This window comes from Oryzihumus sp. JJN4-3R, assembly GCF_057747915.1.
Window position 1 is genome coordinate 3,493,510 of record NZ_CM173229.1, and the last position, 224,820, is coordinate 3,718,329.

Sequence of the window (224,820 nt, forward strand, 5' to 3'; positions counted from 1 at the left end):
CCGGTCCGGATGACCCGGCGGGCCTGGGCGACCATGCTGAAGCTGCGGTCGAGGTGGCGCAGCGACCAGATGGAGAAGCTCAGCCCGAGCAGCAGCAGGGCGTTCGCCAGGATCAGGACTGCCACTGATGGGGTTCTCGCGGGCAGCAGCGGGAGGGCAAAGGGCAGCCACGTCGCAGTGAGCGCCGCCATGGCTGCAGTCCTCGATGGATGGCTCGCTTTCGCTCTCGATCGCCGTACGAACACCAGGACGAACAGGGCGTAGAAGGCAACGCAAGCAACCTTGGCGCCGATGGAGAAGACGTGGGACGTCGACCAGCCGTTGCCGCCGCGGACAAGGTTCAGGAGTCCTGAGGCGTTCAGCAGCAGCAGGCCGGTCATCACGGGCACGCCGACGAGCCGCCCGAGGTCCAGCCGCTGCGCCCCCTCGCGCGCCAGGTCCGGCAGGGCCGAGCCGTGGGTCTCGTGTGTGGTCACCGGCCGCACCTCCCCTGAGCGCGGACCGGCCGGCCCGCATGGGTCCACTCTCGCGGGGCGGTCGCGGATACAGCACAGCCGTTCGGTCGGAGGTGTCGGCCGTGAGGCTGACGAAGTCCGACCGAACGGCCGATGTGCGTGGCCCTAGCTCGGGCCCGGACGTGACCGGGGTCAGTTCATGTGCCCCTCGTGCAGGCACAGGAAGTTGCCCTCGGTGTCCTTGAACCACGCGGCCTTGTCCTTGCCGTCGTCCGCGATGTGGTCGACGGTCCGCAGCTGCGGGGTGTCGTAGTCCTCGAACTGCACGCCCTTGCCCTCGAGGTCGGCGATCTCGCGGACGATGTCGTCCACCTCGAAGCTGAGCACCGTGTGCGCACTGTGGTCACCTGGGGCGGGCATCAGCTCGACCGAGGAGCCGGCGGCCGTGCGCAGGGCGTGGTTGCCGGCGGCAGCGTCGCCGAGGTCGGTCAGGCCCAGCGTGTCGCGGTAGAACGTCGTGGCCCGGGACATGTCGTCCACGGGGATGATGGTGGTGATGGGGGACTTGCTGATCATGGGCACCTCCGAGGCCCGCGGGTGTTGCCCCCTGCCGAACCCGCCAATTCTCCGCTCCCGCTCTGGCCCGGACAATCCGCCGGGGGTGCGCAGAAGCGCGTATGCCGTGTGCTCGCCACGGCCGGTCGGTCCCCGACCGTAGAGTGCTGGCGTGGCGAGAGACCCGGACCGACTCACGCAGGCGCAGGCGCGCCGTATCGCCCTGGCGGCGCAGGGGTTCTGCGACCCGCGGCCGGCTCCCGGGGCCGCCACGATGCGCCACCTGCAACGGGTCATCGACCGGGTCGGGATCATCCAGATCGACAGCGTCAACGTGCTGACCCGCAGCCAGTACCTCCCCTTCTTCTCCCGACTCGGGCCCTACGACCAGGCCCTGCTCGACCGCGCCCGCGACCGCGCCCCGCGGCGCCTCGTCGAGTACTGGGCCCACGAGGCCAGCCTGGTCCCGCCCACCACCTGGCCGCTGCTGGACTTCCGGATGCAGCGGGCCCTGCACGACTCCTGGGGTGGCATGCAGCGGGTGGCCCGGGACCACCCCGAGCTCGTCGAGGCGGTCCACCAGGAGGTCGTGACCCGCGGTCCGCTGACCTCGCGCGAGGTCGAGGCCGCCCTCGAGCACGACCTGCCGCGCGACAAGACCGAGTGGGGCTGGAACTGGAGCCTGGTCAAGAACGCCCTCGAGCACCTCTTCTGGGCAGGCCAGATCACGAGCGCGGGTCGCACCAGCCAGTTCGAGCGCCGGTATGCCGCGCTGGAGCGTGTGCTGCCCAGGGACGTCGCCGTGCAAGCGGTCCGGCCTGAGCTGCGGCCGTCCCACCCGGAGGCCTTCCTCGCGCTGATGCGCATCGCCGCCCGGGCCCACGGGGTGGGCACCGAGCAGTGCCTGCGTGACTACTTCCGCCTCAAGCCGGAGCAGGCGCGCCCGGCCCTCGAGTCTCTCGTCGCCGCGGGGGAGCTGCGGCCGGTGACGGTCGCCGGATGGAGGCGGCCGGCATACCTGCACGTGGAGGCCCGCATGCCGCGGCGGGTGCACGCGGAGGCGCTGCTGAGCCCGTTCGACTCCCTGATCTGGCAGCGCGACCGGACGCTGGCGCTCTTCGACTTCCACTACCGGCTGGAGATCTACGTGCCGCAGCACCTGCGGGTGCACGGCTACTACGTGCTGCCGTTCCTCTACGGCGACCGCCTCTGGGCGCGCGCCGATCTCAAGGCGGACCGGGCCTCGAGCACGCTGAGGGTGCGCTCCGTCCACTGGGAGCCGGGGGCGCCAGACGAGGCCAAGGAGGCGCTGGACGCCCAGCTGGCCTCGCTCGCCGGCTGGCTGGGGCTGTCCCATGTCGGTTGAGGCCCCGATCCGGACCGGCCGGGCCGGCCTGCACCGGGCGTGGTGGGTCGCGGCCGCCACCCTGGGTGCCCTCGTCGCCGCGGCGGCGTTCCGCTCCTCGACCGGGGTCCTGCTGGAGCCGCTGGAGCACGAGTTCGGGTGGAGCCGGGCCACGACCTCCGGGGCCGTCACGCTCAACCTCGTCGTCTACGGGCTGACCGCCCCCTTCGCCGCGGCGCTGATGGAGCGGTTCGGCGTCCGCCGGGTCGTCAGCGCCTCGCTGGTCCTCGTGGCCGTCGGCAGCGGGCTCACGGTCGTGATGACCGACGCCTGGCAGCTGTGGCTGCTGTGGGGCCTCGCCGTCGGGGTCGGCACCGGGTCGATGGCGCTCGTCTTCGGGGCGATCGTCGCCAACCGCTGGTTCCACCGGCACCGCGGGCTGGTCACCGGCATCTTCTCGGCGGCCAACGCCACCGGGCAGCTGGTCTTCCTGCCCACCATCGCGGCCCTCGTCGCCGGTCCCGGCTGGCGCTTCGCCGCCGTCGGGGTGTCCGTCGTGGCGCTGCTGCTGGCCCCGGTGGTGTGGCTGGTCCTGGCCGACTCACCGGCGGACGTCGGGACGACGCCCTACGGCGCCGAGCCGCTCGACCCGCTCGCCAGCCTGGTGGCGGCGGATGCCGTGGCGCCCGACGCGGTGGGGGAGTCGGTGCGGGAGCCGGCGGCGCGGGTGGCGGTGCGCACCCTGCGCGAGGCCGCCCGGTCGCGGGTCTTCTGGGTCCTCATGGCGACCTTCTGGGTCTGCGGGTGGTCCACCAACGGCCTCATCGGCACCCACTTCATCCCGGCGGCCCACGACCACGGCATGCCGCCCACCACCGCGGCCGGGCTGCTCGCCGTGATCGGGATTTTCGACATCGTCGGCACGGTCGGCTCCGGCTGGCTGACCGACCGGGTGGACCCCCGCATCCTGCTCTTCGTCTACTACTGGTTCCGCGGGATGTCGCTGCTCGTGGTGCCGTGGCTGCTCGGACCTGTCGTCGAGCCGAGCCTGTTCGTGTTCATCGTCTTCTACGGCCTCGACTGGGTCGCGACCGTCCCGCCCACGGTTGCCCTGTGCCGCAAGCACTTCGGGCTCGAGCGCTCGGGCGTCGTCTTCGGCTGGGTCTTCGCCGCGCACATGGTGGGGGCGGGGGTGGCCGCCAGCTTCGCCGGCTGGACCCGCGAGTCGAGCGGCAGCTACCTCACGGCCTGGATGACGGCCGGCGCCCTGTGCCTGACGGCGGCGCTCGCGGTGCTGACGATACCCAAACGAGACCCTTCGAAATCCGATGAATCGTCTCAAAAGTCTCATCTTTCCCGATAGCATCCGCTCGCCGCCCCGGTCACCCCGACCGGACCCATGGCGTGCAGGACAGTGGTGGCCAGCCCACCGCAAGGGGAGTAACTCACACATGACTCGAACGATCCGAGGGCGCTCCGCGACGGGCGCCCTTTCTGTTGGTGCCCTGGCGCTGGCGGGTCTGGCCCTGGCACCGGCGGCCGTCGCCGCGACCGCGACCCCGGTGCACGGCTACGACATCGTCGACTACTCCGGCACCGGCACGCTGCCGGCCGGCTGGTCCATGCAGCTCTCCGGCCAGGCCGGCGCGTGGATGGACTACGACTCCCGCACCAACACCAACGGCTCGATCCACATGGGGGTCTCCGCCACGACGGAGAACGTGTGGCTGCGCAAGGCTCCGGCCACCGCCACGACCCTCTCGGGCGTCACGACCGCGTCCTACGAGAGCGTCGTGGACCAGGGCTCGACCCCGGCGACCTACCAGCTGGCGCTGGACTGCAACACCAGCACGCCCGGCGGTGCCGTGACGCTGACCTGGTCGGCCCCGTCCCAGGCCGCCGGCGCCGCGTGGCGCACCAACACCGTCACCTCCGGCAGCTGGATCGCCGACCACACCATCAACGGCGACGGCTCCACCAGTGCGTCCACCAGCACCCCGACGGGCACCGGCATCCAGGGCGGCACCGCCCACACGCTGGACGAGTTCAAGGCCGTCTGCGGCACCGGCACCGTCACCTCCTACGGGATCACGCTGCCCGGTGCCAGCTCGGTCCGGGAGTCGGCTGTCGACACCATCACCTTCAACACCGAGGTGTCGGACTTCCAGTACGTCGGGATCGACCGGATCGCCGGCAGTGACCGCGTGGCCACCTCGATCGCCGCGTCCAAGGACCTGTTCACCGCCGTCGGCACCAGCGGCCAGGCCAACGCGGTCGTCGTCGCCAGCAGCACCTCCTTCGCCGACGGCCTGGCCGGTGGCCCCCTGGCCACCTACGCCGGCGGTCCGCTGCTGCTCAGCGGCAAGGACCACATCGACTCGCGGGTCCTGTCCGAGATCAAGCGGACCCTGTCCACGGGCAGCACGGTCTACCTCGTCGGCGGCACCGGCGCTCTGAGCTCGACGCTGGAGTCCGAGGTCCGCAGCGCCGGCTTCGACGTCCAGCGCCTGTCGGGCTCCAACCGGTTCGCCACCGCGGTCGCCGTCGCCAACGCCATGGCGGACGTGACCTCGGTGTTCGTCACCGACGGGATGACCTTCCCCGACGCCCTCAGCGCGGGCCCGGCGGCGGCCCACAAGGTCGGTGCGGTGCTGCTCACCAACGGCACCTCGATGCCGGTGGACACGGCGAACTACCTCAAGGCGCACACGTCCCTGACCAGGTACGCGGTCGGCGGGTCCGCGTCCACGGCGTCGACGGCCTACGTCCCCTCGAGCAACCGCTTCGTGGGCGCGAACCGCTTCGAGACCTCGACCAAGGTCGCGGGCGCCATCTTCCCGGGCACCGACAAGGTCGCCTTCGCCTCCGGCATGGCGTTCCCGGACGCCCTGTCCGGCGGGGCCTACGCCGGCCTGCTCGACGAGCCGCTGCTGCTCGTCCCGGCCACCGGTTCGGTGCCGACCGCGACGCAGACCTACCTCAACGCCGGCAAGAAGGCGCTGACCTCCTCGGAGGTCATCGGCGGGACGGCCGCGGTCTCCGAGCAGATGGTCGGGGCGCTCGAGGGCGTCATCAACTACGGCAGCTGAGCCCGCTCACTCAGAGCTCACCCGCCGTGAGCCGCGAGGGCCCGCCGGAGCGATCCGGCGGGCCCTCGTCTGTCTGGATTGCGTGTCATGGCAACCCCGACGCGGCATCTACCCAAAGCGGACATTCCGCCGATAGTCTCCGCTCGCCGCCCCGGTCACCGCGACCGAGACACGGCGGCAGGACAGTGGTGGCCGCGCCACCGCAAGGGGAGAACACACAGATGACACGAAACTTTCGGGGGCGCTCTGTCATAGGCGTCTTCGCTGTCGGTGCCGTCGCTGCGGCGACGATCAACCTCGCCCCGACGGCCATGGCCGCGACCACGACCCCGGTCCACGGCTACGACATCGCGGACTGGGACGGGACGGGCGCCCAGCCCACCGGCTGGTCCGTGCAGCTCGCGGGTCAGGCCGGGGCGTGGCTGGACTACGACGCCCGGTCCGACACCAACGGCTCGTTCCACATGGGCGTCTCCGACGCGACCGAGAAGGTCTGGCTGCGCCGGACCCCGGCTGCGGCCACCTCGCTGTCGCAGGTGACCACCGCCACCTACCAGAGCAACGTCTCGCAAGGCACGTCCGTCCCGGCCTACCAGCTGGGCCTGGACTGCAATGGTGCGATGACGGGCGGCCTGGTGACGCTGACGTGGAACACCCCGGCGCAGGCCGCAGGGTCGACCTGGGCCACCAACGACACGCTCGCCACCGGCTCGTGGACCGCCGACAGGACCATCAACGCCGACGGCAGCACCGCTGCCCCGGACCAGGACCCGACCGGCGGCGCCGGCGTCAAGGGTGGCACGGCACACCCGATGGCAGACTTCACGGCCGTCTGCGGTGCGGGCCAGGTGAAGTCCTACGGCGTCATGGCGAGCACCGCCAGCACGTCGAGCAACGAGGCCGCCGTCGACACCATCACCTTCAACACGGACGTCGCGGACTTCCAGTACGTCGGGATCTACCGGGTCGCCGGCAGCGACCGCGTCGCCACCTCGATCGCCGCGTCGAAGGAGATCTTCACCGCCGTCGGCACCAGCAACGCGGCCGCCACGGCCGTCATCGCCAGCAGCACGTCCTTCGCGGACGGCCTGGCCGGTGGCCCGTTGGCCGCGACGAGGTTCGGCCCGCTGCTGCTCAGCGGCAAGGACCACGTCGACTCGCGGGTGCTGACCGAGATCAAGCGGGTCCTGGCCAAGGGCACCACGGTCTACCTCGTCGGTGGCACCGGCTCGCTGAGCTCGACGTTGGAGTCCGAGGTCAGGAACGCCGGCTACGCCATCAAGCGCCTGTCCGGTTCGGACCGGTTCGCCACGGCCGTGGCCGTGGCCACCGCGCTCGGCCCGCAGTCGGCGTTCGTCACCAACGGGATGGACTTCCCCGACGCCCTCAGCGCCGGCCCGGCCGCGGCGCACAAGCGCGGTGCGGTGCTGCTGACCAACGGCACGACCATGCCGGCGGCCACGGCCACCTACCTCAAGGCGCACACGTCCCTGACCAGGTACGCGGTCGGTGGCGCGGCGGCCACGGCGTCCACGGCCTACGTGACGTCGGCCAACCGCCTGGTGGGGGCGAACCGGTACGAGACCTCGACCAAGGTGGCGGGCACGATCTTCCCCGGCACCGTCGACGTCGCGTTCGCCTCCGGCCTGGCCTTCCCGGACGCCCTTTCCGGTGGCGCCTACGCCGGCCTGTATGACGAGCCCCTCGTCCTCGTCCCGGCCACAGGCTCGGTGCCGGGCGCGACGCAGGCCTACCTCAACGGCGCGAAGAAGGGGCTGGACTACGCCGAGGTCATCGGCGGCACCGCGGCTGTGTCCGACTCGATGGCTCGGGCCCTCGAGGTCGCCATCAACTACGGCAGCTGACCCAGCTCGCCGGTGCGGGCCCGTCGGAGTGGTCCGGCGGGCCCGCACCGTGTCGGGAGGTGCAGGGCAACCACGCAGTGGACTCCGGCGGCCCCGATGCCGTCGGTCAACCGCCGTACTCGGCGGCGAGCATGTCGAACCACACCAGGTCGGCAAACGTCCCGTCCCGCAAGGGCTCCGCCGCCCGGTGCCGGCCGACCTCGACGAACCCGGCACCGCGGGCGATCGCCGCCGACGCCTCGTTGCCGGCGGCGACGCCCAGCACCAGCCGGCGCCGGCCCAGGCCGCCGTCCTCGCGAGGCACGAACGCGTGCCGGACCGCGAGCCGCACGGCTTCCTTCATGGCACCCCGCCCCCGCGCGTCAGGGTGCAGCCAGTAGCCGATCTCCCCGGCGGTGGTGTCCTCCCCGGCCATGTCCATGACGGCGACCACGCCGAGCAGCCGGTCGCTCGCCGGGTCCGCGACCGCCCAGTACAGCCCCCGGCCCAGGGCGGCGTTCTCCCGCGTACGCCGCAGGTAGTCGCGGGCGTGCTCGACCGTGTAGTCCTCCGGCAGCCCGGAGAGCCAGTGCCGCGCGACGGGGTCGGAGCAGGCCTCGACCACGCGCGGCGTGTCCTCCTCGCGCAGGACCCGCAGCCGGACCCCGGCACCTTCGAGGGTCACCGCTTCCAGCGCGGTGGCCTCGTTGAGGATGGCCGCCGCGATCCGGTCGTCCTCCCGGCCGAGCCCGAAGTGCACCACCGCCGCCCGGCTCCCGTCCGGCAGCCTCAGCCCCCCGGGCTCGCGCCCCCACTCCATGAACCCGGCCCGGCGCAGCACCGTCTGCGAGGCCACGTTGCCCTCCTCGGTGTGCGCCCGCAGCCTGCTGAGGCCCAGCCCGCCGCCCGCGCGCTCGGCGAGCACGTGGGGCACGAGCAGGTCGAGTGCCTCGTTGGCCAGGCCGCGGCCGCGCTCGGCGGGGTGCACCCAGTAGCCGACCTCCCCGGTGTTCGGGAAGGTGACCCCCGCCAGGCCGTGCAGCGTCAGGCACCCGAGCAGCCGGTCGTCGCCGCGGTCGGCCAGGCACCAGGTCACCCGCTCGCCCTGCAGCCCCCACAGCCGGCGCTGGGCGAGCCACTCTCGGGCGCCGTCCTCGGAGACCTCCTCCTCACCGAGCCCCATGGCCTGCTTGCGGGCCGGGTCGTCCAGGGCCTCGCGCAGCCGGGGCAGGTCGGTATCGCGCAGCTCGCGCAGGATGAGCCGCTCACCTTCCAGCCGGGTCGGCGCGAGCAGCCCGGGCCGGCCGCGCCACGCGCGCAGCAGCTCGAAGTGGTGCCCGCCCTGGAGGCTGCCGTCCGGCGCGCGCCAGGAGTCGGTCTCCACACCACTGAGCCGGAACCCGGCGTCGCGCAGGACCCGTTGCGAGGGCCAGTTCTCGGGGGAGGTCGAGGCATGCACCCGCTCCAGCCCCAGGCCGCCGGCGTCCGCGTGGCCGAAGCCGTGGTCCAGCACGAGCGAGATCGCCGTGGCCATGACGCCGCGCCCGCGGTCGCCGGGGTGCAACCAGTAGCCCAGCTCGGCGTCCCGCGACTGCGCGCCGTTGTCGAAGTTGAACAGCTGGATGTCGCCGAGAGCCTCGTCCGTCGCGGCGTCGGCGATGCACCAGTACAACGCGATGCCGTCGGCACTCATCCTCCGGGTGCGCTCCAGCCAGGTGGGGTACGACTCCGGCGTCGGGTGGGCCCCGGCCGGCATGAACATCAGGCTGGCCGGGTCCGGACCCTGCCCCTCCTTGGGGGTGTCGGAGTCGCGCCACGGCCGCAGCCGCAGGCCGCCGCCCTCCAGCACCGGCGCGGACCACCACGGGGTCTGCGGCTCGCGCGGGTCGTCCGCACGCAGGGAGGCGACCCACGCGTCATACGGCTGGCCGTCGCGACCGGGCAGGAGGCCGCGGACCGTGCCCTCGACCCGGAAGCCGCACGACCACGCAGTGTGCCGGGAGGCCCAGTTCCCGACGGCGGCGCGCCAGTGCACCGCCACCACCCCGTCCTCGAAGGCGTGGTCGAGGACCAGCCGCAGGGCGCGTGCCATGTGGCCGTGCCCGCGGGCCCACGGGTGCAGCCCGAAGCCGACCTCGGCGGTCCCGCCCCCGTGCGGGCGGTAGTCGATGGTGCCGGCGAACCGGGGTGCTCCCGAGGCGTCGGGCACCTCGATCGCCCAGTAGCGGTTGCCGCCCGGGGCCACCCAGTCGGCGGCGATGCGGGCCAGGAACTCCTCGGCGTCGGCGCGGTCATAGGGGGACGGGACCGTCGTCCAGCGCACCATCTCGGCGTCCCGCGCCTGCTCGACCACGGCGTCGAGGTCGGCGGGGGTGTGCGCCCGCAGCGTCACCACCCCGTCCGAGAGCACCGGCACGACTTCGGGGAAACGCGGGTCCATGGGCCCACCCTTGCCGACCGGCCGCGGAGCGGCAAAGGATTTCGCCGCCGCGCCTAACGTGCTTGGGTGGGCCCATGTCGTCCATCGAGGTTGTCAACAACACCGAGCGGCACCGCTACGAGGCACTGGTCGGGGGCCGGGTCGCCGGTTTCGCGGAGTACCAGCTCACCGACGCGCTGGTCGTGTTCACCCACACCGAGGTGGCTGACGAGTTCGAGGGGCAGGGCGTCGGCTCGGCGCTGGTCCAGGGTGCCCTCGACGACGTGCGCGCCCTCGGTCTGCGCAAGATCCTGCCGGTGTGCCCGTTCGTGCGGGCCTGGCTGGGCCGGCACAAGGACTACCGTGACCTGCTCTACCACGCGCCCCGGAGCACCGCCCGGGACTGAGCCGGGCCGCCCGAGGGCCCGGGAACCGGGGTCCGCCGACGTCCGTTCACGATCCGGGGCAATCGGGACGGACCCCGGGGGCCTGTCGGCCGTACACCAGGTAGCGGCAGCGACTAACCTAGGCAGGTCGCGGCGTGGTCCACCCGCCTCGACCGTCATCACAGTCCCGTCAGGAGTATCGCGTGCCCAAGATCGTTGAACGACTGCTTCGTGCCGGCGAAGGCCGGGTGCTGAAGAAGCTCGAGGGCATCGCGGCCCAGGTCAACGCCATCGAAGAGGACTTCGAGAAGCTCACCGACGCCGAGCTGCGCGCCGAGACCGACGTCTTCCGCCGCCGCCTGGCCGACGGCGAGACGCTCGACGACATCCTGCCCGAGGCCTTCGCCGCCGTGCGGGAGGCGTCCAAGCGCACCCTCGGCAAGCGCCACTTCGACGTGCAGATCATGGGTGGTGCGGCGCTGCACCTCGGCAACGTCGCCGAGATGAAGACCGGTGAGGGCAAGACGCTCGTCGCCACGCTGCCGTCCTACCTCAACGCGCTGCAGCGACGCGGCGTGCACGTCATCACCGTCAACGACTACCTCGCCGAGTACCAGTCCGACCTCATGGGCCGCGTCCACCGCGCCCTGGGCCTGGAGACCGGCTGCATCCTGGCGTCGATGACGCCCGCCGAGCGACGCGAGCAGTACGCCAAGGACATCACCTACGGCACCAACAACGAGTTCGGCTTCGACTACCTGCGCGACAACATGGCGTGGTCGACGGACGAACTGGTCCAGCGCGGCCACAACTTCGCCATCGTCGACGAGGTCGACTCGATCCTCATCGACGAGGCCCGCACGCCGCTCATCATCAGCGGCCCGGCCGACCAGGCCACCAAGTGGTACGTCGAGTTCGCCCGGATCGCCGAGAAGCTCACCCGCGGTGAGGACGGCAAGGGTGACTACGAGGTCGACGAGAAGAAGCGCACCGTGGGTGTCCTCGAGTCCGGCATCGCCAAGGTCGAGGACTACCTGGGCATCGACAACCTCTACGAGTCCGTCAACACCCCGCTGATCGGCTACCTGAACAACTCCATCAAGGCCAAGGAGCTGTTCAAGCGGGACAAGGACTACGTCAACATGAACGGCGAGATCCTCATCGTCGACGAGCACACCGGCCGCATGCTGGCCGGGCGCCGTTACAACGAGGGCATGCACCAGGCGATCGAGGCCAAGGAAGGCGTCGAGATCCAGAACGAGAACCAGACGCTCGCCACGATCACCCTGCAGAACTACTTCCGCATGTACGACAAGCTCTCCGGCATGACCGGTACGGCCCAGACGGAGGCCGCCGAGCTGCACCAGATCTACAAGCTGGGCGTCGTGCAGATCCGCACCAACCGCCCGATGCAGCGCGTGGACCAGTCCGACCTCGTCTACCGCACCGAGGAGGCCAAGTTCCACGCCGTGGTCGAGGACCTCGTCAAGCGGCACGCCAAGGGCCAGCCGGTCCTCGTCGGCACCACCAGCGTCGAGAAGAGCGAGTACCTCTCCGAGCACCTGCGCCGCCGCGGGGTCAAGCACGAGGTGCTCAACGCCAAGCAGCACGCGCGGGAGGCCTCGATCGTGGCCCAGGCCGGCCGGCGTGGCGCGGTCACCGTGGCGACGAACATGGCCGGTCGAGGCACCGACATCATGCTCGGCGGCAACCCCGAGTTCAACGCGGTCGCCGCCCTGGCGGAAAAGGGCCTCGACCCGGAGCAGACTCCGGAGGAGTACGAAGCGGCCTGGCCCGAGGCGCTCGAGCTCGCCGAGAAGGCCGTCGCCGCCGAGCACGAGGAGGTCACCGCCCTCGGCGGCCTCTACGTCCTCGGCACCGAGCGGCACGAGTCGCGCCGCATCGACAACCAGCTGCGTGGCCGTTCCGGCCGCCAGGGCGACCCGGGCGAGAGCCGGTTCTACCTCTCGCTGCAGGACGACCTGATGCGCCTGTTCAACTCCGGCATGGTCGACCGCTTCATGACCTCCGCCCGGATGGAGGACGAGGTCCCGATCGAGTCCAAGCTGGTCTCCCGCTCCATCCAGAGCGCGCAGAGCCAGGTCGAGGCGCAGAACTTCGAGATCCGCAAGAACGTCCTCAAGTACGACGACGTCCTCAACCGCCAGCGCGAGGTCATCTACGCCGAGCGCCGCCGCGTGCTGGAGGGCGAGGACCTGCACGAGCAGGTGCGCCACTTCATCAGCGACGTCGTGGGCGGCTACGTCGACGCCGCGACCGCCGACGGCTTCCCGGAGGACTGGGACCTCGAGCAGCTCTGGATCGCGCTCAAGACCCTGTATCCGGTGTCCCTCACCATCGCGGAGGTCGAGGAGGCGGCCGGTGGCCGCGGGGCGCTGACCGCCGAGGTGCTGCGCGAGGAGATCCTCTCCGACGCCCACCACGCCTACGACACGCGCGAGGTCGCCCTCGGCGGCAACGTGATGCGCGAGGTCGAGCGCCGGGTGATCCTCTCGGTCCTGGACCGCAAGTGGCGCGAGCACCTCTACGAGATGGACTACCTGCAGGAGGGCATCGGCCTGCGGGCCATGGCCCAGCGCGACCCGCTGGTGGAGTACCAGCGCGAGGGCTTTCTGCTCTTCGAGGCCATGAACGAGGCCATCAAGGAGGAGTCCGTCGGCTACCTGTTCAACGTCGAGGTCGAGGTCAACGGCGAGGAGCAGGCGCTGGCCGCCACCCAGCTGACCGCGGAGGCCGGCGAGGTCGTGGGCGTCTCCGCCGAGCCGCTCATCCGGGCCAAGGGCCTGGAGACCCCGCAGCCGGTGGCCCAGCTGCACTACTCGGCCCCGAGCGACGACGGCTCGGTGCAGGAGCGCGACGAGGTCCACGAGACCCGCGCCGAGCGCCGCGCGGCCAAGAAGGGCCGCAAGCGCCGCTGAGGATCCGCACGGCACGAGGGGCCCCGATCGCATCGCGGTCGGGGCCCCTCGTGGTGCGGGCGCCCCCGGGCTGCCGGTCGGCTCAGCCGACCTGCAGCGCCGTGACCATCCAGCGGCGGTCCAGCCCGGTCATCCGCAGGGCCAGGGCGCGGACCCGGTCGTTGTCCACCACGACCGCGCAGGCCTCCGCCACGCCGTCGGCCGGCTCGCAGACACGCACCCGGCGCACCACGGCCCGTCGGCCGCTTGCCACCCCGCGGCGCCCGGCGACTGCGGAGCGCCGGGCCACGACCGAGTAGACCTCCGGAGCGGTCCACCGGATCACCTGCGGCGCCGGTCGGGTCCCCGACATCACCTCGACGAGGGCCTGGGCGATGTGCCCGGCCCACTGCGCCGGCTCGGGCAGGTCCCGGCTGCGGGTTGGCTGCGGCCCGAACCACGACTCGTCAGGTGTCCGGAAGTCCACCGCCAGCGTCCCCTGCTCGTAACCGTTCGGGGCCTGCGCCACCAGGAGCGACCCGGGGTCGATGGGTGGTGGTGAGACGTCCGGGATGGGCCTCACCCGCACCGGGCCGGTCCCGCACGCACGTGTGTCCGTCATGAGCTCCCCCTGTCTGGTGATGGTGGTTCGAGCTGTTGGCCGGGGACGAGGAGGGCCGGGTCCTCGCCGATGACCTGCCGGTTGGCGGCGTGCCACCGGGGCCACTCGTGCGCCACCTCGGCGGCTGTCGCGCCGGGGCCGAGGTGGCGCGCGGCGATGGTCCACAGGCTGTCGCCCCGGCGGACGACGACCCGCTCGAGGGCCGGGACCCGGGCGGCGTGCCGCCCCGGGGTGAGCACCCCCAGGTCGGCGCGGGCGCGCCCCGGCCGAGGCGGGGTGGTCGGCGCCCATCCCGGTTGGGGCAGCGAGTCCGCCCCGTCACCGGCCGAGGCGCTCGGCGACGGGCCGGGCGCTGCGCCGGAGAACCCGGGATCGGGCAGGGGAGCCGCGGCGGGACGAGACGGAGCCAGCGGCACGAATGCCGGAGAAGGCAGGCGTCCCGTCGTGGAGACGACGTGAGCCGGTGGCGGGACGGCTGGGCCCGGAGCGGCGGTGGCTGCCGGGGCGAGGCCGCCTCCGATCGCCGAGCCGAGCAGCAGCGTGGCCACCCGTCGGGCGAGGGGAGGCGACCAGCGGGCCAGCCTGCGGGCCCGGGCCCCGACGGTGCCGGGTGCGGTGCCGAGGGCACAGCTCGCGACGCCGAGTCCGGTCCAGGCCGCGAGCAGGCCGCCGGCTGCGCAGACGGCGAGCAGCAGCAGCCCTGCCGGGTCTCCCGGTCCCCGCACGGCCGACGCCCAGGTCCATCGAGCCGTGGTGGCGAACCCGAGCACGCCCGCCGCCGCGAGCGCCAGGCCGCAGAGGGCGACAAGGGCAGGCCGGGCCCATCCCGTTGATGGTTGCGTCCCCCGCGCCATGATCCCCCCTTGAATCACGTTTGCAGCAGTTTGCCACTGTTTAGGTCGGTGTGGCGTGCGCCGCGGACGGCCTGTGGATGGCCACCCCCTCGCCCGTCCCCCCGCGCGACGATGTGTCCCTGCTGGCTCAACGACGAGGTTACGAAATGGTCACGGACGGGTCTGTGACCCAGGCCACAGGAGGTCTGGCGTGCGATGGGATGAGCTGTTCGACGACCTCGAGGCACAGCTCGAGTCAGGCCTGCGCGCTGAGCGCACCGCAGAGGTGGCCGACCGGACCCGTCGGGACCGGGCCACGCGTGACCTCAGGCAGCGACTGGTCGAGGTGCTCGGCGCGCAGGTGGCCATCGAGGTCGCCGGAGGGGCCCGGGCCGAGGGCGCGGTGCTCGAGGTCGGCGCCGACTGGGTGATGGTCGGGGTCGAGCCCGGCCCCACCGCCCTCGTGCCGTTGCCGGCGGTGAGGTCGGTGCTGGTCGGCGCTCCGGCGGCGCGGTTGGGGGAGGCGTCGGCGCTGTCCCGGCGGCTGTCGCTGGGTCACGCCCTGCGCGTGCTGAGCCGGGATCGGGCGCCCGTGCGGGTGGTCGGCGTCGACGGGCGCGAGCTGACCGGCACCGTCGACGCTGTCGGGGCCGACCTGCTGGACCTCAGCGAGCACCCCCTGGACGTGCCCCGGCGGCGGGACAACGTGGCGTCGGTGCGGCTGGTGCCGTTCGTCGCCGTCGCGATGGTGGTGCGTCGCGGCTGAGCCGGGGGTGCGAACCGGGCAGGCTCAGGTGGCGGGCTCCTCCTCGTCGGCGGGCTCCCCGGACTGGCCGAAGGGGTGCGCGGCGACGAAGGTGCGGGTCTCGGAGTACATCCGCTGGATGTAGTTCTCCAACTCGGTCGCCTCGACCCGCCACTGGCCGCGGCCGCCGATCTTGATCGCCGGCAGCTCCCCTGAACGAACCAGGGCGTAGGCCTGGGCGGCGGAGATGTCGAGGATCTCCGAGACGTCCGAGAGCTGGATGAAGCGCTGCGCCATGGCGGTCTCTCCCTTGCTGCTCACCGGCCGCGGTCTTGACCAAGTGTTTACCACATCGATGCGTGCGCGTCCTGATGTTGTTGTGCACGGTGGACTACGGCAGTTTGCGTGTTCCTGCATGGGGCGGGAGCGACTCGTGATGCCCGCGGCCCTGTGGACAACGGCGGCCGCACCGCCCGCCTCGGCCAGCATGGGTGCTGCGGCGCCTGCTCCGGCATCGGCCGGCCTCCGGGGGACCGGGGACGCGCAACCGCCGCGGGAGAGGGGGAGACGTGACCACGCTGCCGACGCCCACCGCGTCCCGGCTCCAGCCGCCGTCCTGGCGGGACTCACGCCTGGTCGTGGGAGTGCTGCTCGTGCTCGCGGCCACCGCCCTCGGCGCGCGCGTCGTGGGGTCGATGGACCAGACCGTGCCGGTCTACGCCGCCGCCACGGCGATCGTCCCCGGCCAGCCCGTCACCCAGGACGACCTGAAGGTGGTACGCGTGCGGCTCACCGCGGGCGAGGGGACCTACCTGTCCGCCGACCGGCAGCTCGGCGCCGACCGCTACGCCGTCCGGGAGGTCCGGCCCGGGGAGCTGCTCCCCAGCACGGCGCTGGGCGCCCGCACCGACGTGGACGTGCGGCCCCTGACCCTGTCGGTGGCCACCGAGGCTGCCTCCGGGCTGGTCCAGGGCTCCGTGGTGGACGTCTGGGTGAGCCCGCGGGACCCCGACGTCTCCACCGAGAAGTACCTCGCCCCGCGACGGCTGGTCGAGGCCGCGTCCGTGGCGCGGACACCGGAGCGCGAACGCACGCTCGGTGGGGCCGCCGGCACCACGGGGGTGGAGGTCCTCGTGCCCGAGTCCGGGATGCAGGATCTCATCGCGGCCGTCGACGGGGGAGCCAGGGTGACCCTGGTGCGTGCCCCCGGCTCGACCCGGGCCAACGCCTCATGACCACCGTGCTCACGGCGGTGAGCGACCGCTACGAGGCCGAGCTCGTCACCACCCTCGAACGCTCCCCGGAGGTGTCGGTCGCCCGCCGGTGTGCCGACCTGCCGGACCTGCTTGCCGCAGCCGGGGCGGGGCTCGGCCGGGTGGCCCTGCTGTCGGGGGACCTGCGCGAGCTGGACCGCTCCGCCCTCGAGCACCTGGCCCGGGCGGGCGTGGCGGTCGTCGGCGTGCACGAGCCCGGCGACGAGGCCGCCGAGATCCGGCTGCGCCAGCTGGGCGTCGAGGTCGTGGTGCCCGCTGACGCGGACGTCGGCGCGCTCGAGCGGGCACTGGGGGCGGCGCGAACGGCAGGGTCGGCACCGTTCCCCGGCGGCAGCATGGCCGAGGTGCAGCCGAGCGGCGACGTCGGGCCGGAGGGGCTGGAAGGTTCCGCGCCGCAGGGCATCATCGTGGCTGTCTGGGGGCCCACCGGCGCGCCGGGACGCACGACCGTCGCGGTCACGCTGGCCGCCGAGCTGGCGGCGGCCGGCGTGCCCTCCCTGCTCGCCGACGCCGACACCTACGGCGGCTGCGTCGCCCAGACCCTGTCCCTGCTCGACGAGGCGCCGGGCCTCGCCGCCGCGACGCGGACCGCCGAGCACGGAGCCCTCGACGTGGCGGCCCTGGCCCGGCTGGCGCCCGAGGTGACTCCCGGGATGCGGGTGCTCACCGGAATCCCGAAGGCCGAGCGTTGGCCCGAGCTCGGAGCGTCGGCGCTCGAGCGCGTCCTCACCGTGTGCCGGAGCCTGGCGGCGGTGACGGTCGTGGACTGCGGCTTCAGCCTCGAGGACGACGAGGAGCTCAGCTACGACACGCTGGCGCCCCGGCGCAACGCCGCCACCCTGACGACCCTCGCGCTCGCGGACCGCGTCATCGCCGTCGGCGCCGGGGAGCCGATCGGGCTGCAGCGCCTCGTGCGCGGCCTGCGTGAGCTCGCCACGGTCGTCGACGCCGACCCGCTCGTCGTCGTCAACCGGGTGCGCGCCGGAGCCGTCGGCCGACGGCCGGAGCGGCGGATCGCCGACGCGCTCTCCCGATTCGCGGCCGTGGACGAGCCGGTCATGGTGCCCGACGACCGGGACGCCCTGGATGCCGCCGTCCTGGCCGGGCGCACGCTGACCGAGGTCGCCCCGGGGTCGCCGGCCCGGCTGGCCCTGGCCGACCTGGCGCGACGGCTCGCCCCGGGGCCGATCCCGCAAGCGGCTCGGCCCGGGAGGTGGCGGCGCCGCGAGGCCCTGGCCGCCCACCCGGTTTGACCCGGGTGCCGGCGGCCCGTCACGGTGGGCCTGCACAGCGGGCGAGCCGGCAGGAGAGGGCGGATGAGGCGAGGGCTGATCGTCGACTGGGGTGGCGTGCTGACCGCGCCCGTCCACGTGGCCGTGCGCCGGTGGATCGAGTCGACCGGGGTGCTGCACGACCACTACACCGCCGTGGTGCGCCGGTGGGTCGACCCGGGTCCGGGGCAGAGCTCCCCGGTGCACCAGCTCGAGCGCGGTGAGCTCCCGCTCGTCGACTTCGAGCGGGCGCTGGCGGATGCCCTGGCCGCCGAGGGCTCCCGCGTGGAGGCCGAGGGCCTGGTGGCGCGGATGTTCGCCGACCTGGCCGACTACGAGGAGTCGATGACCTCGCTCGTGGGGCGGGCGCGGTCCGCCGGCGTGCGCACCGCGCTGCTCTCGAACTCGTGGGGCAACGACTACGACCGGGCCGACTGGGACGCTCTCTTCGACGCGGTCGTCATCTCCGGGGAGGTGGGGATGCGCAAGCCCGAGCCGGAGATCTTCACCCTGGCGCTGGACCAGCTCGGCCTGCGCGGGTCGGACTGCGTCTTCGTCGACGACCTGCCGCACAACGTCGACGCGGCGACCCGGCTGGGCATGGCCGGAGTGGTGCACCGCAGCTACGAGGAGACCGCGGTCGCGCTCGCCGAGCACTTCCCGGGGGCAGCCTGGATCCACCCGGAGGCCGAAGCCTCCTGACCCCCGGGAGGTAGGGGCTGCTAGCTGCTGTAGAGCAGGAGCAGACCGCCGCAGGTGTAGACGACCATCAGCACCAGCAGTGGCACTTGGCCGAGGACCGCGACGCGACGCGGGAACAGGGTCACGGCCCGCTCGTGGGCGAGCACCACGCCGAGCACGTGGCCGGTCACGATGGCGAGGACCTGGATGGTCGCCGTCAGGGTGGGCTCGATCAGTGCGGTGCCGGGCTGGAGCCGGCCGGTGCCCAGCCAGTTGGCGCCGATGCCCAGGGGGTCGCTCAGGCGCACCAGGGTGAGCTGCCCGGCATACACGAACAGCGCCCAGTAGTGGGCCACCACGTAACCGGCGGCGATGGGGACCAGGGACGGCGCGAACTGGGAGGTGAGCCCGCGGACCGGCAGTCCGGCCAACCGGGCCGAGACGGCCGCGGCCAGGCCCAGGGCGCCCGCGACGAGCAGGCACATGCCCAGCAGTCCCAGGGTCTCGAGCACGGTGGAGGGCACCACGGAGGACTGCACGAAGCCGTACCACCGGGGCTGGCCGGAGAGCGCGTCGTAGGCCGTGCTGCCGAGCATCACGGCAACCGTGGCGGTCAGGCCGCGCTCCTGCGGGATCAGGTTGACGCCGTGCAAGGGGGTGCGCAGCACCCAGGTCCGGTCGGTGCGCCGCCCCAGGGTGCTCAGCGACCCCAGCATGCGCGACCAGACCTCGAACGGGTCGCCGTGGCTGAACCAGCCGCGCCCCAGGGCGAACGCGCCGAGCAGGTCGAGGACGACGAAGGCCAGGATCGCCACCCGGAGCACCGGCTGGCTGGTCCGCTCCGGGGCGATCAGCTCCAGCCACGCGAAGGCGAACAGGCCGGCGGCAGCGGGCCACAGCCCCGGCCGGAGGTCGAGGATCGGCTCGTCGGGGTCCAGCCGGGCCACGCGGTTGATCGCCAGGTGCAGCCAGCGGACCGGGTTCAGCACCCGCCAGATCGGGCCCAGGAGCATCGACAGCGCAGCCAGGCCCACCCACAGCCAGACATAGACCACATAGGGCACAGGGTTGTTCGCGCTGTCCTGGCCGGCCACGAGGGCCAGGAGGGTCCAGCCGGTCAGGGCGAGGGAGAGCGTCACGGCGCCGCGCCGCAACCACCGCGAGTCGAGGATGCGAGCCACCGGAGCCGGCAACGGCCACCCGGCGTCGCGACGCAGCCGGGGCTCGCGCCAGAGCACTCCCAGAGCCAGGAACGACACCACGAGGGCGGCGGCGGCCCCGGTCACGAGGGCTGGCAGCGGGAGCGGGAGCGCCTCCACCGACCCGAGGCCGTGCGCCGGGAGCAGGGCCGTGGGGGTCATCGGGAGGCCAGCCACCTCAGCGCACGACCACGGAGAGCAGGCGCAGCGCCGGGTTGTGCGTCTCGACCTCGTAGGAGCCGGGCAGGTCGGTCCGCAGCTGCACGGTGGCCGGCACGCCGGCCTTGAGCTCCTGCTCCACCTCGAACCCGTGCGCGTGCAGCTCGTCGTCGTGGTCACTGGTGACCGTGAGCGTCAAGGTCTGGCCGGGGGCGACCTGCACCTCGGCCGGAGCCGGGTCGACCTGCTTGCCCGCGATCCTGACCGCGAGGGTCTTGCCGCCGGCCGGGGCCGACGGCGTGGCGGTGCCGCTTGACGCCGAGGTCCCTTGTGCCGCAGGGGAGTCCGCCGAGCCGCCGCAGCCGGCGACGAGGCCGAGAGCGGCGCTGAGGGCCAGGGCGTGCCAGAGCGGGCGGGCCGGCGTCATCTTGGTCACGCCCCGGAGTTTAGGAGACGAACTCTGACACGATGAGGACGTGCCTGACCGACTCAGCTCACTGGACGCGTCCTTCCTGTACCTCGAGGAGGCCACGACGGCGATGCACGTCGGATCGGTGATGGTCTTCCAGCCGCCAGATGACGGCTTCGACTACGACCGGCTGGTCCGTCTCGTCTCGACCCGCATCGCCTACGTGCCGCGCTACCGGCAACGGGTGCGTGCCGTGCCCGGCCACCTGGCCAACCCGGTGTGGGTCGACGACGAGGACTTCGACGTCACCTACCACGTGCGCCGTTCGGCCCTGCCCAGACCGGGGTCCGACGAGCAGCTCGAGGAGTTCGTCGCCCGGGTGCAGCCGCGGCCGCTGGACCGGGACCGGCCGCTGTGGGAGGTCTACCTCGTCGAGGGCCTGGCGGAGGGGCGCTTCGCCATCGTGACGAAGTCCCACCAGGCACTCGTGGACGGCATCAACGCCGTCGACATCGCCCACGTGATCCTCGACGGCGACGCCGACCGCGACGACCAGGTGACCGACACGTGGCGGCCCACCCGGGAGCCCAGCGACATCGAGCTCGTGACCGAGGCCCTCGTGGACGCCGTGCGGCGGCCGAGCCAGATCCTGGACAACATGCGCGGCGGGGTGGCGGACATCCGGGCCATCGGCGGCCGCGTCGTGGGTGCCCTGGGCTCGGTGGCCTCGACCGTCGCCCGCACCGCCGCCCGCCCGGCGCCCACCAGCCCGCTCAACGCCGAGATCGGCGAGGCGCGGCGCTACTGCATGGTCGGCACCGACCTCGACGACTACCGCAAGGTGCGCGCCCGGGTCGCACGAGGCCACCACAACGACGACGTCACGGTCAACGACGTCGTCCTCGCGACCATCTCCGGCGCCCTGCGGTCCTGGCTGCTGACCCGCGGCGAGGCCGTCCACAACGCCACCACGGTCCGCGCGATGGTGCCGGTATCGGTCTACGACGCCTCCGACCTGTCGCGACTGGGCAACCGGGTCACGGCGTGCTTCGTCGACCTGCCGGTGGGGGAGCCGAGCGCCTCGATGCGGCTGCACCAGATCGCGTTCTCGATGCGCCAGCAGATGGAGGGCGGGCAGGCCGTCGGGGCCGAGTCGCTGGTCGGGCTGGCCGGCTTCGCGCCGCCGACCCTGCACTCCCTCGGCGCCCGCCTGGGCAGCGCGATGTCGCGCCGGCTGTTCAACGTGGTGATCACCAACGTTCCCGGCCCGCAGCAACCCCTGTATGCCGGGGACGCGCGGATGCTCTCGTCCTACCCGGTCATGCCGCTGGCTCGCGGACAGGCCCTCTCGATCGGCCTGACGTCCTACGACGGCGGCGTGTACTACGGGCTGAACGCCGACCGTGACGCCATGCCCGACGTCGACGTCCTCGGCCAGTGCCTGGTGGACTCCCTCGCGGAGCTGGTGGAGAGCAGGGACACGGGACGATGAGCCCGCGGCGCACCCGGCGCGGACTGGTCCTGGGCGGTGGTGGCGTCCTGGGGGCAGGCTGGATGGTCGGGGCGCTGACAGCACTGCAGGAGGTGACCGGCCTCGACGTGCGCTCGTTCGACGCCTATGTCGGCACCTCGGCCGGATCGGTGCTCGCCGCGCTGCTCGGTGCCGGGGTGGGGGTGCAGGACCTGCTCGACCACCAGCTGGGGCGGGAGGTGACGACCGGGCCGCTGGCCGGCTTCACCTTCGACTACGAGCACGACACCGGCGGTGACCGCCCGGGCCGGCCCCGGCGCGGGCTGGGCTCCCGGGAGCTCCTGGTACGCAACGTGCGCCAGCTGCGGCAGCTGCCCCCGACCGCGGTGCTCGCGGCCCTGCTGCCGGAGGGGCGCGGCCGCCTGGACCGGGTGGGCGCCCTGGTCTCGCACGTCGTGCCGCAGGGTTGGGCACCTCGTGACGGGGTGACCGTCGTGGCCCTGGACTACGACACCGGCGCCAGGGTGGCCTTCGGGTCGCCGGGCGCCCCACCGGCGGACCTGGCCGACGCGGTCATGGCCTCGTGCGCGATCCCCGGGTGGTACCAGCCGGTGCGCATCGGGCAGCACCGGTTCATCGACGGCGGGGCCTGGTCCTCGACCAACCTGGACCTCATGGCCGGGCACGACCTGCAGGAGGTCTACGTGCTGGCCCCGCAGGTCTCCTTCGCCATGGACACGCCCACCCAGTGGCAGACGCGGCTGGAGCGGCAGTGGCGCAACAGGGTCACGGCCCGCTGCCTGCGCGAGCTGGTCAAGGTGCACCAGGACGGCACCGAGGTGACGGTGCTCGGGCCCGGTCCGGAGGACCTCGAGGCGTTCGGCGGTAACCTCATGGACGTGTCGCGGCGCCCGCTGGTCGTCCAGACCTCGCTGCGCACGTCCGCGGCGGCGCTGCGCGACCCCGCCCCCCTGCCCGACACCAGCCAGTTCGAGGACGTGGGATGACCCTGACGCGAATCTACTTGCCGCTCAACGCTGCCCGACTGCGCGAGCTCGCCGCCGGCGGCGTCATCACCGGGCGTCCCCTCCAGGCGCACGCCGTCACCCAGGCCGTCCGGGCCGCCCAGCCGTCCGGCGATGAGGAGGAGCGGGAGTACACCGCGCTGTGCGACGCGGCGACGAGCTCGCGCCTGCTGCTCGAGTCGGGGGAGACCCGGCGCATCGTGGCGGCGGCCGACGTCAACAGCTCCCTCGTGCAGGAGGTCGCGCCGGTCCAGGCCGCCGCCCCCTCGACCGTCCTGGTCACCGAGGCGGTGCCGCTGAAGCGGGTCGCCTCCTTCCACGTCGACGAGGACGGGGCGGGCGAGGACGAGGAGCTGCTCTGGTACGACGCGACCGAGCTGGCCCAGCTGGTCGAGCTGCTCTGACGCAGCACCCTCAGGTGTGGTCGGCGAGCCACGGGTCGACGATGGCGTGGAAGGCGTCCTCACGGGTCTGCCTCACGTAGTGGTCGGCCCCGGCGACCACCTCGATGCGGACGGCCGGGTTGCCCAGGCCGGCCAAGACATCGCGGGTCGCCGGTCCGACCAGGCAGCCCTCGTCGTCGCCGGTGAGCACGAGGGTGGGCGTGCGGACCTGCGGCACCAGCTCGGTCCACGGGGTCTCCGGCCTGCCGTTCCCGGAGGCCATCAGCGCGAGGTCGAGATGCATCTTGGCCTCGACCCAGGCCTCGCCCTCCGCCACGGTCCACTCCGGGTGCCGCTCGAGCAGCCCGGCCAGCGCCGCCTCCGGGTCGGCCTGGTAGCCGCGGATCAGCTCCACGCGCGCGGCACCGACCTCCGGGCGAGGACCCAGCACGAGCGGCGTGTCCCACGGCGGGTCGATGAGCACCGCCCCGGCGAGCAGGTCCGCGCGGCGCGCCAGCAGCGCCGTCAGCGACGCGGCACCGAGTGAGTGACCGACCGCGACGACGGGGGAGCCGTCGGCCGCCACGTCCTCCAGCACCCGCTCGGCGTCGTCGGCGAGCAGCTCACCGGCCTGGTCCACCTCGGCTGCGCTGAACCGCGGGGAGGCGCCGTGCCCTCGGGCATCCACCCCGCAGACGCGGTATGCCGTGCCCCACCGCCGGGCGGCGCCGGGCCAGCACAGACCCGAGTCGCCGTTGCCGTGGAACAACACCAGCGTCGGGCCGTCGGGCCGGCCGAGCTCGTGCAGCGCCAGGTCGGTCACGGGGTCATGCTCGCGTGGCCGGCGAGCCACGGGTCGACGAGGGCGTGGAACTGCTCCGGTCGCGTGCGCCGGATGCAGTGGCCGGCCCCCGCGATGCGCTCGAGCCTCACCTGCGGGTTGCCGAGCGCGGCGACCTGGTCGCGCTCGGCGTCGCCCCAGAGCATGTCGTCATCCCCGGTGAGCAGCAGCGTGGGGCAGGCGATGTCCCGGGCCACGTCCAGCCAGGTGCGGCGCAGCCGCGCCTGGCCTGTGGCGAGCATCGCCAGGTCGGTCTGGGTCTTGGAGGCCAGCCACCCGGCATACTCCGCCTCGGGCCAGTCGGGGTTCTCCCGGCGGCCCTTGGCGAGGGCGGCCTCCGGCTGCTCCAGCCACAGGCGTGCATCGGCCACGCGGTCCCGCCCTGCGGCCAGCCGGTCGGCCTCGGTCTCGTCGGGGTCCTGACCGAGGGCGGGGTCCTCCAGGACCGTGCCTCGGACCAGGTCCGGTCGGGTGGCGGCCACGGCCCCCGCGGTGCCGCCGCCCATCGAGTGCCCGACGAGCAGCGGGCGGTCGATGCCGTTCTGGCGCAGGTGCTCCAGCACCACGATGGCATCGGCGAGCATCGTCTCGCCCACCCCCGCCTCGAGCTGGTCGGTGGTGAACCGGGCCGAGCGCCCATGGCCGCGTGCGTCCCAGGACAGCACCCGGTAGCGGTCGACCCAGCGCGGCACGGCGTCGCCCCAGCACTCACCGGAGTCGGTCAGCCCGTGCATCAGCAGCAGGGCGACGGCGCCGTCCGGTCCGCCGTGGTCGTAGAGGTGGATGCCACCGGGGGTGATCACGCGGAAGCCTGACGTGGGATGGGTTGGTGCACGCGTGCCACCATAGGCAGGACCCCGTCGACCTGTCCCACAAGGAGCCTGACCCGCGATGGATGCTGTGACCCAGACCCCCGCGCCGGTGAACGAGCCGGTCTTCGACTACGCCCCGGGCAGCCCGGAGCGCGCCTCGCTGGAGGTGGCGCTGGCAAAGCTGGGCAGCGAGCGGGTCGAGCTGCCGCACACCATCGGCGGCGAGCGCGTCACGGGGGCCGGCAAGAAGATCGACGTCCGTCAGCCGCACGCCCACAAGAAGGTCCTGGGCACGATGCGCAACGCGACGGTCGCCGACGCCGAGGCCGCCGTGAAGGCCGCCAAGGACGCCGCCCCGATGTGGCGTGCGATGTCCTTCGACGACCGCGCCGCCATCCTGCTCAAGGCCGCCGAGCTGCTCTCCGGTCCATGGCGCGCCACCCTCAACGCCGCGACGATGCTCGGCCAGTCCAAGACCGCGTACCAGGCCGAGATCGACGCCGCCTGCGAGCTGATCGACTTCTGGCGCTTCAACGTCCACTTCGCCCGCCAGATCCTGGCCGAGCAGCCGCCGGCCAACTCCAAGGGCATCTGGAACCGCACCGACCACCGCCCGCTCGAGGGCTTCGTCTACGCGATCACGCCGTTCAACTTCACCGCCATCGCCGGCAACCTGCCGACCACCCCGGCGCTCATGGGCAACACCGTCGTGTGGAAGCCCTCGCCGACCCAGCAGCTCGCCGCGCAGCTGACGATGGAGCTGCTCGAGGAGGCGGGCATGCCCCCGGGCGTCATCAACATGGTCACCGGTGACGGTCTCAACGTCTCCAAGGTCGCCCTGGCCGACCCCGACCTCGCCGGCATCCACTTCACCGGCTCGACCCCGACCTTCCAGCACCTGTGGCAGGAGGTCGGCGCCAACCTGACCGGCTACCGCACCTACCCGCGGATCGTCGGCGAGACGGGCGGCAAGGACTTCATCCTCGCCCACCCCACCGCCGACCCCGACGTGCTGCGCACCGCGATGATCCGCGGCGCCTTCGAGTTCCAGGGCCAGAAGTGCTCGGCCGCCTCGCGCGCCTACGTCCCGCGCAGCCTGTGGAAGCAGATCAAGGCCGACCTGGTCTCGATCACCGAGGGCCTGACCCAGGGTGACGTCACCGACCTGTCCAACTTCATGGGTGCCGTCATCGACGACCGCGCGTTCGCCAAGCACAAGGACGCGATCGACCGCGCCCACGCCACCGCGGGCATCAACGTCGTGGCCGGCGGCAAGTACGACGACTCGGTCGGCTACTTCGTGCGCCCGACGGTGCTGGAGATCGACGACCCGGGCGACGAGTCGTTCCGGACCGAGTACTTCGGCCCGATCCTGTCGGTCCACGTCTACCCGGACCGCTCCTACGACAAGGTCCTCGACCAGATGGAGTCCTTCGCGCCCTACGGCCTGACCGGCTCGATCATCGCCCAGGACCGCCGGGTCATCGCCGACGCCAGCGAGCGCCTGCGCTTCGCGGCCGGCAACTTCTACATCAATGACAAGCCGACCGGCGCCGTCGTGGGCCAGCAGCCGTTCGGTGGCGGCCGCGCGTCGGGCACCAACGACAAGGCCGGTGCCGCGCAGAACCTCCTGCGCTGGACCAGCGCCCGCTCCATCAAGGAGACGTTCGTGCCGCCGAAGGACCACACCTACCCGCACATGGGCTGACCCCGCGGGTCACGGCAACGCGGGAGGGTATGGCGACCGGTCGCCATACCCTCCCGCGCGTGCGTCCGGGGGCGGTCAGCCCGCGAGCCAGGCCCGCCCGGTGGTGCGCTCGATGTCGATGGCGGCCTCGATGGCCGGCGCGGCGGCCTTCTCGACCTTGCCGCCGATCAACGGGATGCGGGCCTTGAGGTCGCCGTCCACGGCCTGCGTCGTGCCCTCGCCGCCGGGCCCGAGGGTCAGCGTGCCGTCGAGGCCGACCGGGAGGTTGCCCACCGCGACGGTGATGGTGCCGCGCCGGGAGCCGTCGCCGGCTGCCGGGCCCCAGTCGTGGGTCTCGGTCACCGGGAGCGTCGCGCCGACCATGCTCTTGACGAAGTCGGGGAAGTCGTCGGTGGGCATCGTGCGCTTGCTGACGATCACGGTGTGCTCGCCCTTGGCGGTCACGGAGACCTCGTGCTCCAGCGCACCGGTGGCCTTGGCCTTGGCGTCCTGGAAGTCCCGGTCGGCCAGCATGGCGAAGACCTCGGCGGGGGTGGCGGCGTACTCGATGGTGGCGCGAATCCTCATGCGGCCCACCGTAGTGGCGGGCGCGCGCGTCAGGCCGGTGGCGGTGGCGCATCTCGCAGCGCGCGCGAGCGGCTGCGCAGCGCCAGGGTCAGCTGCTCGCAGGAGCGCTGCAGGTGGGCCCGGGAGCGGCCCAGCATCGAGGCGACCCGGTCGACCCGTGCCTGGCTCTCGGGGATAAGGGCCCGTCGCCGCTCCGCCTCCTCCGCCGTCGCCGGACCCCAGGCCTCGAGCACCCGGCCGTCGACGATGCGCAGCCCGTCCTGGCGGGCCCGGTCCGCCGCCCGCCGGCCGAGCTCGCGGGCCTCGGCCAGGTCGGTGGCGTAGCGCTGGAGCGCCGCCCCGGCCTCGTCGAGGTCGCGGGCGGTGGCCGCCAGGGCGGCGAGCTGGGTGTCGAGCTGCTCCCGGGCGCTCGCCCCGGCACGGCCCTGCCAGTGCCGCAGCTCGTGCCCGGCGCCGCTGAGGGTGGTCAGGCGCTCACCGAGCTGGGCGGCCTCGCGGCGCATCGCCCCACCGAGGCGGGAGCAGCTGGCCGGGTCGCCCAGGACGACGTCGTCGGTCACCGGTCCTCCCCAGGGCCCTCGAGGCCGCGGCGCGCCGACTCGTCGGCCTCGGCGTAGTGCCGGGAGGCCGCCATCAGGGCCCGGCTGGTGCCGGCGAGGGCGTCGGTCAGCGCGCGCAGCGTGTCCGCGGACTGCTCCACGAGCTGGTCGACGAGGTGCTGGGTGAGCGTGTCGCCGGTCTCGACGTAATGGTCGAGCAGCTCCGCGGACGCGTCGAAGGCCTCGTCCCGCGCCCGGGCCAGCCGGTCCGCCGCCGTCACGAGCACGGAGGGGTCGACCGTCGGCTGGGCTGCCATGACCCCGAGCCTACGGGCCCCGGCGGCGGTGCCGGCGGTTACCCACAGGGACCGGTGTGGCGCGGCAGTAGGGTGCGCCCCATGGATGACGAGTTCGTGGACTTCTCGCGGCCCGCGGCCGCCCAGGACGGCGACGGCGCCGACCGCCAGTTCGGCGAGGAGGGAGCCCGGCTCACCTACGGCAGCTACCTGCGGGTCGAGCAGCTGCTCTCCCAGCAGGTGCCCGAGACCGACCCGCCGGCGCACGACGAGCTGCTCTTCATCGTCATCCACCAGGCCTACGAGCTGTGGTTCAAGCAGCTGCTGCACGAGCTCGAGGCCGCTCGCAACGCGATGGACGAGGGGCGGCTGTGGTGGGCCCGCCACCTGCTGCGCCGGGTCGGGACCATCGAGGACGTCCTGGTCCACCAGATCGACATCCTCGAGACGATGACCCCGCAGGACTTCCTGGAGTTCCGCCACCGGCTCGCGCCCGCCAGCGGCTTCCAGTCGGTGCAGTTCCGCGAGCTGGAGTTCCTCTCCGGCCACAAGGATCCCGGCTTCCTCCAGCGGTTCAAGGGGCTGACGCCGAAGGAGCGGGCCAGGCTGGACCGGCGCCTGGCCGAGCCGAGCCTGTGGGACGCCTTCGTCGGGGTGCTCGCCCGGGCCGGGCTGCCCACCGGAGACGACGCCCAGATCAGCGAGAGCCTCGTGACCGTCGCCCGCGACCGCGGCCACTACGGCGAGATCTGGGAGCTGGCCGAGGTGCTCATCGAGCACGACGAGCAGCAGGCCGCCTGGCGCGCCCGCCACGTCACGATGGTCGAGCGCCAGATCGGCACCAAGTCCGGCACCGGCGGCTCCTCCGGCGCGCCCTACCTGCGCAGCCGGCTGCCGATGCGCTTCTACCCGCTGCTGTGGGAGATGCGCGGCGCCCTGTGAGGTGAGGGCGCCGCAAGGTGAGCACCCGGCATACCGGGCAGGCCGGCAACGGCCCCCCTGTATGCCGGGTGGCGGGGTCCGCGAACCCGCCCACCCGCCCTGTGGTGGCAGCGCTAGGCTCGGCGTCGGGCGCACAACGGCGTGCGTCAGGGCACATCTGGGTGAGGAACTTTCAGCCATGTCGGCGTCGCTTGAGCAGTCCCGGTCGCAGTTGCTCCACTCCGCAGCGGAGCTGGCAGAGCGTGCGGGGGGTGAGGCCCTCGAGCGCTTCCTGCGCCGCTACTACCGCCACGTCGCCACCGAGGACCTGCTCGCCCGCGCACCCGAGGACCTGCTCGGGGCGGCCCTCGCGCACAAGGAGCTCGCGCAGGCGCGCCCGGTCGGCACCGCCAACGTGCGGGTCTACACGCCCACCGTCGAGGAGCAGGGCTGGTCCAGCGGGCACACCGTCATCGAGGTCGTCACCGACGACATGCCCTTCCTCGTGGACTCGGTGACCGCCGAGCTGTCCCGACAGGAGCGCTCGGTCTACCTCGTGGTCCACCCCCAGCTCGCCGTGCGTCGCGACGCCGCAGGCCGGCTGGAGGAGATCCTCGACGTGGACGCCGTGGAGGACAGCGGCTTCGGCGCCGGCGTCGAGTCGTGGATGCACCTCGAGATCGACCGTGAGAGCGATGAGGACGAGCGCGCGGCCATCGCCGCCGGACTGTCCAAGGTCCTCTCCGACGTGCGCGAGGCCGTCGAGGACTGGCCCAAGATGCAGGCCACCTGCTCCCAGGTCGCCGACGACCTCGGCACCAACCCGCCGGTCGGCGTCGACCCGGAGGAGGTCGCCGAGACGCGCCGGCTGCTGGAGTGGCTGGCGGCCAACCACTTCACCTTCCTCGGCTACCGCGAGTACGCCCTCGACACCGAGGACGGCGACGACGTCCTGCGCGCCGTGCCGAGCACCGGCCTGGGGCTGCTGCGCTACGACCAGACCCAGTCGGTCAGCTTCAGCCGGCTCACGCCCGAGGCCCGGGCCAGGGCCCGCGACAAGCACCCGCTGATCATCACCAAGGCCAACTCGCGTGCCACGGTGCACCGCTCGACCTACCTGGACTACATCGGGGTCAAGACCTTCGACGCCCAGGGCAACGTTACGGGGGAGCGGCGCTTCCTGGGCCTGTTCACCTCCAGCGCCTACACCGAGTCGGTGCTGCGCGTGCCGATCATCGACAACAAGGTGCGCAAGGTCCTGCAGCGGGCCGGGTTCAGCGCCGACAGCCACTCGGGCAAAGACCTGCTCGAGGTGCTCGAGACCTACCCGCGCGACGAGCTGTTCCAGACCGAGACCGAGGCGCTGGAGGAGATCGCCACCGCCGTGCTGCACCTGCAGGAGCGCCGGCGCACCCGACTGTTCCTGCGGCGCGACGAGTACGGCCGCTTCATGTCCTGCCTGGTCTACATCCCGCGCGACCGCTACACGACCGCGGTCCGGCTCAAGATGGAGGCGCTGCTGCGCGCGGCCTTCCACGGCGCCAGCGTCGACTACACCACGCGCGTGTCCGAGTCGGTCCTCGCGCGGCTGCACTTCGTGGTCCGCGTGCGCTCCGGCGAGCCCATCCCCGAGGTCGACCAGGCCCTGCTCGAGCAGCAGCTCATCGACGCCACCCGCACCTGGGACGAGGACCTCGCCGAGGTCGCCCGCGCCGAGCACGGCGAGGAGGCGGCCGCCCGGCTGATGGGCCTCTACAGCAAGGCGTTCCCCGAGGCCTACAAGGAGGACTTCACCCCGCGGGTGGGCGTGGTCGACCTGCGCCACATCGAGGCCCTCGAGACCCGGGACTCCGTCCGGCTCAACCTCTACCAGGAGCCCGGCAGCCCCTCGGCCGAGCGCCGGTTCAAGCTCTACCGGCGGGGGCCGCTGTCGCTGACGGCGGTGCTGCCGCTGTTCACCCACCTCGGCGTCGAGGTGGTCGACGAGCGGCCCTACGAGATCGAGCGGGCCGACGGGGTCTCGGTCTACGTCTACGACTTCGGCCTCGTGGCGGCACGCTCGGACGCCTGGGCCGGTGGCCAGTTCGACGGTGGGGTGCGCGAGCTGTTCCAGGACGCCTTCTCGGCCGTCTGGGACGGCCGGGCCGAGAGCGACGGCTTCAACGCCCTGGTCCTCGAGGCCGGCCTGACCTGGCGGCAGGTCGTCATCCTGCGCGCGGTGGCCAAGTACCTGCGCCAGACCGGGTCCACGTTCAGCCAGGACTACGTGGAGTCCGCGCTGGTCTCCAACGTCGCCATCGCCGCGCAGCTGGTCCGGCTGTTCGAGACGCGGTTCGACCCGGCCACCGGGGAGACCGGCGAGGCACGGGGCCGGGCCGAGCAGGACGTCGTCGAGGCCGTGGACACGGCGCTGGAGCAGGTGGCCAGCCTCGACCACGACCGCATCATCCGGGCGTTCCTCGGGGTGATCCGGGCGACGTTGCGCACCAACTACTTCCAGCCCGACGCCGAAGGTGCGGCCAAGAGCTACGTCAGCTTCAAGCTCGACCCCAAGAAGGTCCCGGACCTGCCCGCGCCGCGGCCCATGTTCGAGATCTGGGTCTACAGCCCCCGCGTCGAGGGCGTCCACCTGCGCTTCGGCAAGGTCGCCCGCGGCGGCCTGCGCTGGTCCGACCGCCGCGAGGACTTCCGCACCGAGGTCCTCGGCCTGGTCAAGGCGCAGATGGTCAAGAACGCCGTCATCGTGCCCACCGGTTCCAAGGGCGGCTTCTTCGCCAAGGCCCTGCCCGACCCGACCATCGACCGCGATGCCTGGCTCGCGGAGGGGGTCGCGTCATACAAGCTGTTCATCTCGGGGATGCTCGACGTGACCGACAACCTCGTCGGCACCGAGGCCGTGCCGCCGCAGGCGGTAGTGCGGCACGACGAGGACGACACCTACCTCGTCGTCGCCGCGGACAAGGGCACCGCGACGTTCTCCGACATCGCCAACGGGGTCGCCCAGTCCTACGGCTTCTGGCTCGACGACGCCTTTGCCTCCGGTGGCTCGGCCGGCTACGACCACAAGGCGATGGGCATCACCGCCCGCGGCGCGTGGGAGTCGGTCAAGCGGCACTTCCGCGAGATGGGCGTGGACACCCAGAAGGAGGACTTCACCGCCGTCGGCGTCGGTGACATGAGCGGCGACGTCTTCGGCAACGGCATGCTGCTGTCCGAGCACATCCGCCTCGTGGCCGCCTTCGACCACCGCCACATCTTCCTCGACCCCAACCCGGTCTCGGCGAGCTCCTACCTCGAGCGGCGCCGGCTCTTCGACCTGCCGCGCTCCTCCTGGGCCGACTACGACTCCAGCCTGGTCAGCGAGGGCGGCGGCGTCTTCCCGCGCTCGGCCAAGTCGGTGCCGATCAGCGAGCAGGCAGCAGCCGCCCTGGGCCTCCCGCGCGGCGTGACGTCGATGACCCCCGCCGAGCTGATGAAGGCGATCCTGCTGGCGCCGGTCGACCTGCTGTGGAACGGCGGCATCGGTACCTACGTCAAGGCCTCCTCGGAGTCCCACAGCGACATCGGCGACCGGGCCAACGACGCCATCCGGGTCGACGGAAACGCGTTGCGCTGCAAGGTGATCGGCGAGGGCGGCAACCTCGGGCTGAGCCAGCTCGGCCGCATCGAGGCGTCCTTCGCCGGGGTGCGGGTCAACACCGACGCGATCGACAACTCCGCCGGCGTGGACACCTCCGACCACGAGGTCAACATCAAGATCCTGCTCACCGGGATGGTGCGCGACGGCGACATGACCCTCAAGCAGCGCAACACGCTGCTGGCGTCGATGACCGACGAGGTCGCCCAGCAGGTGCTGCGGGACAACTACGAGCAGAACGTCCTGCTCGGCAACGCCCGCGCCCAGGAGCACGCCATGCTCCCGGTGCACAAGCGGCTGATCCACTGGCTGGAGGAGCGTGGCGACCTCGACCGCGAGCTGGAGTTCCTGCCCTCCGACGGCGAGATCGACCGCCGCCAGGACGCCGGGCTCGGCCTGAAGTCACCGGAGTTCGCCGTCCTGGTCGCCTACGCCAAGCTGGCGCTGAAGGAGGACCTCGCGCCGACCGGCCTGCCGGACGACCCGTGGTTCCAGACCACGCTGACCGACTACTTCCCGGAGCCGATCCGCGAGCAGTACCAGCCGGAGCTGGCCGGCCACCCGCTGCGCCGGGAGATCATCACCAACGCCGTCGTGAACTCCATGGTCAACCGGGGCGGCATCACCTTCGCCTTCCGGGCGTCTGAGGAGACGGGCGCGACCCCGGAGCAGGTGGCGCGCGCCTACGTCGTCTGCCGCGAGGTGTTCAACCTGCGCGACTACGTCACGGCCGTGGAGGAGCTCGACAACGTCGTCTCGACCGCCACGCAGACGGCGCTCTACCTCGAGTTCCGCCGGCTCCTGGACCGCTCGGTCCGTTGGTTCCTCCAGAACCGTCCGGCCACGCTCGACGTCGCCGCCGAGGTCGAGCGGTTCCGCCCGGTCGTCGACCAGCTCGGGCTGCAGGTCCCGCAGCTGCTGCAGGGTAACGAGCGCAAGCGCCTCGAGCGCCGCAGCAAGGAGCTGGAGCGGGTCGGGGCGCCGACGGCGATGGCGATGGAGGCGGCCGCCCTGCTCGACCGGTTCTCCCTGCTGGACGTCGTGGAGATCTGCGGGGACACCGGCCATGAGGCGACCGAGGTGGCGCCGCTGTACTTCGCCGTCTCCGAGCGCTTCGGCATCGACACGATGCTCTCGCAGGTGACCCAGCTCCCGCGCGACGACCGTTGGGACGCGCTCGCGCGCGCGGCGCTGCGCGACGACCTGTATGCCGTGCTGGAGTCCCTCACGAAGTCCGTCCTGGACCTCACCGAGGCCGGCGGCAGCCCGCGGGAGCGCATCGACGCCTGGGCCGAGGCCAACGCCGAGCAGCTGAACCGGGCCCAGGTCGCGCTCTCGGGCATCCAGCGGCTCGAGCGCCCCGGTATCTCGGCGCTGTCCGTGGCGCTGCGCACGCTGCGCGGTGTCATCCGCAGCGGGGCGGCCACCGTCTGACGCCCGGCCTCGTCCGGGCCTGACTTCGGCCACCGCGCCCGCGGATCGGCAGCCGCCACAACGGCTCCCGGTCCGTGGGCGCGTGCGTCGCCGGGCGGACTGCGGCGGCTAGGCTCGCTGGCGTGCCGACCCTGACCGACGTCCTGCAGGAGCAGACAGACCTCGCGCCTGCCGACGTCGAGTGGCTGCACCTGCTGGTGGGGGACTGGCAGCTGCTGTCCGACCTGTCCTTCGCCGACCTCGCGCTCTGGGTGCGTTCCCGGGACCGCGGCTGGGTCGCCGTCGCCCACGTGCGTCCCACCACCGGCCCGATGGTCTTCTTCGACGACCTGGTCGGCAGGCGCGTCGGATCGGGCCGCCGCCCGCTGCTGGACCAGGCCTTCGACGGGATGCGGATCATCCGCGAGCGTGACCCGGAGTGGCGCGACGACATGCCGATCCGCGAGGAGGCCATCCCCGTGGTGCGGGAGGGCCGCCCGATCGCGGTGCTCACCCGGCACACGAACCTCGCCAGCATGCGCACGCCGAGCCGGCTGGAGCTGACCTACCTCGCCACGGCCGATGCGCTGGCGCGGATGATCGCCGCGGGGGAGTTCCCCACCCCCGGGGCCGCCCCCACCGGGCAGCGCCGCGGCGCGCCGCGGGTGGGTGACGGGGTCATCCGGCTCGACGCCGACGGCACCGTCAACTACGCCAGCCCCAACGCGATCTCGGCCATCCACCGGCTCGGCCACGTCGGTGACGTCGTGGGCTCCTCGCTGTCGAAGATCATCGCCGACACCCTCCACGACGAGTCCCCGGTCGACGAGAGCCTGCCGCTGGTCACCGGCGGGCGGGCGCCGTGGCGCACCGACGTCGAGTCACGGGGGGCGAGCGTCTCCCTGCGCGCCATCCCGCTGCGCGAGGCGGGGCACCGGATCGGGGCCATCGTGCTGCTGCGCGACGTCAGCGAGCTGCGCCGCCGGGAGCGGGAGCTGCTGACCAAGGACGCCACGATCCGCGAGATCCACCACCGGGTGAAGAACAACCTGCAGACGGTGGCGGCGCTGCTGCGACTGCAGGCTCGCCGGCTGCCGGCCAGCGAGGGCCGCGACGCCCTGGAGGAGGCGGTGCGGCGTGTCGCCGTGATCGCCCTGGTCCACGAGACCCTGAGTCAGGGCTTTGACGAGACCGTCGACTTCGACGAGATCGCCGGCCGGGGCCTGGCCGCCGTCGTGGAGGTCGCGACGCGCGAGGTGCCGGTGAAGACTGTGCGCACCGGGTCGTTCGGGCGGATGCGGGCCGAGGACGCCACCGCCCTGGCGATGGTGGTCAGCGAGCTCGTGCAGAACGCCGTCGAGCACGGCCTGGCACGTAGCGGCGGACAGCTGACCGTCGATGCCGAGCGCAGCACCGAAGGGGACGACGAGCTGCTTCGCGTGACCATCACCGACGACGGTGCGGGCCTGCCGGCCGACTTCGACCCGGCCACCTCCGGGCTCGGGACCCAGATCGTGACGTCCCTGGTGCAGGACATGCGGGGACGGATCACCTGGGAACATGCGAAGCCGCGCGGAACCAGGGTGCGGTTCGTCGCGCGGCTTCGTCCTCGCGGTGAGGCGTGAGCCCTGCGGGCTGAGCCTGTCGTCAGCCGGCCCGGCGGGCGCGGGCGTTGCGCCGCTTCAGGGCGCGGCGCTCGTCCTCGGAGAGGCCACCCCAGACGCCGGCGTCCTGGCCGGTCTCGATGGCCCACTTGAGGCAGGTGTCGACGACCTCGCACCGTCGGCAGACGGCCTTCGCCTCTTCGATCTGCAGCAGGGCCGGACCCGTGTTGCCGATGGGGAAGAACAGCTCGGGGTCCTCTTCGAGGCAGGCAGCGCGGTTGCGCCAGTCCATCAGGATTCGCTCCTTGAATCGTGGCCGGGGGTCAGCGTCGTGTGTGCGTCAGGTCAGGCGGGGTCAAGAGGGGGTCGGTCTGTGCGCGATCGGGCGCAGGCACAAGTGCCAATGCTACCCACTCGTAACATTTCGTGTCAGGCCGGCGTCCATTCTCAGGTCAGGTGGGGCACCCTGGCCAACGGGTTCGACCGCCGCTCTGTTCCAACGGTCACCAGAGTCACAGATCGCCCATCCCCACGACAAGGGTGCGGACCATGAGATTTCCGACTCCGGAACCGGCATGGTCACACACGCTCCTGTGCCCGTCGAGGCGACGCACTCAGGCCCCCTGACCGGGAGGGTCGCGCGCCCGGCTCGGCGGATACGCTCGGCGGCGTGACGAACAGCTCCCCCCACCCCACCGACCGGGCCGCGCGGGTGGCCGCAGGCGTCCTCGGCGCGCAGGCCCTCGCCCTCGTCGGCTTCACCGTGTTCTACGCCGCCGGGGTGCTGCGCGGCGCGTCGGACGACCCCACCCGCGCGGTGATGTCGATGGTCCTGTTCGTCCTCGTCGCAGTCGGTCTCGCTGCCCTGGCCCGGGGGTTGTGGCGGCGCGCACCCTGGGCCCGGACGCCCACCCTGGTCTGGCTGGTCCTGCTGCTGCCGGTGTCCTGGGGGATGTTCCAGTCCGGGGCGATCCTGCTCGGCTCGCTGGTCCTCGCCACCGCCCTCGCGGGCGTCGTGGCGGTGGCCCTGGCCTCACGTCGTCCCGAGGACGCCGCCGGCTGACGCGGCCTGGTGTGGGCTGACACGGCCTGACGCCACGAGGCTCACCCAGCATGGGGGAGGGCCACCTGCACCGGGACGACCCGGCCCGGTGCCACGAGCAGCCCGCGGCCGGGCGGCCCGGGATCGCCGGAGCGCACCCGGATGCCGAGCAGGTCGCCGTCGGCGAGGCCGGTGGGCTGGAGCAGGACGCCGGTGCGGTGCTTGCGGGCCTCGACGGTCAGGCCACGGAAGAGACCGGCGAGCTCCTCGGTGCCGCCGGCGCACAGGAGCGTCGGCCCCGGCTCGCCGTGGCGCAGCTGCTCGACCAGCACCTCCTCGCAGGGGGTGTCGAGCACGAGCTCGGCGTCGTCGACCGCGACGACGAGGTCGTCGTGTCGCTTGAGCAGCGAGGCCAGGGCCTCGCGGTCGTGCGGGTCGACCTGCCCGGCGGCGTCGCCGACCAGCTGCGGGAGGGGGGAGGACCGTCGCGGCGACACCACGGCGAGCGGTCGGCCCGAGGCCGCGAGCTGGCCGGCCATCGTGGCCAGGGTCGAGGAGCGGCCGCTGCCGGGAGGACCGGCGACGAGGACGGCGGGGGTGGCCATCAGGTCGAGGCCGACCGGGCCGGCCTCGTCGCCGCCGACCCCGACCAGGGCCCACTGCCGGTCATCGGCGCCGGACCGGTGCGCCCGGACCTGGGCGACCGAGATGCGCTGGGGGAGCGGCTCGATCCGCATCGGGCGCAGCTTCGGGTCAGGGCCCGGCGTGGGGGCGCAGCGTCGGCCGAGCTCGAGGAGTGCGCGCGCCTGCGCGGCGCCGGTGCCGTCGCCGTCGAGCAGGGCGATCTGCACCTCGGCGTGGTCGTGGGCGCGCACGGCACGGCCCGGCGGTTGCACCGCCGGCACGGCGGCAGGAGGGATGCCGGCCATGACGAGGTCGGTGGGGTCGCTGAGGCGGAGGACCAGCTTGTCGGGGACCGCCGACGCCACCTGCGACAGAAGGATGCTCCGGTCACCGGTGAGCGCCACCCGTACACCGGCAGCCGGTCCCTCCCTCAGGATCCGCAACAGCTGCTCGGTGGGCCGACCATGGTCCACCGACTCGAACGCCCGGGCCCAGACCTCCCACCCGTCCACGAGCAGCACGAGGTAGGGCAGCGGTCCTCCGCCGTCGCCCATGTCGTCATCGCCCGCCCCGCCGGTCGTGCGTGGCTGTTCGCCGACCGACCCGACGCCCGGAGGCCCGGTAGCGCCGCCGCCCTGCTCCGCCACCCAGCAGCGCTGCTCGGTGACCGACCCGAGCCCCGATGCCCCCAGCAGGGCCTGGCGGCGGCTGACCTCCTCCACCAGGCGCGCCACCAACCGCGCGGCCCGGGGCAGGTCCTCGGGTGTGACGACCGTGCCGGTGTGCGGGAGGTGGGTCAGTGCCCGCAACCCGCCGGAGCCGCCGTCGAGAGCGTGGACGTGCACATCCGCGGGGGCCAGGTGCGTCGCGAGCGAGCCGGCCAACGTGCGCAGTGCTGTCGTACGGCCGGTCCGTGGGGCCCCGGCGAGGGCGAGGTGCCCGCCGTGGTCGAGGTCCCAGGCCAGGACCTCCTGCGTCTGGGCGCCCGGGCGGTCGAGGACGGCCCACGGCGCCGCCATCGCGGTCTCAGGCCGGAGGTCGGCGAGCGGCAGGACCGTTGTCAACGGGGGGAGCCAGGGCGGGGCCACCGGCTCCAGTCCCAGCGCCGTGGCCGCCTCCTGCGTGGCCGCGACGATGCGGGCCAGGTCAGTCGGGCCGGTGGCGTCGGGGCGCGTCCACGACGGCGGCGGGGCGTCGCCCCAGCCGTCCGCGGGCACCGGGATCGCCTCGATCGCCGGTGCGGCGTGGTCGGGGCCGTGGCCCCCGACGCGGGCGGTCTGGAAGCGGACCAGGGGGCCGGCCCCGCTGCGCAGGAACGCCCGCCCCGGCGTGCGCTCGGAGATGGCGGCGGCGTCGGGGGCTTCGACCAGGTCCTCGGAGTCGAGGCGGTCCCGGACACGCAGGGCGATGCGCAGGGCCACGTTGGCCTTGATGTCCGCGGTGACGACCCCGGCGGGTCGCTGGGTCGCCAGCACGAGGTGGACGCCGAGGGAACGGCCGACCGCAGCGATGCGGAGCACGCCCTCCAGGAACGCCGGCAGCTCCTCGGCGAGCACCCGGAACTCGTCGATGACCAGGACGAGGCGGGGGAGCACCTGATCGCCTGCCGCAGCCCGGGCGTGGTGCTCCTCGATGTCCTTGGCGCCCACCGACCGGAGCACGCGCTCCCGGCGGGTGAGCTCGGCCCGCAGCGAGGTCAGGGCCCGGTCGGCGAGGTGGGCGTCGAGGTCGGTCACCAGGCCCACGGTGTGCGGCAGCTGCGCGCAGTCCTTGAAGGCCGCCCCGCCCTTGTAGTCCACGAGGACGAAGCTCAGCTGGTCGGGCCGGTTGGCCAGCGCGAGCGAGGCGATCACCGTCTGGAGCAGCTCGGACTTGCCGGCGCCGGTCGTGCCCCCGATGAGCAGGTGCGGTCCCTCCCGCCGCAGGTCGACGGCATACGGCCCCTCGGCAGCGACCCCGAGCAACGCCATCGTGGAGCGGGGGCACCGGGCCCACTGCGCGCGGACGGCGGCGGCGTCGGTGGCGTCGTAGGGCAGGACGTCGAGGAGCCGGGCCTCGTCGGGCACCTCCGTGGTGTCCTCCTCCGGCGTGGCGTCACGCAGTGGTGCCAGGGCCCGGGCGAAGCGCTCGGCCCATCCGGCGGACACCTGGTCGGCCACGACGTCGGCGATCGCGGGGGCGCCGCTCACCTGCACGGTCAGGCGGGTGCTGGCGGTTCCGGTGACCTGGACCGTGGCGTGTGCCTCGAGCGGCAGCCGGGCGGCCTCGTCGTCGAGGCAGATGAAGTGCATGCCCACGCCCGGGCCGTGCTCGAGCAGCGCGGCCATGCCCGGCACGGCCCGCAGCCGGTGCGAACCGGCGAGGAGGACCACGACCCGGGACCCGGCCCAGGCGGGACCGCCGGCGCCCGCGGCGCTCCGGCGTTCGGCGACCAGCGCCGCCAGCTCGGCCACGCGGCGGCGCACCTGGTCGCCAGTGGTGGACAGGACGCCCAGCAGTGCCTGGCAGTCCTCGGCGGCCGACGGCCGGGTGTGGGGCAGGTGGGCGGTCCAGGCCCACGCCCGGCCCCGCTCGGCGTCCGCCGCCAGCACGACCAGGCGGACGTCCCGGGGGGAGTGCCAGCCGCAGGTCTGGGCGACCAGACCGCGGGCGAGGGAGGTGACCGCCTCTCGGGGGCCGGTCAGCCCGAGCACTCCCACCTCGCGCAGGGCGATGCCCACCGGCACCGCGGCCACCTCGGGAGTGGTCCGGCGGTGCTCCCGCGCCGGGTCGACCACCGTCACCTGCGAGAGCAGGTCGCCGATCCCGACACGCAGCAGCAGGGCGTCCTCGTCGGTGCGGCGGCGCTCCCAGAGGCGGGTCAGGGGGCGGGACACGGTGGCCAGCAGCTCGGCGTGGTCCGGGAGCTGGGCGCGGCGCCGGCCCGCCTCCGCGTGCAGTGCTTCGGCAACCTCGGCGTGCGCGGCCTCGAGGGCCCGGTCGTGCTCCGCGACCGCCTGACGGTGCTCGCGGCCGCCGCGGCGTCGGTCACCGATGACGTTGCCCACGAGGATCAGCGGGCTCATCAGGCCGAAGAGAAGGTAGAGCGGCGAGTGCGCCAGCAGGGCCATCGGGACTGCCAGGAGCAGGGGGACGAGGGTGGCCACCAGCGGGAGACGGGTGGCCTCCCGGCGGCGGGGCGGCGTGGGAAGCACGACCTCGGCGGGCGCCAGCGCCGGGAGGAGACGTGGGCTGCGGTTGACGAGGACGTGCCCGAGCCCGTCCTGCGCGGTGGCGGCGGGCGTCTCGGTCGGGACCCACAGGCCCACGGTGGTGGACCCCAGCCGCAGCACGCCGGCCGTGCTGATCTCGCGAGGCGTCCCGTTCACCGGGTGCCCGTCGAGGGTGGTGCCATTGGTCGAGCCCAGGTCCTCGACGGTCACCCCCGAGTGCCGCACCCGCAGGAGGGCGTGCCGCCGGGACAGGTCGGGGTCCTCGACGCGGACGGTGGCCTCGGCGCCGCGGCCGATGACGTGGTCGCCGGGGACCAGCCGGTGGGTGTGCCCACTGTCCGGGCCGCCGACCACCCGCAGCTCGAGCACCCCGGGCACGGCCCGGTCCGGACGCATCCCGGGGTCGTCGAGCGTGACCATGCACCCCTGGAGCAGGGGAGCTGTCCCGACGGGCAGGTCCTCCGGCACGGGCTCACCGTGGATGAACAGCCGAGGCGACAGGCCGGCATACCCGCTCGCCTCGGCGAGTGACGCTCGCAGGTCGGCGGCGGTGGCGCCCGCGGGCGTGCGCAGCAGCAGGTCGACGGGCACGCCTGTGCCGCCCGGAGCCACGACGCTCAGGCGGAAGTCCACAGCCGTCACCCCCACGCTCGGGCGCCGCGGGCGGGCGCACCGGCAGTCATTGTGGTCCGGGTCAGGGACGCGGAAACCGCTTGTCCACAGGGCTTCCCGCCGGCGGGCGGTTGTCCACAGCCGGCTCGGCGAGGGCTGCTCGTACCGACCTAGCATCGGTGCGGTCAGGCCGCCGGAGGCACGGATCCCGGTGGCGGCGGCGAGGCTTCGGGGGGAGCGTGACGTGGACGCGGTCGGCACGGTCGAGTCAGAGGTGCGGGAGCTGATCCGCCGGTCCGGGCTGGATCCTTCGCGCGACACCCGCGAGGTCGGCCGGCTCGTCCGCGAGGCCGTCGCCGACTACGACGACCGGTCGCTGCACGGCGGCCTGCCGGCCCTGGACGACCTCGACACCGCGGTCAAGGCGGTGCTCGACGCGGTCGCCGGCCTGGGGCCTCTTCAGCCCTACCTGGACGACCCGCGGGTGGAGGAGATCTGGGTCAACGAGCCAGGCAAGGTCTTCGTGGCCCGGGACGGGGTCGCGGAGCTGACCACCACGATCCTCACCGCCGACGACGTGCGCGACCTGGTCGAGCGGATGCTCAAGCCGTCCGGGCGCCGGGTGGACCTGTCCTCCCCGTTCGTCGACGCCACGCTCGCCGACGGGTCCCGCCTCCACGTCGTCATCCCGGACATCTCGCGGCGCCACTGGCTGGTCAACATCCGCAAGTTCGTCGTCAAGGCGGACCACCTCGACGACCTGGTCCAGCTCGGCACGCTGACCCGACAGGCCGCCCGCTTCCTCGAGGCCGCGGTGGTCAGTGGGCTCAACGTGCTCGTCGCCGGGGGCACCCAGGCCGGCAAGACGACGATGCTCAACTGCCTGGCCGCCGCCATACCGCCCAAGGAGCGGGTGGTGACCTGCGAGGAGGTCTTCGAGCTGCGGATCCCGTTGCGCGACGTGGCGGCGCTGCAGTGCCGACAACCCAGCCTGGAGGGGACCGGTGAGGTCCCGCTGCGCCGGCTCGTGGTCGAGGCCCTGCGGATGCGCCCCTCGCGGATCATCGTCGGGGAGGTGCGCCAGGCCGAGAGCCTGGACCTGCTCATCGCCCTGAACAGCGGACTGCCGGGCATGGCGACGCTGCACGCCAACAGCGCCCGCGAGGCCGTCACGAAGATGTGCACCCTGCCCCTGCTGGCCGGGGAGAACGTCGGCAGCCGCTTCGTCGTGCCGACCGTGGCCGGCTCGATCGACGTCGTGGTGCACCTCGGCCTGGACCGCGACGGTGTCCGCCGGGTCCGCGAGATCGTGGGCGTGCCCGGTCGGGTGGAGGCCGACGTCGTCGAGATCGCCGACCTGTTCACCGCCCGGGACGGGCGGCTGCGCCGGGCCGAGGGCTTCCCGCCGCACCTCGACCGGTTCGAGCGCGCCGGCTATGACGTCGCCGCCCTGCTCGCCGGGGAGGCGTGATGGGTGGCCTGATGGTGGGCCTGCTTCTGGGGGCGGGCCTGTTCTGCATCTGGTGGTCGTTCTGGCCACGGCCGGCCACGACCCGCCGGCGCCGCAAGGGTCTCGCCCGGCTGGCCGACGAGCTGGCGCAGGCGGGGTTCGAGGGGGTCCGGCCCACGGCCCTGCTGGCCGCGGCGCTGCTTGTCGGGGTCCTGATGTTCCTGGGCTTCTGGGGGGCAACCCGTGTCGTCCCGATCGCCGCGAGCTTCGCCCTGATGGCCGCCTGGTCTCCCGTCGGCCTGGTCCGGGCGCGGGCCCGCGGCCGTCGGGCGGTGCTGCGCGAGCTGTGGCCGGACGTCGTCGACAACATCGCCTCGGGCGTGCGCGCCGGGCTGGCCCTGCCCGAGGCGCTGAGCCAGCTGCGGGTGCGCGGGCCGGAGGAGCTGCGCCCGCCCTTCGCCGCCTTCGCCGAGGACTACCGCGCCACCGGGCGGTTCCAGGACAGCCTCGACCGGCTCAAGGACTCGCTGGCCGACCCGGTCGCCGACCGTCTCGTGGAGTCGGTGCGCATCGCCCGCGAGGTCGGCGGCAGCGACCTGGGCCGGCTGCTGCGGACCTTGTCCTCGTTCCTGCGCGAGGACGCGCGTGCCCGCGCGGAGATGGAGACCCGGCAGGGGTGGACGATCAACGCCGCCCGCCTGGCCGTGGCCGCACCGTGGATCGTGCTGGCCCTCATGTCCACCCGGGGGGAGTCGCTGGCCGCCTACGGCCGCCCCGCCGGTGCGCTCGTGCTGCTCGTCGGCGCCGGCGTGTGCCTGGTGGCCTACCGGGCGATGGTCCGGATCGGCCGCCTGCCCGAGGACCCGAGGGTGCTGCGATGAGCCCCGCGGCGCTCGCCGGATGCACCTGGTCCGTGGGCGGCGGGGCCGTGGGTCTCGTGCTGGCCCTCGGCCTGGTGCTGCTGGTGGCCGGGCTGCCCGTGCGCCGGCGCCCCGGGCTCCAGGATCGGCTCGCCCCCTACCTGCGTGACACGCCGCGGCCCTCCCGACTGCTGGGCGGACCTGCGGGCCCGGGCACTGGCGTGCCCGCACTCCTGCGGCCCGTCGTCGCCTACCTGGCCCGCGCCGTGGACCGGGTCCTCGGCGGCACGCTCTCGGTCCGCCGCCGCCTCGGCCGGGCCGGGCGCCCCGTCGACGTGGACTCCTTCCGCGCCGAGCAGGTCCTCTGGGCAGCGGCCTGCGGGGTCCTCGGGCTCGCCGTCGCAGCCGCCCTCTGGCTGCGCGGCAAGGGTGGCCCGTCGGGCTTGGTGGCCCTGGTCCTCCTCGCCGTGGCCGCCGGGCTCGTGGCCTGCGACCAGCGGCTCAGCCGCCAGGCTGCGGCCCGCGAGGCGCGGATCTTGCTGGAGCTGCCCACCATCGCCGAGCTGCTCGCCCTCGCGATCGGTGCCGGTGAGGGCGCTGTCGGGGCCCTGGAGCGGGTCTGCCGGCTCTCCGGGGGTGAGCTGTCCGGCGAGCTGCGCACCTGCCTCGCGGACGCCCGCGCGGGGGCGAACCTCCCGAACGCCCTGCAGGGCCTGGCCGATCGCACCGGGCTGGCCAGCCTGGCCCGGTTCGTCGACGGCATCGTCATCGCCGTCGAACGGGGCACCCCGCTCGCTGACGTGATGCGGGCGCAGGCGCAGGACGCCCGGGAGGCGGGGCGCCGGGCCGTGCTCGAGCAGGGCGGCAAGAAGGAGATCGCGATGATGATTCCGGTGGTGTTCCTCGTCCTTCCGGTCACCGTGGTCTTCGCCCTCTACCCGGGCCTGGCCTTCCTGCGCTTCTCGATCTGAGACCAAGAAACCAATGACCGCACACGGAGGGGGAACGACCATGAAGCGGACCAGGTTGAGCGTGACCGGAGTCGGCACCTGGCCGGGGCAGGCGACCGCGTGGCTGGCGCGGCGGCTCGGGGCCGGCGACCGGGGCGACGTCCCCGGATGGGTGCTCATCACGATCATGACCGCGGGCCTGGTCACCGTGCTCTGGGCTCTGGCCGGCGACCAGCTCCAGGCGATGTTCACCGAGGCCATGTCGTCGGTGACCGGCCCGCGGTGAGCCGGGCCAGGGCCGGCGGGTCGGACGAGCGCGGGTCGGCCGTGGTCGACTTCGCCCTCGTCTCGGTGCTGGTCAGCCTGCTCTTCCTCGGGGTCTTCCAGGTCGGCCTGGCCCTGCACATCCGCAACACCCTGATCGCCTGCGCCGTTGACGGCGCCCGGTTCGGGGCAAGGGCGGACACGACGCCCGCCGACGGTGCGGGTCGGGCCCGATCGCTGATCTCCGCGAGCCTCTCCGACCGCTACGCCGGCAACGTCTCCGCCGGCGAGCGGGTGGTCGGCGGCGTGCGCGTGGTGCAGGTCGACGTCTCTGCCCCGCTGCCGGTCCTCGCGTGGTTCGGCCCGAGCGATGCGCTGACCGTGCACGGCCGCGCGTTCGAGGAGCGACAGTGAGCCGGGCCAGGCGGTGGTGCGACCGGAAGACGGCCCGCCTCGCCCGCCGCTGGGGACCCATCGAGGCCGGCAGCGCGGTCGTGGAGTTCGTCTTCCTCGCCGTGCTGATGATGATCCCGGTCTGCTACCTCGTCATGGTGATGGCCCGGATCCAGGCGGGTGCGTATGCCGTGTCAGCCGCCTCCCGGGAGGCGGTCCGCGCCTATGCGACGTCCCCGGCGCCGGGACAAGCAGGGGGGCGGGCCGAGGCGGCTGCCGGGCTGGCGTTCGCCGACCAGGGCTTCGCGGGACAGGGGCAGGTCCAGCTGCGGTGCGACGGCACCCCCTGCCTGCGCCCGGAGGGCCGGGTCGGGGCCACCGCCACCGTCGCGGTGCCGCTGCCGTTCGTGCCCTCCCTGCTCGACGGCGTCGTGCCCACGCAGGTGCCGGTCACGGCGACGCACTCCGAGGTGGTCGAGCGCTTCGGGGGGCTGCGATGAGGCGCTCCTGGGCGGACCTGAGGGCGCGGTCCGGCGCCGGCGAGGACAGCGGGCAGGTGATGCTGCTGGTGCTGGGCTTCACGGTCATCGCGCTGCTGCTCGTGGTCGGGGCCGTCGACGTCACCGCCCTGCAGCTGGCCCGGATCCGGCTGACCGACGCCGCCGACGGCGCGGCGCTCGCGGCGGCGGACGAGCTGGACCAGCGCAGCACCTACCAGCAGGGTCTGGACACCACGGTGCGCGTCGGTGACGGCCCCGTGCGCGAGGCCGCGGCGCGCTACCTGGAGTCGGAGGGGCGCCCGCACGGGGTGGCCGACTGGGCCCTGCTGCCCGGCACCGGCAGCCCGGACGGCCGATCCGCGGTCGTGCAGCTGCGGGGGACCGCGCAGGTCCCGCTGTTCTCGGCCGTGGTCTCGGCCCTCGGTGACACGGTGACCATCGACGTCCGGTCCCGCGCCCGCGCGGTGGTCCGGTGAGCGGCGGCGCCCCGATCCACGCCGACCGACGTCCGCGACGTGGACCGCTCGCGGGAGGTCCGGCTGGAGCGCCGAGCCCCTGACCAGCACCGCTTTGCACTGGTGGTCAGGGTGTCGCGTCCAGCCCGAGGGCGGCGTTCGGTTCTGCGGCGAACCCCTCTAGGGTTAGCGCCTAAAGCCGAAGAGAGAGGACCCCATGGAAGGGCAGCGGATTGCCGGCCGCTACCACGTCGAGCGGGCCATTGGTCGCGGCGGCATGGGCACGGTGTGGCTGTGCCGTGACGAGGTGCTCGGTCGCGAGGTCGCGGTCAAGCAGATCGGGGCCCTGCCCGGCGAGAGCGTGGTCGAGAAGCGTCGTGCCATGCGTGAGGCGCGGGCTGCCGCCGCCCTGAACCACCCCAACGCCGTCGCGGTCTACGACGTCGCCGACCACGACGGCCGGCCCTGGCTGGTCATGGAGTACGTCGAGGGCCGCACCCTCGCCGACGAGATCGCCAAGGAGGGCCGCCTCTCCCCGCAGCGGGTGGCGGACATCGGCTCCCAGCTCGCGGGCGCCCTGGCGCGCGCTCACGAGCGGCGCATCGTCCACCGCGACATCAAGCCGGCCAACGTCCTCATCGACCGGTGGGGCCGGCCCAAGATCAGCGACTTCGGCATCGCCCGCGGTCACGGCGACGAGCAGCTGACCCAGACCGGTTTCGTCACCGGCACCCCCGGCTACCTCTCGCCCGAGCTCGCGCGCGGCGACGACCCCGACGCGGCCTCCGACGTGTGGGCCCTGGCCGCCACCCTGTATGCCGCGGTGGAGGGGCGCGGGCCGTACGAGTCCCGGCCCAACCCGATCGCGGTGCTCCAGGCCATCGCCACCCAGCGCCCGCGACCGCTCGAGCACGCCGGTCCGCTCGAGCCCGCCATCGCGGAGATGATGCACGAGGACCCGGCCCAGCGCTGGGACATGGCCACGGCCGCCAAGCAGCTCGGCACGGTCGCCCGTGGTGGCACCGTGTCCGGCCCCACCACGCCGCTCGCGGCCGCTCCGACGAGGGTCGCTCCCGTCGTGACCCCGGTGCCCACCGACCCCGACGAGCCGACCCAGCCCTGGAAGCCGGCCGCGGCTGCGGCGGCTCAGGCACCGGCGGCGGAGGAGGCTGCGGTCGTGGGGGCAGCTGGCGCGGCGTCCGCGGCCGGCCCGCCGACCCCGCCCACCCCGGCTGCTCCCGTGACTGCGGCACCGGGGGCCGGCTCCGGCTCCGGCATGGACCGCGAGGACAGCGACGTCATCGACACCCGCCGTCGCGGCCGGGCCCTGCCCATCCTGGCGCTGGTGGTCGTGCTCCTGCTCCTGGTCGGCGGCTACGCGCTGAGCCACCGCGGGGGCCAGAGCCCGGCGCCCGCAGCCGGCGGGTCCACGCCGCGCCCGTCGTCGCCGGCCGCCCGGCCGACCCCGACCGCCTCCCACCCGCCGAGCACCACGCCCAGCACGCCGACGAGCACGCCGTCGACCCCGACCCAGGCGCCGACGACCGCCACGAGCAGCCCGACGAGGTCCTCGGCGGGCACCGACGCGGGCCTGTCGCAGTTCGTGCGCTCCTACTTCGCCAACGTGACCAGTAACCGGGACGTCACGTGGGCCGAGCTCACCCCCGGGATGCAGGCGCAGGCGGGCGGCCGGTCCGGCTACGACCAGTTCTGGCGGACCATCGCCGCCGTGCGGGTCGGCTCGGTGCAGGCCGACGCCACCGGTCGGACGGCCACGGCCCGGCTGACCTACGTCAAGCAGGACGGGACGACCTCGACCGAGCGGCACGCGTTCACGTTCGTGCGCCAGGGCGACAGCTGGCTGATCAGCAGCGAGCACATGGGCTAACGGCCGTGACGCCCCGCCGGGGGCGTCACGGCGTCTGCGCCTTAGGGCTCCAGGCACTCCGGGATGGAGTCACGCAGCCCGGTCGGGCTGCCCGTGTGCCCGCTGGGGTCATAGATCTTGACCCAGTCGACCGAGGCGAACTGCCGCAGTGACGGCATGATCTCGCCGGCGATCGTCACGGTGGAGCCACCGCTGCTGCACCCGCCGGTCAGCTGCACCCGCGCCACCCCTCCGCTGATGGACAGGGCGCGGAAGCCCGTGGCGCCGGAGGCCAGGTGGCGCAGGCCCACTGCCGTCTCGGCGGCCGTCGGGCCGGCGAAGATGCGGTCCATCACCCCGGTGGCCGGGGTGAGGGGAAGCACCGGGCGCAGCACCGGGGTGAAGAACGGTTCGCGGTTGGCCACGAAGCGCGGCTGGTTGAAGAACCACACCCGCCGCAGGACCGTCGGGAAGGCGGCACCGATGTCCACGACCACCCGGCTGGGGTTGGTCAGCGTGAACACGTGGACCGCCTGCCGGCTGGCCAGGCCGATGCCGTAGGTGGTCACCGCCTCGAAGTCACCGGAGCGGACCACGGTCATCACGTTGGGCAGGGCGAAGGCGACCCGGCTCGGTGCGGTCGACCGACCGGCGCTGTCGTGGGCGTTGGCGGGGGAGAAGCGCACCCGCAGGATGGCGCGCCCGGCGATCGGCACCGGCAGCCCGGAGGCGTCGCCGACGAGGCTGCTCACATAGGCCACCTGGCGGCTGGCCGGCAGGCCACCGGCGAAGTCGAAGACGACCCGGTCGAAGGTGGGGTGGTGGGCGGCCCGGATGCCGACGAGCGTGGGGACCGCGGGGGCGGCCGCGCCCGCGGCCGGCGCCGCGAGGGGGAGCACCACCCCCGTCGCGAGGAGGAGGGGCAGGAGCCGGCGCAGGACCTTCATGGGGCACCCCCGGGGACGCGGTGTTTGACGTGGCAACAGCATCCCGCCGCGGGGCCTTCGCCGGTCAGTGCCGGAGGTCCTGCCCCCGCCGCCGTGTCAGGCGGACCGCCCCGCTCGCGTAGGCTTCCCCTCGTGGCGACCGACTTTGCATCTGAGCTGAAGGACCTGCGCACGACCATGGAGTCGGTGCGGCAGGTGACCGACCTCGACCGGCTGAAGTCCCAGATCGCCGAGCTGTCGGAGCAGTCCGCCGCCCCCGACCTGTGGGACGACCCGGAGAAGGCCCAGCAGGTCACCTCCAGCCTGTCCCGCCTCAACGCCGAGCTCGAGCGCATCACCGGCATGGACCAGCGCATCGACGACCTCGAGGTGCTCGTCGAGATGGCCACCGAGGACGGCGGCGACGCCGAGACCCTGGCCGAGGCCGAGAAGGAGCTCGTCGCCCTGCGCAAGGCCGTCGGCGAGCTCGAGGTGCGCACCCTGCTCAGCGGCGAGTACGACCAGCGCGAGGCGGTCGTGACGATCCGCGCCGGCGCCGGTGGCGTCGACGCCGCCGACTTCGCCGAGATGCTGATGCGGATGTACCTGCGCTGGGCCGAGCGTCACGGCTTCCCGACCACGGTCCTCGACACCTCCTACGCCGAGGAGGCCGGCCTGAAGTCGGCCACCTTCGAGGTCAAGGTGCCCTACGCCTTCGGCAACCTCAGCGTGGAAGCCGGCACCCACCGCCTCGTGCGGATCAGCCCGTTCGACAACCAGGGCCGCCGCCAGACCAGCTTCGCCGCGGTCGAGGTCATCCCGCTGATCGAGTCCACCGACCACATCGAGATCCCCGAGAACGAGATCAAGGTCGACGTCTTCCGCTCCTCGGGCCCGGGTGGCCAGTCGGTCAACACCACCGACTCGGCGGTGCGCATGACACACATCCCCACCGGCATCGTCGTCTCGATGCAGAACGAGAAGTCCCAGATCCAGAACCGCGCCGCCGCCCTGCGTGTCCTCCAGTCCCGCCTGCTGCTCCAGCGCCAGGCCGAGGAGCAGGCGGCCAAGAAGGCCCTCGCCGGCGACGTCAAGGCCAGCTGGGGCGACCAGATGCGTTCCTACGTCCTGCACCCGTACCAGATGGTCAAGGACCTGCGCACCGAGCACGAGGTCGGCAACACCAGCGCCGTGTTCGACGGTGACATCGACGGCTTCATCGAGGCCGGCATCCGCTGGAAGCTCGCCGCCGAGCGCGCCGCGGAGTAGGCCGGGGCGGCCGCGGCGGCCCACCCGCCGCGGCACACGCCGAGGTTCGTGAAGTCCCCGCAATTCGGGTGGGTCCCGCCTACGCTCGAAGGCGCATGTCCGGTCCGTCGCCGGGACGGGTATGCCGTCCCGTCCCCGAGCCGGCAAGGGCCCCCCTCGCGCATGATTCGCTTCGAGAACGTCAGCAAGACCTACCCGCGGTCCTCGCGTCCGGCGCTGCGTGACATCAGCCTCGAGGTCGAGCGGGGCGAGTTCGTCTTCGTCGTCGGGCAGTCCGGGTCGGGCAAGTCCACGCTGCTGCGCCTGGTGCTCAAGGAGGAGGCGGCCACCACCGGCAACGTCCTCGTCGCCGGCCGCGAGCTGGCCACGATGCCCTCGCGCAAGGTCCCCGCGCTGCGCCGCGAGATCGGCACGGTCTTCCAGGACTTCCGCCTGCTGCCCAACAAGACCGTCTTCCAGAACGTCGCCTTCGCGCTGCAGGTGCTCGGCCGCAGCCGTCACGACATCAAGCAGCTCGTGCCCGAGACGCTGGAGCTGGTCGGCCTCGAGGGCAAGGAGAAGCGCTTCCCGCACGAGCTCTCCGGCGGTGAGCAGCAGCGCGTGGCGATCGCCCGCGCCTTCGTGAACAAGCCGGCGATCCTCATCGCCGACGAGCCCACCGGCAACCTCGACCCGACGACGAGCCTGGGCATCGTGCGCCTGCTGGACCGGATCAACCGCACCGGCACCACGATCGTCATGGCCACCCACGACGACGAGATCGTCGACCAGCTGCGCAAGCGCGTGGTCGAGCTCGACCACGGCGAGCTCGTGCGCGACCAGAGCCGCGGCGTCTACGGCGTGCAGCGCTAGCCGGCCACCCGGCATACCGAACCGACCCTGACCGCACCTGCCACGGAAGCGACCGGAAGAGAACGATGCGACTGCAGTTCATCCTCAGCGAGATCTGGATCGGCTTGCGCCGCAACATGTCCATGGCCGTCTCGGTCGTGCTCGTGACCATGGTGTCGCTGTTCTTCCTCGGCTTCGGCCTGCTGGCCCAGCGTCAGGTCGAGACGATGAAGGACTACTGGTACGACCGCGTCCAGGTCTCGATCTTCCTGTGCACCAAGAACTCCGACACGCCCTCGTGCGCCACCGGGCCCGTCACCGACGAGCAGCGCAGCCAGATCCAGAGCCAGCTCGAGGACATGAAGCCGCTGGTCAAGCAGGTCTTCCACGAGTCGCCGCAGGAGGCCTACGACCGGTTCAAGGTGCAGTTCAAGAACAGCCCGATCGTCGACAACGTCAAGCCCGACCAGATGCCGGAGAGCTTCCGGGTCAAGCTCAGCGATGCCAGCAAGTACGCCGTCATCTCCAGCTCGTTCCAGGGGGCGCCGGGCGTCGAGCAGGTCCAGGACCAGCGGGCGCTGCTCGACAAGTTCTTCAAGGCCCTCAACATCATGAGCTACTGCGCGGTCGGCCTGGCCGCGATCATGGTCCTCTGCGCGATGCTGCTGATGGCCACGACGATCCGGCAGACAGCGTTCAGCCGGCGCCGCGAGACCGGCATCATGCGCCTGGTCGGCGCCTCCTCCTTCGTGATCCAGCTGCCGTTCATCATGGAGACCGTGGTCGCGACCCTCGTCGGCTGCGGCCTGGCGGTGGGCCTGCTGTGGGCCACGGTGCACTACGGCGTCACCGGGTTCCTTGCCACGATCCTGCCGATCGGTTTCGTCGGCGTGGGTGACGTCTGGGTCATGACGCCGTGGCTGGTGGGCAGCGGCGCTGCCCTGGCGATCATCACCTCCTGGTTCACCCTGCGGCGCTACCTGCGCGTCTGAGCCGCGCGGCACGAGCCGCGCCAGGTCAGACGCGCCGGGCCGCCGGGCCGGGCCCGGTATGACGCGCGCGGCCCGGGCGCGCGAGGTCACGGGATCGTCAACTCACCGGCGGAAAGCCGGTGTGACGGGTGTGGCCTGTGGTAGCAATGATGCTGATGAGCGCGCTACCCCCCGAGACGTCGCCCACCCGCCGGCTCCGGCGCGGCCGCTGGGTGGTCGTTGCGACCGCTCTGCTGACCAGCGCCGGGCTGTTCCTCGCCCCGGTCGGCCAGGCCGACACGCGCGGCGACAAGGCCCGGATCGACAAGCAGATCGCGACGTTGCGCAGCCAGCTCGACGACACCTCCAAGGACCTCGCCGACGCCTTCCTGGCCCTGAAGCGCACCCAGGCCGAGCTGCCGATCGCCCAGCGCGAGCTGGCCGCGGCCCAGGCCAAGGTGGTCGCCGCCGAGAAGCACAACCAGGACGTGGCCGAGCAGCTGGCCGTCGCGCAGGCCAACGAGGCCAAGGCCGACGACATGCTCACGGCCAACGCCAAGGACACCCAGCAGACCAGCGACCTGATCGGGGACTTCGCCCGGCGCAGCTACCAGCAGGGCGGGATGGGGGAGCTGTCCGTGGCGCTGAACGCCACCAGCCCCGACGACTTCGCCACGCGCGTCGTCCTGGTCGACACGGTGATGCGGCTGCAGAGCGGCGCGCTCCGGCGGCTGGCGACCCAGCACGCCGAGGGCCGCGCCGTCCAGGACCACCTCTCCGCCGTCCGTCGGCAGGTCGCGCTGCTGAAGGTGCAGGCCGAGAAGGCCGTCGCCGCAGCCCAGTCGGCACGGGACCTCGCGGCCAAGGCCAAGCAGCGCCTCCAGCTGCTCGAGGCCGCGCAGAAGAAGTACGCCGCGTCCGTGGCCGCCAAGAAGGCGCGCGAGGCCGGCCGGCTGTCGCGGATGCAGGCCCAGTCCCGCCACCTGGCCGCCGTGCTCGCGGCGCGTGCCCGGGCGGCCAAGCTCGCCGCTGCACGGGCCGCAGCCGCCCGTGCCGCCGCGGCCCGGCGCGCGCACCGCCCGGTGCCGAGCCAGGGCATCCCGGCCAGTGGCGGCTACCTCAGCTACCCCGTGGCCGGCCCGACCTCGTCGGAGTTCGGCTGGCGCTTCGACCCGGTGGCCCAGCGCTGGCAGAACCACGACGGCCTCGACTTCGCCGTCGGCTGCGGCACGCCGGTGCACGCCGCCGCCTCCGGCTCGGTGATCATGGCGGTCCCCGAGTCGGCCTCGGGCGGCTACGGCAACCAGCTGGTGCTCGACCACGGCATCGTCGGTGGGGTCGACCTGACCACCACGTACAACCACCTCTCGAGCTGGGTGGTCACCGGTGGCCACGTCAGCCGCGGGCAGCTCATCGCCTACTCCGGCACCACCGGCATGTCGACGGGCTGCCACCTGCACTTCGAGACGCGGGAGGACGGCAACCCCGTCAACCCGCGCAAGTGGCTCTGACGCGGCACCCGGCCACCCGGCATACCGGCGTCTCCCGGCGCAGCGACGAAAGGCCGTCGCTGCGCCGCCTCCCGGGCAGTTAGGGTTACCCCGCGGTTCAGGCACGCGAGGAAAGGGACGGCGACGGTGGCCAAGGAGCAGGGACGCAAGCTGGTTGCGAGCAACCGCAAGGCGCGTCATGACTACCTCATCGAGGACACCTTCGAGGCCGGCCTCGTCCTGACCGGCACCGAGGTGAAGTCGCTGCGCGCCGGACGGGCCTCGCTCATCGACGGGTTCGCCAGCGAGTACAACGGCGAGATCTGGCTGGAGAACGTCTACATCCCGGAGTACTCCCAGGGCACGTGGACCAACCACGCCGCCCGGCGCCGGCGCAAGCTGCTGCTCAACAAGGACGAGATCCACAAGCTGATCATCAAGACCCGCGAGGCCGGGCACACCATCGTGCCGCTGTCGCTGTACTTCAAGGACGGCCGGGCCAAGGTCGAGATCGCCCTGGCCAAGGGCAAGAAGCAGTACGACAAGCGGCACGCGCTGCGTGAGCGCCAGGACAACCGCGAGGCGCAGCGGGCGATGTCGCACCGAACGGAGAGGTGACGCCGGTGGGCGGACGGGGGAGGCTGCGGGCACTGCTCGCGGTGCTGGCCGCACTGGGGGTCATGGTCGGGCTGCCGGCCGCGGCAGTGGCGGCCGGAGGTGAGCACATCGTGTCGCTCACCGCCGACTACGCCGTGCAGGCCGACGGCGGCATGGACGTCACCGAGACGCTGGTGTGGGACTTCGGCAGCACCGGCGAGCACCACGGCATCAAGCGCTACGTCACCACCCAGCAGGGCTACCAGAACAGCAAGGACCAGCACCGGGTCTACGAGATGTCCGACGTGAGCGCCGCCAGCCCCTCGGGTGCGCCGGCGGACGTCGACGTCTCGCAGCTCGGGGCCGACGAGGTCATCCGCATCGGCAACCCGGACCAGACAGTCGAGGGCACCCAGACCTACGTCGTCCGCTACCACCTGGCCCACGTGGTCAACGGCTTCCCCGACCACGTCGAGCTCTACTGGAACGTCACCGGCGACGCGACGGCCGTCCCCACCGACGCGGTCAAGGTCACCGTCCACGGCCCCGCAGCGGTGACCAAAGCAGCCTGCTACTACGGCGCGCAGGGCTCGACCACCCAGTGCGCGGCCCAGCCCGGCGCCACGGCGACCTACAGCGCGACCAGGCTCGCGCCATACCAGCAGGTGAGCGTCGTCGCGGCCATGCCGGTGGCCGCGTTCACCGACACCGCGCCGGACCTGCGCGCCGGCGGCACGGACACCGGCTTCGACACCGGGCAGGGCAGCACGCTCTCGCCCGGGGTGGCGCGGGCGGTCAGCCTGCTCGGGATCGGCACCGGCATCACGATCCCGGTCCTGGCGGCGGCGCTCATGGGGTTCCTCGTGTGGACCCGCGGCAGGGACGAGCAGTATGCCGGTCTGACGCCGGGCCTCACGCCTGCGGACGGGGCCGAGGGGCAGGTCGTGCGCGGCTCGCGGCCCGGGGCCGTGGCAGTGCAGTTCCAGCCGCCGCAGGGCGTGCAGCCGGGCATGGTCGGCACGATCATCGACGAGCAGGCCAACACGATCGACGTCAGCGCCACCGTGGTGGACCTGGCGGTGCGCGGGTTCCTCACGGTCCGCGAGGTGTCCGGCTCGGGGATGTTCAAGCGCACCGACTGGGAGCTGACCGCCCTGCCGCCGCCGGCCGGCGAGCCGTTGCTGACCTACGAGCAGGTCCTGCTCAACGGCCTCTTCCGCGAGAGCAACCCGGTGCTGCTCTCGGAGCTGAAGAACCAGTTCGCCTCGACGCTGTCCTCGGTGCAGGCGGACATGTATGCCGAGGTCGTGCGGCGGGGGTGGTTCCGCAAGTCGCCGCAGACCCAGCGACGGGTGTGGAGCGGCGTCGGCACGGCGCTGGTGATCATCGGCGTCGGGTCCGGCTGGTTCTTTGGGCTGCACAGCAGCGCCGTCGACGCCCGGGGCGGAGTCGGCTTCCCCATCCCGTCAGGGATCATGCTGGCCGGCGGCCTCGTCCTGGCCGGGGTCATCGTCAAGGTGCTCGGCAACCGGATGGCCTCGCGCACCGCCCGGGGCAGCGCGGTGCTGGCGCAGTCGCTCGGGTTCAAGCAGTACCTGCTGACCGCCGAGGCCAACCAGATCGCCTTCGACGAGGCGTCCAACATCTTCAGCCGCTACCTGCCCTTCGCGATCGTCTTCGGCGTCGCCGACCGGTGGGCCAAGGTCTTCGCCGACGTGGCGGAGGCGGCCACGGCCGCGGGCCAGCCGCTGGTCATGCCGACCTGGTACGTCTTCGGGCCCGGCGGGTTCGGCGGGTTCCAGGACATCGCCAGCGGCGTGGACAGCTTCTCCACCACCGCCAGCGGCACCTTCACCTCGACCCCGGGCTCGTCGGGTGGCAGCGGGTTCGGCGGGGGCGGGTTCTCCGGCGGCGGTGGCGGCGGGGGTGGCTCCGGCTCCTGGTGAGCCGCGCGCGACACCGCGTGCCGGGCCGGCGGGTCAGGTCACGACGAGGAGGAGGTCGCCGCCCTCGACCTGCTGCTGGGAGCCGATCGCGAGCCGGTCGACGGTGCCACCGACCGGGGTGGTGATCGCGGCCTCCATCTTCATCGCCTCGATGGTGGCGACCTGGGCGCCGGCCTCGACCTGCTGGCCCACCTCGACCGAGAGCGAGACGACCCCGGCGAACGGCGCCGCGACGTGGCCCGGCCGGGACGGGTCGGCCTTCTCCGCGGCGCGCACGTCGACCGCGATCGACTCGTCGCGCACCTGCACCGGCCGCAGCTGGCCGTTGACGGTGCACATGACGGTGCGGATCCCGCGCTCGTCGGCCTCGCTGACCGACTGCACGCCGAGCAGCAGGCGCTTGCCGGGCTCGAGGTCGACCTCGTGCTCGGTCCCGACGGCCAGGCCGTGCAGGAACTCGCCAGTGCCCAGCACCGAGAGGTTGGAGTAGGCGTCCCGGGAGGCCTCGAACTCCTTGGTCGGCCCGGGGAAGAGCAGACGGTTGAGGGTATGCCGGGGGTCGGCTGCCAGCGCGGCCTCCTCCTCCTCGGTCAGCTCGGTGAGTGCCGGGCGGGCCTTGCGTCCCTCGAGGGCCTTGGTGCGGAACGGCTCGGGCCAGCCGCCCGGCGGGACGCCGAGCTCGCCGTTGAGGAAGCCGATGACCGAGTCGGGGATGTCGTACTTCGTCGGGTTGGCCTCGAAGTCGGCCGGGTCGGCGTTGGCGCCGACGAGGGCGAGGGCGAGGTCGCCGACGACCTTGGAGCTCGGCGTCACCTTGACGACGTTGCCCAGGATGCGGTTGGCCGCGGCATACATGTCCTCGATCGACTCGAACCGGTCGCCGAGGCCGAGCGCGATGGCCTGCTGGCGCAGGTTCGACAGCTGCCCACCGGGGATCTCGTGGGTGTAGACGCGTCCGGTGGGGGAGGGCAGGCCGGACTCGAAGGGGGCGTAGAGCTGGCGCACGCCCTCCCAGTAGGGCTCGAGGTCGCAGACCGTCTGCAGGTCCAGGCCGGTGGCGCGGGGCGTGCCGTCGGTGGCGGCGACCAGCGCCGACATCGACGGCTGGCTGGTGGTGCCCGACATCGAGGCGCTGGCCACGTCGACCGCGTCGACGCCGGCGTCGATGGCCGCCAGGAGGGTCGCCAGCTGGCCGCCGGCCGTGTCGTGCGTGTGCAGGTGCACCGGCAGGTCGAAGCGCTCACGCAGCGCGGCCACGAGGGTCCGGGCTGCCGGTGCCCGCAGCAGGCCGGCCATGTCCTTGATCGCCAGGACGTGGGCGCCGGCCTCGACGATGCGCTCGGCCAGCTTGAGGTAGTAGTCGAGGGTGTAGAGCGTCTCGGCCGGGCTGTGCAGGTCGCCGGTGTAGCACAGGGCGACCTCGGCGACGGCCGTCCCGGTCTGGCGCACCGCGTCGATCGCCGGGCGCATCTGGTCGACGTCGTTGAGGGCGTCGAAGATGCGGAAGATGTCGATGCCGGTCTGGGCGGCCTCCGTGACGAACGCGTCGGTCACCTTGGTCGGGTAGGGCGTGTAGCCGACCGTGTTGCGCCCGCGCAGCAGCATCTGCAGCGGCAGGTTGGGCATCGCCTCGCGCAGCAGGGCGAGGCGCTCCCACGGGTCCTCGGACAGGAACCGCAGCGCCACGTCGTAGGTCGCCCCGCCCCAGGCCTCGACGCTGAGCAGCTGCGGGGTCAGCCGCGCCACGTGCGGGGCGACGTGCATCAGGTCGCGGGTGCGCACCCGGGTGGCCAGCAGCGACTGGTGGGCGTCGCGGAACGTCGTCTCGGTGACCCCGACCGGCACCTGCTCGCGCAGGGCCCGGGCGAACTCCTGCGGCCCGACCCGCAGCAGCAGGTCCCGCGCGCCGGGCGGCGGGGGCGCGTCGCGGTCGATGGCCGGCAGCTTGCTGCGCGGCGAGACGCTGGTCCGGGACGGGCCGTAGGGCTGGTTGACGGTGACCTCGGCCAGGTAGGTCAGCAGCTTGGTTCCCCGGTCGGCCGGCGTGCGCGCGGTGAGCAGCTGCGGCCGGTCGTCGATGAACGAGGTCGAGAGCCGCCCGGCCACGAAGTCGGGCTCGTCGAGCAGCGCCTGCAGGAACGGGATGTTGGTCGAGACGCCGCGGATCCGGAACTCCGCCAGGGCGCGCCGGGCCCGCCGCACGGCGGTGCCGAAGTCGCGACCACGGCAGGTGAGCTTGACCAGCATGGAGTCGAAGTGGGCGCCGATCTCGGCCCCGACGAAGACGGTGCCGCCGTCGAGGCGCACCCCGGACCCGCCCGCGGAACGGTAGACCGTGATGTGACCGGTGTCGGGGCGGAACCCGTTGGAGGGGTCCTCGGTGGTGATCCGGCACTGCAGCGCCGCGCCCCGCAGGCGCACGGTGTCCTGGGAGAGCCCGAGGTCCTCCAGCGTCTCGCCGGAGGCGATCCGCAGCTGCGCGCTCACGAGGTCGACGTCGGTGACCTCCTCGGTCACCGTGTGCTCGACCTGGATGCGCGGGTTCATCTCGATGAAGACGTAACGCCCGTCCGGTGCGAGCAGGAACTCCACCGTGCCGGCGTTGACGTAGCCGATCTCCCGGGCAAAGGCCACGGCGTCGGCGCACATGCGCTCGCGCAGCTCCGGAGGGAGGTTCGGTGCGGGCGCGATCTCGACGACCTTCTGGTGCCGGCGCTGCACCGAGCAGTCGCGCTCGAAGAGGTGGATGACGTTGCCCGAGGCGTCCGCCAGGATCTGCACCTCGATGTGCCGCGGGCTGACCACGGCCTCCTCGAGGAACACCGTCGCGTCGCCGAAGGCGGACTCGGCCTCGCGCATGGCCGCCTCGAGCGACTCGCGCAGGTCCTCGGGGCGCTCGACCCGCCGCATGCCGCGGCCGCCCCCGCCGGCGACGGCCTTGACGAAGATCGGGAAGCCGACCTCGTCCGCGGCGGCCAGCAGGGTCTCCACGTCGTCGCTCGGCTCGGCGCTGCGCAGCGTCGGCAGCCCGGCGGCCTTGGCGGCGGCGATGGCCCGTGCCTTGTTGCCGGTGAGGTAGAGCACCGACGCCGGCGGCCCGACGAAGGTGATCCCGGCCTCGGCGCAGGCCTCGGCCAGCGCCGGGTTCTCCGAGAGGAAGCCGTAGCCGGGGTAGATCGCGTCGGCGCCGGCCTCGGTCGCGACCCGGGTGACCTCCTGCGGGTCGAGGTAGGCCCGCACCGGGTGGCCCGGCTCGCCGATCTCGTAGGCCTCGTCGGCCTTGAGCCGGTGCTCGCTCTTGCGGTCCTCGTGGGGGAAGACCGCGACCGTGGCCGCCCCCAGCTCGGTGGCGGCGCGGAACGCCCGCACCGCGATCTCGCCTCGGTTTGCTACGAGCACCTTGCGAAACACGCACGCCTCCCACACAGGGTCCGGCTGTCAGGTCGGGGAACAGCCTAGTGAGGCGACCGTACTGCGAGACGTGCGTCCCGGCATACGGGATCTGGGCCACATCGGGCCCGGGTCCGTCGAGCGTAGCCCCGCCTGCGGATGCCGCTGAGGCGATGCCGACCTACTCTGACACCGAGCTGGGGAGGCACATGGCACACGCACAGGTCCAGGCGGTGGGAGGCGCTGCCCACGAGGCGGCGCGCGATGCGCTGCGGGCACAGCTCGCCGGTATGCCGCCCGGTCACCCCGTGCGCCTCGCCAAGCGCACCTCCAACCTGTTCCGGCCCCGGGATGCGACCGGGGTCCCCGGGCTGGACGTCTCCGGGCTGACCCACGTGCTCTCGGTCGACCCCGACGCGCTGGTGGCCGATGTGCAGGCGATGACGACCTACGAGGACCTCGTCGACGCAACCCTTGCGGTCGGGTGCATGCCGCTGGTCGTCCCGCAGCTCAAGACGATCACCATCGGTGGCGCGGTGACCGGCCTGGGGATCGAGTCCTCCTCGTTCCGCAACGGCCTGCCGCACGAGTCCGTGCGGGAGATCGAGATCCTCACCGGCGCGGGCGACGTCGTGGTCGCCGGGCCGGAGGGGGAGCACGCCGACCTGTTCCGCACCTTCCCCAACTCCTACGGCTCGCTGGGCTACGCGCTGCGGCTGCGGATCGAGCTCGAGCGCGTCCACCCGTTCGTGCGCCTGCGCCACGTGCGCTTCACCGACCTCGACGCCCTCCAGGAGGCGATCGGGCGGGTGACCACCACCCGCGAGCACGAGGGCGAGCCGGTCGACTTCGTCGACGGCGTCGTCTTCTCCGCGCGGGAGTCCTACCTGGTCCTCGGCGACTGGCAGGACCACGCGCCGTTCACCAGCGACTACACCGGGCAGCGCATCTTCTACCGCTCGATCCGCGAGCACTCGGTCGACTTCCTCACCGTCCGCGACTACCTGTGGCGCTGGGACACCGACTGGTTCTGGTGCTCGCGGGCCTTCGGGGCGCAACACCCCGTGGTGCGCCGGCTGTGGCCGAGCCGGCTGCTGCGCAGCGACGTCTACTGGAAGCTCGTCGCGTTCGAGAACCGCCACCACGTCTTCGCCCGGCTCGACGAGCGGCGCGGCCGGCCGCCGACCGAGCGGGTGGTGCAGGACGTCGAGATCCCGCTGGAGCGCACGGCCGAGTTCCTGCGGTGGTTCCTCGAGGAGGTGCCGATCGAGCCGGTCTGGCTGTGCCCGCTGGCTCTTCGCGACACCCCGACCAGCCGGACCGGGTGGCCGCTCTACCCGCTGGAGCCGGGCCACACCTACGTCAATGTGGGGTTCTGGTCGACCGTGCCTATCGCCGACGGTCGGGCTGACGGTGACGTCAACCGTGCGATCGAGCAGGAGGTGGACGACCTCGGTGGACACAAGTCGCTCTACTCCGACGCCTACTACGACGAGGCGGACTTCTGGCAGCGCTACGGCGGTGAGGCCTGGGCCGCTGTCAAGGAGCGTTACGACCCCGGGGGCCGGTTGCCCTCGCTCTACGACAAGGCGGTGAGACGCAGATGACCTTGACGATCGGACAGATGCTGGACCGGGTCTTCGACCCTGGCACCCCGGTGCGGTTCACGGCATACGACGGGTCGTCCTCGGGGCGCGAGGACTCGCGCTTCACCATCCACCTGGCCAACGAGCGTGCGGTGCGCTACCTCGCCACGGCGCCGGGCGAGCTCGGGCTGGCCCGGGCCTACGTCGCCGGCGACCTCACGGTCGAGGGGGCCGACCCGGGCGACCCCTACGAGCTGCTGCGTACCTTCCGTGACGAGGTCGAGCCGCACCTGCCCAAGCCAGGCGAGCTGCCCGAGATCCTGAAGTCGTTGGGGCTCAAGGGATTCCGACCACCCGAGCTGCCCCCTCAGGAGACCCCTGCCCCGTGGCGCCGGTTGCTCCACGGGCTGCGGCACTCCAAGGCGCGCGATGCCGACGCGATCCACCACCACTACGACGTGTCCAACGCGTTCTACGAGATCCTGCTCGGCCCGTCGATGACCTACACCTGCGCCTGCTACCCGCACGTCGACGCGACGCTGGAGGAGGCCCAGGCCAACAAGTACGACCTGGTCTGCCGCAAGCTGGGGCTGCAGCCGGGGATGCGGCTGCTCGACGTGGGCTGCGGCTGGGGCGGCATGGTCCGGCACGCCGTGAAGCACTACGGCGTCAGCGCGCTCGGCGTCACGCTGTCCGACCAGCAGGCGCGCTGGGCGGCCAAGGCCATTGCGGAGGAAGGGATCTCGGAGCGCGCCGAGGTGCGACACCTTGACTACCGCGACGTCAAGGAGACCGGCTTCGACGCCGTCAGCTCCATCGGGCTGACCGAGCACATCGGGGTGCGCAACTACCCGGGCTACTTCCGCTTCCTCAAGGCCCGCCTGCGCGAGGGTGGGCGGTTGCTCAACCACTGCATCACGCGGCCGGACAACAAGCACCCGGGGATCAGTCGCGGCGGGTTCATCGACCGCTACGTCTTCCCCGACGGCGAGCTCACCGGCTCCGGCACCATCACCACGGTGATGCAGGACGTCGGCTTCGAGGTGCGTCACGCCGAGAACCTGCGCGAGCACTACGCGATGACCACGCGCGACTGGTGCCGCAACCTCAGCGCCGGCTGGGACCGGGCCGTGGCCGAGGTCGGGACGGGCACCGCCAAGGTGTGGGGCCTCTACCTGGCCGGGTCGCGACTCTCCTTCGAGGAGAACAGCATCCAGCTGCACCAGGTGCTCGGCGTCAAGGTCGGCCCCGACGGCGACGCGCACATGCCGCTGCGCCCCACCTGGGCCAGCTGAGCAGCCGAGCGCGCCGGCGGAGACCGACCGGACAAGCGCCGGCCCGCGTTCCCCCTCCTTCGGGGCGGGAAACGCGGGCCAGGCGGTGTTCGGTGGCGGTGCTACCGGCTCAGAGGCGGATCAGCATCTTGCCGGTGTTGCCACCGGTGAGCAGGCCACGGAAGCCCTCCACGGCGTTCTCGATGCCGTCGACGACGGTCTCGCGCCAGGCGATCTTGCCCTCGGCCAGCCACTGGCCGACCTCGGCCTCGAACTGCGGGCGCAGGTCGCGGTGGTCGGAGACGATGAAGCCGCGCAGGGTGAGCCGCTTGCCGATGATCATCGGCATGTTGCGCGGGCCCGGGGCCGGCTCGGTGTTGTTGTAGACCGAGATCGCCCCGCAGATCGCGGCGCGACCGTCCTTGCGCAGCGCGCCGATCGCGGCCTCGAGGTGGTCGCCGCCGACGTTGTCGAAGTAGACGTCGATGCCCTCGGGCGCGGCCTCGGCCAGGCCCTCGCGGATCGGGGTGGCCTTGTAGTCGACGGCCGCGTTGAAGCCGGCGTCGTCCTGCAGCCACTGCACCTTCTCCGGGCCGCCGGCGCTGCCGACGACGCGGGAGGCGCCCTTGAGGCGGGCGATCTGGCCGACGAGCGAGCCGACCGCACCGGCGGCGGCGGAGACGAACACCGCGTCGCCCTCGGTGAACTCCCCGACCCGCAGCAGACCGGCGTAGGCCGTCAGGCCCGGCATGCCGAGGACGCCAAGGTAGGCCTGCGCGGGCGCGAGGTCGGTGTCGAGGATGCGCGCGTGCTTGGCAGCCACGAGGGCGTGGGTGCGCCAGCCGAGCGGGTGGATCACGATGTCGCCCACGGAGATCGGCGCACCGGTGGCGTCGACGGCGTCCTCACCGACGGCCTCGACGACACCGACGGCCTCGCCGTCCATCGCCTTGCCCAGCTCGAACGGGGGGACGTAGGACTTGGCGTCGTTCATGCGGCCGCGCATGTAGGGGTCGACCGACAGGAAGGTGTTGCGGACGACGACCTGGCCGGCCTCGGGCGCCGGCAGCTCGACCTCCACGAGTGCGAAGTCGTCGTCGACCGGCTCTCCGTGGGGTCGCCGGGTGAGGTGCCATTCGCGGCTGGTCGTCATGGTGAGACGCCCTTTCGTCATGGGGGGTGCGTGCACAGGGGGCCACTGCTGCGCAGGGGGCGAGCGGGCCACCCTAGGCAACCATGGGGGAGGGGGCTGGCTTCCGCCACCGGGCGTGAGGGTGCTCACCCCTCGTGCGGTATGCCGTGTGGTCACCCGCCGGAGGCCGACCCCCTGGCCACGGGCGGCCGCCCGTGACGCCGCCAGGGCGGGTTCAGGCGGCGAGGGTGCGGCGAAGCCGCAGCGAGGCGAGGACCAGCAGGGCGGTCGCGAACGCCGCCAGCACCACCAGCTGGCGCAGGATGTCCAGCAGGCCGCCGCCGCGGGAGAGCAGGGTGACCCACGCGTCGACGGCCCACGCGTGCGGGGTGAGGTGGCCGAGGGCGCGCACCGCCGGCGGGACGATCTCCAGCGGCCACATGCACCCGCCGAGCATGCCGAAGGCGATGCCGATGGTCGGGCCGATGGCACTGGCCTGCTCCGGGGTGCGGAAGAGGGTGCCGGAGAGCATCCCCGCGCCGGTGCCGACCAGGGCCCACGTGGCCACGAGCACGAAGGCTGCGAGCGGGTTGCCCCAGCTCACCCCGAAGAGCAGGGCTCCGACACCGACGATGAGCGCCGCCTGGCCCAGGGCCAGCAGGAAGTAGCACAACCCCTCGCCCAGGACGATGTCCCGCGGGCGGACCGGCGCGGCCAGGGCCCGCGCGAGGACCCCGCTGCGCCGCGTCTGCACCATGGCGGCGCCGCCCGCGAGGGCGTTGACGAAGACGAACAGCACCAGCATCGTCGGGGCGCTGTAGCTGAACCCCAGCGGCAGGTAGTTGCTGCGGCTGTCCACGACGACCGTGCGCACCGTCGTCGCCGGGACTGCCGCGCCAACCCGCCGGGCCAGCACCAGGGCCTGGGGCAGCGAGACGGCGCTGTGCGCCGCCGCGAACCTGGCCGCCTGGACCGTGGCGGCGTGCCGCGCGACGACGGCCCGGGTCGCGGACAGGGCGCCCTGCGCCGACTGCGCCACGCCGGACGTGGTGACCACGGCGACGGTGGCGTTGCCACCCGAGGCCAGCCGGTGGTCGAGGTCGGCCGGCAGCTCCACCAGGGCGGCCACCTCACCCCGGCGAAGGGCCTCGCGCGCCTGCGTGGGCGACGCATACGACTGGGTGTCGACCCCGGCGGCGCCATGCAGGTCGGTGGCCAGCCGGGCGGCCAGGGGACCGGAGCCGCCGCCCACCACGCCGACCCGGATCCGGGTGCTGCCGGAGACGGTCGCCCCGACGAGCAGGATGACGATGATCGGCAGCAGCACCATGAAGAACAACGCGGTGCGGTCGCGCACTACCCGCCGCAGCTCGGCGGCGGCCAGGGCGAGGGCGGCGGTCACAGGGCGCCCCGCCCTGCCCCACGCCGCCGGCTCGCCCGCCGGCCGCCGTGGTACCCGCAGTCGTGGTGCCCGCAGTCGTGGTGCCCGCAGTCGTGGTGCCCGCAGTCGTGGTGCCCGCAGTCGTGGTGCCCGCAGTCGTGGTGCCCGCGGTCCTCGTGCCGGCCGCGCGCCATACCGGGCTTCCTCATGCCAGCACCCGACGGCGCAGCAGGAAGGCGACCCCGAGGGTCACCACGCCGAAGGCCAGGATCGCCAGCAGTGGGGTCAGCGCCGCCGTCCATCCGGCGCCCCCGGCGAGGTCGCTGAATGCCCGCAGGGCCCAGCCGTTGGGCGTGAACAGGGACAGGGTGCGCAGCGCGGGGGGAGCGGCGTTGATGAAGATGAAGTTGCCGCCGAGCAGCACGAGACCGAAGGTCACCATGGCGGCGACGCCGTCGGCCTGCCGCTCGGTGCGGGCGACGGTGATGACCAGGGCGGTCAACCCCACGAGGGTGAGGGAGAGCGCCACGACGATCGCCGCCACCATCGGCGGGGGACCCCAGTCGGCGCGGAAGAGCACCGAGCTCACCAGCGCTACGGTGCCCAGGCTCAGCGCGCCGTAGACGAAGGTCGCGAGCGACTTGCCCAGCAGGATGGCGCCCGGCCCCACCGGGGCGGCGGCGATCCGGTCTAGGGTGCCGCCGCTGCGCTCCTGGAAGAAGCTGCGGGCGCCGAAGCCGATGGCGAAGAGCAGGAAGAAGATGCCCATCGCCGGGGCGTAGTAGCTGCGGGCCGACAACGCCTTCGTGCCGGAGGCCCGCTCGACCACCTGCTCGGGCAGGCGCTCCCGGCTGGCCGCGGCGGCGAGCGCCCCGGCGCGCGCCGGGTCCGCCCCGGCGGCCAGCGCCGCCGCAACCGAGAGGCGGTTGGCGTCGAGCTGGGCGGTGAAGGAGCTGGCCAGGGATCCGGCGACCTGGCTGGCCACCGGGGAGTCCACGCTGCCGAGCACGTCGACGCCGGGCACCGGCCCGGTGCCGTGCAGCGCGTCCGTCCAGCCGGCGGGGAGCACGAAGGCGGCCCCGAGCGTGCCGTCGTGCACCAGCCGCCGTGCGGTGGCGTCGTCGCGGACCCGGCGCACGGTCACCACGCGTGCCAGGTCCGGCGAGGACAGGAACCCGGTGAACGCGGTGGCGACGGCACCCTGGTCGTGGTCGACGACCCCCACGTCGGCGTGGAAGGAGTCCGCGCCACCGAACGCGACGCTGATCAGGCCGGCGACGGCCAGCGGGGCGACGAAGCCGAGGATGATCGCGGACCGGTCGCGCAGCCGCTGCCGCAGGTCCTTCAGGGCGATGACGAGCGCGACCGGCACGACCTCACTCCCGCAGCGCGGTGCCGGTCAGGTGCAGGAACACGGCCTCGAGGTCCGGCTCGGCGACGTCGACCGACTTGACCGAGGCGCCGCTGTGCTCGGCCGTCTCCAGCACTGCTGGCAACAGGCGCCGCCCGTCCCGCACCAGCAGGTGCACCTCGGTGCCGCTGACGTCCGCGCCGTCGACGCCCGGGACGGAGCGGCACGCGGTCGCGAACCGGTCCAGGTCGCCGGTGGCGACCAGCGTGATCCGGTCGCGCTCACCCAGCCGGGACACCAGCTCGCGGCGTGTGCCCTCGGCGACCAGCCGGCCCCGGTCGATGATCCCCACCCGGTCGCACAGGCGCTCGGCCTCTTCCATGTAGTGCGTCGTGTAGAGCACCGCCATCCCGCCGGCACCGAAGCGCCGGACGCTCTCGAGGATGGCGTGCCGGCTCTGCGGGTCGACCCCCACGGTCGGCTCGTCGAGCACGAGCAGCGTGGGCCGGTGCAGCAGCCCGGCCCCGATGTTGAGCCGCCGCCGCATGCCACCGGAGAAGGAGTCCACCCGGTCGTCGCCGCGCTGGCGCAGGTCTACCAGCTCCAGCACCTCCTCGATCCGGGCGTCGAGGACCCGGCGCGGCAAGGCGTAGAGCCGGCCGAAGAAGCGCAGGTTCTCCCGAGCCGTCAGGTCCGGGTAGAGGGCCACCTCCTGGGGCACGTAGCCGACGAGGTCCTTGGCCTGCATCGCCGCACCCGCCATCGGGTGGCCGCCGATGGACACGTGCCCGGCGTCGGGGGTGAGCAGCCCGCAGACGAGGCGGATCGTCGTGGTCTTGCCCGCACCGTTGGGCCCGAGCAGGCCGTAGGTCTCACCCGGCGCCACCTCGAAGCCGATGTCGTCGACCGCCACGCGGTCGCCGAAGCGCTTGGCCAGGTGCTCGGCACGCAGCACCGGCCCGGCTTCCGCCGCAACAGGGGACGGCCGGGTCGCCACGCCGAGCGTTCCGGCCGGTATGCCGTGGGGCTGGGTGTCCATGCCGGTCAGCCAAGCGCGGTGCCGGTGACCGCACCAGTGACCGACGTCCCGGGCCCCCGGGAGGCGGCACCCGGCATACCGGGAATGGTTTGGCGCCGTCGGCCGTTGCCCGGATAGTCTTGGTGTGCAGCCGCACGCCGGCTGTCTTTGACAAGTGCACAGTGCGACGGTTCCGCCCCCACGGGGGTGATCGGTTTCGACGTTGGTCGTCATTCCAGGGGAAGCGGGTCGAGAATGCAGGGTTATCTCGTTAACGCTCCCTGTAAACCAATAGGTGCCAATTCCAAGCGCACCGACTTCGCCCTCGCCGCCTGAGCGAGCCCCGAAGTCCGTCAGCCCCGGTTCGCTACTGACCGGGATCCTGGCGTCAGCTAGGTAGCTTGCTGCGCAGTCATGTCGGGGGACTGCGCGGGACTCTTACTCGACTGGGCCTGTCAGAGGACGTGTGCGCGCGAGCTCTGGGGCCGAGAAAATCCTCAGCGCACTGCACCCGGAGAAGCCCTGGATTCACGTCAGCGGACGCGGGTTCGATTCCCGCCACCTCCACCCCTCGCGGGCCGTCGCACTGTGAACTTCCTGAAGGGCCCCGACCACCGGTCGGGGCCCTTCGCCAAGTCCGACGCCATGTCCGACGCCGGAGTGACGCGGGCCTTGGCACGGCGGACGGGCAGACGACGTGCCTTGCGACAGGGGGCCGTCGTCCCTTTGCGGGAGATGGGTTCCCCCGCCGCTGACTAGCCTCGAATCGGCGTCACACACGCCCCGTGCAGGTGAGGGGATCGCTCGCCGACGGCAGGTCGATCGGATGGACCCATGACTGCTGACAGCCCAGCATCACCCCTCCCGCAGCCGGCGGGGCGACCAGACCGGTGGGGTGCGGCGTCGGGAGCCGAGGCCGCCGACGCCGGCGAGGCTGCCGCGTCCTCGCCCCGCCTGCACCTCTCGCCGCGGGTCATCGTCATCGGCAAGGCCGGCCTATTGGCCACGGCGTGCGCCGTCGTGGTCTCCGCGTTCGTGGTCGCCGGCCAGCAGGTGCAGGAGAGCGAGGCCGGCAGCCTGGTCGGAGCGGGGGGCTCCGCGTTGGCTCCGGGAGGGGAGGCAGGGGCGCTGGGGCAGCCGGGTCAGGGGTTGTTCGACCCGTGGGGTCTGACGCTGCCACGGCTCTCCAGCGCCCCACCGGCCAGCACGGGTGGCACCACCGGCGCCACCACCGGCACCTCGCCGCTGCTGGCGGTCCGCGCTCCTGTCGGGACCTCCTCGGTCGCAGGGACCCCGTCCTACCTGCGCTCGACCGGTTCGGGCGGCTTCATCGCCCCGGGCATCACCCGCGTCCCCGTGGTCGTGCCGCCTCCGCCCGGTGCTCCGCCGCCGCCCACGAGCACCACCTCGACACCTCCGCCGACGACGTCGACGACGTCCACGCCGCCGCCCACCACGTCGACGACCCCGCCGCCGACGTCGACCAGCACCCCACCGCCGACGTCGACCAGCACGCCGCCGCCCACGACCTCGACCCCACCGCCCACCACCTCGACCCCGCCGCCCACGACCACGACGGACCCGACGACCAGCACGCCGCCCCCCACGACGACCACGACGGATCCGACGACGAGCACCCCGCCGCCGACCTCCACGACGACCACGGACCCGCCGACCACCAGCACGACGACGGTGACGACGACCACGGTGACGACGACGTCGACGACCACCGACCCCACGACGAGCAGCAGCACGTCCGCGACGCCCGACCCGACGACGGGCACCACGCCGACCACGACCGGCTGAGCGACGCCCGGGGGACGGCCGCTCAGCCGGTCGCGGTCCCTGAAGCCGTCGAGGTCGGCGCCGGCTCGGACGTGGTCGTCGAGGCCGTGGGGGTCGCGGTGGCCTCCGGGCCGGTGTCGCCGGGGGCGGGGGAGTCCGTGCCTGAGGCGGTCGAGGGGGCAGTCGGGACCGGCGCGGGGGCCGTGGTCCCGGCGGGCTCGGGCGCGGTGCCCGTCGGCGTCGGGGTGGCGCTGGCCTCCGGGCCTGCGGAGGCAGGTGCGGTCCCTCCGACTGAGGCGGGTGATGTCGCCGACGGGGTGGGCGGCGCGGGTGGGGACTGCTGCAGCACCGACCGGATCTGGTCGGCGAAGTCGTCGAGACGGCCGCGGATCTGGTCCAGGGGCAGGTCCTGCAGGTGGGTCCCGAACGCCGCGATCTGCGTCCACAGGGCGTCCAGGCGGGCGGTCTCCTGCGGCGTCAGCTCCCGCGGCAGCGTGATCACCACCTGGTGGGCGAGGGCGTAGGTCAGGCACTGGAGGCACCGGTAGTTGACGGCGGCCGAGATGTTCTGGGGGATGGCGACGTCGGCCTGGCCGACGACGAGCACCACCTGGAACGCCACGGCGACCGTGCGGCAGGACCGGCAGCTGGCGAGAGCCCAGGCCTCGTTGCGATTGGTGACCGAGCCGTCGTCCGCCCACACCAGGGCGAACGCCACGTCGTAGAGGGTCGAGCCATCCGTGGTGTTGACGGCCAGTGCCTGGTTGTCGCCCTGGCCCGGGGCGCCCGGCGGGTTGAACGGGAAGACCCAGGCGGGCGCAGCAGCCTGCCCGGCGGCGGAGCCTGCGGCCACGCCCGGGCGCGGCACGAGGACCATCGCCAGGCGGGGGTGGTCGGCCGTGGGCAACAGCATCCGCGACGCCCAGACCGTGTGTGCGACACGGACCTGCCGGCCCTCCTGCAGCCCGGCCGCGGCCCGGACAGGGACGGCGTCCACCAGGGTGCCCCGCTCGTAGGGCTGGATCGGGCGGTAGCGGCCCGGGGTCGGCACCCACGCCCACGCCAGGAGGCCGACGAGGACCAGCGCCAGCAGCCCCGCGAGGGCACGACGGACCGGGTGGCCCCGGGTGGACCGCCACACCGAGCGCACCACCCGGCGCACGATGCGCACCAGCAGGTAGGCGGAGGCCAGGACCGGCAGGGCGATGGCCACGACCGACAGCAGCCGTACTCCGACGCGGGCGACGTCTCCGGCGGCCCAGGCGGTGTCGAGGGCGGCCCACTGGCGCCCGAGGTTGACCCACGCCGTCCCGACCACCCGGGGCAGCGCGACCACCATCAGCACCATCGACACCAGCAGCATGGGCACGACGACCAGCACCCAGGCGCTGACCACGGCCCGGGCCCACGGCTTGAGCACCCTGGCCTCGGGGCTGTGCCAGCGCGGCGGCCAGAGCCCGAGCAGGGTGGGCTTGATCCGGGCGTAGAGGTCGGGCACCCCGGTGAGGTCGGCCAGGATGTGGTAGCCGTCGAAGCGGACGAACGGCGCGAGCTGGCGAATCATCTGCAGGACCTGGGCGACGAGCACGAGCAGCAGCGCGTCCCAGCGGGTCCCCGCCCAGATGCCGAACATCGCCACGGCGACGATCGCGTTGAAGTAGAGGCCCCCCAGGTCGACCCGCACGCGTCCGGCCTTGCCCAGCCGGTAGCTGTCGGTGACGTCGGTGTAGAAGGCCGGCCAGACCAGGTAGAGGCCGGCGCCCAGCGCCCCTGGCGTCGCCCCGCCGTAGCGGCAGGCCGAGGCGTGCCCGAACTCGTGGAACCCGGCGGAGACCACCGTGACGGCGAAGATCAGCAGCAGCAGGCCCGGGCGGGCGAACGCCTCGTGGGTGGCGGAGGCGAGGCCCTTCTCGAAGAGCACCCAGCCGCTGGTGGCCAGGAACGCCAGCACGACGAGCGTGACCACGACGGGGTGGAACAGCGCGGCGAACGGGCCGGTGAGCCGCCGGGTGACGGCGGGGTCGGAGACGACGTAGCGCAGGCGCAGCGCCAGCAAGGGGTTGGCCTTGCGCACCTGCGGCTGGGAGCCGTCGGGCCCGGCGAGCAGCCCGAGCGGACGTAGCTTGCCCTCCAGCAGGGTCAGCACGTCCTCGCTCGTCAGCCGCCGGCCGAAGCGCTGGCTGACCACCGTGGCGATCTCCTCCGGGCCGCGGTGACCGTCGACGGCCTCGAGGACCAGGTGCAGCAGCCGGGTCAGCTGGATGGTCTGGCCGTCCAGACGGCGGACCAGCGCCGGGGGCACGCGGTAGCCGGAGCCGGGCAGCTCCCCGAGCAGCTCGATCCCGTCGGCACGGCTGGGCGCCGCCGCAGCGGCGGCTGACGCCGAGGCGTCAGCCGCCGCTGCGGAGGTGGCGTCGGACTCCGAGGTGAGGCTCACCGACCGGGCTACTGGGAGATCTGCGAGGTCTGGTCGGCCGTCGCGTCCGCGGTGACCCCGTCGAGGTGCTGGCTGATCGAGGCGCTCTGGTCGGCCACCGCCGTGGCCTCGGAGCCGATCGAGCCGACGTTGGCGGAGACCGAGGCGTCGATCGGCGCGGCGACGTTGGCGTTGGCGGCGACGGCTCCGTCGATCGGTGCGGCCAGCTTGGCGTCCACCGCGGCGTTGACGTCGACGTTGAGCAGGTTGCCGTCGAGGGCGCCGGAGGAGGTCGTGGGCACGGCGTCGACGCCGCTGCCGGAGGTGCCGGTCGTGGGGGTGGTCGTCCCGCCCGTGGGGTCAGTCGTCCCGCCGGTGGAGGTGCCCGTGTCCGGCGTCCCCTGGTGGATGGCGCTGTCCTGGGGGGCATGGGCGATCGCGTCGCCGGAGAGGCCCTGGTCGATGTGGACGTCCTGGTGGGCGAGGGCGCCGGCGGCCGAGCCGGCCGAGAGGATGTTGGCCCCCACGGAGGCGTTGATCGGCGCGGCGACGTTGGCGTTGGCGGCGACGGCCAGGTCGATCGGGGAGGCCACGTCGAGGCCGAGGTCGAGGTCGGCGTTGAGGTCGAGCAGCGAGATCACCTCCTTGTCGGGGAGCGCCGTGCCGCTCTCGGCGGCGAGCTCGTCCGGGGTCAGGGGCTCCAACTGGTCGCTCATCTGTCACTCCGTCCCGGCACCGTGGGGTGCCGTCGTGTGCCCACACGGCGCCCGGGTCCGGGGCCGCGGCCAGCAAGGGAGGGAGGGCCGGTCGTCCCCCCACCCGACGCACGGTTACCTACCCGCATCCGCTCCGGCGGAAACATCGGGTGCCCCGTGGGGGTGAACGACCGTGGGCCCGACCTCGTGACTGGAGTGAGTCCCTTTGGAGGTCACCATGCGCATCCTCAGCGCCCTCGGATCCGTCGCCCTGTTGTCCCTCGCCGCGTGCGGGACGGCCTCGTCCGGCGGGTCCGCCGGGTCCGGCGCGTCCTCCTCGCCGGCCCCGTCCCCCAGCTCTGCCACGTCCAGCCCGGCTGCCACCGGCGCGGTGCTGGCCGTCCGCACGACCTCGCTCGGCCCGGTGCTGGTCGACTCCCGCGGTCGCACCGTCTACCTGCTGACCGCGGACAAGAGCTCCTCGGCCCCCGCGGGGCACTCCACGTGTACGACGTCGTGCCTGAGCTACTGGCCCGCCGTTGCGGCGCCCGCGAGCATGCCTGCGACCCTGCCCGGCGTCACGGCCCGGGTCTCCAGCGCCGCGTCGATGGGCGGTGGCAAGCTGCTCACCGCCGCCGGGTGGCCGCTCTACACCTTCGTGAAGGACCAGAAGCCGGGCGACGTCACCGGTCAGGGTGTCCAGGCCTTCGGCGGCACCTGGTATGCCGTGACCCCCTCGGGCCAGCCGGTCACCGCCAAGGCGTCCCCCACCAGCAGCGGCACGGGCCGCTACGGCTACTGACGGGCGCCCGGCACCGACCGGACACCGCTCAGCCCGCGAATCCGTCTGTCTTCGGAGCGGATTCGCGGGCTGAGCGGTGTCCGCCTGCGCCGGAGGGGCAGCAGTCCGGGGGCAGCGGAGCGGCCGCCGGGATGTCCGGGGCAGCGGAGCGGCTGCCCGGATGGCGGGGTGAAGGGCAGCCGGTCAGGTGGTGAGCTGGAGGACCGGGGTGCCGGTCGAGGTCCGCACCTCGAGGCGGGCGATGTCGGCGGCGTGCACCGCGCTCGCACCGCTGACCAGCGAGATCCGCCCTGGCACCGCCGCCCAGCTCGCCACCTGGGCGGCGTGCCCCGCGCGGTCCACCACGACGAGGACGTAGGAGGCCGCCGGGTCGGGGCCGTAGCGGGTGTCGTAGCTGCAGGTCAGGTCGATCCGCGTGCCCCAGGCCACGTCCACGAGCCTGGCGCTCGCGTGCAGCGAGGTGGCCGACACCTGCGACAGCGCGGTGCCGGTCGGCGGCGCGGCGGGTGGCGTGGTGGAGTGGGCCAGGCCGCCGGCCAGGCCCACGGCCAGACCGGCCGCGGCCACGGCGCCCAGGGCGGCCGTCCACCGCCGGCGCAGCTGCCGGCGGTGCACCGCCCGCGCGAGCGCCGGCAGCAGCGTCGGGGGAGGTGGGGACGCTGGCTCGTCGAGCAGGTCGGCGAGGTCCACCTTGGCGAGCAGGCCCGGCATACCCGCGAGCTCGCCCACCGCGCGCGCGCAGTCCGGGCACCCGCTCAGGTGCTCCTCGTAGGTGCGCCGGTCCTCCGGGCTCAGGGCGCCCAGCACGTAGGCAGCGTCGTGCTCGGCGAACGGGTCGACCGTCATGACGTCACCCCCATCTCCTGCAGTGCCAGGCGCAGCGCACGCAGCGCGTAGTGGGTCCGGGACTTGACCGTGCCCTCGGGGATCTCGAGCACCCGGGCCGCCTCCGCGACGGACCGGCCCTGGAAGTAGCACTCTCTCAGGACCGCGCGGTGCTCGGGGGAGAGACGGGTCAGCGCGTCGGAAACCAGCCACTTCTCCAGCAGGGCGTCCGTGCGGTCGGCGCCGGCGACCTCCGGGGGGTCCTCCACCGGCAGCTCGTGCCGGGATCGCGCCGAGCGCCATTCGTCGATGACGACGCGTCGCGCCACGGTGAACAGCCAGGCGCGCGCGGACCCCTCGGACTGGTCCAGCACCCGCGGGGACTTCCACGCCCGCAGCAGGGTCTCCTGGACGACGTCCTCGGCCCGGGCGCGGTCCCCGCCGGTGAGGCGCAGGCAGAAGCCCCACAGGGCCGCCGCGTGCTCCGCGTGCAGGGCCTGCATCAGCTCGTCCGGGGTTCCGCTCACCACACCTCCCACCGCCACCACGAGGCCGCCGCCTCCATGGTTCACCCGGCAGGCTCAGGGGTGCAGCACCGCCGCTCCGTCGAAGACGCCCATGGCGAGGTCGCGCAGCGCCCCGTCGGCCCAGGCCAGCGGGTAGGAGTGGGTCGTGGCCCGGATGTCCAGGCGCGCGGCGAGGGTGAGCAGCTCCTCCCCGTCGGCGCGGGTGTTGGCCGTGACGCTGCGCAGCCGGCGCTCCTGGAACAGCTCGTGGTCGTAGTTCAGCGAGGGGATGTCCGACATCCAGATGCCGGCGACGGCGGCGGTGCCCCCGCGGTCGAGGGCCCGCAGCGCGACCGGGACGAGCTCGCCGCTGGGCGCGAACAGGATGGCGCCGTCGAGCTTCTCCGGCGGCTCGTCGGTGGGGCCGCCGACCGAGTCGGCGCCCAACGCGGCGGCCAGGCGGCGGTTGCGGTCCCCGCGGGTCAGGACGTGGACCCGGATGCCCTGCTTGAGCGCGATCTGCGCGGTCAGGTGGGCGCTGCCGCCGAAGCCGTAGACCCCCAGCGCCCCGCCGGGGCGGACGGCCGCCGCCTTCAGTGCCCGGTAGCCGATGATCCCGGCACACAGCATCGGCGCCGCCTGGTCGTCGCTGAGGGAATCGGGCAGCGCGTAGGCGAACCGCTCGTCGACGACGCACGCCTCGGCATACCCGCCGTCGACGTCCCACCCGGTGAAGGTGGGGGAGAGGCACAGGTTCTCCTCCCCACGCCGGCAGAACCGGCAGGTGCCGTCCGTCCCGCCCAGCCACGCCACCCCGATGCGCTCGCCGATGCCGAACCGCCGCGCGCCGGGGCCGAGCGCCTCGACCACGCCGACGACCTCGTGCCCGGGGATCACGCCGTGCCGGCGCGGCGCCAGGTCGCCCTCGGCCAGGTGCAGGTCGGTGCGGCACACCCCGCAGCAGGACACCCGCAGGCGGACCTGCCCTGGCCCGGGCACCGGCGCCTCCCGCTCCAGCTCGCGCAGGGGGCTGCTGCCGATGGGGCCGGGCCGGTCCACGATCCACGCCTTCATGCCGGAAGCGTGGTCGGGGCGGGGCGGCCAAGTCAGGTCGAAGGTCCCGTGTGGAACCGGTTGCGGTGGGCAGGCGCGTCGGCCAGCGTGGGGACCGGTATGCCGTGTGCCCGACCAGGAGGGGACGTCCATGGCTCTAGACCCGGACCTCGAGGCGGTCGACCTGTGGTGGCGTGCCGCCAACTACCTCGCGGTCGGCCAGATCTACCTGCTGGACAACCCCTTGCTGCGCGAGCCGTTGCGCGCCGAGCACGTCAAGCCCCGGCTGCTGGGGCACTGGGGGACCAGCCCGGGCCTGAGCCTGGTCTACGCGCACCTGAACCGCCTCATCCGGGAGCGGGACCTGGACATGGTCTACGTGGCCGGCCCCGGCCACGGCGGTCCTGCCGTCGTGGCCAACACGTGGCTGGAGGGGACCTACAGCGAGGTCTACCCGCACGTCGGCCAGGACGAGGACGGACTGCGCCGGCTGTTCCGGCAGTTCAGCTTCCCCGGCGGCATCCCGAGCCACGTGGCACCGGAGACCCCGGGCTCGATCCACGAGGGCGGCGAGCTCGGCTACTCCCTGGCGCACGCCTTCGGGGCGGCGTTCGACAACCCGGACCTCGTCGTGGCGTGCGTGGTCGGCGACGGTGAGGCCGAGACCGGGGCGCTCGCGGCGAGCTGGCACTCCACGGCGTTCCTCAACCCGGTCACCGACGGCGCGGTGCTGCCGGTGCTGCACCTCAACGGCTACAAGATCGCCGCGCCGACGATCCTCGCCCGGATGCCCGAGGAGGCCCTGGACCAGCTGCTCCGGGGTTGTGGCTGGGCCCCGCACTTCGTCACCGGTGACGACCCGGAGCAGGTGCACCAGGCCCTGGCCCGGACCCTGGACGAGGCGCTCGACATCATCGACGCCATCCGCGAGCGGGCGCGCTCGGCCGACCCGGACGAGCCGGTCGAGCGTCCCCTGTGGCCGATGGTGGTGCTGCGGACCCCCAAGGGCTGGACCGGCCCGCGGGAGGTCGACGGGGTGCCGGTCGAGGGCACGTTCCGCTCCCACCAGGTGCCGCTGGCCGGGGTGCGCACCAATCCCGAGCACCTGGCCATGCTCGAGGAGTGGCTGCGCTCCTACCGGCCCGAGGAGCTCTTCGACGAGGACGGCGCCCCGGTGCCGGCCCTCACCGCGGCCGCCCCGCAGGGGCACCGTCGGATGAGCGACAACCCCCACGCCAACGGGGGCCTGCTCACCCGGTCGCTGGACCTGCCGGACCTCGCGGCGCACGCGGTCGCGGTCGAGCACCCGGGCCGGGGTGACAGCGCGGCCACCCAGGTCCTCGGGGGCTGGCTGCGCGAGGTGGTGCGCGCCAACCCCGATCGGTTCCGCATCATGGGCCCGGACGAGACGGCGTCCAACCGCCTGCAGGACGTCTTCGACGTGACCGACCGGGTCTGGATGGCCCAGCGGCACGCCGACGACGACCACCTGGCGCCGGACGGCCGGGTCATGGAGGTCCTCTCGGAGCACCTGTGCCAGGGCTGGCTCGAGGGCTACCTGCTCACCGGCCGGCACGGGTTGTTCAACTGCTACGAGGCCTTCGTGCACATCGTCGACTCGATGTTCAACCAGCACGCGAAGTGGCTCAAGGTCACCAAGGACATCCCGTGGCGCCGGCCGATCCCCTCGCTGAACTACCTGCTCTCCTCCCACGTCTGGCGCCAGGACCACAACGGCTTCTCCCACCAGGACCCCGGGTTCATCGACCACGTGGTCAACAAGAAGGCCGGGATCGTCCGCGTCTACCTGCCCCCGGACGCCAACTCGCTGCTGGCCGTGGCCGAGCACTGCCTGGCCGGGACCGACAAGGTCAACGTCATCGTCGCCGGCAAGAACCCGGCGCTGGACTACCTGACGCTGGAGGAGGCGCGCGCCCACTGCGCCCGGGGCGTCGGGATCTGGGAGTGGGCGGGCACCTCCAGCGGTGAGGTGCCCGACGTCGTGCTCGGGTGTGCGGGCGACGTGCCGACCCTGGAGACGCTGGCCGCGGCGGCCCTGCTGCGCCAGCACTTGCCCGACCTGCGCGTCCGCGTCGTCAACGTCGTCGACCTCATGCGGCTCCAGCCGACGGCGGAGCACCCGCACGGGCTCTCCGACCGTGACTTCGACGAGGTGTTCACGACCGACCGCCCGGTGGTGTTCGCCTTCCACGGCTACCCGTGGCTGATCCACCGCCTCACCTACCGGCGCACCAACCACGCCAACCTGCACGTGCGCGGCTACAAGGAGGAGGGGACCACCACCACGCCCTTCGACATGGTCATGCTCAACGACCTCGACCGCTTCCACCTGGTCATCGACGTCATCGACCGGGTCCCGGGGCTGGGGGTCCGCGCCGCCGGGCTGCGCCAGGAGATGGTGGACCGGCGGATGGCCGCGCGGGCGTGGACCCGCGAGCACGGCGAGGACGAGCCTGCGGTGAGCGGCTGGGCCTGGCCCTGGGACCGCGACGGCGCGCCGTCCGAAGGGGCCGGCGCGTGAGGGTCCTGACCGTCAACGCCGGCTCGAGCAGCCTCAAGCTGGCGCTGCTCGACGACGACGTGGTGGTCGACGCCGAGGAGGTCGCGGCCACGTCGGGCCGGGCCGCGCCGGAGGAGCTGGCCGCCGCGGTCCGGCGCCTCGACGGCGTCGACGCGGTGGGGCACCGGGTGGTCCACGGGGGCACCCGGTTCATCGCGCCGACCCGCGTGGACGAGGCGACCCGGGCGGAGCTGGAGGAGCTGGTCGACCTGGCGCCACTGCACCAGCCCAAGTCGCTGGCCGCGCTCGACGCGGTGGCCGCTGCGCTGCCGGGGGTGCCGGCCGTCGCCTGCTTCGACACGGCCTTCTTCGCGGAGCTGCCCGCGGCGGCCCGGACCTACGCGGTGCCCGGCGACTGGACCCGCCGCTGGGAGCTGCGCCGGTTCGGCTTCCACGGCCTGTCCCACGAGTGGGCCAGCGGGCGCGCCGACGCGCTGCTCGGCGACGGCGGACGGGTGGTGGTCGCCCACCTCGGCTCCGGCTGCTCGCTCTCGGCGGTCGTCGACGGCCGGGCGGTGGACACCACGATGGGCTTCACCCCGCTGGAGGGGCTGGTGATGGGCACCCGGTCGGGGTCGGTGGACCCGGGGCTGCTGCTGTGGCTGGAGGAGCACGAGGGCCTGAGCCCGCACGAGGTGGGCGACGCACTGGAGCACCGCTCGGGCCTGCTCGGGCTCTGCGGGACCGCCGACATGCGCGAGGTCCTGGCGCGGGCGGCCGAGGGCCACGCCGACGCGGTCCTGGCCCGCGACACGTGGGTGCACCGGTGCGTCACCGGCGTGGGGGCGATGGCCGCCGCTGCGGGAGGCGTGGACGCCCTGGTGTTCACCGGCGGGGTGGGGGAGCGCTCGGCCGAGCTGCGCCGCCGGGTGGCCGGGCCCCTGGCGTTCCTGGGGATCCGCCTCGACGCCGTCGCCAACGAGGGGGCCGGCAGTGAGGAGGTGGACGTCAGCACCGGCGACGGGCCGCGGGTGCTCGTGGTGCCCGCGCGGGAGGACCTGGTGATCGCGCGGCAGACCCGGCAGGCCCTCGGGGGCTGACGCCGCAGACCGCCCCGGTATGCCGGGTGCCCGCCTCGGGTGCCCCGGCGCGCCTCGCGCGGGGTGCCCGGTCTCAGGCGGGCCGGCGCAGGCGGACCAGGGCGTCCAGGGCCACCCGGGGCCCGGACTCGGTCTCGACGTGGCGTTCCACGCAGTCGGCGCGCTCGGTGATGAGCCCGAGGCCCTCGACGTCGGAGACCACGTCGGCCGCCGTGAAGAGCACGCGCGGGTCCTGCGGACCACCCCAGCCGTCGTGCAGGTTGCTGCTGTCGTGACCGACGACCAGCAGCACTCCGCCCGGCGCGACCGCCACGGCGGCGTGGCGAAGGGCGCTGCGCCGCTCCGGCGCCGGCAGCTGGAGGTAGCAGACGAGCACCAGGTCTGCCGAGGCCACCGGCTGCTCGGTGGTCACGACGTCGGCGCAGACCCACTCCAGGGCAAGGTGCTCCCCGGTGGCCTCGCGCCGGGACTGTTCCGCCCGCCCCTTGGCCAGGCCCTCCTGCGCGAAGTCGACCGCCCGCACCTGCCAGCCGGTCGAGGCCAGCCACAGGGCGTTGCGTCCCTCGCCGCAGGCGAGGTCCACGGCCCGGCCGGGCCGGACGTCACGCAGCTCGCGTTCGACCCACTGGTTCGGGGTGGCCGACCACACGAGGTCGGACCCGGCATACCGGGTGTTCCAGGCGTCGGCGTCCATGACGCCAGCCTGTCACCTCGTGGCGCGCGCGGCCTCCTCCTCGGCGACCTTGGCGCGCACCTCGTCCATGTCGAGCTCGCGGACCGCGGTGATGACCTGCTCGAGGGCCTGCGCGGGCAGCGCCCCCGGCTGGGCGAAGACGAGGATCCCGTCGCGGAACGCCATCAGCGTGGGGATGGAGCTGATCCCCGCCGCGGCGGACAGGCTCTGCTCGGCCTCGGTGTCGACCTTGCCGAAGGTGATGTCCGGGTGGGCCTGCGAGGCCTGGTCGAAGATGGGCGCGAACATGCGGCACGGACCGCACCACTCGGCCCACCAGTCGACCAGGACGATGCCGTCGCGGGTCACCGTGGACTCGAACGTCTGCGCGGTCAGGGCGGTGGTCGCCATCTCTGGTTCCTTCGATCGTGAAGCGGCTGTCGAGGGGTACAACGGCGCTGGTGGCGTCCTGCTTCCCGCGGTTGGCGCATGGGGTGGCCCACGTCGTGCGAGAGTTGCCCCCATGAGCGAGGAGTCGGTGGTCGGCGAGGCCGTCGACGCAGCCAAGGGCGCGGTCGAGGAGGTGGCTCGCGCGGTCGACGACGCGGTGCCCAACGAGGCCGAGGTCAGCGACCGGGAGCTGGGTGCGGCCGGCCGTCGGGCGGCGTGGGCGGGGCCGGTGTTCGCCCTGCTGGCGGCGGCCATGGTGCCGTGGGCCATCTACCTGGCGATCACCCTGCCCGCCAAGGCGACGGCCCGGCACTACGACCTGGCCTGGGTCGGCTTCGACCTGGCGCTGCTGGCCGTGCTGGCGTGGACGGCGTGGACGGCCTTCCGCCGGTCCCCGACGCTGACCGTGGCGGCCTCGATGACCGCCACGATGCTGTGCGTCGACGCCTGGTTCGACGTCGTCACCGCCCCGACCCACAAGGATCTCGTGCTCGCGCTGGGCATGGCGCTGGTGGTCGAGGTGCCGCTCGCCGCGGTGTGCATCTGGCTGGCCCGCAACGGCCAGCGGATCGCCGAGCGGCTCGTGGTGATCCGCCTGCGTCGGCGGCGCCGCCGTCGCCTGCGCACACCCTGAGCAGCGGCTTTGCGCGGGCTGTGACCGGCGTCATTGACAGCCGGGCGATTTGCACCCCTTTCGTCCGACCCGTCATCTTGCTTGGTCATGACCACCTCAGCCCAGACAGCGACGGAGGCTCCGGAGTCGGGCAGTCTCGACGCCGGCCTCAAACCGCGCCACATCACCATGATCTCGATCGCCGGGGTCATCGGAGCAGGACTGTTCGTCGGATCCTCGACCGCGATCGCGGCAGCAGGTCCGGCCGTGCTCATCGCCTACGCCCTCGCCGGGACGCTCGTCGTCCTCGTGATGCGCATGCTGGGCGAGATGGCCACCGCCTCCCCTGACACCGGGTCGTTCTCGACCTACGCCGACAAGGCCCTGGGCCGCTGGGCCGGGTTCTCCATCGGCTGGCTCTACTGGTGGTTCTGGGTCCTCGTGATCCCCATCGAGGCCACCGCCGGCGCCAAGATCCTCAACAACTGGCTCCCCGGCGTGCCGACCTGGGCGTTCGCCCTGATCATCACGGGCGTGCTGATGGGCACCAACCTGTTCAGCGTCTCCAACTACGGCGAGTTCGAGTTCTGGTTCGCCCTGATCAAGGTCGTGGCGATCGTCGCCTTCATCGTCCTCGGTGCGCTCGCCATCACCGGCGTGCTGCCCGGCTCGCACACCTCCGGGGTGGGCCACCTCTTCGGCGACGGCGGCTTCATGCCCAACGGGTTCGGCGCCGTGCTCGCCGCCATGCTCACGACGATGTTCACCTTCATGGGCACCGAGATCGTCACGATCGCGGCGGCCGAGTCGCCCAACCCCGAGCAGGGCATCCGCAAGGCCGTGAACTCCGTGATCTCGCGGATCAGCCTGTTCTACCTCGGCTCGATCCTCGTCGTGGTCTCCCTCGTCGCCTGGAACGCCAAGGGCCTGGCTGAGAAGGGCTCCTACCAGTTCGCCCTCGAGCAGATGGGCATCAGCTGGGCCGCCCCGGTGATGGACGTCGTGATCCTCACCGCCGTCGCGTCCTGCCTCAACTCCGCGCTCTACACCGCCAGCCGCATGGCCTTCTCGCTGTCGCAGCGCGGCGACGCCCCCAAGGGCTGGTCCACCACGACCAAGCGCGGCGTCCCCGCGCAGGCCATCATCGCCAGCTCGGTCGTCGGCTTCCTCGGCGTGGCCGGCAACTACCTGCTGCCGGAGAAGATCTTCGGCTACCTGCTGGCCAGCTCCGGTGCCATCGCGCTGTTCGTCTACCTCGTGATCGCCTGCTCGCAGCTGGTCATGCGTCGTCGTCTCGACGCCGAGGGTCACCAGCCGGCCGTGCGCATGTGGGCCTTCCCGGCGCTGACCTACGCGACGATCGCGTTCATCGCGGCCGTGCTCGTGCTCATGGTCATCCGTCCCGAGCACCGGCTCGAGCTCGAGCTCAGCGTGGTGCTGGCGGCGGTGATTGTCGCCATCGGTGTGGTCCGGCGCAAGGGCTCGGTTCGGAATACCCGCCAGTAGTTGGAAAGATGAGGCGCATGCCAGCTGCGCCTTCGGTCTCCAACTCCATCACTGTCCGCCTCGAGCTCCCGGCGCGTGCCACCGCCGTCAGTGAGCTCACCACCGCGATCGAGCGCAGCGGCGGCCTGGTCACGGGACTCGATGTCACCGCGTCCGGGCCGTCGCGGCTGCGCGTGGACGTCACCGCCGCCGCGCGGGACAGCAGCCACGCCGACGAGATCGTCACGGCCATGCGGGCCGTCGAGGGCGTGCAGATCGGCAAGGTCAGCGACCGGACGTTCCTGGTCCACCTCGGCGGCAAGCTCAAGGTCGAGTCGAAGGTCCCGATCCGCAACCGCGACGACCTGTCGCTGATCTACACCCCGGGCGTGGCGCGCATCTGCACCGCCATCGCCGAGAACCCCGACGACGCCCGGCGCCTGACCATCAAGCGCAACACGGTCGCGGTCGTCACCGACGGGTCCGCCGTGCTCGGCCTGGGCAACCTCGGGCCGCTGGCCGCCCTCCCGGTGATGGAGGGCAAGGCCGCGCTGTTCAAGCGCTTCGCCGACATCGACGCCTTCCCGATCTGCCTGGACACCCAGGACACCGACGAGATCGTGGCCGCAGTCAAGGCCATCGCGCCGGTGTTCGCCGGCATCAACCTGGAGGACATCTCCGCGCCGCGGTGCTTCGAGGTCGAGGCGCGACTGCGCGAGGAGCTCGACATCCCCGTCTTCCACGACGACCAGCACGGCACGGCGATCGTGGCGCTGGCTGCGCTGCGCAACGCCCTGCGCGTGGTCGGCAAGAAGCTCCCCGACGTGCGCATCGTCATGAGCGGCGCCGGTGCCGCCGGCACCGCGATCCTGAAGCTGCTGATCAAGGCCGGCGCCGAGGACGTCGTGGTCGCCGACTTCCACGGCGTGGTGCACGCGGAGCGTGAGGACATCGTCAGCAACGGCCACGACAGCCTGCGCTGGATCGCGGCCAACACCAACCGGCGCGGGCTCACCGGGTCGCTCAAGGAAGCCCTGGCCGGCGCCGACGTGTTCATCGGCGTCTCCGCGCCGCACATCCTCACCGGCGAGGACATCGCCACGATGGCCCCGGAGGCCATCGTCTTCGCGATGGCCAACCCCGAGCCGGAGGTCGACCCGGCCGAGGCGGCGCGCCACGCGGCCGTGGTGGCCACCGGCCGCTCCGACTTCGCCAACCAGATCAACAACGTCCTGGCCTTCCCCGGCGTCTTCCGAGGTCTGCTCGACGCCGCCTCCACCTCGGTCAACGACGAGGTGCTGCTCGCGGCGGCCGACGCGCTGGCCGGGGTGGTCACCGACGACGAGCTCAACCCCGCCTACATCGTCCCCAGCGTGTTCCACCCCGACGTGACCAAGGTCGTCGCGGCGGCGGTGGAGGCGGCGGCGCTGAAGGCCCGCGCGGCCGAGCCCGGCACCGACCCGGCGTGACCGCCCTGTGGCCCGTCGCCGACCGGCGACGGGCCTGGCGCTGGGCGTTCCTGGGGTCCTTGGTGGTGCAGGCGGTGGCGGTCTACGCCCCGTCCGCCCCGGGTGCGGGGGAGCTGCACGGCATCGACAAGGTCGTCCACGTGACGGTCTTCGCCGTGCCCGCGGTGGCCGGGCTCATGGCCGGCCTCCGGCCGTCGTGGCTGCTGGCCGTGCTCGCGGTGCACGCCCCGGTGAGCGAGCTGGTCCAGCACGTGGCCCTGCCGCACCGGGACGGCGACCTCGGTGACGTGGCGGCGGACCTGCTCGGCGTCGGGCTGGGGGCGATCGCGGTGCACCTGTGGCGCCGCCGCCGCGCCTGAGCCGCGACGTCCGTCCTCGGACCGCTCGCGTACGACGCGCTCGTGCGGGGTCTGGGTGAGCGCGAATACGTCGGTGGCCGTAGGGTTCCCTTCGCGCTTCGTGGTTGCGTAGTCGTTGGCCCACAAAGGGTTCAGCCGCCTTATCGCCCACTTGCACCGAGCAGAGCCCGCCCCGACCGTGACCCAGGACGACAGCAGCCGAGACGCCATGACCGCACCGATCGTGATCCGCATCCGCTTCCCACGCCGCGCCTCCCTCACCGTCCTCAGCGCCGCCGTGGTCGCCACGGCCGTCATGGGTGCCATCTCCGGTCCGCCGGCCGGCCTGGGCCAGCGCACCGCCCAGACAGCCGATGGGCCCGGCCCCGTTGCCGGGTCCGACGACCTGCCGCGCCTCGAGGCCTGGCAGGGTCCGGACGGCTACCTCGGCGACGGCACCGGAGCGAAGGACCGGCTGCGCGCCCAGCGAACTGCCCGGGTGGCGTTCGTGGCCGAGCGGATGACCGGGCCCTCGGACAACTTCGCGATCCCGCGCACCGTCCTCGACGCCTACCAGCGGGCTGCCAAGTCGGTGGCCGCGTCCGACCCCTCCTGCCACCTGCCGTGGTGGGTGCTTGCCGGGATCGGCCGGATCGAGTCCGGCCACGCGGCCGACGGGCGGGTGGACGCCTCCGGGACGACCCGCGGGCACATCCTCGGCCCGGTCCTCGACGGTTCGCTCGCCGGCACAGCCGTCATCCGGGACACCGACCGCGGCCGGCTGGACGGGGACCGGCACTTCGACCGGGCCGTGGGCCCCATGCAGTTCGTGCCCGCCACGTGGGCGGCCTACGCCTCCGACGGCAACGGTGACGGCGTCTCCAGCCCGCACAACGTCTTCGACGCCACGTTGGCGGCGGGGCGCTACCTGTGCGCCGGCTCGCTCGACCTCGGCACCGACGCCGGACTCGCGCGGGCGATCCTGCGCTACAACGACTCCGACTCCTACCTGAAGTCGGTGCTCGCCTGGGGCATCGCCTACCGCGACGGCACGACGCCGACCCTGGACGCCACCGGGCGGGTCCCGGCCGGGTCCCCGCGCCGGCCGGAGTCGACCCCGGCGATCCGCGCCCTGCGGGCAGCCCTGGCCGCGTCGGCGACGGGCTCGCCGACGTCCTCACGCGGACCGGGGGGCTCCCGCACGACCTCCCAGTCGTCCTCCACGGGCGGCACCACGACGGGCTCCGGCTCGGGCACCACCGGCAGCCCCTCGTCCTCCACGACCGGCGCCTCGGGCAGCCCGACGTCGTCCTCGTCGGCCACCAGCCCGACCTCGACCAGCTCGTCCTCCAGCTCGACCTCCACCACCTCGACCTCGAGCAGCTCGACCTCCACGACCAGCACGTGCCCGGGGCAGAGCCCCTCCAGCAGCGGCACGAGCACCAGCAGCACCTCGACCACCTCGTCCTCGACGGGCACGTCCAGCACCACCGGAGCGACGGACCCCTCGACCACGGGCGCGGGTCCGGACCCGTCGTGCACCTCCAGCCCGACGGGGTCGGCGACCTCCTCCACGGCCGACGCGGGGTCCTCCACGACCCAGCCCACGACCCGGACGGCCACCCGCACCGGGCGCTGAGGCCTCCGTCACGACGCCGGCGCGGTGGTCAAGGCACCGCGCCGGCGCTGGTAGACTTGGGTCATCCCCCGCATGGACAGGCGCAGATAGCGCCGACCGGTACGTGCACGTGGCACGCGGTTGAGGCGGGGGCCGATGCCGGATGACAACCGTTACCTCCGGCCCGCCGGGCGCAGCACGACACGCGCCTGAGGCTCGTTCTCATCGTTACCGCAGCAGGTAGCTCGAGGCGTGCCTACCTCGAGTACCGAAGTGGATTCGTCGATGACCAATCACTCCGGGCGCTCCTCTGCGCCCAAGAAGGCCCGCTGGACCGCCGCCAAGAAGGCGGACGCCCAGAAGGGCCCCAAGAAGCCGCACCGCGGCCAGGCCCCCCGCTCGTATGACGACCGCGCGCCCCAGGCGCGTCAGGACCGTCCCGCGCGTCGTGAGTTCGACCGCGACGACCGCCCGCAGCGTCGTTTCGAGCGCGATGACCGCCCGCAGCGTCGCTTCGAGCGCGATGACCGTCCGGCCCGTCGTGAGTTCGGCCGGGACGAGCGCCCGCAGCGTCGTTTCGACCGGGACGACCGCCCCCAGCGTCGTTTCGACCGGGACGAGCGCCCGCAGCGCAGCTTCGACCGCGACGACCGCCCGCAGCGTCGCGAGTTCAACCGTGATGACCGTCCGCAGCGCAGCTTCGACCGCGACGACCGCCCCCAGCGTCGTTTCGACCGGGACGAGCGCCCGCAGCGCAGCTTCGACCGCGACGACCGCCCGCAGCGTCGCGAGTTCAACCGTGACGACCGTCCGCAGCGCAGCTTCGACCGCGACGACCGCCCCCAGCGTCGTTTCGACCGGGACGAGCGCCCGCAGCGTCGTGAGTTCAACCGCGACGACCGGCCCCAGCGTCGGGAGTTCAACCGCGACGAGCGCCCGCAGCGTCGCGAGTTCAACCGCGACGACCGGCCCCAGCGCCGGTTCGACCGCGACGACCGGCCCCAGCGCCGGTTCGACCGGGATGACCGCCCGCGTCGCCAGTTCGACCGTGACGAGCGCCCGGCCCGTCGCGAGGAGACCGTGGAGGCTCCCGTGACCATTGCCGACGACAACGGCTTCGCCGCGCTCGGCCTGCCCACCCCGATCGTCGCCCGGCTCGCCCGGGACGGCATCACCACGCCGTTCCCGATCCAGGCCGCGACCATCCCGGACGCCCTGGCCGGCAAGGACGTGCTCGGCCGCGGCCAGACCGGCTCCGGCAAGACGCTGTCCTTCGGCCTGCCCACGCTGGCCCGCCTCGCGGCGGGGGAGCGGGCCAGGCCGCGCAAGCCCAAGGCGCTCATCATGACGCCGACCCGCGAGCTGGCCATGCAGGTCAGCGACGCCCTGCAGCCGCTGGTCCACGTGCTCGGCCTGAGCCACAAGCTCGTCGCCGGTGGCATGCCCTACCCGCCGCAGCTGATGGCGCTGGAGAAGGGCGTCGACCTGCTCATCGCCACCCCGGGCCGGCTCAACGACCTCATCGAGCGCGGCGCCGTCGAGCTCGACGAGATCGAGATCGCCGTCCTCGACGAGGCGGACCACATGGCCGAGATGGGCTTCCTGCCCGAGATCACGATGATCCTCGACCTGATCCCCGCCGGCGGGCAGCGCCTGCTCTTCTCGGCCACCCTCGACCGCGGCATCGACACCGTCGTGGAGCGCTACCTCACCGACCCGGTGACGCACTCCACCGACGACGCCACGGCGAGCGTGACGACGATGGAGCACCACATCCTGCTCATCGAGCCGATGCACAAGAAGGTCATCACCGCCGAGGTGGCCAACCGCGAGGGCCGCACCGTGGTCTTCGTGCGCACCAAGCTCGGCGCCGACCGCGTCGCGGAACAGCTGCGCGAGCAGGGTGTCTTCGCAGCGGCCCTGCACGGTGGCCTGAACCAGGGCGCGCGCAACCGCGTCCTCGGCGCGTTCCGCGACGGCAAGCTGCCGGTCCTGGTGGCCACCGACGTCGCCGCGCGCGGCATCCACGTCGACGACGTCAGCGTCGTGCTCCAGGTCGACCCGCCGGCCGACCACAAGGACTACCTGCACCGGTCCGGCCGCACGGCCCGCGCCGGGGACAAGGGCACCGTGGTGACCCTCGCCCTGCCGCACCAGCGCCGCGGCATGGAGCGGATGGCCAAGGAGGCGGGCCTCGCGACCGTCCCGACCCGGGCCCTGCCCGGCGACGACGTGCTCGCCGCCACCGGCGCCCGGACCCCTAGCGGCGTGCCGGTGCCCGAGCACGAGTTCCGTCGCCTGCTCGAGGGCGAGAAGCGCCAGCACCGCCGCCCCGGTGGCCCGGGCCGGCCCCGCGGCCAGCGCAGCAGCTTCCGCGGCCCGCGGTACTGAACGCCTGCGACGGGGTGACCCGTCACACGACGATCGGCCCTCCTCGCTGACGGGAGCGGCAGGCAGAATGCCCGGTGTGGAGTCCCAGTTCCTCACCGGGCACCTGCTTGTCGCGACCCCGCAGACCGGGGGTGACGTCTTCCGGCGAAGCGTCGTCCTCGTGCTGCACCACGACGAGGAGGGCGCCCAGGGCGTCGTCATCAACCGTCCGCTGGACGCGACGGTCGATGCCGTGCTGCCTGGGTGGGAGGAGGTGGCGACCCCACCGTCCCAGGTCTTCCAGGGCGGTCCGGTCGCGCTGGACTCGGCCCTCGGGCTGGTCTCCGTGCCCGGTGGGGGAGAGGCACCGATGGGGGTCAAGCTGCTCTTCGGCAGCCTGGGCCTGGTCGACCTCGACATCCCGCCGCCGGTCGTCGCCCCCGAGATCGCGGGCCTGCGCATCTTCGCCGGGTATGCCGGGTGGTCACCCGGGCAGCTGGAGGACGAGATCGAGGCCGGCGGGTGGTACGTCGTGGAGGCCGAGGCCCGGGACGGCTTCAGCGCCGAGCCGGAGACGTTGTGGACCAGCGTGCTGCGCCGTCAGCGCGGCAACCTCGCGCTCGTGGCAACCTTCCCCGACGACCCGAGCATGAACTGATCGGGTCGGTCCGCCTGTGGCGGTGACTGCCGTCGCCGGCTGCGTGGGCACCAGGCTCGGCACCGGCCGGTAGCTAGGCTGCGGCGGGTGCACGAGCCGGTGCCTGACGCCTACGCCGCAGCGTTCGACGCACGATGTGATGCCGCCGAGGGCCCCGGAACACGCCGAGCGGACGGGCCCGGCATCCATGGGCTGGTCCCGGTCGACGGGGAGTCACCCACCGAGCTCCTGGTCCTGGACGACCGAGCCGTCGACGCGCTCTCGGCCGTGCTGCCGCTGACCTCGGCCGGCACGGTCCGGGTCCACGACGCGGCCAGGCGGTGCGCCGAGCTCATGCACCGGGACCGGACGTGGACGCCGAAGGCGGTCACGGCCATGGTGTGCCACGACCTTCGTGCCGTGCCGGAACCCCTGCTGCCTGCCGGCCTGACGCTGCGCCCGGTGCGCCGCGTCGCCGAGGACCCACGCGACGGCGTGCCGTTGCGGGATGCGGTGGCTGCCGCCGGGCGGGCGACGCCGGCGGGTGAGGTGTCGACGGCGGCACTCCTGACGTACCTGAGGTCGCTGCCGGGGAGTCCCCGGCTCTTCGCGGCGGTCGACGACGACGGCATCGTGCGCGGCACGAGCGGGTCGCGGACCTTCTCATCGCACGCGTACGTGTTCTTCGTCAACACCGACCCCGGCTGGCGACGCCGCGGCCTGGGGCTGGCCATGACCGCGGCCGCGCTGCGCTCTGCGGTGGAGTCGGGGGCGACGCGGGCCAGCCTCGACGCCAGCGGGGCAGGCATCCCGCTCTACCAGCGGCTGGGCTTCACCGCTGTCGCCCGGATCACCCAGTTCTCCCGCGCCGGCTGATCAGGCGTGCGCGGCATCGAGGGCAGCCTGCAGGCTCTGCTTGTAGCCCTCGCTGGTGTAGGTCGCCCCGCTGACGCTGTCGATCTGGGCGGACTGCGCGGACAGCGCCTCCTGCCGCAGCACCGGGGCGGCGCGGCCGCTGATCCGGACCGAGGTCGAGGAGCTGTCGGTCAGCTTCACCGCCACGACGTCGCTGAGGCGCTTGCCCACGAGCACCGCCTTGACCTGCACCGTCCCGTAGGGGGTGCTGACCAGTGCGCCCGTCACCGAGCGGCGGGTGGGCGCGGCCGGGCTCGCCTTCGAGGCCGCCGACCCCTTCGAGGCCGACTTCTTCGAGGCCGAGCCCTTCGGCGACCCACCCGTGGCGGCGGTGCTCGGTGGCGGCGCCGCCGCGGCGACGTGGACGCCGGCCACGGGTGAGCTGCCCTGGTGCGCGCCGGCGTCCCAGCTCGTGATCAGGGCGGCCGCGCCGGCGACGGCCAGGGCGGCTCCGGTCAGCACTCTCACCAGGAGAACCTCTCGTCGTGGATGTGGGCCCGGGGCACGCGTGCCCGGCGCAGGCTGGTGTGGACCAGGTCCATCCACACCGGCGGTCCGCACAGGTAGACGTCGTGCTCGCGCAGGCGAGGGACCAGCGCAGCCAGGGCGGAGGCGTCGTCGTCCCCGCGGCCCACGTGCTCGGGCAGCCAGGACCCGCGCACCGGGGGGCCGGTCAGCAGGTGCAGCTGGTGGCCGCCGCGGCGGCTGACCTCGTCGAGCTCCTCGCGCAGCGCGAGCTGGGAGGCGCTGTCGGCCCGGTAGATGACGGTCACGTCACCGGGAGCCGTGGCCGGGTCGCGTGCCAGCTCCTCGGCCAGGGCGCGGATCGGCGTCACGCCGATGCCGGCGGCCAGCAACAGCACGCGGCGTCGGGTCCGCCGGCGTGTGGTGAACGCGCCGTACGGGCCCTCGACCAGGACCTTCGTGCCGGGCCGCAGGTCGGCCAGGAGGCTGGAGTGGTCGCCGAGCTCGCGCACGGTCAGCCGCAGGCTCCTGCCGTCGGGCTGGGCGGACAGGGACCACGGGTGGGCGGCGGCCCACAGGCCGCGGGTCAGGAAGCGCCACTGGAAGAACTGGCCGGCGCGGGCCTGCAGCGCGCCCAGGTCCCGGCCCCGGACGTGGACCGACCAGGTGTCGTCGGTCTCCTGGACCACGCGCTCGACGTACAGCCGGTGCCGCACCGAGCGGTAGACCGGGATGGCGAACCGCCACCAGATGATGCTGGCGGCCACCAGGACGTACAGGCCGAGCCAGGCGAGGCGCACCAGCCCGCTGCGGGTGATGTCCGAGCCGACCGAGAGCTGGTGGGGAATCGCCAGGGCGACTGCCGCATACGCCCCCAGGTGCACGAGGTGCCAGCGCTCGTAGCCGACGCGGCGCATCGCCGCCCGGACCGACGTCACCGCGATGAGGATGAGCAGGGCCAGGGCGATGGTCGCGGTGAGCATGTCGGGGACGCCGGAGAGCATCGCGAACGGCTCCCGCAGCCACCCCGACCACCACGGCATCCCGTCCCGCGCGGCGTAGCCCAGCACCAGCGACTCGGCGTGCACGAGCACCAGCGGGATGGTCACCCGGCCGAGGACCCGGTGGGCCTTCAGGGCCCGGTCCGAGCCGTAGACCCGGTCCACCCACGGCACCCGTGCCGCGAGCAGCATCTGCACCAGCAGCAGGTCCACGGAGACCAGGCCGGTCAGCTGGCCCACGGCCACCAGGCGGGCGCCCCACGACCCCGTCGTCAGGTGCTGGCCGCCGCCGTCGCGCAGGAACACCGAGACGGTGCCGACGAGCAGGACGGCCGCGAGGACCTCGAGCAGGTCACTGGTGCGGGCGCGCCACCGCTGGTGGCTCTGCCCACGCGCCCGCAGCTGCCGGCGACCGGCACGTCCGGGCACCTGCAGCTCGGGGGTCGGTGAGGGGGCTGCCATGCTCACCAGAGTGGGGGACGCGTCTCAGAGGAGCCTCGGAACGCACCCGGACGCCCGGTGGGCGTGTCCCACCGTCCCGGCCACCCGGCATACCGGGGCGCCTAGACTCGGGGCCATGAGCGACAACCCGCTGAGCGACCCGTTCGAGCCTCAGGCGCAGCCGTCGGGGCCGTCCACCTCGACCTCCGTGCTGGAGCGCGAGCAGGTCGAGGAGCAGGTGCAGGAGCCGGGCGACCACGAGCGGTTCTCGCACTACGTGCGCAAGGAGAAGATCCTCGAGAGCGCCCTGTCCGGCGACCCGGTCGTGGCCCTGTGCGGCAAGGTCTGGGTGCCCGGGCGCGATCCCAAGAAGTTCCCGGTCTGCCCGGTCTGCAAGGAGATCTACGAGGGCCTGCGGGCCCCGGAGGACGGCGAGGACTGACCCCCCGATAACACACCCGAGGGCCCCGTCCGTGGTGGCGGGGCCCCGGCATGTCGGGCCACGGATTTCGTTACCCTCGGGACCCTTATGAGTACTGCCGCGGCCTCCCACCTCCCTCCCGCATTCCCGGAGCGCGCCGCATGGGGCACGGCCTCCAAGCTGCGTGCCTGGCAGGCGGCGGCGCTCGAGCAGTACCTGCGTGAAGGCCCCCAGGACTTCCTCGCGGTCGCGACGCCCGGCGCCGGCAAGACGACCTTCGCCCTCCGGGTCGCGACCGAGCTGCTCGGGCGCGGCGTCGTCGACCGGATCACGATCGTGGCGCCCACCGAGCACCTCAAGACGCAGTGGGCCGACGCCGCCGCCCGCGTCGGGATCAACATCGACCCGAAGTTCACCAACGCCATGGGCCGGCACAACGCCGAGTTCGACGGCGTCGCGCTGACCTACGCCGGTGTCGCCAGCAAGCCGCTGCTGCACCGCTCCCGCACCGAGGCGGCCCGGACCCTGGTCATCCTCGACGAGGTGCACCACGGCGGGGACAACCTCTCCTGGGGCGACGCGATCCGCGAGGCGTTCGAGCCGGCGGCCCGCCGCCTGTGCCTGACCGGCACGCCCTTCCGCTCCGACACCAGCCCCATCCCGTTCGTGCGCTACGAGGAGGACCGCGCCGGGGTGCGCCGGTCCGCCAGCGACTACGCCTACGGGTATGCCGAGGCGTTGCGTGACGGGGTCGTCCGCCCGGTGCTCTTCCTCGCCTACAGCGGCGCGATGCGCTGGCGCACCCGCGCCGGCGACGAGGTTGCCGCCCGGCTCGGGGAGCCGCTGACCAAGGACCTGACCGCCCAGGCGTGGCGCACGGCACTGGACGCCAAGGGGGAGTGGATCCCCTCGGTGCTCGCCGCCGCGGACAAGCGCCTGACCGAGGTGCGCCGGCACGTGGCCGACGCCGGCGGGCTGGTCATCGCCTCGGACCAGACCAACGCCCGGCACTACGCCCGGATCCTGCACGCCCTGACCGGTGAGAAGCCGACCGTCGTGCTCTCCGACGACGCCGGAGCCTCGGGCCGGATCGAGGAGTTCGCCGAGAGCGACTCGCGCTGGATGGTCGCGGTGCGCATGGTCTCCGAGGGCGTCGACGTCCCGCGCCTGTGCGTCGGGGTCTACGCCACGTCGACCTCGACCCCGCTGTTCTTCGCCCAGGCCGTCGGCCGGTTCGTCCGGGCCCGCCGCCGCGGCGAGGTCGCCTCGGTGTTCCTGCCCAACGTGCCGATCATCATGGAGCACGCGGCGCGCCTGGAGGAGCAGCGCGACCACGCCCTCGACCGGGTGGTCAAGCCCGGCGAGGAGGAGAACCTCTGGGCCGCCGAGGAGGAGCTCCTCGCCGCGGCCAACAGCACGAAGTCGACCGCCGACCTCGAGGGCACCTTCGAGGCGCTGGAGTCGGTCGCCGAGTTCGACCACGTCCTCTTCGACGCCCAGCAGTTCGGCCTCAACGCCGAGTCGGGCAGCGCCGAGGAGGAGGAGTACCTCGGGCTGCCCGGGCTGCTCGAGCCGGACCAGGTGGCCACCCTGCTGCGTGAGCGCCAGGCCTCCCAGAAGGGCACGTCCAAGCGGGCCTCGGACGCGCCGATCGCCGCGCACCGGGCCCTGGCCGCGCAGCGCAAGGAGCTCAACTCCCTGGTCTCGGCCTACGCCCGCAAGACGGGCGCTCCCCACGGCGTGGTCCACAACGACCTGCGCCGCACCTGCGGTGGCCCTGCCCTGGAGCAGGCCAGCTCCGAGCAGGTGCAAGAGCGGATCGAGAAGATCCGCGCCTGGTTCGTCGGCCGCCGGTGACCCGGCCGGTAGCGTGGTCCCGTGGCTGAGCTGCGCGCCGCCAAGGGCATGGGCGGAGAGACCTCACAGACCCTGGACCGCGGGCTGAGCGTCCTGCAGCTGCTCGGGTCGCGCGAGCACGCCAGCGGGATGACGATCACCGAGATCGCCACGGCGCTCGGGGTCGGTCGGCCCGTGGTCTACCGGCTGGTGGCGACGCTGGAGGGCCGCGACTTCGTCACCCGGCGCGAGGACGGCCGGATCCGGCTCGGGCTGGCGATCACCCGGCTGTCCTCCTCGGTGCTGCCGCTGCTGCGTGAGGCCGCGATGCCGATGCTGCGCAGCCTCGCCGACTCGGTCGGGGCGACCGCGCACCTGACCGTCGTCGAGGGTGGGGAGGCGCTGGCCATCGCCGTCGTCGAGCCGAGCTGGACCGACTTCCACGTGGCCTACCGGGTCGGCAGCCGGCACCGGCTGGACTCCGGGGCCGCCGGGCGGGCGATCCTGGGCGCGCGGGCCGGGGACCCGTCATACGTGGTCTCCGACGGCGAGCTGCAGGCGGGTGCGCACGGGGTCGCCGCCCCGCTGGTCGACGTCCCGGGCCTGGAGGCCTCGATCGGCGTGGTCGCGATGGTGCCGATCGACGACGCCACCGTGGGCCCCCGCGTCCTCGAGGCCGCGGGGAAGCTAGCGGCGGCGCTGCGCTGAGCCGGGAGCGGTCTGCGCGGCCGCGGCCTGCACCAGCGGCAGGGTGCGGTAGTCGATCTGGCGGGCCAGCGCGATGACCGTCGAGGCCCGCAGCACGTGCCCGTCGTCGACCACCCGGTCGATGACCCGCTGCAGGTCGGCGTTGTCCCGGGCCACGACGCGGATCATCAGGTCGCCGGTGCCGGTGATGGTGTGGGCCTCGAGCACCTCGGCGATCGCCGACAGGTGCGCCACGACCGGGTCGTGGCCGCGGCCCTGGCGGATCTCCAGGGTGACGAACGCCGTCACCGGGTAGCCCACCGCGGCCGGGTCCACCTGCGGGGCGAAGGTGCGGACCACGCCCCGTTCGGACATCCGGTCCAGCCGGGCCTGCACGGTGCCGCGGGCGACGCCCAGGGACCGCGCCGCGCCCAGCACCCCGATCTGCGGGTCGTCGGTGAACGCGGAGATGATCCGGGCATCCAGCTCGTCGATCGCCATGGACAAACTGTATGCCGTGAGCCGGGTCGTGCCCGACAACCTGCGCAACCTGTCCACCGGTTCCGGCCAAGGTTGCCTGGTCCGGGCGCCTGCGCCACAGTGCCGCTCATGACCGAGACCATCGCCCTGACGCCCGAAGAGCGCGACGCCAACCTCGACCTCGAGCAGCTCAAGCAGCTGGTCGGCCTCGTGGAGTACGACGAGAGCAAGGACCCGTTCCCCGTCACCGGCTGGGACGCCATCGTCTTCGTCGTCGGCAACGCCACGCAGACCGCGCACTTCTACCAGTCGGCGTTCGGCATGGAGCTGGTCGGCTACAGCGGTCCCGAGACCGGCAACCGCGACCACAAGTCCTTCGTGCTCAAGAGCGGCTCGTGCCGCTTCGTGATCAAGGGCGGCGTGGCCCCGGACAGCCCGCTGCACGACCACCACCGGGCCCACGGCGACGGTGTCGTCGACATCTCCCTGGAGGTGCCCGACGTGGACAAGTGCATCGAGCACGCCCGCGCCATGGGCGCGACGGTGCTGGAGGAGCCGCACGACGTCAGCGACGAGCACGGCACGGTGCGGATCGCCTCGATCGCGGCCTACGGCGACACCCGCCACACCCTGGTGCAGCGCTCGGGCTACACCGGCGTCTACCTGCCCGGCTACGTCGAGCGCAGCTCGGGCTTCGTCAAGCGCGAGGGCTCCCCGAAGCGGATGTTCCAGGCCCTGGACCACATCGTCGGCAACGTCGAGCTCGGCAAGATGGACCAGTGGGTCACCTTCTACAACAAGGTGATGGGCTTCGTGAACATGGCCGAGTTCATCGGCGACGACATCGCCACCGACTACTCGGCGCTGATGTCCAAGGTCGTGGCCAACGGCAACCACCGGGTGAAGTTCCCGCTCAACGAGCCGGCCGTGGCCAAGAAGAAGAGCCAGATCGACGAGTACCTCGAGTTCTACCGCGGCCCCGGCGCCCAGCACCTGGCCCTGGCCACCAACGACATCCTGGCCACGGTCGACGCCATGACCGCCGAGGGTGTGGAGTTCCTCTCGACCCCGGACTCCTACTACGAGGACCCCGCGCTGCGCGAGCGCATCGGCAACGTGCGCGTCCCGATCGAGGAGCTGCAGAAGCGCGGCATCCTCGTCGACCGCGACGAGGACGGCTACCTGCTGCAGATCTTCACCCGCCCCGTCCAGGACCGCCCGACGGTGTTCTTCGAGCTGATCGAGCGCCACGGCTCCCTGGGCTTCGGCAAGGGCAACTTCAAGGCCCTCTTCGAGGCGATCGAGCGCGAGCAGGAGCGTCGCGGCAACCTCTGAGCCGCAGCCTTCCCGCCCCCGGTGACCCCACGGCATACCCGCAGGTACGCCGTGGGGTCACCCGCGTGGGCATGTGTCCGATTCGTCCCATAACCTCGGGCCTCATGGAGTCGACGAACCCGGCGGACGCTGCCGCCGAGGCAGGGCAGCTGGAGTGGGTCCCGCGCAAGCGGGTGTTCGGGGTGCTCGGCGGGGCCGGTGCGCTGGCGTTCATCGCGGGCGTGACCTCGCTGACCTACCTGTGGCGCGGCCTGACCGGGCACGAGCGTCAGCCGATGTGGGCCGTGGTGGTCATGCTGCTCGGCGCCTGGGTGATGTTCATCGGGCTGTGGCGCTGGCTGCGCGCCGAGCGCTACGAGTTCCGCATGCACCGGCGCACGTGGGCCCGCGTCGGCGGCGGCGCCGCGCTGATGGTCATCGGCCTGCTTCTGCCGCTCTACGTCTCGGCCTGAGCCCCTGGCGCAGCGACCCACGATGTCCGGAATGTCCGGAACCGTCTATCGTCTCCCGGCGGCGGATCATCGGAAGGGGAGGCGGATGGGTGACGTCGTGAGGGCGTCCTTCGAGGGGCTGGACGAGCTGGCACGCTTGGCGGCGGAGCAGCAACGGCACGTGGACGCCGTGCGCAAGCACGTCGAGGGTGCCTGCGGCCGGATGGGTGCGTTCACCGGGCTGATGGCGTTCTTCGCCGAGGCGTACGGCCACACGCACGCCACCGTGGTCAGCGAGCTCGGGCATGCGAGCAAGGGCGCCGGGGACGTGTCGACGGCGTTCAGCACCGTCGTGGCCACCTACCGGCACCACGACAAGAAGGCGTCGGACCGGATGCACAAGCTGCACGTGCGCATCGGGGAGGCCAAGGGCTATGTGCCCAAGGAGGGTGAGGGCGGCTTCAGCGTGCCCGGGCCGCTGAAGGTCGCCGCCGGGACGACCGACTACGCCGACGACGTGGCGGAGGCCTACGGCGAGTACGCCCGCCGCCTCGGGGAGCTGCCGACCCCGGCCCGCTGGCGGTCAGTGACGACCTCAAGGGGCTGCCCAGCGAGGGCGTCGGCCTGGTCTCCGACTTCACCGACACGATCGGGGAGGGCCTGACGATGAGCGATGCCTCCGCGGACACCGCCACCTACGAGGAGTTCGAGCGGGAGCACGCAGGGGGCCAGCTGTGACCACAGTGACCCTGACCAACCCGGACTCGTTCCTGGTGGCCCACACCTCCGATGCCGAGGGCAGCCTGATCGACGACCTCCGCGGCGAGTGCGGCGTCATCCTGCAGGGCATCGACTGGATCGCCCGCAAGCTCGGGTTCGACCTCATCGGGGCGATCTTCGACCCCATCGCCGGCGACTTCAGCACGGTGGACGCGATGCGCCAGGACTGGGCCGGCGTGGCCGGCGCGCTCAAGGCGATCGGTGAGAACTACGACGCCATGGCCACAGCCCTGCCCGAGGTCTGGGACGCCGGCAGCGCCGAGCGGGCCGTCGCCCGGCTGAAGTCCATGGGCAGCGCCCACGCGACCCAGGCCCGTGCCGCCGAGCTGATGTCGCAGCAGATGGGCAACATGCTGACCGCGGTCAGTGAGGGGTGCAAGCTGGTGGCCGGCCTGCTCGGGCTGGCCGAGGAGCTGGTGATGTCGTTCAGCGTGGCCAAGTGGGCCGAGGAGATCTTGAGCATGGGCTCGGGCGTGCGCAAGGTCGTCTCGCTGCTCCACCGCGCCATCGAGTTCATCAAGAACCTCAGCAGGGTCGTCCCGCCGATGCTAAAGGCGGCCGGGGTCCTCGCGACGATGTTCAAGTACATGAACCTCGCGTTCATGATGCCGATGGCGACGGGGACGCAGGCCAACGCGGCCCTGCACGTCGACGACACGGCGGCGGCGGGGTTCCACGGCGGAGCCTTCGCCCACGGCGGCATGTTCTGAGAGGCCGTGATGTCACACGCCCATGAGCTGGACGCGCTCTCGGCCGAGTTCCGGTCCGCCGTCGCGGAGATCCAGGGGCTGACCGACACGCTGCGCCACGAGAGCGCCGGGCTGCTCGAGCAGGTGCAGGCCGAGCGCGAGGCCCTGCGGAAGGCCAGGGAGCGCAGCACCGACGAGCTGGCGGCCGCAGCGCGGGCGGGGGAGCAGGGGCCGGCCCGGCGCGAGCTGCAACGTAGGCTGGACCTCCAGCAGACGACCTGGCGTGCCGTGATGTCCGGTCAGGACGAGCACTGGAGCGCCGTGGAGGTCCGCGCCGAGGTCGTCGGTGACGCGCGACGGACCATCGACGAGCTGGAGAAGGACGACCCGGAGTTCTCGGCGTCCTACCGCGAGGTCGCCCCCCTACGAGCCGACAAGGAGCCGCGAGACTGGTGATGCAGGAGCGAAGCGCCCAAGGCGTGGCAGCAGCCGACCCGGAGCACGATGCGAAGCTGAGGAACCTCAAGGGCCTCGAGCTCTTCCTGGTGATGCGGGCGGGCCTGCCCGTCACCGGCCTCGGCGTCGTCGTGAGCATCCTCTACGTCTGGGCCGCCGTGGCCACGGGGGCACACACCGTGCTTCTGGGGATTCCCCTCATGCTGGCCGGTGCGGCTTCTGCCGCCCTGGGCCTGCGCACCCGGTTGCGCGAGGCGCGACACAGCCGGGAGCTCACCACGCAGGGCTACGGGCCGATCTTCGCGGGGTGGGCGCTGGTCCTCCTCGGCATCATCCTGCCGCTCTACCTGATGTGACCGGCACCCGCCACGACAAGGCGACGGCACGGCATACCGGGCGGGTATGCCGTGCCGTTGCGTCGTGCGGCGGCCGCGCCGCGAGCCTCAGACGGTCTCGCGGACCTCGGCGTTGCCGGCGAGGCGGGCCTTGCGGCGGCTGTAGGTCAGGTAGACCACCATGCCGAGCACCATCCACACCGCGAACCGCAGCCAGGTCTCCAGGCTGAGGTTGCTCATCAGGTAGAGGCACGCCAGCGCCGAGACGATCGGCAGCACCGGCGAGAACGGCACCCGGAACGGGCGGTGCACGTCGGGGCGCTTGCGGCGCAGCACCGGCACGGCGAGCGAGACGATGATGAACGCGAAGAGCGTGCCGATGCTGACCAGGTCGGCCAGCGCGGCCAGCGGCACGAAGCCGGCCAGGACCGCCACGAGCGCCGTGGTGGCGATGGTGATGCGGTAGGGCGTGCCCCACTTCGGGTGCACCTTGGCGACCGAGGGGGGCAGCAGGCCGTCGCGGCCCATGGCGAAGCCGATGCGGCCCATGGCGACGAGGTCGACCAGGATCACCGAGGTCAGTCCGGCCACGGCCGCGATGGACACCAGGGTGGAGGCCCAGCCCTGGCCGACGGCGTCGAAGGCGCTCGCGATCGGGGCGGCCTCGTCGATCTTCTTGTAGCTGACCATGCCGGTGACGACGAACGAGACGCCGATGTAGAGCACGGTGCACAGTGCCAGGGTGCCGAGCAGGCCGATGGTGAGGTCCCGCTTGGGCTTCTTGGTCTCCTCGCCGAGGTTGGCCACGGCCTCGAAGCCGGTGTAGGCGAAGAAGACGACGGCGGCGGCGGTGAGGACGCCGGCGAAGCCGTAGGCCGACGGGGCGATGCCGAACAGGGCCTGGCTCAGCGGGGCCTTCAGGCCGCTGGTGGAGTCCTTGATCGGCTGGGCGTGCGGCACGAACGGGGTCAGGTTGGCCTTGGTGACGAAGAAGGCGCCGGCGACGATGACGAACACGCAGACGGCGACCTTGACGAGGACGAGCGCGTTGGTCACCCGGGCCGACTCGCGGATGCCGACGACCGCGATGACGCCGAGCACGAGGGTGATGAGGATGGCGCCGATGTTGACGATCGACCCGTCCTCGGCGAACCACGCGCTCGGGAGGTGGAAGAGGTTGGCCAGGTAGCCCGACCACCCGCGGGCCACCACGGAGGCGCCGAGGGCGAACTCGAGGATGAGGTCCCAGCCGATGATCCAGGCGAAGACCTCGCCGATGGTCGCGTAGGCGTAGGTGTAGGCGCTGCCCGCGGCGGGGACGCTGGAGGCCATCTCCGCGTAGCAGAGGGCGGCCAGCAGGCTCACCACGCCGGCGACGATGAAGGAGATCACGACGGCCGGGCCGGCGTGCTGCTTGGCCTCGACTCCGGTCAGCGTGAAGATGCCGGTGCCGATGACGATGCCGACCCCGAAGCCCATGAGGTCCAGCGGGCCGAGCTTGCGGCGGAGCTTGCCGGCGCCGGGGGCGGCGCCGTGGTCGTCGGCCTCGTCGGCGGACTGGGCCAGGACGTCCTCGACCGGTTTGGTCCGCAGGATCGACTGCGTGGCTGTGTCGTCACTCATGCCCGCCGACGTTACCGGCTGGTACGGCGGCGGCGCTTCCCCTGCCGCCGGGGAGTGTGACCGTCGTCATCGGGCCGTCATGGCAGGCTGTGCGCCATGACGCAGCCATCGGGGTGGTACGACGACCCCCAGGACTCCACGAAGCTCCGGTACTGGGACGGCGTGATCTGGACCCAGCACGTGACGCCGAAGCAGGCGCCGACGCTGGAGCAGTCGACGATCGGGATGCCCTACCAGCAGCCCGCGGCGCAGCCGGGCACCCAGGCCGGCCGCGCGGCATACCCGCCGGCTCCCGCCCCGATGCAGTCCTGGCCGCAGGCCTACGTCTCGGCCCCGCCGAGCACGCCCGACGGGGTGCCGCTGTCCGGGTGGTGGAAGCGGGTTGGGGCCCGGCTGATCGACGGGCTCATCACCTTCGTCATCGCGCTGCCGCTCACGGGCTACTTCTTCGTCGGCTACTACCACGCGGCCACCGACTACATCGACCGCCAGATCGCCCAGGCCGGGTCGGGGCGGCCGCCGGCGTCGCCGTTCACGCTGCCGGTCGAGCTCTACAAGTGGCTGCTGCCCATCGCGCTCATCGGCCTGCTGGTCAGCGTCGTCTACGAGTTCCTCTTCCTCACCCGCACCGGCGCCACGCCGGGCAAGAAGGCCGTGGGGATCAGCGTGCGGCTGCGCGAGACGCCCGGGCCGCCGCCGGCCAACGCCGTGTGGCGCCGCCTCGGGGTGATCTACGGCCTCCAGCTCCTGGGCATCATCCCGCTGCTGGGCAGCCTCACCGGCATCGCGGGCCTGTTGAACTACCTGTGGCCGCTGTGGGACGTCAACCGGCAGTGCTGGCACGACAAGGCCGCCAAGACGAACGTGGTGGTGGGCCCCCAGCCCAAGCGCTGACGCCTGCGCGACGGACACCGCTCAGCCCGCGTTTCACCGCCCGTGAGGGTCCGAAACGCGGGCTGACGCGTGCCCGGTGGGATCAGGGCACGGAGGGGCGGATGGTGCCGGTGACCTCGCCGAGGCCGACCCGCGCCCCGTCCGGGCCGGGCGCCCACCCGGTGATGCTGACCGTGTCGCCGTCCTCGAGGAACGCCCGGGTCGTGCCGTCCTCGAGCGTGACCGGCTCCTGCCCGCTCCACGTCAGCTCCAGCAGGCAGCCCCGGGTCTCCTTCTCCGGGCCGCTGACCGTGCCGGAGGCGAACAGGTCGCCGTCGCGCAGGCTGGCGCCGTTGACGGTCAGGTGGGCCAGCATCTGGGTGGGCGACCAGTACATGTCCGCATAGGACGGCCGGCTGACGAGGCTGCCGTTGATGCGCACCTCGCAGCGGATGTCCAGGCCGAAGACCGCGTCCGCGCCACCGCGCAGGTAGTCCAGCGGCTGCGGGTCCTGCCCCGGCAGCGGCACGTGCGCCGAGTCGAGCGCGGCCATCGGCACGACCCACGGCGAGATGCTCGTGCCGAAGGACTTGCCCAGGAACGGCCCGAGCGGGACGTACTCCCACGCCTGGATGTCGCGGGCGCTCCAGTCGTTGAGCAGGACGACGCCGAAGAGGTGCTCGGCGGCGGCCTCGACCCCGACCCGCCGGCCGAGCGGGGTGGCGCCGCCGACGACGAAGCCGAGCTCGGTCTCGATGTCCAGGCGCCGCGAGGGGCCGAACGTCGGCGCCGGGTCGCTCGGTGCCTTGCGCTGGCCGCTCGGGCGCACGATGTCGGTGCCGCTGACGACCACCGTGCCGGCGCGGCCGTGGTAGCCGATCGGCAGGTGCTTCCAGTTCGGCGTCAGCGGCTCGCTGTCCGGCCGGAAGATCCGCCCGACGTTCGTGGCGTGGTGCTCGCTGGCGTAGAAGTCGACGTAGTCGGCGACCTCGAACGGCAGGTGCATCCGCACGTCGGCGACGGGCAGCAGGTGCGGCTCGACGGCGTCGCGGTACATCGGGTCGGTGAGCACCTCGACCAGCCAGGCGCGCGCCGCGGCCCAGGCGTGGTGGCCTCGCGAGAGGAAGTCGTTGAGGCTCGGCCGGTCCCAGCACACGCCGGACTCCATCCCGGCCTGCTCGGCCGCCGCGGCCGCGTCGAGGACATGGTCGCCGATACGGACGCCGACGCGCCGCCGCCCGGGGTCGGCGGGCGTGGAGAACACGCCGTAGGGCAGCGTCGCCAGCCCGAACGGGTGGTCGGCCGGCAGGTCGAGCCAGCTGGTCGTCATTCGGTCGTCTCCTCGATCAGGCCCAGCGCGGACAGGTCACCGATGGGGTCCATGACCCCGCAACACCCGTATGCCGTGAAGAAGGCTCGCGTGATGCTTGCGTCCGCGACGCTCATCCGGGCGACCATCTCCAGCACCGGCCCGGGATCACGTTGGGCCAGCAGGGGTTCGAGCTCGTCGGCCTCGGCGCCGTTGAGCGCCCAGCGGACGGCGGACAGCACGTTGAGGAAGCCGAACTGGTCCTCCCCGGCGTGGGTGCCGGTCACTGCGTGGTGCAGGCCGCCGGTGAGCTTGAAGCCCAGGTCGGCGTCCACGCAGGCGCGGACGAAGGCCGCCAGCTCGGCCGGGGCGGGCACGTCGCTGCTGGCGGTCGCGCCCGTGCGCAGCTTGGCCTGGACGCCCTCGCGTCCCGAGGCGGCCGCTGCGACGTCGCGCAGGGCGTCCGGCTGCTGCTCGCCCCGGGGGACCTCGACCGACACCGGCAGTTGCCAGGAGAGCGCCTCCTGCCAGCCGGGGGCCCAGCCGACCTCGACGCCGACCGGGGTGACGTGGCGGTGCGCGCGCAAACGGCCGACGGCCTCGCCGACGACGGTCGTGCTCACCCCGGGACGGCCGATGACGACGACCGGGAGGTCCTCGGCCACGCCGAGCGTGAGCAGCTCGTCGGCGGCGGAGGCGGGCACGAGCAGGGGACCGACGAGGTCGGCGACGGTCGTGGTGCGGCGGCTGAGATGATCGTCCACGGCCTGCGGGAGCGGCGCCAGGCCCGGCGGGAAGACGGCCGCGTCGTCGAACAGGCCTGTGAACAGGGCTCTTTCGGCGGGCTCGGCGGCGCGCGGGGTGGCGCCGCTGCCCGGTGCGGTTGACATGGTCGGCAGGCTACTGGACAGTGCATGGAGAGGTACACCGGCGTCCGTTGAGCGGACGCGCCGGGTCGGCACACTGACGGGGACGGACCTGATGGCGCACTACCAGCTGCGGGGCAACGTGCCCCCGAAGCGGCACACCCAGCACCGCACGCCCGAGGGCGGGCTCTACTACGAGGAGCTGATGGGGGAGGAGGGATTCTCCTCCGACTCCTCGCTGCTCTACCACCGCGGGCTGCCCTCGGCCATCGTCAACGTGCGCGAGTGGGACCTCGGCGACCAGGCGACCACGCCCAACCACCCGCTGCTGCCGCGGCACCTCACCCTGCACGACCTGTTCAGTGAGAAGGACCCGCTCGGCGACCACCGGGGTGTCGACGTCGTCACCGGCCGCCGGCTCGTCCTGGGCAACGCCGACGTGCGCATCTCCTACGTCGTCGCCGACACGCCAAGTCCCTTCTACCGCAACGGGATCGGTGATGAGTGCGTCTACGTCGAGCGCGGTGGGGCCCGGGTCGAGACGGTCTTCGGCGCCTTCGAGGTGGCCACCGGTGACTACCTCGTCATCCCGCGGGCGACCACGCACCGGTGGATCCCGCGCGTCGAGGGCGACGAGGGCTTCACCGAGCCGCTGCGGGCCTACTGCATCGAGGCCAACTCCCACATCACCCCGCCCAAGCGCTACCTGTCGCGCTTCGGCCAGCTGCTCGAGCACGCGCCGTACTGCGAGCGCGACCTGCGCACGCCGGAGGGCCCGCTGCTCGCCGAGGACACCGGGGCGGTGCACGACGAGCCGACCGAGGTGTTCATCAAGCACCGTGGCAACGGCCCGGGCGGCCTCGTCGGCACCGTCTACACCTACCCCTACCACCCGCTCGACGTCGTGGGCTGGGACGGCTGCCTCTACCCGTACGCCTTCAACGTCAGCGACTTCGAGCCGATCACCGGCCGGGTGCACCAGCCGCCGCCGGTGCACCAGGCGTTCGAGGGGCACAACTTCGTCATCTGCAACTTCGTGCCGCGCAAGGTCGACTACCACCCGCTGTCGATCCCGGTGCCCTACTACCACTCCAACGTCGACAGCGACGAGGTCATGTTCTACGTCGACGGCGATTACGAGGCGCGCAAGGGCTCGGGCATCGGCAAGGGCTCGATCTCGCTGCACCCCGGCGGACACGCCCACGGCCCGCAGCCGGGCGCCTACGAGCGCTCGATCGGCGTGGAGTTCTTCGACGAGCTCGCCGTCATGGTCGACACGTTCCGGCCGCTGGAGCTGGGGGAGGCCGGCCGCGCCGTCGACGACGGCAAGTACGCCTGGACGTGGACCGGCGGCCGGCGCGACGACTCGGTGAACGGCGCCGGCTGAGCCGTAAGTTCTCCATCAACGTTTGCCAATTCGTTGTTGTTCGTCCCGCTATCGGGCGCTTTGCGCGGTTAGTCTGCGCCGGGGGCGGCGGACGCCCTGCCGACGGTGATCCCGCGGCACAGGTGCGACGACGCTGGAGGCGGCGTGACGAACAACGAGGGCAGCAACGAGGCGACCACCCCGGCGGAGGGCACCACCCCCGCCCAGCGCTCGCGCCGCGAGCTGCTGGCCATGGCCGCGGTGGGTGCCGCGGGGGCCGGTGTGGCGGCGATCGCCGGCGGCGCACCGGCATACGCCTCGGGGGCCGCGCAGGGGACCGGCCCGAAGACCCACCGGCTCACGGTGCTGGGGACGACCGACACGCACGGCAACGTCTTCAACTGGGACTACTTCAAGGACGCGGAGTACGACGACAAGCCGCACAACGACATCGGCCTGGCCAAGATCTCCACGCTGGTCACGGCGATGCGCGAGGAGCGCGGCCGGGGCAACTGCCTCATGCTCGACGCCGGCGACACCATCCAGGGCACGCCGCTGAGCTACTACTACGCCAAGGTCGACCCGATCACCAAGGGCGCCGTCCACCCGATGGCCGCGGCGATGAACGTCATCGGCTACGACGCCGCCGCACTGGGCAACCACGAGTTCAACTACGGCCTGGACACGCTGCGGGCGTTCCAGAAGCAGCTGCACTTCCCGCTGCTCGGCGCGAACGCGCTGGACTGGGACACCGGGGCGCCGACCTTCCCGCCCTTCGTGATCAAGACGATGCGCCTCGACGGCGGCCACGAGGTGCGCGTCGGCATCCTCGGCCTGGTCACCCCGGGCGTGGCGATCTGGGACAAGGCCAACGTCGAGGGCAAGGTCAAGTTCCAGGGCATCGTCGAGCAGGCCAAGGTCTTCGTGCCGCGCCTGAAGCAGGCCGGTGCCGACGTCGTCATCGTCTCCTGCCACTCCGGGGCGACCACGTCCTCCTCCTACGGCGACGCGCTGCCCTGGCCGGAGAACGCCAGCTCGCTGCTGGCCGAGCAGGTGCCGGGCATCGACGCGATCCTCGTCGGCCATGCGCACCTGGAGATCCCCGAGCGGTTCGTGCAGAACGCGACCACCGGCCAGCAGGTGCTGCTGGTCGAGCCGCTGAAGTGGGGCATGCGCCTGGCGGTCATGGACCTCGACCTGGTCAAGGAGGCCGGTCGCTGGAAGCTCACCGCTGCCCACGGCCACCTCCTCGACGCCAACACCGTCACGGAGGACAAGCGGATCAGCGACCTGCTGTCCAAGGACCACGAGACGGTCCGGTCCTACGTCAACTCCGTCATCGGCACCTCGACCCGGGCGATGTCCTGCGCCACCTCCCGCTTCGAGGACACCGCGGCGATCGACCTGATCAACTACGTGCAGGCCGACGCGGTCAAGAAGGCCCTCTCCGGGACGGCCGACGCGGCGCTGCCGGTGCTGTCCATCGCGGCGCCGTTCAACCCCGACGCGGCGATCCCGGCCGGCAACGTGACGGTGCGCGACGTCGCCGGGCTCTACGTCTACGACAACACGCTGCTGGGCATCAAGCTCACCGGCGCCCAGGTCAAGGACTACCTCGAGTGGTCGGCGACCTACTTCCAGCAGGTCAGCGGCACCGGGCCGTTCACGCCCGACCAGGTCACCAACGCCAAGACCGACCTCGCGCCCAACGGCACGCCGGACTACAACTACGACATCATGTCCGGCCTCGACGCGCCGCTGACCTACGATATCGACATCGCCAAGGCGCCCGGCTCGCGGATCGCGAACCTCGCCTTTGGGGGCACGCCGGTCGACCCGGCGGCGACGTTCGTCATCGCGATCAACAACTACCGCCAGTCCGGCGGCGGCAACTTCCCGGGCGTCAAGACGGCGCCGGTCGTCTACAACGCCCAGGCCGAGATCCGCCAGCTGATCATCGACTGGGTCACCGCCACCAGGACGATCGACCCGGCGATGTTCTCCACCTACGACTGGAAGCTCGTCAGCAACGGCGCCCCCGTCACCATCGAGGGCGCCTCCGAGGGCGGCCGCCACTAGCCGCCACCCCGGTATGCCGTGGGGCCGGCTCGCGCGGTGACGCGCGGGCCGGCCCCACGCGCGTCCGCCCCACGTGCTGGGTCTGTCCGGCGCCGGCCGCGCCTGGTTCGGTGGTTGCCCCGGCACCGGGCGGCGCGATGGGGGAGAGTGGCACCGTGCGAAGCGTCACCCCCGACCTGCTGACCCAGGCCGCCGCCCGCGCCGGCGGCGAGCCGCGCGTCGTCACCAGCGGCAACGCGGCCGTCCCGTGGCGCCTGCTCGCCATGCTCGACGGCGCGGTCGAGCGCTACCGGCTGCACCAGCTGAACGCGCCACACGGCATACCGGTCCGTGAGGGGGTCGTGCACGAGACCTGCTTCGTGGGGCCGGGGATGCGGCACCGGGCGGGCCTGTCCTACGTGCCGGCGCGGCTCTCCCAGGTGCCGCTGCTCTACGGCCAGACGCTGGGGCCGGACATCGTGCTGGTGCACACGTCGGCGCCGCACGCCGGCAAGGTGTCGCTGGGCATCTCGGTCAACGTGCTGCCGGCGGCGATCGAGGCGGCCAGGGCGCGCGGCGGCGTCGTGCTGGCGCAGGTCAACCGGCAGATGCCCTACACGTTCGGCGACGGCGAGCTCGACCTCGACCTCTTCGACGGGGTGCTCGAGACCGACGAGCTGCCGGGCCCGCCGCACCGGGTCAGCCCGCCGGACGATGCGGCCCGCTGCATCGGCGAGCTGGTCGCGGCGCGCATCGGCGACGGCGCCACGCTGCAGATGGGTATCGGCGAGGTGCCCGACGCGGTGCTGCCCGGCCTGGTCGGCCGGCGCGGGCTGCGGGTGTGGAGCGAGATGTTCAGCGACGGCGTGCTCGCACTGGAGCGGGCCGGGGCGCTCGACGACGCCCACCCGCTGGTGGCGTCCTTCGCGATCGGCTCGCCCGAGCTCTACGCGTGGATGGACCGCAACCCCCGGGTGCGGCTGATGCGCACCGAGGTCACCAACTCGCCGGCCCTGATCGCGCAGAACCCGGGCATGACGAGCATCAACACGGCGCTGCAGGTCGACCTGTTCGGCCAGGCCAACGCCTCGCGCATCAAGGCGCGGATCCACTCCGGCTTCGGCGGGCAGACCGACTTCGTCGTCGGTGCGCTGCACTCCGTCGGTGGCCAGGCGCTGATGGCGCTGCGCTCGTGGCACCGCAAGGCGGACGTGTCCACGATCGTGCCGCTGGTGGAGGAGCCGGTGACCTCGTTCCAGCACACGGCGGTGATCACCGAGCAGGGTGCCGCGCAGATCCTCGGGGTCGACGAGCGCACCCAGGCCGCCCACCTGATCGACTACGCGGCCCACCCGAGCGTGCGCGAGGAGCTGCGTGAGGAGGCGGCTGCGCTGGGTCTGGCCTGAGCCGGGGCGTTGGGGCTCCCGGCTCAGCCGACGCGGCGGTCGTAGACCTTGCCCACCGCGTAGAGCACCGCGAGGAGCGCGGCGAACCAAGGCTGGCCGAACACGAGCAGGCCGACCACGGCGAAGCCGAAGATCAGCACCTCGACGATCGTGCGCGCCGGGTCGCCGAGGTGGCGGGGCGCCCGCGGGGCGACGAAGGTGCCCCAGAGCGCGATGGCGGCCAACGGCAGGGCGAAGCCCGCGACGATCCGCAGGACGAGGGCGTCGAACATCGCCGACCCGATCCAGGCCAGGGCGGCGAGCATGACGAGCTCGCTGAGGAAGCGCGCGCCGGCGAGGAGCCCCACCCGGGGCATCGATGGCTCGCTCACCGTCCCACCTCCGCCGATCCGAGGACGGGCCGGCCGACCAGCTCGGCGCCCGCGTCGCGCAGCTCCTCCAGCGCCGCGGCGGTGGTCTGCTCCGCGACGCCGGCCGTCAGGTCCAGCAGCACCCGGGTGGCGAAGCCCTCCTCGAGCGCGTCGAGCGCGGTGGCGCGCACGCAGTGGTCGGTGGCGATGCCGACGACGTCGACCGACTCGATCGCCCGGTCCCGCAGCCAGTCCCCGAGCCCGGCCCGGTGGTCGGCCGACTCGACCGTGGTGCCCTCGAACCCGCTGTAGGCCGCAGCGTGCTGTCCCTTGCGGAAGATCGCCTCGACGTGCTCGAACGCCGGCTCGGCGTGGGGGTGGAACAGGGCGCCGTCGCTGCCGACCCGGCAGTGCGCCGGCCAGCTGTCGACGAAGTCGGGGTCGTCGGAGAAGTGCGCGCCGGGGTCCTCGTGCCAGTCGGCCGTCGCCACGATCGCACCGTAGTCGCCGGCGTGGGCGACGACGTGGTCACTGATCCGGCGGGCGACGTCGGCCCCGCCGGTGACGGGCAGCGAACCGCCCTCGCAGAAGTCGTTCTGCACGTCGACGAGGATCAACGCGCGCGACAGATCGGCACTCATGCTGAAACGCTAACCCGACTGCCGGACATGACGTGTCAGTTACCGCCACACGACACGCAGGGGGATCGATGGCTTCGCGCGAGGAGCGCTTCGAGGAGCTGTTCGCCCGCACGCAGGCCCCGCTCATGGGGTATGCCGTGCGGCGGGTCGGCGACCCGGCCGACGCCGCGGACGTGGTTGCCGAGACCTACCTCGTGGCCTGGCGCCGGCTCGACGAGGTGCCACCGGGGGAGGAGACCCGGCTGTGGCTGTTCGGCGTGGCCCGCCGGGTGCTGGCCAACCACCACCGCGGCGAGCGGCGCCGGCTGGCCCTGGCCGACCGGCTGCGTGACGACCTCGGCGAGCTGGCGGACGGCGGCGGGCTGCCGGCCCCGGGCGAGTCCGAGGCGGTCGCGCGGGCGCTGCGCCGGCTGTCGGCCGACGACCGCGAGCTGCTGACCTTGGTGGCCTGGGAAGGGCTCTCCCGCGAGGAGGTGGCGCTGACGCTCGGCGTCACGCGGGCCGTCATCCGGCTGCGGCTGCACCGGGCGCGGGGCCGTCTTGCGATTGCTCTGAAGGCGGAAGACGTTGACCTGCAACGGTTTTCGCAGACCGGACATGTTCCTGCTGGGAGGGCGAACGCCCACCCCGACCTGAAGGAGGCGTGATGAAGCGCAACGAGGCGATGCATGTGCTGCGGGCGGCTGCCCCCGTCACGGACGCCGAGGTCTCCGGCCAGGTCGGCCAGCGGACGCTCGACGTCCTGCGCGAGGGGATCACCATGACCAGCACCACCGAAGCACCCGTCAGCACGCCACCCACCCGCCGGCGCCGGCACCTCACCCGCGGGGTCGGCGCGGGGGTGGCCGCGCTGGTCTTGGCCGGAGGAGGCGCAGCCGCGTGGGCGGCATACCAGGGGCTGCACGAGAGCACGTCGATCGGTTGCCTCAGCCCGGGGGTCGACGCGTACATCGCCCCGACGAGCGGCGACCCGGTCGCGGACTGCACCGCGATGTGGCGCAGCGAGGGGGTGAAGGTGCCGGACGGGCTCAGGGCTTACGACGACGGGCAGGTCATCATCGTGCGGCTCGACGGCACGGTCCCGGCCGGCATGCCGGTCGTGCCGGCCGGGCCGGTGCAGGACAAGCGGGTCATCGAGCTGACCGCCGCGATGGCGGACATGGTGGACCGTCCGGTCAGCAAGACCTGTGCCCAGGAGGCTGACCAGCGGGCTCGGGCGCAGGCCGAGCTCGACCGGCTCAAGCTGACCGACTGGGCCGTCAAGGCCTGGCCGGAAGCGCCGCCGAAGCCCGGGAACTGCACGCACACCGTCGTCGACTCGGACAAGCGGAGCATCTTCCTCGTCGACAGCGGTGCCCCGACCAGTCCCGTCGACGACCCGGCCACCAGCAGCCTCAACGGGGGGCCCGCGCTGCTGCGCCAGGACATCTCCCAGGGGTGCCTGAGCCTGGACCAGGCCGAGGCCGTCGCCCGCAAGGACGTGCACAAGGCGCTGCCCGACGTCCCCGAGGAGGCTGTCGACGTGACCCGCAACGTGGACCCGTCGGCGGCTTGCACCCGGGTCGACTGGGTGCCTGCCGGCAACATCGACATCCGCCTCTACGGCCCGGAGACCGCGAAGCGGTGAGGGCTCAGGCCTGGTAGAGGGTCGGGATCGCGGGCTCGCCGCGGGACAGCTGCAGCGCCTTGGCAGGAAGCTCGGCGCGCGACTGCTCGTGGCGGGCCCGCGCCGCGTCCAGGCCGGTGTCGGCGACGGCCTCGCCGTCGCGGACGAGCTCGACCAGCAGGGGGCGGTCGTTGCCGTCGTCAGCCGGCATCGCACCCACGCCGATGACCTCGGCCTCGGCCCGGCCCCGGGCGTCCAGGCGGCGCAGGGCCCACTTGCGGCCACCGACCGTGGCCTTGTCCTTGCTCTTCTTGGCCACCCCGACCATCGCGCCGCCGGCGTTCTCGCGGGCGACCAGCTTGTAGACCAGGCCGGCGGTCGGGGCGCCGGATCCGGTGACCAGCGAGGTGCCCACGCCGTAGGCGTCCACGGGGGCCGCGGCCAGCGCGGCGATCGCGTGCTCGTCGAGGTCGGAGGTGACCACGATCTTGGTGTCCATCGCCCCGAGGGCGTCGAGCTGCTTGCGCACCTCGCGGGCCTGGGCGAGCAGGTCGCCGGAGTCCAGGCGCACGGCACCCAGGCCGGGGCCGGCCACCTCGACCGCCGTCTGCACCGCGGTCGGCACGTCGTAGGTGTCCACCAGCAGGGTCGTGCCCTTGCCCAGGCTGGCGACCTGGGCCTCGAACGCCTCGCGCTCGCTGTCGTGCAGCAGGGTGAAGGCGTGGGCGCTGGTGCCCGTGGTCGGCACCCCGAACTCGCGGCCGGCCTCCAGGTTGCTGGTGGCGGCGAAGCCGGTGACGTAGGCGGCGCGGGCGGCGGCCACCGCGGCGTCCTCGTGGGTGCGCCGTGAGCCCATCTCGATGCAGGGCCGGCCCTCGGCGGCTCCGGTCATCCGCGAGGCCGCCGCGGCGACGGCGCTGTCGTGGTTGAGCACGGAGAGCACCAGGGTCTCCAGGAGCACCGCCTCGGCGAAGGTGCCCTCGACGACCAGCAGCGGCGACCCGGGGAAGTAGCACTCACCCTCGGCGTAGCCGTGGATGGTGCCGTTGAACCGGTAGCCGGCCAGGTAGTCGAGGGTCTCCTCGTCGACCACGTGGGCGCTGCGCAGCCGCTCGATCTCGGCCTCGCCGAAGCGGAACTCCTTGAGGTCCTCCAGGAGCCGGCCCGTCCCGGCGACCACGCCGTAGCGGCGGCCTTCGGGCAGACGGCGGGCGAAAACCTCGAAGACGCAACGGCGTCCGGCCGCGCCGCTGCGCAGGGCAGCCTGCAGCATGGTCAGCTCGTAGTGGTCGGTGAGCAGGGCGGTACTCGTCACGACGTGCAGCCTAGAGTGGGGGCCGTGTCCATCGCCCCAGCGGAGCAGGAGCTCACCGACCTCGCCGAGGAGTCGGACCTCGACCGACCCTGGATCACCCTCGTCTGGAACGACCCGGTGAACCTCATGTCCTACGTCACCTACGTCTTCCAGAGCTACTTCGGCTACTCCCGCGAGAAGGCCGAGAAGCTCATGCTCGACGTGCACCAGAAGGGCCGGGCTGTGGTCTCGACCGGCCCGCGGGAGAAGATGGAGCACGACACCGAGGCACTGCAGGGATACGGCCTGTGGGCGACGTTCCAGAAGGACGAGTGAGTGGCAACCGCGTTCAAGCGCAAGGGTGAGCGGTACGTCGTCAAGCTCGACGACGTCGAGCGCGAGGTCGTGGTCAGCCTGCTGCAGCAGACCCTGGACTTCATCGAGCCGCCGGAGGTCGAGCCCACCGGCGACGCCTTCGAGGACCTCGTCGCCACCATCGGCATGCCGCGCCTGGACGACGCGGGGCACGTCGCCGAGCCGGAGGACCCGGCCCTGGCCCGGCTCTTGCCGAGCGGCAACCGGCAGGACGACGCGATCGCCTCGGAGTTCCGCCGGCTGACCGAGCACGGGCTGCGGGAGCGCAAGGCGCAGAACCTCGGGGTGGCCATCGCGGCGATCGCATCGGCCGACGGCGACAAGGTGTCCCTCGACCTCGCCCAGGCGCAGGCGGCCGTCGTGGCACTGACCGACGTGCGGCTGCTGCTGGGGGAGCGCCTCGGCCTGCGCACCGACGAGGACGCCGACGCCCTCGCCGAGCGGCTCGAGCAGGCCGAGGACCACGACCTCGAGACCATGCTGGCGGCCTACTACGACTTCCTCACGTGGCTGCAGGAGTCGCTCACCCTCGCGTTGATGTCTTAGCGTCGAGCGAGGGCCCGCGCCAGGCCGGGCCGAGGCGTCGGTTCAGCCGGAGACCGGCTCCGGCCGCGGCACGGTGGCGAACGGGGACAGGGTGAACCAGTGCGGCACGGCCCGGCGCAGCGCCTCGGGTCCGTCGACCTCCAGCCCGCCCGAGCGCACCGCGTCCGACCAGGGGACCTCGCCGCGCCAGACGTCGACCAGCCGGCGCAGGCTGGCGGTGACCCGGACGGTCACCTCGAAGCCGGGGTCGACGTCGCACACGTCCGTCTCGGCGGCGGTGATCACCAGCCACCAGTCGCGGGCGCCCCGTGCGGCGTCGGGGAAGCGGAACTGCACCACGGTGCGCCCCGCGGGGACGGCGTCCGGGTCGACGTTGCGGTGCATGTCCCAGAGCAACAGCTTGGGGTCGAGGTCCTCGTCACCGATCTCGGGCACCCAGCGCACACCCCACATGCCCAGCGCCTCCACGACCGGGCGCAGCTCCTCACCGGCAGGGGTCAGCACGTAGCGGACTTCGCCGCCCTCCGCGTGACGGGTCAGCACGCCCGCCCGCTCCAGCTCGTGCAGCCGGCGGGACAGCAGGGTCGGCGACATCCGCGGCAGCCCGCGGCGCAGCTGGTTGAAGCGGTCGCTGCCCATGAGCAGCTCGCGCACGAGCAGCAGGGTCCAGCGTTCGTCGAGCAGCTCCATGGCCTTCGCGACGGGGCAGAACTGGTGGTAGGAGGACCCCATCTGTGCAGGTTAGGTCGCTGCCGTCGGCCGGACCAGCCCCCGACGGTCCGCTCGCGCGCGAGGCCGCTACCCGGCATACCGCGGCTTGGTTGGGGAAGGAGGGGGGCGCGGTACAGATCTCGTACTAGGTGCGGGCTTCGCGCCTTCCTACCGTCGGTCGTGTGGCACAGCGCCGCGCAGGGGACCACCGTCGGAGGAGAACCACCATGACGACACTGTCATCGACAGCGACCGGCGCGGCCGAGGCCGACCGCGCCCTGAAGGCCAAGCACCGGGCCATGTGGGCGATGGGCGACTACCCCGCCGTGGCCACCGAGGTCATCGCCGACCTCGGCCCGCTCCTCGTCGAGGCCAGCGGGTTGAGGCCCGGCGACCGCGTCCTCGACGTCGCTGCCGGCTCGGGCAACGTGGCCATCCCCGCCGCGCTCGCCGGCGCCCGCGTGGTGGCCTCGGACCTGACCCCGGAGCTGCTGGAGACCGGGCGGGCGCACGCCGCCGCGCAGGGGGTGGAGATCGAGTGGCGCACGGCCGACGCGGAGGCGCTGCCGTTCGCGGGCGGGGAGTTCGACGCCGTCGTCTCGTGCGTGGGCGTCATGTTCGCCCCGCACCACCAAGCCAGCGCCGACGAGCTCGTCCGGGTCTGCCGGCCCGGCGGGACGATCGCCCTGGTCAGCTGGACGCCGGAGGGTTTCATCGGGCAGATGTTCGCCACGATGAAGCCGTATGCCCCGCCGCCTCCGCCCGGCGCCCAGCCTCCGCCGCTGTGGGGTCAGGAGAGCCACGTCCGCGAGCTGTTCGGCGACCGGGTGGTCGAGGTGGTGGCGGAGCGGCGTGGCCTGCGGGTCGACCGGTTCGCCACGCCCGAGGACTTCCGCGACTACTTCAAGGCCCGCTACGGCCCGACGATCGCGGCGTACCGGTTCATCGCCGACGACCCCGACCGGGTGGCCGCGCTGGACCGGGACCTCGCCGACCTGGCGAGGCGTCACCAGGGTGCCGACGGGGCCATGGAGTGGGAGTACCTCCTGCTGACGGCGGTCCGCGCCTGACGGCCTGATCGCCTGGGTGAAGACTTGACCCCACCCGGGTGTGGTCAAGTCTTCACCGTGCAGCGGGAGCCGCATCGCTTGAGGCGCCCCGTCCAGCCCCTGGACCGAAGGACGGACGCCACATCGGCGGCCACCAGGCACGGCCGCTGCGTGACGTCGGCCCAGCCAAAGCGAAGCGTCACCCACCCTTCGACCAGCGCGCCGTTGTCGCGGGACCGGTCGCGGAACGCTCCGTCCCCGGCGTGTCCGAGCCGCCCGTCCAGCTCGACCAGCACCCGCTGCTCCCGGTAGGCGTTGTCGTCGCGCCACTGCCGTCCAGCCCTGCCTGAGCGGTGTTGTCGTGTTGCCGTCGGGAGGCCGTGAGGTCGCTCGACCCCGCTGATGTAGCGCAGCTCGAGGACGCTCTCGGCGCCGGCAGCGACATCGGCGAGCACCTGGCGGAGAAGGACTCCCCAGCGGTGCCGCTTGCGACCGGCCAACGCCGTGGCGAGTCTGCGAGTGCTCGTCAGCCGACGTTGGCACGCACGGGCGACCCAGGACATCGCCTCGTCGGCGGTGCCTCGTTGGCTCAGGTCCAGCACGGTCTCCTCGACAGTTGTGCGGGGTGGCCAGCATCCCGATCGGGCGCACTGGGCAAGGCCACGGCGTGTCCGCACGACAACCGCCCAGCGGCCAACCACCCGGCGGTGAGCCGGCACAAGCACCTCGACGCCAGGTGGGTCCCGATCGGTGAGGCCGTGCACGCGGGCTGCGCTGGTGTGTGACAGGACGGCGCCATCGCCACACGCGAGCACGGCCGCGCCGGCGCGGGTGAGCCACTCGACGGGACCCACATGGGTGACGTAGACCCCGCGGAACACCGCCCGCCACCGGCCCGAGCCGACGAGCCACTCGATCTGGCGCGGGCTCATCCCGAGGTCGAGGCACTGGCTGCGACTGACCGCCCCGACCTGGGAGGCCGCAAGTCCGTTCACCCGTCGCAGGAGCAGGTCTCGATCCGTCATGGCGCCACGCTCGCGGGATCATCGGTCCCACGGAAGCTCGACGGCCACGGCTGTGGACGACGGGACTTGCCCAGGCACCCATGTGGACAAGGGGAAGACTTGACCACACCCGGGTGTGGTGAATCTTTCACCGTGAAGGCGATCTGGCCGCCGATGTGACGGAGGCGACGCCAGAACGCGGCAAGTCGTCACGGCCCCGCGTTTAACCTCGAAAGGTGACAGACGCACCCATCGGGATCTTCGACAGCGGCTACGGCGGCCTGACCGTCGCGCGCGCCGTCCTCGACCAGCTCCCGCATGAGTCCGTCGTCTACCTCGGCGACACGGCGCGCCAGCCCTACGGCCCCAAGCGCATCGCCGACGTGCGCGCCTACGCCCTGGAGTGCATGGACCAGCTCGTCGAGCGCGGCGTGAAGATCCTGGTGATCGCCTGCAACACGGCGTCCGCGGCGATGCTGCACGACGCCCGGGAGCGTTACGACGTCCCCGTCGTCGAGGTCATCCGGCCGGCGGTGCGCCGCGCGGTCGCCGCCACCCGCAACAACCGGGTCGGGATCATCTCCACCCAGGCGACGCACCAGAGCCACGCCTACGTCGACTCCTTCGCCGCCGCCCCGCAGATCCACGTGACCAGCCAGCCGTGCCCGAAGTTCGTCGAGTTCGTCGAGGCGGGGGTCACCTCGGGCCCGGAGCTGCTGCGGGCGGCGCACGACTACCTCGAGCCCGTCGCCGCGCAGGGTGTCGACACGCTCATCCTCGGCTGCACCCACTACCCGCTGCTGACCGGCGTCATCTCCTACGTCATGGGCGAGGACGTCACCCTGGTTTCCTCGGCGGAGGAGACTGCCAAGGACGTCTTCCGCAAGCTCGCCGACGCCGACGCGCTGCGCCCCGACACCCTGCCCGGTCCCACCCACGAGTTCCTCACGACCGGAGACCCGCTGGAGTTCGAGCGGCTCGCTCGACGCTTCCTCGGCCCGGAGGTGGTCTCCGCCCACGCCGCGGAGGTGGCGTCCACATGAAGCTCACCGTTGTCGGCTGCTCCGGCTCCTTCGCCGGCCCGGCCTCGCCCGCCTCGAGCTACCTCGTCCAGGCCGAGTACCAGGGCCGCACCTGGAACCTCGTGCTCGACCTCGGCAACGGGGCCCTCGGTGCGCTGCAACGGCACATCGACCCGCGCGACATCGACGCCGTGGTGCTGTCCCACCTGCACCCGGACCACTGCATCGACCTGTGCGGCCTCTACGTCGTCCAGCGCTACCACCCCGAGGGTGCGGCCAAGACCCCGCTGCCCGTCCACGGCCCCACCGGCACCGGGCCGCGGATGACCGAGGCCTACGGCCTGGACGAGCCCGACGCCATGGCCGCCGAGTTCGACTACCGCGACCTGCAGGACCGCCGGCCGGTGCAGATCGGGCCGTTCACCGTCACCCCCTTCCGGGTCAACCACCCGATCGAGGCCTACGGCCTGCGGGTCGAGGCCGACGGGACCGTCCTCGCCTACACCGGCGACACCGACTCCTGCGACGCGCTGACGCCCCTGATGGCCGGCGCGGACCTGGTCCTCGCCGACGCCGCCTTCGTCGACGGCCGCGACGACATCGAGGGCATCCACCTCTCCGGCAGCCGGGCCGCGCGCGCCGCCCTCGCCGCCGGTGGCGTGCAGCGGCTCATGCTCACCCACATCCCGGCATGGAACGACCCCGAGGTATGCCGCGCGCAGGCTGCCGCGGTCTGGCCCGGTGAGGTGGAGCTCGCCAGCCCGGACACGGCATACGAGCTCTGAGGGCTCTCACCTAGCCTTGGGCGCATGACTCGACACGACGGGCGCGCCACCGACCAGCTCCGCGACATCCGGATCACCCGCAACTGGCTGGACCACGCCGAGGGCAGCGTCCTCGTCGAGTTCGGCCGGACACGCGTGCTGTGCGCCGCGTCGTTCACCGAGGGCGTGCCGCGCTGGCGCAAGGGCAGCGGCGAGGGCTGGGTGACGGGGGAGTACGCCATGCTGCCGCGGGCGACCAACACGCGCTCGGACCGGGAGTCGGTCAAGGGCAAGATCGGTGGCCGCACCCACGAGATCAGCCGCCTGGTCGGGCGCAGCCTGCGCGCCGTCATCGACACCAAGGCGTTGGGGGAGAACACGATCGTCCTCGACTGCGACGTGCTGCAGGCCGACGGCGGCACGCGGACCGCGGCGATCACGGGGGCCTACGTGGCGCTGGCCGACGCGATCGAGTGGGCGCGGGCGCAGGGTGCAGTCAAGCGCAACGCCAAGCCGCTCAAGGGCTCGGTCGCCGCCGTCAGCGTCGGCGTCGTCGGCGGCACGCCCGTGCTGGACCTGGACTACATCGAGGACTCCGGCGCCGACACCGACATGAACGTCGTGATGACCGGCGACGGCCAGTTCGTCGAGGTGCAGGGCACGGCCGAGGCCGAGCCGTTCGACCGCACGATGCTCAACCAGCTGCTGGACCTGGCCGAGGCCGGGTGCGCCGAGCTGACCAAGCTGCAGCAGGCGGCGCTGGCGGAGGGGCAGGCGTGACCCGGCTGGTCCTTGCCACGCGCAATGCCCACAAGGTCCGCGAGCTGGGCCAGATCCTCGACGGCCTCGTCGAGGAGCTCGGCCTGGAGGTCGTCGGCCTGGACGCGTACCCGGAGATCCCGGACGTCGTGGAGAGCGGGGTGACCTTCGCCGAGAACGCCACGCTCAAGGCGGTCGCCATCGCCAAGGCGACCGGGCTGCCGGCCATCGCCGACGACTCCGGCCTGGCCGTCGACGTGCTCGGCGGGTCGCCCGGCGTGTTCAGCGCCCGGTGGGCCGGCCGCCACGGCGACGACATGGCCAACCTCGAGCTGCTGCTGGCCCAGCTCGGTGACGTGCCGGACGAGGAGCGCAGTGCCGCGTTCGTCTGTGCCGCGGTGCTCGCGCTGCCCGGTGGCGAGGTGATCGTCGAGGAGGGTCGTATGCCGGGCCGGCTCGCCCGCGCGCCGCGCGGCACCAACGGCTTCGGCTACGACCCCATCCTCGTCGTGGAGGACGGGCGCACCGCCGCCGAGCTCAGCCCGGAGGAGAAGAACGCCATCTCGCACCGGGGCACGGCGTTCCGGGCCCTGGCCACCCACCTGCGCTCGGCACTGGGTGGATCGGCACCGGGTGAGGCGGCGCTCGGAGGGGCGCCGGCGGACGCCGACCGCCTCCGTTAGCGATCGGTCACCGACCAATCCCCGCCCGCCACGGCGACGAATGACACGCTGTGAGGGTGAAGCGACTCGGACCTGCCCTGGCGGGGGTCATTGCCGGTGCTCTGACCTTGGGCGTCGCTGAGCTCGTCGCCGGGCTGATGACCCGGATGGGTCTGATCGGGGGCACCGGGTCGCCGGTGGTCGCCGTCGGTGGCGCCTTCGTCGACCGGACCCCGCCGTGGCTGAAGAACTTCGCGGTCAGCAACTTCGGCACCCACGACAAGCTGGCCCTGTTCATCGGGATCGCCCTCGTCCTGGCCGCGCTGTGTGCCGTGCTGGGCGCGGTCGGTGCCACCCGGCATACCGCGGGGTTGGTCGGGTTCGTGGTGCTCGGCGCGGTCGGCGCGGCCGCGGTCCTGTCCCGTCCGCATGCCGCGCCCCTGGACGTCGTGCCGACGTTCGTCGGGGTCCTGGCGGGGCTGTGGGCGCTGAACACGTTGTGGGCCATGGCTGCTCGCGCCCAGGAGGGCGATGCCGACGGCTTCGGGCGGCGACGGCTGCTCGTCGGCGGGGCCGGTCTGGCTGCGGCCGCGGCGACCGCCGCAGCACTCGGTGAGGGGCTCGGCGGCACCGGCAGCAGCGCCGCCGCGTCCAGGGCCCGGGTGAGCGTGCCGCAGGTGGCCGACCCGGTGAACGTCCCGGTCGCCGCGGACCTGAAGCTGCCGGGGATCACGCCCTACGTCGTGCCCAACGGCGACTTCTACCGGATCGACACCGCGCTCGTGGTGCCGCAGATGGACACGGCGGGGTGGAAGCTGCGCGTGCACGGGCTCGTGGAGCAGGAGGTGACGATCACCTGGGCCCAGCTGCTCGCCAAGCCGATGAAGCAGGCCCTGGTCACGCTGACGTGCGTGTCCAACGAGGTCGGTGGCAACCTGGCGGGCAACGCGCTCTGGACCGGGTGGCCGCTCCGGGAGCTGCTCGCGATGGCCCGACCCAAGGCGGGGGCCGACATGGTGCTGTCGACGAGCATCGACGGGTTCACGGCGGGCACGCCGCTGGGGGCGCTGACCGATGACCGCAACGCGCTGCTCGCCGTGGCGATGAACGGCGAGCCGCTGCCGGTCGAGCACGGGTTCCCGGTGCGGATGGTGGTGCCCGGGCTGTACGGCTACGTGTCGGCCACCAAGTGGGTCGTCGACCTCAAGGTGACGAGGTTCGCCGACGACCAGGGCTACTGGACCCCGCGCGGGTGGTCGCCGATGGGGCCGGTCAAGACCGAGTCGCGCATCGACGTCCCCCGCTCGGGTGGTCAGGTGAAGGCCGGGCGCGTCGCCGTGGCCGGCGTGGCGTGGGCCCAGCATCGCGGGATCGACGCCGTCGAGGTGCGCATCGACAACGGGCCCTGGCAGAAGGCGCGTCTGGCGGCCGAGCCGACGACCGACTCCTGGCGGCAGTGGGTGCTGGAATGGGATGCACCGCGCGGCAACCACACCATCACGGTGCGCGCGACCGACGCCAGCGGAGCGGTGCAGACCCAGCGCGAGGCGCCACCAGAGCCCGACGGCGCGACCGGCTGGCACAGCATCACCGTCACCGTCGCCTGACGGCCAGGCGCACTGATCGGCCTACGCCGCGAGGCCGATGACAGGCTCCGGGGCCGGCGCGACCATGCGGCCATGACCCACCAGCAGACGATCGTCCCGCCCCGCGTGTTCGACATGGACGGGTTCGCCGCGGCCGTCAGGTCCAAGGACCCGGACCGCTGGTCGGACTACTTCGACGAGGACGCCGAGTGGCTGGAGTTCCGCCACGACCAGCCGCCGTCGAACCCGCACCGCATGGCGGGCAACATCGCGATCCACGCGATGCTGCGCTCGATGTGCGCGCAGGACTTCGGCCTGTCCGTCGAGGACGCCGTGGTCAGCGGCGCCAACGTGTGGTTCCGCCTGGTGCGGAGCCGCCCCGACGGCAGCCGGGTGCTCGAGCACATCCACCTCAGCGTCGCCGACAACGGGCTCATCCACCGCCAGACCGACGTCGAGGCCTGGGACCTGACCTGACCCGCGGGCCGAGGTTCCCGCGCATACGTCCGCCGCGCCTCCGACGCATGCGGAGGCGCGGCGGCCGCGTAAGCCTCAGGCGGGTCGGGGCTGGATCGGTGCGGTCGGACCGACCGCCGCCGCGTGGCGGCGCAGCCGGAACGCGAGGGCCAGCTCACCGACCCCGAGCACGATCAGCCACAGTCCCATCACCCAGGCGAGGGCGGTCAGGGACAGGCCGGGCCAGCTGAGCACGGCGATGCCGGCGATCGCGCTGAGCACACCCAGGGAGGCGCGGGTCCCGCGGTACTCCCCGCCATGGTCAGTGATCGCGACGAAGAACTCGATCATGCCGTGGGTGATCCAGTAGATCCCGAGCACCAGGCCGAGCGTCAGCACGGTCAGGCCGAGGTGGCGGATCGCCCACACACCGACGATCACCGAGAGGACGCCGAGCAGCACCAGCATGGTGCGGGTGCCGCCGCTCTCCTCGGTGTGGGCCAGGCCCTCGAAGAAGCGGAAGATCCCGCCGATCACGAGCTGGATGCCGAACAGCAGCGCCAGCACCACGACGGTCTTGCCGGGCCAGATCATCGCCAGGATGCCGACGACGACCGTGGCCGCGCCGAACAACCCGACCAGAACCGCCGACCCGCGGCTGACGGACTCCAGCCGCGCCTGCGCGGTGTCCATCATGTTGCCCTGATTGGACATGACTCCTCCTTCCCGCGGGCGCGAGCCGCCCGACGCCTCTTACTCCTCGTCCGGAAGCACCGTCGCCCGAAGGGCCTTGGTGCGCGCGTGCTCCTTCTTGCTCGCGATCCGGGCGTCGTCGGACTCGTGGCTCGGCCCACCCGGCCACCGCTCCGGTGGCGCCGGCTCCAGCGCCTCGAGCAACAGGTGCACGAGGCGCTCCCGCGCGGCCAGGCGGTTCTCCCACTGCGACCGGTGCTCGTGGGCCTGGATCACCAGCGCACCGTGGTGCAGCCGCGGGCTGAGGTACTCGGCGACCTGCCGACGTCGGTCCGCCCCCAGCGACCGGGAGGTGGTCACATCGAAGTGCAGCTCCACCTTGGCGGAGGTCGTGTCCACGCCCTGCCCGCCGGGGCCGGTCGACCGCGAGAAGTGTTCGTGCAGCTCCTCCTCGTGGATCAGCAGGCCGTTCGGCACACCGGGTGCCGGGTTGATGCGGAGGTCCTGCCCGGGGTCACCTGAGAACGTCACACCTCCACTGTTCGCCCGCGCAGCACCGCGCCGACAGGGACTTCACGCCCTACTCGTCACCGGCGCTCAGTCGTGCTCGCCGACGCGACCGCGCATCGCCTTGGTGGCGCTGCGCTGTCGCTTGCCCTCCAGCCGCCGTCGCTGCGAGCCGCGGGTGGGCCGGGTCGCGCGCCGGGCTGCCGGGGGAGGGGCCAGCCCCTCCAGCAGGTATGCCGCCAGCCGCGCCCTGGCGGCGGCCCGGTTCTGCCGTTGGGCGCGGTGCTCCGAGGCGGTGACGGCCAGCTCGGTGCCGACCAGCCGCGGCGCCAGGTGGTCCAGCAGCCGCTGACGCTGGTCGTCGGTGAAGGCCGTGGAGGCCGCGACGTCGAAGCGCAGCTCGACCCGGGAGTCGGTCGTGTTGACGCCCTGGCCGCCGGGGCCGGAGGCGCGGCTGAAGCGTTCGCGCAGCTCGGCGGCCGGGATGACCAGCTCGCGGCGCACGCCGGGGGCAGGCCCGAGGGTCAGGTCCTCGCCGGGGTCCCCGCGGTGCGTCCTCACGCCGGCATTCTGCCTGCACGCGCGGGTCCGACGTCGACACCGTGGAGGGTTGTAGGGGTCAGGACCCTGACAACCTGCCGCTCACCGGGCTCAGGCGCCGGCCCGCGCCGCCAGCTCGCGAGCCCGCGGCAGGGCCTCCAGCTCCGCGGCCGACAGGTTCGGGTCCTGACGCCGGAAGGCCTCCGCCGCCGCGAGGTGGTCGACATAGAGCTCGGACACGTGCCCGGCGAAGGACCGCAGGACGTCGGCCAGTGCGGTGCGGGCGGTCTCGTCGTCGATCCCGACCGAGGCCAGCATCCCGTCGGTGACCACGACCTGCGCCAGGATCAACGCGGTCACCGCCACGTCGAGGCCGGCGGGGCCGGGCCTGGCGTTGGCCCAGTCGATGACCACCGGCGTGTCGTCGCGCATGATCACGTTGAGCGGGTGCAGGTCGAGGTGCAGCAGCGACTCGCCCGCTGCCGCCGCCGGCCACGGCAGCCCGTGCAGCCGGTCGTGCAGGCCTGCGAGCGTGCTCCCGACCTTCTCGGACGTCAGTCCCCGAAGCATCGCCTCGGCCAGGGTCGGTCCGTCGACCCGCTCCATGATGATGTCGGGACCGGTGCCGCCATGGACCGTGGGCACGGGGTACCCGAGCGCGGCGAGGCCCCGGATCGTGGCGGCCTCGCTCTGGGCCGAGCGGCCGTCCCGGTAGCGGCGCAGCACCAGACCCTCGGCGTGGTCGTAGACGTCGGAGTCCCGGCCGGAGGCGAGCAGCGTCACGGGCCCACCCTAGGTGCGCCGGGCGCGATACCGGTCGTCGGCGCACCGGTCGTGACGTGGGCCCACTGGGGTGGGACCTAGGCACACGGCGACCGTGGCGGGCCTTCGCTCATGCGGCGTCGAGCTGCCGGCGCAGCCGGTCCAGCACGCGACGCAGCCGCCGGGAGACCTGCATCTGGCTGACCCCCAGCCGCTGACCGATCTCCTCCTGGGTCAGCTCGTCCTCGTACCGCAGCTGCAGCAGCCGTCGGTCGGAGTCGTCGAGCGTGCGCAGCGCGGTGGTCAGGGCCAGCCGTTGGACCACTGCCTCGCCGGGATCGCCGCCGGGGTCGGCCAGGTCGTCAGCCGGCGCCGTTCGGTGCTCGCCCCTCCTGGCGTCCAGCGACGTGGGGGAGTAGCAGCCGTGCAGCTCCCGCGCCTCGGCGACGGCGTCCGTGCCGGCCCCGACGTCCCGGGCGAGCTGCGCCGAGCTGGGGGAAGCGCCGAGCTCCTGCTCGAGACGGCTGCTGGCGGCGCGGACGTCGGCATGCAGCTCCTGCAGGCGCCGCGGCGGACGCACCACCCAGGCGGTGTCCCGGAAGTGCCGCCGGACCTCGCCCCGGATCGTGGGGCGCGCGAAGGCCAGAAAGGTCCCGCCGACGTCGCTGCGGAACCGCTGGACGGCCTTGACCAGCCCCAGTGCTGCCACCTGTTGCAGGTCCTCGAGCTCGAGCCCGCGGCCGCTGTAGTGCGCCGCGATGCCGCAGGCGACGTCGAGGTTGCACCGGACCACCTCGTCGCACAGCCGACGCCGGGCGTGGGGGTCGCTCTCGTGCGTCATCCGCTCGAGCAACCAGCGGGTCCGCTGCGCCCGGCGCTCGGCGGTGCCGTGGGAAGGACTGGGGGAGGAGGTGGTCAGCAACGCCGTCATCGCGTGTCCCGGGGGGAGCAGGGGCGGGGCCGTTGCTGGACCTCGTCCTCACCCTACCCAGAGGTGCCCCACCGGTGGGCCGCAGCGGCGGCTCATTCGTCGCGTTCGCCCCTGCTGCCACTGCCGTCCGCCTGGTCACGCGGCTCGATCAGCTCGTCATACCTCCTCGGGCCGTCGGCGACGGTGGGTTCCCCCAGCGCGTCGCTGCCCCCGCGGGCGCCGGTGCGCGCCGCCAGGGAGGCGGGGTCGGCGATCCCGTCCGCCGGGTCGGGCCGGTTGTAGGCGGCGCCGGCCACGTGGCTGGCACCCTCGGTGCCTCGTTGGCCGGACATCCAGGCCGTCGCGTAGTGCTGGTACAGGCTCTGCGCGTCGTCGAAGGACGGCGGCCATTCGGGCAGGTACGGCGCGTGGACGACGGTGTCCTTGTCATGGGCGAGGACCAGGTCGCCGGCCTCGACCCGCGCCTCGGCCACCGGGGCCAGCGCGTGGCGTCGGCCCAGCAGGCCGCCCCGGATGCGCACCCACGCCGTCTCCTGGCTGTGCTCCTCGACGAGGGCCTCCTCGACCGTGCCGATCTTCTCGCCGTCCAGCGCCCGGGCGGTCATGCCGACCAGTGCGCTCAGCTCGTGCTCCTGCATGGTGGTCTCCTCTCTGCGCGGATCGCCTCGTGCGGGCCGCCGGCAAGGCAGCGACGTCAGTCCCGTTCCCAGGGCGGCTCCTCACCCATCTTCGAGTAGTAGCGCCCGAGGTGCCCCTTGACACGGGGGGCGTCGCGCTCGGGCAGGTCCACCCCGCCGCGGGAGCCCTGCATCACGGCCGCTGCGGCCATCACCCCACGCGGGACCGCCACCAGCCGACCGCCGACCACATCGGCGATGAGCAGCTTGTACGCCGTGAAGTTCCCCTTCGCCTCCGCGTCGTACCAGACGTGTGCGTCGCGGTAGCGGGCGTTGGGCTCCTCGTCGGCACCGGCCCACGCGCGCACACGCTTCTCCGCCGCAGCCCCATCCCACTCGCGGTCGCGGTCGGCGAGCGGCAGGTCCTGGAACGTCGTGACTGCCATGGTCCACCCTCCTCGTCGGTTTGGTGTCGGACCGTGTACCCGCTGGAGGGCGAGTTCACCCGAGGTGTTTGGCGGCGTGGGATGCGGGTACGGATCGGATACGGACAGGTCGCCCACTGACCGGCACCGGGCTGACCTGGTGTCCACCGAGAGAGATGACCGAGAGGAGAAGGCCATGGGGAGCGCGGACAAGGCCCGCAACGCCGCTGAGGAGATGAGCGGCAAGGCCAAGGAGAAGGTCGGCCGGGCCACCGGCAACGAGAGCCTGGAAGCGAAGGGTCAGGGCCAGCGAACCAAGGCCCAGGCCAAGCAGGCCGGCGAGAAGGTCAAGGACGTCTTCAAGGACTGACCAGGGGTGACCGGTCGGCGGGTCGGACCGTGGGGTCCGGCCCGCCGACGTCGTCCCTCGGGCCGATCCTCAGGGCACGACCCGTCGCAGGGAGGCGTCGAGCCGGACGGTCCAGCCCCGGGCGTCGCACCGTTCCAGGAGCGGCACCGCGACCCGTCGGGTCGTGCCCAGCGCCACCCGCGCCTGGCTGAGGGTGAACGGCTGCGGCAGGGCGGCAAGGGCGCGCATCGCCCGCGCCGGGGCGTCGGGGAGCAGCACCACGTCGTCCGGCAGACGCAGGAGCCTGCCGGCGCGCTCGGCCGCGGCCAGCTGTCGGGCGCCCAGTCCCAGGGCTTGCAGCTCGGGGCGCTCCGGCGCGGCGAACGGGTGCTCGCGCAGCCGCTGCTCCAGCGCCCTCAGACCGGGTTCGGCTGCCCCCAGGGAGGGCACGACCCCGGGGCGGCTGATGCGGCCTTGCTGCTGCTCGAGGCCGTCGGCGGCGTCCGCCAGCGCCCGCACCAGGGAGCCGTCGGGCAGGTCCAGCTCCTGCCGGGCGGCCTCCAGGGGCATCGCGGGGTCGAGCGGGTGGGCCAGGGCCCACTGGTCCACGGCCGCCCCCAGCCGGAGGCACCAGCCCTGCCACGCCTCGTCGGCGACGATCCATCCCGCCTCCCGGTGCAGTCCCGCCGGCAGCGGGGTATGCCGGGTCGTCGCCGCCAGACCGCGGCTCACCAGGTCCTCCTCCCGCAGGGCCCCGTGGCGCCGGACCTCCACTCCCAGGTCCGGTCGCGCCACCGACACGCTCAGCGCCAGGGCGCGTTCCCGTGCGGCGCCCCGGCGTCGCAGGGGAGGAGGGGTGGTGTCCAGGACGTCCACGCCGGCGGCGACGGCGTGCCGGCCTGGGTCGCGCAGGATCGCCCGGTCGCCGGCAACCACGGGGAGGGGCCGGGTCAGGGTCAGCCGCGCCAGGTCGGGGCCGAGGGCCCTGAGGTGGGCCGGCGTGGCCGCGGTGCCCAGATGGAGGACCAGGTGCTCCGGCAAGGACGCGGGGTCGGCGCCGGACAGGCGCACGTCCACCACGGCAGTGGTCGCCCAGGCGCCGGGCGTGAGCAGGGCGTCCCCCCGGCGGACGGCCTCCCGGTCCACGGCCCGCAGGTTGACCGCCACCCGCGCTGTCGCCCGGACGCGCTCGTGGGGCTCACCGAGGCTCTGCAGGCCCCGGACGCGCACCCGCCGGCCGCTGAGCTCGAGCTCGTCGCCCACCGCGAGGGTCCCGGCGGCAAGCGTGCCGGTGACGACGGTCCCGCTCCCACGCACGGTGAAGCTGCGGTCGACCCACAGGCGCACGCGGCCGTCCGGGTCCGGGTCGGGCAGTCGTGCGACGAGACGCTGCAAGGCTTCCCGCAGAGCAGGCACGCCCTGTCCGGTGACGCCGGACACCGCGACCGCCTCGACCTCGCCCAGGCTGGTCCGGCGTAGCTGGTCGAGCGCCTCGGTGGTGGCCGGCCGCGGGTCGGCGAGGTCGCTGCGGGTCACCACGAGCAGGCCGTGCCGCAGACCGAGGGCGTCCACCGCAGCACAGTGCTCGGTGGACTGCCGTCGCCAGCCCTCGTCGGCGGCGACGACGAACATCACCGCCGGAGCGGGGCCGAGGCCGGCCAGCATGTTGCCGATGAAGCGCTCGTGGCCCGGGACGTCGACGAATGCGAGCATCGACCCGCCGGGCAGCGGCGCCCAGGCATAGCCGAGGTCGATCGTCATCCCGCGCCGGCGTTCCTCGGCCCACCGGTCCGGCTCCATGCCGGTCAACGCCCGCACCAGGGTGGACTTGCCGTGGTCGACGTGCCCGGCGGTGGCTACGACGTGCACGAGTGCTGAACCGCCTCGATCGCCTTGCACAGCACCACGTCTGCGCTCTCGGGGATGCAGCGCAGGTCGACCAGGCAGCGGTCGCGGTCGATGCGGCACACCACGGCGGGGTCACCCTGGCGGAGGGGCTCGGCGAGTGCGGCCGGCAGCGCGACCGCCCACCCGGGCAGCGTCACGCCGGGGGCCCCGCCGCCGCCGACGGCGCCGTCGGACGGCACGACCTCGCCGCCGACCACGTCGCGCAGCGCCTCGGCTCGCCGCCGGAGGTCGGCCGGGTCCGCATGCAGGTATCGCGCTGTGGGGGTCAGCGGGCCGCGCACCGTGGCCTCCAGTGCGGCCAGGGTGAGCTTGTCCACCCGCAGTGCCCGGGCCAGGGGGTGCCTGCGGAGCCGCTCCACGAGGTCGGCGCGCCCCAGCACCAGCCCGGCCTGCGGCCCGCCGAGCAGCTTGTCGCCGCTGGCGGTGACCAGGCTCGCCCCGGCGGCGAGGACCGAGCCCGCGTCCGGCTCGTCCGGCAGCAGCGGGTCCGGTGAGAGCAGGCCGGACCCGATGTCGACGACCACCGGCACGCCGAGCTCGCCCAGCTCGGCGACGCCGACGGAGGAGGTGAACCCCTCGACCCGGAAGTTGCTGGGGTGGACCTTGAGGACGCAGCCGGTGCCCGGCCCGACGGCCTCGGCGTAGTCGCGCAGCGCAGTTCGGTTGGTGGTGCCGACCTCCCGCAGCCGCGCGCCGGTGGAGGCGATGAGGTCCGGCAGCCGGAAGCCGTCGCCGATCTCGACCATTTCGCCGCGGCTGACGACGACCTCGCGTCCCGCGGCCAGGGCGGTGGTGGCGAGGACGAGGGCGGCCGCGCCGTTGTTGACGACCAGCGCGTCCTCCGCTGCCGGGACGGCGGCGCGCAGCGCGGCGAGTGTCCCGCGTCCGCGACGGGCGCGCCGCCCGGTCGCGACGTCATACTCCACGTCCACGTAGCCGGCGGCAGCGGTGACGGCGTCCAGAGCACCGGGGGAGAGGCTGGCCCGGCCGAGGTTGGTGTGCAGGACGACCCCGGTCGCGTTGAGGACCGGGCGCAGGCTCGTGGGGCGTGCCGGCAGGGCGGCGACGGCGGCGTCCGCGACGTCCTCGGGCCCCAGCTCGCCGCTGCGCACCCGGTCCTGGGCGGACCGGACCGCAGCCAGGACCGTCGACCTGCCCAGGGTGTCGGTGGCCGCGACCAGGCGCGGGTCGGCCAGCAGGACGTCGGTGCGCGGCACCCGACGACGGGGATCGGTCGACCTCACGCCCCCGATCCTACGAGCGAGGCGCCGGAGAGGCAGGGCGATCTGGCGTGGCGGAGGCGGACGGGAATCGAACCCGCCTGACCCGGATGCCGGGTCACACCGGTTTTGAAGACCGGGAGGGCCACCAGGCACCTGCACGCCTCCCTCGCGCGCCGACCGGTCGGCCGGCGGACGAGGCGGCCAGTCAATCAGGTCGCCCCGCGCGCGGCCACCGGATCGGAAACAGGTGTGGGGTCGGCCCGCGGCGGGTACGAGCGTGACGTCCACGACCCGACAACGGGAGGCAGCAGATGAGCGACGAGAGCACACCGACCCACGGCCAGGACGATCAGCCGGACGGGACCGACCGGCTGCACGCCGTCGAGGAGGCACGCGCGGAGATCGCTGACGACGCCGAGCTGCAGACGGCGCTGGAGGAGGCCTCGACCGACGCGCCACCGTGGCCCGGGCAGGGCGAGTCGGGAGCTGACGAGGCCGATGAGCCGGACCCGACGGCCCAGGGCGGCTGACGGCTGCCCTGTCCCGGGCGGCCGCGAGCACCACGTCGCAGCCTCCCGGGCGGGGCGGGCCCTTCACCCCCGGACGCCTCGCAAGGCCGCGCTCCGCGTGGTTGGCTCGGTGCCATGACCGGCGTGACCTCGACAGCCCGCCTGACGCAGTACGCCCATGGCGGCGGCTGCGCCTGCAAGATCCCGCCGGGCGAGCTGGAGTCGATCGTGCAGGGCCTGGTCGGGCCGGCAAGCCCGGACCTGGTCGTCGGCCTGGACGCCGGCGACGACGCGGCCGTGGTGCGCGTGGAGGACGGTCTCGCGGTCGTGGTGACCGCCGACTTCTTCACCCCGGTCGTGGACGACCCCTACGACTTCGGCCGGATCGCCGCCGCCAACGCGCTCTCGGACGTCTACGCCATGGGTGGGCGGCCGGTCGTCGCGGTAAACCTCGTCGGCTGGCCGCGTGACGTGCTCCCGGTCGAGGTGCTCGCCGAGGTGCTTCGTGGCGGTGCCGACGTCGGCCGCGAGGCGGGGTGCCACGTCGCCGGCGGCCACAGCATCGACGACCCGGAGCCCAAGTACGGCATGGCGGTCACCGGGGTCGCCGACCCGCAGCGCCTGCTGCGCAACGACGCCGCACGAGCCGGTATGCCGCTGAGCCTCACCAAGCCGCTCGGGGTCGGCGTGCTGAACAACCGGCACAAGGCCACCGGGGAGGTGTTCCCCCACGCGGTGGCCTCGATGACCACCCTCAACGCGGCGGCCTCCCGGGCCGCCCTCGCCGCGGGGGTGCGGGCGGCCACGGACGTCACCGGGTTCGGGCTGCTCGGGCACCTGTTCAAGATGGCCCGGGCCTCGGGGGTCAGCGCGGTGGTCGACGCGGCGGCGGTGCCCTACCTGGAGGGTGCGCGCGAGGCGCTGCGCGACGGGTTCGTCAGCGGGGGTACCCGCCGCAACCTGGACTGGGTGCGGCCACACCTGTCCTCGTGCGTGTCCGGGGACGAGCTGCTGCTGTTGGCCGACGCCCAGACCAGCGGCGGCCTGCTGGTGGTCGGAGAGGTCCCCGGCGCCCCGGTCATCGGCGAGGTCGTGCCGGCCGGCGCACACGTCCTGACCGTCCGCTGACCCGGCGTCAGGTGTCGAGGCGGCGGGCCTCGAGACGCTCCCGCTGGGGCACCACGGTGTAGCGCGGGTCCATCGCCGAGGCCTGGCCGGCCTCGAAGATGCCGAACCGCGTGCAGGCCGATCCGGCGAGCAGGGCCGCCCCGGACAGGACGGCCGCGACCCGGCTGCGCCGGGCGAAGAGGACCGTGCCGACGACGCCAGTGGCGGTGAGCGCCTTGCTGGCGCGCATCAGCTGCCCGGCCCGGCCGGTGTGCAGCGGCTCGGCGGCCAGGCCCATCGACTGCTCCATCCGCTGGGCGGCGACCAGCTCCAGCGCCGCGCCGCCGAGGGCCAGCCGACGGGCCGGACCGGCCTGGGCCGGGGGCGAGGCCAGCATGCCCAGGCCGCCGGAGGCGCTCGCGGCGGAACCGACGAAGACGAACGGCAGCTCGCGGTGCGCCTCGTGCCACGACGGCGTGGCCGTGTCGGACAGCAGGACGGCCGTGTAGGACGCGACCGCGGGCGCCACGACCCCTGCCACCAGCCCGGCCGGCCGCCCGGTGGCCCCGAGAACCGTTGCCGCCCAACGCAAGCGGTGGGGGAGCAGCCCGCTGAGCTCGGCGGCGCCGGCCAGGCCCGCAGCCGGCCCGTAGGCCGAGAGGACCCACGTGCCCACCGACATCGGGGAGGTCGGTTTGGCCACGCGCAGCATGTTGACGAAGCGGGACGGCTTGCCCAGGTCGTGGACGAGGGCGGCGAAGCTGAGGGTGATGCCGGCCAGCGCGCCGATCCGGCCCGCCCGCCGCAGCGCCGGCCGGCCGGTCAGGTCGCCCCCGGCGCCCAGCAGGGAGGACCCGGCGGCCAGCCCGCCGAGGAAGAGGTAGGCCGGGATGTCCGCCTCCCAGGGGGATGGCTTCACCACCGGGCGTCCGTAGTACGAGGTGAACGTGGCCTCGGGCACCATCCGGCGCTCCCCGCCCCGACCACCACCGCCCCTGCGCCGGTCCGCCCGGCTGCCCGGGACGGCCTCCCGGCCGGGGATCCGGCTCAGCGGTCCCTGCCGGTCCACGCCCGGGCTCACGAGCGGCCGCCCAGGAACGAGACGACCGCTCCACCCAGCAGCGCCGCGGCCGCGAGGCCCGCCCTGCGCCACATCTGCGGCAGGTCGCGGGTGGTCACCACCGGGTCCGGCGGCAGCCCGTAGACCTCGGGCTCGTCGAGCAGCAGGAACATCGCCCCGGCGCCGCCGATGCCGTCCTCGGGGTCCTCGCCGTAGAGCCGGGCATCGGCCACGCCCTGCTCGTGCAGCGCCTCAACCCGGGCCTGCGCCCGCTCACGCAGCTCGTCGAGGTCGCCGTACTGGATCGACTCGGTGGGGCAGGCCTTGGCGCAGGCTGGCTGCTCACCCACGCCGATGCGGTCGTAGCAGAGCGTGCACTTCTGGGCGATGCCGACGTTCTTGGTGCCGGCGTCTCCCGTGCGTCGCTCGATGACCCCGAACGGGCACGCCGGCACGCAGTAGCCGCAACCGTTGCAGATGTCGTCCTGCACCACGACCGTGCCGAACTCGGTGCGGAACAGCGAGCCGGTCGGGCAGACGTCGAGGCAGGCAGCGTGGGTGCAGTGCTTGCACACGTCCGAGGACATCAACCAGCGGAAGTCCATGCGCCCGGCGCCTTCCGCGGAGCCCTCACCCTCGGTGTCCTCGCCGACCTCGCTCGGCCGCACGGACGGCATACCGAGGTCCACGCTGCTGCGCTCGCGCAGCAGTCCGGGCTCCTGGTGCCCCAAGGGCCTGGGCTGCTCGATGAACGCGACGTGGCGCCAGGTGCTGGCGCCGAGCGCGCCGGTGTTGTCGTAGGAGGAGCCGAGCAGGTCCAGGTCGCCGTCCATCGGGATGGCGTTCCACTCCTTGCACGCGACCTCGCAGGCCTTGCACCCGATGCACACGGTCGTGTCGGTGAAGAAGCCCTTGCGCGGTGGGGCGTCGACCCAGCCCGCGTCCGGGGCGGGGTCGAGCGGGCCGTGCAGCCGGTTGCTCATGTGCCCTCTCCCTCATGGTCGCCGTGCGCCGTCGTCGGCTGGCGCGGCGTGCGCTGCGTGTTGCCGGTCTCGACCGTGATGCCGGCGCGGCTGCGGTAGTCGGCGACGAACTGCAGCAGCGCTGGACCGGTCGGCCGGCGTCCGGGCTGGACGTCGCAGGAGGCGACCTTGGTCTCCTGGATGTGGACGTTGGGGTCGAGCGTCACCCCGAACAGGTCGTTGGCCGAGTCGCCGCTGACGACGGCGTCCCTGCCGACTCCCCAGTGGTAGGGCAGCCCCACCTGGTGGATGGTGCGCCCGCCGACGCGCAGCGGGGCGATCCGGTCGGTGACCAGCACCCGCGCCTCGATGGCGGTGCGGGCGGTGACGATGGTGGCCCAGCCGAGGTGCTCGAGGTGGCGCTCCCGGGCGAGCTCGGGGGAGACCTCGCAGAAGAACTCCGGCTGGAGCTCGGACAGGTAGGGCAGCCAGCGGCTCATCCCGCCGGCGGTGTGGTGCTCGGTGAGCCGGTAGGTGGTGAACACGTAGGGGAAGACCTCCACGCCGGGCTCGGGGCCGGAGGGGTTCTGGAGGTTGTCCTTGCGCTTGAACACCTGCCGGGTCGGGCTGGCCTGCTGGGAGTAGAGCGGGTTGCGCACCGGCGACTCCTGCGGCTCGTAGTGCGCCGGGAGCGGGCCGTCGAGCAGCCCGGTCGGGGCGTAGAGCCAGCCCTTGCCGTCGGACTGCATGATGAACGGGTCGTCACCGGCCAGCCCGTCCGGGCCTCCCGTGCCCTCCGGGGGACGGTATGACGGGGGCTTGTCGGCCTGGAAGTCCGGCACGTCGTGGCCGGTCCACGTGCCGGCGTCGGCGTCCCACCAGACGTAGGCCTTGCGCTCGCTCCACGGCTTGCCGTCGGGGTCGGCCGAGGCGCGGTTGTAGATGATGCGCCGGTTGGACGGCCAGGCCCAGCCCCACTCCGGGGCCACCCAGGACTGCTCCTGGCCGGGCTTGCGCCGGGCGGCCTGGTTGACGCCGTCGGCGAAGACGCCGGTGTAGATCCAGCAGCCACCGGCGGTCGAGCCGTCGGCCTTCATCTCGGTGTAGCTGGACAGCGGCTGGCCGGCCTTGTCCCCATCGAGGTGGACGCCGTTGATCTCCTTGAGCACCGCCTCCGCCGAGGGCTCGCCCTGGTCGTTGACGGGGTAGTCCCAGACGAGGTCGAGCAGGGGCCGGTCCCGCTCGAGGGTGGAGCCGGCCAGGCGCTCGCGGATCTTGCGCCCGAGGTGGAAGAAGAAGTGCAGCTCGCTGCGCGCGTCGCCCGGGGGGTCGACGGCCTTGTGGTGCCACTGCAGCATCCGCTGCGTCTGGGTGAAGGACCCGTCCTTCTCCACGTGCGCGGCGGCGGGGAAGAAGAACACCTCGGTGGCGATGTCCTCGGTGCGCAGCTCCCCGGTCTCGATCTCGGGGGCGTCCTTCCAGAACGTGGCCGAGTCGATCATCGCCAGGTCGCGGACCACGAGCCACTTCAGGTGGGCCATGGCCAGCCGCTGCATACGGCCGTGGGCGGACCCGACCGCGGGGTTCTGGCCGAGCAGCAGGTAGCCCTCGACCTTGTCCTCGAGCATGTCCATCACGGTCTGGTAGGTGCCGTGGTCACCGGTCAGCCGCGGGAGGTAGTCGAAGCAGTAGTCGTTGTCGGCGGTGGCCGCGTCGCCCCACCAGGACTTCAGGAGGCTGACCGTGTAGGCGTCGGCGTCGGCCCAGAAACCCTTCTGGTCCTTGCTGAAGGTCGCCTCGAAGTAGCCGGCGAGGCCGGCGTGCTCGTCGGCCTTGGGCATGGGCAGGTAGCCGGGCAGGATGTTGAACAGCGTCGGGATGTCGGTGGAGCCCTGGATGCTGGCGTGGCCGCGCAGCGCGAGGATGCCACCGCCGGGACGTCCCATGTTGCCCAGCAGCAGCTGGATGATCGCCGCGCCCCGGATGTACTGCACGCCGACCGAGTGGTGCGTCCAGCCCACCGAGTAGACCCAGCAGGTGGTCCGGTCCCGGCCGCTGTTGGCGGTGACCGCCTCGCACACCTGCAGGAACAGCTCCGGCGGGACGCCGCACACCTCCTGGACCATCTCCGGGGTGTAGCGGGCGTAGTGCCGCTTGAGCACCTGGAAGACGCTCCGGGGGTGCTGCAGGGTCTCGTCACGGTGCACCCGGCCGTGCTCCAGGCTGGCGCCGTGGCCGCCCATCTCGTGGCCGGCGGCCCGCGAGGCCTGGGACCCCTCGTGCTCGGTGCCGGTGGCGTGGCTGGGGCCTTGCGGCTCGCTCTCTTCGTCGCCCTCGTCCTCGCCCTCCTCCTGACCGGCGGGCTCCCGGGCGTTGCCGGCCGCGGCGTACTCCGCAGCACCCTCGTAGCCCCACGTCTCGGTGTCGTAGGTGCCGGTCTCCGGGTCGTAGCCGGAGAAGACGCCGTCGAGGTCCTCGGTGTCCTGGAAGTCCTCCCGCAGGATCGTCGCGGCGTTGGTGTAGGCGACGACGTAGTCGTGGAAGTACTTCTCGTTGCCCAGGATGTAGTTGACGACCCCGCCCAGGAACACGATGTCGCTGCCGGCGCGCAGCGGCACATGGGCGTCGGCCACCGCCGAGGTGCGGGTGAACCGCGGGTCGATGTGGATGACCTTGGCGCCACGCGCCTTGGCCTCCATCACCCACTGGAACCCGACCGGGTGGCACTCGGCCATGTTCGAGCCCTGGATGACGATGCAGTCAGAGTTCTGCAGGTCCTGCTGGAACGTCGTGGCGCCGCCGCGACCGAACGAGGCCCCCAGACTGGGGACGGTGGCGCTGTGTCATATGCGCGCCTGGTTCTCGATCTGGATGGCGCCCATCGCGGTGAAGAGCTTCTTGATCAGGTAGTTCTCTTCGTTGTCCAGCGTGGCGCCGCCGAGGCCGGCGATGCCGAGTGTGCGCCGCAGGGGCCGGCCGTGCTCGTCGGTGTCCTGCCAGGTGCGGGCCCGGCTGGCGACGACGCGGTCGGCGATCATGTCCGTCGCGGTCTCGAGGTCCAGCGGCTCCCACTCGGTGCCGTGGGGCCGGCGGTAGAGCATCGCGGTCTGCCGGCCGGTGCCGTTGACGAGCTGCTCGCTCGCGGATCCCTTGGGGCACAAGCGTCCTCGCGAGACCGGGGAGTCCGGGTCGCCCTCGATCTGGACGACCCTGCCGTCCTTCACGAAGACCTTCTGGCCGCACCCGACGGCGCAGTAGGGGCAGACGCTCTGCACCACCCGGTCGGCGGTCCGGATGCGGGGTCGGCGTGCCGCGAACGCCTCGGAGCGCACAGCCTCGCCACGACCGAGGTCGTCGCCGCCGGTGAGCTGCCGGACCACGGGCCAGTTGAGGAAGACCTTGCGAGCGGGCACTTCCACCACCTCCGTTCCCATAGTGCCCCCTTCCGGGGCGTCGGACACCTCGAGCCCGGTGGTTCAGTCCCGGGCGGCCTCAGTGGTCCCCGTGACCGCCGTGCTTGCCGCCTTCGTGGTGCTTGTGGTGCTCCGGCGCCCGGGCGACCGTGACCCGATGCGTGCGGGGCGGTGGGGCCGGGGCGCTGGAGTGGGTCGGCGTCCTCGTCGCAGTCGGCCTCGGCGTCGGGGTGGGTGTCGGGGTCGGTGTCGCCGTCGGTGTCGGTGTCGGCCGCGTCGCCGATGCTCTGGCGAGGGCGTCCAGGTCGGCGGCGACCTTCGTCGCTGCGGCCTCGATCGCGTCCGCCCGGGCGCGGCTCACGGTGCCGGCGCGTCTCGCGGCGTCGAGGTGCTGGCGCAGGACCATCAGGGCCGCCGTCGCAGCAGGGACGTCCCGGGCGGCCGCGGCGCCGGAGACCAGCTGGACGTCGTGCTGCAGCTGGGCCGACGCCGACGAGGACCACCCGGTCGCCGGGGGAGCCGCGGCACAGGCGCCGAGCGGCAGGGCCACCACCGCGGCGAGGGCCATGGTGCGGAGGTGTCTCATCGCTGGACTGCCTTCTGCAGCTGCTGGAGGTCCGTCCCCAGGGCACCGGGGACGGCGGGGTAGGACGGGGCGGGCCGGACGGGCGCCGCGGGGCTCGGCGGCGGGGTGAGCACGACCCACCCGGCGGCCAGGAGGACGACGAGGGCGGCAACCGAGCCGGCGGTCACCAGCCGTGCGCGTCCGGTCAGGCGGCGGAACCGTTTCCAGGGTGAGGTTCTCACCGTCCTGGCGCGGTCGCGACGACGGGTGGGGGAGGCTGCCCCGAGCAACCCGACCGGAGAGGTCTGGGTGGTCATGACGTGGTCAGGTGCCAGGGCGGCCAGGGCCTCGGTGACCTCCGCTGCGCCGGGTCGCTGCGCCGGGTCGGTGTGCGTCATGGCCACGAGCAGGCCCCGCAGGTCCGGGTCCAGGTCCTCGGGGATGTCGGGGGCACGGTGCAGGCGGGCGACGGCGGACTCGATCGCGCTGCCCGGGTAGGCCACGGTGGCGGTGAGGCACTCCAGCAGCACCAGGCCGAGGGCGTAGACGTCGCTGGGGGGTCCCACCGTCTCGCCGCGGACCTGCTCCGGGCTCAGGTAGGGGGCGGTGCCCAGGGCCGTGCCCGAGCGGGTGACCCGGGTCGCGTCGACCAGTCGCGCGATACCGAAGTCGGCGAGCTTGGCCACCGGCGCGGTGTCGGGGCCGGCCAGGGGCTCGCGCAGGAGGATGTTGCCGGGCTTGACGTCGCGGTGGATCAGGTTGCGCCAGTGCACGTAGGCGAGGGCGGCAGCGACCTGGGACCCGAGGATCGCGACCTGTGAAGGCTCCAGGGGTCCGTGCTGGCGCAGCTGCACGGACAGGGTCGGTCCGGGGACGAGCTCCATGACCAGGAAGGCGGGCGTGTCGGCGGACGGGGTGCCGGCGTCGTGCACGGTGACCAGGCCTGGGTGGTTCAGGGACGCCAGCAGACGGACCTCGTCGTGCCCGCTGCCGCGGTGGGTCTCGGGCGAGCCCAGGAAGGGGAACACCTTCACGGCCACGCGCCGGCGGAGCACCTCGTCCCGGGCGGCGTAGACCTCGGCCATGCCGCCGCGGCCGATCAGGCCTTCGAGCCGGTAGCGGCCGGCGAGCGGCTCGCCCTCGTCAGAGGCGGTGGGCACCTGCGGTGGCCGTGTCATCGATCCGGTGTCCATGCGTGACCTTTGCCCTCAATTGTCCCTTTCCAAACCCGACGGTCGGCGGAGGTGACATTGCCCACCTCGCGATCCGCGGGATCGGGCCGATCCGTCATCCGAAAAAGTCGCCCGGAGGGTGCTGACTCCCAGCAGCCGTATGCCGGGTGGCCGGCTCCCGGGGTCAGCTCAGCACTGGATGGACAGGACCGCCATGTCGTCGCGTCCGTGCGGTGACTCGAGCAGGTGCCGCTCGACCGCGTCGACCACGGCCTGCGCCGTCCCGTCCGCGCTCGCGCCGCGGGAGTCCCTCAGCACCATGAGGAGCCCGTCGTCGCCGAACTCCCGGCCGGCGGCGTCCCGGGCCTCGGTGACCCCGTCGGTGAAGAGGACGAGGGTGTCACCGGGGCGCAGCGCGATACTCACCTCGGGGTGGGTCGCGGCCGGGTCCACGCCCAGGAGCAGTCCCGGCTCGCCCACCTCGGTGAGGTCGCCGTTCGCGTGGCGCAGGATCGGCAACGGGTGCCCGGCCACGCTGAGGACGCCGGTGACCTCGGGGCCGTTGGGCTGCAACAGGATGCAGCAGGCCGTGAGGAAGGGCAGCGGCCCGGGCTGGTCGTCGTGGAGCAGCGAGGCGTTGATCGCGGCCAGGACCTGGGCCGGCCCCGCCCCGCGGTCGGCGGCGGCGCGCGCGGTGTAGCGGGCCTGGGCGGTCACGGTGGCGGCCGGGGCTCCCTTGCCGCAGACGTCGGCGATCAGCACCATCCAGCGCCCGTTGGGCAGGGCGGTGACGTCGTAGGTGTCGCCGCCCACCAGGAGGTCGTCGCCACCGGCGCGGAAGCGCGCGCCCAGGCTCACCCCCGGGACGTCGGGCAGGCCCGGCGGCAGGAGGCTGCGCTGGAGGGTCAGCGCGAGGTCCCGGGCGTGGGCCTCGGTGCTGAGCCGGTCGAGGAACTGCCCGAGCTGGCGACCGGCGCTGGAGAGCACGTCGAGCAGCTCGGTCGGCAGCGTCCGCGGCTCGCGGGAGAACAGCTCGCAGACCGCCAGCACGGTGTCGCCGCGCATCACCGGGAAGGCGATACCGGTGTGGAGCCCGTCGACGCGGGCCGCGGCGACGCGCGGGAACCGGGGGTCGGCCCACAGGTCTTCCATGAGCACGACGGTCTGCTGCCGCCAGGCCCTGCCCGGCAGCCCCTCGTCCGGCCCGAACGTGCGGCCGATCGTGGCGGCCCGAAGCGCCGGCGCGTCATGGTCGGGTGCCTGCCACACCCCGGCACAGTGCAGGCTGCCGGTCGCGCTGCTGGGCACCCACAGGCTCGCGGCGTCCCAGTCCAGGCGGTCGCACAGGGTCGGGAGCAGCTGCTCGAAGGCGACCTCGGCGCTGGCCGCCTGCCCCAGGGTCTCGGCGACGTGCAGGGCTGCGGCCAGGTAGCGGCTGACCTCCATCTGGCGCTCCAGCTTGATCTGGGGGCGCGCGTCGCGCAGGACCCCGACCACGAGGGTGTCCTTGCGACCCCGACTGACGACCGACAGCGTCAGGTCCACCATCACCTCGCGGCCGTCGCGGTGCTGCGCCGGGACCTGCACGGTGCTGCCGATCAACGACCGGTGGCCCGTCGCGAAGAAGCGCTGGAAGCCCTTGGTGTGGGTGGCCTGCAGCCGCTCGGGCATGAGCACCGTCAGGGGGCGGCCGACCAGCTCGTGCGGCTCTGCGCCCAGCAGGGAGAGCACGGCGGGGTTGGCGTGCACGATGTGTCCGGTGGCGCGGGCCACGACCACGGCGTCCGGCAGGCCTTCGAGCAGGTCGGAGAGACCGACCGTGGGGTCCGTTGACAGCGGCACGACCAGCCCCCTCCCCGAGGAGCGGCCGACCCGCGGGCCGGCGGTCCTCCTGTGTGCGCCGTTTCATTCAACACCGCTGCAGGCCGGGCACGGGGCAGATTGGCCGATCTGTGACCGCGGGGAGTGGCCGCCGATGAGCCCGGCTCGTGCGTGTTCCGGTGCCACCGGTCGCGTGGCATGCTGGCGCCATGGGCGGGTCGGGGGCGGCAGGTGCGCCGGACGCAGGCGCACCGCAGCAGGTGGGGACCTACTCCTACCGTGCCCGCGACCGGTGCTGGACGTGGTCGGAGGAGGTCTTCCGCATCCATGGTTTCGAGCCGGGTGAGGTGGTCCCCACGACCGAGCTGCTCCTGGCCCACAAGCACCCGGACGACCTGACCCGCGCCGCCGAGGTCCTCGCCCGGGCGATGCAGGACGGCGCTCCCTACAGCTGCCGGCACCGGGTGATCGACGTCTCCGGGCGTGAGCACACGGTGCTCGTCGTCGGGCGGGGCACGCTGCGCGACGGTCAGGTGGTCGAGCTGCGCGGCTACGTCGTCGACGTCACGCAAGAGGTGGAGCAGGACGTGCGCGAGCGTGCCGACGCCGCCGTCCGCGCCGCCCGCGAGCACCAGGGCCCCCTCGAGCAGGCCAAGGGCGCACTCATGCTCGCCCTGGGTGTGGACTCCGACGTGGCGTTCGCCCTGCTCTCGGCCAAGTCCCAGGTCACCAACGTCAAGGTCCACCGGGTCGCGGAAGAGCTGATGACCCAGGTCGTGGACGGTGGGCTCGAGTCGAGCTCGGCCGAGGCCGTCACCGACTGGCTCTGCGCCGACGCCATCGCGCTCCTGACGTCCCAAGAGGCGCGACAGGAGGCGTGAGCGCGGCGACCTGCGGCCGTCAGTCGTCCATGGCCTCGATCCCCAGCTCGGCCAGCTCGCCCATGCGCGCACGCATGTGCTGGATCAGCTCGGGCGGCGGAGGCTGCCAGCCTGTGATCTCCTCAACGACCCGCAGCGGCTCGGTCGTCCGGTAGGAGCGGGTCGGGTTCCCGGGGAAGCGCTTGTCGGTGACGTTCGGGTCGTCCTCGATCGTGCCGAGCGGCTCGACCTGGTACACCCGGCCGGGGCCGTCGCCGCGGGCGAGCTCGGCGGCCAGTGGCGCGCCCTCGCGCGTGGCCGTCAGGTAGATGTGCCTGGCCTGACGCCCCGAGCCGTAGTTCGAGCGCCAGCCGGGGGTGAGCAGGTCGCCCGGACGCAGGTCGGCCCTGGTCCCGTGGAAGAACGGCCCTGGGTCGTCGACCACGCGCGGCGTCGGCGGCGGGTCCCGCAGCAGGCTGTCGAGCCGTGCCATGAGGACGGCGACCCGGGTGCGCCCCTTCGGCGCCCGGGGGTAGCGGGTCAGCACGTCCAGGACGTCCGGCGCAGCTCGCTTGGCTGCGGCGGTGACCACGTACTCCGCGACCACCGGGTCATCGCCGCGCGCCAGCTCGGCCGCCCGCGCGGCATGGGCGGCGGCCCCCAGGATGTGGCGCACCTGCGTCGCCTTCGCCAGCGGGTGGAGGTATGCCGCCGCGGCGGCGTCTCCGGCAGCCGTGGCTGCGTGCCTGGCGGCTTCGGTCGTGGCGTCCCGGGCTGCACGGTGGGCTTCGGCCGCGGCGGTCCGTTGGAGGCGTGACCGGGGCGCCCCCTCCGCGAAGACCCTTGCGGCGCGGAGGGCCGCCGCCGGGCGGGGGTCGTCGGGACGGGCCTTCTGGAAGATCACGAGTGCAGGTTCGGCGCACGCCGCGGCATACCCGGCGACCGCCCGCAGCTCGTCCATCGTCAGCTCGAAGCCACCAGAGCGCGTCTGCATCTTCGTGAGTTTCGCACAGCGAGCAGGCGGAGCCGCCCGGAACAAAGGGGCCCCCGGACCAGGGGATGGACCGGGAATGCGTGCGGAAGAAGGGACTTGAACACCATTCTTGGGGCATTGGCCCCTCCTGAGGGGGCGGGTGTCCCGGAACGACGGGGGGTGGCGTGATGGCGCTCACCGGGGCACCTCGCTGGTGACCTGCAGGGCGCCGGCCAGCATTGGCCATTCGGGCAGGCGGGTTGGCCACCGGTCGGGGTAGCCGAAGCAGCGCGCGGCGATCCGCGTTAGCTGGGTGAAGCCTCGATCGGGCAGGAACGGGTCGCTCAGATACGCCGCGCTCGGTCCGAGCCGAGCCCGGGCACTGTGACCCAGGAAGGCAATCGAGGCCGTGGTGCCCAGCTCCTCGTCGACGAACCGGGCGCTGGTGGCGCGCAACACGTGCAGCCGCATGGGCACGCCGTGCGCGAACGGCAGATCGTGCAGCTCCCGCGACCACCGTTCGAAGAAGGCGTTAGTGAGCCGGCGACCGCGGCGGGTGCGCAACAAGGGGGCATCCCCGTTGGGGCTCGGTCTCTGCTCAGCCAGCCTGGTCAGCGTCTCCAGCACCGGGCGAGTGACCGGAAGCAGGGCCCGCCGTGGCCCCTTGCGGGTCAGGCGCAGGGCCCCGCGGGCGAGGTCCACGCCGTTCACGTCCGCGCTGATGAGCTCAGTCAGCCGGGCTCCGGTGACCCGGGCGAGCAGCCACACCCCGGCGACGAGCTCGGGGTCCCGAAGGTGGACGAGCAGGGTGTTCAAATAGGCGCGGACTTCGGAGTCCGTCAGGGCCCGCGGGCGGGTCGGCTCCAGGGCCCGGGGCGGTCGCTTCAGTGCGGCCATCGGGTTGACCGCGAGGATGCCGTGGTCGGCCAGCGCCCTGCCCACGGCGGCGGCGGCATCCAGGTACTGGGCGCGCGCGCCCTGACCGTGCAGGCGCGGGTCGGCGTGGGCCACGGCACGTCCGGTGTCGAGGGTGCGCGCCGCGCTGAGTGCCCGGACCCGTTCGGCATTGACGAGGACCTCATTCGGCTGGAAGTCAAAGACGGGGCGCGGTCCGAACGCTGAGACCCCGGGCAGCCCATGCTCGGCGGGGGACCCCTCACGGATCAGTCGCAGACCCCGCGGATAGGTGGAGCCGGCGCGCAGCCCGGTGGTGGACTCGATGAGCCGGAGCGCCTCGTCCAGCGTCGGCGCGCCCTCGCGCAGCATCCGCGCGCAGTGTTCGAAGTCCTGCGGGGTGCTGCCCAATTCTCTGCCCAAGTTCAGGAGCAGCGCCCGGGGGTCGGTGGTCATCGGTGGCCTCCTTCATCCAAGGCGGACCTGGTGTGGCCGTGCCACGGGGAGGTCCAGCCGCCACTGCGGATGGGCCACTCCGGGGCCGCCATGGTCGCCAGGGCCGCGGCGATCTGTTCGGGGTGCACAAGCAGGACGTCCAGATGAGCCGCACCCAGGCGCTCCAGGCCAATGAGTGTGTCGTGGTCGTGGGCCCCCCACCGGGCGACCAGTCCCGGGGCATGAGTCATCCGAAATCGGTGCCGGGGGTGGTCGATGGTGACCACGGTCAGCGCCGGAACAGGCCGTGAGGTCAGCTCAAGCCAGTGCCACCCCACCTCGACCACGCTGAGCACGGGTGGGTAGGTCGCGTCGCGGCGCAGGTGGACCCGGACGCCGTGGTCCACCGGCGTCGCCCAAGCGTGGACCTCGGCCATCGCGGCGCCCATCCGCTTCGCGGCAGGTCAATGAGTTGGTCGAGTTCGGTCGCTTGATCGGATCCGGGGCTCGGGGGCGTCCGGGTCGGGGCACCTGCGGGGTTGCGGTGGCGACGGCTGGTGGCCTTGGCGGCTGGCCGGGAACGCAGAGCGTCATGCACGGCTCAGCCAGCTTGGCGTGCCCCTGGACCAGGTCGAGGTCGGGACGGTAGGGGTCCATGATCCGGAAACGGTCGTACAGCCGGAGCAGCCGCCGCACCTCGCAGACCCGGGAGCCATCCCGCCGCCAGCGGACCGAGTGCTCGATTCCGGGGACGGCTGGCCCGGGCTCCGTCGCGAACCACCAGAGGTCCGCCTCGCATGCCTCCTCGCCGGGGGCGAGGCGCGACCCTGCCTCTAGAGCCTCCTGGACGTCGTCCCAGTAGAGGTGCAGGCCGCTGGGCTCATGCGCACGGTGGGGAGGGTCAAAGCACACGCCGCCGACACGGAAGCGGCACAGGCCGCCGGTGCACGGAACTAGAAGAATGGCTGGCATGGGTTGGCCCTCAACCCGAGCCTGAGCGCCCCGGCGGCCCGGGTCAAGGCATCCACCCGCCCTAATTGGGTCTGAGTCGGCCATCCGGTGGTGGCGGGGGGATGTGGCGTGGCCGCTGTCGGCTGCCGAACGGGTAGATGCCGCCGAGCAGTTCGGTCAGCAGGACGTCGTAGGCGGCAGTGAGGCGCAAGAGCGCCTCGACGGAGGGGAGCTTGTTGCCCCGCTCGCAATCGGAGAGGTAGGAGCGGCTCAGGCCGGTGGCTTCGGCGGCATGGGGGAGGAGCAGTCCCGCACGGATCCGCGCATCGCGGAGGCGGCCCCCGAGCAGGCGGCGGGCGATCAGGAGGGCGTCGGGGTCGTCGGCCACGAGGGCAGCCTAGCCATCGCTGGTCAGGAGACAGCGCGACTAGTGGACTCGTGCGCGGCGGGCCAGTCGTAACAATCGCTGCCCGGGCGGACTGGTGACCAGTCGTGCAGCCCCGAGCTTTCGATGCTTGGCCACCAGATCGACGACGGACTGTGCTGTGGCCCGATCTTCGCCGATCCTGGCAAGCAGGAGTTCGGTGGTGGCGGCGAAGTCGTCGATGAGGTCCCCCACCACGTCACTGATCGCCCGGCGCAGTGCGGCGTCGGAGGGCAGGAAGCCCGCTTGGGTGGTTAGCGCGGCGGCGATGCTCTCGGCCAGCGCATCCCGGTTGTAGCGGACGGCCGGGTTCGGTCGGGGCACCGGCTCGCCGATTGGCCTCAGCCACAGCAGCTCGGGGTCTGAGGCGTCCCATTCCGGCACCGCGACCCACACGGTTTCGGCCCAGCAGGCGACGACCGGCTGCCCCGGCTGCACCCGCGCGCCGGGCATGACATCGGCGGCCCGGGTCCAAACCCGACCCGCCTCACGCTGGAACGGGTCGGCGAGGACGTCGGCGTCAGCGGTCCACTGCTCAGCTGCGGCTGCGACGGGCAGCCCGACCTTCCAGTTCGCTGGTGCGTCAGCCACGGGGCCCGAACACCGCCTCGTAGGCGTCGACCAAGTCGCCGAACGTGACCATGGTGTACCGCCCGATGACGCCGAGGGACTCTGGGGCGTGGCCGGCGTAGGCCGCTGCCACGCGGATGTCTGAAACAGCGGCGATGTCGGCCAGGGTTGTGTGTCGCAGCCAGTGCGCGGCCACGTCCAGGGGTTCGGTCCAGCCAAGATGTCGGTCGACCCGGTCGAACAGGAGGTTGAAACGCCGGCGGGTCATGACGGCGCCGTTCCGGTACCGAAAGACCGGGTCTGCCAGCGAGCGGGCCCCTCGCTGCGCCGCGAACGAGGCCAGGTCCGCCAGTACCTCACGTCCGAGAGGCAGCTCGCGGGTGTGACCATACTTCTCGGTCAGGCTGACGCTGCGGCGTTCGAGGTCAAGCTGGCCCAGCCTCAGGTTCAAGCAGCCTTCCCGCCGGGCCGCTGTGAATCGGATGAACCGCAGAAGCCGGCCGTCCAGGGCGGGATCCATCCCGGTGCCGGTGCCCACCCGCCAGATGGCCTCGAGTTCGTCCTCGGTGAGTGGGCGCTCGGGTGCCGGGGGCCGTCGGGGTGCAGTCAATTGGGTGGCAGGAGAGTGCGCTAGCAGCCCCCGTGCAGCGGCATGGGCGAAGAAGAAGCGGGTGCTGGAGACGAAGTTGCCTGCCGCGCCCCTGCCGTAGGCGTCTTCTTCGTAGGTCCGAAGCCGACGGCCCCTCCGCTGAGCCTCGCTGAGCGTCCGATGGGCAGCATTGCGCTGCACGAGGTCCCTTAGGGACTGCAGGTCCGAGAGGCGCACATCCTCCAGTTCCCGGTCACCCAGGTGCTTGGCCAGCGTGCGGAATCCAGTGCCGTACGTGCGTCGTGAGGATGGCGACACGGCGCTGAGGGCGTTGGGGACGAGCCCGGCAACGTTGACCACACTTCCTCCCTTAGTTCGCTCAAGGAGAACTATAGGCCTTGTGGCGCCGGTGCGGCGCTCCACAGGCTGCGGTCAGGCTTGCGGTTGTCTGGGCCCGCAGGCGCAAGCGCTGCCTGGGGAAGGACCGTGTCTCCCACTCTGCGCGGGTCACCGGTGACCCACGCAGGCAAAGCGTTACCGCCGCACCGTCAGCGTGCGGGTGACCGCCAGCGGGGCCCAGGTCGCGGTCCCCTTGGCCTTGACGGTCACCATGCACCGGCCCGGTGCCCTTCCGCGGACCGACCATCGGGACCCGGCCCGGAGAACGGTGCAAGTCCGGGGGGTGCTTGAGGCCCAGGTCACGGCGCGGCCGCTGCGGGACGTGGCCGGCAGGGAGACGACGTTCCCGAGCCGCAGGGTCGCGGGTGTGGCCGCGACGGTGTCGACCCGCAAGGGGGTGACCGTCAGCGCTGCCGGGGTGTGGCTGACCCCGCGCAGGTGCAGGACCACCCGGGTCGGGCCCGGCAGGGACGCCCGGAGGGTGACCTTGCCGGTGCTGGTGGTCCGGGCCGAGCCCAGGAGCCGGGTCTTGCCGTGGGCGGGCTCGGCGTAGGCGTCGACCACGGCGGCGCCGATCGGGGTCGACGTCCCGGACGCGGACGGCTGCAGCAGGGTGGCGGTCAGGGTCGCGGCGCCGGCGGCGGGCACGGCGCTGGCCCCCGTCAGTTCCGGCACGTAGGGGATGACCACCTCGGCGGAGGGCTGGATCCAAGTGGGATACGGCACCGTCTGCCGCAGCTCGCTGGTGGGTTTGGGGTTGAACCGGACCAGCATCCCGTCCGGGGTGCCGTCCTGGTCGATGTCGGCGAAGTCCTTGTCGAGGCGGGCAGCGGTGCCCGGGTCCGGTTCCAGCGCCCACGCCGTCCAGGTGGCCCACCCGTCGCTGCCCGTCTGGGCGCTGATCTGGGTGTCGGTCACGACACGCAGGGTGGTCCCGTCGGGTTGGGGGACGGCGACGCTGATGCGATGCAGGGGGGTCACCCAGGCGCCGGTCACGGGGGAGCCGCCCTCGGTGACGACGTGAATGTGGTGTGTTTCGACGGGCGGCAGAACCACGGTCTTGGTCGCGCCGGTGGCCGAGACGTTCACCTGCGGGCGGAAGTAGCTCGTGACGGTGCCGTTGGCCTCCTGCAGCAGGTTCCCCTGGGTGTCGATCTCATTGGTCAGGTTCGCCCACGGGTCGAGGTAGAACGTCGCGGTGGAGTTGGGGATGGCATCGACGATCACGTCGCCGTTGGCATTCGAGCGGGCCTGGTCGCCGAGCTGGGTGCCGTTGGTGCCGGAGGTGACCCCCCACTTGATGCCCACGACCGGGTTCCCGCGGGTGTCGACCAGGTGCAACGTGACCGGCACGAGGGAAGCGGCCTGTGCAGGGCCGCCGGCCAGGGCAGACGCGACGGCGATCGCGGTCGCGATCAGGGCAGCGCGGAGTCGGTGCGGCGTCATGATTCCCCCAAGGTCTCGACCCGGGCCGAGCCTGAGTCCTGTCGATGGTAGCGAGCCGGTAGGTCGCGTTGAGCCGGTTTGCGGCGAACCGGCAAAGCGGGCGCCCCCCGGGTGGGGCCCGCTGCGTGCGCCGATAAGGGTCGTCGGAGTGGGCAGAGTTGCCTGTTGCGGGCTCCCCGACCCGTCCGGGTGCGGACCTACCGTGCGGGTGCCGGCTGTTACGCCCTCGAGGACGGACCGCCCATGGCTCTCAGACTCAGACGCCTTGCCCGTTCGACGCGGGCCCGGGTGCGGGGTATCGGCGCGGGCAGACCGCCGTCGCTGTGGCGGTCCCGGCTGCTGGCCAACCTGGCGCGGCCGTGGTGGTAGGCAGCCGCGACCTGGGCCGGGATGGCAGCCCTGTCCGGGTTCGCCCAGCGCTCGCATCATCGTGCTGTCCAGGGGCAACCCGCGTTTCCAGTAGCACCGTGACGCGGCCCGGTCACCCGTCGCACACTGGGCTCATGGCTATGAACCACGAGCCCTCTTCGGCCGATCAACCGGTGCTCCTGCTAGATGCTGCCTCGTGGGGCGAGCTCGAGGATCTGCTGGAGCGCCCAGTTGTGCGCAAGCCGGCGTTGGAGAGGCTCTTCGCCGAGTCCTCCGTGTTCGTCAGCGAGCCGTCCTAGCCGACTGCTGTCAGGGATCCTGACTACCGTCCGGACGTGGGCGAGGATGAGGTGAAGGACAAGGCTCCGAAGGTTCTGGTGGATCGCGGTGACCGAGTCCTGGCCGGTCGGTGGCGGGTTCACACGGAGGCGGGCTCAACGTACGTGGTCGACGGTGACCGGTGGACCCTGCTGCGGATTCCCCACCCGTTCGGGGTGGAGTTGCGTCGCGACTCCGAGGCCGTCCCTATCCTCAAGGTGCTGCACCTGGCGGTCGGGGACCGGATGGACCTGGTCATCGACGTGCGCGGCGACGGGGTCAGCACCACCCGGAGCACCTCCCCGGTGGTGTCGATCACCGCCCTGCCGCCGGCCGTGGACGACCCGTTGGCGGACACCGATGAGAACGGCGAGCCGCACTTCCCGCCGCAGGGTCGGTACGGCAGCGGCCACCTGGATCTGCGCGTGTTCGACCAGGACCGGATCTGGGTCGACCGACACGGCCTCGAGCACGACTTGGCCGCCATGAGCGTCGACTACGTCGCCAACGTCATCGCCCACCTGGAAGCAACAGCCGACCACCAGCACCTGATGACAATCCGCCGCGGCGCGCTCGAGCTCCTCGACAGCATCCTGACCGGGGCGATCTACGGGGAGACGTTGGCGGTGGCTGTGGGGGCGCCCACTGCGCGGGACGTTGACGCGACCAAGTGGCTGGAGTCGACGCCGCTCATGCGCCGCCTCCGGGCCCGACTGGCCGCTGGGTAGGTTCGCTGCTCGCGCTTCCGCCGGACGAGTCACGACCACCTCCGCCAGCTGCGCGGGAACGGCAAATGCAAGGCAAACGTCTCTTGTGTTGCATTTGACGGCCGGAGCGAGCCCGAATTGCCACGCAGGAACCACGTCGAGAAGCTGCGCGGCGAGCTCGAGAACGGGATCCCGTCCCCAACCGACGCCCAGCCCACCACGGGAGACGACGCGGTTAGGAAGGTTAGGGAAGTCTAGTGATCTGCTAGACCGCCGTAGAGATCCCTAAGTTTGCCCCGACGGCGTCGGTACCCGCATGTACCTTCGACCCGACGACCTTGGGGGTCGCCAGATCCACGAAATCGCACGGGACCACCTCTCGATGCGGGTGACCAAGATCGAGGTCAGCGGGTACAAGCGGCTGGCCGAAACGGCTTGCGACGTTGACGCTAGAACGGTAATCGAGTTGAGAGAGATCATGCCCAGGGACGGTTCGACCCATCTTCGCCGGGGCCATCACCCCAGGTAACCGCGAAGTTACCTGGCTAGCATCGACGCCACCGCGCGGAGCGTTGCGTCACGGGCGCCGTGGGTGCGTCGCCAGCTCCTGGCGCACCCATGTGCCCACCGCATCTCCCTTAACCCACGGTCCGGCGGTGCTGAACAGGGACGTGGCGCCCATGACGAAGCTCGACTTTCCGTTGACCAGGGTCGGGACCTGCGCGGCTGAGGAGAGCACACCCACTTCCTTCCAGACTCCGCCGTTCTGCCACAGGGCTGGTCCGCCGGAGTCGCCCGGTCGGGTGTCGGCCCCGCCGCCGTTGAGGCACAGCGTGTAGGGGGCGGTGTTGTTGCCGCACGCGACCTCGTTCGCGCCGCGATTGAGGATCTGCCCGGACATCGCGTGCAGCGGCTTGGGGATGAACGACCAGACGCACCCGTTCGCTGCGGTGTTCGTCCGGGGATCGTTCGTGCAGCCATGGCCGACCTCCGTCGTCCATGTTCCGATAGCGGGCGGGTTGGCCAGCGGCACCGTGGCCCGGTTCAGCGAGTGCGGCAGGAACAGCAGCGCGGCGTCATAGGTGGGAAGGGCGTTGTAGGAGTTCGCGCTGCCGAAGTCTGGTTCGACATCTGGCTTGAGGACGTAGGTCGTCGCGGCCACCAGCCCGGGGTACCCGCCGAAAGAGACGGAGAACCGGCCCTGTTGGTTCACGCAGTGCGCGACAGTGAGGATGACGTCGCGGCGGATCAGCGTGCCGCCGCACGAGTCCGTCGGTAGGTGCGGCCAACCCGGAGCCTGCACGTTGATCCAGGCAAGCCAGGGGAATGAACTCTCCTTGACCGAGTAACCGTTGTAGACGGCCCGTGCGCTCGTGGATGCCGGCAGCAGCGCACTCAGCGCTAACGTGATGGCGATCAGGGCACGGGAAACTGACTTTCGCATCGGATGATCCCCCTCCACAGGTGGCAGCCCGCGGCCGTCCGTGCGGTCAGTCCCACTGCTGCGATCCCCGCGGCCGTCCCTTGCTGGGCCTTGACCGGTCCATCCTGCTCGCCCGGGCGACCGGCCAACTCAGCAACCTGTCCTACGTCGGGGGTTGCCCATCGGCCCGGCGACGTGTGGCGCGCCGTCGCCGTCCAGCTAGACGGCCTCGAACCAGGCATCCTGGGCCAGTGGCGGCAAGGACTGCGCGGTCAGGTCCACCCGGGCGCTGATGCCTCTGAGCTCCGATACTGTCGGCAGCCGAGGGGGTCACCTGCACTGGGGCGACGCTCGGTGGTGTGTGGGCCAGTTGAGAGGCACGTGACCAGTGGCCAGCCGATGTGAGAGCGAAAGCCCCGGCGCTGGACATAAAACTGGCCAGCCCCGGTCCTGAGTTGATAGAGCAATAGCCGATGACCATGCGTCACTTCGTCCAGATTGACGCTGGCTATGAGTCTTCACCGCAACAACCCACTGTCCGGGCCATGCTGCGAAGTGGTTGGGATGTACGGCCTTCACCTCTACTTCTCGCCGCTACCGATGACTCGCACCTTGCCGTCCACGGTGAACCAGACAGTCTCGCCGTTGAGGGCGTTCCTGAGGATGTGCGCTATGCCCTCCCTGCCGGGACCGACTGAGGTCGATGTGCGCTCCGACAAGGCATGCGCCGTTCCGGACACCGCCACGGCAGTCCCGACCACCACGCCATCGATGCTGACCGAGTGTGGGTTGACCAGGAGGACTTTGCACCTACGTGGATCTGCTGCGACCGCGGCGAGCTGCTCCTCGGGGCTCGAGCCGAACTCTGAGGCCAACAGGCATTGCACGGCGAGCGGTTCCTCAAGGGTGGTTGAGAGGAGCATCGCCATGTCGGCGCGGTACTCAGGCCAATCGCCGTCGGTTGGGCGTCGGTCCCACTCAAACTCGACGTTGGAGAACCAGACGGTTTGGAGCTCGAAGTCGATGTCGATCCTCACGATCCTGTGCGCGAGATCTTCGTCGGTTGGGGTTCGGAGCTCGAGGAGAAAGAGGTCGTAGGTCCTAGCGAGTTCCTTCCCGCCGCGCTGGTAGCCGACGGGAGTGACGAACACGCCCGTAGTGGGTACGCCGTCCGCGCTGATGTCGTCGATGACGCTGCGAAACGCGTGCACCTTCCCTTGGTCGAGACGACTCTTGTAATGCTTGCACTCGATGATGATTCGGTGCCGACGGCCATGGAGTTCCCCGACCCAGAGGACATCGATCTGGTTGGCCGTGCCGAGGCCCTGAAGCTTGACGTTGTGGTCACAGAGTTCGGTCGCTACGCCGAAAGTCGATGACAGTCTGTGCGCGAGCTGTTGGGCGAGAAGCTCGTACTCGATTGCGTGGTTCACGGTTCCCTTCCAGCGGCCGGAAATGATGTCTCGTTCGCGCGGGTGCGGCGCTTCGCGCGTGGCCCGCGGATCACACATCCGGGCGAGCCCGGGAAGGGACTGCGCCACCGATGCTCTGCCGCCGGCAGAGCATTCACGCGTCTTACGGACGCTTGCAGCGACACTGCGTCGCTCGCAAGTTTTCAGGCCCTGGCCGAGGGGTCCGGCTGCTGGTGCTCACCGCATTCGGTTCGGGGCAGAAGGTAGCGCACCGTTCGGTCGGGGGTGGTGAAGCGGAACGTCGGCCGCCCTTCCTCGTCAGTACCGAGGTCCGCGACCAGTTGTGGGGCGGTGAGCTCAGCGAGGACGTGGCCGAGGTCGAGGAACTGGTTACCGATATGCACGTTTAGGGGGAGCTGGACGGCGAACGAGTCCTGCGGTGCCGTGGTGCCTTCGGCGAAAGTGACGTCGAATCCGCAACCTTCAGGCAAGGTCGCGGTGACGGGTTCGCCGCGCAGCACGGTTGCGGCGAACTGCCACTCACGTACCTGGTCCCTCGTCACGGTAGTGCTGTCGGGGACGGAGACTTCGGTTCTGGTGTGCTGCTGCAGCTGGTCGAGCACGCGCAGCAGGGCGGCGAGGCGCCTGGCGTGGTCGGTGAAACCAGCGTCGACCCCGTCAGGGACGGGTTCACTTGTTCCGAGCCGGCCGGGGGTATGCGCCGCACTAATTCGGAACGCGTTCGGGTAGTGGAACGCCGCTAGGAAGGTCGCCGCGGGCAGCAAGGCCGACACGGGTTTCCCGGCGAATGCGTTGACTTTGAAATTCATCAACGTGCTGTGGTCGGCCAGGTTAAACCGCTGGTGAAGTTCGAACGCTCCGTTCACCTCTGCGAGGACGACTCGCAGGCCGGCAGTGCCGTGACTGCGTTCGGTCCGGTCCACGAACGTTTCAGCGACAACGGTGCCGTCAGGGTCGAGGGCTTCCAGACGCAGGTGGCGGTTGTCGCCCAGGTCAGCCTCTGAGCTTGGGCCGACGGTGATGGTCGCCCCGTCGAGGTCGCCGCCCAGGCCGCCGGGCGCGTCGAATTTCCCGGTGAACGCGCCCTCGGTGCTGGTGAACGGTGTGCCGAACTCGGCGAAGTCCCTGATGCTCTCCGCGAACTCCGTGCCCGGCTGGACGGTGATCTGTCCGTGGAGCCTGACGGGTCGCTCGTTGTGGGATTCGGCGCAGCGGGCGATGACGTCGACCGCGTGCCAGGTGCCTGCCTGCCTGTCGATAAGGTACTGGCCGAACATGTACCGGGGCCGGTGTGGGGGGTCAGCCGGGGCGCCGTGACCGAACCGCAGTTCGTACCAGTAATGCGGGTCCCGGTCGAGCGCGGCGAGTGCCTTGGCGACGCGCGCGACAATGTCCGGCACCGGTACAGGGCCATCGCTGGTCGATGCCATGCTCATCAGGGCCATGGCGTTCTCGTAGGCCCGCGCGATAGCGGAACTACCTCCATACAGGTAGTAGTCGATCACATCGTCGTACTTCGTTGATAACTGGTCGATCAAGGTGAGCCCGTCCCATTGCACCTTGACCTTGTAGTGCGCTCCAAGGTCTTGCAGCCATTTGTCGGCCTCGGCGGTCGGGTCCCACGGGGTGACCAAACGCCACTGCGTAACGTTGAGGTCCTTCCACCTAGGGTCGCCTTTGGCCGGGTCGAGGAGCCGCGCCAAGGACTTCTCGACCTTACGCTTCTGGTTGCCGGTCAACGGTGCGCTGAAGGACTTGACCTGGTAGACGACGTCGCCGCCGCGCTCGGCGCCACGGTCGAGGATGTCGACACCACCATCGCCGCGGGAGGGCGTGATGCGGACTGAGTTGGGGTGCTCCCGGTTCAGCATCATGGCAACGACAGCCTCGACGTCGTTGCCTTCGAACCTGGCCCACGCAACACGCCCGTCCATGTCGTTCGTCCCCTTCGGCCATGGGTTGATCGCGGCTGGTCGTGAGGAACAGTAGCCGCTGGTGGTGACGTGAGTACCGTTCGCGACACCCTTGACGGACCAAGGCGCTGTGCGGCGCCTCGAAGGCGCTCCACGAGCCGCGGGCTGGGCAGGTCACGCGAGCCTGGCTCGAGCGATGGGTGCCGGGGGCCGACTCTCACGCGAGTTCAACACACACACGGGGGCGGTAGACGAACGAACGATGCACGACGACGTTCTCGGCCCTTTTTGGTGATGACCGTCATGGGGTCGAAGGTGCGCATGACAGTTGCTGCGCTCGGCCAAGAGTTGTCGTCCAGCGAAGTTGGCTTTCATCGGCCTGTCGCACACCCAGCGGCCTCCGAACGCATTAGACACAACGTGGGCTGGTTCGACATAGCCCACTAGGAGTGTTGCGGCCAGGTTGGGGAGATCACCGTGCCGGATGAGTACCTGGGTGAGGACGTCTTGCGCGTCTCGTTCACCCCTTCACGCGTGGCCTACCTCGTCCCCGCGGCCAGGACGACTCAGCACTTTCGGGTCGCCGTCCAGGAGGCGAGCAGCCGATGGGCGGGCGTGACCGAGCCCATCGTGCCGGTGCGCAGCGGCGGAAGGATAGAGCCGTGGTGGCGTCAGGTTGTGGAACTTGCGAACGTGACGACAGTGGTGAACGTCGGTGTGAAACCCCTCGACGCCGCAGCCGCTTCCGAGGCGCTGGGCCTCGAGCTGGTAGAACTCAGCCAGCTGGAGCACAGCGCGGGGGGCCAGACGCTGCACTGGTCCGCGGTCGCAGAACCGAGCTTTCAGGTGGTAGGCGCGAGAGTCGGCGCGCCGCTATGGGAGATGGTTGCGGCCGGCGCCCCGCTCGATCCCACTGACGGACCCTCACTTGTCCCAGTTCACCGGGGTCTGACGGACGATGCCGCAGGCAGCGCGCACGCCTTTGGACACACTGTCCTAGACGCGGGCCTTGCCGGTTTCGCTGAGTACGAGGCCACCAACGGCCCGATGGACGCTCCGGCCTTGCTGTGGCTGACCCGCCCGAATCATCTCAAGGACTGCCTGCACTTCTGGAACCTGCGAGCACTGCGAGCGTTGAGATTCGCCTCTGCACCCATGGTGCTGTTACCGCAGTCAGCCCTGACGGACTGGATCCATGCCAAGAACCTGATCACTGGGCCGCTGCGCCGAAACTTCGCCGGCAAACCTGATCTGGTCATCTGCTCACTCAGCCTCCCTAAGGAAGCATTGGAAGCTGCTGCCGATCACCTCGGTTTGCAGGCGGGCGACGGTCACCTGCAGCTCACCCGGAGCTTCGCGCGGGAGAACCATCGAAATGAGCCTTTCACCTACGAGATCGGCGCCGACCCTCGCGAATGGTTGGTGTTTGACCGGGTGGCCGGCTACACCGGTCAGGCGCGAGTTCAACGTTTCCGAGGCCGAACCATCGTCCCGCTCGAAGCAAGTGGACTCCGAGAGCGAGTCTCTAAGCCATTGGCCGTGCCGGGCCTGGTCCGCCTGAGTGGGGGCTATCTTTCGCTGCTCCCACGCCGGCAAACGGTCGCCGACCTCGTCTTGCCCTACAGCCGCTGGCAAGATGACGCCCTCCAAGTGGGGGTCACAACGTCCCCGCGCGCTGAGCTGGTGATCGCGAGTCCCGATGCCCAGGCGATCCTCGCCGCCGTTGTCTCAGGCATCGACGGTGCCGGCAGCCTCAGTGACAAGGGTCGCCTGGCCGAGGCACTGGCGCACGCCAAGGACTGTACGCAGCTCCTCGAAGGACAATCCTTGGCCCTGATCCAGAGCCTCACGACGCCACGGTCGAAGGAGCTTCTCAAAGAACTCAAGGCCCAGGTTCATGGCTCGCAAGAACGCCAACTTGTGCAGATCGCCATGGCGTGGGGTGGCCGCTCCGAGCGACGGCACCGCGGGGCCTCGGACATGGGCAAGGGAGCTCTGGCCACGCTCGAACGCTTGGTGGCGGGAGGCTGGGCAGAACGCGGCCTGCAATCGGACTGCGCACGGTGCGGGGTGAAGTCTTTCGTGCCCATGACAGCTGCTGCGGGAGCCGCCAGATGTCCGGGGTGTTCCAGCCCAAGCCAGTACGTGGGGGCGAAGTCGCTCGACGTTATGTACCGGCTCGACAGCTTGGTCGATCGTGCAAGTGACCAAGGGATCTTGCCTCACTTGGCAGCGTGGATGGCACTGCGAAAGGTGCAGCCTGAGACGCACCTCCATTGCGGACTGGACCTGAGCTGGCCTGACGGGACGGCGGAAGAGGTCGACCTGTTCGGCTACATGGGTGCCGATGTCGTCAGCGGCGAGGTCAAGACATCGGCCGCAGAGTTCACTGACGCGCAATTGCGCCGAGACGTGGCGCTCTCGGCAAAGCTCGGGGTGACGGTTCACGTCTTGGCGGCCGCAAGCAGGATCCCGCCCTCGACCATCGTCGTGGCGACGTCCCTCTGCGCCGAGGCGGGGCTGCGGCTCTGCGTTGTCGGAGCCGGCCCGGACGGGGGCATGGCGGTTCTCGATCCGAAGGGCCACGTCCAGCCCACCTAACACGTAGGAGCCGTGCGGCCCGGACGTTCCGGGACCACTCGGCGAGAGCGCCAGAGAAACGGGCATGGTGGTGGCCACTCCCTGGCGCCGCCGAAGACATTGGAGCACCACATCACTGCGCTGAGTGGAGACCCTGAAGCCTCTTCGACGCTGGTGACCGCGTCGAATGCGGGGGAGGCCGTCGAGGGCGGCTGGTGACGGAAGGCGTTTTGGGTAACCGGTTGGGTTTGGCGCTGGCGCTCGGATCAGCCTCGATCCGCACGATTGATGACGTACGTCTTCTCGGGATCGGGGCGTCTTGAGTGACGGATAAGGCAGGATCCGAGGCAGGCATAAGCCGCTCGATGCCGCCTCTACTCGCCGTCGAAGACGATCGGCGACGCTACTACATAGCCCGGCTGCTCGACATCCTGCCGCCTTATCTCCCAAGCTCGCTTCGACCAGAACACTGACGCTAACTCGTCCAGTGAAGTCATGAGGTCGAGGCCCTTGAGTCGTCGCTCGTAGGCCGCATCCATGCTTGCGGACCGTCCGCTGCCGCGGCCAGCACCGACCGGCAAATTCCCCCAAACCCATTGATTCACCTGTGCGCTTTGGTCGATACGCGTGGCGAGGGCCTGCCACCAGCGGTGGTGCACAAGGTTTCTGACTCGCTGAAAGGCGAGAATCAGGTCCTTCTCGCCATTGGGTAGCGAGTCGGCCCAGTTCTTGTCACGATCGGTGCCGGGAGAATGCCGTGGCCCCTCGCGAAGATAATTGTCGATCGAATCGGCCCAACCTAGGGCTTCAGCGAGGGCCGCGTAGCCAAGCGATTCCGACTCGACTTGACACTCTTGATCTTGTGATCGTGCGTATTGCAGACGGAAGCGCTCCACTGCACGCAGGTAGTTCACGACGAGCTGTCTTATAGACATAGCGTGCGCGTACTGCACTTCGATGGTGAACGCCGCCCCTTCGTCTTCTGACATGCCAACAACGTACTTCCGTGTCAGCGGCTCCCTAAACGGGCGCGCGGGAAAGCCGATTCCGGACGTGGTCACCCGAGGGGGCGTCGATGGGCGCACGACGACTTGGGGTTCACTTTCGGGATCGGGGCCGACGCGTACGACGATGACGAAGAGTGCGAGGACGACAAGATCCACACGGTGCACGCCGGGTTCGCGTACGGCGTCGGTGCGCTCACCCAGCCGGTAGAGGCCATCCCCCGCTACGTCGGCGCGTAGTACTGCGACTTTGCCTAACTCACGCCGATCCACCAGCAGCGCCTGCGCACGTGGGAGCAGCCCACCCTCGGCGACGCCGTGAAGCCCCACCCCATCTGGTGGCAGGCACAGATGGGCCATTGGCCCGACTTCATCGGGCCGTTCGACAAGGTCATCAGCAAGTGGAAGCCCTAAACGAGATCTGGAGCCTCAGCTACCAGGCGCCGCCGTTCCGGACCACCGAGCGCCCCTGCGACTGGGGCTGGTTGTTGCGGCCGTCCACCAACGAGTGGAACGCCTTCGTGCTCACCACCGACAAGCTCCTGTCCGACAACCTCAGCTCCACGGCGCTCGACGCCTGCGGCGCCCCAAGTTGGACGACCAGGGCCAGAACATGGGCACCCTCCAACGGCTCGAGCACTTCCTAGGCCGCAATGCCAAGGCAACCCCGAGGGCATTCGTCAGGTCCTAGAACCGTTGCGCCAAGTGCGGAAGCTGCGCCAGGCTGCCCGCCAATGGCCTCAGCGACGCCCTCACCGATCGGACCGTCATCGTTAAGCAGCGCGACCTCCTCGCGAAGGTCGCCGGCACCCTTGAGGGGCTCCGCCGGTTCATGAGCGGCCACCCCAAGGTGTCCGCGGCCGGTTGGGCTGCCCCTGACTACCTCGACAAGGGCCGGCTGCTGCTGTGAACCGTCCGGGACCCCACCCATCCGCGCCCGTGCTCCTCGACGACAGGGGCACCTGGCCATCCGAAACGCAGCAAGCCGTCGCGGGAGTCGCGGACCGCGTACGCGGAAGCACCGACGACGCCACAGACCTGCAAGTCACCGAGACGGAAGCAGCCGACATCATCACCACTCTCACGGCCGACGACCATCGCGTCCGTGTCTACCACTGCACGAGACTCCTCGACGCCGAACGGGGCGACATCGAGCGCCAGGGCCTCCGAGCAACCTCCGAGGCCCTGGCGATGCAACGCATCACCCGGGCACAACGCGAAGGCCACCTCACCGACGCAGACGCCGAGCGGCTCCGGGCCGGGCACATGCTCAGACCCGAAACGGGGCAACGCGACGCCCGGATCGGCCGAACTTGCGCGGTGACCACCCGCCAGGCATTCGAGGACCCCCACGGACTGGGATGGCTGTTCGGGATGTGGGGCGGAGAACTCATCTACTTCTGGCAGGAGGAAGACATGCACGAACGGCTTGCCGGCCTCGGTACCCCCTCCATCGTCGTGCTGGATGTTCCCGTCCAGGCGCCAGTGCGCGGCTGGTACCCCCGATATCCCCAAGATCCTCGTAGCCGCTCACCTCGGCCTGACCGAAGTCGGGGGCGAGGTCAGCTACCAGGTCTTGGACGGGTCACTTCCAGTGAGTGCCATCTGGCAGCCGGGCACGAGCGACTACGACCAGTTCCCCAAGCTGCCGACTGCTACGACCGAGTGACGCTCGAAGTGACACCCGAATGAGACTCAACAATATGGGTTGACGAACTTCCGCCTCTGCACAAGGGAAGAACTAGCGCAACCGTGCTCATCAGGGCCTCTCCGCCCCATCGTGAGGCGTTCTCTGACTCCCGCCACTTGATGACGGTTCGGCAGGGCGAGATCGAAGCCCTCGACAGCGCATCGACCCGGACAATCCTCGGGACCCGCCAAACCGACTTGGACATCCCCCCAAGAGGAAGCCGCGAGAACGGGCCCTGGCTCCTCAGACGCTCTAGGCTGCCCTCGTGATCAAGTCGGCCACCCAGTACCCGGTGCACACCTTGCTCAGCTACGAGGGCAACCTGATGTACCGCATCCCGGCTTATCAGAGGGAGTACTCGTGGCAGAAGGCCCAATGGGAGGACCTCTTCCAGGATCTCGTTGAGGCCGACGGGGCGCACTTCCTCGGCACCATCATCACGCTTAACCAGACGACCGACGCCGTGCACAGCGGCGTGTTGGAAGTGATCGACGGGCAGCAGCGGATGACCACCCTGACGCTGCTCCTTGCTGCGGTGTATTCGGTGCTGAAGGACCACTACGAGGAACTGGACGACGACACTCGAACCGATCTGACCAACCTCGGACGGCAGCTCGTTCGCAAAGCCGACGGTGAGCCGCGCGTCACTCCTCAGACCCAAGGCCACAACCGCGACGACTACCGTCGTGTTCTGAGCACGGCGGGTCTGAAGGTCGAGTCCACACATCAGCCGTACTTCCCGATGAGGCGAGTCGCGAAGTGCTTCAACTACTTCCGTGACGCCATCAGTGAGTTCGCCGAGTCCGACGGCTTGGGGCACGTCAAGGCGGCACTGCACATCCTGGAAGCTGTGCAACAGGCGGTCCTGGTGAAGATCGAAGTCGCCAATCACGCCGACGCGTTCGTGCTCTTCGAGTCGCTCAACAACCGTGGCATGCCGTTGACACCGGTCGATCTCATCAAGAACCACCTGCTGGCAGAGTCCGAACGCAAGGCGGCGATGAACGTTGACGATGCGTTCAAGCTCTGGAACGAGATGCTCACCAACCTCGGGAGCAGCTACGCCACCCACGAGCGGTTCCTTCGCCACTTCTACAACGCCTTCAAGGCCGAGCTGCCCGAAGTCACGAACGCGCCGGTGGCGACAAGGACCAGGCTCATCCGGATCTACGAAACGCTCCTGGCGGGCAACATCAAGTCCGGCGTGGATGCCCTGGTCGCGGCCAGCAAGATCTACGGTCGGGTCACATGCGTCACCGAGACCGACCACCCCACGAAACTCGACGATTCCCTTCGGCAGCTGATGCGCGCACAAGGCGCGCCTTCCTACGTCCTGGTCATGTGGTTGCTGAGCAAGTCCGACGACCTAGGGCTGACCGAGAGCCAACACGTCGCCATCGTCGATCGTCTGACCAGCTTCTTCGTGCGGCGCAACCTCACGGGTTATCCGCAGACCTACACCTTGCCCAAACTCTTCATGACGATCATCGACCAGCTCGCCGGCCACAGCGGCGAGGGCGTCGTCAGCGCTGTCACCAAGGAGCTGGGTGCTGTCTCATCCAGCGATGAGGAGTTCCGCAAGCGTCTTGAAGGGCCCATCTACGACGAGAACACGGACGTCGCGCGGTTCATCCTCACGACCCTGTCAGAGGATGCGATGACTAAGGAGACTTGGAAGGATCTCTGGGCCCAAGAAAAGGGGCACTTTGTCTGGACCATCGAGCACATCCTGCCTCAGGGGTCGAACCTCCCGGACGCCTGGAAGGTGATGCTTGGTGGCGCAGAGGCGGCATCGGCGGCACAGGAAGTCGATGTTCACAAGCTCGGGAACCTGACCATCACGGCTTACAACAGCACCCTGAGTAACAAGGCGTTTCAGGACAAGCGTGACCGGACCGACTCCCAGGGCAGATTCATCGGGTACAAGAACGGACTTGCTCTCAACGCTCAGCTGGCATCCAAGGACTCATGGACGGTCGATGACATCACGACCCGGACGAGAGTGATCGCAGAGAAGGTCATTCAACGGTTCGCTCTGGGTTAGCGGTGTGGGGGAGACCATCAGCCACAATCGCGTGTGCAGACCCCGTGGCCCGTTCCGTCTCTACGTGTCCAGGTCCGACAGCTACTACACGCCCCCACGTAGACGCGACCGCTGAGAAGCGGTCCGGCTCCCGCAGCTGACTAGGGGAGTCCCTAATCACTCTAGTTCAAGCACTCGCGGGCTCGTCGATTGCCGCCTCATAGAACGCGTCCGCCAGGGCGAGGATGACGCCGTTGATCCCGGGGCCGTCGCTGAAGAAGTAGTCCGCCATGGTGTTGTGAGCGCCTTGGTTGTCGATGACTGCCTCGGTGACCGCCGCCTGGAAGTCCTGGGACTCCAGGAACTGCTTCTTGGAGTTCACCCGGGTCTGCTTGACCAAGTCGGGGTAGGCCAGCAGTCGCCGGACAAGACCTTGGACGAACTCCTCGACCTGGGACTCAGCGAACGACTCGGCCCCAAAGAGGTCGTTCATCTTGTCGATGACGACCTGAAGGGCGACGTACTTCGGCTCCTTCTTCGTGCCGGTGCCGGCGGCGCTGATGCCCTTCAGTTGTCCGTCGCCGGATAGGGAGATGTCGACCGCGGCGCCCTTGGTGTGCTTGACCCCGACCAGGACCACGTCAGAGAGGTCGACCTCTGCTGCCCATGAGGACTCGTCGATGACCCGCTCGAGCAGCCGCAGGAAGATCGAGAGGCTCTCCAGGTAGGGGTCGCCGTAGTCGACGATCTGGCTCATGAAGTCGTAGAGCCGGACGTAGGTCGAGACGTCCTTGCGGAACAGGTCCAGGGTGTTGAGGGTGACCTTGTCGTCCACCTCGAGCGCCCGGGCGTAGCGGCGCGCGAAGTCATGCTGGGCCGGGCTGATCGCCGCCGAAAGGGCGTTGTTGCCCTTTCGGGTGACCCACAGCTCGGCAACCTGCCGGACCTGGTCATCGGTGTAGATGCCAGCCTGGGCGAGCTTGGTGGCCAGGTGTACCACGACGTAGGGGTCAGTCTCGGTCTCCAGGGTGGCGTTCCTGAAGTACGGCTCGAAGGCCGCCCTGATGTCCTCGGGCTTGTTGACGAAGTCGATGACGAACGTCTTGCGCTTCTGCTCCCCACTGGCGGTGCGGTGGGTGCGGTTGAGGCGTGACAGCGTCTGAACCGCGGTCACGCCCGACAGTTTCTTGTCGACGTACATCGCCGACAGGAGCGGCTGGTCGAACCCAGTCTGGAACTTGTTGGCGACCAGCATGATCTTGTAGGTCTCGCCCTTGAACGCCGCCGCCAGGTCGGCGCCGGCGCCGGGGTTCATGTTGGCCTCGGTGAACTCGTCGTCCTCACCCGGCGTCGGGCCCCACTCCTCGGCCCAGACCTCGTTCTCGTCCATCCGGACCGCACCGGAGAACGCCACGAGGGTCCGGTACGAGTAAGAGGCGTCCTCGGCCGCCCGTTTGGAGATGTAGGCGTCGATGGCCTTCTTGTACTTGACCGCGGCCTTGCGGGAGTCGGTCACGATCATCGCCTTAGCCTTGCCCTCCAGCAGGTGGGCGACGTTGGCGTGGAAGTGCTCGACGATGATCTGCACCTTCTGGCTGATGTTGGTCGGGTGGAGCCGCACCCACCGCATCAGGCCCTTCCGAGCCGCGCTTTCTTCCACCTCGCCGTCGCCGGTGGTGTTGCCGGCGATCTTCAGGGCGGTCTCGTAGGCCTGGTAGCCCTTGAGGACGTCGAGGATGTAGCCTTCCTCGATCGCCTGCTTCATCGAGTAGAGGTGGAACTCGCGGGGCTTGCCGTCGGGACCCTTGCGTCCGAACAGCTCGAGGGTCTTGTTCTTCGGGGTGGCGGTGAAGGCGAAGTAGGAGATGTTGCGCGACTCGGCGCGTTCGCTCATCTCTGCGGCCAGGATCGACTCGACGTCGACCTCGCCGCCGTCCTCGATCTCCTTGATCTCTTCCGCGGTTAGGACCTGCTTGAGCTTCGAGGAGATCTGCCCGGACTGCGAGGAGTGCGCCTCGTCGGCGATGACGGCGAACGTCTTGCCCTTGAGGCCGGCGTCGGCGCGGATCTCCTCCAGTGCGTGCGGGAACGTCTGCACTGTCACGGCGATGATCAGCTCACCGTTCTTCAATGCCGTCGCCAGCAGGCTGGACTTCGATTTCGCGCCCGCCTTGCGCACGTCCTCCGGGCTGATCGTCGCCACGATCTTGCCGGTGCCGTCGATCTGCCGGATTGCGTCCTGCAACTGCCCGTCCAGCACGGTCCGGTCCACGACCACGATCACGGAATCGAAGACCTTCTTGTCATCCACGTGCAAGCGGGCGAGCCGGTGCGCGGTCCAGGCGATCGTGTTCGTCTTGCCCGATCCGGCCGAGTGTTCGATCAGGTAACGCTGCCCGACGCCTTCCTCGGTGACCGCGGCCACGATGTCGGTGACCGCCTCCCACTGGTGGAACCGGGGGAACAGCATATTCGTCCGCCGCACCGAGGTGCCGGTGGCGACGTCCCACTCCTCCTTGGTCTCCACGATCATCAGTCGCCCGATGATGGTGAGCCAGGCGTCCTTGTCCCAGACCCGCTCCCACAGGTACGCCGTCGACGACCGCCCGTCCGCGCCGGGTGCGTTGCCAGCGCCGGCGTCGTAGCCGGTGTTGAACGGCAGGAAGTGGGTCTTCTCCCCCTCGAGCCGGGTGGTCATCGCCGCCAGGTCGTTGGACACCGCGAAGTGCACCAGCGCCCGGTGCCCGAACGACAGCAAGGGCTCGGGGCGGCCGTTGGTCAGCGGGTTGCGGTCCTTGCGGTACTGCTGGACCGCCTCGTCCAGCGACTGGGTGAAGTCCGTCTTCAGCTCCACCGTCGCGACCGGCATCCCGTTGACGAAGAACACCAGGTCGATGCTGCGCTGGTCGGCGGTGGAGAAGTGCACCTGTCGCATCACCCGCACACGCATGGCCGCGTAGTGGGCGTTCGTCGTCGCGTTGAGCGACGTCTCGGGCCGGAACTGGGCCATCTTCAGCCGCCCGCCGCCGATGTACTGCACCCCGTTGCGCAAGATGTTCAGCGTGCCGCCGCCGTGCTCGAGCGGCTTGTCCAGCGCCGCGGTCAGCACGTCGAGGAACTTCGCCGGAGATCCCGCCGCCTTCAGCGCCTTCTCGTACGGCGTCGGCTGGGTGTCGTCCAGCCACGCGACCAGGTCCTCCGGGAACAGCGCCCGCTCCCGGTCGTAACCGGTGTCGTCCTCCGAGTACAGCCAGCCGTGCGCCGCGAGGTGACCGCAGATCTCCTTCTCGAACACCACCTCGTTGTGATCACCCATCACGCCACCCCCCGTACGTCGATCTGCCCCGTCACCGCCGCCGTGATCAGCGCCGACCGACGCTCACGAGCGAGTTCGATGAATCGCTCGGCCTCGAAGATCAGCCTGTCAACCTTCCCGGTCTGTTCGTCGATGTAGGCAAGTATTTGCTGAATCTCGTTCGGGGGCGGCACAGGAACCTTGATGCTGCCGATGGTGTCGGTGTTCAGGTTGAGCTGCGTTCCAAGTTTGCCGAGGCCCCGATAGCACTCACCCGCCTCGAAGATTCGAAAGAGCCACCATGGGTCGACATGAAGGTCAGGGAAATAGACGAAGCCATCGTGGATGCAGCACTTGATGCTGGTTATGCATGGCTTGCCCACGGTTCCAGCAATGCTGACGAATAGTGCGCCTGGGTGGATCTTCACGCTTAGCGAGCTGCCCAGATCCGAGAGAGTCTGGGTGGTTGACCGAAGCACGCCCTCCGCGCCAGCGGCTGTGACGTCGGCGATTCGAACCCACGCCCATTCGCCGTCGTCGTCAAAGTAGATCGGATCGTCGATCGGCCGAGGCGAGGCTCCACGCTTGACAGCCGTCAGCCACTTGATCGCGACAACCTCCCAGTGTGTGGGCACATCGCCAAGCCAACCGACATCCGTTGGCTTGAGAGAAGCTGACGCCGAAACGCCACGGCAAGTAGCTTCGACAAGAAGCGTGCGTCGCCGCTCGCGGAGCATCTCGATCAGGCGCTGCTGCTCCTCAATGAGTGTGTCGATGCGGGCGGTCTCGCGGTCGAGATAGCCGGCTATGGCGTGCTGCTCGTCAAGAGAGGGGACCGAGATCTTCAGCGAGCCAACCTCGCCGAGGTAGAGACCAGGCTGGGCGGAGGTCTTGGTGGAAAGTGCGATCTGGTCCTGCAGGCCCTTCGACTGAAGTTGATAGTTCAGATACGCCGGCTCAAGTCGATGATCTGGCCGCAAGAATGCGACGCTGCGTTGAAAGGGAAGCGATTCTTCAATCTCGTACACCGCCGACCGGCCGACTGATCCGACAATCGTTAACAGGACGTCCCCTCTAGCGGGATAACCCGACGCAACGATCGTTGCGGCATCCTGACTGCTGACCATGCTCTCGTCTCCGACTACGACCCCGGCGGCCTGCACATTCTTCGCGCTGAGAAACGGAATGCCGTCGCCCACTCGTTCGAAGGTCCCATGAGTTCCGTCGCGAAGACCGTCGAGGTAGCGCGCCAGGCGAGACGACTTGAAGGATGTTGCCGTCATCCCTCGACCTCCTGGAGAAGATCCAGGATCTTCGCGACCTGCTTCTCCAGGTCGGCGTCGATCTCGGCGAGGGCGCGGGGTGAGACGTACTTGTAGAAGTGGCGGGTGAAGGGGATCTCGTAGCCGGTCTTGGTCTTCGTCCACTCGATCCAGGCGTCGGGGACGTGGGGCTTCACCTCGGTGTCGAAGTACGACTGGATGACCTCGACCCTGCCTGCGGCACCGGCCGTGGAGCCGCCGTAGGTGAAGGGCACGTTCTCGGTGTCGCGCTTCTTCGGGTCGGGCTTGGGCTTGCCCTTGCGGTCGACGACCGTTTTGCCGGTCTCGTCGAGGAGGGGGCGCTCGACGGTGATGGTCCAGTAGCCGAACTCGTCGTTGGACATCACCTTGGAGTAGTCGGGGTCGGCGTCGGCGAAGTCGTCGTACAGCTGGACGACCCTGGTGCGGTCCGGCTCGCTGAGTTCTCGGTTCTTCGAGCCGAGGCTCTTGCGCATCTTGGTCCAGAACGGGGTGCCATCGATGAGCTGGACCAGGCCCTTGCGGTCGGGATGCTTGGTGTTGTCGAGAATCCAGATGTAGGTGGCGATGCCGGTGTTGAAGAACATGTTGGTCGGCAGCGCGACGATGGCCTCGACGAGGTCGTTCTCCAGCAGCCACTGGCGGATGTTGGACGGGCCAGAACCGGCGCCTCCGTTGAACAGCGGCGAGCCGTTCATGACGATCCCCACGCGGCCGCCGCCATCCTCGGGCGCGCGCATCTTGTGGGCGAGGTGGAGCAGGAACAGCATCTGCCCGTCGGAGGTGGCCGGCAGGCCGGGCGCGAAGCGGCCGAAGGGGCCGGCCTCGTCGCGCTCCTTCGTGATGGTCTTGGCATACTGCTTCCAGTCCACACCGTAGGGCGGGTTGGACATGCAGAAGTCGAACTGGCGGCCAGTGAACGCGTCGTCGGTGAGGGTGTTGCCGAAGGCGATGTTGGTCGCGTCGTGACCCTTGGCGAGCAGGTCAGACTTGCAGATCGCGTAGGACTGCGGGTTGTACTCCTGGCCGAACAGGCTGAGCCGGGCGTCGGGGTTCTGAGCCAGCAGGTGCTCCTCGGCCAGCGACAGCATGCCGCCGGTGCCAGCGGTGGGGTCGTAGAGCGTTCGGACGATGCCGCCCTCGGTCAGGGCCGCGTCCTTCTCCGCGAAGAGCAGGTCCACGAGCAGCTTGATCGCGTCGCGCGGCGTGTAGTGGTCGCCTGAGGTCTCGTTCGCGGCCTCGTTGAACTTGCGGATGATGTACTCGAAGGCATCGCCCATGTCGGAGTTCGACACAGTGTCCGGGTGCAGGTCGACGGCTCCGAACGCCTTGACGACCTCGCGCAGGAGACCGGCCTTCTCCAGGGCGAGGATCTCCTTCTTGAAGTCGAAGTACTCGAATACGTCGACGTCGGAGGAGAATCGATCGACGTAGTCGGTCAGGTTGTCCGCCAGTCCGTCGGCGTCGGCGAGCAGGTTGGCGAACGAGTAGTTCGAGGTGTTGTAGAAGGGTCGGCCGGTGGCCTTGGTGACCTCGACCTTGAGCCGATTCGGGTTGTCGTACTTTGCGGCCAGTTCCCGCACGATGGCCCGGTCCGGTTCGAGGATGCAGTCCAGGCGTCGCAGGATCGTGAACGGGAGGATCACGGTGCCGTACTGGTTGGGGCGGTAGGGGCCCCGGAGCTGGTCGGCGATGGACCAGATGAAGCTTCCGAGCGTGCTCACAGAGTTCCTCACGACAGGCGACGAGCGATGGCTGCATAGTCTGCCGCAGACTGGCGGTGACCGCTGGCAGCGGTGGCCGCTGTCGCTCTAACCGCCGCCGGCTTGTCGGCGCCCACCCGCACCGTCTGCTCAGCATGCTGCTGCAGACGGCCGGGGCGTTGCCGGTCGCCTGGGTCCGAGCCGCCGTCGTGACCGAGTGGCACACCCCGTCGCCCCAACTGGCGTCGGCATGAGTGAGCTGGCCTTGCGCCACCGCCTCTCGCCGCCCCGCAAGAGGTGGTGCGGCGCCTGAGAGTCAGGCTCGCCGTTTCGTGCCCGCTGCTTGCCCGTGGCGCGGGCACGCAGTGGGCGTCAGGGGGTGGCCGGTGGCGAGTCGCAAATCGGTTCTGAGCTGGGCTTATGCGAAAACCAGCATGTTGCTCAAACCCGGGGGGGGGGTCGAACTTGAAAGCGCCAGCCTCGTCAGCGATTGCCAGGTCAGGTGTGTGGCCCAGGCGGCGGTGCGCGCCGTGGGTGGGCCCGTTGCCGGGGGGCGTGTCCGCGCGCACGGGTCTGGTCGTGGCAGGGGAGTGCGCCGGGGTGTCGAAGATGGCCAAGGCCCGCCAGTACCGGTCTGGGTCGTGGCGGGGGCCGCGTTCGCGGCTCTGGCTGCGGACCCCGGCGGCAGGGATGGGCATCCGGTGGGGTGCGCGCCGACGAGTTCGGCCCGGCCGGTGCCGCCTCCGAGGTCGCCGGCGGTGCGGTCGCCGCGGACGCGGGGGACTGGGACGGGCACTGGATCGCCAAGGCGGTCGTGTTCCCCGACGGGGTCCGGCAGATCCGGCTCACCTGCGCGCACGGGCACTCGTGGCTGGGGGAGCGGTCGGACCGGTTCGGGCCGTGCTCACCCCAGCAGCAACCGCAACTGGTCTGACCCGCGGGCGGCCCGATCGGGGCTCGCGGGTGGTGGTGTCAGGGGTTACCGGGCGGTGATAGGGGCCGTGTTGAGCGCGGCGCGACCGCCCTGCGCGGGGACGGCGACCCGGTAGGTGCCGGCGGCCAGGCCGGCCCAGGTCGCGGTGCCGGTGCGGCCGGTGACCTTGGCGGTCCCGGTGTTGACCCAGCCGTGGCTGGTCGAGTGTTGCAGCTGGGCGCGCTGCGCGGCGGCCGGTTGCACGGTCACGGTGAGGGTGCGGCCCACCCGGCGCACGGCGGCGGCGGGGGCGACCGTCAGCGTCTTGGTGACGTCGACCGCGGCGGCGAACCGGCCGGTGGTGGCGAACTTCGCGGTGAGCCGGCCGCCGGTCGCGGGCCGGAACGTGGACGCGGCGGTTGCCGAGGTGTCGGTGAGCGCGGTCGTGCAGGTGGCCGCACCGACGGTGGGCCGCCAGCACAGCTGCACCGGCAACCCGTCCACGGGCACCGGGGGGCCGGGCTGGGGTGGCGGGTCCAGGTGCACGGTCGCGGTGACCGGTTGCCCGTACGTCACGTGGGTCGCGCTCAAGGTGAGGGTCATCCCGGTCACGACCACGGTCGGCGGCGGCATCGGCCCATCGGGCCCGCTGGGGTGGTTGCACTCGTACGAGACGATCACGCCACCGGCGTCCATGTAGCACGTGTCCGCGCTGGCGGGCGGTGCCGCGAGCGCCACGCCCGCGAGGCCGAGCACGACGGCAGTCACGGTGGCCCGCCACCGGGTGCGCTGGGATGGGTTCATCGGTGGTCCCCCCGGACTCGTGCGCGCCCCCGAGGGTCGCGCTGGCTGGCACTGTAGTGGTCGGCTCCGACGTCGCGCCGACGATTCGCTAGCGGGGCGGGCGGCTCAGCTGGGCAGGGGCTGTGACTTGACCCGGCGCAGCGCGTCGTCAAAGCTCTCCCGGCCCGCGACGGCGGTGAGCCGGCGGTCGTCGAGGATCACGGACGATCGGGACCCGATCTCGATCTCCTCGTCGGCGGCGAAGGTGAACAGCCACCCGTGTGGGAGGCGCTGGGGGCGTCCTTGCCGGAGCCGGTCCCCGAGGCGCAGCAGCTCTCCGGGCCGGGGACTCATCCAGTTGTGTGCTCATCGCGGACCGGCATTGCCGAAGGAGGCGCCAACCGTCAGGCCAACTCGGGCGGTCGTCAAGCCCCATCGGCTGGCCCGGTCGGCCCGGGAACGACCGGGTGGTCAGCAGGAGGCGAGCTTCTTGACCACGTACTGGTTCAGGCTCATGTGTTCCTCGGCGGCATGCATCGCCAGGTTGCGGTGCAGCGCCTCGCCGACGCGCACGTTGAACTTGCCGGAGTAGTGGCGCTCGGACAAGGGGGCGGGGATCGTCTCGCCCTCGTTCGCCATGTCGGCGAGGACGTCAAGGAGGAGGTTCTGCAGGCCTTGGATCGCGGCGATCTGGCTGTCGGCCAGCCAGGACAGGGACGGAAACTCGAGGCAGGCGGCAACGAACTGGTCGTCTTCTGCCGACCACGCAACACGGTAGGTGTAGTGGGACACGTCCACTGGTGCGAGCGCTGGCATCACATGGCCTCCTGCTTGTCGATCGCGGCGAGGACCTGACGGACTTGGTACGCCTTGGCCTTGCCCTTGTCGTTCTGGATGTTCACGCGCGGGTCACCGGGCCAGGGGGTCTTGAACACCGCGTGGGAGCCGCCGGTGGTGCGTGGCTTGCCGAAGTAGTGCTCGCAGACCTTGTGGAGATCGTTGAAGCTGATGTTGCGTGGGTTCGCGCGCATCGCCGCGACGATCTGTTCCACGGGTGACGACACCACGCAATGGTACTAGGGGTAGTACCACCCCTCAAGGGTCGGGCGGAGCCGATGGGGCGTGCCTGGGTCCGGGCGCTGCTCGGTCCGCCCGAGAAGACCGACGGGCACGGGGTGCTCAGGGTGACGCGTTGCGCGGCACGATGCGTCGGTGGGGGGCGGTCCGCTCCAGCTGAGCCAATTCGAGTAGTCCCTGGAGCAGCCAGGTCGTCTCATGATCCAACGGTTGAGGGTCGCGGAGTGCTGCCGTGACCAGCGCCGAGGCTGACGCGCGGATTCCGGCAGCGTCGCTGGGTGTGTTTTGGGTGGAGTGGCGCTCGCGCGCGTCATCGAGCAATCGCTTGATCACGGCTTCGCTGGCGTTACTCGGTTGCGCCAGCAGCAGCGAGCGACGCGCGACGTGACCGGCGAGTGCGGGTTCACCGCACCGTTGCAGCGTTTCCACCAGGGCGCCGCTCAGGAGCCAGATGCTGGGCTGCGGCGGGGGAGTGTGCGGCCCGATCGAGCCGAGCCAGAGGCTTGTCAGCCGGTCCCTGGCGGCGGCGGGGTCAGTCACGGCCCCGCGCAGTGCCAGGAAGTACGCCGACGTCATCCAGTCCGGCCAGGGGTCATCGGGTCCGGTCGCGATGTCGCCGTCAAGAACGCTGCTGACGCGGGCGATGAGCGCCAGGACGTGAGCCTGGTCCCCGCCGGTGGCGAACAGGAAGCCGGCGATTCGCGCCGACACGTCAAGCAGCTGGTCTGGCGGCAACGAGCGTCCATTGGCAAGCCAAGCCGCCTGGGCATACGACACGGCCCGGCCCACGCGTGCGCCACGAAGGGCCAGATCCGCCCCGCTCGTGAGGACCTCGACGAGGTCGACCTCGCCTTCGACGCCGTCCAGGTGCTCGCACGCCCACCGTCGCGTGGCCGCGCCGAGGTCATCGACGCTCGTCCCCGACAGCAGCAGGAGGGCTCCGGCGGCGACCGTCCACGGCCAGGAGCGCTGCCACAGCCACTCGTCCTTGGGGAGGTCGCCCGCCGGAAGGGCGAAGCCTGGCGCCCCACGCCACGCCGCACGCAAGCAGGCATGGCCCTCCTTGATGGCCACCTCGGCGAACCGCCAGGTCAGCCGGGTCAGGGTGGCGCCCGAGAGGGCGGAGTCAAGGATGGCGAGCCAGCTGCTGCTGGCCCGGTGCAGCAGCAGGGGATCCGCCCGCGGGGCGGCGTCGAGCAGCAACCGCAACTGCTCGGCCGCCCGCTCCAGGTGGCCGACCCTGACCGGTTCCTGCGTCGCCGCCTCGGACTCGTTGACGGCGCTCGAAACCAGCGCGAATCGCTCATCCGCCTTCCACAGCTCGGCTCGAAGTGAGGCCGCGCGCGCCGCACCGAGGCGGACGTGGTCGGCGTCGTCGCTGGGCAATGTCGACCGATCCAGCAGGTCGTGCCAGAGCCGCTGCAGCGTGGGGTGCCGGTAGTGCCGGGTCAGCACCTTCTTGGTGGCCTCGATGGCGCAATCCCGAACGTGCTGGTTCGCGGCGGCGCCGAGCTCGTGGTCGACCACTGCCTCGACCAGGCCGGTGAGCGTCTGGCCGGCGGCCCACCCCGGTTGATAGAGCTCGGCCACGACGGTCAGGATCGCGCGCCGCCTCGTCGGTCGACGTCCCATGACTCTCCTCCCTCGCCCTCGGTGGTGGCGACTTGGCGCCGCCACCACCGCAGGGCCCCCGGTGTCAGGCGCGGGTGGCCGCGGGCTGGGCGGGCGAGCCGCCGAACCGGTCCAGCAGGCTGGCGAGGATCTCGGTGAGGGCTCGCAGCACCGAGGGGCGAATGAAGTCCCACACCTTGCGCAGACCCCGTGCGATTGCCTTGAACATCTTCGATCCTCCGATCAGTTGTGGGCCGGCCGCTGCCGGCGCCTCCTCCCATGGTGATCAAATATCGTCCCCTAGAAAAGGGACGTTATTGGGGACGGAATCGCGGGTACCGAACCAGCGACCCGGCACCCTCCGGCCCGAGCCGCCTCGCCCGGACGGTCAGGGTTGGCCCGGTCGGCGCTCGGTGAGGGCCCGGGTCGCGCTGGCGGGCAGCCGCCCCGGCCGGCGGATCGCACCGTCGCCGGGAGCCGCGGTGCTAGCCGAGGTCGAGGTACCGGTCGTACGGCCGGGCCGGCCAGCGGAAGCCCCGCTCGTCGCGCCGGCAGCGCAGGCAGACCAACCCGACGGGTTCGGGAATCCGGGCCCGCGCCCGTCGCCGGGACCCGCAGTGGGGGCACGCGCGGGTGCGCACCAGCGGGCCCTCGACCTCGAACCACTGGCGCGGGGGGGCCGCGCTCAGGCGGTCCGGCAACCGGGACCGCGGCACCGGGCCGGGTCCGCCGGCGCGCAGGACGGCCGCCAGGGCGGGGGCCGGCGGGCTGAGCCACTGCCCGGTGGCCCGGGTCGGGCGGGCGTAGGTGCGCCGCAGGTGCCGCAGGAACGCCTCCGGCTCGCCGGTGCGCGCCGCCAGCGCCGTGAGTGCCGCGCCGCGCAGCGGTCGCCCCGCCGGAGCGGGAGCCGGCCCGGCCCGCCGCGCCGGGGTGGTCTCGGGGCACACCAGGGCCAGCGCGAGCCGCAGCAGCCGCGGGTCCCGGACGTTGAGCATCATCGGATGCGCGTCCGCGGGGAGGCCCAGCGCGCGCCGCACCCACGGCGACAGGGCCCGGTGGGTGACCGCCTCGGACCATGGCTGTCCGGCGCGCAGGCGGCCCACCACCCGGAGCGCCCGCCCCGGGAGGTCGTGGCGTGGTCGCGGCTCGTGCCAGCCGGCCACCCGCAGGGCCCATCGCCGGTTGTCCCCGTCGCGCAGGGCGAGCGTGAAACCGAACCGGATCGCGGTGCGCCGCGTGGCGTCGGGTCCGAGGGCGTGTTCCACGGACACGGTGAAGTCGCTGATGCCGCGCAGCAGGACCGCGCGGGTCCAGGCGTCCCCGGTGGGATCGCGCAGGCCCCGGATCAGGCGCAGGACGTCCTGCACGGCCAGCGCATCCTCCACTCCGGGGTCGTTCAGGGCGACCACGGCGTCCTGACAGCGGGCCAGCTCGGCGTCGGCCGCGGCCACCTCGGCGACCGTCCGATCCAGGGCATCCCGGGCCGCCCGTCGGCTGGCGTCGGAGTGCTCACCCCAGGTGAACAGCTCGGTGGCGCGGGCCTGCCGGCGTCGCGCCTCGCTGGCGCGGTCCCGGGCGAGCGTGACGTCCGACTCGGCCTGGGCGAGGGCGGCCCGGGGCGGGCCCGCGTCGGGAATGGCCTCCCGCCCGGTCGCGGCCTCGCAGATCGCCCGCAGCACCGCCTGTTGGGGCAGTAGGGGGACGGCCGGGAACCGGCGCCGGGCGGGGCCTCCGGCGGGCTGGACCCGCTGATATCCGTAGCACGGGTCGGCGCGGCGGTGGGCGTCGGCGACGAGCTTGCCCGGGACCCCGTCCACGGTCAGCGGCAGCCCGGCCAGCGTGTGACAGTGCGGCTGGCTGCGCAGGGCCCGCTGCCGTGCTCGCACCGCCTGGATCCGGCGGTCCTGAGCGGCGGTGCACAAGGGTCGGCCGTCCGGGGTCTCGACGATCACCTCCAGGGGTGGCGAGCCATCGCGCAGGTCGAACATCAGGCGGCCGGCGAGCAGGAAGTCCCGGTGGCGCAGGATGCTGTCGCACAGCCGCGCCGCGTCCGTGGCCCCGCCCGGGCCCGGGCGCAGCTGCCGGTGACCGGGCCGGCCACGGTGCTGGCGGCGGGCCCCCATCGTGGACAGCCCGTGCGCCACGAGGTAGGCCGCGCACTCCCGGTTGCCCCACTCCGGCCGCCCCCAGTGGTCGCACAGCCACCGGATGAGGGCGACCTGGTCGGCCCGCTCGGCCCACGACGGGTCCAGGCCGTCGTCGAACACCTGCTCGGGCCGGGGGCGGCAGGCCGGGGTGTCCAGGTAGGCCAGGCGGGTCCCCGGCCCGCCGGCCAGACCGCGCAGCCGCACCACGGCCAGGCCGGGCGGCAGGGCCCCCGGAAGCCCGTACGCGAACCGGCCGGGCACCGGGCCGGTCTGGGTCCGCTCCCGGAACCCGGCCCGGGTGCGGCTGTAGATCTGCAGCGCCTCGGCCCGGGACTGGTGTCCCAGGTCGAACAGCCGCCGGTTGAGCTCGGGGGTGGGCGGCTGGGGCAGGATGAGGTCGGCGCCCAGGTACACCGGGGTGTCGCGGTGGCGCTGCACCTCGCGCAGCGCGTTGACCAGCGGAGCCAGGCCGAAGTCGACGCGGCCCCAGCCCCGGACCTCGTTGGCGTAGACGAAGACCGGCCGCCAGCGCAGCAGGGCCTGGGCGACCCGACTCACGGCCGGCTGGTGGTAGGCGGCGTCCTCCATCACGCCGGTGCCGTACTGGATGAGCAACACCAGTCCGTCCGCGGCCCGGTCGGTGTACTCGAAGCTGGAGTTGCGAAAACGCCGTCCGTCGGGGGTCTGGCTGGTCACCGTGGCCGACTCGGCGCGGACCCGGGCCATCAGGGCCTCCAGGTCGGGCAGCCGGTCGCGCAGGTCCAGCCCGTACCGGAACAGCAGCATCTGCGCCGCGGCGAAGATGCCGTGCACCGCCTGCTCGCGGCCGCGGGTGCCCTCCCGGTTGCTGTTGCGTGAGCAGACCAGGACGAGGTCGCCGGCCGCCAGGGCCGCCGTGAGGCCGGTCGGGAGGTCGGCTCCCAGGGCCCAGGTGGGGGTGCCGGGGGGTGCCGGGTCGGCGGGGCTGAGTGCGGTCATGATGACCTCCGCGAATAGTTCTCTAACAGTGAACTATGACCTACGCTGGCTTGGTGATCCTCCGCCTTGACGTCACCGGGGCCTGGGGGCCGGGGGCCCGGGGCCGGCCGGGGGAGGCGGCCGACGAGGCCGTGCGCCGGTTGCGGCCGGCGGAGGTGGTGCTGCCCGAGCCGCGGCGCTGGACGGCCGTCGGCGCCCCCCGCTGCGCCGCCGTCCTGGTCGCGGCGGTGCGGGAGGGCGTGCCCCGGGTCGTCCTCGGCCCGGACGCGTTCGTGACCGAGCACCCGGTCGACGCCGCCGCGCTGGGCTGGTTGGCCGCCGTGGCGCAGCGCCTGCTCAGGACCACCGGCGCCGCCGCGGCGGGGCGACCGGCGGCCGCGGCGGCCACCGCGGCGGCGAACGCCGCCCTCGGGTCAGGGCCGGCACCGGGCTGGACGAGCCGGGCCGGGCAGGGGCAGCCCGCGGGGCAGTCGGGGGCCGGGCGCCTAGCCACCGCGGCCCCCCGCGGGCGGGCCGGGCGCGGCCGGTCCCGCGCCCGGGGTGGGCTCCAGGATGACCCGGAAGCCGTCGGGGACGAAGACCCAGCGCCCGCCGGGCCGCTCGTCGGGCGACGGCGCGGGGGGAGCGCCCCTCAACGGTCGGACCCGCCGGGCGAAGGCCCCAGGATCTGGGGCGGTCGCCCCAATTCGCGTGCGGAAGAAGGGACTTGAACCCTCACGCCCGAAGGCACAGGAACCTAAATCCTGCGTGTCTGCCAGTTTCACCACTTCCGCGCGGCGCCGACTCTACTGAAGTGGCCGGGTCCCGGTGTCACGCACCGGGACCCGGCCACCCGGCATACAGGTCGGGGGTATGCCGGTCAGGCCAGTCCCAGCGCCTTGGAGAGGGACGCGACGTGGCCGGTGGCCTTGACGTTGTACTTGGCCAGCTCGACGGTGCCGTCCTCGGCGACGACGATCGTGGAGCGGATGACGCCGGTGACCGTCTTGCCGTAGAGCGACTTCTCGCCCCACGCGCCGTAGGCGTCCATGACGGCCTTGTCCGGGTCGGAGAGCAGCGGGTAGGTCAGCGACTCCTTCTCCTCGAACTTCTTCTGCTTCTCCGGGGTGTCGGGGCTGATCCCGACGACCTCGTAGCCGGCCGCCCGCAGCGGAGCGAGGGAGTCGCGGAAGTCGCACGCCTCCTTGGTGCAGCCGGGGGTCATCGCGGCGGGGTAGAAGAAGATGATCAGCTTGCGTCCGGCGAAGTCCTTGAGGGCGACGGTGTTGCCGTCCTGGTCGAGCAGGCTGAAGTCGGGGGCGGGCTGCTGGGTCTCGAGGCGGGGCATCGGTCCTCTTCCGTGGTCGTGGTGAGAGCTCGGGCAACAGTCTGCGTTATCGTCGCAGCACCGGACGGAGAGGGAGTCCCCATGGCTGAGCAGGACAGCAAGACCACCCCGGTCGACGCCATCGAGGCCGACATCGAGGCGACGCGTGACCGCCTGGCAGCGACCATCGACGAGCTGGCGTTCCGCGCGCAGCCCAAGGAGATCGCCCGCCGCGAGGTCGCGTCGGTCAAGGCGAGCCTGTACACCGCCACCCACACGCCCGAGGGTGACCTGCGCGTCGAGCGCGTCGCCGCCATCGGTGCCGCCGTCGCCGCTGTGCTCGGCCTGGTCATCTGGCGCCGCACACGTGACTGAGAAGCAGGGCACCCCGGCGGCCGACCGGCTGCCGATCCGCATGTTGCACGACCGGGTCCTCGTCTCCCTCGAGGGCGAGCCCGGGGAGCGCCGCTCCGGCAGCGGCATCGTCATCCCGGCCACCGCGAGCATGGGCAAGCGCCTGTCCTGGGCCTCCGTCGTCGCGGTCGGCCCGAACTGCCGGCAGGTCGAGGTCGGCGACCGCGTCCTGTTCGACGCCGAGGATCGCGCCGAGGTCGAGCTGCACAGCAAGGACTACGTCCTGTTGCGCGAGAAGGACATCCACGCCGTCGCGGCCACCCGGGTCGAGGACGGCCAGACGGGGCTCTACCTCTGAGCACCCTCGGCCTGCCCGGCCCCAGCTCGCTCGACATGGCCCGCGGGTTCGCCGCCATCCGCGGCAACCCGCTGGCCTTCCTCGAGGACACCCACCGCCGGTATGGCGACCTGGTCGCCTTCCCGGTGCCGCGCACCACCGCGCTGCTCGTCAACGACCCGGCCGACGTGCGCCGCGTGCTGCAGGGCGGCGCGCGCGCCTGGACCAAGGCGACGGTGCAGTACGCGGCCCTGGCCACCGTGACCGGGCCGGGGCTGCTGGCCGTGGCCGACGAGCGCTGGCTGGGCCGACGCCGTGTCGCCCAGCCGGCCTTCCACCACCAGCGGCTCGAGACGGTCACCGACAGCATCCGGCAGGCGGCGCGGCGGGTGGCGGGGGAGTGGTCCAGGATCGCGGCGGGTGGGCACGTCCTCGACGTCGACGCGCTGTCGATGCGGGTGACCCTCGACGTCATCGGGCGCACCCTGTTCGACGCGGACCTCTCCGAAGTCACCGCGGCCCTGGTCCATGCCACCGACGAGGCCGCCGAGCTCGTCGTGGCCCAGGGGCGGCAGGTCGTACCGCTGCCGGCCTGGGTGCCCACGCCGGTCAACCGCCGGCTGCGCCGTGCCGTGGCGGACCTGGACCGGATCTGCCGGCAGGTCATCGCCCGCCGCCGCTCCCGGGGCGTGGGGGACCGGCACGCCGACCTGCTCGGCCTGCTCATCGCGGCCGGGCTGCCCGACGACGCCATCCGGGACGAGCTCGTGACGATGGTCGTCGCCGGGCACGAGACCGTCGCGTCCGCGCTCACCTGGACGCTGATGCTGCTGGCCGAGCACCCCGGCCACCAGGAGCGGCTGCGCGCCGAGGTGCGCGCGGCCGGCGACGTCGCCGCGGTCGGGTTGCGGGAGCGGCTGCCCTGGACCCGGGCGGTCGTCGACGAGTCGCTGCGCCTGTTCCCGCCCGGCTGGGTGGTCTCCCGGCGGGCCGCCGCCCCCGACGTCCTGTCCGGCCGGGCCGTGCCCGCGGGCACCATCGCGATCGTCAGCCCCTGGCTGCTGCACCGACGCGAGGACTCCTGGCCGGAGCCGGAACGCTTTGACCCCAACCGTTTCCACGGCGACGTGGCCACCACGGCCCGGGCCGACTACGTCCCGTTCGGACTGGGGCCGCGGCTGTGCATCGGGCGCGACTTCGCCCTCGTCGAGCTGACCGTGATCCTCGCCGAGCTGCTGCGCGACCACGAGGTCGGGCTGCCCGAGGGCTTCCGCCGCCCGGAGGTCGACGCGTTCGTGACGCTGCGGCCACGGGGAGGTCTGCGGCTCCGGGTCGTCCCCCGAGTCCCCGGAGCCGCAGACCGGTCTCAGGCGGGCACCACCGGGAGCCCGGCGGCCTTCCACGCGGCAAACCCGCCGATGACATCGGTCGCGCGGTCGATCCCCAACCGCAGCAAGGCATCCGCGGCCAACGACGAGGTGTAGCCCTCCTCGCACATGACGACGACGCGCAGGTCGAACGACGCGATCGGCAGCCGGGCCTCGTGGCGGGGGTCGAAGCGCCACTCCAGGTGGTTGCGCTCGACCTGCACCGGCGCCAGTGCCGGGTCGACGACGCCGTCGCGCTCCCGTTGGAACTGCGGCCGGATGTCGACCAGGACCGCGCGCCCGTGGACCACCTCCTGGTAGGCCGTGCGGGCCGAGATCCGGGAGAGGCGGGAGCGGGCGTCCTCGAGCTGGTCGTCGATGCCGGCGTAGACCGGGGCGTCCCAGCCGCGGCCGGGGTGGGTGCGCGCGCCGGGGCGCGGCCCGGAGAAGAGCTGGGTCTGCCAGTGCAGCGCCGGGTTCTCCGGCGAGGGGGTCACCGTGGTCACCAGTCCACCCCGGCCCGCTCGATCCCCTTGGCCTGCAGGCCATCCGGGGTCACGGCATACCGCGTCATGGCGGTGAGCCGCGGGGTGTAGAGGTGGATGGACAGGGCCGTGCCCACTCCGGCGCTGGCGACGTTGTGCACGTGCCTGGCACCGAACGAGCGGCCGTCGCCGGCCTTGAGCGTCAAGGACTCCGCCCGTCTGCCGCGCCAGGACTGCTCGAGCAGGTGGCCCTTGACGGTGAGGAAGGCGCCGGTGGAGTCGACGTGGTCGTGCCAGCCGGTGCCGGTGCCCTCGGGCCAGGTCAGCAGCCAGATCTGCAGGTGCGGTGTCGAGTCCAGCACGACCCACTGCCGCTCGGTGGCGGCGAGGTCGACGTGGCGGTCGAGGTCGGGATCGGAGGCGAACAGCCGGGCCGTGCGCAGCAGCTGCTCGGGGGTGAACCGGTTCACGCCGGCGGTGCCGCCCCGGGTGGTGGTCGGTGCGAGGGTCATGCGGTGCTCCAGGTGGTCAGCGGGAAGGGTGCGGTCCGGGTGCGCGCTCGCGGGGTCAGCCGCGGGCGCAGGCGGGAGCGCTGACAGAGGGCACTGGCCGTCAGGTGCAGGTCGATGTGCCGCCGGCGGTATGCCGTGAGGGTGTGGGGGTGCGTCATGGAAGGTCTCCGAGGGGGTGGCCGCTGCGACGGGCGAGCGGCGGGGCTGCGGGCTGGTGGTCAGGCCTGGCAGCGGCATCGCATGGCGCAGCGGCACATGGCGATCATGTGCGTCGGCGTGCGCCATACGGTCGAAGACATGGCTCAAGCAGAGCACGAGCCAGCGGATCCGGGCAACGCTCGATGGCTCCCGTCCCACATCGCGGGACGCTTGTCCGGGATGTGGTCAGTCCGCGGCCTGCTCGCGTGCCCGGTCGGCCCGGCGCCGCCGGACGTGCAGGACCCCGAGGGCGAGCAGCAGGATTCCCGCGGCGGCAAACGCCGCTCCCCGGCCCACGGTCTGCTCGACGGTCTTGTACGAGTTGCCGGCGAGGTAGCCCAGCAGCACGAAGCCGATGCCCCAGACGACGCCGCCGAAGGCGTTGAACGTCAGGAAGCGCGGGTAGTGCATCCGCGCCGAGCCGGCCAGCGCGGGCATGACGGCGCGGAAGAACGCCGTGAATCGGCCCAGGAAGACCGCCCAGCCGCCGCGCCGGGCCAGGAAGTCCTGCGCGTCCTGGATGCGGTGGTGGTGCCGGTGCAGCCGGTGGTGGCCGAGCACCTTCGGCCCGACGAAGTGCTTGCCCACCTCGTAGCCGACCGAGTCGCCCACGATCGCGGCCAGGACGACGAGCGTGGCGATCAGGGTGAGGCTGACGTGCCCCCGGCTGGCGTCGACCCCGCCGAGCACGGCGGCGGTCTCACCGGGCAGGACGAAGCCGATGAAGAGCGCGTCCTCGGCGAACACCAGGCCGGCCACGATGACGTAGACCCAGATGCTGCCGACGTTCAGCAGTCCCTCGACGAAGCCGCTCATGCTCTCCCATCCTGGCGCCCCCGGTCGGGGGCGGGCGGCATGCGCCGCGTCCGGACCAGCGTAGGTGAGCCGCCCCGCGCGATCCCGGGCGGACCTGCCTGCGCGGCGGCACACTGGTGGGGTGATCTCGCTGGAGCTGGCCCGACGGCTCAAGGCGGCGGGGCTGGCGTGGGAGCCGGCGTCCGGCGACCGGTTCGTGCTGCCGGGCCGTGACATGGACGACGAGGTGTTCGTCGTCTCCACCATGCTCGTCGACGTGCACGAGTTCCCCACGGGGCGCGTGATCGGGTTCAACGGCACGACCGAGTGGGCCCTGGACAGCGTCGAGCAGCGCGAGGTGGTGTGGCTGCCGAGGGAGTCCCAGCTGCGTGAGCTGCTCGGTCCCCGCTTCCGTCGTCTGGAGGTGCTCGACGAGGGGTTCGCCGTGGTGCTCGGCACCGACGGGCAGGAGCGGCGGACCGTGCACCCCGACGCCGAATGCGCCTATGCCGAGGGCCTGTTGGCGGTGCTCACCGGCTGATCCGGCCGACTGCGGTCCCCTGTGGTTTGCCGATTCGCCTGCGCACCGTGTTGTGCTGGATATCATCGACACGCGCGCGAGAGCCCCGGGCAACGTCCCGGGCTCGCCGCCGCAGCGGTCGCCAGTGAACTCGAGGGGGCGCGGTGGGTCGGTCGGAGGCTCCGCACACCGCGGTCGGCGGCCACGACCCGCGCTTCCGCGACTTCGCCGAGGACCTCCTCGTCGCGCGACTGCCGGTCACCGTCTACGCGGCGCTGCCCGGGGCCGCGGGCCGGTGGCTCTACGTCAGCGACCAGGTCGAGGAGCTGCTCGGCTTCACAGCCGCCGACTTCCTCCAGGACCCGGGGCTGTGGTTCCGCCAGGTGCACTCCCAGGACCGCGAGCACGTGGTCTTCCAGGAGGACTCCAGCGTCGTCCCGGGGTTCCACAACGCGGCGGAGTACCGCATGGTCCGGGCCGACGGCCGGGTCATCTGGGTGCTCGACGACACCGTGCTCGAACCGGTCACGGGCCAGGGCCTCGTGCAGCACGGCCTGCTCTCCGACATCACCGACCGCAAGCGCTCCGAGATGCTCCTGGCCGAGCACACCGAGATGCTCACCCTGGTCGCCGAGGGGGAGCCGCTGGCGGAGATCCTCAGCCACCTGGCCCAGGCCCTGGAGACGATCAGCGGGGCCGCCCTGTGCCACGTCGAGGTCGACGCTGCCGACGGGCAGGACGGGTTCGTCGCGCGCTCCGATGCCGCGGACGGCTCGCCGGCCGGCACCTGGAAGGGCGACCAGGTCGAGGCGCCGGTCACCGGCCCGGGCCGTCGGGTCCGCGGCCGCGTCGTGCTGCGCTACCCACCCGGACGAACCCGCGGTGAGCGCGACGGCGACTTCGCCGCCTGGGGCGCGCGGCTGGCCCGGATGGTGCTGGAGCGGCTCGACGAGCGGCAACGGGTGGCGAACTCGCTGGCGCTGCTGGAGGCCACGCTGGAGTCCACGGTCGACGGCATCCTCGTGGTGTCCGAGTCCGGGCGGATCGCCGGGGCCAACCGCAAGTTCGCCGACATGTGGCGCATCGACCCCGAGCTGCTCGCGTCCGGCGACGACGCGCGGGTGATGAGCTCGGTCCTGCGGCAGCTGGTCTACCCCGACGCCTTCGTCGAGCGGGTCCAGGAGCTGTATGCCGACCCCAGCGCGAGCACGTTCGACGTGCTGCAGTTCCGCGACGGCCGAGTCTTCGAGCGCTACTCCCAGCCCCAGCGGGTGGGCGGGGTCAGCGTCGGGCGGGTGTGGAGCTTCCGCGACGTGACCGCCACCCGCCGGCTCGAGCGCGAGCTGCGCGAGCAGACGGCGGTCCTGGAGCGGCTCAGTCGCCAGCAGGAGTCGATCCTCAACTCCGCCGGCGACGGCATCTACGGCCTGGACCGGGAGGGTCATGTCACCTTCATCAACGACGCGGGAGCCCGCCTGGTCGGCCTGCCGCGCGAGGCCATCCTCGGCCGGCAGGTCGGGGAGGTGATCCGCACCGAGGACCAGGACGGCACCGCGCCGGCCTCCGGCGCCGACGACCTCGCGGGCGGTGCCCGGATGGTCGCCGGCCGGCACGTGCGGGCCGACGGGAGGGTCTTCGACTCCGAGCGCATCGCGGCGCCGATCGTGCAGGACGGCGCCGTCGTCGGGTCGGTGGTCATCTTCCGCGACGTCAGCGAGCGGCGCGCGGTCGACACGATGAAGGATGAGTTCATCTCGGTGGTCAGCCACGAGCTGCGCACCCCTCTGACCTCTATCCGCGGGGCCCTGGGCCTGCTCTCGGGTGGGGCGGCGGGCGAGCTGCCGGCGCGCGCGCAGCGGATGGTCGAGGTCGCCACCGACAGCAGCGACCGCCTGATCCGGCTCATCAACGACATCCTCGACGTCGAGCGCATGGCCGCCGGCAAGCTGCGGCTGCGCCGCGAGCAGGTCGGCGTGCTGCGGCTGGTGGCGACCGCGGTCGAGGAGACCGCCCTGCTGGCCCACGCCGCCGGGGTGCGGATCGAGATCGGGGCGGTGTCCGGATCGGTGTGGGCGGACAGCGACCGGATCGTCCAGACGCTCACGAACCTTCTCGGCAACGCCGTGAAGTTCTCCCCGGCCGGGTCATTGGTGCAGCTCAACGTCGTCCCGGGGGAGTGGCAGGTCCGGTTCGACATCAGCGACGAGGGGCCGGGGATCCCGGCCGACCAGCTCGAGGCGATCTTCAACCGCTTCCAGCAGGTCGACGCCTCCGACACCCGCAGCAAGGGCGGCACCGGTCTCGGCCTGGCCATCTGCCGCGGCATCGTCGAGCAGCACGGCGGCGACATCTGGGCCACCAGCGCCGGTCCGGGCGCCGGGTCCACGTTCTCCTTCACCCTGCCGACCGGGCCGCTCGGCGTCAGCCGGGGCGGCAGGGACCGCTCCGCGCCGCACCACTCCGGCAGGGTCCGGGAGGTGCTCGGTGCCGCCGGCGGTGGTCAGGGGTCCGACGGTCGGCCCGGCCCGGCCGTGGGGCAGGACATCGACGGTGAGGGGGCGCCGGCATGAGGCGCGTGCTGGTCGTCGACGACGACGAGATCATCCTGGAGGTCGCCCAGATGGCCCTGGAGGCCGTGGCCGGCTGGACGGTGATCACCGCCGGCAGCGGGGCCGAGGCGGTGGCCACGGCCCGGGCCGAGCAGCCCGACGCGATCGTGATGGACGTGATGATGCCGGAGATGGACGGCCCCACGGCCTGTCACCTGCTGGCTGCGGACCCGCAGACCCGTGACATCCCGATCGTGCTGCTCACCGCCAAGGTGCAGCAGTCCGAGCAGCGCCAGTGGGCCAGCCTTCCGGTGGCCGGGGTCCTCGCCAAGCCGTTCGACCCGATGCAGCTCGCCGGCCAGGTCGCCGGGCTCGTCGGGTGGACGTCATGACCGCGCAGGAAGGCGGGGACGTGGACGAGTCGTCGTTGACCGACGCGGAGGCCACCGGGCTGGGGTCCGGCTGGGAGGACCTCAAGCGCCGTGCGCAGGCCAACAACCTGGCCAAGCTGCCCGAGATCGAGACGGCCGTCGAGGCCCTCGTCGAGGGCGCCCTGCAGGAGGCCCAGCGGGAGCGGGCGGCGTTCCAGGCGCACAAGATCGCCGGGTCCGCCGGCACCTTCGGCCTGCCCGTCGCGTCGGAGCGTGCCCGGGAGCTGGAGCGCCTGTTCGCCCCACCCGGGCCGGGTCCCGAGCGTGCGCCGGAGGCGCAGTCGCTGGTCGCGCTCCTGCGTACTGAGCTGACCACGGGCTGAGCCGCCCGGCATACCCGTGGTGGGTATGCCGGGTGCTCGCCTCAGCGGACGCGGCCGAAGTAGACCGAGCTGGTCCAGATCGGCACGAGGCTGACCCGCCGACCGGGCTTGGGGGCGTGCCAGATCATGTTGCGGCCGGCGTAGATGGCCACGTGGTAGATCCCGCTCCTGTTGTGGAAGAAGACCAGGTCGCCGACGCGGGCCTGCGAGCGGCTGACGTGCAGGGCGGCGCGGTACTGCTGGGTGGTGGTGCGCGGAAGGCGCTTGCCGACGCGGGCGTAGGACCACATGGTCAGGCCCGAGCAGTCGAACTTGCGTGGACCGGCGGCGCCCCAGACGTAGGGGGCGCCCTTGCGGGAGGCGGCCTGCTGCTCGGCGCGGTACGCGAGCGTCGCGGCTGAGGCGGACTCCGGGGTGCCGATGACGGTGGTGGCCACCGTGCCGGCGCCCGCGAGCATCACGGACAGGGCTGCGGACAGGGCGAGGCGGGAGAGACGAGGGTGGAGCATGGGGGATTCCTTCGGAACCGCCTGCGAAAGATGACCTGTCGGGTTCGGGCGCCGAAAGTTGCCCGGCCAGCCGTGGCTGGCTTGACCCCAAGAGACGCGTCGCGTCTCGTCGTGCTTGGGTCTTCCGCTCCTGTCACAGACTGCAGTGGACTCGACTGTGTTATCCGGCGGGTGACAGGACTCGGCGACCGCTCGGACCGCCCCACCCGTTCTGGTGGGGGTCTTGGGCCTCGGCCCGGGAGAGCGTCGTCGCGGTCCCGGCAGGACGCTCCCTGGCTGGGCGTGGTCCCTGAGGCGTCTTCGACGGTAAGTGCACGAATGGGACGCACCGGACGCTCTCGGGGGCAAATGACCCGAAAGGACTACCTGTTGACTAGTCACCGGTCGGCGCCGAAGGGGGAGTACCCGAAAACGAGAAGCGGCCCCGTCCCGGAGGATGAGGCCGCCTGTGTGTCGTCTGGTGCGCCGTCAGGGACTCGAACCCCGAACCCGCTGATTAAGAGTCAGCTGCTCTGCCAATTGAGCTAACGGCGCGCGGGGAGGAAGGTATCAGGAACTGTGCCTCGACGGCGAAACGTGAGGTCAGCAGCGGTCTCGCGGCCGCCGGGCCTGATGCGAACGCCGTTGTCGCACAACGACAAAGCGACCCCGTCCCGAAGGAGGAGGCCGCCTGGTCGTTCCTGGTGCGCCGTCAGGGACTCGAACCCCGAACCCGCTGATTAAGAGTCAGCTGCTCTGCCAATTGAGCTAACGGCGCAACGAGGAAGAAGTTATCAGCAGGTGGGTCCAACGACGAAATCCGGGTCCCGCCGCCGTCGGGTCACCCCCGGCGACGGTCCCAGAGCAGCGCGCCGGCCCCCACGACGAGCAGCAGCAACGCCCCGGAGAGGACCGGAAGGTGCGCCGTCAGCCAGGGCTCGCCGCCCTCGCCCGCGAGCGAGGTCGGGGCTCCGGCCGGCGCCGTCGCGGCCGCCGTCCGTGACGCTGCCGGTGAGCCGCCGCCAGTCGTCGGTGACGGCTCCGCGGCCAGGCGCAGGGTGAAGCGGGACTGCCCGAGGACCGGGTGACCGTCGTCGCTCACCACGCGGAAGGCGACGCGGTACTCCCCGGACCCCAGGCCCGGGGTCAGCGGGGCGGACACGTGGCTGCCCTGGACGCGCGCCGGGCCCCCGGTCACGTCGGCCCCGTCCGGACCGGTGATGACGACGGAGGTGAAGCGCTGCGAGACGGGCTCGTCGAAGACGAGCTCGACCTCGCGCGGTGCGCTGGTCAGCGTCGCGCCGTCGCGGGGGGAGACCGAGACGAGCGTCGCGTGGGCGGAGGCCGGTGCAGCGCCGGCGACCAGGAGGCCGCCCCCGACGAGGGTGGCCACGGCTGCGCCCAGGAGGGAGCGCAGCCGGGGGGAGGTGGACATTCAGGGGTGCCTTTCGTGGGCGCCCGGGTGGGGACCGAACGAGGTCGGTGCACCGACCCGGGTGGAGCGGGAGGGGAGACGAGGTCAGGCCGCGGCCGGTGGCCCTCGTCGCGAAAGGCCCTGCAGGACAAGACGATCGGTGAGTATGCGCGGTCGCGGCCACCGGGCCCGGCTGGCCGCCGCAGCCGCGGAGTGGGGCAGGTGCAGGCGGGCGTCGCCCGTCCGGCGGGCCAGGCGCCACGGGGCCAGGGCCGCCCCGGCCACCCCTCGCGCTCCCTCGAGCGCCGAGCGGGTGTGCAGCGAGCCGTCCATCCAGGCGACCAGGGCCGCCACCAGCAGGGCGGCGACCGTGTGGCCGAGGGTCATGGCCAGCCCCGGCGGCCCCGGGGCCGGCGCGGTGGCCATGCCCGGCCCACCCATGCCAGCCATGGCGGACCCGGTCAGGCCGGAGTCGGCCGCGCCCGACCCGGCCATGGCGTGGCCGCCGCCGAGCAGCCAGGTGAAGGCACTGTGCAGCACCACCTGGGTCAGGCCCAGGGCGATGACGGCACGCCCGAAGGTCCACCGGCGCCGGCTCGCGGCGCCCAGGATGAGGCACATCACGGTCGCCAGCGCGCCGAGGCCGGCCAGACCGGCCGGGGCGAGGTGCTCGCCCCCGCCCCCGCCACCACCGGCGACCACGTGCCCCGTCAGGGACAGCCCCACGCACGCCCCACCCACGGTGAGGGCGCGCACCTGGCGCAGCGGACCGGCATACATCCCCTCCATGCTCGCAGACGCGAGCGGGGTCGCCGTTCGGCCTAACGGTCCGCCTTGGAGCGGCGGGCGATACGTCGATCGGTGAGCAGGATCAGGGTGAGAAGCACCGCCGCGGCGATGCCCGCGAGACTGAAGCAGACCATGGCGATCGAGGGGTAGCCCAGGATCCGCGACCGGGTCGGCACGAGCATCATCAGCGCCGCCCCGACGAAGAGCGCCGCGACGATGACCCCGGCGGTGACCCGGTTGGCGAGGCGCTGCATGACGTGGAGGAACTGCACCTCGTCGATCGCGTCGACCTTGACGGTGAAGCTGCCCTCGGCGAGGGCGTCCATGACCTTGTTGGCGCGCCCGGGGAACTGCGTGGCGAAGTCGCGGGCCTCCATCGCCGCGGCCATGGCGCCGCTCAGCGACGGCTTCATCCCGCTCTGGAGGATCTCGGTCGCGCTGTCCCGGATCGCGGAGGCGGGGTCGAAGTCCGGGTCGAGGTGCAGCGTCACCTGGTCGAGGTTGAGCAGCGCCTTGCCGACCATCGCCATCTCCGGCGGCGGCCGCAGCCCGTGGGTGCCGGACAGCCGGCTCAGCTCGACGAGGACGCCGCCGGCCTCGAGGTCGCTGCCCCGGGCGACGGTGCGGGTAACCAGCTCGGAGACGTGCTCGGTGAACGCGGCGGCGTCGAAGCGCTCGTCCTTGCGGCCCATCGCGGCCAGGACGGAGGCGGCGTCGTCGCCGTTGCCGTCGCTGACGGCCAGCAGCAGCTTGACCAGCTTGTCCTGCACCCGCGGCGGCACCGTGGCGACCATGCCGAGGTCGATCAGGGCGAGGCGGTGGTCCGGGGTGAGCAGGACGTTGCCCGGGTGGGGGTCGGCGTGGAGGAACCCGTCGACGAGGATCATCTGCAGGTAGGCCCGGAACAGCTCCTCGACCAGCCCCCGACCGTCCAGGTCGAGCCGGCCGAGCGGGCCGATGTCGGTGACCTTGCGACCCGGGACGAAGTCCATCGTCAGGACGCTGCGGCTGGTGTAGTCGCCCACCGGGGCCGGTACCACCAGGTGCGGGAACGGCGCCGTCAGCTCCGCCATCCGGCTCAGGTTCGCCGCCTCGCGCTGGTAGTCCAGCTCGCCCGCGAGGGATCGCCGGAACTGCTCGAGCAGCTCGCTGAAGCCGTAGCGGCGGCCGAGCTCGGTGTGGGCGTCGGCGAACTCCGCGAGCTCGCCCAGGGCGGCCATGTCGTCGCGCACCACCTCGCGCACGCCCGGGCGCTGCACCTTCACGACGACCTGGCGGCCGCTGGGCAGCTCGGCCCGGTGCACCTGCCCGAGCGAGGCCGCGGCCAGGGGGCGCTCGTCGAAGGAGGCGAACCCGTGCCGCAGCGAGACGCCGAGCTCGTCGGTGATGACCCGCTCCACCTCGCTGAACGGGATCGGCTCGACGTCGTCCTGCAACCGGCTCAGGGCATCGGTCCAGGGCTCGGGCAGCAGGTCGACCCGCGTGGAGAGGAGCTGGCCGAGCTTGACCCAGGTCGGGCCCATCGCCTCGAGGTCCGCCGCCAGCTGCTCGGCGGTGGCCTGGGCCTCGTCGCCGGCCTCGGTGGCCTCGACGAACTCGTCCATGCCCACGCCCTTGACCAGGTCGGAGCGGCCGTAGCGGACCAACAGGCGCGCCAGCGCGGCGTAGCGGGCGGCGTGCTGCGGGCGGAAGGGGAAGGTCATGCCCGCATCCTGCCGGGTCCGGGTAAGTCTCATGTGCGTGACCTGCCGAGTCACTGGCGGCCCGAGGTGAGCGGAGGCCTTGGCTGCGCCCCCGGATCAGCGGGCGACGCAGCAGGGCGCGGCCTCCGGGACCGGCGGCCGCGCCCTGCGAGTGGGTGTTACCGGCCAGCTGTGCAGCATCCGTTGCAGGGCCCGCACCTGATGGTGGCGCTGGCTGGGGTCACCGTGGCAGCGAGCCCTCCCAGGGCGAGCAGGGCTGCGACGATGAGTCGGACGGACTTGCCCATGAACCTCTCCTCTCGTGGACGTGTGACGCAAATTACTCCCGCGTTGTCCGCCTGGATCGTGAAGAACTGTCAGGACTTGGTCAAGGCGGCGACGGGCTCGGGAGCGGCGATCGCGAGGAGGCGTCGTCCCACATCGGTCGTCCCACATCCCGGCACAGGGTTACCGGCGCGTAACCCCGGTCACACCGCCTCGTTGGACGGTCATGCGTCGGTCCCCCCTGTTGCTGACCACCGTCGTCGCCGCGCTGCTCGGGCTCGCGGCCCCGGCCCAGGCCGCCCCGGCACCCGATCCGGCGGCCGACTCGGCCCCCGCGCCCACCTCCGGGCCGGTGCCGCTGGAGCCGTATGCCGCGCCCTCCTTCGCGGACGAGTGCCACTTCCTGCGCTACGGGGAGGGCGAGCCACCGCCGCTGTCGGTCGCCGGCCGTGACCCGCTGTGCGTGGAGTACGCCAAGCGGGACATCACCGTCGACAACGGGGGAGCGGCGCGGTTCCTGCTCGCCGAGCCCACGCGGTTCGCCGTCGCCGGGCAGGCCTGCCGCTACTGGCAGCTCGACCACTGGAGCATCCAGCTCGACCGGGCCGACACCGCCGTCGTGACGTGGGACGGGTCCTACTGGTTCGACCGGACGCACGGCACGGCCGCCGCCCGCCTGCGCAACCTGGCCGTGGACGGGCGGCCCACGGGGGTCGCGGACGCGGTGGCGGCGGTCCGCCCGGTCTCGCCGGCGCTCGCGGACTACCTCCAGCAGTACGCCGGGGGTCCCAGCGGCGGCGGGGTGGCGCTCGCCCCTCCGCCGGCCACGCTCGCCTGCCCGAGGACGGCGTCGTGACGACGCGCCTGAGCCGGCGGCAGCTGATCCAGGGCCTGCTCGCCGCGGTCGTGGTGCTCGAGTCCGGCGCCGCCCCGGCCGCGCGCGCCGCCGGGCTCGACCAGCTCCTGGCCCCGTCGGCGGCGGTGCCGCTCCCGCCGTCCGTGGTCGCCACCCTGGAGGCCTTCGCCGACACCCTGGTCCCCGGCGCGAAGCGCCACACCGGCGACCGCAGCGTGGCCGGTGCCGCGCCGGGCGCCGGCGCCGTGGACGCCGGTGCGCTGGCGTTGCTGACCATGCCCGAGGCGGGCATGGAGCTGTTGCTGCCCGAGCTGGCGACCTTGCTGGACGCGGAGGCCACGGCATACGCCGCGAGCCACCTGATCGTCCTCGACCCGACCGTGCCCCCGCTCGTGGCGCTGCCCTTCGGGGCGCGCACGGCCCTGCTGAGCCAGCTGCTCGACCCGGCCCACGCCGACCAGCAGGTGTGGATCCTGTTGACCCTCATGGTGTTCCTCGCCTTCCACACCGCGGGCTTCGAGCACACCCCGGACGCGATCGCCTCCGGTCACCCCGGGCTGGCCCGGCTGCGCTTCCCGGCAGCCGGCGCGGACGACCTCTACCGCTACCCGGACTTCTCCTACGGCCTGCGGCTGGCCGACTCCCACCCGGGCACCACAGCGTCGGGCAGCCCTGCATGAGCGTGGTGGAGCGCACCGACGTCCTCGTCGTCGGCAGCGGCTTCGGTGGCGCGATCCCGGCCTACCACCTGGCCGCCGGCGGCGCGGACGTCGTCGTCCTCGAGCGCGGCCCGCGGATGGCGACCGAGGACTTCACCCACGACCTGAGGCTGGGGACCTTCACCCGGTTCGTCGACCTGGTGCAGGGCGACGGGATGACCGTCGTGGCCGGCAACTGCGTCGGCGGCTCCAGCGTGGTCTACTTCGCCGCCTCGCTGCGCGCGCCGGGGTTCGTCTTCGACCGGACCCGTGCGACCGGGGTGCGGCAGTGGCCCGCCGCCCTGACCCGCTCCGCGCTGGACCCGTGGTACGACCGGGTCGAGGAGACCCTCCCGGTCGCCCAGCAGGGCTGGGACGACGTGCCGTATGCCGGGGGCCTCTTCGCCGCCGCGTGCCACCGGGCCGGCCGCACCTGCAACCCGGTGCCCGTGGCGGTCGACCTGGCGCGGTGCACCAACTGCAACTGGATGCTCGGCGGCTGCCGCTTCGGGGCCAAGCGCTCGATGCTGCTGAGCTACCTGCCCGCGGCCGAGGCGCACGGAGCCGAGGTCCGCCCGCTGCACGAGGTGCAGACGATCGCCCCGGCGACCACGCCCGGATACCGCTACCGCGTCGCGTGGACCGCGGTCGACCCGACCGACTACCGCAAGCCCGCCGGGGCCGGGGTCATCGAGGCCCGGGTGGTCGTGCTCGCGGCCGGGGCGCTGGGCACCCCGGTGGTGCTCCAGCGGTCCGCGCCGCTGCTCGGGGGTGTGCCCGACGCGGTGGGGAAGTACTTCTCCGGCAACGGCGACCGGGTCAGCGTCGCCGTCATGGACGAGGAGAAGGTGGGCGACCTGCTCGGCCTCGAGCGCGCCCCCGGCGTGGCCTACGACGCGCTGCACATCGGCAAGCCGATCGGGTCGATGTCCTACGACGGGCTCGACCCGAGCGCGGCCGAGTTCGAGCGGTTCTCCCTCCAGCAGATCTACTTCCCGACGATCACGAACATCCTCGGCCAGGTCTCGGACCGGGCGCCGCGGTGGTTCGGCGTGGAGAAGAAGGCGATGACCGACCGCTGGCGCTCCTGGCTGACCCTGCTGGCGATGACCGAGGACGACAACGAGGGCGTGTTCGGTCCACCGCCGCCCACGGGCAGCTTCACCCGGGTGGCCTCCTCCGCCTCCCGGGGCCAGATCACCTACCGCCCCAGCGCCCGCACCCTGCGCGGGTGGGCCGCCGCCGACGCCGAGACCCGGGCCATCGTCGAGCAGGACGGCCTGGCGACGTGGCAGCCGTGGACCGCCGACGCCGGAGCGGTCTCGGCCCACCCGCTGGCCTCGTGCCGGATCGGCGACGACCCGGCGACGTCGGCGCTCACCCCGCGGCATGAGCTGCGCGGCCACCCGGGGCTGTTCGTCACCGACGGCTCGGCGGTGCCGACGTCGCTGTGCGTCAACCCGTCGCTGACGATCGCCGCGCTGGCCGAGCGCGCCGTGCCGGGGATCGTGGCCAGCGCCGCGGCGGCGGGTGCCGCGGTGCGCTACGGCGCGCCCGCGCCGGGTGGGGAGACCGCGGGGCGGCGCGCCGTGCTGCCCCTCGTGCCCCGATGACCGACCTGTATGCCGCGCGGTGGCGCGGCCAGCCCGGCCGCCTCGAGGTCTGGTACGCCACGCTGACCGACCCCGACTCGGGGCTGGGCCTGTGGGTGCACCACGAGATGCTCGCCCGCCCCGACGGGTCCACGCTCTGGCAGGGGTGGGCGGCAGCCTTCCCGCCGGGAAGGCGACCGGTGCTCGGAAGGTTCGGTCCGGCATACGGCAACGACACTGGGGAGGGCCGCCTCGTGGGGCTGCCCGGGGTCGCCCTGACCCGGGACCGCCTGTGCGGGCGGGCCGGCGAGCTCTCGTGGGACCTGCGGGTGCACGACAGCGGGCCGCCGCTCTTCCCGTTCCCGCGGGCGACCTGGCAGCGCGAGCTGCTGCCGGCCGCCCAGGTCGTGCCCTCGCCGACGGCGACGTTCTCCGGCACGGTGCGCGTCGGCAGCGAGGAGGTCACCTTCGACAACGCCCGGGGCGCGCTCGCCCGGATCTACGGCCACGGCAACGCCCAGCGCTGGGGGTGGGCGCACGCCGACCTCGGCGACGGAGACGTTCTCGAGGTGGTGGCCGCGGTGTCGACGGGTCCGGTGATGCGGTCGCTGAAACCGTTGCCGCTGCTGCAGATTCGCATGGGCGGTGTCGACTGGCCGCGTCGTCCGCTCCTGGCGGCGCCGTTGCTCAGGGCCGACCTGGCTTTGCCGCACTGGTCGGTCTCCGGCGTCGTCGGACGCCGGCGCGTGCGCGTCGCGATCGAGCAGGACCCGCAGGAGTCGGTGACCCTGCGCTACGACGACCCCGACGGGGCGGGGCCGGTGTGCACCAACACCGAGCGCGCGACGGCGGACGTGCTGCTCGAACGCTGGCGGGGGCGGTGGGCGGTCGAGCGGCACTGGCACCTCGACCGCAGCGCGCACGCCGAGGTGGGCCTGCGCGACCCGTGACGCCCCGGCAGGGGCTCAGGCGCCCAGGGCCGTCCACGTGTGGGCGTCGACCACGCCGGTGGGCGGCAGGTGGTGGACCTGCTGCAGGCGGATGACCGCAGCCCTGGTCGCGGGACCGAAGATGCCGTCGGCGCCGATGTGCAGGGCCTTCTGCGCCGCCGCGACCGCGGCTCCGCGGGAGCCGACCCGAAGGACCGTGCGGGCGTAGGTGCGCAGCGGCACCGCGGCCGGAGGGCGTACGGCGGGCGCCGGGACGGCCTTGACCGGGGCGAGCGTCGCCGTGACCAGGGCGGCCCAGGTGCGGGCGTCGACGACGGCGGTCGCCGGCAGGCGGTGCGCCTTCTTCCACGCCACCAGCGCCTTGGCGGTGGCCGGGCCGAAGTCCCCGTCGGCGCCGACCCGGAGCACCTTCTGCAGCGCCTTGACCGCGGTGCCGCGGGAGCCGACCTTGAGCGTCGAGCGCACGTAGGGCGACAGCGGGCTGACCAGCGTCGGCTTCGGCGCCGGGACGGGGGCGGGGACCGGCTTGGGTGCAGGCGCCGGCACCGGCACCGGCGGCGGGACGGGAGCGGGAACCGGCTTGGGAGCCGGCGCCGGCGCAGGGGCCGGGGTGGGCGCCGGCGGGGGAGCGGGCGGGGTGGGGATCTTCGCGCCGACCTGGGTGAGCAGGGCCTTCCAGGTCGGGAGGTCCACGCTGCCGCTCGGCGTCAGCGCATGACCGGTCTGCCAGGTGGCAAGGGCGGTCGCGGTTGCGGGACCGAAGTCGCCGTCGTTGGTCACCTTCAGCAGCTGCTGCACGGCCTGGACCGCCGTCACCGGCTGGCCCTTGACCCCCCGCCCCAACGGGGTGGCGTAGTACTTCACCAGGGTCGCCGAGAGCGCAGCCGGGGTCATGAGAGCCCACCGGCTGGGTGCGGGCACCCGCGTCGTGCCGGGGTCGGCGGCGTTGTTGGCCAGCCGGGCCAGGTCGGCGCTCGTGCCGTTGAAGTAGCTCATGTCCAGCGGGGCGGCGAAGCCGGCCATCGACGCCTGGTCGGTGTACTGCCAGAACGTGGCCACCGTCCAGCCGCCGGGCAGGGGCGACGGGAGTGCCCCGGAGTAGCTCGCCAGCCACAGCGGGTAGCCGGTGAAGGCGGTGCTGTTGCCCATCTTCAGGGTCCAGAAGGACGGGTAGGTGTAGATGATCGGCTGGCGGCCGGTGCGCGCCTGCACCTCGGCCAGCCACGCCTTGGTCCAGGCGACCAGCTGGGCCGCGGTCATCTTGGCGTCGTTGACCTCGAGGTCGAGCACCGGCGGCAGGTCACCCGGGTGGTTGAGCGGCCCGACGGCCGTCGCGAAGTAGTCGGCCTGGGCCTTGGCGGACGCTGCGATCGCCGTGGTCGTCGTGCCTGCCGGCCGGGCGAAGTGGTAGGCGCCGCGCATCATGCCCTGGGCGGCCAGGGCATCGAAGTCGCGGCCCTTCGGCCCGGCGAACCAGGGGTTGGTGTAGCTCGTGGACTCGGTGGCCTTGATGAAGGCGAAGGCCGCTCCACCGGTGGCGTGCGCCTGGCCCCAGTCGATGGTGTAGCCCGAGGGGTGCTGGTAGCTCGAGACGTCCGGCCCGAAGACGGAGGCGCTCGCGCTCGGGGCGCCGAGAGCCACCAGGGCCAGCGCCGCCGTCACGGCCCGACGGGCGCGCGGCGACCGGGCCCTGGGCAGGTAACGGAAGTGACGCATGTTGCGGAGGTTAGGCCAAACCCACCCTCCGACGTGGGCATTTGGGGCAGAGTTGGCCCGAACTGAGGAGGTCACCCGCCGATGCGCCACCCCCACCCGAGCCGGCTCGGTGCGCTGTCCCTGCTGTGCGCCCTCGCCCTGACGGGCTGCGGCACGGTCTCGATCACGGGCGCCCAGTCGCCCGCCACGAGCACCAGCGAGGCGGTCGCCGACCCGGCGCAGACCTCGACCTCGGCCCCGTCGCCGACCTCGGTCGACTCACCGTCGGCGACGCCGACGGCCACCTCCACCGCCGGTATGCCGTGTGGCGGGCAGGTCCTCTCGGGTCGCCTCGCCACGAGCGACGCCGCCGCGGGCCACGTGCACCTGGTCATCGCGCTGCGCAACGCCGGAGCCGTGGCGTGCACGCTGGAGGGCTACCCCCTGGTGGCCCTGGTGGGCGCCGGTGGCAAGGCCCTGCCGGCGCACGCGACCCACGACGGGGACATGGCCTTCCCGGCCACCACGCCCGCCGCCGTGACCCTGGCGCCGGGAGCGGTGGCGTCCTTCGACATCGGCTTCGGCCACGTCCCTGGCGACGGCGAGACCTCCTGTCCGGAGGCGCAGTCGCTGCGGGTCACCCCGCCCGGGGACACCCACGCGGTCACGGTCGCCGCCACGGCGGACCCGTGCGACTCCGGGCACTTCGCGGTCTCCCCGCTGGTCGCCGGTGACCAGGGGACCGCGGCCTGACGGCCTGAGGCGACCGGCACGGCATACGGCCGGCCGCAGGGCGACCAGCCGGCGCTGCTGACGACCGACCGCACCGGGGGCCAGCGCGGTCGTCGGCGCCCTCACGCGACGGGCAGGTCCCTGTGCCAGGACTGGGTGACGTACTTGGTGGCGAAACCCATCGACTCGTAGAGCGCCGTCGCCCCGGTGGGGCTGTCGGCGTCGACCTCCAGGCCGACCCGGTCGCGACCGCGCTGCGCCGCATCGGCGATGACCGCGTGGAGCAACGAGCGGGCCACGCCCCGGCCGCGGGCGGCGGCGAGGACCCCGAGGTACTCCACGTAGCTGCCCGCGGGCCCGCCGTCCTCGCCGGGCGAGACCGAGCCCACCAGCGCGCCGACCGGCAGCGCGGTGCCGCCCTGGTCCAGCTCGGCGATCCACCAGTGGTCCCAACGGTGCCCGGGGTCCTCACGCAGCCGCGTCAGGAACTCGTCGAAGGACTCCTGGTGGGAGTTGAAGTGGTCGGTGAAGGAGGTCTCGAGGATGTCGTGCACGGTCCGCAGGTCGTCCTCGTCCGGCATGGCGTCGCCCTCGCGGGCGACGAGGCGCACGGTGATCCCCTCGCTCGGCGGTGGGAACGCGTCCGGCTCGCCCTCCTCGGGTTTGACCGGCCGGCTCATCTGCCACCAGGACCGCATCCGCAGGAAGCCCCGCCCGGTCAGCCAGAGCTGCTGGCGGGGGTCGTCGGCGAACGCCCCGCTGTCCATCTGGGTGACCGGCACCCCCCGCTCGGTGCCCAGGGCGGCCGCCTCCTGACGGGCCCACTCGAACAGGTGCGCCGCGACCCGGTCCGCCTGCGCCGGCTCGAGGTCGGGGTCGACCACCACGGCGATGACCACGCGGGAGGCCGCCCGGTCGTGCACCGTCGCCCACCCTCGGGCGGCCCCGGACCCGTCCCGCACCACGAGGTGCCGGCGGGTCTTCGCGCCACGGCCGGCCACGTCGGTCTCGACGGTCGTGCGCGATGCCGAGGCCCAGCCGCGGGCGGCCTGCTCGTGACGGCGCAGCAGGTCGACCAGCTCGTCGACGTCAGCGGGTCCGGGCGTGGCGGACGTCCAGCTCTGGGGGAGGTCGGGGGATGCGTCCATGGGGGTGATTGTCCCGCACCGTGCGCGGTCCGCCGACCGTCCCGGCCGTGGCCTCGCCCACGCGCGACCCCGAGGCGGGTCGGCCCCGGCGGTGCTCAGCCGGGCGGAGCGGCCGCGGCCGTGGCGCGCGGACGGACCGTCATGGCAGCGACGGCCGAGCCGACCATCCAGGTGGCGGCGTAGAGGAAGGCCACGACGGGGGAGAAGGCGGCCCAGAGGATGCCGGCCACGACCGTTGCCCCCAGGTCGCCGAGGGACTGGATCAGCCCGAGCACGCCGAATCCGTTGCTGCGCAGGGGTTCTGGCAACGCCTTGGCGACCATCACCGACTCCGCGGTCTCGGCCAGGCCGATGCCGGCCCCGGCCAGCAGGAAGCCGCCGAGCAGGACCGCGACGCTGTGCTCCTGCCAGGCGAAGACGCTGTAGGCCACGACGTAGATGACCGCCCCGGCGGCGAAGACGGAGCGGGGGCTGCGCCGGTCGATGAGGTGCCCGCCCACCAGCGAGGCGCCGGACGCCACGGCGTTGTGCCCGGCATAGAGCAGGATCGTCAGGCTCGTGGCGGCGGTCAGGCTCCGCCCGCCGGCACCCGGCCCCTGCAACAGGGTGCTGGCGCGCAGGATGAGCAACGTCGTCGCCAGGTGGCCCACCTCGAAGAGCGCGGCCGGGACCAGCACCCGCGCCAGGCCCTGCCGGCGCAGCTCGCCGAGGCGGAACGAGAGCCGGCGCCGTCCCTCGACGGGCGCCACGGCGTGGCGCGCCGCCCGCGCGGCCACGGTGATGCTCACCGCGGCGAGGACCCCGGGCACCAGGGCGAAGAGGAGGGCGTGCCGCAGCCCCACGACCGTGACCAGCGCCGCCGCGAGCAGGGGACCCACGACCGCGCCGGCGTTGTCGCCGGCCCGCTCCAGCCCGAAGGCCCGGCCGTAGGCGGCGGGTCGGGTCAGCGAGGTGAGCAGCATGTCGCGCGCGGGGGAACGGATGCCGCGGGAGACCCAGGCGACGGCCCGCAGCGCACCGACCTGCCAGACGGCGGTCGTCAGCCCGATCGCCGCGGTGGCCAGCGCGGTGCCCAGGTAGCCCCCCGACGCGAGCCGTCCCCGCCGGTCCGGGTCGGCCGCCAGCGGCCCGCCGGCCAGCTTGCTCAGGCCGATCAGGGCGTCGGAGACACCCTCGACCGCCCCGAGCGCGGCGGGTCCGGCGTGCAGGGTGGCGGTGAGGAAGGAGGGCAGCACGCTCGTGGCGAGCTCGTGCCCGGCGTCGCTGAAGAACGAGGCGGCCCCGACCCCGGCCACCCCGGGGGTCAGCCACGGGCCCTCGGGTCCCTGCGACCCCTCGGGTGTCTGCGGCTCCCCCGGTCCCTGTGGCTCCCCGGGTGCCGGTGGTTCCTCGTTCACCCCCACCACGCCCGGCCCAGCGCGACGCCGAGGAACGCGGCGGCGACACCGGCCACGACGCTGCCGACGACGTTGACCACGGCGAGCAGGCGCGCGTCCTCCTCGGCCAGCCGCAGCGTCTCGTAGGAGAACGTGGAGTACGTCGTGAGGGCGCCGCAGAACCCGGTGCCCAGGCCGTTGCGCCAGGCCACCGGCGCGCCGGCACCGACCGCCCCGCTGACCACGCCCATGATGAGGGAGCCGACGACGTTGACGGCGAACGTGCCCCACGGGAAGACGCTGTCGTGGCGGCCCTGCACCCAGCGGTCGGTCAGGAAGCGCAGCGGGGCGCCGACGGCGGCGCCCGCCATGACGAGCAGCACCGTCACCGGGGCGCCTCCGGCTGTTGTGGTGAGGTGCCCTCCTCGGCCCCGCGGCCGGCATACCGGACCACCTCGACGTCGTCGAGCATCACCAGGCCCTCGGTGACCAGCTCCTCGAGCTCGGGCAGGAAGGCCCGCACCCGCTCGGGGCTGTCGACGATGACGATGACCACCGGCAGGTCCTCGCTGAGGCTGAGCAGTCGGGCGGTGTGGATCCGGCTGGACGCGCCGAAACCCTCGACCCCGCGCAGGACCGTCGCGCCGGCCAGCCCCGCCCGGTGGGCCCGGTGCACGATCTCGGTGAACAGCGGGCGGTGGTGGTGGCGGTCGGACTCGCCGACCATCACGGTGAGCCGCAGGGCCGGGCCGTGGAGCCTCATCGGGTCCTCCTCGTGAGCAGCGCGCGGGTCCCGGCGGCGGCCGCCCAGACCGCGAGCAGGGCGGCGGCGACGGTGGCCACCAGGTAGGCCAGGGCGGTGGGCAGCTGGCCGCCGGTGGACAGCCGCTGGATGTCGACGGCGTAGGTCGAGAACGTGGTGAAGCCGCCGAGGACACCGGTGCCGAGGAACGGGCGCAGCAGGCGGCGGCCGGTCCAGAGGTCGGTGACGAGGACCATGAGCACCCCGATGAGGGCGCAGCCGACCAGGTTGACCGCCCACGTGGTCCACGGGAACGCCGTGCCGGCGGTGGGCCACACCCGGCCGGCGGCGAACCGGGCCAGGGCGCCGAGGGCGCCACCGGCGGCGATCGTGGCGAGCAGGCTCGCCTCGTCCCGCCGGCGCCGGGTGGCCCGAGCGCGGCGACGGTCGACGTCGGGGCCGACCGGCTCACGCTCGGACAGCTCGGGCTGGGGCGGGTGCACGGGGACGATCCTGCCCGGTCGACCCGGCGCCGGGCCAGCACCGTCCGCCCACCGGCGTAGGACACCTGGGGGAGTGCTACGCCGATAGGGCGACCCCGGCAGGTCGCCGGTGGGGGTCAATGGGTGAGATCCGGCCACAGCAGTGGGCGCCGGCCCGAGGGGAGACGGCATGACACCTCGACGACGGGCGATCGTCCGGACGGCCCTCGTGGGCGCCGTGGCCCTGGCAGGCGGGGTGATGGCCCCGCTGGGCGCGGGGGCGCTGGTGACCGACGCGCCGGCCCGGACCTGGGGCGTCGGCCCGGCGACCCAGACCTCGGCGCCCGTCGGCGTCCCGCGGGTGCTGGCCATCCAGCCGATCGGCGACCGCATCGTCGTGGCGGGGACCTTCTCCAGCGTGATCGACCCCTCCGGGGTGTCCTACCCGGTCAGGAACATCGCGGTGTTCTCGGCCCGCACGGGGGCCGCCGACCTCGGCTTCCTCGGCGGGACGAACAACACGATCACGTCGCTGGCCACCGACGGCGGCTCCACGCTCTACCTCGGGGGCACGTTCGGCACCGTCAACGGCCAGACCCGCAGGGGGCTGGCCGCGCTGGACGCGACCACCGGCGCGCTGCTGGGCTGGTCCCCGAGCGTCGCGACCGGTCAGGTCGACACGCTCACCTTCTCCGGTGGCGCGGTCTACGCCGGCGGCAACTTCGACACGGTTGCCGGGTCGACCGGCACCTCGCAGGCATACCTGGCCAAGATCGACGGGTCGACCGCGGTGGTCGACACCGCCTGGACCCCGGCACCGAACGGACGGGTGCGCGCGCTCACCGTCGCCGCCGGGGGAGCAGCGCGCCTGTTCCTCGGCGGCGACTTCACGGCCGTCTCCGGCCGGTCCTCCACCAACAAGGTGGCCGCGGTCGCCCTCGGGGGCACCGGCGCGGTCGACACGGTGTTCCGGGCCGCAGCCACCAACCAGCGGTCCTACGACCCGGTCTTCGACCTGGTCTCGGACGGGTCGCGGGTCTACACCGCGACGGCCGGCTCCGGCGGGGCCTGCGCCGCCTTGGACGTCGTCACGGGCGCGCTGGTCTGGAGCGACCACAGCAACGGCAACATGCAGGGCGTGCGGCTGACTGGCGGCCGCCTCTACTGTGCCGGCCACTTCAGCGGCACCGCCTCCTTCGCCGGCCTGACGCGCTCGAAGATCGCGGCCGTCGACCCGGCCACGGGCGCCGTCTCCTCGTTCGCGCCGACCATCGACAGCTCCCAGGGGCCGTGGGCACTGGCCTCGGACGCAACGCACCTCTACCTCGGCGGTGACTTCAGCAAGGTCGCCGGCGTCCCCCAGCCGCACTTCGCGATCTTCGACGACGCCTCGATCGTCTCGGTGCCCCAGCCCCCGGGCGGCCTGCTCGCCCAGCCCGGCGACGCCGTGGTGCACCTGTCGTGGTTCGTCCCGAGCAGCGACGGCGGGTCGAGCCTGAAGAAGTACAAGGTCTACCGCAGCACCACCGCCGGCGGGCAGGACCTGACCAAGGCCCCGCTGGCGACCCTGTCCAACAGCACGTTGACCTTCGACGATGCGACGGCCACCAACGGCACCACGTACTACTACGTCGTCGTCGCCACCAACGGGCTGGGCTCCAGCGCGCCGTCCGCGGAGGCGTCGGCCCGGCCGAGCGGCACGGGGGCGGTCACCGCGCCCGGGGCCCCGACGTCGGTGGCTGCCACGAGTGCCCCCGGCACGATCCACCTCCAGTGGAACGCGCCCACCACCGACGGCGGGTCGGCGGTCACGGGCTACCAGGTCTTCCGTGGCACGACGGCCGGCGGGGAAGGCCTGAGCGTCCCGGTGGCCTCGGTGACCACGACGTCGTTCGACGACCAGGCGGGGCTCGTGGCCGGCACGACCTACTACTACGTGGTCAAGGCGGTGAACCAGGTCGGTCCGGGGGCCGCGTCGGCGGAGGTGTCGGCCGCGATGACGTCCGGGCCGCCCGCCGCGCCGGTGCTCCGCGGCACCCTGCTGGCCGGACCCCAGGTGCAGCTGACCTGGACGGTGCCGGCCGACGGCGGCTCGCCGATCACGAAGTACGTGGTGCTGCGGGACACCGTCCGCCTGACGACGCTGACGGCCACCCCGACCGGGCCGACCTCCTGGACCGACACGGCACCCTCCAGCGGCACGCACGTCTACCAGGTCAAGGCCGCCAACGCGCAGGGCAACAGCCCGCTGTCCAACAAGGTGACCCTCTCGGTGCCCTGACCTGCGCTTGTCATTCACTCACTGGTTGGTCGATGAATCCGTAAAATTTCCCCAACGCTGATCCCGTGGTGGCTAGCGTCGCCAACCGTGACCACTGTCCGGTATGCCGTGTGCTCGGGTCGGGGGGTGCGCGCCGGGCGCGCACCGGGACTGGCGATCGCCGTGGGGCTGGTGCTGGTGGGCACCCTCATGGGGCCGCTCCGGGGGGAGGCGGCCGTCGGCGCACCCGCCGACGGCCGGCACCCCGGGCCCACCACCCTCGGGTCGGCTGACCGCCGCCCGCCCACGGGCCCCAGGGTCGCGGCATACCCGGCCGACGACGCGACGAGTGCCGGCAGCGGCGCGGGGGAGCCCGCGGACGCGGTCCGGACCGGGCACGAGCAGACGACCCTCGCGCCCGGGGTGACCATGACCCGCGACCGGACCTACGACGCGGCGGGGTTCGTCGACAGCTGGGTGCTCACGACGGACCTGGCCGGGCCGACCCGGCCCCGGCTGCTGACCGGGCACCTCAGCGACCCGCAGCACCCGACCGAGCTGGCCGACGCCGCCGACGCCGTGGCCGCGACCAACGGCGACTTCTTCGCCATCAACACCACCAACGCCCCGATCGGCCCGGTCGTCCGCGACGGCCGGCTGCTCAAGGCCGACGCGGCGGGCTCGCCGCCGGTGGTGTCGTCCACCGTGGGGCTGGGGGCCTCGGGGCTCGGTCAGGTCGCGGACCTGCTGCTGGAGGGGACGGCGACGGTGGCCGGGACGACACGCCCCCTGGCCGGCCTCAACAGCAACGTCCTGCCCCGCGACGCGGTGTCCGTTTACACCCCGGACTGGGGTGCCGGCGACCGCGGCTACGTGGCCACCAGCGGCCCGGTCGTCGAGGTCGAGGTGCGCGACGGCCGCGTCAGCGAGGTCCGCGCCGAGAAGACCGGCAAGGCCGTGCCCGAGGACGGCTACGTCCTGCTCGCCGACGGCTCGGTGGCCGGGGCCCTGCTGGCCACTCCTGTGGGCAGCCCGGTCTCGGTGGACTACCACGCCCGCACCGACGCGCCGCAGCCGTGGAGCCTGGCGCTGGGCGCCCACGCGGTGCTCGTGCGCGACGGCGTGGTGGTCGCGGACGGCTCGACCGACAAGGAGCTCAAGCCGCGCACCGCGCTGGGCTGGACCGCCGACCACCGGCTGCTCATGGCGGCCTTCGACGGCTCCTCCAGCCGCTCCCGCGGCCTGACCGGCCTCGAGCTCGCCACCCGGATGAAGGGCCTCGGCGCGGTCGACGCGGTGATGCTCGACGGGGGCGGCTCGACCCAGCTGGTCACCCGCCGACCCGGGGACGAGCACGTCGCGGTGACCAACGTGCCCAGCGACGGGTCGCAGCGCCCCGTGCCGGACGCCGTCGGCCTGGTGCCGCCGCCGGGCAGCGGCCGCGCCGTGGGCATCGACGTGCGGCGCGACTCCGACCGGATGTTCCCCGGGCTCTCGCGGGACCTCGGGGCGGCCGGCTACGACGAGACGTATCGCGCTGCGCCCCTGGCGGGGACCGGCTGGCGCACCGTGCCGGCCGACCTCGCCCGGCCCGACGCCGGCGGCGTGCTGCGGGGGTGGCACAGCGGCACCGGCGAGCTCGAGGTCCGCTCGGGGCAGGTCCACTCCAGCGTGCCGCTGCGGGTCCTCGGGCCGCTGGACCGTGTCGAGGCCGACGTCGCGGCGCTTGCCCTGGAGCCCGGGGACCTGCGCGACGTGCGGGTCACCGGCCGGGACGCCGAGGGGTTCAGCGCGCCGATCGAGCCGCGCGACGTCGCGCTGGACTACGACCACGCCGTGGTCTCGGTGGCGCCACGCCCGGACGGGACGCTGCGGGTCACCGGGCTGGCCGGTGCCGACGGCACCGGGACCGTCATCGACGCGACGGTGCAGGGTCACCGGGTCCGCATCCCGGTGACGGTCGGGCTGCGCTCCACCCCGCTGTCCACCCTCGACGACGCCACTGCGTGGACGGCGCTCGCCGTCAAGGCCACCGCCTCGGTGGCTCCGGCCGACACGTCCGACCGCCCCGGCGCCATGCCCGGGGACCGAGGGATCGCGCTGCGCTACGACTTCACCCACCAGCCGGCCGGGACCAGCGCCGCCTACGCGGTGGCCCGGACGCCCCTCGTGGTCCCGCCGGGCGCGCAGCGGATCTCGTTGTGGGTCAAGGGAGACGGGCACCGGCACTGGCTCCGGGCGCAGCTGCGCTCGGGTGGCTCGACCAACGTGCCGTTCACCTTCGTCACCGAGGTCGACTGGACCGGGTGGCGCCGCGTCGAGGGCGCCATCCCCACCGGGTTCAGCGGGCCGCTGACCCTGGAGCGGCTCTACCTCGTCGAGACCGACGGCACCCGTCGGGACGCGGGCGCCGTCGTGCTGGACGACCTCGAAGCCAGGGTCGGGGTCAGCCTCGACCTGCCGGACGTCGCCGACCAGCCCGACCCGGCGATCGCCGAGCAGGATGCGCTCGCCGGCTTCGACACCCCGGCGTCGGGACGGCGCTGGCGCTTCGCGGTGCTCTCGGACACCCACGTCAACGCGGACGGGGGCACGACCTCCTACGCCTACCGGCAGACGGCCCGCGCGCTGGACGAGGTGTCCGCGGCCCGGCCGGACTTCGTGCTGCTCTCCGGCGACGGCGTGGACAGCAACCGGCCGGCCGACTTCGCCCTCTTCCAGCAGCTGCTGAAGGAGCACCTCCCGGCCGACATCCCGCTGCGGTGGGCGGTCGGCAACCACGAGTCCGGCGCGACGGCCACGGGCACCCTGGACCAGTTCGTCGCCTCGACCGGGCGCCCGACCCGCCAGGTCTTCGACGTCCACGGCAGCCGGTTCATCCTGCTCAACAGCACACTGGCGTCACTGCGCCGCTCGGACTGGTCACAGGTGCCGTGGCTCAAGGCCCAGCTCGACGCCGCGGCGCGGGACCAGTCGGTCAGCAGCGTCGTCGTCTCGATGCACCACCCCGTCCTGGACCCCACCGGCACCGGCGCCTCGCAGCTGGCCGACCCCTACGAGGGTGAGCTCGTCGAGCAGTGGCTCGCCGACTTCCGGGCCAGCAGCGGCAAGTCCGTCGCCCTGGTCACCGGTCACGCGCACACCGCGCACGTGCGGCGCGTCGACGGCGTCCTCGAGCTCAACGCGCCGGTCGTCGGCAAGACCCCGTATGGCGACGCCGGGCACGGCGGGTTCGCCGCCTGGTCCGTCGTCGAGGTCGACCCGGCGCTGGCGTCCGTGGACCCCGGCGCCCCCGACCCCGCCGCGCTGGGCTGGCTGCGCGCCGACGTGCGCCCGGTGCTCACCTCGGCCTCGATCGAGGCGCCGGCGGAGCTGGCCGTGGGCGAGGAGGTACCGGTCTCGGCGACGGCCGTCGACGAGGGGATGGGCGGCCGGGTCGTGCCGGTGCGCTACCCGATGTCGGCGCGCTGGTCCGGTGACGACGGGCTCGCCGTCGTCGCGGACGCCCACGACGCCGAGGTGGCCCGGCTGCGGCCGGGGACCGTCGCGGTGCTGGACCTGCGCACGATGGTGCTGACCGGCATACGGGCAGGGGAGGTGCGCCTGGCGGTGCGTGCGGGTGCCCTGGCAGCCGCACGGGCGGTCACCGTCGGGTCGGGCTGACCTGCGGCTGGGGCGGTGGGACGCCGGCGGCGGACCATCCGGGCGGGAGGATGCCGGACCACGGGCCCCCACGGTGTAGTCGACCCGAGCCGGACACCGCGGAGAGGGGCCAGCCATGGCACTGCACGAGTACGAGCCGGGCACGGCCTTCCCCGGCACGATCGGCCGCACGACGGAGGAGTCGACGCCGGCGTGGCCCCAGCCGGTGCGGGCCCCGGCCGGAGCCCCGAACGTCCTCATCGTCGTCCTGGACGACACCGGCTACGGGCAGCTGGGCTGCTACGGCAGCCCGATCGCGACGCCGAACATCGACTCGCTCGCAGCCGGCGGCCTGCTCTACACGAACATGCACACCACGGCGCTGTGCTCACCCTCGCGCTCGTGCGTGGTGACGGGGCGCAACCACCACGCCAACGCCATGGCCGGCATCAACGAGATCGCCACCGGCTACCCCGGGTACAACGGCTACGTCCCGTTCGAGAACGGGTTCCTGTCGGAGATGCTGGTGCAGCAAGGGTTCAGCACCTATCTGGTGGGCAAGTACCACCTGCTGCCGTCCGAGCAGGAGTCGGCCGCCGGCCCGTTCGACCGCTGGCCCCTCGGGCGGGGGTTCGAGCGCTTCTACGGCTTCCTCGGCGGCGACACCAGCCAGTGGTACCCCGAGCTGGTCTACGACAACCACCAGGTCGAGCCGCGGCGGACCCCGGAGGAGGGCTACCACCTCACCGAGGACCTCACCGACAAGGCGATCGAGTTCATCGCGGACGCCAAGCAGGTCGCCCCGCACAAGCCGTTCTACCTGCACTTCTGCCCCGGAGCCACGCACGCCCCCCACCACGTCCCCAAGGAGTGGGCCGACCGCTACCGCGGCCAGTTCGACGACGGGTGGGACGCCTACCGCGAGCGGGTCTTCGCCCGCCAGAAGGAGCTCGGGATCGTCCCCACCGGCACCCGGCTGTCCCGGCACGACCCGGACGTCCCGGCGTGGGACGAGCTGCCGGCCGACCAGCGACGGCTGTACGCCCGGATGATGGAGGTGTTCGCCGGGTTCCTCTCCCACACCGACCACCACCTCGGCCGGCTGCTGGACTACCTGCGGGATACCGGCGAGCTCGACAACACCCTGGTCATGCTCGTCTCGGACAACGGGGCCAGCGCCGAGGGCGGCGCCACCGGGACCCCGAACGAGGCCCAGTTCTTCAACAACGCACCCGAGCCGGTGCAGGAGACGCTGGAGAAGATCGACGAGCTCGGCGGGCCGTCCACGTTCAACCACTACGCGTGGGGCTGGACCTTCGCGGGGAACACCCCGTTCCGCCGGTGGAAGCGCGAGACCTATCGCGGCGGGGTCAGCGACCCGTTCATCGTGCACTGGCCCCGGGGCATCACGGCGCGCGGCGAGCTGCGCACGCAGTACGCCCACATCATCGACATGGTGCCCACCGTCCTCGACGTCCAGGGCATCGAGCCGCCGGCGACCATCCGCGGGGTGACCCAGTCGCCGTTGCACGGGGTCAGCCTCCGCTACACCTTCCACGACGCCGCGGCTCCGACGCGGCACCGCACGCAGTACTTCGAGATGCTGGGCCACCGCGCCATCGACCACGACGGGTGGCGTGCCGTGTGCCCGTGGCCCGGTCCGTCGTTCAGCGAGTCGGGCAAGCCGTTCGGGGTGCCGATCAGGGCGGCGGACCTGGCCGAGCTCGACGCGCACCACTGGGAGCTCTACCACCTGGACGAGGACCCGACCGAGAACATCAACCTCGCCGAGGCGCACCGGGACAAGCTCATCGAGCTCATTGCGCAGTGGTACGTCGAGGCCGGCAGGTACAACGTGCTCCCGATCGACGGCAGCGGCCTGCAGCGGCTCGCGACCGAACGGCCGCAGGTCGCCGAGGCACGCGACCACTACGAGTTCCGGCCCGGAACCCAGGCCGTGCCCTACTTCTCCGGTCCCCGGGTCCTGAACCGGCCGCACAGCATCACCGCCGACGTCGAGATCGCCCCTGACGGCGGCAACGACGGCGTCCTGATCTCCCAGGGCTCCGGCGTCGGCGGCTGGGCGCTGTACCTGCACCAGGGGAGGCTGCACTACGCCCACAACTACGTCGGGCGGGCGGTCTACCGCGTCGCCTCCCCGGACCCGGTGCCGCCGGGCCGGCACCGGCTCCGGTACGAGTTCGAGCCCACCGGTCAGGCTGACCTGGCCCACGGCCGCGGAGCCCCGGGGCGGGCCCAGCTGTACATCGACGAGGTGCTCGTCGCCCAGGAGCAGCTCCCGGTGACGATCCCGCTGTTGATCAACCCCGGCCCCACCGTGTGCGGCTACAACCACGGCTCGCCGGTGAGTCCCGACTACCGCTCCCCGTTCCGGTTTACCGGGACCCTGCACACGGTGGTCGTGGACGTCTCCGGTGAGCTGATCACCGACAGCGAGACGGAGATGCGCCTGGCCATGGCACGCCAGTAGCCGCCCGGTGGCGTACGTGCCCGGGATACGCATCGAGCCCCTGGCCCGGACTGCTCCGGGTCAGGGGCTCGATCCTTGTGGGGTGTCGAGTCGCGCTGCGCCGGGGGATCATGGCGCGAGCCGCCTGTGGAGAGGGCCGCGCCCGACCGGACCCGGCCGGGCAGTTGCGCGTCGGGGTCAGCTGGTGAGCCGGTTCAGCAGCCCCTTCATCTCGGCGATCTCCCTGGCCTGGCTGCTCTGGATGGACCTTGCGAGGTCCCTGGACCGGACGTCCTTGCCGGAGCTGAGCTCCTTCCGGGCCATCACGAGCGCGCCCTGGTGGTGCTGGATCATCATCTGCACCCACAGCCGGTCGAACTCGGCACCGGAGGCACCACCGAGCTTGTCCATGTCCTGCATGGACATCATCCCCTCCATGGGCATGGTGTGGCCGCTGACCGCGGGCACCGGCTGGCGCCAGTCCGTGAGCCAGCCGCTCATGCGGGTGATCTCGGGGTCCTGGGCCGCCTTGATCCGGGTGGCGAGCTGCTTGACCCGCACGTCGGTGGCCTTCCGTAGCGCCAGGTCGGCCATCTCCACCGCCTGACCGTGGTGCGGGATCATCGCCGTCGCGAACTGCACGTCGGCGCCGTTGTGCGGCCCGGCCGCGGCAGACCCGGCGGCGCTGGAGCCGCTGGTGGGCGTGTGGCCGGCGGCATGGTCGGCCGAGCTGGTGCAGGCGGTCAGCAGGGCGGCGGCCGCGAGGGCGCCGGGCAGGGCGAATCGGTGCGCGAAGGTGCGCATGGTGAGGTCTTCCTTCCGTCAGGTTTCACAAGGGTCGGTGCACGGTCGAACCCGGCGACCTACGTGCGGGAGATGCACAACCTCGTGAGTGACGGGGCCGGACGGGCGCGGGCCGGCGGGGCGTGGCGGGGACCCGCCGCTGCGCGGGTGAGCGGTGCGAGCCGGGACGTCTCCTGGCTCCGGCGGGCCCGGGCCAGGGCCAGGGCGAGTCCGGAGAGCGTCAGCGCCCCCATGCAGACCGGACCCATGTCGTGGCCGGCGTGCTGGGTCTCGGCGTCGAGGACGGTGACCGGGGGTGCTGCGATGGTCGCAGCCATCCCCTGGTCAGGCCCCGGCGCCCCGGAGCCCGGTTCACCGCTCGCGCCGACCATGTGGTGCGAGGGGTGCCTGGCGGTCGCCATGCCCATGTCGTGGTTGCTGGTGAGCCCGTGCATCACCAGCACCCCGAGCAGCACGGGCAGGACGACAAGCCACCGGCGGAGGTCGCGCAGGGTCGTTCGCGCGCTCGGGGTGGCCATGACAGCCGAGGTTAGCCACCTCTCGCGCGGCGGTTTCCGGCGCCGTGCGGGAGGAGTGACTCAGCCCTCGCCGGGACCATGGCCCTGCCAGCGGGGGGCGCCGTTGGGCACGCTGGTCCCGGGGCGAGTGAGCGGCCGCCGGACCAGTGGAGGGGCGCAAACCCCTGGAGGCACGGGTGGACCAGAGGATGAGGACCACCGTCCTGGAGGTGGGCGGGCCGAACTGGGCGTCCTCGGACGCCATCGTGCAGAAGGTCCTGTCCCGGCAACCGGGCGTGATTGCCGTCGATGCCAACGCGGTCGCGCAGACGGCCACGGTGACCTACGACCCGGCCCGCACGAACGTTGTGCAACTCGCCGGGTGGGTGCGCGACTGCGGCTACCACTGCGCCGGGATGTCGGTGCCCGAGCACGTCTGCGACCCGTTGATCGAGCCGGGCGCGGTCGTCGCGGCCGTGCCGACGCCCGTTGCCCCACCGGTGGCGCCTGCTGCGGCCCCTGAGCACGCGGCCCACGGCGCGGACATGTCGATGGCGGCGATGGTCGCCGACATGCGCAACCGGTTCCTGGTCGCGGCTGTGCTCTCGGTGCCGGTGCTGCTGTGGTCCCCGATCGGACGCGAGGTGCTCGGGTTCACGACCCCGGCGCCGTTCGGCCTGCGCGACGACGTGTTCTCGCTGCTGCTGTCCCTGCCGGTGGTGTTCTACTCGGCGTGGATCTTCTTCGCCGGTGCGTGGCAGGCGCTCAAGGCCCGCACCCTGGACATGATGGTGCTGGTTGCGGTGGCGGTCGGCGCCGGCTGGCTCTACAGCGTGGCGGTCACCCTCACCGGCGGCGGGGACGTGTTCTACGAGGCGGCCACCGTGCTGACCGCCTTCGTCCTGCTGGGGCACTGGTTCGAGATGCGCGCCCGCGGTGGGGCCAATGACGCCATCCGCACGCTGCTGCAGCTCGCGCCGCCCAGGGCGCTCGTGGTCCGGGACGGGGACCCGGTGGAGGTGCCCACCGATCAGGTGGTGGTCGGTGACCTGCTGCTGGTGCGCCCCGGAGGCAAGGTGCCCGTCGACGGTGTCGTGGAGGACGGCCGCTCCGAGGTGGACGAGTCGATGGTGACGGGCGAGAGCCTTCCGGTGTCGAAGACGGCGGGGTCGATGGTGATCGGGGCGTCGGTCAACACGACCGGCACGCTGCGGGTGCGGGCCACGAAGGTCGGTGCGGACACCGCGCTGGCGCAGATCGTGGCGCTGGTGCAGGAGGCGCAGAACTCCAAGGCACCCGGGCAGCGGCTGGCCGACCGGGCTGCCTTCTGGCTGGTGCTGGTGGCCCTCCTCGGCGGGACGGCCACGCTGGTGGCGTGGCTGGTCTCCGGTGCGAGCTTGGAGACCGCCCTGCTGTTCGCGATCACGGTCGTGGTGATCACCTGCCCGGACGCCCTGGGCCTGGCGACGCCGACCGCCATCATGGTCGGCTCCGGTCTGGGTGCCCAGCGGGGCGTGCTGTTCAAGAACGCCACCGCGCTGGAGACCTCCGCCCGCATCGACACCGTTGTCATGGACAAGACCGGCACCCTGACCAAGGGTCGGCCGGAGGTGACCGACCTGGTCATCGATGGCATGACGGAGCAGGAGCTGCTGGCGCTGGTCGCGGCGGTCGAGCGCGAGTCCGAGCATCCCCTTGCGGCAGCGGTCGTCGCCCACGCCGACCAGCTGGCTACCCCGGTGCTGAAGGCCGGCGACTTCCGCAACGTGCCTGGCCACGGCGCCATCGCCGTCGTGGCCGGTCGGCAGGTTGCCGTGGGCAACCGGGCCCTCATGACCGCAGAGGACATCGACACCGCGGCCCTGCTGGACCGGCGCGACGGGCTGGCCTCCACAGGGCGCACCGCGGTGATGGTCGCCGTGGACGGGCGCGCCGCCGGGATCATCGCCCTGGCCGACGCCCCGCGGGAGACTTCTGCAGCCGCGGTGGCCGCGCTGCACGAGGTCGGCGTCCAGGTGGTCATGCTCACCGGCGACAACGAGGCCACCGCCCGCCGGATCGCGGGGCAGCTGGGGATCGACACGGTCATCGCCGAGGTCCTGCCCGGCGACAAGTCGGCCAAGGTCGCCGAGCTGCAACAGTCCGGCCGGCGCGTCGCGATGGTCGGAGACGGGGTCAATGACGCCCCAGCGCTGGCCCAGGCCGACCTCGGCATCGCCATCGGGGCCGGCACCGACGTGGCGATCGAGACCGCCGACGTGGTGCTGATGCGCTCGGACCCGCTGGACGTGCCCATCGCCCTGCTGATCGGGCGCGGCACGCTGCGCAAGATGCGGCAGAACCTGGGCTGGGCGGTGGGCTACAACGCCATCGCGTTGCCCATCGCGGCCGGGGTGTTCGAGCCGGCGTTCGGCCTGGTCCTGCGACCGGAGATCGCCGCCCTGACCATGTCCGGCTCCAGCTTCCTGGTCGCGGTGAACGCCCTGCTGCTCAAGCGGTTGCGGCTTCCGGCGCCACCCGCGGCGGGGCCGGCCGCTGTCCTGGCACCCGCCCGGGCCCCGGCCCATCCGGTCCGTTAGCCCTGCGGCCATGGACACCCGCCTGGCGGCCGGCCTCCGCCGGGATCACCCGGCCGTTTGCCCCCGGCGATCCGACGGGGACAGCGAAACGCATCGAGCCCCTGACCCGGACTGCTCCGGGTCAGGGGCTCGATCCCTGTGGGGTGAGTGACGGGACTTGAACCCGCGACATCTGCGACCACAACGCAGCGCTCTACCAGCTGAGCTACACCCACCATGCCGAACGACCGCCGCGTGCGACGGTCGCGTGTTCAGCGGCGCCTATCGTACTAGGTCTTGCCGGTGCTGCTGACCACCCCCCGGTCCAGGGGCCTGCGGACCGGCCGGGGGAGCGCGTCATCGCAGGTCAGGCGCCCTCGGCCGGGATCTCGTGGCGTGCCGCCATCTCCTTGGCGGCGTCGGAGTCCGGGCCGGGCTGGGGGACGAAGACGGCCTCACGGTAGTAGCGCAGCTCGGCGATGCTCTCGCGGATGTCGGCCAGGGCGCGGTGGCCGCCGGACTTCTTGGGGGAGTTGAAGTACGCCCGCGGGTACCACCGCCGGGACAGCTCCTTGATCGAGGAGACGTCGATGATCCGGTAGTGCAGGTGGGCCTCGAGCTCGGCCATGTCGCGGGCGAGGAAGTTGCGGTCGGTGCCGACGGTGTTGCCGCCGAGGGGCGCCTTGCGCGGCTCGGGCACCCACTCGCGCACGTAGGCGAGGACCTGGGCCTGCGCGTCCTCGAGGCTGATGCCGCCGTCGAGCTCGGCGAGCAGCCCGCTGGTCGTGTGCATGTCGCGGACGAAGTCGTCCATCTGCTCCAGCGCCGCCGCCGGGGGCTTGATCACCAGGTCGACGCCGTCGCCGAGCTGGTTGAGCTCGAAGTCGGTGACCAGGGCGGCCACCTCGATGAGCGCGTCGTTCTCCAGGCTCAGCCCGGTCATCTCGCAGTCGATCCACACGATCCGGTCGTTGGTCGCGCGGTCGTTCCCGTTCGTCGTCACGCAGGACACCCTACGGGGGAGGCTGCACTAGCCTGCCCGACATGACGTGGGGAGCCCGGTCGGTCATCCGTCGCTGGATCCAGGGCGCTGTGATGGTCGTGGGCTTCGGGGTGTGCGCGCTGGTGCTGGGGGAGGCGGCCGGCGTCAGCGCCGGAGTGGGGGCCTCGCTCCTCGGCGTCCTGTTCGCCGTGCTGCCGCTCGGCGTCGTCGTCCCGGCCTTCCTGTGGCTGGACCGGTTCGAGGCCGAGCCGCCACGGCTGCTGGTCCTGACCTTCCTCTGGGGCGCGCTGGTCGCCAGCGCCGGGGCCCTGGTCCTCAACACCTCGACGATGATCGCGCTGCGCAACGCCGGGCAGGACCCGCTCACGCTGGGCTCGGTGGTGGTCGCCCCGGTGGTCGAGGAGACGCTCAAGGGCCTGGTGGTGCTGCTCATCTGGCGGCTGCGGCGCCAGGAGTTCGACGGGATCGTCGACGGCATGGTCTACGCCGGCATCAGCGCGGCGGGGTTCGCCTTCGCGGAGAACATCTTCTACCTGGCGCGGGCGTTCCACGACACCGGCGGCGCCGGCCTCGCCACGGTGTTCTTCCTGCGCGGGGTCATGGGCCCCTTCGCCCACCCGGTCTTCACGATCTGCACCGGCATCGGGCTGGGGGTCGCGGCCACGACCCGTCGTCGGGACGTCCTGGTGCTGGCGCCGCTCCTGGGGTGGCTCGTCGCCGTCGGGCTGCACGCGACGTGGAACCTCACCACGGTCGCCGGGATCCAGGGCTTCCTCGCCGCCTACGTCTTCCTCCAGGTCCCGGTCTTCGCCATGTTCCTCGGCGTCGCGGTCTGGGCCCGTCGACGCGAGGGACGGCTGATCGGCCAGCATCTGAGGCCCTACGCGGAGGCGGGCTGGCTGACCTACCCCGAGGTCGCGATGCTGGCCTCGATGCCGGACCGGCGGCGCGCGCGGGTGTGGGCCAGGCTCACCGGCGGCCGCAGCTCCCTGGCCGCGATGACCTCGTTCCAGGACGCGGCCAGCGAGCTGGCCCTGTTGCGGATGCGCATGGCGCGCGGCGCGGCCGGCGAGCAGGCGGGCGCCCGGGAGCAGGTGCTCCTGCAGGCCCTGGTCTCCCGCCGGCACGAGTTCGTCGGGTCCCGCCTCACCTGAGCGCCCCCGTCAGGGCAGGTGCACGGCAGCCAGCAACGCGGCATACGAGCGGACGAGCGCGGCGCGCTCCTGCGCGACGAGCGGGCTCGTGCGGTGGTTGCCCTCGCGGACCCACAGGTCGGACAGGCGCATCGCTTCGGCGCGCTGCTCCGCCGCGAGGCGGACGCTCGCCGGGTCGACCTGGTAGGTGTGCGCATACAGCGCCTGCAGGGCCTGCACGAGCTGCTCGACGGCCTCCGGGGTCGCAGGTTCGGGGCTGCGCTGCACGCCCCGGTGGACCCGCCACCACTCGACCTCGAGCCGGGCCGCCTCGGTGACGTCGAAGTCCTCCTCGTGGGTTTGCGCCACCAGCGCGTAGAAGCGCCGCATGAACCGCCGCGCCGCGGCCGGGTCGTTGTCCGGGTAGGGCGCCCAGACCTGGTTGGCGCGCAGCACCCACCACGCGCCGAGAGCGGTGCGGACCCGGCTCAGGCCGAAGGCATGGCGCACCACGCGCACCGCGGCGACGAGGAACGGCCACCACTCGCGCCGGTAGTAGCTGACCCACGTCTGGCACTCCAGCGCGCCGACCAGACGCGGGTCGAACGAGCGCATCGGCGGGGTCGTCGGTGTCTCCTGCACGTTTCCAGTGAAGCGGCTCGGAGTCCCGGCCGCGTCCGACACGCGGCGCACGGTGAGTGGTCCCTTCGGTCGGGTCGGCCGGACCGACCCGTGGTATGCCGGGTGCTCCCCTACACTTCTGGCGTCCCGGGCGATGCGCTCGCCCTTGGGCGCGCCCTCGTAGCTCAGCTGGATAGAGCAAGAGCCTTCTAATCTCTAGGTCGCAGGTTCGAGTCCTGCCGGGGGCACCACCACGTTCACGCAGGTCGGGAACCACTCCTGCGCGTCCTCGCCCGGCCGAGGGCGGCGCCGGACGCCGTGAGAGCCGCCGCGGCGCGTCGTCTCCGCTGTCAGTGCAGGACGACGATCACGAGGTCCTTCAGCACGATCATCAGGGCCCCGAGGCCCCCGGTGACGAGCATGGCGACCAGCGCCTGCGTGCCGTGCAGCCCCGCGGCGCGGCCGGCCGCCCGGCCGTGGACGAGCAGCAGGACGACCGCCGCGACGAGGGCCAGGTTGGCCGCCATGGAGGCGTCGACCTGCAGCAGGCGTGCGGCGACGAGGACCAGCACCGGCAGGTAGCAGGCGGTGACCATGGGCCAGGTGCTCGCCAGCCCCGCCCGGATCCTCGGCCAGGTCGGCAGGTGCCCGATCTCGGTCGGCTCGGCCAGCAGCTCGGCGTACTGCTCGGCCACCCAGTACACGAGCAGGGTGATGAGGACCCCGGCCGCGAGCGCCAGGGTTGGCAGCTGGTCGCCGGCTGCCGCCAGGACGGCGGCGGTGATGATGGTCCCGTAGATCCCCGCGGCCCGTCGTCTGCCCTCGGGCATCGGGGCGGGAGGGCCTCCCGCTGCGGGCTGACCGGTATCCCGCGGCTGTGCGCGCACGGAGGGGCCGTCCCCGGCACCTGCCGCTGCCGAGCCGTCCCCGGCACCCGTCGCTGTCGCTGCCGGGCCGTCCCAGGACCAGCCGGGCAGCGGCAGGTGCGCGGGCACGGCGTCGGCGGAGTCGGGGTAGCGAGCCATCTGGGTGGTCGCCCACGCGAAGTAGTCGTGCAGCGCCTCGCGCAGCGGCTCCGCGGTCAGGCCCGCGTCCACCAGGGCCTGGTCGAAGCAGGCGACCGCCCGGCGGTCCATCTCGTCGTGCTCGCCCTCCCCGCTGTGCAGCCGCACCACCGAGGTCTCGTCGCCGTAGGTGTCGGTGTAGGTGGAGGGCCCGCCCAGCGCCTCGCCCCAGTACGCCGCGAGGCGCAGCGTGTGCTCGGGGTGGAACCCGTGGTGGAAGGCGTGGCTGACCACCTCGTCGGCCAGCACCCGCTCGTGCCACGCCGCGGCCAGCCGCAGCATGCCGGCCTCGCCGCCCGCCGCGTCATACAGGCTCTGCGTGCTGTCCACCCTCCCCACACTGGCACACGGGTGCCCCCGCGCCCGGCGGTTCGCGGGAACGGCGTGCCAAGGGGTGAGGCGACCGGGTCGGCGGGTCATCCGGAAGGCGGTGCCCCGGCGCGCGCCGGGCGCGCAGAATCGGTCATCCACACAGGAGGAGGCAGACATGGGGACGCAGCTCAACCCCTACCTGGGGTTCCGCGACAACGCGCGCGAGGCGATGGACTTCTACCAGTCGGTGTTCGGCGGCGAGGTCGTGCGCAGCACGTTCGGGGAGTTCCACGCCAGCCAGGACCCGGCCGAGCAGGACAAGGTGATGCACTCCCAGCTCACCACCGAGGGCGGGATGGTGCTCATGGCGTCGGACACGCCGAACGCGATGGACTACCACCCGGGCGACAACTACTCGGTCTCCCTCAGTGGCGACGACGAGGCCGAGCTCCGGGGCTACTGGGACAAGCTGTCCGGCGGTGGCAAGGTGACCGTGCCGCTGGAGAAGGCGCCGTGGGGTGACATGTTCGGCATGTGCACGGACAAGTTCGGGGTCGCCTGGCTGGTCAACATCTCCGGGGCGCCGTCGCCGTCCTGACGCCCCGCGTCCTGGCCGCTGCCCTCGGGCGCGTCAAGCGCGTGGTGGCAGGGATGGTGGTGCGAAAACTGCTGTGATCACGGCGGTTGTGCTGCCACCATCGCTGCCACCATGCGCCAGCACCCCGTCGAGTACACCGACCCGCGACTCGTGGCGCTCTACGACGCGCTCAACCCGTTCGCCGCGGACACCGCGTTCTACCTCGACCTCGCCGCGACGCACCCGGACGCGGCCGTCCTCGACATCGGCTGCGGGACCGGGCTGCTGGCGTGCGAGCTGGCTGCCCGGGGCCATGCGGTGACCGCCGTGGACCCGGCGGCGCCGATGCTCGACGTCGCCCGCACGCGTCCCGGCGGCGAGGCCGTGCGGTGGGTCCACGGCACCGCCGGGGACGCCGAGGCAGCCGGCGCGGACCTGGCGGTGATGACCGGGCACGTGGCCCAGGTCTTCCTCGACGAAGCCGACTGGGAGGCCGCGCTGGGTGCGGCGCACCGGGCGCTGCGCCCCGGCGGCCGGCTCGCGTTCGAGAGCCGCAACCCTGCCCTCGCGCCGTGGCGCGGTTGGACCCCGCAGGCCTCCCGCCGCGAGGTGCCCGACGTCGACGGCGCACCGGTGGAGGTGTGGACGCAGCTGCTCGAGGAGAGCGCGGGCCTGGTCGCCTTCGAGAACCACTACCGCTTCGCCCGCCCCGGCCGGGAGCTGGTGTCGACGAGCGTCCTGCGCTTCCGCACCCGTCAGGAGCTGGTGGCCTCCGTGGAGGCCGCCGGCTTCGCGGTGACCGACGTGCTCGGCGACTGGGACGGCCGGCCCCCCACCGACACCAGCCGCGAGCTCATCGTGGTGGCGCAGCGGCGGTGAGCCGCGTGCGCCAGGTGGGCACGCGCGATACGGGCCGGTATGGCGGGCGCCTGCGTCGACCCGGGGTCAGGACTCGCGGCGCCGCCGGGCCACCCGCAGCCGCGTCCTGACCGTCTCCTTGGGGGCGCCCATCACCGAGGCGAGCAGGGTGAGCGGCTCCGGGTGCCCCTTGCCGGTGAGGTCCTCGAACAGCGCCAGGAGCCCCGCGTAGTAGGCGTCCGGGTCCTCGCGCGGGCCGTCCGGCAGCGCGGCCAGCGCGTCGCGGACGTAGCGGCGCGCCATCCGGTCGTACGCCCCGAGCCCGGGGTTGTCCACGAGGTCCTCGACGTGCCGGTTGATCTCGCCGACCAGCTGCTCCATCCGCCGCATCACCCCCGTGTTGACGCCCTTGCGGCGCACCTCGGGGGCGGCGTCGGGCATCAGCCGGATGACGAGCTCGCGCGGGCCCTGGGTCCCGTCGCCGGGCTCCGCGCCCCACCAGCGCGCCTCGACCTCCCAGCCTCCGTCGCTGCGGCGCAGGTCGGTGGCCCAGGTGGGGGCGGGGGACAGGTCCGTGGTCCAGGCCGGGAGGGCCTTGCTTGACGTCATGGCGGGAGTCTGCGGGCATCAACCGGGCCTTGTCAAACCATGGTCTGACAAGTAGGGGTTGAATGGGGACCGGGCGCGTCGCTCCGGCCGGAATCGCATGGCGCTGCTAGACATGCGGCCCATGACCACCGAGCGGCACGACCCACCCCTGACCTCCGGCGAGCGCGAGCTGCTGACGAGCTTCCTCGACTGGCACCGGGCCACGCTGGCGGTCAAGTGCGAGGGGCTCGACGACGACCAGCTGCGCCGGCAGTCGATGCCGCCGTCCACGTTGTCGCTGCTCGGCCTGGTCCGCCACATGGCCGAGGTGGAGCGGTTCTGGTTCCGCCAGGTCATCGGCGGGCAGGACCTCGGCCGGGTCTGGTCCGACGACGGCGACTTCCAGGCCGCCTACCGCGCCGAGGGTGCCGACGTCGCCGAGGCGTTCGAACGCTGGCAGCGCGAGGTCGCCCTCGCCCGCGAGGTCGAGGCCGCCGCGCCGGCCCTGGACGTCACCGGCCACCAGGCGAAGTGGGGCGAAGACGTCTCACTGCGCTGGGTCCTCGTGCACATGATCGAGGAGTATGCGCGGCACAACGGTCACGCCGACCTCCTCCGGGAGGGCCTCGACGGGGTCACGGGGGAGTGAGGTCTGGGGCCGCGTCCGGCGGGACCGCTCCGGCCGCGTCCTCGGGAGGGTCGGCGGGGGCGGCGTAGCGGTGGGCCAGGGCGCGGCCCCCGGGCGTCGCATCCTCGAGCAGGACCACGACCCGGCACCCCGGGTCGCCGACCGCGATCCGCTCCTCGAGCAGCACCGAGGCCCCGCTGTCCCGGTTGCGCGCGGCGATGCCACCGAAGACGCTGGAGGTCATCCGGCACAGCGAGGGGGCCCGCTGCACGACGTCGCCGAACGGGCAGTGCGTGTTGCCGAGCACGATCCGGTGCTCGTCGGCCTCGATGACGTAGAACCCGCCCTCGATGGCGTGCTTGAGCCGCACGAAGCAGCGGCCCATCTGCTCCGGGGTCATCCGCCCGACCACGGCCTCGGCGGCGCGGAACTCGGCCTCCATCTGGCCGCCGATGTCGATGCCGACCTGGGCCACGGCGGCGGCCGCGGCCTCCGGCCCGTGCTGCAGCTCGAGGCTGCGGGCCAGCTGCACCACGAGCGCCCGCAGGAAGGACTCCCGGCCGAAGCCGCCCTCCGGGCGGGCCTCCGACAGCTCGGGCAGCGCACCGATGAGGTGTCGCGGGGGGTCGTGGCTGGTGGCCACGGCGCGCTCGACCGGCAGGGTCGCCGAGACCGTCATGCCACCGGCGGCCCGGGCCTCGGCCTCGAAGGCGGGGGCCAGCTGGCGCACGAGGTAGAGGCCGAGGCCGTGCTCGGGCAGCCCGCGCAGGTCGACCCGGCTGCCGCCCGCCCGGGGGTCGAACCCCGGACCGAGGTCCCAGACGGTGAGCCTGGGGTGCTCCTCCGCCCAGGTCAGCGAGACCCAGGTGGGGCCGCCGGCGTGGCGCACGGCGTTGCCGACCACCTCGGCGAACACCAGCTCGGCGGCGTCGAGGTCGCTGTCCGCCTCACCATGGCGGCGCAGGTAGTCCATCACCTCGTGCCGCAGCTCGGTGACGGCCCCGCGGTTCTCCGCCTCGAGGAACCAGTCCACCGGTGCATTGTGCCGCACCGGAGGCGCCGACCGCTGCGTGTTGCGGGACGGGCAGAGGCGTTGTCCGCCAAGGGAGGCGGACTTCGGTCAGGTCGCCGTCATTTCTTGGTCAAGGCGGGTCGGAAAAGTGGCGCGAACCCCTAAAGTCCCGGTCCCATGGGGGACGTGTCACCAACCACGAGTGTGCTCCGCGACGGCCGCTTCGTGCGTCTCGCGTCGGCGCGCACCATCTCGACGCTGGGCACCGGGTTCGGACGGGTCGCCCTGGCGTTCGGCGTCCTCGCGCTTCCAGGGGCCAGCCCGGCCCGGCTGTCCCTGGTGCTCGCGGCGCAGGCGCTGCCCCAGCTGGTCTTCGTCCTCGCCGCCGGCGTCATCGGCGACCGGTTCTCGCGCTACCGGCTCATGGTCGCCGCCGAGCTGCTCGCCGGGGTGGCGTGGGCCGCCCTGGCGGCCATGGTGCTGACCGGGTGGGCCCCGCTGGTAGCGGTCCTCGTCGCGGCGGTCGCCGCCGGCCTCGGCAGCGCGCTGCTGCTCCCGGCGATGACCGGTGTGCTGCCCGAGTTCGTCAGCGGGGAGCAGCTGCAGCAGGCCAACGCCCTGCTCCGGGTCGGGCAGAACGTCGCGCTCGTCCTCGGGCTGGCCCTGTCGGGTGTGGCGGTGGCCGTGCAGGGGCCGGGCTGGGCCATGGCGTTGAACGCGGCCTCCTTCCTGGTCAGTGCGGTCCTGATCGCCGGGATGCGGCTGCCCTCCCGGGCCCGCCTGGCGAGCACAGCGCTGGAGGACCTGCGCGTCGGGTGGCGCGAGTTCACGTCCCGGCAGTGGCTGTGGGTCGGCGTCGTCCAGTCGGCCTTCGTGCTCGCGGCGGTCATGGCGACCGTCGGCGTCCTCGGGCCGCTCCAGTCCCGGGACCACCTCGGTGGCGCCCGGGCCTGGGCGCTCCTCGCGGCCGCACAGGCGGTCGGCTCGGTGGCCGGGGCGCTCCTCGCCGGACGGGTGCAGGCGCGTCGCCCCATCCGGGCCGCCGTCGTGGTCACCTTCGTCTCCGCGCTGCCGATGGCCGCGCTGGGCGCCGGCTCGTCGCTGTGGGTCGCCGTGGTGGCCATGTTCGTCTGCGGCATCGCCGCCGACGTCTTCGGGGTGCTGTGGGTCACCACCCTCCAGCGGGAGGTGCCCGAGGAGGCACTGTCGCGGGTGGGGGCCTACGACCTCTTCGGGTCCCTGGCCTTCGCTCCCCTGGGCCTGCTGGTCGCGGGCCCGCTGGCGGATGTCTTTGGCACCGCCCGGACCCTGCTCGGCTGCGCCGGACTGGTCGTCCTCGCCTGCCTGGGGGCCCTGCTCTCGCCCTCGGTCCGCCATCTCGCCGCTCCCCAGGTGGCCGGAGGGTCCACCGCCCCCGTCTCGGTGCCTGCCGGCGAGGCACCCCTCCCGGCGGACCCCGCCCCGGGGCTCGCGGACCCCGAGGCCGAACCCACTCCGGTCGAACCCACTCCGGCCGAACCCGCTCACGCCGGGCCCGCTCAGGTCGAGCCCGCTCAGGTCGAGCCCGCTCAGGTCGAGCCGGCTCAGGTCGAGCCCGCTGAGACCGCACCTACGCAGGCCGAACCGCTCCGGGCGGAGCGTCACCCGGAGCAGCGTCCGGTGCCCCTGCCGGTGCCGGCGGTGGTGGAGGGCGCGGCCCCCGCCGTCTCCGGCTGAGCCGCGCGCCCGGATCGAGGGCGCGTGTGGTGAAGTCCCGCCGGAGGTGTTGGGATGGTTTGGTGCGCGCCCGCTACCTCGCTGCCGGGACGGCCGTCTGGGCCACGGCATACCTGCTGCTGTATGCCGCGCTCATCGACCAGCAGGGCGACTCCCCGATCGCGTGGTGGTACGTCACGATCGTCGGCTGCGGCGCGCTGTTCATGGTCGGGGCCGCGCTGGGTCGCACCTCGATGTTCGTCCTCATCCTCGCCGTGGCCGCGCTCGGCGTCGCGACGATCCTGGCCATCGCCTCGATCGGGTTCCTGCTCCTGCCGGCGGTCATCGGAGCGGCCACCGTGATCGGGCTGGGTGGGGCCGAGAAGCCGCGGTGAGCAACAGTTTTCGTGGCCGTTACCTGAGGAAACGGCGCCTCAACCTGCCATCCGTACCGTCCGGGACGCAGGGAGGAGGCGTCGATGACGATGCGGGCAGGCGCGAAGGGTGCGCTGGCGGACAGCAGGATCGGTATCACGAGCAGTCGCCGCGGCGACGAGCTCGCCGCGCTGCTGGAGCGGCGTGGAGCACGGGTGGAGGCCGCCCCGGCGCTGGCGATCACGCCGCTCCCGGACGACGCGGCGCTGCGGGCCGTGACGGCCCGGTGCATCGAGCGGCCCCCTGAGCTGCTCATCGCCACCACCGGACTGGGCATGAGCGGCTGGCTCGAGGCGGCGGCCGAGTGGGGCCGGCGGCACGAGCTGGTGGCCGCGCTGCGCCGCGCCGAGATCTTCGCGCGCGGCCCTCGCGCCGTCGCCGCCCTGCGCTCTGCCGGGCTGCGGGAGACGTGGGCCTCGGACTCCGAGGCGATGGAGGACGTCGTCGGCCACCTGAAGGGCCGGCAGCTGCACGGGCGGCGGATCGTGGTTCAGGAGCACGGGTCCTCCAGCCCCGGGCTGGCGGCGACCCTTCGTCTGCAGGGCGGCCACGTCAGCACGGCCACCGTGCACCGGTTTACCGTGGTCACCGACCGGGAGCCGCTGCGCCGGTTGGTGACCCTGGTTGCCGACCGGGAGCTGGACGCCGTCACCTTCACCTCGGCGCCGGCCGCCAAGGTCGTCCTCGACGTGGCCGCCGACACCGGGCGGCACGCGGACTTCATCACCGCCCTGCGCCGGGACGTGCTTACTGCCTGCATCGGGCCGGTGACCGCGGCCGTGTTCGAGGCGTGGGGCATCCCGACGGTGCACCCGCGCCGCGCCCGGCTCGCGGAGCTGGTCGCCGGCCTGGACGACGCGATGGCCACGCGCCGGCAGGGGACCCGGCTCGTCGTCGCGGACCGCGAGCTGGTGCTGCGCGGCGAGCAGGTGCTCCTGGACGGGGTCGAGGTGCGGCTCACGCCGGGTCCCCGGGCGATGCTGCGCGCCCTGGCCCGCCAGCCCGGGCGCGTGCTCTCGCGGGCCGAGCTGCTGGCGCTGCTGCCGGGGGACGCGCTGCGGTCCGAGCATGCCGTCGAGGCGACGGTGGCCAGGCTCCGGCGGGCGATCGGGCCGGCCCTGGTGCGCACCGTGACAAAGCGCGGCTACCGCCTCGCCGTCCCGCTGTGAGGGCGTGCGCGCGTGCGCGCGCGTTCCCGTTGCGCGGTGGCGCGGGCGGTGGGAACCTGCGTGACGGTGCCCACGGCGAGCCGAAGTTGAGTCCGCGCGACGAAAACGGCAGGCTTGCGCCTTGTGATGCGTGGGGTCGTTGAGGAGGAGCTGCTCGAGGCAGCGGGTGAGCTGCGCGACCTCGTCGCCGTCTCCCGCTACCCCATCGACACGGGGGACGCCGACTCCGCCCGCGACGCCCAGGTGGCGCTGCTCGAGCAGCTCGACGACTACATCCTGCCGAGGCTGGCCTCGATGGACGCCCCGCTGCTGGCGGTCATCGGTGGCTCCACGGGAGCCGGCAAGTCGACCCTGATCAACTCGATCGTCGGGGCGACGGTCAGTCGCAGCGGCGTATTGCGGCCGACGACCCGGGCGTCGGTGCTGGTGCACAACCCCGAGGACGACATGTGGTTCACCAGCGACCGGGTCCTGCCCGGGCTGGGGCGCGTGCGGGGCAACACCGGCACCGGTGGCATCCACGCCGTCGACGACCCGTCCGAGGTCCGGCTCGTCGAGTCCTCCGCGCTGCCCCCGGGCCTGGCGCTGCTCGACGCCCCCGACATCGACTCGGTCGTCCGGCCCAACCGGGAGCTGGCCGCCGAGCTCATGGCCGCAGCCGACCTGTGGCTGTTCGTCACGACCGCCGCGCGCTACGCCGACGCCGTGCCGTGGATCATGCTGCGGCAGGCCGCCGAGCGCGGGACCTCGGTCGCGATCGTCCTGGACCGGGTCCCGCCCGAGCACATGGAGGAGGTCCGCGGCCACCTCAGCGACATGCTGCGCGGGGAGGGGCTGGCCAGCGCGCCGATCTTCGCGATCCCGGAGAGCTCGCTCACCCGTGAGGGCCACCTCGACCCCCAGCACGTGGCCCGGGTCCGCTCATGGCTGGCGGCACTCGCCCGCGACGCGAAGGCCCGCTCGATCATCGTGCGGCGCACCCTCGGTGGTGCCCTGGACTCGCTGCGCGACCGGGTCGACCTGCTAGCCACTGCCAGCGATGGCCAGCATGCCGCCATCGAGGAGCTGCGCCGGGCCGCCGAACGGGCCTACGCGCAGGCCGGCGAGGCCGTCGAGGCCGGCACCGGCGACGGGACGCTGCTGCGCGGCGAGGTGCTTGCGCGCTGGCAGGAGCTGGTCGGGACCGGCGAGTTCCTCCGGCACGTCGAGGCGCACATCAGCACGTGGCGCGACCGCTTCTCCTCCGCGATCAAGGGCACGCCGCCCCCGGCCACCAACCTCGGCGAGGCGCTGCACTCCGGCATCGCCGAGATGCTCATCGCCTACGCCCAGGCCGCAGCCTCCACCAGCGCCCGCCGCTGGCGTGGGCTGCCCGGTGGCGAGGCCCTCCTCGAGGCGCACCCCGAGCTGGCGCTACCGTCTGCTGACCTGCCCGAGCGGGTGGAGCGGCTCGTGCGCGACTGGCAGGGCGACCTGCTCGAGCTGGTCCGGGCCGAGGGCAAGGACCGGCGCACCACCGCACGGATGCTGGCCTTCGGGGTCAACGGCCTGGCCGTGGTGCTGATGCTGGTGGCCTTCAGCCAGACCTTCGGCCTCAGCGGTGCCGAGGTGGGGGTCGCCGGCGGCGCCGCGGTGCTCGCGCAGCGGCTCCTGGAGGCGATCTTCGGTGACCAGGCGGTGCGCCGCCTGGCCACCAAGGCGCGCAAGCAACTGATGGACCAGGTCGAGGCGTTGTATGCCGCGGAGCGGCAGCGCTTCGACCGTGCACTCGAGGGCGTGGACGTCGTGGCGACACAGGGCAAGCAGCTGGTCGAGGCCGCAGCCGCGGTGGAGGCTGCCCGGTGAGCGTGCTCAAGCTGGGCTCGCGTCCCGCCGCCACCGGCATCCCGGCCGTGGCTGACCTCGCCGGCCAGGCGGCTGCCCTGCGGGCTGCCCTGGAGACCGGGGGGGACCGGCTCGAGGCGGGTGACCGCCGGCTGGCCAAGAGCATCGTCAACAAGGTCGACGAGCGCACCGCCATCACCGGGTCGCACACCGTCGTTGCCCTGGCCGGCGCCACGGGCAGCGGCAAGTCGAGCCTGTTCAACGTGCTGACCAACGGCGACGCGGCCGACGTGGGCACCAAGCGGCCCACCACCTCGCTGCCCACGGCTGCCGTCTGGGGCGAGGAGCCGGCCACGCGGCTGCTCGACTGGCTCGGCGTGGGCCGTCGGCACCGCGTCACCGGTCACGACGCCGGCGAGGACGCCGCCGCCCTCGAGGGCCTGGTGCTGCTCGACCTGCCCGACTTCGACTCGACCAACGCCGACCACCGCGTCGAGGCCGACCGGGTGCTGGACCTCGCCGACGTCTTCGTGTGGGTCACGGACCCGCAGAAGTATGCCGACGCACGCCTGCACGACGAGTACATCCGCACCCTGGCCGGCCACGCCGCGGTGACCCTGGTGGTCTTCAACCAGGCCGACCGGCTCAGCCCGGAGTACCTCGCCGCGTGCCGCGCCGACCTGACCCGCCTCGTCAACGAGGACGGCGCCACCGGCGCCGAGGTCATCGTCACCTCCGCCCACACCGGCCAGGGCATCCGCGACCTTCGCGGCGAGATCGGGGAGGCGGTCAGCCGCCGCACCGCGGCGCAGCAGCGCCTCGCGGGCGACCTGCGGTATGCCGCGACCCGCCTGCGCGAGGCCGTCGCCGACACCGAGCCCAGCCTGGAGGCAGCCCTGGACGGGGGGCTCGTCGAGGCGCTCACCCGCGCGGCCGGCGTCCCGACGGTCCTGGCCGCGGTCGAGCGCGACTACCGCCGCGAGGCGTGGGCCCGCACCGGGTGGCCGTTCACCCGCTGGGTGCGCGCCTTCCGGCCCGACCCGCTGACCCGGTTGCGGCTCCAGCCGGAGAAGTCCGACACCGCGGTGCCCGGCATCACGGCGGCCGACGTGCGCGCCGTGCTGGGTCGCTCCTCGCTGCCCCCGGCGACCCCGGCGGCGCGGGCCGCCGTCGAGCTGGCCACGCGTGAGCTCGTCGACGACGCCTCGCAGGGCCTGCCCCAGCCGTGGGCCGACGCGGTCGCCGACGCCGCCACGGAGCGTGGCCCGCACCTGGCCGACGCGCTCGACCAGGCGGTGCTCCAGACCCCGCTGCGCGCCGACAAGCCGCTGTGGTGGCGCGTGGTCGGGCTGACCCAGGCGCTGCTGGCCGCTACCGCCGTCATCGGGGCCGTATGGCTCGGGGCGCTGTCCGTGGCCGGGTGGC

At 72.5% G+C, this 224,820-nt stretch carries 205 protein-coding genes, 6 tRNA genes, 1 other RNA gene, 1 pseudogene and 1 riboswitch (2 of these 214 cut by a window edge); of the genes and pseudogenes, 108 read left to right on the top strand and 105 right to left on the bottom strand.

Going from position 1 to position 224,820, the window contains the following annotated elements; translation table 11 throughout:
- A protein-coding gene (locus tag AC3ANM_RS16640; RefSeq protein ID WP_488285529.1) for a methyltransferase family protein crosses the window boundary here: on the bottom strand, positions 1-476 show its 5' portion. Its footprint begins 259 nt before the window's first position; the window shows 476 of its 735 coding nt (coding positions 1-476); its start codon is at positions 474-476; its stop codon lies beyond the left edge, outside the window.
- 171 nt (positions 477-647) lie between these two features.
- Positions 648-1,031, bottom strand: a complete 384-nt coding sequence (locus AC3ANM_RS16645; RefSeq protein WP_488285530.1) for a VOC family protein — start codon at positions 1,029-1,031, stop codon at positions 648-650.
- Positions 1,032-1,182: 151 nt separating this feature from the next.
- On the opposite strand from AC3ANM_RS16645, the gene AC3ANM_RS16650 reads away from it, so the two are divergent.
- From AC3ANM_RS16650 to AC3ANM_RS16665, 4 genes are all read left to right on the top strand, one after another.
- A complete protein-coding gene (locus tag AC3ANM_RS16650) occupies positions 1,183-2,376 on the top strand; it encodes a winged helix-turn-helix domain-containing protein (RefSeq protein ID WP_488285531.1) in 1,194 nt (397 codons plus the stop codon).
- The gene (locus tag AC3ANM_RS16655) at positions 2,366-3,718 is read left to right on the top strand and encodes an MFS transporter (RefSeq protein WP_488285532.1); all 1,353 of its coding nucleotides are present in this window, start codon (positions 2,366-2,368) and stop codon (positions 3,716-3,718) included. Before AC3ANM_RS16650 ends, AC3ANM_RS16655 begins: the two co-directional genes overlap by 11 nt.
- Before the next feature lie 88 nt (positions 3,719-3,806).
- Positions 3,807-5,444: a cell wall-binding repeat-containing protein gene (locus AC3ANM_RS16660; RefSeq protein ID WP_488285533.1), complete on the top strand. Its 1,638-nt coding sequence runs from the start codon at positions 3,807-3,809 to the stop codon at positions 5,442-5,444.
- 221 nt (positions 5,445-5,665) lie between these two features.
- Entirely contained in the window at positions 5,666-7,309 is a 1,644-nt protein-coding gene (locus AC3ANM_RS16665) for a cell wall-binding repeat-containing protein (RefSeq protein ID WP_488285534.1), read from the top strand.
- A 106-nt stretch (positions 7,310-7,415) separates the two neighbouring features.
- Here AC3ANM_RS16665 and AC3ANM_RS16670 read toward each other — a convergent pair whose 3' ends face one another.
- On the bottom strand, positions 7,416-9,728 hold the full coding sequence (locus AC3ANM_RS16670; protein WP_488285535.1) for a GNAT family N-acetyltransferase: 2,313 nt from the start codon (positions 9,726-9,728) through the stop codon (positions 7,416-7,418).
- Between the two features lie 74 nt (positions 9,729-9,802).
- Here AC3ANM_RS16670 and AC3ANM_RS16675 point away from each other — a divergent pair, with 74 nt between their 5' ends.
- Positions 9,803-10,114 carry a GNAT family N-acetyltransferase gene (locus AC3ANM_RS16675; RefSeq protein WP_488285536.1) on the top strand — a complete coding sequence of 104 codons (312 nt, stop codon included), beginning with the start codon at positions 9,803-9,805 and terminating at the stop codon, positions 10,112-10,114.
- A gap of 182 nt (positions 10,115-10,296) precedes the next feature.
- Complete coding sequence (gene secA / locus AC3ANM_RS16680; RefSeq protein WP_488285537.1) at positions 10,297-13,032, top strand: preprotein translocase subunit SecA; 2,736 nt, start codon at positions 10,297-10,299, stop codon at positions 13,030-13,032.
- A gap of 82 nt (positions 13,033-13,114) precedes the next feature.
- Here secA and AC3ANM_RS16685 read toward each other — a convergent pair whose 3' ends face one another.
- Together AC3ANM_RS16685 and AC3ANM_RS16690 are read right to left on the bottom strand one after the other, a co-directional pair.
- The gene (locus AC3ANM_RS16685; protein ID WP_488285538.1) at positions 13,115-13,633 is read right to left on the bottom strand and encodes an Rv3235 family protein; all 519 of its coding nucleotides are present in this window, start codon (positions 13,631-13,633) and stop codon (positions 13,115-13,117) included.
- Positions 13,630-14,487 (bottom strand): LysM peptidoglycan-binding domain-containing protein, encoded by an 858-nt coding sequence (locus tag AC3ANM_RS16690; protein ID WP_488285539.1) that lies wholly within the window; start codon positions 14,485-14,487, stop codon positions 13,630-13,632. The genes AC3ANM_RS16685 and AC3ANM_RS16690 overlap by 4 nt, the downstream gene beginning before the upstream one ends.
- 190 nt (positions 14,488-14,677) lie before the next feature.
- Here AC3ANM_RS16690 and AC3ANM_RS16695 point away from each other — a divergent pair, with 190 nt between their 5' ends.
- Complete coding sequence (locus tag AC3ANM_RS16695) at positions 14,678-15,232, top strand: hypothetical protein (protein WP_488285540.1); 555 nt, start codon at positions 14,678-14,680, stop codon at positions 15,230-15,232.
- Positions 15,233-15,256: 24 nt separating this feature from the next.
- Here AC3ANM_RS16695 and AC3ANM_RS16700 read toward each other — a convergent pair whose 3' ends face one another.
- Complete coding sequence (locus AC3ANM_RS16700; protein ID WP_488287971.1) at positions 15,257-15,508, bottom strand: helix-turn-helix domain-containing protein; 252 nt, start codon at positions 15,506-15,508, stop codon at positions 15,257-15,259.
- Positions 15,509-15,780: 272 nt separating this feature from the next.
- Between AC3ANM_RS16700 and AC3ANM_RS16705 the strand changes: the two genes are divergently transcribed.
- From AC3ANM_RS16705 to AC3ANM_RS16715, 3 genes are all read left to right on the top strand, one after another.
- Positions 15,781-16,446, top strand: coding sequence for a hypothetical protein (locus AC3ANM_RS16705; protein WP_488285541.1), 666 nt, complete (start codon positions 15,781-15,783; stop codon positions 16,444-16,446).
- The gene (locus AC3ANM_RS16710; protein ID WP_488285542.1) at positions 16,443-17,738 is read left to right on the top strand and encodes a CpaE/TadZ family protein; all 1,296 of its coding nucleotides are present in this window, start codon (positions 16,443-16,445) and stop codon (positions 17,736-17,738) included. Before AC3ANM_RS16705 ends, AC3ANM_RS16710 begins: the two co-directional genes overlap by 4 nt.
- Before the next feature lie 63 nt (positions 17,739-17,801).
- Complete coding sequence (locus tag AC3ANM_RS16715) at positions 17,802-18,458, top strand: HAD family hydrolase (RefSeq protein WP_488285543.1); 657 nt, start codon at positions 17,802-17,804, stop codon at positions 18,456-18,458.
- A gap of 20 nt (positions 18,459-18,478) precedes the next feature.
- Here AC3ANM_RS16715 and AC3ANM_RS16720 read toward each other — a convergent pair whose 3' ends face one another.
- Together AC3ANM_RS16720 and AC3ANM_RS16725 are read right to left on the bottom strand one after the other, a co-directional pair.
- The gene (locus tag AC3ANM_RS16720; RefSeq protein WP_488285544.1) at positions 18,479-19,798 is read right to left on the bottom strand and encodes a hypothetical protein; all 1,320 of its coding nucleotides are present in this window, start codon (positions 19,796-19,798) and stop codon (positions 18,479-18,481) included.
- Between the two features lie 16 nt (positions 19,799-19,814).
- Positions 19,815-20,222, bottom strand: a complete 408-nt coding sequence (locus AC3ANM_RS16725; RefSeq protein WP_488287972.1) for a cupredoxin domain-containing protein — start codon at positions 20,220-20,222, stop codon at positions 19,815-19,817.
- A 49-nt stretch (positions 20,223-20,271) separates the two neighbouring features.
- On the opposite strand from AC3ANM_RS16725, the gene AC3ANM_RS16730 reads away from it, so the two are divergent.
- The 3 genes from AC3ANM_RS16730 to AC3ANM_RS16740 are packed head-to-tail and all read left to right on the top strand — an operon-like array spanning position 20,272 to position 23,104.
- A complete protein-coding gene (locus tag AC3ANM_RS16730; protein WP_488285545.1) occupies positions 20,272-21,696 on the top strand; it encodes a WS/DGAT/MGAT family O-acyltransferase in 1,425 nt (474 codons plus the stop codon).
- Entirely contained in the window at positions 21,693-22,682 is a 990-nt protein-coding gene (locus AC3ANM_RS16735) for a patatin-like phospholipase family protein (protein ID WP_488285546.1), read from the top strand. The genes AC3ANM_RS16730 and AC3ANM_RS16735 overlap by 4 nt, the downstream gene beginning before the upstream one ends.
- Positions 22,679-23,104: a DUF6912 family protein gene (locus AC3ANM_RS16740; RefSeq protein WP_488285547.1), complete on the top strand. Its 426-nt coding sequence runs from the start codon at positions 22,679-22,681 to the stop codon at positions 23,102-23,104. The genes AC3ANM_RS16735 and AC3ANM_RS16740 overlap by 4 nt, the downstream gene beginning before the upstream one ends.
- Before the next feature lie 10 nt (positions 23,105-23,114).
- Here AC3ANM_RS16740 and AC3ANM_RS16745 read toward each other — a convergent pair whose 3' ends face one another.
- Positions 23,115-23,906 carry an alpha/beta fold hydrolase gene (locus AC3ANM_RS16745; protein ID WP_488285548.1) on the bottom strand — a complete coding sequence of 264 codons (792 nt, stop codon included), beginning with the start codon at positions 23,904-23,906 and terminating at the stop codon, positions 23,115-23,117.
- Positions 23,903-24,727 (bottom strand): alpha/beta fold hydrolase, encoded by an 825-nt coding sequence (locus AC3ANM_RS16750; protein WP_488285549.1) that lies wholly within the window; start codon positions 24,725-24,727, stop codon positions 23,903-23,905. Before AC3ANM_RS16750 ends, AC3ANM_RS16745 begins: the two co-directional genes overlap by 4 nt.
- Before the next feature lie 88 nt (positions 24,728-24,815).
- On the opposite strand from AC3ANM_RS16750, the gene pruA reads away from it, so the two are divergent.
- Positions 24,816-26,444, top strand: coding sequence for an L-glutamate gamma-semialdehyde dehydrogenase (pruA, locus tag AC3ANM_RS16755; protein ID WP_488285550.1), 1,629 nt, complete (start codon positions 24,816-24,818; stop codon positions 26,442-26,444).
- Positions 26,445-26,519: 75 nt separating this feature from the next.
- Here pruA and AC3ANM_RS16760 read toward each other — a convergent pair whose 3' ends face one another.
- Genes AC3ANM_RS16760 through AC3ANM_RS16770 form a run of 3 tightly spaced genes read right to left on the bottom strand, consistent with a single transcriptional unit; the run spans position 26,520 to position 27,867 of the window.
- Positions 26,520-27,011: a DUF2505 domain-containing protein gene (locus AC3ANM_RS16760; protein WP_488285551.1), complete on the bottom strand. Its 492-nt coding sequence runs from the start codon at positions 27,009-27,011 to the stop codon at positions 26,520-26,522.
- Between the two features lie 29 nt (positions 27,012-27,040).
- On the bottom strand, positions 27,041-27,571 hold the full coding sequence (locus AC3ANM_RS16765) for a hypothetical protein (protein ID WP_488285552.1): 531 nt from the start codon (positions 27,569-27,571) through the stop codon (positions 27,041-27,043).
- Entirely contained in the window at positions 27,568-27,867 is a 300-nt protein-coding gene (locus AC3ANM_RS16770; protein WP_488285553.1) for a hypothetical protein, read from the bottom strand. The genes AC3ANM_RS16765 and AC3ANM_RS16770 overlap by 4 nt, the downstream gene beginning before the upstream one ends.
- 81 nt (positions 27,868-27,948) lie before the next feature.
- On the opposite strand from AC3ANM_RS16770, the gene AC3ANM_RS16775 reads away from it, so the two are divergent.
- The 3 genes from AC3ANM_RS16775 to AC3ANM_RS16785 all read left to right on the top strand — a co-directional run bounded on the left by AC3ANM_RS16775 (position 27,949) and on the right by AC3ANM_RS16785 (position 35,442).
- Positions 27,949-28,788 (top strand): tryptophan 2,3-dioxygenase, encoded by an 840-nt coding sequence (locus AC3ANM_RS16775; protein ID WP_488285554.1) that lies wholly within the window; start codon positions 27,949-27,951, stop codon positions 28,786-28,788.
- 178 nt (positions 28,789-28,966) lie between these two features.
- Positions 28,967-33,838: an NAD-glutamate dehydrogenase gene (locus AC3ANM_RS16780; protein WP_488285555.1), complete on the top strand. Its 4,872-nt coding sequence runs from the start codon at positions 28,967-28,969 to the stop codon at positions 33,836-33,838.
- A 122-nt stretch (positions 33,839-33,960) separates the two neighbouring features.
- Positions 33,961-35,442: a sensor histidine kinase gene (locus AC3ANM_RS16785; RefSeq protein ID WP_488285556.1), complete on the top strand. Its 1,482-nt coding sequence runs from the start codon at positions 33,961-33,963 to the stop codon at positions 35,440-35,442.
- Between the two features lie 22 nt (positions 35,443-35,464).
- Here AC3ANM_RS16785 and AC3ANM_RS16790 read toward each other — a convergent pair whose 3' ends face one another.
- The gene (locus AC3ANM_RS16790; RefSeq protein ID WP_141787485.1) at positions 35,465-35,713 is read right to left on the bottom strand and encodes a WhiB family transcriptional regulator; all 249 of its coding nucleotides are present in this window, start codon (positions 35,711-35,713) and stop codon (positions 35,465-35,467) included.
- 378 nt (positions 35,714-36,091) lie between these two features.
- Here AC3ANM_RS16790 and AC3ANM_RS16795 point away from each other — a divergent pair, with 378 nt between their 5' ends.
- A complete protein-coding gene (locus AC3ANM_RS16795; RefSeq protein WP_488285557.1) occupies positions 36,092-36,484 on the top strand; it encodes a hypothetical protein in 393 nt (130 codons plus the stop codon).
- A gap of 41 nt (positions 36,485-36,525) precedes the next feature.
- On the opposite strand, the gene AC3ANM_RS16800 is transcribed toward AC3ANM_RS16795, so the two are convergent.
- Positions 36,526-40,932: a type VII secretion EssC family protein gene (locus AC3ANM_RS16800; protein WP_488285558.1), complete on the bottom strand. Its 4,407-nt coding sequence runs from the start codon at positions 40,930-40,932 to the stop codon at positions 36,526-36,528.
- A 223-nt stretch (positions 40,933-41,155) separates the two neighbouring features.
- Here AC3ANM_RS16800 and AC3ANM_RS16805 point away from each other — a divergent pair, with 223 nt between their 5' ends.
- From AC3ANM_RS16805 to AC3ANM_RS16840, 8 genes are all read left to right on the top strand, one after another.
- Positions 41,156-42,382, top strand: coding sequence for a TadA family conjugal transfer-associated ATPase (locus tag AC3ANM_RS16805; protein WP_488285559.1), 1,227 nt, complete (start codon positions 41,156-41,158; stop codon positions 42,380-42,382).
- Positions 42,382-43,242: a type II secretion system F family protein gene (locus AC3ANM_RS16810; RefSeq protein ID WP_488285560.1), complete on the top strand. Its 861-nt coding sequence runs from the start codon at positions 42,382-42,384 to the stop codon at positions 43,240-43,242. The genes AC3ANM_RS16805 and AC3ANM_RS16810 overlap by 1 nt, the downstream gene beginning before the upstream one ends.
- Positions 43,239-44,192, top strand: a complete 954-nt coding sequence (locus AC3ANM_RS16815; RefSeq protein ID WP_488285561.1) for a type II secretion system F family protein — start codon at positions 43,239-43,241, stop codon at positions 44,190-44,192. The genes AC3ANM_RS16810 and AC3ANM_RS16815 overlap by 4 nt, the downstream gene beginning before the upstream one ends.
- Before the next feature lie 40 nt (positions 44,193-44,232).
- Positions 44,233-44,457: a hypothetical protein gene (locus tag AC3ANM_RS16820; RefSeq protein WP_488285562.1), complete on the top strand. Its 225-nt coding sequence runs from the start codon at positions 44,233-44,235 to the stop codon at positions 44,455-44,457.
- Positions 44,454-44,849, top strand: a complete 396-nt coding sequence (locus AC3ANM_RS16825) for a TadE family protein (RefSeq protein ID WP_488285563.1) — start codon at positions 44,454-44,456, stop codon at positions 44,847-44,849. The genes AC3ANM_RS16820 and AC3ANM_RS16825 overlap by 4 nt, the downstream gene beginning before the upstream one ends.
- Entirely contained in the window at positions 44,846-45,328 is a 483-nt protein-coding gene (locus tag AC3ANM_RS16830) for a pilus assembly protein (RefSeq protein WP_488285564.1), read from the top strand. The genes AC3ANM_RS16825 and AC3ANM_RS16830 overlap by 4 nt, the downstream gene beginning before the upstream one ends.
- Positions 45,325-45,804 (top strand): pilus assembly protein TadG-related protein, encoded by a 480-nt coding sequence (locus tag AC3ANM_RS16835; RefSeq protein WP_488285565.1) that lies wholly within the window; start codon positions 45,325-45,327, stop codon positions 45,802-45,804. The genes AC3ANM_RS16830 and AC3ANM_RS16835 overlap by 4 nt, the downstream gene beginning before the upstream one ends.
- A gap of 196 nt (positions 45,805-46,000) precedes the next feature.
- Positions 46,001-47,671: a serine/threonine-protein kinase gene (locus AC3ANM_RS16840; protein WP_488285566.1), complete on the top strand. Its 1,671-nt coding sequence runs from the start codon at positions 46,001-46,003 to the stop codon at positions 47,669-47,671.
- 41 nt (positions 47,672-47,712) lie between these two features.
- Here the strand turns inward: AC3ANM_RS16840 and AC3ANM_RS16845 are convergent, their stop codons facing one another.
- On the bottom strand, positions 47,713-48,597 hold the full coding sequence (locus AC3ANM_RS16845) for an AMIN-like domain-containing (lipo)protein (RefSeq protein ID WP_488285567.1): 885 nt from the start codon (positions 48,595-48,597) through the stop codon (positions 47,713-47,715).
- Between the two features lie 132 nt (positions 48,598-48,729).
- Between AC3ANM_RS16845 and prfB the strand changes: the two genes are divergently transcribed.
- The 6 genes from prfB to AC3ANM_RS16875 all read left to right on the top strand — a co-directional run bounded on the left by prfB (position 48,730) and on the right by AC3ANM_RS16875 (position 55,680).
- Positions 48,730-49,845 (top strand): peptide chain release factor 2, encoded by a 1,116-nt coding sequence (gene prfB / locus AC3ANM_RS16850; protein ID WP_488285568.1) that lies wholly within the window; start codon positions 48,730-48,732, stop codon positions 49,843-49,845.
- Between the two features lie 162 nt (positions 49,846-50,007).
- Positions 50,008-50,697, top strand: coding sequence for a cell division ATP-binding protein FtsE (ftsE, locus tag AC3ANM_RS16855; RefSeq protein ID WP_488285569.1), 690 nt, complete (start codon positions 50,008-50,010; stop codon positions 50,695-50,697).
- A 65-nt stretch (positions 50,698-50,762) separates the two neighbouring features.
- Entirely contained in the window at positions 50,763-51,668 is a 906-nt protein-coding gene (ftsX, locus tag AC3ANM_RS16860) for a permease-like cell division protein FtsX (RefSeq protein WP_488285570.1), read from the top strand.
- A 155-nt stretch (positions 51,669-51,823) separates the two neighbouring features.
- Complete coding sequence (locus tag AC3ANM_RS16865) at positions 51,824-53,158, top strand: murein hydrolase activator EnvC family protein (RefSeq protein WP_488285571.1); 1,335 nt, start codon at positions 51,824-51,826, stop codon at positions 53,156-53,158.
- 126 nt (positions 53,159-53,284) lie between these two features.
- The gene (smpB, locus tag AC3ANM_RS16870) at positions 53,285-53,755 is read left to right on the top strand and encodes an SsrA-binding protein SmpB (RefSeq protein WP_488285572.1); all 471 of its coding nucleotides are present in this window, start codon (positions 53,285-53,287) and stop codon (positions 53,753-53,755) included.
- A gap of 5 nt (positions 53,756-53,760) precedes the next feature.
- Positions 53,761-55,680, top strand: coding sequence for a DUF2207 domain-containing protein (locus AC3ANM_RS16875; protein ID WP_488285573.1), 1,920 nt, complete (start codon positions 53,761-53,763; stop codon positions 55,678-55,680).
- A 33-nt stretch (positions 55,681-55,713) separates the two neighbouring features.
- Here the strand turns inward: AC3ANM_RS16875 and AC3ANM_RS16880 are convergent, their stop codons facing one another.
- Positions 55,714-59,091, bottom strand: coding sequence for a pyruvate carboxylase (locus tag AC3ANM_RS16880; protein WP_488285574.1), 3,378 nt, complete (start codon positions 59,089-59,091; stop codon positions 55,714-55,716).
- Positions 59,092-59,279: 188 nt separating this feature from the next.
- Between AC3ANM_RS16880 and AC3ANM_RS16885 the strand changes: the two genes are divergently transcribed.
- Both AC3ANM_RS16885 and AC3ANM_RS16890 read left to right on the top strand, forming a co-directional pair.
- Positions 59,280-60,677: an FAD-binding oxidoreductase gene (locus tag AC3ANM_RS16885; protein ID WP_488285575.1), complete on the top strand. Its 1,398-nt coding sequence runs from the start codon at positions 59,280-59,282 to the stop codon at positions 60,675-60,677.
- Positions 60,674-61,951, top strand: coding sequence for a class I SAM-dependent methyltransferase (locus AC3ANM_RS16890; RefSeq protein ID WP_488285576.1), 1,278 nt, complete (start codon positions 60,674-60,676; stop codon positions 61,949-61,951). Before AC3ANM_RS16885 ends, AC3ANM_RS16890 begins: the two co-directional genes overlap by 4 nt.
- A 109-nt stretch (positions 61,952-62,060) precedes the next feature.
- On the opposite strand, the gene AC3ANM_RS16895 is transcribed toward AC3ANM_RS16890, so the two are convergent.
- The 5 genes from AC3ANM_RS16895 to AC3ANM_RS16915 all read right to left on the bottom strand — a co-directional run bounded on the left by AC3ANM_RS16895 (position 62,061) and on the right by AC3ANM_RS16915 (position 66,833).
- Positions 62,061-63,083: an NADP-dependent oxidoreductase gene (locus AC3ANM_RS16895; RefSeq protein WP_488285577.1), complete on the bottom strand. Its 1,023-nt coding sequence runs from the start codon at positions 63,081-63,083 to the stop codon at positions 62,061-62,063.
- 214 nt (positions 63,084-63,297) lie between these two features.
- A complete protein-coding gene (locus tag AC3ANM_RS16900; protein ID WP_488285578.1) occupies positions 63,298-64,464 on the bottom strand; it encodes an ABC transporter permease in 1,167 nt (388 codons plus the stop codon).
- On the bottom strand, positions 64,461-64,652 hold the full coding sequence (locus AC3ANM_RS16905; RefSeq protein WP_488285579.1) for a hypothetical protein: 192 nt from the start codon (positions 64,650-64,652) through the stop codon (positions 64,461-64,463). The genes AC3ANM_RS16900 and AC3ANM_RS16905 overlap by 4 nt, the downstream gene beginning before the upstream one ends.
- Positions 64,649-65,815, bottom strand: a complete 1,167-nt coding sequence (locus AC3ANM_RS16910; RefSeq protein ID WP_488285580.1) for an ABC transporter permease — start codon at positions 65,813-65,815, stop codon at positions 64,649-64,651. Before AC3ANM_RS16910 ends, AC3ANM_RS16905 begins: the two co-directional genes overlap by 4 nt.
- Before the next feature lie 4 nt (positions 65,816-65,819).
- On the bottom strand, positions 65,820-66,833 hold the full coding sequence (locus tag AC3ANM_RS16915) for an ABC transporter ATP-binding protein (protein ID WP_488285581.1): 1,014 nt from the start codon (positions 66,831-66,833) through the stop codon (positions 65,820-65,822).
- 182 nt (positions 66,834-67,015) lie between these two features.
- On the opposite strand from AC3ANM_RS16915, the gene ssrA reads away from it, so the two are divergent.
- Positions 67,016-67,382, top strand: a transfer-messenger RNA (tmRNA) gene (gene ssrA, locus AC3ANM_RS16920).
- A 728-nt stretch (positions 67,383-68,110) separates the two neighbouring features.
- Here the strand turns inward: ssrA and AC3ANM_RS16925 are convergent.
- The 3 genes from AC3ANM_RS16925 to AC3ANM_RS16935 are packed head-to-tail and all read right to left on the bottom strand — an operon-like array spanning position 68,111 to position 71,729.
- Complete coding sequence (locus AC3ANM_RS16925; protein WP_488285582.1) at positions 68,111-68,599, bottom strand: hypothetical protein; 489 nt, start codon at positions 68,597-68,599, stop codon at positions 68,111-68,113.
- Positions 68,600-68,640: 41 nt separating this feature from the next.
- Entirely contained in the window at positions 68,641-71,034 is a 2,394-nt protein-coding gene (locus AC3ANM_RS16930) for a hypothetical protein (RefSeq protein WP_488285583.1), read from the bottom strand.
- Positions 71,035-71,042: 8 nt separating this feature from the next.
- A complete protein-coding gene (locus tag AC3ANM_RS16935) occupies positions 71,043-71,729 on the bottom strand; it encodes a peptidoglycan-binding protein (protein ID WP_488285584.1) in 687 nt (228 codons plus the stop codon).
- Positions 71,730-71,946: 217 nt separating this feature from the next.
- On the opposite strand from AC3ANM_RS16935, the gene AC3ANM_RS16940 reads away from it, so the two are divergent.
- The gene (locus tag AC3ANM_RS16940) at positions 71,947-72,510 is read left to right on the top strand and encodes a COG4315 family predicted lipoprotein (protein ID WP_488285585.1); all 564 of its coding nucleotides are present in this window, start codon (positions 71,947-71,949) and stop codon (positions 72,508-72,510) included.
- Positions 72,511-72,693: 183 nt separating this feature from the next.
- On the opposite strand, the gene AC3ANM_RS16945 is transcribed toward AC3ANM_RS16940, so the two are convergent.
- The 3 genes from AC3ANM_RS16945 to AC3ANM_RS16955 are packed head-to-tail and all read right to left on the bottom strand — an operon-like array spanning position 72,694 to position 74,915.
- Positions 72,694-73,356, bottom strand: coding sequence for an anti-sigma factor family protein (locus tag AC3ANM_RS16945; RefSeq protein WP_488285586.1), 663 nt, complete (start codon positions 73,354-73,356; stop codon positions 72,694-72,696).
- Positions 73,353-73,862, bottom strand: a complete 510-nt coding sequence (locus tag AC3ANM_RS16950) for a sigma-70 family RNA polymerase sigma factor (protein WP_488285587.1) — start codon at positions 73,860-73,862, stop codon at positions 73,353-73,355. The genes AC3ANM_RS16945 and AC3ANM_RS16950 overlap by 4 nt, the downstream gene beginning before the upstream one ends.
- A 54-nt stretch (positions 73,863-73,916) precedes the next feature.
- The gene (locus tag AC3ANM_RS16955; protein WP_488285588.1) at positions 73,917-74,915 is read right to left on the bottom strand and encodes a zinc-dependent alcohol dehydrogenase family protein; all 999 of its coding nucleotides are present in this window, start codon (positions 74,913-74,915) and stop codon (positions 73,917-73,919) included.
- A 130-nt stretch (positions 74,916-75,045) separates the two neighbouring features.
- On the opposite strand from AC3ANM_RS16955, the gene AC3ANM_RS16960 reads away from it, so the two are divergent.
- The gene (locus tag AC3ANM_RS16960) at positions 75,046-77,436 is read left to right on the top strand and encodes a phosphoketolase family protein (RefSeq protein ID WP_488285589.1); all 2,391 of its coding nucleotides are present in this window, start codon (positions 75,046-75,048) and stop codon (positions 77,434-77,436) included.
- A complete protein-coding gene (locus AC3ANM_RS16965; protein WP_488285590.1) occupies positions 77,433-78,515 on the top strand; it encodes an acetate/propionate family kinase in 1,083 nt (360 codons plus the stop codon). The genes AC3ANM_RS16960 and AC3ANM_RS16965 overlap by 4 nt, the downstream gene beginning before the upstream one ends.
- A gap of 73 nt (positions 78,516-78,588) precedes the next feature.
- Here AC3ANM_RS16965 and AC3ANM_RS16970 read toward each other — a convergent pair whose 3' ends face one another.
- Entirely contained in the window at positions 78,589-79,209 is a 621-nt protein-coding gene (locus AC3ANM_RS16970; RefSeq protein ID WP_488285591.1) for a class I SAM-dependent methyltransferase, read from the bottom strand.
- Positions 79,210-79,221: 12 nt separating this feature from the next.
- Positions 79,222-79,599, bottom strand: coding sequence for a thioredoxin (gene trxA, locus AC3ANM_RS16975; protein WP_488285592.1), 378 nt, complete (start codon positions 79,597-79,599; stop codon positions 79,222-79,224).
- A 112-nt stretch (positions 79,600-79,711) separates the two neighbouring features.
- On the opposite strand from trxA, the gene AC3ANM_RS16980 reads away from it, so the two are divergent.
- The 8 genes from AC3ANM_RS16980 (at position 79,712) to AC3ANM_RS17015 (ending at position 89,044) form a co-directional block, all read left to right on the top strand.
- On the top strand, positions 79,712-80,272 hold the full coding sequence (locus tag AC3ANM_RS16980) for a hypothetical protein (protein WP_488285593.1): 561 nt from the start codon (positions 79,712-79,714) through the stop codon (positions 80,270-80,272).
- Between the two features lie 87 nt (positions 80,273-80,359).
- Positions 80,360-81,757, top strand: a complete 1,398-nt coding sequence (locus AC3ANM_RS16985) for an amino acid permease (protein ID WP_488285594.1) — start codon at positions 80,360-80,362, stop codon at positions 81,755-81,757.
- A 17-nt stretch (positions 81,758-81,774) separates the two neighbouring features.
- Positions 81,775-83,205, top strand: coding sequence for an NAD-dependent malic enzyme (locus AC3ANM_RS16990; RefSeq protein WP_488285595.1), 1,431 nt, complete (start codon positions 81,775-81,777; stop codon positions 83,203-83,205).
- Positions 83,202-83,564: a VanZ family protein gene (locus tag AC3ANM_RS16995; protein ID WP_488285596.1), complete on the top strand. Its 363-nt coding sequence runs from the start codon at positions 83,202-83,204 to the stop codon at positions 83,562-83,564. Before AC3ANM_RS16990 ends, AC3ANM_RS16995 begins: the two co-directional genes overlap by 4 nt.
- 208 nt (positions 83,565-83,772) lie before the next feature.
- A complete protein-coding gene (locus AC3ANM_RS17000; RefSeq protein ID WP_488285597.1) occupies positions 83,773-85,182 on the top strand; it encodes a lytic transglycosylase domain-containing protein in 1,410 nt (469 codons plus the stop codon).
- Between the two features lie 264 nt (positions 85,183-85,446).
- Positions 85,447-87,552: a DEAD/DEAH box helicase gene (locus tag AC3ANM_RS17005; RefSeq protein WP_488285598.1), complete on the top strand. Its 2,106-nt coding sequence runs from the start codon at positions 85,447-85,449 to the stop codon at positions 87,550-87,552.
- A gap of 67 nt (positions 87,553-87,619) precedes the next feature.
- The gene (locus AC3ANM_RS17010; protein ID WP_488285599.1) at positions 87,620-88,189 is read left to right on the top strand and encodes a YqgE/AlgH family protein; all 570 of its coding nucleotides are present in this window, start codon (positions 87,620-87,622) and stop codon (positions 88,187-88,189) included.
- Positions 88,190-88,276: 87 nt separating this feature from the next.
- On the top strand, positions 88,277-89,044 hold the full coding sequence (locus AC3ANM_RS17015; protein WP_488285600.1) for a GNAT family N-acetyltransferase: 768 nt from the start codon (positions 88,277-88,279) through the stop codon (positions 89,042-89,044).
- Here the strand turns inward: AC3ANM_RS17015 and AC3ANM_RS17020 are convergent, their stop codons facing one another.
- Both AC3ANM_RS17020 and AC3ANM_RS17025 read right to left on the bottom strand, forming a co-directional pair.
- Positions 89,045-89,551, bottom strand: a complete 507-nt coding sequence (locus tag AC3ANM_RS17020; protein WP_488285601.1) for an FMN-binding protein — start codon at positions 89,549-89,551, stop codon at positions 89,045-89,047. It abuts the gene before it with no gap.
- Positions 89,548-91,011: a ferredoxin reductase family protein gene (locus tag AC3ANM_RS17025; RefSeq protein ID WP_488285602.1), complete on the bottom strand. Its 1,464-nt coding sequence runs from the start codon at positions 91,009-91,011 to the stop codon at positions 89,548-89,550. Before AC3ANM_RS17025 ends, AC3ANM_RS17020 begins: the two co-directional genes overlap by 4 nt.
- Positions 91,012-91,126: 115 nt before the next feature.
- Between AC3ANM_RS17025 and AC3ANM_RS17030 the strand changes: the two genes are divergently transcribed.
- The 3 genes from AC3ANM_RS17030 (at position 91,127) to AC3ANM_RS17040 (ending at position 93,955) form a co-directional block, all read left to right on the top strand.
- Positions 91,127-91,432, top strand: coding sequence for a DUF3039 domain-containing protein (locus tag AC3ANM_RS17030; protein WP_488285603.1), 306 nt, complete (start codon positions 91,127-91,129; stop codon positions 91,430-91,432).
- Between the two features lie 87 nt (positions 91,433-91,519).
- A complete protein-coding gene (locus tag AC3ANM_RS17035; RefSeq protein WP_488285604.1) occupies positions 91,520-93,268 on the top strand; it encodes a DEAD/DEAH box helicase in 1,749 nt (582 codons plus the stop codon).
- A gap of 21 nt (positions 93,269-93,289) precedes the next feature.
- Positions 93,290-93,955: an IclR family transcriptional regulator gene (locus AC3ANM_RS17040; protein ID WP_488285605.1), complete on the top strand. Its 666-nt coding sequence runs from the start codon at positions 93,290-93,292 to the stop codon at positions 93,953-93,955.
- On the opposite strand, the gene AC3ANM_RS17045 is transcribed toward AC3ANM_RS17040, so the two are convergent.
- Entirely contained in the window at positions 93,935-94,435 is a 501-nt protein-coding gene (locus AC3ANM_RS17045; protein WP_488285606.1) for an Lrp/AsnC family transcriptional regulator, read from the bottom strand. The genes AC3ANM_RS17040 and AC3ANM_RS17045 overlap by 21 nt on opposite strands.
- Positions 94,436-94,543: 108 nt before the next feature.
- Here AC3ANM_RS17045 and hppD point away from each other — a divergent pair, with 108 nt between their 5' ends.
- The 6 genes from hppD to AC3ANM_RS17075 all read left to right on the top strand — a co-directional run bounded on the left by hppD (position 94,544) and on the right by AC3ANM_RS17075 (position 98,461).
- On the top strand, positions 94,544-95,749 hold the full coding sequence (gene hppD / locus AC3ANM_RS17050) for a 4-hydroxyphenylpyruvate dioxygenase (RefSeq protein WP_488285607.1): 1,206 nt from the start codon (positions 94,544-94,546) through the stop codon (positions 95,747-95,749).
- 104 nt (positions 95,750-95,853) lie between these two features.
- Positions 95,854-96,201: a hypothetical protein gene (locus AC3ANM_RS17055; protein WP_488285608.1), complete on the top strand. Its 348-nt coding sequence runs from the start codon at positions 95,854-95,856 to the stop codon at positions 96,199-96,201.
- Between the two features lie 85 nt (positions 96,202-96,286).
- Positions 96,287-96,844 (top strand): hypothetical protein, encoded by a 558-nt coding sequence (locus tag AC3ANM_RS17060; protein WP_488285609.1) that lies wholly within the window; start codon positions 96,287-96,289, stop codon positions 96,842-96,844.
- Positions 96,845-96,914: 70 nt separating this feature from the next.
- Entirely contained in the window at positions 96,915-97,670 is a 756-nt protein-coding gene (locus tag AC3ANM_RS17065; RefSeq protein ID WP_488285610.1) for a hypothetical protein, read from the top strand.
- 9 nt (positions 97,671-97,679) lie between these two features.
- Positions 97,680-98,105 (top strand): hypothetical protein, encoded by a 426-nt coding sequence (locus tag AC3ANM_RS17070; protein WP_488285611.1) that lies wholly within the window; start codon positions 97,680-97,682, stop codon positions 98,103-98,105.
- Complete coding sequence (locus tag AC3ANM_RS17075; RefSeq protein ID WP_488285612.1) at positions 98,102-98,461, top strand: hypothetical protein; 360 nt, start codon at positions 98,102-98,104, stop codon at positions 98,459-98,461. Before AC3ANM_RS17070 ends, AC3ANM_RS17075 begins: the two co-directional genes overlap by 4 nt.
- Before the next feature lie 87 nt (positions 98,462-98,548).
- On the opposite strand, the gene AC3ANM_RS17080 is transcribed toward AC3ANM_RS17075, so the two are convergent.
- Entirely contained in the window at positions 98,549-100,063 is a 1,515-nt protein-coding gene (locus AC3ANM_RS17080) for an amino acid permease (protein ID WP_488285613.1), read from the bottom strand.
- A 96-nt stretch (positions 100,064-100,159) separates the two neighbouring features.
- Here AC3ANM_RS17080 and AC3ANM_RS17085 point away from each other — a divergent pair, with 96 nt between their 5' ends.
- Positions 100,160-100,957, top strand: coding sequence for an RDD family protein (locus AC3ANM_RS17085; protein ID WP_488285614.1), 798 nt, complete (start codon positions 100,160-100,162; stop codon positions 100,955-100,957).
- An 82-nt stretch (positions 100,958-101,039) separates the two neighbouring features.
- On the opposite strand, the gene fahA is transcribed toward AC3ANM_RS17085, so the two are convergent.
- Together fahA and AC3ANM_RS17095 are read right to left on the bottom strand one after the other, a co-directional pair.
- Positions 101,040-102,266: a fumarylacetoacetase gene (gene fahA, locus AC3ANM_RS17090; RefSeq protein WP_488285615.1), complete on the bottom strand. Its 1,227-nt coding sequence runs from the start codon at positions 102,264-102,266 to the stop codon at positions 101,040-101,042.
- Positions 102,263-103,135: a hypothetical protein gene (locus tag AC3ANM_RS17095; RefSeq protein ID WP_488285616.1), complete on the bottom strand. Its 873-nt coding sequence runs from the start codon at positions 103,133-103,135 to the stop codon at positions 102,263-102,265. The genes fahA and AC3ANM_RS17095 overlap by 4 nt, the downstream gene beginning before the upstream one ends.
- Positions 103,136-103,226: 91 nt before the next feature.
- Between AC3ANM_RS17095 and AC3ANM_RS17100 the strand changes: the two genes are divergently transcribed.
- The 3 genes from AC3ANM_RS17100 (at position 103,227) to AC3ANM_RS17110 (ending at position 107,941) form a co-directional block, all read left to right on the top strand.
- Positions 103,227-104,498 (top strand): homogentisate 1,2-dioxygenase domain-containing protein, encoded by a 1,272-nt coding sequence (locus tag AC3ANM_RS17100; RefSeq protein WP_488285617.1) that lies wholly within the window; start codon positions 103,227-103,229, stop codon positions 104,496-104,498.
- A 144-nt stretch (positions 104,499-104,642) separates the two neighbouring features.
- A complete protein-coding gene (locus AC3ANM_RS17105; RefSeq protein ID WP_488285618.1) occupies positions 104,643-106,556 on the top strand; it encodes a bifunctional metallophosphatase/5'-nucleotidase in 1,914 nt (637 codons plus the stop codon).
- Between the two features lie 155 nt (positions 106,557-106,711).
- Entirely contained in the window at positions 106,712-107,941 is a 1,230-nt protein-coding gene (locus AC3ANM_RS17110) for an acetyl-CoA hydrolase/transferase family protein (RefSeq protein ID WP_488285619.1), read from the top strand.
- 23 nt (positions 107,942-107,964) lie between these two features.
- On the opposite strand, the gene AC3ANM_RS17115 is transcribed toward AC3ANM_RS17110, so the two are convergent.
- Both AC3ANM_RS17115 and AC3ANM_RS17120 read right to left on the bottom strand, forming a co-directional pair.
- Positions 107,965-108,312 carry a YrdB family protein gene (locus AC3ANM_RS17115; protein WP_488285620.1) on the bottom strand — a complete coding sequence of 116 codons (348 nt, stop codon included), beginning with the start codon at positions 108,310-108,312 and terminating at the stop codon, positions 107,965-107,967.
- Complete coding sequence (locus AC3ANM_RS17120; protein WP_488285621.1) at positions 108,309-108,932, bottom strand: isochorismatase family protein; 624 nt, start codon at positions 108,930-108,932, stop codon at positions 108,309-108,311. The genes AC3ANM_RS17115 and AC3ANM_RS17120 overlap by 4 nt, the downstream gene beginning before the upstream one ends.
- A gap of 68 nt (positions 108,933-109,000) precedes the next feature.
- Here AC3ANM_RS17120 and AC3ANM_RS17125 point away from each other — a divergent pair, with 68 nt between their 5' ends.
- Both AC3ANM_RS17125 and AC3ANM_RS17130 read left to right on the top strand, forming a co-directional pair.
- Positions 109,001-109,579, top strand: a complete 579-nt coding sequence (locus tag AC3ANM_RS17125; RefSeq protein ID WP_488285622.1) for an RNA polymerase sigma factor — start codon at positions 109,001-109,003, stop codon at positions 109,577-109,579.
- Positions 109,579-110,559, top strand: coding sequence for a hypothetical protein (locus AC3ANM_RS17130; RefSeq protein WP_488285623.1), 981 nt, complete (start codon positions 109,579-109,581; stop codon positions 110,557-110,559). The genes AC3ANM_RS17125 and AC3ANM_RS17130 overlap by 1 nt, the downstream gene beginning before the upstream one ends.
- Positions 110,560-110,563: 4 nt before the next feature.
- Here AC3ANM_RS17130 and AC3ANM_RS17135 read toward each other — a convergent pair whose 3' ends face one another.
- Positions 110,564-111,853, bottom strand: a complete 1,290-nt coding sequence (locus AC3ANM_RS17135; RefSeq protein ID WP_488285624.1) for a nicotinate phosphoribosyltransferase — start codon at positions 111,851-111,853, stop codon at positions 110,564-110,566.
- 24 nt (positions 111,854-111,877) lie between these two features.
- Here AC3ANM_RS17135 and clpS point away from each other — a divergent pair, with 24 nt between their 5' ends.
- The gene (clpS, locus tag AC3ANM_RS17140; RefSeq protein WP_488285625.1) at positions 111,878-112,168 is read left to right on the top strand and encodes an ATP-dependent Clp protease adapter ClpS; all 291 of its coding nucleotides are present in this window, start codon (positions 111,878-111,880) and stop codon (positions 112,166-112,168) included.
- Entirely contained in the window at positions 112,169-112,753 is a 585-nt protein-coding gene (locus tag AC3ANM_RS17145; RefSeq protein ID WP_488285626.1) for a DUF2017 family protein, read from the top strand.
- Positions 112,754-112,795: 42 nt separating this feature from the next.
- Here the strand turns inward: AC3ANM_RS17145 and AC3ANM_RS17150 are convergent, their stop codons facing one another.
- Complete coding sequence (locus AC3ANM_RS17150; RefSeq protein WP_488285627.1) at positions 112,796-113,485, bottom strand: winged helix-turn-helix transcriptional regulator; 690 nt, start codon at positions 113,483-113,485, stop codon at positions 112,796-112,798.
- Positions 113,486-113,691: 206 nt separating this feature from the next.
- Between AC3ANM_RS17150 and AC3ANM_RS17155 the strand changes: the two genes are divergently transcribed.
- Positions 113,692-114,534 carry a class I SAM-dependent methyltransferase gene (locus tag AC3ANM_RS17155; RefSeq protein WP_488285628.1) on the top strand — a complete coding sequence of 281 codons (843 nt, stop codon included), beginning with the start codon at positions 113,692-113,694 and terminating at the stop codon, positions 114,532-114,534.
- Between the two features lie 44 nt (positions 114,535-114,578).
- On the opposite strand, the gene AC3ANM_RS17160 is transcribed toward AC3ANM_RS17155, so the two are convergent.
- Positions 114,579-115,538, bottom strand: coding sequence for a type IV toxin-antitoxin system AbiEi family antitoxin domain-containing protein (locus AC3ANM_RS17160; RefSeq protein WP_488285629.1), 960 nt, complete (start codon positions 115,536-115,538; stop codon positions 114,579-114,581).
- A gap of 215 nt (positions 115,539-115,753) precedes the next feature.
- Between AC3ANM_RS17160 and murI the strand changes: the two genes are divergently transcribed.
- The 6 genes from murI to AC3ANM_RS17190 all read left to right on the top strand — a co-directional run bounded on the left by murI (position 115,754) and on the right by AC3ANM_RS17190 (position 120,787).
- On the top strand, positions 115,754-116,560 hold the full coding sequence (gene murI / locus AC3ANM_RS17165) for a glutamate racemase (protein WP_488285630.1): 807 nt from the start codon (positions 115,754-115,756) through the stop codon (positions 116,558-116,560).
- A complete protein-coding gene (locus AC3ANM_RS17170) occupies positions 116,557-117,324 on the top strand; it encodes an MBL fold metallo-hydrolase (protein WP_488285631.1) in 768 nt (255 codons plus the stop codon). The genes murI and AC3ANM_RS17170 overlap by 4 nt, the downstream gene beginning before the upstream one ends.
- A gap of 24 nt (positions 117,325-117,348) precedes the next feature.
- Entirely contained in the window at positions 117,349-118,083 is a 735-nt protein-coding gene (gene rph / locus AC3ANM_RS17175; RefSeq protein WP_488285632.1) for a ribonuclease PH, read from the top strand.
- Positions 118,080-118,745 (top strand): RdgB/HAM1 family non-canonical purine NTP pyrophosphatase, encoded by a 666-nt coding sequence (gene rdgB, locus AC3ANM_RS17180; protein WP_488285633.1) that lies wholly within the window; start codon positions 118,080-118,082, stop codon positions 118,743-118,745. Before rph ends, rdgB begins: the two co-directional genes overlap by 4 nt.
- 56 nt (positions 118,746-118,801) lie before the next feature.
- Positions 118,802-120,331, top strand: coding sequence for a molybdopterin-dependent oxidoreductase (locus AC3ANM_RS17185; protein WP_488285634.1), 1,530 nt, complete (start codon positions 118,802-118,804; stop codon positions 120,329-120,331).
- Positions 120,332-120,403: 72 nt separating this feature from the next.
- Positions 120,404-120,787 (top strand): nuclear transport factor 2 family protein, encoded by a 384-nt coding sequence (locus tag AC3ANM_RS17190; protein WP_488285635.1) that lies wholly within the window; start codon positions 120,404-120,406, stop codon positions 120,785-120,787.
- A 75-nt stretch (positions 120,788-120,862) separates the two neighbouring features.
- On the opposite strand, the gene AC3ANM_RS17195 is transcribed toward AC3ANM_RS17190, so the two are convergent.
- The 7 genes from AC3ANM_RS17195 to AC3ANM_RS17225 form a co-directional block, all read right to left on the bottom strand.
- Positions 120,863-121,480, bottom strand: coding sequence for an HdeD family acid-resistance protein (locus tag AC3ANM_RS17195; protein ID WP_488285636.1), 618 nt, complete (start codon positions 121,478-121,480; stop codon positions 120,863-120,865).
- A 39-nt stretch (positions 121,481-121,519) separates the two neighbouring features.
- Positions 121,520-121,990, bottom strand: coding sequence for an alternative ribosome rescue aminoacyl-tRNA hydrolase ArfB (gene arfB / locus AC3ANM_RS17200; RefSeq protein WP_488285637.1), 471 nt, complete (start codon positions 121,988-121,990; stop codon positions 121,520-121,522).
- Between the two features lie 66 nt (positions 121,991-122,056).
- Positions 122,057-122,527 carry an alternative ribosome rescue aminoacyl-tRNA hydrolase ArfB gene (gene arfB, locus AC3ANM_RS17205; RefSeq protein ID WP_488285638.1) on the bottom strand — a complete coding sequence of 157 codons (471 nt, stop codon included), beginning with the start codon at positions 122,525-122,527 and terminating at the stop codon, positions 122,057-122,059.
- Between the two features lie 90 nt (positions 122,528-122,617).
- Positions 122,618-123,289 (bottom strand): phosphotransferase, encoded by a 672-nt coding sequence (locus AC3ANM_RS17210; RefSeq protein ID WP_488285639.1) that lies wholly within the window; start codon positions 123,287-123,289, stop codon positions 122,618-122,620.
- Positions 123,290-123,398: 109 nt separating this feature from the next.
- Positions 123,399-124,199: a sigma-70 family RNA polymerase sigma factor gene (locus AC3ANM_RS17215; RefSeq protein WP_488285640.1), complete on the bottom strand. Its 801-nt coding sequence runs from the start codon at positions 124,197-124,199 to the stop codon at positions 123,399-123,401.
- Between the two features lie 92 nt (positions 124,200-124,291).
- Entirely contained in the window at positions 124,292-124,837 is a 546-nt protein-coding gene (locus AC3ANM_RS17220) for a PRC-barrel domain-containing protein (RefSeq protein ID WP_488285641.1), read from the bottom strand.
- 56 nt (positions 124,838-124,893) lie between these two features.
- Complete coding sequence (locus tag AC3ANM_RS17225) at positions 124,894-125,262, bottom strand: hypothetical protein (protein ID WP_488285642.1); 369 nt, start codon at positions 125,260-125,262, stop codon at positions 124,894-124,896.
- A gap of 175 nt (positions 125,263-125,437) precedes the next feature.
- On the opposite strand from AC3ANM_RS17225, the gene AC3ANM_RS17230 reads away from it, so the two are divergent.
- Positions 125,438-125,611, top strand: a complete 174-nt coding sequence (locus tag AC3ANM_RS17230) for a CsbD family protein (protein ID WP_488285643.1) — start codon at positions 125,438-125,440, stop codon at positions 125,609-125,611.
- Positions 125,612-125,680: 69 nt separating this feature from the next.
- On the opposite strand, the gene selB is transcribed toward AC3ANM_RS17230, so the two are convergent.
- From selB to AC3ANM_RS17245, 3 genes are all read right to left on the bottom strand, one after another.
- On the bottom strand, positions 125,681-127,459 hold the full coding sequence (gene selB, locus AC3ANM_RS17235; protein ID WP_488285644.1) for a selenocysteine-specific translation elongation factor: 1,779 nt from the start codon (positions 127,457-127,459) through the stop codon (positions 125,681-125,683).
- A complete protein-coding gene (gene selA, locus AC3ANM_RS17240) occupies positions 127,447-128,742 on the bottom strand; it encodes an L-seryl-tRNA(Sec) selenium transferase (RefSeq protein WP_488285645.1) in 1,296 nt (431 codons plus the stop codon). Before selA ends, selB begins: the two co-directional genes overlap by 13 nt.
- A 48-nt stretch (positions 128,743-128,790) precedes the next feature.
- Positions 128,791-128,886 (bottom strand) — tRNA-Sec (locus tag AC3ANM_RS17245).
- A 146-nt stretch (positions 128,887-129,032) separates the two neighbouring features.
- Here AC3ANM_RS17245 and AC3ANM_RS17250 point away from each other — a divergent pair.
- On the top strand, positions 129,033-129,251 hold the full coding sequence (locus AC3ANM_RS17250; protein WP_488285646.1) for a hypothetical protein: 219 nt from the start codon (positions 129,033-129,035) through the stop codon (positions 129,249-129,251).
- A 114-nt stretch (positions 129,252-129,365) separates the two neighbouring features.
- A complete protein-coding gene (selD, locus tag AC3ANM_RS17255) occupies positions 129,366-130,358 on the top strand; it encodes a selenide, water dikinase SelD (protein WP_488285647.1) in 993 nt (330 codons plus the stop codon).
- Positions 130,359-130,365: 7 nt separating this feature from the next.
- Here the strand turns inward: selD and nrfD are convergent, their stop codons facing one another.
- From nrfD to AC3ANM_RS17285, 6 genes are all read right to left on the bottom strand, one after another.
- Positions 130,366-131,301, bottom strand: a complete 936-nt coding sequence (gene nrfD, locus AC3ANM_RS17260; RefSeq protein ID WP_488285648.1) for an NrfD/PsrC family molybdoenzyme membrane anchor subunit — start codon at positions 131,299-131,301, stop codon at positions 130,366-130,368.
- Between the two features lie 113 nt (positions 131,302-131,414).
- Positions 131,415-132,380: a 4Fe-4S dicluster domain-containing protein gene (locus AC3ANM_RS17265; RefSeq protein ID WP_488285649.1), complete on the bottom strand. Its 966-nt coding sequence runs from the start codon at positions 132,378-132,380 to the stop codon at positions 131,415-131,417.
- Positions 132,377-135,772 (bottom strand): formate dehydrogenase, encoded by a 3,396-nt coding sequence (gene fdh, locus AC3ANM_RS17270; protein ID WP_488285650.1) that lies wholly within the window; start codon positions 135,770-135,772, stop codon positions 132,377-132,379. The genes AC3ANM_RS17265 and fdh overlap by 4 nt, the downstream gene beginning before the upstream one ends.
- A 79-nt stretch (positions 135,773-135,851) precedes the next feature.
- Positions 135,852-136,358 carry a hypothetical protein gene (locus AC3ANM_RS17275; RefSeq protein WP_488285651.1) on the bottom strand — a complete coding sequence of 169 codons (507 nt, stop codon included), beginning with the start codon at positions 136,356-136,358 and terminating at the stop codon, positions 135,852-135,854.
- The gene (locus AC3ANM_RS17280) at positions 136,355-137,530 is read right to left on the bottom strand and encodes a serine/threonine-protein kinase (RefSeq protein ID WP_488285652.1); all 1,176 of its coding nucleotides are present in this window, start codon (positions 137,528-137,530) and stop codon (positions 136,355-136,357) included. Before AC3ANM_RS17280 ends, AC3ANM_RS17275 begins: the two co-directional genes overlap by 4 nt.
- A gap of 168 nt (positions 137,531-137,698) precedes the next feature.
- Positions 137,699-139,351 carry a SpoIIE family protein phosphatase gene (locus AC3ANM_RS17285; RefSeq protein WP_488285653.1) on the bottom strand — a complete coding sequence of 551 codons (1,653 nt, stop codon included), beginning with the start codon at positions 139,349-139,351 and terminating at the stop codon, positions 137,699-137,701.
- Positions 139,352-139,539: 188 nt separating this feature from the next.
- On the opposite strand from AC3ANM_RS17285, the gene AC3ANM_RS17290 reads away from it, so the two are divergent.
- Positions 139,540-140,211, top strand: coding sequence for a PAS and ANTAR domain-containing protein (locus AC3ANM_RS17290; protein ID WP_488285654.1), 672 nt, complete (start codon positions 139,540-139,542; stop codon positions 140,209-140,211).
- Between the two features lie 19 nt (positions 140,212-140,230).
- Here AC3ANM_RS17290 and arr read toward each other — a convergent pair whose 3' ends face one another.
- The 8 genes and pseudogenes from arr to AC3ANM_RS17330 all read right to left on the bottom strand — a co-directional run bounded on the left by arr (position 140,231) and on the right by AC3ANM_RS17330 (position 146,871).
- Positions 140,231-140,683 (bottom strand): NAD(+)--rifampin ADP-ribosyltransferase, encoded by a 453-nt coding sequence (gene arr, locus AC3ANM_RS17295; protein WP_488287973.1) that lies wholly within the window; start codon positions 140,681-140,683, stop codon positions 140,231-140,233.
- 114 nt (positions 140,684-140,797) lie between these two features.
- Positions 140,798-141,184, bottom strand: a pseudogene (locus AC3ANM_RS17300) (putative immunity protein); the annotation flags it as partial.
- Positions 141,185-141,358: 174 nt separating this feature from the next.
- Complete coding sequence (locus tag AC3ANM_RS17305; protein ID WP_488285655.1) at positions 141,359-142,513, bottom strand: tyrosine-type recombinase/integrase; 1,155 nt, start codon at positions 142,511-142,513, stop codon at positions 141,359-141,361.
- Complete coding sequence (locus AC3ANM_RS17310; protein WP_488285656.1) at positions 142,510-142,929, bottom strand: hypothetical protein; 420 nt, start codon at positions 142,927-142,929, stop codon at positions 142,510-142,512. The genes AC3ANM_RS17305 and AC3ANM_RS17310 overlap by 4 nt, the downstream gene beginning before the upstream one ends.
- A gap of 596 nt (positions 142,930-143,525) precedes the next feature.
- A complete protein-coding gene (locus AC3ANM_RS17315) occupies positions 143,526-143,831 on the bottom strand; it encodes a helix-turn-helix domain-containing protein (protein WP_488285657.1) in 306 nt (101 codons plus the stop codon).
- A 39-nt stretch (positions 143,832-143,870) separates the two neighbouring features.
- Positions 143,871-144,458 carry a hypothetical protein gene (locus tag AC3ANM_RS17320; protein WP_488285658.1) on the bottom strand — a complete coding sequence of 196 codons (588 nt, stop codon included), beginning with the start codon at positions 144,456-144,458 and terminating at the stop codon, positions 143,871-143,873.
- Positions 144,451-145,386 carry a tyrosine-type recombinase/integrase gene (locus AC3ANM_RS17325; RefSeq protein WP_488285659.1) on the bottom strand — a complete coding sequence of 312 codons (936 nt, stop codon included), beginning with the start codon at positions 145,384-145,386 and terminating at the stop codon, positions 144,451-144,453. Before AC3ANM_RS17325 ends, AC3ANM_RS17320 begins: the two co-directional genes overlap by 8 nt.
- Before the next feature lie 174 nt (positions 145,387-145,560).
- Positions 145,561-146,871, bottom strand: a complete 1,311-nt coding sequence (locus tag AC3ANM_RS17330; protein ID WP_488285660.1) for a hypothetical protein — start codon at positions 146,869-146,871, stop codon at positions 145,561-145,563.
- Positions 146,872-147,413: 542 nt separating this feature from the next.
- On the opposite strand from AC3ANM_RS17330, the gene AC3ANM_RS17335 reads away from it, so the two are divergent.
- Both AC3ANM_RS17335 and AC3ANM_RS17340 read left to right on the top strand, forming a co-directional pair.
- Entirely contained in the window at positions 147,414-147,539 is a 126-nt protein-coding gene (locus AC3ANM_RS17335) for a hypothetical protein (RefSeq protein ID WP_488285661.1), read from the top strand.
- 195 nt (positions 147,540-147,734) lie between these two features.
- Positions 147,735-148,286 (top strand): hypothetical protein, encoded by a 552-nt coding sequence (locus tag AC3ANM_RS17340; RefSeq protein WP_488285662.1) that lies wholly within the window; start codon positions 147,735-147,737, stop codon positions 148,284-148,286.
- A gap of 556 nt (positions 148,287-148,842) precedes the next feature.
- On the opposite strand, the gene AC3ANM_RS17345 is transcribed toward AC3ANM_RS17340, so the two are convergent.
- The 3 genes from AC3ANM_RS17345 to AC3ANM_RS17355 form a co-directional block, all read right to left on the bottom strand.
- Positions 148,843-149,709, bottom strand: coding sequence for a trypsin-like serine protease (locus AC3ANM_RS17345; RefSeq protein ID WP_488285663.1), 867 nt, complete (start codon positions 149,707-149,709; stop codon positions 148,843-148,845).
- A gap of 560 nt (positions 149,710-150,269) precedes the next feature.
- Positions 150,270-151,121 (bottom strand): restriction endonuclease, encoded by an 852-nt coding sequence (locus AC3ANM_RS17350; RefSeq protein ID WP_488285664.1) that lies wholly within the window; start codon positions 151,119-151,121, stop codon positions 150,270-150,272.
- 182 nt (positions 151,122-151,303) lie between these two features.
- Positions 151,304-153,055 carry a hypothetical protein gene (locus AC3ANM_RS17355; protein WP_488285665.1) on the bottom strand — a complete coding sequence of 584 codons (1,752 nt, stop codon included), beginning with the start codon at positions 153,053-153,055 and terminating at the stop codon, positions 151,304-151,306.
- A 456-nt stretch (positions 153,056-153,511) separates the two neighbouring features.
- Here AC3ANM_RS17355 and AC3ANM_RS17360 point away from each other — a divergent pair, with 456 nt between their 5' ends.
- On the top strand, positions 153,512-155,635 hold the full coding sequence (locus AC3ANM_RS17360; RefSeq protein ID WP_488285666.1) for a hypothetical protein: 2,124 nt from the start codon (positions 153,512-153,514) through the stop codon (positions 155,633-155,635).
- Positions 155,636-155,988: 353 nt separating this feature from the next.
- Here AC3ANM_RS17360 and AC3ANM_RS17365 read toward each other — a convergent pair whose 3' ends face one another.
- The gene (locus tag AC3ANM_RS17365; RefSeq protein ID WP_488285667.1) at positions 155,989-156,603 is read right to left on the bottom strand and encodes a hypothetical protein; all 615 of its coding nucleotides are present in this window, start codon (positions 156,601-156,603) and stop codon (positions 155,989-155,991) included.
- Between the two features lie 102 nt (positions 156,604-156,705).
- Between AC3ANM_RS17365 and AC3ANM_RS17370 the strand changes: the two genes are divergently transcribed.
- From AC3ANM_RS17370 to AC3ANM_RS17380, 3 genes are all read left to right on the top strand, one after another.
- Positions 156,706-156,858: a hypothetical protein gene (locus tag AC3ANM_RS17370; RefSeq protein WP_488285668.1), complete on the top strand. Its 153-nt coding sequence runs from the start codon at positions 156,706-156,708 to the stop codon at positions 156,856-156,858.
- Positions 156,859-157,557: 699 nt separating this feature from the next.
- Positions 157,558-158,310 (top strand): hypothetical protein, encoded by a 753-nt coding sequence (locus AC3ANM_RS17375; RefSeq protein WP_488285669.1) that lies wholly within the window; start codon positions 157,558-157,560, stop codon positions 158,308-158,310.
- A 263-nt stretch (positions 158,311-158,573) separates the two neighbouring features.
- Positions 158,574-160,352 (top strand): DUF262 domain-containing protein, encoded by a 1,779-nt coding sequence (locus AC3ANM_RS17380; protein ID WP_488285670.1) that lies wholly within the window; start codon positions 158,574-158,576, stop codon positions 160,350-160,352.
- Positions 160,353-160,518: 166 nt separating this feature from the next.
- On the opposite strand, the gene AC3ANM_RS17385 is transcribed toward AC3ANM_RS17380, so the two are convergent.
- Genes AC3ANM_RS17385 through AC3ANM_RS17395 form a run of 3 tightly spaced genes read right to left on the bottom strand, consistent with a single transcriptional unit; the run spans position 160,519 to position 166,651 of the window.
- Positions 160,519-163,647: a type I restriction endonuclease subunit R gene (locus AC3ANM_RS17385; RefSeq protein ID WP_488285671.1), complete on the bottom strand. Its 3,129-nt coding sequence runs from the start codon at positions 163,645-163,647 to the stop codon at positions 160,519-160,521.
- Positions 163,647-164,909, bottom strand: a complete 1,263-nt coding sequence (locus AC3ANM_RS17390; protein WP_488285672.1) for a restriction endonuclease subunit S — start codon at positions 164,907-164,909, stop codon at positions 163,647-163,649. The genes AC3ANM_RS17385 and AC3ANM_RS17390 overlap by 1 nt, the downstream gene beginning before the upstream one ends.
- Positions 164,906-166,651 (bottom strand): type I restriction-modification system subunit M, encoded by a 1,746-nt coding sequence (locus AC3ANM_RS17395; RefSeq protein ID WP_488285673.1) that lies wholly within the window; start codon positions 166,649-166,651, stop codon positions 164,906-164,908. Before AC3ANM_RS17395 ends, AC3ANM_RS17390 begins: the two co-directional genes overlap by 4 nt.
- A gap of 685 nt (positions 166,652-167,336) precedes the next feature.
- Here AC3ANM_RS17395 and AC3ANM_RS17400 point away from each other — a divergent pair.
- Positions 167,337-167,564: a hypothetical protein gene (locus AC3ANM_RS17400; RefSeq protein ID WP_488285674.1), complete on the top strand. Its 228-nt coding sequence runs from the start codon at positions 167,337-167,339 to the stop codon at positions 167,562-167,564.
- Between the two features lie 45 nt (positions 167,565-167,609).
- On the opposite strand, the gene AC3ANM_RS17405 is transcribed toward AC3ANM_RS17400, so the two are convergent.
- The 7 genes from AC3ANM_RS17405 to AC3ANM_RS17435 all read right to left on the bottom strand — a co-directional run bounded on the left by AC3ANM_RS17405 (position 167,610) and on the right by AC3ANM_RS17435 (position 174,139).
- On the bottom strand, positions 167,610-168,347 hold the full coding sequence (locus tag AC3ANM_RS17405; protein ID WP_488285675.1) for a hypothetical protein: 738 nt from the start codon (positions 168,345-168,347) through the stop codon (positions 167,610-167,612).
- Between the two features lie 105 nt (positions 168,348-168,452).
- The gene (locus tag AC3ANM_RS17410; protein ID WP_488285676.1) at positions 168,453-168,680 is read right to left on the bottom strand and encodes a hypothetical protein; all 228 of its coding nucleotides are present in this window, start codon (positions 168,678-168,680) and stop codon (positions 168,453-168,455) included.
- Between the two features lie 117 nt (positions 168,681-168,797).
- Positions 168,798-169,118: a type II toxin-antitoxin system HicB family antitoxin gene (locus tag AC3ANM_RS17415; RefSeq protein ID WP_488285677.1), complete on the bottom strand. Its 321-nt coding sequence runs from the start codon at positions 169,116-169,118 to the stop codon at positions 168,798-168,800.
- Positions 169,119-169,141: 23 nt separating this feature from the next.
- Positions 169,142-169,378, bottom strand: coding sequence for a toxin HicA (locus AC3ANM_RS17420; protein WP_488285678.1), 237 nt, complete (start codon positions 169,376-169,378; stop codon positions 169,142-169,144).
- 127 nt (positions 169,379-169,505) lie between these two features.
- Positions 169,506-170,993 carry a hypothetical protein gene (locus AC3ANM_RS17425; RefSeq protein WP_488285679.1) on the bottom strand — a complete coding sequence of 496 codons (1,488 nt, stop codon included), beginning with the start codon at positions 170,991-170,993 and terminating at the stop codon, positions 169,506-169,508.
- Between the two features lie 106 nt (positions 170,994-171,099).
- Positions 171,100-171,243, bottom strand: a complete 144-nt coding sequence (locus tag AC3ANM_RS17430; RefSeq protein WP_488285680.1) for a hypothetical protein — start codon at positions 171,241-171,243, stop codon at positions 171,100-171,102.
- 256 nt (positions 171,244-171,499) lie between these two features.
- Entirely contained in the window at positions 171,500-174,139 is a 2,640-nt protein-coding gene (locus AC3ANM_RS17435) for a hypothetical protein (protein ID WP_488285681.1), read from the bottom strand.
- Between the two features lie 53 nt (positions 174,140-174,192).
- Here AC3ANM_RS17435 and AC3ANM_RS17440 point away from each other — a divergent pair, with 53 nt between their 5' ends.
- Positions 174,193-174,849 carry a hypothetical protein gene (locus AC3ANM_RS17440; protein WP_488285682.1) on the top strand — a complete coding sequence of 219 codons (657 nt, stop codon included), beginning with the start codon at positions 174,193-174,195 and terminating at the stop codon, positions 174,847-174,849.
- On the opposite strand, the gene AC3ANM_RS17445 is transcribed toward AC3ANM_RS17440, so the two are convergent.
- A tRNA-Leu gene (locus AC3ANM_RS17445) sits at positions 174,831-174,912 on the bottom strand. The genes AC3ANM_RS17440 and AC3ANM_RS17445 overlap by 19 nt on opposite strands.
- Positions 174,913-174,998: 86 nt before the next feature.
- Positions 174,999-175,466 (bottom strand): thioredoxin-dependent thiol peroxidase, encoded by a 468-nt coding sequence (gene bcp, locus AC3ANM_RS17450; protein ID WP_488285683.1) that lies wholly within the window; start codon positions 175,464-175,466, stop codon positions 174,999-175,001.
- Positions 175,467-175,547: 81 nt separating this feature from the next.
- Here bcp and AC3ANM_RS17455 point away from each other — a divergent pair, with 81 nt between their 5' ends.
- Genes AC3ANM_RS17455 through AC3ANM_RS17465 form a run of 3 tightly spaced genes read left to right on the top strand, consistent with a single transcriptional unit; the run spans position 175,548 to position 177,620 of the window.
- On the top strand, positions 175,548-175,820 hold the full coding sequence (locus tag AC3ANM_RS17455) for a DUF3618 domain-containing protein (RefSeq protein WP_488285684.1): 273 nt from the start codon (positions 175,548-175,550) through the stop codon (positions 175,818-175,820).
- Positions 175,821-175,860: 40 nt separating this feature from the next.
- Complete coding sequence (locus AC3ANM_RS17460; RefSeq protein WP_141789804.1) at positions 175,861-176,157, top strand: GroES family chaperonin; 297 nt, start codon at positions 175,861-175,863, stop codon at positions 176,155-176,157.
- Between the two features lie 35 nt (positions 176,158-176,192).
- Complete coding sequence (locus tag AC3ANM_RS17465; RefSeq protein WP_488285685.1) at positions 176,193-177,620, top strand: cytochrome P450; 1,428 nt, start codon at positions 176,193-176,195, stop codon at positions 177,618-177,620.
- Here AC3ANM_RS17465 and AC3ANM_RS17470 read toward each other — a convergent pair.
- From AC3ANM_RS17470 to AC3ANM_RS17485, 4 genes are all read right to left on the bottom strand, one after another.
- Positions 177,503-178,009 (bottom strand): rhodanese-like domain-containing protein, encoded by a 507-nt coding sequence (locus tag AC3ANM_RS17470; protein ID WP_488285686.1) that lies wholly within the window; start codon positions 178,007-178,009, stop codon positions 177,503-177,505. The two genes, AC3ANM_RS17465 and AC3ANM_RS17470, sit on opposite strands and share 118 nt — an antisense overlap.
- Positions 178,006-178,500, bottom strand: coding sequence for a cupin domain-containing protein (locus AC3ANM_RS17475; RefSeq protein WP_488285687.1), 495 nt, complete (start codon positions 178,498-178,500; stop codon positions 178,006-178,008). The genes AC3ANM_RS17470 and AC3ANM_RS17475 overlap by 4 nt, the downstream gene beginning before the upstream one ends.
- A complete protein-coding gene (locus tag AC3ANM_RS17480) occupies positions 178,497-178,658 on the bottom strand; it encodes a hypothetical protein (protein ID WP_488285688.1) in 162 nt (53 codons plus the stop codon). Before AC3ANM_RS17480 ends, AC3ANM_RS17475 begins: the two co-directional genes overlap by 4 nt.
- 226 nt (positions 178,659-178,884) lie before the next feature.
- Positions 178,885-179,514 (bottom strand): DedA family protein, encoded by a 630-nt coding sequence (locus tag AC3ANM_RS17485; RefSeq protein ID WP_488285689.1) that lies wholly within the window; start codon positions 179,512-179,514, stop codon positions 178,885-178,887.
- Positions 179,515-179,635: 121 nt separating this feature from the next.
- Between AC3ANM_RS17485 and AC3ANM_RS17490 the strand changes: the two genes are divergently transcribed.
- The 4 genes from AC3ANM_RS17490 to AC3ANM_RS17505 all read left to right on the top strand — a co-directional run bounded on the left by AC3ANM_RS17490 (position 179,636) and on the right by AC3ANM_RS17505 (position 183,316).
- A complete protein-coding gene (locus AC3ANM_RS17490; RefSeq protein ID WP_488285690.1) occupies positions 179,636-180,034 on the top strand; it encodes a pilus assembly protein CpaE in 399 nt (132 codons plus the stop codon).
- A 143-nt stretch (positions 180,035-180,177) separates the two neighbouring features.
- Positions 180,178-182,583, top strand: a complete 2,406-nt coding sequence (locus tag AC3ANM_RS17495) for an ATP-binding protein (protein ID WP_488285691.1) — start codon at positions 180,178-180,180, stop codon at positions 182,581-182,583.
- Positions 182,580-182,954 carry a response regulator gene (locus tag AC3ANM_RS17500; RefSeq protein WP_488285692.1) on the top strand — a complete coding sequence of 125 codons (375 nt, stop codon included), beginning with the start codon at positions 182,580-182,582 and terminating at the stop codon, positions 182,952-182,954. The genes AC3ANM_RS17495 and AC3ANM_RS17500 overlap by 4 nt, the downstream gene beginning before the upstream one ends.
- A complete protein-coding gene (locus tag AC3ANM_RS17505; protein ID WP_488285693.1) occupies positions 182,951-183,316 on the top strand; it encodes an Hpt domain-containing protein in 366 nt (121 codons plus the stop codon). Before AC3ANM_RS17500 ends, AC3ANM_RS17505 begins: the two co-directional genes overlap by 4 nt.
- A 41-nt stretch (positions 183,317-183,357) precedes the next feature.
- On the opposite strand, the gene AC3ANM_RS17510 is transcribed toward AC3ANM_RS17505, so the two are convergent.
- The 6 genes from AC3ANM_RS17510 to AC3ANM_RS17535 all read right to left on the bottom strand — a co-directional run bounded on the left by AC3ANM_RS17510 (position 183,358) and on the right by AC3ANM_RS17535 (position 187,710).
- A complete protein-coding gene (locus AC3ANM_RS17510) occupies positions 183,358-183,825 on the bottom strand; it encodes a C40 family peptidase (RefSeq protein WP_488285694.1) in 468 nt (155 codons plus the stop codon).
- 3 nt (positions 183,826-183,828) lie between these two features.
- A riboswitch (cyclic di-AMP (ydaO/yuaA leader) is annotated at positions 183,829-183,983 on the bottom strand.
- 300 nt (positions 183,984-184,283) lie between these two features.
- Positions 184,284-184,359, bottom strand: a tRNA-Lys gene (locus AC3ANM_RS17515).
- Positions 184,360-184,506: 147 nt separating this feature from the next.
- A tRNA-Lys gene (locus AC3ANM_RS17520) sits at positions 184,507-184,582 on the bottom strand.
- Positions 184,583-184,645: 63 nt separating this feature from the next.
- A complete protein-coding gene (locus tag AC3ANM_RS17525; protein WP_488285695.1) occupies positions 184,646-185,239 on the bottom strand; it encodes a copper resistance CopC family protein in 594 nt (197 codons plus the stop codon).
- Positions 185,240-185,323: 84 nt separating this feature from the next.
- Complete coding sequence (locus AC3ANM_RS17530; protein ID WP_488285696.1) at positions 185,324-185,998, bottom strand: hypothetical protein; 675 nt, start codon at positions 185,996-185,998, stop codon at positions 185,324-185,326.
- A gap of 41 nt (positions 185,999-186,039) precedes the next feature.
- On the bottom strand, positions 186,040-187,710 hold the full coding sequence (locus AC3ANM_RS17535) for an ABC1 kinase family protein (protein WP_488285697.1): 1,671 nt from the start codon (positions 187,708-187,710) through the stop codon (positions 186,040-186,042).
- 490 nt (positions 187,711-188,200) lie between these two features.
- Here AC3ANM_RS17535 and AC3ANM_RS17540 point away from each other — a divergent pair, with 490 nt between their 5' ends.
- From AC3ANM_RS17540 to AC3ANM_RS17555, 4 genes are read left to right on the top strand one after another with little or no spacing between them, the layout of a single operon-like run.
- Positions 188,201-188,830, top strand: coding sequence for a hypothetical protein (locus AC3ANM_RS17540; RefSeq protein WP_488285698.1), 630 nt, complete (start codon positions 188,201-188,203; stop codon positions 188,828-188,830).
- On the top strand, positions 188,827-189,510 hold the full coding sequence (locus AC3ANM_RS17545) for a DUF5987 family protein (protein WP_488285699.1): 684 nt from the start codon (positions 188,827-188,829) through the stop codon (positions 189,508-189,510). Before AC3ANM_RS17540 ends, AC3ANM_RS17545 begins: the two co-directional genes overlap by 4 nt.
- A complete protein-coding gene (locus AC3ANM_RS17550; protein ID WP_488285700.1) occupies positions 189,507-191,141 on the top strand; it encodes a GMC family oxidoreductase N-terminal domain-containing protein in 1,635 nt (544 codons plus the stop codon). Before AC3ANM_RS17545 ends, AC3ANM_RS17550 begins: the two co-directional genes overlap by 4 nt.
- A complete protein-coding gene (locus tag AC3ANM_RS17555; protein WP_488285701.1) occupies positions 191,138-192,070 on the top strand; it encodes a tocopherol cyclase family protein in 933 nt (310 codons plus the stop codon). The genes AC3ANM_RS17550 and AC3ANM_RS17555 overlap by 4 nt, the downstream gene beginning before the upstream one ends.
- A 15-nt stretch (positions 192,071-192,085) precedes the next feature.
- Here the strand turns inward: AC3ANM_RS17555 and AC3ANM_RS17560 are convergent, their stop codons facing one another.
- Positions 192,086-193,786, bottom strand: coding sequence for a GH25 family lysozyme (locus tag AC3ANM_RS17560; protein WP_488285702.1), 1,701 nt, complete (start codon positions 193,784-193,786; stop codon positions 192,086-192,088).
- Between the two features lie 81 nt (positions 193,787-193,867).
- Between AC3ANM_RS17560 and AC3ANM_RS17565 the strand changes: the two genes are divergently transcribed.
- Positions 193,868-194,518: a DUF4232 domain-containing protein gene (locus AC3ANM_RS17565; protein ID WP_488285703.1), complete on the top strand. Its 651-nt coding sequence runs from the start codon at positions 193,868-193,870 to the stop codon at positions 194,516-194,518.
- A gap of 101 nt (positions 194,519-194,619) precedes the next feature.
- On the opposite strand, the gene AC3ANM_RS17570 is transcribed toward AC3ANM_RS17565, so the two are convergent.
- The 5 genes from AC3ANM_RS17570 to AC3ANM_RS17590 all read right to left on the bottom strand — a co-directional run bounded on the left by AC3ANM_RS17570 (position 194,620) and on the right by AC3ANM_RS17590 (position 198,266).
- The gene (locus AC3ANM_RS17570; RefSeq protein WP_488285704.1) at positions 194,620-195,645 is read right to left on the bottom strand and encodes a GNAT family N-acetyltransferase; all 1,026 of its coding nucleotides are present in this window, start codon (positions 195,643-195,645) and stop codon (positions 194,620-194,622) included.
- A gap of 95 nt (positions 195,646-195,740) precedes the next feature.
- A complete protein-coding gene (locus AC3ANM_RS17575; protein ID WP_488285705.1) occupies positions 195,741-197,042 on the bottom strand; it encodes an MFS transporter in 1,302 nt (433 codons plus the stop codon).
- The gene (crcB, locus tag AC3ANM_RS17580; protein ID WP_488285706.1) at positions 197,039-197,410 is read right to left on the bottom strand and encodes a fluoride efflux transporter CrcB; all 372 of its coding nucleotides are present in this window, start codon (positions 197,408-197,410) and stop codon (positions 197,039-197,041) included. Before crcB ends, AC3ANM_RS17575 begins: the two co-directional genes overlap by 4 nt.
- The gene (locus tag AC3ANM_RS17585) at positions 197,407-197,784 is read right to left on the bottom strand and encodes a DUF190 domain-containing protein (RefSeq protein ID WP_488285707.1); all 378 of its coding nucleotides are present in this window, start codon (positions 197,782-197,784) and stop codon (positions 197,407-197,409) included. Before AC3ANM_RS17585 ends, crcB begins: the two co-directional genes overlap by 4 nt.
- Positions 197,781-198,266 (bottom strand): fluoride efflux transporter FluC, encoded by a 486-nt coding sequence (locus AC3ANM_RS17590; RefSeq protein ID WP_488285708.1) that lies wholly within the window; start codon positions 198,264-198,266, stop codon positions 197,781-197,783. The genes AC3ANM_RS17585 and AC3ANM_RS17590 overlap by 4 nt, the downstream gene beginning before the upstream one ends.
- Positions 198,267-198,435: 169 nt before the next feature.
- Here AC3ANM_RS17590 and AC3ANM_RS17595 point away from each other — a divergent pair, with 169 nt between their 5' ends.
- From AC3ANM_RS17595 to AC3ANM_RS17605, 3 genes are all read left to right on the top strand, one after another.
- Positions 198,436-200,526 (top strand): fibronectin type III domain-containing protein, encoded by a 2,091-nt coding sequence (locus AC3ANM_RS17595; protein ID WP_488285709.1) that lies wholly within the window; start codon positions 198,436-198,438, stop codon positions 200,524-200,526.
- Positions 200,527-200,613: 87 nt separating this feature from the next.
- The gene (locus tag AC3ANM_RS17600) at positions 200,614-204,168 is read left to right on the top strand and encodes a phosphodiester glycosidase family protein (RefSeq protein WP_488285710.1); all 3,555 of its coding nucleotides are present in this window, start codon (positions 200,614-200,616) and stop codon (positions 204,166-204,168) included.
- 115 nt (positions 204,169-204,283) lie between these two features.
- The gene (locus AC3ANM_RS17605) at positions 204,284-206,638 is read left to right on the top strand and encodes an arylsulfatase (protein WP_488285711.1); all 2,355 of its coding nucleotides are present in this window, start codon (positions 204,284-204,286) and stop codon (positions 206,636-206,638) included.
- Positions 206,639-206,815: 177 nt separating this feature from the next.
- On the opposite strand, the gene AC3ANM_RS17610 is transcribed toward AC3ANM_RS17605, so the two are convergent.
- On the bottom strand, positions 206,816-207,421 hold the full coding sequence (locus tag AC3ANM_RS17610) for a DUF305 domain-containing protein (protein WP_488285712.1): 606 nt from the start codon (positions 207,419-207,421) through the stop codon (positions 206,816-206,818).
- Between the two features lie 59 nt (positions 207,422-207,480).
- A complete protein-coding gene (locus AC3ANM_RS17615; RefSeq protein ID WP_488285713.1) occupies positions 207,481-207,939 on the bottom strand; it encodes a DUF6153 family protein in 459 nt (152 codons plus the stop codon).
- Between the two features lie 188 nt (positions 207,940-208,127).
- On the opposite strand from AC3ANM_RS17615, the gene AC3ANM_RS17620 reads away from it, so the two are divergent.
- Positions 208,128-210,497, top strand: coding sequence for a heavy metal translocating P-type ATPase (locus AC3ANM_RS17620; protein ID WP_488285714.1), 2,370 nt, complete (start codon positions 208,128-208,130; stop codon positions 210,495-210,497).
- A gap of 139 nt (positions 210,498-210,636) precedes the next feature.
- On the opposite strand, the gene AC3ANM_RS17625 is transcribed toward AC3ANM_RS17620, so the two are convergent.
- Both AC3ANM_RS17625 and orn read right to left on the bottom strand, forming a co-directional pair.
- A tRNA-His gene (locus tag AC3ANM_RS17625) sits at positions 210,637-210,712 on the bottom strand.
- A gap of 131 nt (positions 210,713-210,843) precedes the next feature.
- Positions 210,844-211,479, bottom strand: coding sequence for an oligoribonuclease (gene orn, locus AC3ANM_RS17630; protein ID WP_488285715.1), 636 nt, complete (start codon positions 211,477-211,479; stop codon positions 210,844-210,846).
- A 41-nt stretch (positions 211,480-211,520) separates the two neighbouring features.
- Between orn and AC3ANM_RS17635 the strand changes: the two genes are divergently transcribed.
- On the top strand, positions 211,521-212,633 hold the full coding sequence (locus tag AC3ANM_RS17635; protein ID WP_488285716.1) for a PrsW family intramembrane metalloprotease: 1,113 nt from the start codon (positions 211,521-211,523) through the stop codon (positions 212,631-212,633).
- Between the two features lie 9 nt (positions 212,634-212,642).
- Here the strand turns inward: AC3ANM_RS17635 and AC3ANM_RS17640 are convergent, their stop codons facing one another.
- Positions 212,643-213,254: a hypothetical protein gene (locus tag AC3ANM_RS17640; RefSeq protein WP_488285717.1), complete on the bottom strand. Its 612-nt coding sequence runs from the start codon at positions 213,252-213,254 to the stop codon at positions 212,643-212,645.
- A gap of 153 nt (positions 213,255-213,407) precedes the next feature.
- Here AC3ANM_RS17640 and AC3ANM_RS17645 point away from each other — a divergent pair.
- Positions 213,408-213,484: transfer RNA gene (locus AC3ANM_RS17645), tRNA-Arg, on the top strand.
- Positions 213,485-213,583: 99 nt separating this feature from the next.
- Here the strand turns inward: AC3ANM_RS17645 and AC3ANM_RS17650 are convergent.
- A complete protein-coding gene (locus tag AC3ANM_RS17650) occupies positions 213,584-214,627 on the bottom strand; it encodes a group II truncated hemoglobin (RefSeq protein WP_488285718.1) in 1,044 nt (347 codons plus the stop codon).
- A gap of 157 nt (positions 214,628-214,784) precedes the next feature.
- Between AC3ANM_RS17650 and AC3ANM_RS17655 the strand changes: the two genes are divergently transcribed.
- Both AC3ANM_RS17655 and AC3ANM_RS17660 read left to right on the top strand, forming a co-directional pair.
- Positions 214,785-215,207 carry a VOC family protein gene (locus AC3ANM_RS17655; protein WP_488285719.1) on the top strand — a complete coding sequence of 141 codons (423 nt, stop codon included), beginning with the start codon at positions 214,785-214,787 and terminating at the stop codon, positions 215,205-215,207.
- A 111-nt stretch (positions 215,208-215,318) separates the two neighbouring features.
- Positions 215,319-216,065 (top strand): class I SAM-dependent methyltransferase, encoded by a 747-nt coding sequence (locus tag AC3ANM_RS17660; protein WP_488285720.1) that lies wholly within the window; start codon positions 215,319-215,321, stop codon positions 216,063-216,065.
- 66 nt (positions 216,066-216,131) lie between these two features.
- Here the strand turns inward: AC3ANM_RS17660 and AC3ANM_RS17665 are convergent, their stop codons facing one another.
- Entirely contained in the window at positions 216,132-216,653 is a 522-nt protein-coding gene (locus tag AC3ANM_RS17665) for a hypothetical protein (RefSeq protein ID WP_488285721.1), read from the bottom strand.
- A 121-nt stretch (positions 216,654-216,774) separates the two neighbouring features.
- On the opposite strand from AC3ANM_RS17665, the gene AC3ANM_RS17670 reads away from it, so the two are divergent.
- Complete coding sequence (locus AC3ANM_RS17670) at positions 216,775-217,281, top strand: DinB family protein (protein WP_488285722.1); 507 nt, start codon at positions 216,775-216,777, stop codon at positions 217,279-217,281.
- On the opposite strand, the gene AC3ANM_RS17675 is transcribed toward AC3ANM_RS17670, so the two are convergent.
- Entirely contained in the window at positions 217,268-218,293 is a 1,026-nt protein-coding gene (locus tag AC3ANM_RS17675) for an ATP-binding protein (RefSeq protein ID WP_488285723.1), read from the bottom strand. The two genes, AC3ANM_RS17670 and AC3ANM_RS17675, sit on opposite strands and share 14 nt — an antisense overlap.
- A gap of 165 nt (positions 218,294-218,458) precedes the next feature.
- On the opposite strand from AC3ANM_RS17675, the gene AC3ANM_RS17680 reads away from it, so the two are divergent.
- The 5 genes from AC3ANM_RS17680 to AC3ANM_RS17700 form a co-directional block, all read left to right on the top strand.
- On the top strand, positions 218,459-219,988 hold the full coding sequence (locus tag AC3ANM_RS17680; RefSeq protein WP_488285724.1) for an MFS transporter: 1,530 nt from the start codon (positions 218,459-218,461) through the stop codon (positions 219,986-219,988).
- A gap of 62 nt (positions 219,989-220,050) precedes the next feature.
- The gene (locus AC3ANM_RS17685; RefSeq protein WP_488285725.1) at positions 220,051-220,362 is read left to right on the top strand and encodes a hypothetical protein; all 312 of its coding nucleotides are present in this window, start codon (positions 220,051-220,053) and stop codon (positions 220,360-220,362) included.
- Between the two features lie 84 nt (positions 220,363-220,446).
- Positions 220,447-221,571, top strand: a complete 1,125-nt coding sequence (locus AC3ANM_RS17690; RefSeq protein WP_488285726.1) for a uroporphyrinogen-III synthase — start codon at positions 220,447-220,449, stop codon at positions 221,569-221,571.
- Between the two features lie 126 nt (positions 221,572-221,697).
- Positions 221,698-223,416, top strand: a complete 1,719-nt coding sequence (locus tag AC3ANM_RS17695; RefSeq protein WP_488285727.1) for a dynamin family protein — start codon at positions 221,698-221,700, stop codon at positions 223,414-223,416.
- Positions 223,413-224,820 carry the 5' portion of a GTPase family protein gene (locus AC3ANM_RS17700; protein WP_488285728.1) on the top strand. It continues 269 nt past the right edge of the window, so only the first 1,408 of its 1,677 coding nucleotides appear in the window; it begins with the start codon at positions 223,413-223,415; its stop codon lies beyond the right edge, outside the window. The genes AC3ANM_RS17695 and AC3ANM_RS17700 overlap by 4 nt, the downstream gene beginning before the upstream one ends.

What these genes read in the sequence shown, in the direction of transcription:
- AC3ANM_RS16645 (WP_488285530.1), bottom strand. Translation starts at nt 1,031, where the DNA reads ATGATCAGCAAGTCCCCCATCACCACCATCATCCCCGTGGACGACATG.
- AC3ANM_RS16655 (WP_488285532.1), top strand. Translation starts at nt 2,366, where the DNA reads ATGTCGGTTGAGGCCCCGATCCGGACCGGCCGGGCCGGCCTGCACCGG.
- AC3ANM_RS16660 (WP_488285533.1), top strand. Translation starts at nt 3,807, where the DNA reads ATGACTCGAACGATCCGAGGGCGCTCCGCGACGGGCGCCCTTTCTGTT.
- AC3ANM_RS16665 (WP_488285534.1), top strand. Translation starts at nt 5,666, where the DNA reads ATGACACGAAACTTTCGGGGGCGCTCTGTCATAGGCGTCTTCGCTGTC.
- AC3ANM_RS16670 (WP_488285535.1), bottom strand. Translation starts at nt 9,728, where the DNA reads ATGGACCCGCGTTTCCCCGAAGTCGTGCCGGTGCTCTCGGACGGGGTG.
- AC3ANM_RS16675 (WP_488285536.1), top strand. Translation starts at nt 9,803, where the DNA reads ATGTCGTCCATCGAGGTTGTCAACAACACCGAGCGGCACCGCTACGAG.
- AC3ANM_RS16685 (WP_488285538.1), bottom strand. Translation starts at nt 13,633, where the DNA reads ATGACGGACACACGTGCGTGCGGGACCGGCCCGGTGCGGGTGAGGCCC.
- AC3ANM_RS16690 (WP_488285539.1), bottom strand. Translation starts at nt 14,487, where the DNA reads ATGGCGCGGGGGACGCAACCATCAACGGGATGGGCCCGGCCTGCCCTT.
- AC3ANM_RS16700 (WP_488287971.1), bottom strand. Translation starts at nt 15,508, where the DNA reads ATGGCGCAGCGCTTCATCCAGCTCTCGGACGTCTCGGAGATCCTCGAC.
- AC3ANM_RS16710 (WP_488285542.1), top strand. Translation starts at nt 16,443, where the DNA reads ATGACCACCGTGCTCACGGCGGTGAGCGACCGCTACGAGGCCGAGCTC.
- AC3ANM_RS16715 (WP_488285543.1), top strand. Translation starts at nt 17,802, where the DNA reads ATGAGGCGAGGGCTGATCGTCGACTGGGGTGGCGTGCTGACCGCGCCC.
- AC3ANM_RS16720 (WP_488285544.1), bottom strand. Translation starts at nt 19,798, where the DNA reads ATGACCCCCACGGCCCTGCTCCCGGCGCACGGCCTCGGGTCGGTGGAG.
- AC3ANM_RS16725 (WP_488287972.1), bottom strand. Translation starts at nt 20,222, where the DNA reads ATGACGCCGGCCCGCCCGCTCTGGCACGCCCTGGCCCTCAGCGCCGCT.
- AC3ANM_RS16735 (WP_488285546.1), top strand. Translation starts at nt 21,693, where the DNA reads ATGAGCCCGCGGCGCACCCGGCGCGGACTGGTCCTGGGCGGTGGTGGC.
- AC3ANM_RS16740 (WP_488285547.1), top strand. Translation starts at nt 22,679, where the DNA reads ATGACCCTGACGCGAATCTACTTGCCGCTCAACGCTGCCCGACTGCGC.
- pruA (WP_488285550.1), top strand. Translation starts at nt 24,816, where the DNA reads ATGGATGCTGTGACCCAGACCCCCGCGCCGGTGAACGAGCCGGTCTTC.
- AC3ANM_RS16760 (WP_488285551.1), bottom strand. Translation starts at nt 27,011, where the DNA reads ATGAGGATTCGCGCCACCATCGAGTACGCCGCCACCCCCGCCGAGGTC.
- AC3ANM_RS16770 (WP_488285553.1), bottom strand. Translation starts at nt 27,867, where the DNA reads ATGGCAGCCCAGCCGACGGTCGACCCCTCCGTGCTCGTGACGGCGGCG.
- AC3ANM_RS16775 (WP_488285554.1), top strand. Translation starts at nt 27,949, where the DNA reads ATGGATGACGAGTTCGTGGACTTCTCGCGGCCCGCGGCCGCCCAGGAC.
- AC3ANM_RS16780 (WP_488285555.1), top strand. Translation starts at nt 28,967, where the DNA reads ATGTCGGCGTCGCTTGAGCAGTCCCGGTCGCAGTTGCTCCACTCCGCA.
- AC3ANM_RS16790 (WP_141787485.1), bottom strand. Translation starts at nt 35,713, where the DNA reads ATGGACTGGCGCAACCGCGCTGCCTGCCTCGAAGAGGACCCCGAGCTG.
- AC3ANM_RS16810 (WP_488285560.1), top strand. Translation starts at nt 42,382, where the DNA reads ATGGGTGGCCTGATGGTGGGCCTGCTTCTGGGGGCGGGCCTGTTCTGC.
- AC3ANM_RS16815 (WP_488285561.1), top strand. Translation starts at nt 43,239, where the DNA reads ATGAGCCCCGCGGCGCTCGCCGGATGCACCTGGTCCGTGGGCGGCGGG.
- AC3ANM_RS16820 (WP_488285562.1), top strand. Translation starts at nt 44,233, where the DNA reads ATGAAGCGGACCAGGTTGAGCGTGACCGGAGTCGGCACCTGGCCGGGG.
- AC3ANM_RS16835 (WP_488285565.1), top strand. Translation starts at nt 45,325, where the DNA reads ATGAGGCGCTCCTGGGCGGACCTGAGGGCGCGGTCCGGCGCCGGCGAG.
- AC3ANM_RS16840 (WP_488285566.1), top strand. Translation starts at nt 46,001, where the DNA reads ATGGAAGGGCAGCGGATTGCCGGCCGCTACCACGTCGAGCGGGCCATT.
- AC3ANM_RS16845 (WP_488285567.1), bottom strand. Translation starts at nt 48,597, where the DNA reads ATGAAGGTCCTGCGCCGGCTCCTGCCCCTCCTCCTCGCGACGGGGGTG.
- ftsE (WP_488285569.1), top strand. Translation starts at nt 50,008, where the DNA reads ATGATTCGCTTCGAGAACGTCAGCAAGACCTACCCGCGGTCCTCGCGT.
- ftsX (WP_488285570.1), top strand. Translation starts at nt 50,763, where the DNA reads ATGCGACTGCAGTTCATCCTCAGCGAGATCTGGATCGGCTTGCGCCGC.
- AC3ANM_RS16865 (WP_488285571.1), top strand. Translation starts at nt 51,824, where the DNA reads ATGAGCGCGCTACCCCCCGAGACGTCGCCCACCCGCCGGCTCCGGCGC.
- AC3ANM_RS16885 (WP_488285575.1), top strand. Translation starts at nt 59,280, where the DNA reads ATGGCACACGCACAGGTCCAGGCGGTGGGAGGCGCTGCCCACGAGGCG.
- AC3ANM_RS16890 (WP_488285576.1), top strand. Translation starts at nt 60,674, where the DNA reads ATGACCTTGACGATCGGACAGATGCTGGACCGGGTCTTCGACCCTGGC.
- AC3ANM_RS16895 (WP_488285577.1), bottom strand. Translation starts at nt 63,083, where the DNA reads ATGACGACCAGCCGCGAATGGCACCTCACCCGGCGACCCCACGGAGAG.
- AC3ANM_RS16905 (WP_488285579.1), bottom strand. Translation starts at nt 64,652, where the DNA reads ATGAGGAAGCCCGGTATGGCGCGCGGCCGGCACGAGGACCGCGGGCAC.
- AC3ANM_RS16915 (WP_488285581.1), bottom strand. Translation starts at nt 66,833, where the DNA reads ATGGACACCCAGCCCCACGGCATACCGGCCGGAACGCTCGGCGTGGCG.
- AC3ANM_RS16935 (WP_488285584.1), bottom strand. Translation starts at nt 71,729, where the DNA reads ATGAGCGACCAGTTGGAGCCCCTGACCCCGGACGAGCTCGCCGCCGAG.
- AC3ANM_RS16940 (WP_488285585.1), top strand. Translation starts at nt 71,947, where the DNA reads ATGCGCATCCTCAGCGCCCTCGGATCCGTCGCCCTGTTGTCCCTCGCC.
- AC3ANM_RS16945 (WP_488285586.1), bottom strand. Translation starts at nt 73,356, where the DNA reads ATGACGGTCGACCCGTTCGCCGAGCACGACGCTGCCTACGTGCTGGGC.
- AC3ANM_RS16955 (WP_488285588.1), bottom strand. Translation starts at nt 74,915, where the DNA reads ATGAAGGCGTGGATCGTGGACCGGCCCGGCCCCATCGGCAGCAGCCCC.
- AC3ANM_RS16960 (WP_488285589.1), top strand. Translation starts at nt 75,046, where the DNA reads ATGGCTCTAGACCCGGACCTCGAGGCGGTCGACCTGTGGTGGCGTGCC.
- AC3ANM_RS16970 (WP_488285591.1), bottom strand. Translation starts at nt 79,209, where the DNA reads ATGGACGCCGACGCCTGGAACACCCGGTATGCCGGGTCCGACCTCGTG.
- trxA (WP_488285592.1), bottom strand. Translation starts at nt 79,599, where the DNA reads ATGGCGACCACCGCCCTGACCGCGCAGACGTTCGAGTCCACGGTGACC.
- AC3ANM_RS16980 (WP_488285593.1), top strand. Translation starts at nt 79,712, where the DNA reads ATGAGCGAGGAGTCGGTGGTCGGCGAGGCCGTCGACGCAGCCAAGGGC.
- AC3ANM_RS16985 (WP_488285594.1), top strand. Translation starts at nt 80,360, where the DNA reads ATGACCACCTCAGCCCAGACAGCGACGGAGGCTCCGGAGTCGGGCAGT.
- AC3ANM_RS16990 (WP_488285595.1), top strand. Translation starts at nt 81,775, where the DNA reads ATGCCAGCTGCGCCTTCGGTCTCCAACTCCATCACTGTCCGCCTCGAG.
- AC3ANM_RS17000 (WP_488285597.1), top strand. Translation starts at nt 83,773, where the DNA reads ATGACCGCACCGATCGTGATCCGCATCCGCTTCCCACGCCGCGCCTCC.
- AC3ANM_RS17005 (WP_488285598.1), top strand. Translation starts at nt 85,447, where the DNA reads ATGACCAATCACTCCGGGCGCTCCTCTGCGCCCAAGAAGGCCCGCTGG.
- AC3ANM_RS17010 (WP_488285599.1), top strand. Translation starts at nt 87,620, where the DNA reads ATGCCCGGTGTGGAGTCCCAGTTCCTCACCGGGCACCTGCTTGTCGCG.
- AC3ANM_RS17025 (WP_488285602.1), bottom strand. Translation starts at nt 91,011, where the DNA reads ATGGCAGCCCCCTCACCGACCCCCGAGCTGCAGGTGCCCGGACGTGCC.
- AC3ANM_RS17030 (WP_488285603.1), top strand. Translation starts at nt 91,127, where the DNA reads ATGAGCGACAACCCGCTGAGCGACCCGTTCGAGCCTCAGGCGCAGCCG.
- AC3ANM_RS17035 (WP_488285604.1), top strand. Translation starts at nt 91,520, where the DNA reads ATGAGTACTGCCGCGGCCTCCCACCTCCCTCCCGCATTCCCGGAGCGC.
- AC3ANM_RS17045 (WP_488285606.1), bottom strand. Translation starts at nt 94,435, where the DNA reads ATGGCGATCGACGAGCTGGATGCCCGGATCATCTCCGCGTTCACCGAC.
- hppD (WP_488285607.1), top strand. Translation starts at nt 94,544, where the DNA reads ATGACCGAGACCATCGCCCTGACGCCCGAAGAGCGCGACGCCAACCTC.
- AC3ANM_RS17055 (WP_488285608.1), top strand. Translation starts at nt 95,854, where the DNA reads ATGGAGTCGACGAACCCGGCGGACGCTGCCGCCGAGGCAGGGCAGCTG.
- AC3ANM_RS17060 (WP_488285609.1), top strand. Translation starts at nt 96,287, where the DNA reads ATGGGTGACGTCGTGAGGGCGTCCTTCGAGGGGCTGGACGAGCTGGCA.
- AC3ANM_RS17070 (WP_488285611.1), top strand. Translation starts at nt 97,680, where the DNA reads ATGTCACACGCCCATGAGCTGGACGCGCTCTCGGCCGAGTTCCGGTCC.
- AC3ANM_RS17080 (WP_488285613.1), bottom strand. Translation starts at nt 100,063, where the DNA reads ATGAGTGACGACACAGCCACGCAGTCGATCCTGCGGACCAAACCGGTC.
- AC3ANM_RS17085 (WP_488285614.1), top strand. Translation starts at nt 100,160, where the DNA reads ATGACGCAGCCATCGGGGTGGTACGACGACCCCCAGGACTCCACGAAG.
- fahA (WP_488285615.1), bottom strand. Translation starts at nt 102,266, where the DNA reads ATGACGACCAGCTGGCTCGACCTGCCGGCCGACCACCCGTTCGGGCTG.
- AC3ANM_RS17095 (WP_488285616.1), bottom strand. Translation starts at nt 103,135, where the DNA reads ATGTCAACCGCACCGGGCAGCGGCGCCACCCCGCGCGCCGCCGAGCCC.
- AC3ANM_RS17100 (WP_488285617.1), top strand. Translation starts at nt 103,227, where the DNA reads ATGGCGCACTACCAGCTGCGGGGCAACGTGCCCCCGAAGCGGCACACC.
- AC3ANM_RS17120 (WP_488285621.1), bottom strand. Translation starts at nt 108,932, where the DNA reads ATGAGTGCCGATCTGTCGCGCGCGTTGATCCTCGTCGACGTGCAGAAC.
- AC3ANM_RS17125 (WP_488285622.1), top strand. Translation starts at nt 109,001, where the DNA reads ATGGCTTCGCGCGAGGAGCGCTTCGAGGAGCTGTTCGCCCGCACGCAG.
- AC3ANM_RS17130 (WP_488285623.1), top strand. Translation starts at nt 109,579, where the DNA reads ATGAAGCGCAACGAGGCGATGCATGTGCTGCGGGCGGCTGCCCCCGTC.
- AC3ANM_RS17150 (WP_488285627.1), bottom strand. Translation starts at nt 113,485, where the DNA reads ATGGGGTCCTCCTACCACCAGTTCTGCCCCGTCGCGAAGGCCATGGAG.
- AC3ANM_RS17155 (WP_488285628.1), top strand. Translation starts at nt 113,692, where the DNA reads ATGACGACACTGTCATCGACAGCGACCGGCGCGGCCGAGGCCGACCGC.
- AC3ANM_RS17160 (WP_488285629.1), bottom strand. Translation starts at nt 115,538, where the DNA reads ATGACGGATCGAGACCTGCTCCTGCGACGGGTGAACGGACTTGCGGCC.
- AC3ANM_RS17170 (WP_488285631.1), top strand. Translation starts at nt 116,557, where the DNA reads ATGAAGCTCACCGTTGTCGGCTGCTCCGGCTCCTTCGCCGGCCCGGCC.
- rph (WP_488285632.1), top strand. Translation starts at nt 117,349, where the DNA reads ATGACTCGACACGACGGGCGCGCCACCGACCAGCTCCGCGACATCCGG.
- AC3ANM_RS17190 (WP_488285635.1), top strand. Translation starts at nt 120,404, where the DNA reads ATGACCCACCAGCAGACGATCGTCCCGCCCCGCGTGTTCGACATGGAC.
- AC3ANM_RS17195 (WP_488285636.1), bottom strand. Translation starts at nt 121,480, where the DNA reads ATGTCCAATCAGGGCAACATGATGGACACCGCGCAGGCGCGGCTGGAG.
- AC3ANM_RS17215 (WP_488285640.1), bottom strand. Translation starts at nt 124,199, where the DNA reads ATGACGGCGTTGCTGACCACCTCCTCCCCCAGTCCTTCCCACGGCACC.
- AC3ANM_RS17220 (WP_488285641.1), bottom strand. Translation starts at nt 124,837, where the DNA reads ATGCAGGAGCACGAGCTGAGCGCACTGGTCGGCATGACCGCCCGGGCG.
- AC3ANM_RS17225 (WP_488285642.1), bottom strand. Translation starts at nt 125,262, where the DNA reads ATGGCAGTCACGACGTTCCAGGACCTGCCGCTCGCCGACCGCGACCGC.
- AC3ANM_RS17230 (WP_488285643.1), top strand. Translation starts at nt 125,438, where the DNA reads ATGGGGAGCGCGGACAAGGCCCGCAACGCCGCTGAGGAGATGAGCGGC.
- AC3ANM_RS17250 (WP_488285646.1), top strand. Translation starts at nt 129,033, where the DNA reads ATGAGCGACGAGAGCACACCGACCCACGGCCAGGACGATCAGCCGGAC.
- selD (WP_488285647.1), top strand. Translation starts at nt 129,366, where the DNA reads ATGACCGGCGTGACCTCGACAGCCCGCCTGACGCAGTACGCCCATGGC.
- nrfD (WP_488285648.1), bottom strand. Translation starts at nt 131,301, where the DNA reads ATGGTGCCCGAGGCCACGTTCACCTCGTACTACGGACGCCCGGTGGTG.
- AC3ANM_RS17265 (WP_488285649.1), bottom strand. Translation starts at nt 132,380, where the DNA reads ATGAGCAACCGGCTGCACGGCCCGCTCGACCCCGCCCCGGACGCGGGC.
- AC3ANM_RS17275 (WP_488285651.1), bottom strand. Translation starts at nt 136,358, where the DNA reads ATGAGACACCTCCGCACCATGGCCCTCGCCGCGGTGGTGGCCCTGCCG.
- AC3ANM_RS17280 (WP_488285652.1), bottom strand. Translation starts at nt 137,530, where the DNA reads ATGGACACCGGATCGATGACACGGCCACCGCAGGTGCCCACCGCCTCT.
- AC3ANM_RS17290 (WP_488285654.1), top strand. Translation starts at nt 139,540, where the DNA reads ATGGGCGGGTCGGGGGCGGCAGGTGCGCCGGACGCAGGCGCACCGCAG.
- arr (WP_488287973.1), bottom strand. Translation starts at nt 140,683, where the DNA reads ATGGCACGGCTCGACAGCCTGCTGCGGGACCCGCCGCCGACGCCGCGC.
- AC3ANM_RS17305 (WP_488285655.1), bottom strand. Translation starts at nt 142,513, where the DNA reads ATGACCACCGACCCCCGGGCGCTGCTCCTGAACTTGGGCAGAGAATTG.
- AC3ANM_RS17310 (WP_488285656.1), bottom strand. Translation starts at nt 142,929, where the DNA reads ATGGCCGAGGTCCACGCTTGGGCGACGCCGGTGGACCACGGCGTCCGG.
- AC3ANM_RS17330 (WP_488285660.1), bottom strand. Translation starts at nt 146,871, where the DNA reads ATGACGCCGCACCGACTCCGCGCTGCCCTGATCGCGACCGCGATCGCC.
- AC3ANM_RS17345 (WP_488285663.1), bottom strand. Translation starts at nt 149,709, where the DNA reads ATGCGAAAGTCAGTTTCCCGTGCCCTGATCGCCATCACGTTAGCGCTG.
- AC3ANM_RS17355 (WP_488285665.1), bottom strand. Translation starts at nt 153,055, where the DNA reads ATGGACGGGCGTGTTGCGTGGGCCAGGTTCGAAGGCAACGACGTCGAG.
- AC3ANM_RS17365 (WP_488285667.1), bottom strand. Translation starts at nt 156,603, where the DNA reads ATGTCAGAAGACGAAGGGGCGGCGTTCACCATCGAAGTGCAGTACGCG.
- AC3ANM_RS17385 (WP_488285671.1), bottom strand. Translation starts at nt 163,647, where the DNA reads ATGGGTGATCACAACGAGGTGGTGTTCGAGAAGGAGATCTGCGGTCAC.
- AC3ANM_RS17390 (WP_488285672.1), bottom strand. Translation starts at nt 164,909, where the DNA reads ATGACGGCAACATCCTTCAAGTCGTCTCGCCTGGCGCGCTACCTCGAC.
- AC3ANM_RS17405 (WP_488285675.1), bottom strand. Translation starts at nt 168,347, where the DNA reads ATGAACCCATCCCAGCGCACCCGGTGGCGGGCCACCGTGACTGCCGTC.
- AC3ANM_RS17410 (WP_488285676.1), bottom strand. Translation starts at nt 168,680, where the DNA reads ATGAGTCCCCGGCCCGGAGAGCTGCTGCGCCTCGGGGACCGGCTCCGG.
- AC3ANM_RS17430 (WP_488285680.1), bottom strand. Translation starts at nt 171,243, where the DNA reads ATGTTCAAGGCAATCGCACGGGGTCTGCGCAAGGTGTGGGACTTCATT.
- AC3ANM_RS17435 (WP_488285681.1), bottom strand. Translation starts at nt 174,139, where the DNA reads ATGACCGCACTCAGCCCCGCCGACCCGGCACCCCCCGGCACCCCCACC.
- bcp (WP_488285683.1), bottom strand. Translation starts at nt 175,466, where the DNA reads ATGCCCCGCCTCGAGACCCAGCAGCCCGCCCCCGACTTCAGCCTGCTC.
- AC3ANM_RS17455 (WP_488285684.1), top strand. Translation starts at nt 175,548, where the DNA reads ATGGCTGAGCAGGACAGCAAGACCACCCCGGTCGACGCCATCGAGGCC.
- AC3ANM_RS17460 (WP_141789804.1), top strand. Translation starts at nt 175,861, where the DNA reads ATGTTGCACGACCGGGTCCTCGTCTCCCTCGAGGGCGAGCCCGGGGAG.
- AC3ANM_RS17465 (WP_488285685.1), top strand. Translation starts at nt 176,193, where the DNA reads ATGGCCCGCGGGTTCGCCGCCATCCGCGGCAACCCGCTGGCCTTCCTC.
- AC3ANM_RS17475 (WP_488285687.1), bottom strand. Translation starts at nt 178,500, where the DNA reads ATGACCCTCGCACCGACCACCACCCGGGGCGGCACCGCCGGCGTGAAC.
- AC3ANM_RS17480 (WP_488285688.1), bottom strand. Translation starts at nt 178,658, where the DNA reads ATGACGCACCCCCACACCCTCACGGCATACCGCCGGCGGCACATCGAC.
- AC3ANM_RS17485 (WP_488285689.1), bottom strand. Translation starts at nt 179,514, where the DNA reads ATGAGCGGCTTCGTCGAGGGACTGCTGAACGTCGGCAGCATCTGGGTC.
- AC3ANM_RS17500 (WP_488285692.1), top strand. Translation starts at nt 182,580, where the DNA reads ATGAGGCGCGTGCTGGTCGTCGACGACGACGAGATCATCCTGGAGGTC.
- AC3ANM_RS17505 (WP_488285693.1), top strand. Translation starts at nt 182,951, where the DNA reads ATGACCGCGCAGGAAGGCGGGGACGTGGACGAGTCGTCGTTGACCGAC.
- AC3ANM_RS17510 (WP_488285694.1), bottom strand. Translation starts at nt 183,825, where the DNA reads ATGCTCCACCCTCGTCTCTCCCGCCTCGCCCTGTCCGCAGCCCTGTCC.
- AC3ANM_RS17525 (WP_488285695.1), bottom strand. Translation starts at nt 185,239, where the DNA reads ATGTCCACCTCCCCCCGGCTGCGCTCCCTCCTGGGCGCAGCCGTGGCC.
- AC3ANM_RS17530 (WP_488285696.1), bottom strand. Translation starts at nt 185,998, where the DNA reads ATGTATGCCGGTCCGCTGCGCCAGGTGCGCGCCCTCACCGTGGGTGGG.
- AC3ANM_RS17535 (WP_488285697.1), bottom strand. Translation starts at nt 187,710, where the DNA reads ATGACCTTCCCCTTCCGCCCGCAGCACGCCGCCCGCTACGCCGCGCTG.
- AC3ANM_RS17540 (WP_488285698.1), top strand. Translation starts at nt 188,201, where the DNA reads ATGCGTCGGTCCCCCCTGTTGCTGACCACCGTCGTCGCCGCGCTGCTC.
- AC3ANM_RS17550 (WP_488285700.1), top strand. Translation starts at nt 189,507, where the DNA reads ATGAGCGTGGTGGAGCGCACCGACGTCCTCGTCGTCGGCAGCGGCTTC.
- AC3ANM_RS17555 (WP_488285701.1), top strand. Translation starts at nt 191,138, where the DNA reads ATGACCGACCTGTATGCCGCGCGGTGGCGCGGCCAGCCCGGCCGCCTC.
- AC3ANM_RS17560 (WP_488285702.1), bottom strand. Translation starts at nt 193,786, where the DNA reads ATGCGTCACTTCCGTTACCTGCCCAGGGCCCGGTCGCCGCGCGCCCGT.
- AC3ANM_RS17565 (WP_488285703.1), top strand. Translation starts at nt 193,868, where the DNA reads ATGCGCCACCCCCACCCGAGCCGGCTCGGTGCGCTGTCCCTGCTGTGC.
- AC3ANM_RS17570 (WP_488285704.1), bottom strand. Translation starts at nt 195,645, where the DNA reads ATGGACGCATCCCCCGACCTCCCCCAGAGCTGGACGTCCGCCACGCCC.
- AC3ANM_RS17585 (WP_488285707.1), bottom strand. Translation starts at nt 197,784, where the DNA reads ATGAGGCTCCACGGCCCGGCCCTGCGGCTCACCGTGATGGTCGGCGAG.
- AC3ANM_RS17595 (WP_488285709.1), top strand. Translation starts at nt 198,436, where the DNA reads ATGACACCTCGACGACGGGCGATCGTCCGGACGGCCCTCGTGGGCGCC.
- AC3ANM_RS17605 (WP_488285711.1), top strand. Translation starts at nt 204,284, where the DNA reads ATGGCACTGCACGAGTACGAGCCGGGCACGGCCTTCCCCGGCACGATC.
- AC3ANM_RS17610 (WP_488285712.1), bottom strand. Translation starts at nt 207,421, where the DNA reads ATGCGCACCTTCGCGCACCGATTCGCCCTGCCCGGCGCCCTCGCGGCC.
- AC3ANM_RS17615 (WP_488285713.1), bottom strand. Translation starts at nt 207,939, where the DNA reads ATGGCCACCCCGAGCGCGCGAACGACCCTGCGCGACCTCCGCCGGTGG.
- AC3ANM_RS17620 (WP_488285714.1), top strand. Translation starts at nt 208,128, where the DNA reads ATGAGGACCACCGTCCTGGAGGTGGGCGGGCCGAACTGGGCGTCCTCG.
- AC3ANM_RS17635 (WP_488285716.1), top strand. Translation starts at nt 211,521, where the DNA reads ATGACGTGGGGAGCCCGGTCGGTCATCCGTCGCTGGATCCAGGGCGCT.
- AC3ANM_RS17655 (WP_488285719.1), top strand. Translation starts at nt 214,785, where the DNA reads ATGGGGACGCAGCTCAACCCCTACCTGGGGTTCCGCGACAACGCGCGC.
- AC3ANM_RS17660 (WP_488285720.1), top strand. Translation starts at nt 215,319, where the DNA reads ATGCGCCAGCACCCCGTCGAGTACACCGACCCGCGACTCGTGGCGCTC.
- AC3ANM_RS17665 (WP_488285721.1), bottom strand. Translation starts at nt 216,653, where the DNA reads ATGACGTCAAGCAAGGCCCTCCCGGCCTGGACCACGGACCTGTCCCCC.
- AC3ANM_RS17670 (WP_488285722.1), top strand. Translation starts at nt 216,775, where the DNA reads ATGACCACCGAGCGGCACGACCCACCCCTGACCTCCGGCGAGCGCGAG.
- AC3ANM_RS17690 (WP_488285726.1), top strand. Translation starts at nt 220,447, where the DNA reads ATGACGATGCGGGCAGGCGCGAAGGGTGCGCTGGCGGACAGCAGGATC.
- AC3ANM_RS17695 (WP_488285727.1), top strand. Translation starts at nt 221,698, where the DNA reads ATGCGTGGGGTCGTTGAGGAGGAGCTGCTCGAGGCAGCGGGTGAGCTG.